General features: G+C 68.8%; 207 protein-coding genes and 2 pseudogenes (2 of these 209 only partly in view). 118 read left to right on the forward strand and 91 right to left on the reverse strand.

Features of this window, described 5'->3' with window-relative positions; translation table 11 throughout:
- The 7 genes from glnT to ACQP2E_RS15700 form a co-directional block, all read left to right on the forward strand.
- Positions 1–544: the final stretch of a type III glutamate--ammonia ligase gene (gene glnT / locus ACQP2E_RS15670; protein ID WP_433832256.1), read on the forward strand. Its footprint begins 773 nt before the window's first position; 544 of the gene's 1,317 nt are visible here — the last part of the coding sequence; its start codon lies off the left edge, out of view; its stop codon occupies positions 542–544.
- A 16-nt stretch (positions 545–560) separates the two neighbouring features.
- Complete coding sequence (locus ACQP2E_RS15675; protein WP_433832258.1) at positions 561–1,433, forward strand: hypothetical protein; 873 nt, start codon at positions 561–563, stop codon at positions 1,431–1,433.
- Entirely contained in the window at positions 1,421–2,098 is a 678-nt protein-coding gene (locus tag ACQP2E_RS15680; protein ID WP_433832260.1) for a hypothetical protein, read from the forward strand. Before ACQP2E_RS15675 ends, ACQP2E_RS15680 begins: the two co-directional genes overlap by 13 nt.
- Positions 2,098–3,408: an FMN-binding glutamate synthase family protein gene (locus ACQP2E_RS15685; RefSeq protein ID WP_433832262.1), complete on the forward strand. Its 1,311-nt coding sequence runs from the start codon at positions 2,098–2,100 to the stop codon at positions 3,406–3,408. Before ACQP2E_RS15680 ends, ACQP2E_RS15685 begins: the two co-directional genes overlap by 1 nt.
- On the forward strand, positions 3,405–4,520 hold the full coding sequence (locus ACQP2E_RS15690) for an FAD-dependent oxidoreductase (protein WP_433832264.1): 1,116 nt from the start codon (positions 3,405–3,407) through the stop codon (positions 4,518–4,520). Before ACQP2E_RS15685 ends, ACQP2E_RS15690 begins: the two co-directional genes overlap by 4 nt.
- A 9-nt stretch (positions 4,521–4,529) precedes the next feature.
- On the forward strand, positions 4,530–5,177 hold the full coding sequence (locus ACQP2E_RS15695) for a helix-turn-helix domain-containing protein (protein ID WP_433832266.1): 648 nt from the start codon (positions 4,530–4,532) through the stop codon (positions 5,175–5,177).
- A 116-nt stretch (positions 5,178–5,293) separates the two neighbouring features.
- A complete protein-coding gene (locus tag ACQP2E_RS15700) occupies positions 5,294–6,601 on the forward strand; it encodes an ammonium transporter (protein ID WP_433832268.1) in 1,308 nt (435 codons plus the stop codon).
- Between the two features lie 133 nt (positions 6,602–6,734).
- Here the strand turns inward: ACQP2E_RS15700 and ACQP2E_RS15705 are convergent, their stop codons facing one another.
- Positions 6,735–7,274, reverse strand: a complete 540-nt coding sequence (locus ACQP2E_RS15705; protein WP_433832270.1) for a GNAT family N-acetyltransferase — start codon at positions 7,272–7,274, stop codon at positions 6,735–6,737.
- Between the two features lie 180 nt (positions 7,275–7,454).
- Between ACQP2E_RS15705 and ACQP2E_RS15710 the strand changes: the two genes are divergently transcribed.
- Both ACQP2E_RS15710 and ACQP2E_RS15715 read left to right on the forward strand, forming a co-directional pair.
- Positions 7,455–7,982: an HAD family hydrolase gene (locus ACQP2E_RS15710; RefSeq protein ID WP_433832272.1), complete on the forward strand. Its 528-nt coding sequence runs from the start codon at positions 7,455–7,457 to the stop codon at positions 7,980–7,982.
- 53 nt (positions 7,983–8,035) lie between these two features.
- Positions 8,036–8,428 carry a winged helix-turn-helix transcriptional regulator gene (locus ACQP2E_RS15715; RefSeq protein ID WP_433832274.1) on the forward strand — a complete coding sequence of 131 codons (393 nt, stop codon included), beginning with the start codon at positions 8,036–8,038 and terminating at the stop codon, positions 8,426–8,428.
- Here the strand turns inward: ACQP2E_RS15715 and ACQP2E_RS15720 are convergent.
- Both ACQP2E_RS15720 and ACQP2E_RS15725 read right to left on the reverse strand, forming a co-directional pair.
- Positions 8,425–8,832 carry a RidA family protein gene (locus ACQP2E_RS15720; RefSeq protein WP_433832276.1) on the reverse strand — a complete coding sequence of 136 codons (408 nt, stop codon included), beginning with the start codon at positions 8,830–8,832 and terminating at the stop codon, positions 8,425–8,427. The two genes, ACQP2E_RS15715 and ACQP2E_RS15720, sit on opposite strands and share 4 nt — an antisense overlap.
- A gap of 95 nt (positions 8,833–8,927) precedes the next feature.
- Positions 8,928–9,392, reverse strand: coding sequence for a hypothetical protein (locus tag ACQP2E_RS15725; RefSeq protein WP_433832278.1), 465 nt, complete (start codon positions 9,390–9,392; stop codon positions 8,928–8,930).
- A 404-nt stretch (positions 9,393–9,796) separates the two neighbouring features.
- On the opposite strand from ACQP2E_RS15725, the gene ACQP2E_RS15730 reads away from it, so the two are divergent.
- Both ACQP2E_RS15730 and ACQP2E_RS15735 read left to right on the forward strand, forming a co-directional pair.
- On the forward strand, positions 9,797–10,009 hold the full coding sequence (locus tag ACQP2E_RS15730; RefSeq protein ID WP_433832280.1) for a hypothetical protein: 213 nt from the start codon (positions 9,797–9,799) through the stop codon (positions 10,007–10,009).
- A gap of 26 nt (positions 10,010–10,035) precedes the next feature.
- Complete coding sequence (locus ACQP2E_RS15735; protein ID WP_433832282.1) at positions 10,036–10,224, forward strand: hypothetical protein; 189 nt, start codon at positions 10,036–10,038, stop codon at positions 10,222–10,224.
- A gap of 14 nt (positions 10,225–10,238) precedes the next feature.
- Here the strand turns inward: ACQP2E_RS15735 and ACQP2E_RS15740 are convergent, their stop codons facing one another.
- Both ACQP2E_RS15740 and ACQP2E_RS15745 read right to left on the reverse strand, forming a co-directional pair.
- Complete coding sequence (locus tag ACQP2E_RS15740) at positions 10,239–10,487, reverse strand: hypothetical protein (protein ID WP_433832284.1); 249 nt, start codon at positions 10,485–10,487, stop codon at positions 10,239–10,241.
- The gene (locus ACQP2E_RS15745; RefSeq protein ID WP_433832286.1) at positions 10,484–10,633 is read right to left on the reverse strand and encodes a hypothetical protein; all 150 of its coding nucleotides are present in this window, start codon (positions 10,631–10,633) and stop codon (positions 10,484–10,486) included. The genes ACQP2E_RS15740 and ACQP2E_RS15745 overlap by 4 nt, the downstream gene beginning before the upstream one ends.
- Between ACQP2E_RS15745 and ACQP2E_RS15750 the strand changes: the two genes are divergently transcribed.
- The 3 genes from ACQP2E_RS15750 to ACQP2E_RS15760 all read left to right on the forward strand — a co-directional run bounded on the left by ACQP2E_RS15750 (position 10,601) and on the right by ACQP2E_RS15760 (position 19,127).
- Positions 10,601–11,020, forward strand: a complete 420-nt coding sequence (locus tag ACQP2E_RS15750) for an amidohydrolase family protein (RefSeq protein WP_433832288.1) — start codon at positions 10,601–10,603, stop codon at positions 11,018–11,020. The two genes, ACQP2E_RS15745 and ACQP2E_RS15750, sit on opposite strands and share 33 nt — an antisense overlap.
- A 229-nt stretch (positions 11,021–11,249) precedes the next feature.
- Positions 11,250–14,795: a glycoside hydrolase family 9 protein gene (locus tag ACQP2E_RS15755; RefSeq protein WP_433832292.1), complete on the forward strand. Its 3,546-nt coding sequence runs from the start codon at positions 11,250–11,252 to the stop codon at positions 14,793–14,795.
- Positions 14,796–14,906: 111 nt separating this feature from the next.
- Complete coding sequence (locus ACQP2E_RS15760; protein WP_433832294.1) at positions 14,907–19,127, forward strand: polymorphic toxin-type HINT domain-containing protein; 4,221 nt, start codon at positions 14,907–14,909, stop codon at positions 19,125–19,127.
- Positions 19,128–19,486: 359 nt separating this feature from the next.
- Here the strand turns inward: ACQP2E_RS15760 and ACQP2E_RS15765 are convergent, their stop codons facing one another.
- From ACQP2E_RS15765 to ACQP2E_RS15795, 7 genes are all read right to left on the reverse strand, one after another.
- Positions 19,487–21,778: a trypsin-like serine protease gene (locus tag ACQP2E_RS15765; RefSeq protein ID WP_433832296.1), complete on the reverse strand. Its 2,292-nt coding sequence runs from the start codon at positions 21,776–21,778 to the stop codon at positions 19,487–19,489.
- A gap of 56 nt (positions 21,779–21,834) precedes the next feature.
- Positions 21,835–22,170 carry a hypothetical protein gene (locus ACQP2E_RS15770; RefSeq protein ID WP_433832298.1) on the reverse strand — a complete coding sequence of 112 codons (336 nt, stop codon included), beginning with the start codon at positions 22,168–22,170 and terminating at the stop codon, positions 21,835–21,837.
- On the reverse strand, positions 22,152–22,460 hold the full coding sequence (locus tag ACQP2E_RS15775) for a hypothetical protein (RefSeq protein ID WP_433832300.1): 309 nt from the start codon (positions 22,458–22,460) through the stop codon (positions 22,152–22,154). The genes ACQP2E_RS15770 and ACQP2E_RS15775 overlap by 19 nt, the downstream gene beginning before the upstream one ends.
- Before the next feature lie 20 nt (positions 22,461–22,480).
- Complete coding sequence (locus ACQP2E_RS15780; RefSeq protein ID WP_433832302.1) at positions 22,481–23,197, reverse strand: hypothetical protein; 717 nt, start codon at positions 23,195–23,197, stop codon at positions 22,481–22,483.
- Complete coding sequence (locus ACQP2E_RS15785) at positions 23,194–26,268, reverse strand: CHAT domain-containing protein (RefSeq protein WP_433832304.1); 3,075 nt, start codon at positions 26,266–26,268, stop codon at positions 23,194–23,196. The genes ACQP2E_RS15780 and ACQP2E_RS15785 overlap by 4 nt, the downstream gene beginning before the upstream one ends.
- A 104-nt stretch (positions 26,269–26,372) precedes the next feature.
- Entirely contained in the window at positions 26,373–26,786 is a 414-nt protein-coding gene (locus ACQP2E_RS15790) for a hypothetical protein (protein WP_433832306.1), read from the reverse strand.
- A complete protein-coding gene (locus ACQP2E_RS15795) occupies positions 26,783–27,754 on the reverse strand; it encodes a hypothetical protein (protein WP_433832308.1) in 972 nt (323 codons plus the stop codon). The genes ACQP2E_RS15790 and ACQP2E_RS15795 overlap by 4 nt, the downstream gene beginning before the upstream one ends.
- Positions 27,755–28,446: 692 nt before the next feature.
- On the opposite strand from ACQP2E_RS15795, the gene ACQP2E_RS15800 reads away from it, so the two are divergent.
- Together ACQP2E_RS15800 and ACQP2E_RS15805 are read left to right on the forward strand one after the other, a co-directional pair.
- The gene (locus tag ACQP2E_RS15800) at positions 28,447–28,929 is read left to right on the forward strand and encodes a hypothetical protein (RefSeq protein ID WP_433832310.1); all 483 of its coding nucleotides are present in this window, start codon (positions 28,447–28,449) and stop codon (positions 28,927–28,929) included.
- A 109-nt stretch (positions 28,930–29,038) separates the two neighbouring features.
- On the forward strand, positions 29,039–29,170 hold the full coding sequence (locus tag ACQP2E_RS15805) for a hypothetical protein (RefSeq protein WP_433832311.1): 132 nt from the start codon (positions 29,039–29,041) through the stop codon (positions 29,168–29,170).
- A 229-nt stretch (positions 29,171–29,399) separates the two neighbouring features.
- Here the strand turns inward: ACQP2E_RS15805 and ACQP2E_RS15810 are convergent, their stop codons facing one another.
- On the reverse strand, positions 29,400–30,194 hold the full coding sequence (locus ACQP2E_RS15810) for a MerR family transcriptional regulator (protein WP_433832313.1): 795 nt from the start codon (positions 30,192–30,194) through the stop codon (positions 29,400–29,402).
- 78 nt (positions 30,195–30,272) lie between these two features.
- Between ACQP2E_RS15810 and ACQP2E_RS15815 the strand changes: the two genes are divergently transcribed.
- Genes ACQP2E_RS15815 through ACQP2E_RS15825 form a run of 3 tightly spaced genes read left to right on the forward strand, consistent with a single transcriptional unit; the run spans position 30,273 to position 31,846 of the window.
- Entirely contained in the window at positions 30,273–30,632 is a 360-nt protein-coding gene (locus tag ACQP2E_RS15815) for a nuclear transport factor 2 family protein (protein ID WP_433832315.1), read from the forward strand.
- Between the two features lie 39 nt (positions 30,633–30,671).
- The gene (locus ACQP2E_RS15820) at positions 30,672–31,460 is read left to right on the forward strand and encodes an SDR family oxidoreductase (protein ID WP_433832317.1); all 789 of its coding nucleotides are present in this window, start codon (positions 30,672–30,674) and stop codon (positions 31,458–31,460) included.
- Complete coding sequence (locus ACQP2E_RS15825) at positions 31,457–31,846, forward strand: hypothetical protein (RefSeq protein ID WP_433832319.1); 390 nt, start codon at positions 31,457–31,459, stop codon at positions 31,844–31,846. The genes ACQP2E_RS15820 and ACQP2E_RS15825 overlap by 4 nt, the downstream gene beginning before the upstream one ends.
- A gap of 5 nt (positions 31,847–31,851) precedes the next feature.
- On the opposite strand, the gene ACQP2E_RS15830 is transcribed toward ACQP2E_RS15825, so the two are convergent.
- Both ACQP2E_RS15830 and ACQP2E_RS15835 read right to left on the reverse strand, forming a co-directional pair.
- Positions 31,852–32,388 (reverse strand): hypothetical protein, encoded by a 537-nt coding sequence (locus ACQP2E_RS15830; protein WP_433832321.1) that lies wholly within the window; start codon positions 32,386–32,388, stop codon positions 31,852–31,854.
- Between the two features lie 106 nt (positions 32,389–32,494).
- Positions 32,495–32,632 (reverse strand): hypothetical protein, encoded by a 138-nt coding sequence (locus ACQP2E_RS15835; RefSeq protein ID WP_433832323.1) that lies wholly within the window; start codon positions 32,630–32,632, stop codon positions 32,495–32,497.
- Between the two features lie 197 nt (positions 32,633–32,829).
- Here ACQP2E_RS15835 and ACQP2E_RS15840 point away from each other — a divergent pair, with 197 nt between their 5' ends.
- A complete protein-coding gene (locus ACQP2E_RS15840; protein WP_433832325.1) occupies positions 32,830–32,961 on the forward strand; it encodes a hypothetical protein in 132 nt (43 codons plus the stop codon).
- 229 nt (positions 32,962–33,190) lie between these two features.
- On the opposite strand, the gene ACQP2E_RS15845 is transcribed toward ACQP2E_RS15840, so the two are convergent.
- The 3 genes from ACQP2E_RS15845 to ACQP2E_RS15855 all read right to left on the reverse strand — a co-directional run bounded on the left by ACQP2E_RS15845 (position 33,191) and on the right by ACQP2E_RS15855 (position 35,366).
- Positions 33,191–33,433, reverse strand: coding sequence for a hypothetical protein (locus tag ACQP2E_RS15845; protein ID WP_433832326.1), 243 nt, complete (start codon positions 33,431–33,433; stop codon positions 33,191–33,193).
- 232 nt (positions 33,434–33,665) lie between these two features.
- The gene (locus ACQP2E_RS15850; protein ID WP_433832328.1) at positions 33,666–34,109 is read right to left on the reverse strand and encodes a hypothetical protein; all 444 of its coding nucleotides are present in this window, start codon (positions 34,107–34,109) and stop codon (positions 33,666–33,668) included.
- An 87-nt stretch (positions 34,110–34,196) separates the two neighbouring features.
- A complete protein-coding gene (locus tag ACQP2E_RS15855) occupies positions 34,197–35,366 on the reverse strand; it encodes an ISL3 family transposase (RefSeq protein WP_433832330.1) in 1,170 nt (389 codons plus the stop codon).
- On the opposite strand from ACQP2E_RS15855, the gene ACQP2E_RS15860 reads away from it, so the two are divergent.
- Positions 35,365–35,838, forward strand: coding sequence for an AAA family ATPase (locus ACQP2E_RS15860; protein WP_433832332.1), 474 nt, complete (start codon positions 35,365–35,367; stop codon positions 35,836–35,838). The genes ACQP2E_RS15855 and ACQP2E_RS15860 overlap by 2 nt on opposite strands.
- A gap of 271 nt (positions 35,839–36,109) precedes the next feature.
- On the opposite strand, the gene ACQP2E_RS15865 is transcribed toward ACQP2E_RS15860, so the two are convergent.
- The 6 genes from ACQP2E_RS15865 to ACQP2E_RS15890 all read right to left on the reverse strand — a co-directional run bounded on the left by ACQP2E_RS15865 (position 36,110) and on the right by ACQP2E_RS15890 (position 44,513).
- Positions 36,110–37,069, reverse strand: coding sequence for a substrate-binding domain-containing protein (locus ACQP2E_RS15865; protein WP_433832334.1), 960 nt, complete (start codon positions 37,067–37,069; stop codon positions 36,110–36,112).
- Positions 37,045–38,565 carry an FAD-dependent oxidoreductase gene (locus ACQP2E_RS15870; RefSeq protein WP_433832336.1) on the reverse strand — a complete coding sequence of 507 codons (1,521 nt, stop codon included), beginning with the start codon at positions 38,563–38,565 and terminating at the stop codon, positions 37,045–37,047. Before ACQP2E_RS15870 ends, ACQP2E_RS15865 begins: the two co-directional genes overlap by 25 nt.
- 27 nt (positions 38,566–38,592) lie before the next feature.
- Entirely contained in the window at positions 38,593–39,759 is a 1,167-nt protein-coding gene (locus ACQP2E_RS15875; RefSeq protein ID WP_433832338.1) for an SGNH/GDSL hydrolase family protein, read from the reverse strand.
- A gap of 163 nt (positions 39,760–39,922) precedes the next feature.
- Positions 39,923–43,207 carry a BTAD domain-containing putative transcriptional regulator gene (locus ACQP2E_RS15880; RefSeq protein WP_433832340.1) on the reverse strand — a complete coding sequence of 1,095 codons (3,285 nt, stop codon included), beginning with the start codon at positions 43,205–43,207 and terminating at the stop codon, positions 39,923–39,925.
- A 152-nt stretch (positions 43,208–43,359) separates the two neighbouring features.
- Positions 43,360–44,010 carry a hypothetical protein gene (locus ACQP2E_RS15885; RefSeq protein ID WP_433832342.1) on the reverse strand — a complete coding sequence of 217 codons (651 nt, stop codon included), beginning with the start codon at positions 44,008–44,010 and terminating at the stop codon, positions 43,360–43,362.
- Positions 44,010–44,513 (reverse strand): sigma-70 family RNA polymerase sigma factor, encoded by a 504-nt coding sequence (locus ACQP2E_RS15890; RefSeq protein ID WP_433832344.1) that lies wholly within the window; start codon positions 44,511–44,513, stop codon positions 44,010–44,012. The genes ACQP2E_RS15885 and ACQP2E_RS15890 overlap by 1 nt, the downstream gene beginning before the upstream one ends.
- Positions 44,514–44,680: 167 nt before the next feature.
- On the opposite strand from ACQP2E_RS15890, the gene ACQP2E_RS15895 reads away from it, so the two are divergent.
- Positions 44,681–48,913: an FG-GAP-like repeat-containing protein gene (locus ACQP2E_RS15895; protein ID WP_433832346.1), complete on the forward strand. Its 4,233-nt coding sequence runs from the start codon at positions 44,681–44,683 to the stop codon at positions 48,911–48,913.
- Between the two features lie 39 nt (positions 48,914–48,952).
- Here ACQP2E_RS15895 and ACQP2E_RS15900 read toward each other — a convergent pair whose 3' ends face one another.
- Positions 48,953–49,111 (reverse strand): hypothetical protein, encoded by a 159-nt coding sequence (locus ACQP2E_RS15900; RefSeq protein ID WP_433832348.1) that lies wholly within the window; start codon positions 49,109–49,111, stop codon positions 48,953–48,955.
- A 177-nt stretch (positions 49,112–49,288) separates the two neighbouring features.
- Between ACQP2E_RS15900 and ACQP2E_RS15905 the strand changes: the two genes are divergently transcribed.
- The 4 genes from ACQP2E_RS15905 (at position 49,289) to ACQP2E_RS15920 (ending at position 52,677) form a co-directional block, all read left to right on the forward strand.
- Positions 49,289–49,456 carry a helix-turn-helix transcriptional regulator gene (locus ACQP2E_RS15905; protein WP_433833938.1) on the forward strand — a complete coding sequence of 56 codons (168 nt, stop codon included), beginning with the start codon at positions 49,289–49,291 and terminating at the stop codon, positions 49,454–49,456.
- Positions 49,429–49,683, forward strand: coding sequence for a hypothetical protein (locus ACQP2E_RS15910; protein ID WP_433832350.1), 255 nt, complete (start codon positions 49,429–49,431; stop codon positions 49,681–49,683). The genes ACQP2E_RS15905 and ACQP2E_RS15910 overlap by 28 nt, the downstream gene beginning before the upstream one ends.
- A 123-nt stretch (positions 49,684–49,806) precedes the next feature.
- A complete protein-coding gene (locus ACQP2E_RS15915; RefSeq protein WP_433832352.1) occupies positions 49,807–51,921 on the forward strand; it encodes a galactose-binding domain-containing protein in 2,115 nt (704 codons plus the stop codon).
- Positions 51,922–52,050: 129 nt separating this feature from the next.
- The gene (locus ACQP2E_RS15920) at positions 52,051–52,677 is read left to right on the forward strand and encodes a hypothetical protein (RefSeq protein WP_433832354.1); all 627 of its coding nucleotides are present in this window, start codon (positions 52,051–52,053) and stop codon (positions 52,675–52,677) included.
- Here the strand turns inward: ACQP2E_RS15920 and ACQP2E_RS15925 are convergent.
- The 3 genes from ACQP2E_RS15925 to ACQP2E_RS15935 form a co-directional block, all read right to left on the reverse strand.
- Positions 52,674–55,874, reverse strand: a complete 3,201-nt coding sequence (locus ACQP2E_RS15925) for a hypothetical protein (protein WP_433832356.1) — start codon at positions 55,872–55,874, stop codon at positions 52,674–52,676. The two genes, ACQP2E_RS15920 and ACQP2E_RS15925, sit on opposite strands and share 4 nt — an antisense overlap.
- A 26-nt stretch (positions 55,875–55,900) precedes the next feature.
- The gene (locus tag ACQP2E_RS15930; RefSeq protein ID WP_433832358.1) at positions 55,901–56,341 is read right to left on the reverse strand and encodes a hypothetical protein; all 441 of its coding nucleotides are present in this window, start codon (positions 56,339–56,341) and stop codon (positions 55,901–55,903) included.
- A gap of 200 nt (positions 56,342–56,541) precedes the next feature.
- Entirely contained in the window at positions 56,542–57,417 is an 876-nt protein-coding gene (locus ACQP2E_RS15935; protein WP_433832360.1) for a LysR family transcriptional regulator, read from the reverse strand.
- Between the two features lie 82 nt (positions 57,418–57,499).
- Between ACQP2E_RS15935 and ACQP2E_RS15940 the strand changes: the two genes are divergently transcribed.
- Positions 57,500–58,666, forward strand: coding sequence for an MFS transporter (locus ACQP2E_RS15940; protein ID WP_433832362.1), 1,167 nt, complete (start codon positions 57,500–57,502; stop codon positions 58,664–58,666).
- Positions 58,667–58,982: 316 nt separating this feature from the next.
- The gene (locus ACQP2E_RS15945) at positions 58,983–59,330 is read left to right on the forward strand and encodes an aldo/keto reductase (protein WP_433832364.1); all 348 of its coding nucleotides are present in this window, start codon (positions 58,983–58,985) and stop codon (positions 59,328–59,330) included.
- Positions 59,331–59,354: 24 nt separating this feature from the next.
- Here ACQP2E_RS15945 and ACQP2E_RS15950 read toward each other — a convergent pair whose 3' ends face one another.
- The 7 genes from ACQP2E_RS15950 to ACQP2E_RS15980 all read right to left on the reverse strand — a co-directional run bounded on the left by ACQP2E_RS15950 (position 59,355) and on the right by ACQP2E_RS15980 (position 68,407).
- A complete protein-coding gene (locus ACQP2E_RS15950; RefSeq protein WP_433832366.1) occupies positions 59,355–59,639 on the reverse strand; it encodes a pyridoxal-phosphate dependent enzyme in 285 nt (94 codons plus the stop codon).
- Between the two features lie 156 nt (positions 59,640–59,795).
- Complete coding sequence (locus ACQP2E_RS15955; RefSeq protein WP_433832368.1) at positions 59,796–60,275, reverse strand: hypothetical protein; 480 nt, start codon at positions 60,273–60,275, stop codon at positions 59,796–59,798.
- 100 nt (positions 60,276–60,375) lie between these two features.
- Positions 60,376–61,434 (reverse strand): helix-turn-helix domain-containing protein, encoded by a 1,059-nt coding sequence (locus tag ACQP2E_RS15960; RefSeq protein WP_433832370.1) that lies wholly within the window; start codon positions 61,432–61,434, stop codon positions 60,376–60,378.
- 11 nt (positions 61,435–61,445) lie between these two features.
- Complete coding sequence (locus ACQP2E_RS15965) at positions 61,446–62,399, reverse strand: alpha/beta hydrolase (protein ID WP_433832372.1); 954 nt, start codon at positions 62,397–62,399, stop codon at positions 61,446–61,448.
- A gap of 153 nt (positions 62,400–62,552) precedes the next feature.
- Positions 62,553–63,464 (reverse strand): FAD-dependent oxidoreductase, encoded by a 912-nt coding sequence (locus ACQP2E_RS15970; RefSeq protein WP_433832374.1) that lies wholly within the window; start codon positions 63,462–63,464, stop codon positions 62,553–62,555.
- Between the two features lie 308 nt (positions 63,465–63,772).
- Complete coding sequence (locus tag ACQP2E_RS15975; protein ID WP_433832376.1) at positions 63,773–67,306, reverse strand: LamG-like jellyroll fold domain-containing protein; 3,534 nt, start codon at positions 67,304–67,306, stop codon at positions 63,773–63,775.
- Between the two features lie 120 nt (positions 67,307–67,426).
- Positions 67,427–68,407: a LacI family DNA-binding transcriptional regulator gene (locus ACQP2E_RS15980; RefSeq protein ID WP_433832378.1), complete on the reverse strand. Its 981-nt coding sequence runs from the start codon at positions 68,405–68,407 to the stop codon at positions 67,427–67,429.
- Positions 68,408–68,593: 186 nt separating this feature from the next.
- Here ACQP2E_RS15980 and ACQP2E_RS15985 point away from each other — a divergent pair, with 186 nt between their 5' ends.
- Genes ACQP2E_RS15985 through ACQP2E_RS16005 form a run of 5 tightly spaced genes read left to right on the forward strand, consistent with a single transcriptional unit; the run spans position 68,594 to position 75,211 of the window.
- Complete coding sequence (locus ACQP2E_RS15985; protein ID WP_433832380.1) at positions 68,594–69,838, forward strand: sugar ABC transporter substrate-binding protein; 1,245 nt, start codon at positions 68,594–68,596, stop codon at positions 69,836–69,838.
- A gap of 8 nt (positions 69,839–69,846) precedes the next feature.
- On the forward strand, positions 69,847–70,779 hold the full coding sequence (locus ACQP2E_RS15990; RefSeq protein ID WP_433832382.1) for a carbohydrate ABC transporter permease: 933 nt from the start codon (positions 69,847–69,849) through the stop codon (positions 70,777–70,779).
- Positions 70,776–71,585, forward strand: coding sequence for a carbohydrate ABC transporter permease (locus ACQP2E_RS15995; protein ID WP_433832384.1), 810 nt, complete (start codon positions 70,776–70,778; stop codon positions 71,583–71,585). Before ACQP2E_RS15990 ends, ACQP2E_RS15995 begins: the two co-directional genes overlap by 4 nt.
- Before the next feature lie 8 nt (positions 71,586–71,593).
- Positions 71,594–73,492 carry a glycoside hydrolase family 127 protein gene (locus tag ACQP2E_RS16000; RefSeq protein WP_433832386.1) on the forward strand — a complete coding sequence of 633 codons (1,899 nt, stop codon included), beginning with the start codon at positions 71,594–71,596 and terminating at the stop codon, positions 73,490–73,492.
- A gap of 36 nt (positions 73,493–73,528) precedes the next feature.
- Positions 73,529–75,211, forward strand: a complete 1,683-nt coding sequence (locus ACQP2E_RS16005; protein WP_433832388.1) for a CBM35 domain-containing protein — start codon at positions 73,529–73,531, stop codon at positions 75,209–75,211.
- 49 nt (positions 75,212–75,260) lie between these two features.
- Here the strand turns inward: ACQP2E_RS16005 and ACQP2E_RS16010 are convergent, their stop codons facing one another.
- The gene (locus tag ACQP2E_RS16010) at positions 75,261–75,932 is read right to left on the reverse strand and encodes a M23 family metallopeptidase (RefSeq protein WP_433832390.1); all 672 of its coding nucleotides are present in this window, start codon (positions 75,930–75,932) and stop codon (positions 75,261–75,263) included.
- Between the two features lie 109 nt (positions 75,933–76,041).
- Between ACQP2E_RS16010 and ACQP2E_RS16015 the strand changes: the two genes are divergently transcribed.
- Positions 76,042–77,280, forward strand: a complete 1,239-nt coding sequence (locus ACQP2E_RS16015; protein ID WP_433832392.1) for an MFS transporter — start codon at positions 76,042–76,044, stop codon at positions 77,278–77,280.
- On the opposite strand, the gene ACQP2E_RS16020 is transcribed toward ACQP2E_RS16015, so the two are convergent.
- Positions 77,210–78,427: a cation:proton antiporter gene (locus ACQP2E_RS16020; RefSeq protein WP_433832394.1), complete on the reverse strand. Its 1,218-nt coding sequence runs from the start codon at positions 78,425–78,427 to the stop codon at positions 77,210–77,212. The two genes, ACQP2E_RS16015 and ACQP2E_RS16020, sit on opposite strands and share 71 nt — an antisense overlap.
- Positions 78,428–78,694: 267 nt before the next feature.
- On the opposite strand from ACQP2E_RS16020, the gene ACQP2E_RS16025 reads away from it, so the two are divergent.
- Positions 78,695–79,027, forward strand: coding sequence for a hypothetical protein (locus tag ACQP2E_RS16025; protein WP_433832397.1), 333 nt, complete (start codon positions 78,695–78,697; stop codon positions 79,025–79,027).
- 157 nt (positions 79,028–79,184) lie between these two features.
- On the opposite strand, the gene ACQP2E_RS16030 is transcribed toward ACQP2E_RS16025, so the two are convergent.
- From ACQP2E_RS16030 to ACQP2E_RS16040, 3 genes are read right to left on the reverse strand one after another with little or no spacing between them, the layout of a single operon-like run.
- A complete protein-coding gene (locus tag ACQP2E_RS16030) occupies positions 79,185–79,742 on the reverse strand; it encodes a PadR family transcriptional regulator (RefSeq protein ID WP_433832399.1) in 558 nt (185 codons plus the stop codon).
- Complete coding sequence (locus tag ACQP2E_RS16035; RefSeq protein ID WP_433832401.1) at positions 79,733–80,545, reverse strand: crotonase/enoyl-CoA hydratase family protein; 813 nt, start codon at positions 80,543–80,545, stop codon at positions 79,733–79,735. Before ACQP2E_RS16035 ends, ACQP2E_RS16030 begins: the two co-directional genes overlap by 10 nt.
- Before the next feature lie 28 nt (positions 80,546–80,573).
- A complete protein-coding gene (locus tag ACQP2E_RS16040; protein WP_433832403.1) occupies positions 80,574–82,571 on the reverse strand; it encodes an FAD-dependent oxidoreductase in 1,998 nt (665 codons plus the stop codon).
- Positions 82,572–82,672: 101 nt separating this feature from the next.
- Here ACQP2E_RS16040 and ACQP2E_RS16045 point away from each other — a divergent pair, with 101 nt between their 5' ends.
- Positions 82,673–84,703, forward strand: a complete 2,031-nt coding sequence (locus ACQP2E_RS16045) for an ATP-binding protein (protein ID WP_433832405.1) — start codon at positions 82,673–82,675, stop codon at positions 84,701–84,703.
- A gap of 4 nt (positions 84,704–84,707) precedes the next feature.
- On the opposite strand, the gene ACQP2E_RS16050 is transcribed toward ACQP2E_RS16045, so the two are convergent.
- Positions 84,708–84,914, reverse strand: a complete 207-nt coding sequence (locus ACQP2E_RS16050; protein WP_433832407.1) for a hypothetical protein — start codon at positions 84,912–84,914, stop codon at positions 84,708–84,710.
- 227 nt (positions 84,915–85,141) lie between these two features.
- On the opposite strand from ACQP2E_RS16050, the gene ACQP2E_RS16055 reads away from it, so the two are divergent.
- The 8 genes from ACQP2E_RS16055 (at position 85,142) to ACQP2E_RS16090 (ending at position 94,391) form a co-directional block, all read left to right on the forward strand.
- Entirely contained in the window at positions 85,142–85,597 is a 456-nt protein-coding gene (locus ACQP2E_RS16055; protein WP_433832409.1) for a MarR family winged helix-turn-helix transcriptional regulator, read from the forward strand.
- Positions 85,594–86,580, forward strand: a complete 987-nt coding sequence (locus ACQP2E_RS16060) for an FO synthase (RefSeq protein ID WP_433832411.1) — start codon at positions 85,594–85,596, stop codon at positions 86,578–86,580. Before ACQP2E_RS16055 ends, ACQP2E_RS16060 begins: the two co-directional genes overlap by 4 nt.
- Positions 86,577–87,980 (forward strand): flavin-containing monooxygenase, encoded by a 1,404-nt coding sequence (locus tag ACQP2E_RS16065; protein WP_433832413.1) that lies wholly within the window; start codon positions 86,577–86,579, stop codon positions 87,978–87,980. The genes ACQP2E_RS16060 and ACQP2E_RS16065 overlap by 4 nt, the downstream gene beginning before the upstream one ends.
- 43 nt (positions 87,981–88,023) lie before the next feature.
- Positions 88,024–88,764, forward strand: coding sequence for an NAD-dependent epimerase/dehydratase family protein (locus ACQP2E_RS16070; protein WP_433832415.1), 741 nt, complete (start codon positions 88,024–88,026; stop codon positions 88,762–88,764).
- Between the two features lie 1,430 nt (positions 88,765–90,194).
- Positions 90,195–91,130, forward strand: a complete 936-nt coding sequence (locus ACQP2E_RS16075; protein WP_433832417.1) for a TolB family protein — start codon at positions 90,195–90,197, stop codon at positions 91,128–91,130.
- Between the two features lie 3 nt (positions 91,131–91,133).
- A complete protein-coding gene (locus ACQP2E_RS16080) occupies positions 91,134–92,351 on the forward strand; it encodes an MFS transporter (RefSeq protein ID WP_433832419.1) in 1,218 nt (405 codons plus the stop codon).
- Positions 92,352–92,361: 10 nt separating this feature from the next.
- A complete protein-coding gene (locus ACQP2E_RS16085; RefSeq protein ID WP_433832421.1) occupies positions 92,362–92,604 on the forward strand; it encodes a hypothetical protein in 243 nt (80 codons plus the stop codon).
- Positions 92,605–92,672: 68 nt separating this feature from the next.
- The gene (locus tag ACQP2E_RS16090; RefSeq protein ID WP_433832423.1) at positions 92,673–94,391 is read left to right on the forward strand and encodes a DUF6493 family protein; all 1,719 of its coding nucleotides are present in this window, start codon (positions 92,673–92,675) and stop codon (positions 94,389–94,391) included.
- Positions 94,392–94,620: 229 nt separating this feature from the next.
- Here ACQP2E_RS16090 and ACQP2E_RS16095 read toward each other — a convergent pair whose 3' ends face one another.
- Positions 94,621–95,013 (reverse strand): PPOX class F420-dependent oxidoreductase, encoded by a 393-nt coding sequence (locus ACQP2E_RS16095; RefSeq protein ID WP_433832425.1) that lies wholly within the window; start codon positions 95,011–95,013, stop codon positions 94,621–94,623.
- Positions 95,014–95,110: 97 nt separating this feature from the next.
- Between ACQP2E_RS16095 and ACQP2E_RS16100 the strand changes: the two genes are divergently transcribed.
- Both ACQP2E_RS16100 and ACQP2E_RS16105 read left to right on the forward strand, forming a co-directional pair.
- Positions 95,111–96,388 (forward strand): hypothetical protein, encoded by a 1,278-nt coding sequence (locus ACQP2E_RS16100; RefSeq protein ID WP_433832427.1) that lies wholly within the window; start codon positions 95,111–95,113, stop codon positions 96,386–96,388.
- Positions 96,389–96,466: 78 nt separating this feature from the next.
- A complete protein-coding gene (locus ACQP2E_RS16105) occupies positions 96,467–97,192 on the forward strand; it encodes a BNR-4 repeat-containing protein (RefSeq protein WP_433833940.1) in 726 nt (241 codons plus the stop codon).
- Here ACQP2E_RS16105 and ACQP2E_RS16110 read toward each other — a convergent pair.
- The 3 genes from ACQP2E_RS16110 to ACQP2E_RS16120 form a co-directional block, all read right to left on the reverse strand.
- A complete protein-coding gene (locus ACQP2E_RS16110; RefSeq protein ID WP_433832429.1) occupies positions 97,182–97,361 on the reverse strand; it encodes a hypothetical protein in 180 nt (59 codons plus the stop codon). The genes ACQP2E_RS16105 and ACQP2E_RS16110 overlap by 11 nt on opposite strands.
- 90 nt (positions 97,362–97,451) lie before the next feature.
- Positions 97,452–97,745, reverse strand: coding sequence for a hypothetical protein (locus tag ACQP2E_RS16115; protein ID WP_433832431.1), 294 nt, complete (start codon positions 97,743–97,745; stop codon positions 97,452–97,454).
- Positions 97,742–99,256, reverse strand: coding sequence for a ricin-type beta-trefoil lectin domain protein (locus ACQP2E_RS16120; RefSeq protein ID WP_433832432.1), 1,515 nt, complete (start codon positions 99,254–99,256; stop codon positions 97,742–97,744). Before ACQP2E_RS16120 ends, ACQP2E_RS16115 begins: the two co-directional genes overlap by 4 nt.
- 152 nt (positions 99,257–99,408) lie before the next feature.
- Between ACQP2E_RS16120 and ACQP2E_RS16125 the strand changes: the two genes are divergently transcribed.
- Positions 99,409–100,818 carry a glycosyl hydrolase family 18 protein gene (locus ACQP2E_RS16125; protein ID WP_433832434.1) on the forward strand — a complete coding sequence of 470 codons (1,410 nt, stop codon included), beginning with the start codon at positions 99,409–99,411 and terminating at the stop codon, positions 100,816–100,818.
- 71 nt (positions 100,819–100,889) lie between these two features.
- Here ACQP2E_RS16125 and ACQP2E_RS16130 read toward each other — a convergent pair whose 3' ends face one another.
- Positions 100,890–101,501, reverse strand: a complete 612-nt coding sequence (locus tag ACQP2E_RS16130; protein ID WP_433832436.1) for a hypothetical protein — start codon at positions 101,499–101,501, stop codon at positions 100,890–100,892.
- 856 nt (positions 101,502–102,357) lie between these two features.
- On the opposite strand from ACQP2E_RS16130, the gene ACQP2E_RS16135 reads away from it, so the two are divergent.
- Positions 102,358–103,056, forward strand: coding sequence for a cutinase family protein (locus tag ACQP2E_RS16135; RefSeq protein WP_433832438.1), 699 nt, complete (start codon positions 102,358–102,360; stop codon positions 103,054–103,056).
- Positions 103,057–103,101: 45 nt separating this feature from the next.
- On the opposite strand, the gene ACQP2E_RS16140 is transcribed toward ACQP2E_RS16135, so the two are convergent.
- Positions 103,102–103,764 carry a GntR family transcriptional regulator gene (locus tag ACQP2E_RS16140; RefSeq protein ID WP_433832440.1) on the reverse strand — a complete coding sequence of 221 codons (663 nt, stop codon included), beginning with the start codon at positions 103,762–103,764 and terminating at the stop codon, positions 103,102–103,104.
- A 16-nt stretch (positions 103,765–103,780) separates the two neighbouring features.
- On the opposite strand from ACQP2E_RS16140, the gene ACQP2E_RS16145 reads away from it, so the two are divergent.
- On the forward strand, positions 103,781–106,582 hold the full coding sequence (locus ACQP2E_RS16145) for an FAD-binding and (Fe-S)-binding domain-containing protein (protein ID WP_433832442.1): 2,802 nt from the start codon (positions 103,781–103,783) through the stop codon (positions 106,580–106,582).
- On the opposite strand, the gene ACQP2E_RS16150 is transcribed toward ACQP2E_RS16145, so the two are convergent.
- Positions 106,568–107,533 (reverse strand): helix-turn-helix transcriptional regulator, encoded by a 966-nt coding sequence (locus ACQP2E_RS16150; protein WP_433832444.1) that lies wholly within the window; start codon positions 107,531–107,533, stop codon positions 106,568–106,570. The two genes, ACQP2E_RS16145 and ACQP2E_RS16150, sit on opposite strands and share 15 nt — an antisense overlap.
- A gap of 81 nt (positions 107,534–107,614) precedes the next feature.
- Here ACQP2E_RS16150 and ACQP2E_RS16155 point away from each other — a divergent pair, with 81 nt between their 5' ends.
- Positions 107,615–108,013 carry a VOC family protein gene (locus tag ACQP2E_RS16155; protein ID WP_433832446.1) on the forward strand — a complete coding sequence of 133 codons (399 nt, stop codon included), beginning with the start codon at positions 107,615–107,617 and terminating at the stop codon, positions 108,011–108,013.
- A 109-nt stretch (positions 108,014–108,122) separates the two neighbouring features.
- Positions 108,123–108,881: a RibD family protein gene (locus tag ACQP2E_RS16160; RefSeq protein ID WP_433832448.1), complete on the forward strand. Its 759-nt coding sequence runs from the start codon at positions 108,123–108,125 to the stop codon at positions 108,879–108,881.
- 27 nt (positions 108,882–108,908) lie between these two features.
- On the opposite strand, the gene ACQP2E_RS16165 is transcribed toward ACQP2E_RS16160, so the two are convergent.
- Positions 108,909–109,283: an alpha/beta fold hydrolase gene (locus ACQP2E_RS16165; protein ID WP_433832449.1), complete on the reverse strand. Its 375-nt coding sequence runs from the start codon at positions 109,281–109,283 to the stop codon at positions 108,909–108,911.
- On the opposite strand from ACQP2E_RS16165, the gene ACQP2E_RS16170 reads away from it, so the two are divergent.
- On the forward strand, positions 109,269–109,568 hold the full coding sequence (locus ACQP2E_RS16170) for a hypothetical protein (RefSeq protein ID WP_433832450.1): 300 nt from the start codon (positions 109,269–109,271) through the stop codon (positions 109,566–109,568). The two genes, ACQP2E_RS16165 and ACQP2E_RS16170, sit on opposite strands and share 15 nt — an antisense overlap.
- Before the next feature lie 1,285 nt (positions 109,569–110,853).
- Here ACQP2E_RS16170 and ACQP2E_RS16175 read toward each other — a convergent pair.
- The gene (locus tag ACQP2E_RS16175; protein ID WP_433832452.1) at positions 110,854–112,050 is read right to left on the reverse strand and encodes an MFS transporter; all 1,197 of its coding nucleotides are present in this window, start codon (positions 112,048–112,050) and stop codon (positions 110,854–110,856) included.
- A 96-nt stretch (positions 112,051–112,146) separates the two neighbouring features.
- The gene (locus ACQP2E_RS16180) at positions 112,147–113,349 is read right to left on the reverse strand and encodes a prolyl oligopeptidase family serine peptidase (protein WP_433832454.1); all 1,203 of its coding nucleotides are present in this window, start codon (positions 113,347–113,349) and stop codon (positions 112,147–112,149) included.
- A 101-nt stretch (positions 113,350–113,450) separates the two neighbouring features.
- Here ACQP2E_RS16180 and ACQP2E_RS16185 point away from each other — a divergent pair, with 101 nt between their 5' ends.
- Positions 113,451–116,144, forward strand: coding sequence for an alpha-amylase family glycosyl hydrolase (locus ACQP2E_RS16185; protein WP_433832456.1), 2,694 nt, complete (start codon positions 113,451–113,453; stop codon positions 116,142–116,144).
- A gap of 34 nt (positions 116,145–116,178) precedes the next feature.
- The gene (locus tag ACQP2E_RS16190) at positions 116,179–118,893 is read left to right on the forward strand and encodes an Hsp70 family protein (RefSeq protein ID WP_433832458.1); all 2,715 of its coding nucleotides are present in this window, start codon (positions 116,179–116,181) and stop codon (positions 118,891–118,893) included.
- On the opposite strand, the gene ACQP2E_RS16195 is transcribed toward ACQP2E_RS16190, so the two are convergent.
- Complete coding sequence (locus ACQP2E_RS16195) at positions 118,875–119,222, reverse strand: DMT family transporter (RefSeq protein ID WP_433832460.1); 348 nt, start codon at positions 119,220–119,222, stop codon at positions 118,875–118,877. The genes ACQP2E_RS16190 and ACQP2E_RS16195 overlap by 19 nt on opposite strands.
- Complete coding sequence (locus ACQP2E_RS16200; protein ID WP_433832462.1) at positions 119,222–119,536, reverse strand: DMT family transporter; 315 nt, start codon at positions 119,534–119,536, stop codon at positions 119,222–119,224. The genes ACQP2E_RS16195 and ACQP2E_RS16200 overlap by 1 nt, the downstream gene beginning before the upstream one ends.
- Positions 119,537–119,616: 80 nt before the next feature.
- Between ACQP2E_RS16200 and ACQP2E_RS16205 the strand changes: the two genes are divergently transcribed.
- From ACQP2E_RS16205 to ACQP2E_RS16225, 5 genes are all read left to right on the forward strand, one after another.
- Positions 119,617–120,177 (forward strand): TetR/AcrR family transcriptional regulator, encoded by a 561-nt coding sequence (locus ACQP2E_RS16205; RefSeq protein ID WP_433832464.1) that lies wholly within the window; start codon positions 119,617–119,619, stop codon positions 120,175–120,177.
- 1 nt (position 120,178) lies between these two features.
- Positions 120,179–120,568 (forward strand): hypothetical protein, encoded by a 390-nt coding sequence (locus tag ACQP2E_RS16210; protein WP_433832466.1) that lies wholly within the window; start codon positions 120,179–120,181, stop codon positions 120,566–120,568.
- A gap of 54 nt (positions 120,569–120,622) precedes the next feature.
- Positions 120,623–122,266 carry a Na+/H+ antiporter gene (locus ACQP2E_RS16215; protein WP_433832468.1) on the forward strand — a complete coding sequence of 548 codons (1,644 nt, stop codon included), beginning with the start codon at positions 120,623–120,625 and terminating at the stop codon, positions 122,264–122,266.
- A 129-nt stretch (positions 122,267–122,395) separates the two neighbouring features.
- On the forward strand, positions 122,396–123,400 hold the full coding sequence (locus ACQP2E_RS16220) for a fatty acid desaturase family protein (protein ID WP_433832470.1): 1,005 nt from the start codon (positions 122,396–122,398) through the stop codon (positions 123,398–123,400).
- A 118-nt stretch (positions 123,401–123,518) separates the two neighbouring features.
- A complete protein-coding gene (locus ACQP2E_RS16225) occupies positions 123,519–123,905 on the forward strand; it encodes a hypothetical protein (RefSeq protein ID WP_433832472.1) in 387 nt (128 codons plus the stop codon).
- On the opposite strand, the gene ACQP2E_RS16230 is transcribed toward ACQP2E_RS16225, so the two are convergent.
- Positions 123,883–124,641 (reverse strand): ANTAR domain-containing protein, encoded by a 759-nt coding sequence (locus ACQP2E_RS16230; protein WP_433832474.1) that lies wholly within the window; start codon positions 124,639–124,641, stop codon positions 123,883–123,885. The two genes, ACQP2E_RS16225 and ACQP2E_RS16230, sit on opposite strands and share 23 nt — an antisense overlap.
- The gene (locus tag ACQP2E_RS16235; protein WP_433832476.1) at positions 124,638–125,384 is read right to left on the reverse strand and encodes a GAF and ANTAR domain-containing protein; all 747 of its coding nucleotides are present in this window, start codon (positions 125,382–125,384) and stop codon (positions 124,638–124,640) included. The genes ACQP2E_RS16230 and ACQP2E_RS16235 overlap by 4 nt, the downstream gene beginning before the upstream one ends.
- 302 nt (positions 125,385–125,686) lie before the next feature.
- Here ACQP2E_RS16235 and ACQP2E_RS16240 point away from each other — a divergent pair, with 302 nt between their 5' ends.
- Positions 125,687–126,109 (forward strand): hypothetical protein, encoded by a 423-nt coding sequence (locus tag ACQP2E_RS16240; protein ID WP_433832478.1) that lies wholly within the window; start codon positions 125,687–125,689, stop codon positions 126,107–126,109.
- A gap of 144 nt (positions 126,110–126,253) precedes the next feature.
- Complete coding sequence (locus ACQP2E_RS16245; protein WP_433832480.1) at positions 126,254–128,557, forward strand: IPT/TIG domain-containing protein; 2,304 nt, start codon at positions 126,254–126,256, stop codon at positions 128,555–128,557.
- Here ACQP2E_RS16245 and ACQP2E_RS16250 read toward each other — a convergent pair.
- Positions 128,503–128,964, reverse strand: coding sequence for an SRPBCC family protein (locus ACQP2E_RS16250; RefSeq protein WP_433832481.1), 462 nt, complete (start codon positions 128,962–128,964; stop codon positions 128,503–128,505). The genes ACQP2E_RS16245 and ACQP2E_RS16250 overlap by 55 nt on opposite strands.
- Positions 128,965–129,018: 54 nt before the next feature.
- Here ACQP2E_RS16250 and ACQP2E_RS16255 point away from each other — a divergent pair, with 54 nt between their 5' ends.
- From ACQP2E_RS16255 to ACQP2E_RS16295, 9 genes are all read left to right on the forward strand, one after another.
- Positions 129,019–129,612, forward strand: a complete 594-nt coding sequence (locus ACQP2E_RS16255) for a sugar O-acetyltransferase (protein WP_433832483.1) — start codon at positions 129,019–129,021, stop codon at positions 129,610–129,612.
- A 121-nt stretch (positions 129,613–129,733) separates the two neighbouring features.
- Positions 129,734–130,732, forward strand: coding sequence for a S1 family peptidase (locus ACQP2E_RS16260; protein WP_433832485.1), 999 nt, complete (start codon positions 129,734–129,736; stop codon positions 130,730–130,732).
- Between the two features lie 67 nt (positions 130,733–130,799).
- Complete coding sequence (locus ACQP2E_RS16265) at positions 130,800–130,976, forward strand: hypothetical protein (protein ID WP_433832487.1); 177 nt, start codon at positions 130,800–130,802, stop codon at positions 130,974–130,976.
- A 207-nt stretch (positions 130,977–131,183) separates the two neighbouring features.
- The gene (hppD, locus tag ACQP2E_RS16270; protein ID WP_433832489.1) at positions 131,184–132,389 is read left to right on the forward strand and encodes a 4-hydroxyphenylpyruvate dioxygenase; all 1,206 of its coding nucleotides are present in this window, start codon (positions 131,184–131,186) and stop codon (positions 132,387–132,389) included.
- A 2-nt stretch (positions 132,390–132,391) separates the two neighbouring features.
- Positions 132,392–133,585: a homogentisate 1,2-dioxygenase gene (locus ACQP2E_RS16275; RefSeq protein ID WP_433832491.1), complete on the forward strand. Its 1,194-nt coding sequence runs from the start codon at positions 132,392–132,394 to the stop codon at positions 133,583–133,585.
- The gene (locus ACQP2E_RS16280; RefSeq protein ID WP_433832493.1) at positions 133,582–134,379 is read left to right on the forward strand and encodes a hypothetical protein; all 798 of its coding nucleotides are present in this window, start codon (positions 133,582–133,584) and stop codon (positions 134,377–134,379) included. The genes ACQP2E_RS16275 and ACQP2E_RS16280 overlap by 4 nt, the downstream gene beginning before the upstream one ends.
- Positions 134,366–135,544, forward strand: a complete 1,179-nt coding sequence (gene fahA / locus ACQP2E_RS16285) for a fumarylacetoacetase (protein WP_433832495.1) — start codon at positions 134,366–134,368, stop codon at positions 135,542–135,544. The genes ACQP2E_RS16280 and fahA overlap by 14 nt, the downstream gene beginning before the upstream one ends.
- A gap of 208 nt (positions 135,545–135,752) precedes the next feature.
- On the forward strand, positions 135,753–136,187 hold the full coding sequence (locus ACQP2E_RS16290) for a hypothetical protein (RefSeq protein ID WP_433832497.1): 435 nt from the start codon (positions 135,753–135,755) through the stop codon (positions 136,185–136,187).
- Positions 136,188–136,544: 357 nt separating this feature from the next.
- Entirely contained in the window at positions 136,545–136,769 is a 225-nt protein-coding gene (locus ACQP2E_RS16295) for a hypothetical protein (protein ID WP_433832499.1), read from the forward strand.
- A gap of 573 nt (positions 136,770–137,342) precedes the next feature.
- Here ACQP2E_RS16295 and ACQP2E_RS16300 read toward each other — a convergent pair.
- The 3 genes from ACQP2E_RS16300 to ACQP2E_RS16310 form a co-directional block, all read right to left on the reverse strand.
- Complete coding sequence (locus ACQP2E_RS16300) at positions 137,343–138,479, reverse strand: endonuclease (protein ID WP_433832501.1); 1,137 nt, start codon at positions 138,477–138,479, stop codon at positions 137,343–137,345.
- A gap of 172 nt (positions 138,480–138,651) precedes the next feature.
- Positions 138,652–139,314: a response regulator gene (locus ACQP2E_RS16305; RefSeq protein ID WP_433832503.1), complete on the reverse strand. Its 663-nt coding sequence runs from the start codon at positions 139,312–139,314 to the stop codon at positions 138,652–138,654.
- The gene (locus ACQP2E_RS16310; RefSeq protein WP_433832505.1) at positions 139,302–140,435 is read right to left on the reverse strand and encodes a sensor histidine kinase; all 1,134 of its coding nucleotides are present in this window, start codon (positions 140,433–140,435) and stop codon (positions 139,302–139,304) included. Before ACQP2E_RS16310 ends, ACQP2E_RS16305 begins: the two co-directional genes overlap by 13 nt.
- 109 nt (positions 140,436–140,544) lie before the next feature.
- Here ACQP2E_RS16310 and ACQP2E_RS16315 point away from each other — a divergent pair, with 109 nt between their 5' ends.
- Positions 140,545–140,937 (forward strand): DUF6069 family protein, encoded by a 393-nt coding sequence (locus ACQP2E_RS16315; protein WP_433832507.1) that lies wholly within the window; start codon positions 140,545–140,547, stop codon positions 140,935–140,937.
- A gap of 34 nt (positions 140,938–140,971) precedes the next feature.
- Positions 140,972–141,805 carry a patatin-like phospholipase family protein gene (locus ACQP2E_RS16320; RefSeq protein ID WP_433832509.1) on the forward strand — a complete coding sequence of 278 codons (834 nt, stop codon included), beginning with the start codon at positions 140,972–140,974 and terminating at the stop codon, positions 141,803–141,805.
- Here the strand turns inward: ACQP2E_RS16320 and ACQP2E_RS16325 are convergent, their stop codons facing one another.
- Entirely contained in the window at positions 141,806–142,690 is an 885-nt protein-coding gene (locus ACQP2E_RS16325) for an SDR family NAD(P)-dependent oxidoreductase (RefSeq protein ID WP_433832511.1), read from the reverse strand.
- Between the two features lie 174 nt (positions 142,691–142,864).
- Between ACQP2E_RS16325 and ACQP2E_RS16330 the strand changes: the two genes are divergently transcribed.
- On the forward strand, positions 142,865–144,370 hold the full coding sequence (locus tag ACQP2E_RS16330; RefSeq protein ID WP_433832513.1) for a DUF1996 domain-containing protein: 1,506 nt from the start codon (positions 142,865–142,867) through the stop codon (positions 144,368–144,370).
- Between the two features lie 64 nt (positions 144,371–144,434).
- Here ACQP2E_RS16330 and ACQP2E_RS16335 read toward each other — a convergent pair whose 3' ends face one another.
- A complete protein-coding gene (locus ACQP2E_RS16335) occupies positions 144,435–144,824 on the reverse strand; it encodes a nuclear transport factor 2 family protein (protein ID WP_433832515.1) in 390 nt (129 codons plus the stop codon).
- 124 nt (positions 144,825–144,948) lie between these two features.
- On the opposite strand from ACQP2E_RS16335, the gene ACQP2E_RS16340 reads away from it, so the two are divergent.
- From ACQP2E_RS16340 to ACQP2E_RS16410, 15 genes are all read left to right on the forward strand, one after another.
- Positions 144,949–146,700, forward strand: a complete 1,752-nt coding sequence (locus ACQP2E_RS16340; RefSeq protein ID WP_433832517.1) for a hypothetical protein — start codon at positions 144,949–144,951, stop codon at positions 146,698–146,700.
- A 199-nt stretch (positions 146,701–146,899) separates the two neighbouring features.
- The gene (locus tag ACQP2E_RS16345) at positions 146,900–149,875 is read left to right on the forward strand and encodes a glycosyl hydrolase 115 family protein (protein ID WP_433832519.1); all 2,976 of its coding nucleotides are present in this window, start codon (positions 146,900–146,902) and stop codon (positions 149,873–149,875) included.
- Position 149,876: 1 nt separating this feature from the next.
- Positions 149,877–151,097: an SGNH/GDSL hydrolase family protein gene (locus tag ACQP2E_RS16350; protein ID WP_433832521.1), complete on the forward strand. Its 1,221-nt coding sequence runs from the start codon at positions 149,877–149,879 to the stop codon at positions 151,095–151,097.
- Between the two features lie 278 nt (positions 151,098–151,375).
- Positions 151,376–152,548, forward strand: a complete 1,173-nt coding sequence (locus ACQP2E_RS16355; protein WP_433832523.1) for a helix-turn-helix domain-containing protein — start codon at positions 151,376–151,378, stop codon at positions 152,546–152,548.
- Positions 152,549–152,755: 207 nt separating this feature from the next.
- Positions 152,756–153,073 (forward strand): hypothetical protein, encoded by a 318-nt coding sequence (locus ACQP2E_RS16360; RefSeq protein ID WP_433832525.1) that lies wholly within the window; start codon positions 152,756–152,758, stop codon positions 153,071–153,073.
- A 1-nt stretch (position 153,074) separates the two neighbouring features.
- Positions 153,075–153,335: a hypothetical protein gene (locus tag ACQP2E_RS16365; RefSeq protein ID WP_433832527.1), complete on the forward strand. Its 261-nt coding sequence runs from the start codon at positions 153,075–153,077 to the stop codon at positions 153,333–153,335.
- 400 nt (positions 153,336–153,735) lie between these two features.
- Positions 153,736–154,482: an ATP-binding protein gene (locus tag ACQP2E_RS16370; protein ID WP_433832529.1), complete on the forward strand. Its 747-nt coding sequence runs from the start codon at positions 153,736–153,738 to the stop codon at positions 154,480–154,482.
- Between the two features lie 142 nt (positions 154,483–154,624).
- Positions 154,625–155,764: an inositol-3-phosphate synthase gene (locus ACQP2E_RS16375; protein WP_433832531.1), complete on the forward strand. Its 1,140-nt coding sequence runs from the start codon at positions 154,625–154,627 to the stop codon at positions 155,762–155,764.
- Positions 155,757–156,695 (forward strand): SCO3242 family prenyltransferase, encoded by a 939-nt coding sequence (locus tag ACQP2E_RS16380; protein WP_433832533.1) that lies wholly within the window; start codon positions 155,757–155,759, stop codon positions 156,693–156,695. Before ACQP2E_RS16375 ends, ACQP2E_RS16380 begins: the two co-directional genes overlap by 8 nt.
- Positions 156,692–157,519 carry a sugar phosphate isomerase/epimerase family protein gene (locus ACQP2E_RS16385; RefSeq protein ID WP_433832535.1) on the forward strand — a complete coding sequence of 276 codons (828 nt, stop codon included), beginning with the start codon at positions 156,692–156,694 and terminating at the stop codon, positions 157,517–157,519. Before ACQP2E_RS16380 ends, ACQP2E_RS16385 begins: the two co-directional genes overlap by 4 nt.
- Positions 157,516–158,079, forward strand: coding sequence for an EboA domain-containing protein (locus tag ACQP2E_RS16390; protein WP_433832537.1), 564 nt, complete (start codon positions 157,516–157,518; stop codon positions 158,077–158,079). The genes ACQP2E_RS16385 and ACQP2E_RS16390 overlap by 4 nt, the downstream gene beginning before the upstream one ends.
- Entirely contained in the window at positions 158,079–158,930 is an 852-nt protein-coding gene (locus ACQP2E_RS16395; RefSeq protein ID WP_433832539.1) for a TatD family hydrolase, read from the forward strand. The genes ACQP2E_RS16390 and ACQP2E_RS16395 overlap by 1 nt, the downstream gene beginning before the upstream one ends.
- 2 nt (positions 158,931–158,932) lie before the next feature.
- Positions 158,933–160,015: a metabolite traffic protein EboE gene (gene eboE, locus ACQP2E_RS16400; RefSeq protein ID WP_433832541.1), complete on the forward strand. Its 1,083-nt coding sequence runs from the start codon at positions 158,933–158,935 to the stop codon at positions 160,013–160,015.
- Positions 160,012–161,373 carry an alkaline phosphatase family protein gene (locus tag ACQP2E_RS16405; RefSeq protein WP_433832543.1) on the forward strand — a complete coding sequence of 454 codons (1,362 nt, stop codon included), beginning with the start codon at positions 160,012–160,014 and terminating at the stop codon, positions 161,371–161,373. The genes eboE and ACQP2E_RS16405 overlap by 4 nt, the downstream gene beginning before the upstream one ends.
- A 64-nt stretch (positions 161,374–161,437) precedes the next feature.
- Complete coding sequence (locus tag ACQP2E_RS16410; protein WP_433832545.1) at positions 161,438–162,595, forward strand: glycosyltransferase family 4 protein; 1,158 nt, start codon at positions 161,438–161,440, stop codon at positions 162,593–162,595.
- Positions 162,596–162,625: 30 nt separating this feature from the next.
- On the opposite strand, the gene ACQP2E_RS16415 is transcribed toward ACQP2E_RS16410, so the two are convergent.
- Positions 162,626–162,907: a hypothetical protein gene (locus ACQP2E_RS16415; protein ID WP_433832547.1), complete on the reverse strand. Its 282-nt coding sequence runs from the start codon at positions 162,905–162,907 to the stop codon at positions 162,626–162,628.
- A 33-nt stretch (positions 162,908–162,940) separates the two neighbouring features.
- Here ACQP2E_RS16415 and ACQP2E_RS16420 point away from each other — a divergent pair, with 33 nt between their 5' ends.
- A complete protein-coding gene (locus ACQP2E_RS16420) occupies positions 162,941–163,324 on the forward strand; it encodes a hypothetical protein (protein ID WP_433832549.1) in 384 nt (127 codons plus the stop codon).
- Here ACQP2E_RS16420 and ACQP2E_RS16425 read toward each other — a convergent pair.
- Complete coding sequence (locus tag ACQP2E_RS16425) at positions 163,275–164,117, reverse strand: alpha/beta hydrolase (protein WP_433832551.1); 843 nt, start codon at positions 164,115–164,117, stop codon at positions 163,275–163,277. The two genes, ACQP2E_RS16420 and ACQP2E_RS16425, sit on opposite strands and share 50 nt — an antisense overlap.
- A 99-nt stretch (positions 164,118–164,216) precedes the next feature.
- Between ACQP2E_RS16425 and ACQP2E_RS16430 the strand changes: the two genes are divergently transcribed.
- Positions 164,217–164,579 carry a winged helix-turn-helix transcriptional regulator gene (locus ACQP2E_RS16430; protein WP_433832553.1) on the forward strand — a complete coding sequence of 121 codons (363 nt, stop codon included), beginning with the start codon at positions 164,217–164,219 and terminating at the stop codon, positions 164,577–164,579.
- On the opposite strand, the gene ACQP2E_RS16435 is transcribed toward ACQP2E_RS16430, so the two are convergent.
- The gene (locus tag ACQP2E_RS16435; protein ID WP_433832555.1) at positions 164,512–165,561 is read right to left on the reverse strand and encodes an FAD-dependent oxidoreductase; all 1,050 of its coding nucleotides are present in this window, start codon (positions 165,559–165,561) and stop codon (positions 164,512–164,514) included. The genes ACQP2E_RS16430 and ACQP2E_RS16435 overlap by 68 nt on opposite strands.
- Positions 165,562–165,620: 59 nt before the next feature.
- Positions 165,621–166,571, reverse strand: coding sequence for an NAD-dependent epimerase/dehydratase family protein (locus tag ACQP2E_RS16440; RefSeq protein ID WP_433832557.1), 951 nt, complete (start codon positions 166,569–166,571; stop codon positions 165,621–165,623).
- A gap of 46 nt (positions 166,572–166,617) precedes the next feature.
- Between ACQP2E_RS16440 and ACQP2E_RS16445 the strand changes: the two genes are divergently transcribed.
- Positions 166,618–167,388 (forward strand): class I SAM-dependent methyltransferase, encoded by a 771-nt coding sequence (locus ACQP2E_RS16445; protein ID WP_433832559.1) that lies wholly within the window; start codon positions 166,618–166,620, stop codon positions 167,386–167,388.
- Positions 167,389–167,447: 59 nt separating this feature from the next.
- Here ACQP2E_RS16445 and ACQP2E_RS16450 read toward each other — a convergent pair whose 3' ends face one another.
- Together ACQP2E_RS16450 and ACQP2E_RS16455 are read right to left on the reverse strand one after the other, a co-directional pair.
- Positions 167,448–170,252: an AAA family ATPase gene (locus tag ACQP2E_RS16450; protein ID WP_433832561.1), complete on the reverse strand. Its 2,805-nt coding sequence runs from the start codon at positions 170,250–170,252 to the stop codon at positions 167,448–167,450.
- Positions 170,219–170,479, reverse strand: a complete 261-nt coding sequence (locus ACQP2E_RS16455) for a hypothetical protein (protein WP_433832563.1) — start codon at positions 170,477–170,479, stop codon at positions 170,219–170,221. The genes ACQP2E_RS16450 and ACQP2E_RS16455 overlap by 34 nt, the downstream gene beginning before the upstream one ends.
- Before the next feature lie 282 nt (positions 170,480–170,761).
- Between ACQP2E_RS16455 and ACQP2E_RS16460 the strand changes: the two genes are divergently transcribed.
- Positions 170,762–170,971, forward strand: a complete 210-nt coding sequence (locus tag ACQP2E_RS16460) for a hypothetical protein (protein WP_433832565.1) — start codon at positions 170,762–170,764, stop codon at positions 170,969–170,971.
- Positions 170,972–170,983: 12 nt separating this feature from the next.
- Complete coding sequence (locus ACQP2E_RS16465; RefSeq protein ID WP_433832567.1) at positions 170,984–171,193, forward strand: hypothetical protein; 210 nt, start codon at positions 170,984–170,986, stop codon at positions 171,191–171,193.
- Positions 171,194–171,273: 80 nt separating this feature from the next.
- On the opposite strand, the gene ACQP2E_RS16470 is transcribed toward ACQP2E_RS16465, so the two are convergent.
- Both ACQP2E_RS16470 and ACQP2E_RS16475 read right to left on the reverse strand, forming a co-directional pair.
- Positions 171,274–172,371, reverse strand: a complete 1,098-nt coding sequence (locus ACQP2E_RS16470) for a glycoside hydrolase family 19 protein (RefSeq protein ID WP_433832569.1) — start codon at positions 172,369–172,371, stop codon at positions 171,274–171,276.
- A gap of 233 nt (positions 172,372–172,604) precedes the next feature.
- The gene (locus ACQP2E_RS16475; RefSeq protein ID WP_433832571.1) at positions 172,605–172,883 is read right to left on the reverse strand and encodes a hypothetical protein; all 279 of its coding nucleotides are present in this window, start codon (positions 172,881–172,883) and stop codon (positions 172,605–172,607) included.
- A gap of 177 nt (positions 172,884–173,060) precedes the next feature.
- On the opposite strand from ACQP2E_RS16475, the gene ACQP2E_RS16480 reads away from it, so the two are divergent.
- From ACQP2E_RS16480 to ACQP2E_RS16490, 3 genes are all read left to right on the forward strand, one after another.
- Positions 173,061–173,549 (forward strand): hypothetical protein, encoded by a 489-nt coding sequence (locus ACQP2E_RS16480; protein WP_433832573.1) that lies wholly within the window; start codon positions 173,061–173,063, stop codon positions 173,547–173,549.
- Positions 173,550–173,591: 42 nt separating this feature from the next.
- Entirely contained in the window at positions 173,592–173,906 is a 315-nt protein-coding gene (locus ACQP2E_RS16485) for a hypothetical protein (protein ID WP_433832575.1), read from the forward strand.
- Between the two features lie 171 nt (positions 173,907–174,077).
- On the forward strand, positions 174,078–174,638 hold the full coding sequence (locus ACQP2E_RS16490) for a DUF3558 family protein (RefSeq protein WP_433832577.1): 561 nt from the start codon (positions 174,078–174,080) through the stop codon (positions 174,636–174,638).
- Here the strand turns inward: ACQP2E_RS16490 and ACQP2E_RS16495 are convergent.
- Positions 174,625–175,215 carry a hypothetical protein gene (locus ACQP2E_RS16495; RefSeq protein ID WP_433832579.1) on the reverse strand — a complete coding sequence of 197 codons (591 nt, stop codon included), beginning with the start codon at positions 175,213–175,215 and terminating at the stop codon, positions 174,625–174,627. The two genes, ACQP2E_RS16490 and ACQP2E_RS16495, sit on opposite strands and share 14 nt — an antisense overlap.
- A gap of 103 nt (positions 175,216–175,318) precedes the next feature.
- Here ACQP2E_RS16495 and ACQP2E_RS16500 point away from each other — a divergent pair, with 103 nt between their 5' ends.
- Together ACQP2E_RS16500 and ACQP2E_RS16505 are read left to right on the forward strand one after the other, a co-directional pair.
- Positions 175,319–176,809 (forward strand): IMP dehydrogenase, encoded by a 1,491-nt coding sequence (locus ACQP2E_RS16500; RefSeq protein WP_433832581.1) that lies wholly within the window; start codon positions 175,319–175,321, stop codon positions 176,807–176,809.
- Positions 176,809–178,338, forward strand: coding sequence for an acetyl-CoA acetyltransferase (locus ACQP2E_RS16505; RefSeq protein WP_433832583.1), 1,530 nt, complete (start codon positions 176,809–176,811; stop codon positions 178,336–178,338). Before ACQP2E_RS16500 ends, ACQP2E_RS16505 begins: the two co-directional genes overlap by 1 nt.
- A gap of 50 nt (positions 178,339–178,388) precedes the next feature.
- On the opposite strand, the gene ACQP2E_RS16510 is transcribed toward ACQP2E_RS16505, so the two are convergent.
- Positions 178,389–179,549: an alkaline phosphatase PhoX gene (locus ACQP2E_RS16510; protein ID WP_433832585.1), complete on the reverse strand. Its 1,161-nt coding sequence runs from the start codon at positions 179,547–179,549 to the stop codon at positions 178,389–178,391.
- 96 nt (positions 179,550–179,645) lie between these two features.
- Positions 179,646–180,956: an acetamidase/formamidase family protein gene (locus ACQP2E_RS16515; RefSeq protein ID WP_433832587.1), complete on the reverse strand. Its 1,311-nt coding sequence runs from the start codon at positions 180,954–180,956 to the stop codon at positions 179,646–179,648.
- Positions 180,957–181,027: 71 nt separating this feature from the next.
- Here ACQP2E_RS16515 and ACQP2E_RS16520 point away from each other — a divergent pair, with 71 nt between their 5' ends.
- Positions 181,028–181,843 carry an SAM-dependent methyltransferase gene (locus ACQP2E_RS16520; RefSeq protein WP_433832589.1) on the forward strand — a complete coding sequence of 272 codons (816 nt, stop codon included), beginning with the start codon at positions 181,028–181,030 and terminating at the stop codon, positions 181,841–181,843.
- 338 nt (positions 181,844–182,181) lie between these two features.
- Here ACQP2E_RS16520 and ACQP2E_RS16525 read toward each other — a convergent pair whose 3' ends face one another.
- Both ACQP2E_RS16525 and ACQP2E_RS16530 read right to left on the reverse strand, forming a co-directional pair.
- Positions 182,182–183,789 carry an RICIN domain-containing protein gene (locus ACQP2E_RS16525; protein WP_433832591.1) on the reverse strand — a complete coding sequence of 536 codons (1,608 nt, stop codon included), beginning with the start codon at positions 183,787–183,789 and terminating at the stop codon, positions 182,182–182,184.
- A gap of 96 nt (positions 183,790–183,885) precedes the next feature.
- A complete protein-coding gene (locus ACQP2E_RS16530) occupies positions 183,886–184,776 on the reverse strand; it encodes an aldo/keto reductase (protein WP_433832593.1) in 891 nt (296 codons plus the stop codon).
- A 272-nt stretch (positions 184,777–185,048) separates the two neighbouring features.
- Here ACQP2E_RS16530 and ACQP2E_RS16535 point away from each other — a divergent pair, with 272 nt between their 5' ends.
- The gene (locus ACQP2E_RS16535; RefSeq protein WP_433832595.1) at positions 185,049–185,624 is read left to right on the forward strand and encodes a DUF1062 domain-containing protein; all 576 of its coding nucleotides are present in this window, start codon (positions 185,049–185,051) and stop codon (positions 185,622–185,624) included.
- Between the two features lie 120 nt (positions 185,625–185,744).
- Here the strand turns inward: ACQP2E_RS16535 and ACQP2E_RS16540 are convergent, their stop codons facing one another.
- Entirely contained in the window at positions 185,745–186,638 is an 894-nt protein-coding gene (locus tag ACQP2E_RS16540) for a DUF6461 domain-containing protein (protein WP_433832597.1), read from the reverse strand.
- Positions 186,639–186,707: 69 nt separating this feature from the next.
- Here ACQP2E_RS16540 and ACQP2E_RS16545 point away from each other — a divergent pair, with 69 nt between their 5' ends.
- Entirely contained in the window at positions 186,708–187,229 is a 522-nt protein-coding gene (locus ACQP2E_RS16545; protein WP_433832599.1) for a GNAT family N-acetyltransferase, read from the forward strand.
- Here the strand turns inward: ACQP2E_RS16545 and ACQP2E_RS16550 are convergent.
- Positions 187,175–188,176 carry an NAD(P)H-dependent glycerol-3-phosphate dehydrogenase gene (locus ACQP2E_RS16550; RefSeq protein ID WP_433832601.1) on the reverse strand — a complete coding sequence of 334 codons (1,002 nt, stop codon included), beginning with the start codon at positions 188,174–188,176 and terminating at the stop codon, positions 187,175–187,177. The two genes, ACQP2E_RS16545 and ACQP2E_RS16550, sit on opposite strands and share 55 nt — an antisense overlap.
- 114 nt (positions 188,177–188,290) lie before the next feature.
- Positions 188,291–191,098, reverse strand: coding sequence for a glycosyl hydrolase (locus tag ACQP2E_RS16555; RefSeq protein WP_433832603.1), 2,808 nt, complete (start codon positions 191,096–191,098; stop codon positions 188,291–188,293).
- 146 nt (positions 191,099–191,244) lie between these two features.
- On the opposite strand from ACQP2E_RS16555, the gene ACQP2E_RS16560 reads away from it, so the two are divergent.
- Together ACQP2E_RS16560 and ACQP2E_RS16565 are read left to right on the forward strand one after the other, a co-directional pair.
- Entirely contained in the window at positions 191,245–192,177 is a 933-nt protein-coding gene (locus ACQP2E_RS16560) for a LysR substrate-binding domain-containing protein (protein WP_433832605.1), read from the forward strand.
- A 116-nt stretch (positions 192,178–192,293) separates the two neighbouring features.
- A pseudogene (locus ACQP2E_RS16565) lies at positions 192,294–192,800 on the forward strand (DUF6518 family protein); the annotation flags it as partial.
- Between the two features lie 230 nt (positions 192,801–193,030).
- Here ACQP2E_RS16565 and ACQP2E_RS16570 read toward each other — a convergent pair.
- Both ACQP2E_RS16570 and ACQP2E_RS16575 read right to left on the reverse strand, forming a co-directional pair.
- Positions 193,031–194,206 carry an FUSC family protein gene (locus tag ACQP2E_RS16570; RefSeq protein ID WP_433832607.1) on the reverse strand — a complete coding sequence of 392 codons (1,176 nt, stop codon included), beginning with the start codon at positions 194,204–194,206 and terminating at the stop codon, positions 193,031–193,033.
- A 244-nt stretch (positions 194,207–194,450) separates the two neighbouring features.
- Positions 194,451–195,023 (reverse strand): dihydrofolate reductase family protein, encoded by a 573-nt coding sequence (locus ACQP2E_RS16575; protein WP_433832609.1) that lies wholly within the window; start codon positions 195,021–195,023, stop codon positions 194,451–194,453.
- 57 nt (positions 195,024–195,080) lie between these two features.
- On the opposite strand from ACQP2E_RS16575, the gene ACQP2E_RS16580 reads away from it, so the two are divergent.
- A complete protein-coding gene (locus tag ACQP2E_RS16580; protein WP_433832611.1) occupies positions 195,081–195,542 on the forward strand; it encodes a DUF427 domain-containing protein in 462 nt (153 codons plus the stop codon).
- On the opposite strand, the gene ACQP2E_RS16585 is transcribed toward ACQP2E_RS16580, so the two are convergent.
- The 3 genes from ACQP2E_RS16585 to ACQP2E_RS16595 all read right to left on the reverse strand — a co-directional run bounded on the left by ACQP2E_RS16585 (position 195,543) and on the right by ACQP2E_RS16595 (position 201,708).
- Positions 195,543–196,511, reverse strand: coding sequence for an aldo/keto reductase (locus ACQP2E_RS16585; protein WP_433832613.1), 969 nt, complete (start codon positions 196,509–196,511; stop codon positions 195,543–195,545). It abuts the gene before it with no gap.
- Between the two features lie 440 nt (positions 196,512–196,951).
- Entirely contained in the window at positions 196,952–198,271 is a 1,320-nt protein-coding gene (locus ACQP2E_RS16590) for a hypothetical protein (protein WP_433832615.1), read from the reverse strand.
- A gap of 674 nt (positions 198,272–198,945) precedes the next feature.
- Positions 198,946–201,708: a S8 family serine peptidase gene (locus ACQP2E_RS16595; protein ID WP_433832617.1), complete on the reverse strand. Its 2,763-nt coding sequence runs from the start codon at positions 201,706–201,708 to the stop codon at positions 198,946–198,948.
- 152 nt (positions 201,709–201,860) lie between these two features.
- On the opposite strand from ACQP2E_RS16595, the gene ACQP2E_RS16600 reads away from it, so the two are divergent.
- From ACQP2E_RS16600 to ACQP2E_RS16615, 4 genes and pseudogenes are all read left to right on the forward strand, one after another.
- On the forward strand, positions 201,861–203,591 hold the full coding sequence (locus ACQP2E_RS16600) for a hypothetical protein (RefSeq protein ID WP_433832619.1): 1,731 nt from the start codon (positions 201,861–201,863) through the stop codon (positions 203,589–203,591).
- A gap of 17 nt (positions 203,592–203,608) precedes the next feature.
- Positions 203,609–204,157: a QsdR family transcriptional regulator gene (locus tag ACQP2E_RS16605; protein WP_433832621.1), complete on the forward strand. Its 549-nt coding sequence runs from the start codon at positions 203,609–203,611 to the stop codon at positions 204,155–204,157.
- Between the two features lie 65 nt (positions 204,158–204,222).
- Entirely contained in the window at positions 204,223–204,432 is a 210-nt protein-coding gene (locus tag ACQP2E_RS16610; protein WP_433832623.1) for a DUF3311 domain-containing protein, read from the forward strand.
- A 34-nt stretch (positions 204,433–204,466) separates the two neighbouring features.
- Positions 204,467–205,996: pseudogene (locus ACQP2E_RS16615) on the forward strand (sodium:solute symporter family protein); the annotation flags it as partial.
- Positions 205,997–206,409: 413 nt separating this feature from the next.
- Here the strand turns inward: ACQP2E_RS16615 and ACQP2E_RS16620 are convergent.
- Positions 206,410–207,000, reverse strand: coding sequence for a TetR/AcrR family transcriptional regulator (locus tag ACQP2E_RS16620; RefSeq protein WP_433832625.1), 591 nt, complete (start codon positions 206,998–207,000; stop codon positions 206,410–206,412).
- 58 nt (positions 207,001–207,058) lie between these two features.
- Here ACQP2E_RS16620 and ACQP2E_RS16625 point away from each other — a divergent pair, with 58 nt between their 5' ends.
- From ACQP2E_RS16625 to ACQP2E_RS16635, 3 genes are all read left to right on the forward strand, one after another.
- The gene (locus ACQP2E_RS16625; RefSeq protein ID WP_433832627.1) at positions 207,059–208,381 is read left to right on the forward strand and encodes an MFS transporter; all 1,323 of its coding nucleotides are present in this window, start codon (positions 207,059–207,061) and stop codon (positions 208,379–208,381) included.
- A gap of 246 nt (positions 208,382–208,627) precedes the next feature.
- Positions 208,628–209,950 (forward strand): lipase family protein, encoded by a 1,323-nt coding sequence (locus ACQP2E_RS16630; RefSeq protein WP_433832629.1) that lies wholly within the window; start codon positions 208,628–208,630, stop codon positions 209,948–209,950.
- A 301-nt stretch (positions 209,951–210,251) separates the two neighbouring features.
- Positions 210,252–213,599 (forward strand): CARDB domain-containing protein, encoded by a 3,348-nt coding sequence (locus ACQP2E_RS16635; RefSeq protein WP_433832631.1) that lies wholly within the window; start codon positions 210,252–210,254, stop codon positions 213,597–213,599.
- 653 nt (positions 213,600–214,252) lie between these two features.
- Here the strand turns inward: ACQP2E_RS16635 and ACQP2E_RS16640 are convergent.
- Positions 214,253–214,936 carry a TetR/AcrR family transcriptional regulator gene (locus tag ACQP2E_RS16640; RefSeq protein WP_433832633.1) on the reverse strand — a complete coding sequence of 228 codons (684 nt, stop codon included), beginning with the start codon at positions 214,934–214,936 and terminating at the stop codon, positions 214,253–214,255.
- Between the two features lie 93 nt (positions 214,937–215,029).
- On the opposite strand from ACQP2E_RS16640, the gene ACQP2E_RS16645 reads away from it, so the two are divergent.
- A complete protein-coding gene (locus ACQP2E_RS16645; protein WP_433832635.1) occupies positions 215,030–216,103 on the forward strand; it encodes an alkene reductase in 1,074 nt (357 codons plus the stop codon).
- Between the two features lie 2 nt (positions 216,104–216,105).
- Here ACQP2E_RS16645 and ACQP2E_RS16650 read toward each other — a convergent pair whose 3' ends face one another.
- Together ACQP2E_RS16650 and ACQP2E_RS16655 are read right to left on the reverse strand one after the other, a co-directional pair.
- Positions 216,106–216,666, reverse strand: a complete 561-nt coding sequence (locus ACQP2E_RS16650; RefSeq protein WP_433832637.1) for a TOPRIM nucleotidyl transferase/hydrolase domain-containing protein — start codon at positions 216,664–216,666, stop codon at positions 216,106–216,108.
- 41 nt (positions 216,667–216,707) lie between these two features.
- Positions 216,708–217,319 (reverse strand): TetR/AcrR family transcriptional regulator, encoded by a 612-nt coding sequence (locus ACQP2E_RS16655; protein WP_433832639.1) that lies wholly within the window; start codon positions 217,317–217,319, stop codon positions 216,708–216,710.
- Between the two features lie 93 nt (positions 217,320–217,412).
- On the opposite strand from ACQP2E_RS16655, the gene ACQP2E_RS16660 reads away from it, so the two are divergent.
- Positions 217,413–218,849 carry an MFS transporter gene (locus tag ACQP2E_RS16660; RefSeq protein WP_433832641.1) on the forward strand — a complete coding sequence of 479 codons (1,437 nt, stop codon included), beginning with the start codon at positions 217,413–217,415 and terminating at the stop codon, positions 218,847–218,849.
- Positions 218,850–218,926: 77 nt separating this feature from the next.
- Complete coding sequence (locus tag ACQP2E_RS16665; protein WP_433832643.1) at positions 218,927–219,373, forward strand: hypothetical protein; 447 nt, start codon at positions 218,927–218,929, stop codon at positions 219,371–219,373.
- A 432-nt stretch (positions 219,374–219,805) separates the two neighbouring features.
- Here ACQP2E_RS16665 and ACQP2E_RS16670 read toward each other — a convergent pair whose 3' ends face one another.
- Genes ACQP2E_RS16670 through ACQP2E_RS16685 form a run of 4 tightly spaced genes read right to left on the reverse strand, consistent with a single transcriptional unit; the run spans position 219,806 to position 223,811 of the window.
- On the reverse strand, positions 219,806–220,528 hold the full coding sequence (locus tag ACQP2E_RS16670; RefSeq protein ID WP_433832645.1) for a cation transporter: 723 nt from the start codon (positions 220,526–220,528) through the stop codon (positions 219,806–219,808).
- Positions 220,528–220,857: an ArsR/SmtB family transcription factor gene (locus tag ACQP2E_RS16675; RefSeq protein ID WP_433832647.1), complete on the reverse strand. Its 330-nt coding sequence runs from the start codon at positions 220,855–220,857 to the stop codon at positions 220,528–220,530. Before ACQP2E_RS16675 ends, ACQP2E_RS16670 begins: the two co-directional genes overlap by 1 nt.
- Before the next feature lie 51 nt (positions 220,858–220,908).
- On the reverse strand, positions 220,909–222,387 hold the full coding sequence (locus ACQP2E_RS16680; RefSeq protein WP_433832649.1) for a family 43 glycosylhydrolase: 1,479 nt from the start codon (positions 222,385–222,387) through the stop codon (positions 220,909–220,911).
- Positions 222,384–223,811, reverse strand: coding sequence for an MFS transporter (locus tag ACQP2E_RS16685; RefSeq protein ID WP_433832651.1), 1,428 nt, complete (start codon positions 223,809–223,811; stop codon positions 222,384–222,386). The genes ACQP2E_RS16680 and ACQP2E_RS16685 overlap by 4 nt, the downstream gene beginning before the upstream one ends.
- 171 nt (positions 223,812–223,982) lie before the next feature.
- Here ACQP2E_RS16685 and ACQP2E_RS16690 point away from each other — a divergent pair, with 171 nt between their 5' ends.
- Together ACQP2E_RS16690 and ACQP2E_RS16695 are read left to right on the forward strand one after the other, a co-directional pair.
- Positions 223,983–224,633, forward strand: coding sequence for a TetR/AcrR family transcriptional regulator (locus ACQP2E_RS16690; RefSeq protein WP_433832653.1), 651 nt, complete (start codon positions 223,983–223,985; stop codon positions 224,631–224,633).
- Between the two features lie 8 nt (positions 224,634–224,641).
- Positions 224,642–226,546, forward strand: a complete 1,905-nt coding sequence (locus tag ACQP2E_RS16695) for a hypothetical protein (RefSeq protein ID WP_433832655.1) — start codon at positions 224,642–224,644, stop codon at positions 226,544–226,546.
- 2 nt (positions 226,547–226,548) lie between these two features.
- Here the strand turns inward: ACQP2E_RS16695 and ACQP2E_RS16700 are convergent, their stop codons facing one another.
- Positions 226,549–226,728 carry a helix-turn-helix transcriptional regulator gene (locus tag ACQP2E_RS16700; protein WP_433832657.1) on the reverse strand — a complete coding sequence of 60 codons (180 nt, stop codon included), beginning with the start codon at positions 226,726–226,728 and terminating at the stop codon, positions 226,549–226,551.
- A 441-nt stretch (positions 226,729–227,169) separates the two neighbouring features.
- Between ACQP2E_RS16700 and ACQP2E_RS16705 the strand changes: the two genes are divergently transcribed.
- Together ACQP2E_RS16705 and ACQP2E_RS16710 are read left to right on the forward strand one after the other, a co-directional pair.
- On the forward strand, positions 227,170–228,828 hold the full coding sequence (locus ACQP2E_RS16705) for an FAD-dependent monooxygenase (protein WP_433832659.1): 1,659 nt from the start codon (positions 227,170–227,172) through the stop codon (positions 228,826–228,828).
- A protein-coding gene (locus ACQP2E_RS16710; RefSeq protein ID WP_433832662.1) for a CocE/NonD family hydrolase crosses the window boundary here: on the forward strand, positions 228,825–229,292 show its 5' end (the start). Its footprint extends 1,170 nt past the window's final position; only the first 468 of its 1,638 coding nucleotides appear in the window; it begins with the start codon at positions 228,825–228,827; its stop codon lies off the right edge, out of view. Before ACQP2E_RS16705 ends, ACQP2E_RS16710 begins: the two co-directional genes overlap by 4 nt.

Raw genomic sequence — 229,292 nt, forward strand, 5'->3', positions numbered from 1 at the left:
GAAAAGCGACGACAAAGGGCTCGGGCTTTCGCCCACTGCCTACTCCTTCGTGGCCGGGGTTCTCGAACACGCCTGCGCACTCCAGGCCCTGCTCGCCCCCACCGTCAACTCCTATAAGCGGACCGGAGCCGTCGCCACCACGTCCGGCGCCTCCTGGTCACCGCGGCACGCCACCTACGGCGGCAACGACCGGACCCACTACATCCGGGTACCCGACGACCAGCGTGTCGAACTGCGCGGCGGCGACGGCTCCGCGAACCCGTACCTGGCGATCGCCGGCGCTCTCGGCGCGGGTCTGGACGGCATCGCCCGCTCGCTCGACCCGGGACAGCCCGGCGCCGGCGAGGCCAAGGGCGACCCGCTGCCGCTGACCCTGCTCGACGCCATCCAGGCGTTCGAGGCCGACGACCTGCTCACCGGGGTGCTCGACGCGGCCGGCGGGGGAGTGGCCGCGTACTTCGCCGAGATCAAACGCAACGAGTTCTTCGCCTGGCACAGCGCCGTGTCGCCCTGGGAGATCAACCAGTACCTGCAAGCGTTCTGAAAGGGGGTTCCCACCCATGTGTGGAATCGTCGGTCTCCACCTGCGAGACCCCGATCTGTACCCGCGGCTCGGCGCGTTGCTGACCGGGATGCTCTGCGAGATGTCCGAGCGCGGCGCCGACTCGGCCGGTGTCGCGGTGTACGGCGACCCGGTGTGGTCACCGCCGGGCCACGCCACTGTCACCGTGCTCGACGCGAAGATCAGCGGCATCGCGGGTATCGACGGCGCCACCGTCATCGAACTCGGCACCACCACCGTGATCAACGCGCCGGTGGCCGTGGAAGCGCTGGTCAATGCAGTCCGCAGCGAATACCCCGAGGCGCTCATCGCTGGATTCGGCGCCGATTTGACCGTACTCAAGGGGGTTGGGCATCCGCGCGCGCTCGCCGAGAGTTTCCAACTCCCGCAGGCGCAAGGCTGGCAGGGTGTGGGACACACCCGGATGGCGACCGAGTCGGCGGTGACGTCGTCGGGGGCGCATCCGTACGCGGTCGGGCCGGACCAGTGCCTCGTGCACAACGGATCGTTCGCCAACCATGCCACGATCCGCCGGCACCTGATGGCGCGGGGCGTGGTGTTCGACAGCGACAACGACACCGAGGTCGGCGCCCGTTTCGTCGCCCAGCAGCTTGCCGGCGGCCGGGACGTGGAGTCCGCGCTGAAGAGTCTGTGCGCCGAGTTCGACGGCTTCTACACGCTGCTGGTGTCCAACCGGGACTCGTTCGCCGTGGTCCGCGACGCCATCGCCTGCAAGCCCGCGGTGATCGCCGAGACCGACGCGTGGGTGGCGATGGCCTCGGAGTATCGCGCCCTGGTCGGACTGCCCGGTATCAAGCAGGCCCGCATCTTCGAACCCGAGCCGGAACGGATCTATGCATGGACGCGCTGACCGCTTTTGATCTGGAGAAGGAAGCGCTGCGGGACGTCAACCGCGAGCTGCACGCCCGTGAAACGGGAATTATCCGAGTCGCGAACCCGAACGGCAAGCACAGCGTCGCAGCGGGCCTCCGGAGCCCGCTCTCAGTGATCATTGACGGACATTGCGGCTATTACGCGGCCGGGATGAACCAGCTCGCCGACGTGATCATCGAGGGCAACGCCGGTGTCGGCGTCGCCGAGAACATGATGAGCGGCTCGGTCCGGGTCAACGGCAACGCCTCCCAGTCGGCCGGCGCCACCGCACACGGCGGGCTGCTCGTGATCACCGGCGACGCTGCCGCCCGCTGCGGCATCTCGATGAAGGGCGTCGACATCGTGGTCGGCGGCAGCATCGGCCACATGAGCGCGTTCATGGCGCAGGCCGGCCGCCTGGTCGTTCGCGGTGACGCGGGGGAGGCCCTCGGCGACTCGATCTACGAGGCGCGGCTCTACGTCCGGGGCAAGGTCGCCTCGCTGGGCGCGGATTGCATCGCCAAGGAGATGTTGCCCCACCATCACGCCGAGCTGCGAGTGCTCCTGGACCAGGCCGGCTTTGTTTCCGACAAAACGGACGAATATCAAAGATACGGCTCCGCCCGGCAGCTCTACCACTTCAACGCGGGGAACGAGTACTGATGAGGGAATCCGCTACTTTCAACCGGAACGCGATCGCGGAGATCCAGCGGGCGGCGCGGACCGGCGTCTACGACATCCGCGGCTGGGGTGCGAAGCGGCCGCTGCCGCACTTCGACGACCTGCTGTTCCTTGGCGCCAGCATGTCCCGCTATCCGCTGGAGGGATATCGGGAGGCGTGCGGCACCGATGTGGTCCTCGGCGGCCGCAACGCCGCTTTCCCGATCCACATCGACATCCCGGTCACCATCGCCGGGATGAGCTTCGGCGCGCTCTCCGCGCAGGCCAAGGAGGCGCTCGGCCGGGGCGCCTCGGAGATGGGCACGTCAACCACGACCGGTGACGGCGGGATGACGCCGGAGGAGCGCGGCCAGTCCAAGCACCTCGTCTACCAGTACCTGCCGTCGCGCTACGGGATGAACCCGGACGACCTGCGCCGGGCTGACGCCATCGAGATCGTTCTCGGTCAGGGCGCGAAGCCGGGCGGTGGTGGCATGCTCCTCGGCCAGAAGATCAACTCGCGGGTCGCGCAGATGCGGACGCTGCCCGAAGGCATCGACCAGCGCAGCGCCTGCCGGCACCCGGACTGGACCGGCCCGGACGACCTCACCATCAAGATCCAGGAGCTCCGGGAGATCACCGACTGGGAGAAGCCGATCTACGTGAAGGTCGGCGCCTCCCGCACGTACTACGACGTGAAACTTGCCGTGCATGCCGGCGCCGACGTGGTCGTGGTCGACGGCATGCAGGGCGGGACCGCCGCCACCCAGGACGTCTTCATCGAGAACGTCGGCATCCCCACGCTCGCCGCGATCCCGCAGGCGGTCCAGGCGTTGCAGGAGCTCGGCGTACACCGCATTGCGGAGAACGGCGTCCAGCTGATCGTCTCCGGCGGCATCCGCACCGGCGCCGACGTGGCGAAAGCCCTGGCTCTCGGCGCCGACGCGGTTGCGATCGGCACCGCCGCGCTCATCGCGCTCGGTGACAACGACCCGCGCTGGTCCGCCGACTACGAGGCGCTCGGCTCGGCCGCCGGCTTCTACGACGACTTCCAGGACGGCCGCGACCCGGCCGGCATCACCACCCAGGACCCCTCGCTTGCGGCGCGTCTCGACCCGGTCGAAGGCGGTCGCCGTCTCGCCAACTACCTGCGCGTACTCACCATGGAGGCGCAGACCATCGCCCGGGCCTGTGGCAAGGCCCACGTCACCCACCTGGAGCCGGAGGATCTGGTCGCGCTCACCATCGAGGCCGCCGCGATGGCCCGGGTGCCGCTAGCCGGAACTTCGTGGATCCCAGGATCGGGTCTGTGACCAGGTCGTTCGTCGTCGTCGGCGCCGGGCTCACCGGCGCCGCCACCGCCTGGCGGCTGGCTCAGCGCGGCGAGCAGGTCACGCTCCTCGAGCGGGCTGCGCCCGCCAACCCGCAGGGCAGCTCGCACGGTTCGGCCCGCATCTTTCGGTACGCGTACCCGAGCGCTTTTTATACGGATCTTGTCGTCGCCGCCCGCTTGCAATGGCATGACCTCAACGAGGCCGCGGGCGTCGACCTGATCCGCCGCACCGGATCGCTGGACTTCGGATCGCTGCGAGACCCTGCTCGTCTTGCGGCGATCCTGGAGTCGGCGGGTGTCGACCATGAACTGCTTCCGGCGTCGGCGGCCGCTGACCGGTGGCCGGGGATCAACTTCGACACTCCGGTGCTGTGGCACCCGGATGCCGGGGTGATCGACGCGTCGGGAGCGGTGCATGCGATGACGTCGCTGGCCGTGGAGGCGGGCGCTGTCTTGCTGACGAACTGGCCGGTGGATCGGATTTTTCAGGATAAAGATGGTTTTGTTTTGTCCGGAGCGAACGGTGACTCGATCGCCGCCGGGCATGTCGTGCTCGCCGCCGGTGGATGGCTGCCGACGCTGCTCGACGAGCTGCCGGCGCTGCGGGCGCTGATGCCGCCGTTGCGGATCCGCAAGGAGCAGGCCTACCACTTCGCCTACCGCGATCAGGGTGTGGACTGGCCGGCCTTCATCCACAAGCGCGACGACATCATGACCTACAGCCTGCCGGGCGGGCGCGACGCCTCGTTCCGCGGGCAGAAACTCGCCGAATACAACGGTGGCTCGGGCATCGCGTCGTCCGCGGCCAACGACGGCGTGGTCGATCCGCGTAACCGGCAACGGGTGATCGATTACGTCGAGCGGTTCGTGCCCGGCCTGGAACCGGTGCCTTATGCGGAGACCACCTGCGTTTTCACCATGACGCCGACCGAGGACTTCGTCATCGACACCGTTGACGGGATCACTGTGGCGTCACCCTGCTCCGGGCACGGCGCCAAGTTCGCGCCGCTGCTCGGCTCGATCATCGCCGACGCCGCGACCGGCGCGGCCCGGCCCGATCCGCGCTTCCGCTTCCCGAATGTGTCTGTTTAGGGTTGTCGAGTGACACTTCTGCGCAACAACGCCGGGACCGCCCGGGAACGGGCCGCCGGTGAACCGGTCGACGGGGTCGAGCTTGAGGTGGCGATCGGGCGCAACGTCCGCGAGCTGCGCAACCAGTACGGCCTGACGGTCGCCGAGCTGGCCACCCGGATCGGCATCTCCAAGGCGATGCTCTCCAAAATCGAGAACGCGCAGACGTCGTGCAGCCTCAGCACCCTCGCGGCCCTCGCCGGCGGCCTGGACGTGCCGGTCACCAGCCTGTTCCGCGGCGCCGAGACCGAACGGCCGTCGTCGTTCGTGCCGGCCGGCGGCGGCACCGCCATCGTCCGCGACGGCTCGCAGGCCGGCCACGAGTACCAGCTGCTCGGTTCGCTGCGCGGCGAGCACCGGCGCCTCGAATGCCTGTACGTCACGCTGACCGTGAAGAGCCAGACGTACCCGCTGTTCCAGCATCCCGGCACCGAGTTCATCTACATGCTCGAAGGCGTGATGGATTACGCGCACGGCCGGTCGATCCACCGGCTCACCCCGGGCGACTCGCTGCAGATGGACGGCGAGGGTGCGCACGGCCCCGCTGACCTGGTCGAACTGCCGATCCGGTTCCTGTCGGTGATCGCGTTCCCGGACGCGGTAGCGCCGCATCGCTGAAACTTCGCAGCAACAACCTTCACGTTTACTCTCGGTGTCTTTTGTTTTATGACAGTAGACGGAAGGGTCGCCTCCTCTTGGACGCCGGAAGTACCGCCTTTATCCTCGCGGCCAGCATGGCCGTCGCTCTGATGATTCCTGGCCTCGCGCTTTTCTACGGCGGCATGGTCAGCTCCCGTTCCGTACTCAATATGATCATGATGGTCTTCGGAGCCGTTGCCGTCGTCGGCGTGCTCTGGACCTTCTTCGGATATTCGATGGTCTTCGGTGACTCGTACGGCGGCCTCGGCCTGCTCGGCAACATCACCGAATACGCCGGCCTCGGCAGTTTTGTCGCCGGTGACGAAGCGGCCACCCTGCCGCCCGCGCTCGTTGCGATCTTCCAGGCGCTGTTCGCCGTCATCACCACCGCGCTGATCGCCGGCGCCGTCTCCGACCGGGTCAAATTCGGCCCGTGGCTGCTCTTCGCCGGCCTCTGGGGCGCGCTGGTCTACTTCCCGGTCGCGCACTGGGTGTTCGCGTTCGACGCGGCCGACGGCAGCGTCATCGGCGGCTGGATCGCCAACAAGCTCGGCGCCGTCGACTTCGCCGGCGGAACCGCCGTACACATGAACGCCGGTGTCGCAGCGCTCGCCGTCGTCCTCGTGGTCGGCAAGCGCACCGGCTGGCCCAAGCAGGCCCGCCCGAACAGCCTGCCGTTCGTCGCGCTCGGCGCCGGCATGCTCTGGTTCGGATGGTTCGGCTTCAACGGCGGCTCCGCCCTCGCGGCCGGCAACAGCGCCTCGATCGTCATACTCACCACGTTCAACGCGACCTGCGCGGCGATCCTGGCGTGGCTGCTCGTCGAGCGTCTGCGCAACGGTCACGCCACCACTCTCGGCGGCATGTCCGGCGCCATCGCCGGCCTCGTCGCGATCACCCCCGCCTGCGGCGCGGTCAGCCCGCTCGGCGCCCTCGCGGTGGGTGCCATCGCCGGCGCCATCTGCCCGCTCGCGGTCTCCTTGAAATACAAGCTCGGGTACGACGACTCGCTCGACGTGGTCGGCGTCCACCTGGTCGGTGGCCTCGTCGGCACGCTGCTGATCGGCCTCTTCGGCGTCGAGGACGCCCCGAGTGGACAGGCCGGCCTGTTCTACGGCGGCGGATTCACGCTGCTCGGCAAGCAGGCAGTGGCGGCGGCGGCCGTGCTGGCGTACTCCTTCGTGGTGACGCTGCTGATCGCCTTCGTCATCCAGAAGACGATCGGTTTCCGGTTGTCGGCCGAGAAGGAAGCAGCCGGCATCGACATCGCTGAGCACGCCGAACTGGCGTACGACCTCGAGGGCAAGCCGCACGCCCCCGGAACCGCACCGACCCCGGCCGGGGTCATCGCGTCAGCCGAGAAGCTGACCGCCGAGGCGGTGCCGAGCACGACGGCGTCCTGAGCGTTCGCGCTCGGGGTTTCGTGTTCGGGGTTTCGTGTTCGGGGTTTCGTGTTCGGGGTTTCGTGTTCGGCTTTTTTGAGCAGGGCGCAGGCTTGGTCGAACCTCCTTGACCAGCCTGCGCCCACCTTGGTTTTCAGAGTTCGATCCAGTACCGGCGTTTGGGTCCGATGACCGTCTCCCGGACGTCCTCCAGCACCCCGCCGGCCTTCTCGATGATGTGCGCGGACGCGGTGTTCTCCGGCGAACAGGTCAGCAGCACTCGATCCATGTTCCTGGAGCGCGCCTGGTCGAGGGTCGCGGCCAGCGCCCACTTCGCGATCCCGCGCCCACGGTAGTCAGGCCGCACGCCGTATCCGATGTGCCCGCCCGCGTCGAGCAGCAGCGGATGGCCGATGTCATGCCGCAGCTCGGCGGATCCCAGAACCGCGCCGCCCTGCGTGATCCACGAGTAGGTGGATCGGACAACCTGCCCCGGCGGAAGAGCTTTCTCCGGGTCCGCGCACGCCCGCAACTTGGCAACCCAGGTGGCGAAGCCCTGCTCGCTGCCGGGGTCATCACCCTCCCGCAGCCCGGCCGCGTCCAGGTGAGACCCGGCGGGCCACGCCGAATAGTGCGCGAGCCAGGCATCCCGCAGGTCCACGTCCGGCCGTACCAGCGCCAGCGGATCTCCCATGCAGGCCTCCAGATGTCTGATCAGGACAGTGCGTCGTGCATCATCCCCGATCCTCACCGGCCGCGACAGACGCCGTGCATCCGCTCCCGGCCCGTCCTGTCCCGCAGGCCCGCCCACCGGATTGACCACCTCCGCACTGCATGACACCGGCCCCTCTGGCGCATCCACCGTGGCATCGGCATGGGCGGCGACATGTTCGTGCCCGAGGTCGGCAGCCCGGAGATCGAGGAGGCGCACGGCGACGAACTCCGCGAAGCCTGGGCACAGGAGTTCGACCGGCTCATCGAAGAGATTCAGCCCTTCGACGGCGCGCACGAGCTACTGGCGGAGGTCAAGGAGCGCGGGTTCCGCGTGGTCTTGGCGAGCTCCGGGAAGGCTCAGCATGTCGAGATGTTCCTCGATCTGATCGATGCCAAATCCCTCGCCGATGCCTGGACCACCTCCGATGACGTGGCCAGAAGCAAACCGGCACCCGACATCGTCGCCGCAGCCCTGGCCAAAGTCGACGGTGCCAGCGGCATCATGATCGGCGACTCCATCTACGACGCTCAAGCCGCGGGCAAGCTCAACATCCCGGTCATCGGGGTCCGCACTGGAGGATTCTCTGTCGGAGAGCTGCAGGAAGCCGGCGTCCTGCAGGTTTTCGACTCTCTGGTGGCCTGCCGCCACGCGCTGGACGGCACTCCTCTCGCCCGCGCCAGTCGCTGAGCGACACCGGGTTACTCTCTATCGGTTAGTCAGGAACCAAAGGAGAGAGTGAGATGGGAACACGGCAGGAGATCAGCGTTCTCCCTCCGGAGGCTGACCTCGCCCGGGCGGACTCGCTGGCGCGGGAGATCTTCTCGGACGTGGCAAACAAATGGGCTTTCCTGATCATCGAGTTCCTGGGGCAGCGCACCATGCGTTTCAGCGAGCTGCGCAACGAGGTCGGCGGCATCAGCCACAAGATGCTCACCCAGAATCTGCGGATGCTGGAGCGTAATGGGCTCGTGGAGCGCGAGGTCCACCCCACCATCCCGCCGCGCGTCGAATACACACTCACCGAGGCCGGCAATGCTTTGCGTACGGTGGTCGACGGCATGTGCGGCTGGACCCAGCGCTACCTGGGCCACATCGAGACGTCCCGCAGCCGTTTCCGCGACCCGGCCGGCTAGTCCAGAACGGCGACGGCTTCCACCTCCACCAGATGCTCCGGCACGTCCAGTGCCACGATGCCGAACAGTGATGCCGGTGCGGCCGGGGTGACGCCCAGCTTCGCCGCGGCGCGGGCGATCCCGTCCAGCAGCAGCGGCATCTGCTCGGGCTGCCAGTCGACGACGTGCACGGTCAGCTTCACCACGTCGGCGAAGGTCGCGCCGACGCCGGCCAGGGCGGCGCCGACATTGAGGTAGGCCTGCTCGACCTGGGCGGCGAGGTCACCCTCGCCAACTGTCGTGCCCGTCTCGTCCCAGGCGACCTGGCCCGCGACGTGGACCAGCCTTGATCCGGTCGCCACCGAGACCTGCCGGTAGATCGGGTTTTCCGGCAGCCCGGTCGGGTTCACCAGATTTACGGCCATGACGCGCACCTCGCACTCTCTTATGGTTACTGAGAAACCCTAAGAGATCTGTGCTGAGCAGCGGAAGAACGCACTTTTTAGTGACTCGGTCACTGTCAGGTAACCGCCACGGTGTCAGGCGGCCCGATCGCATCTAGTCGGACTGACGCCGCGCCGGGCCGGCCGACCCGCCACGGCCGGGTACCGGCCCGGACCGGGACGCGAGCGGCACCCGCGACGGCGACGCCGAGCACCACCGAGGCCAGGCCGGACGCGTAGAGCAGGTAACCCGGGGCCACCCCGGCGGCACCCACCACGATCGGCTCGTTCTGCGGCCCGCGCTGCACGGTGCCCGGCCGCAGCAGCACATCGAGGGCCCGGAACCGAAATTGGACCGCGAACACCGTCGTGGCCAGGACGAACGTGAGCCGCAGCGCAGGCGGCAACCGGCGTCCCTCAGCGAGGCAGAACGTGGCACCGGCGCCCACCACGACCAGTACCAGCACCGCGCCCCGGCTCTGCGCCGGCGGCAGCTCGGCGAGGTGCCGGGGCTCGCTGGACCAGGGCAGCAGCAGGGACACTAATGCCGTGCGCAGTGCTGGTCTATCCGCCGGCCCGATCTGCAGGACCGGCGGACGGTCCCCTACACCGGGGCAGCGGACACCACGATCGCCGGATCCCGATCCGGGCACACCCCGCTGCTGCTGTGGGCGGCACTGTTCGAACACGGCCTGGACCTGCACGCACACCGTGCCCGGCAAGCGCGTGACCTCGCCGCCTACACCGCCGACGCCCTGCACCGCATCGGCTGGCCCGCCGACCGGCTGCCACTGGCTTTCACCGTCACGCTCCGCCAGCCCCGGACGCTGCCACGGCCGTGGGTGTTCGGCGGCGACGAACACGTCGGCCGGATCATCTGCATGCCCGGCATCGACCAGGCCTGGATCGACGAGGTCGTCACCGACCTGCGATCGGCAGGGTCCTGATGGAACACCAGCCGGACAAAGCCACCTACTACTGCCTGAACTGCGACAAGGACTGGCCGTGCGACCCGGCCCGCGAATACCTGCTGACGTCGACACCAGACCCGGTGCAACTCGCGATGCGGCTGCGGATCGAACTGGAGGACGCCGCGTATGTGCTCGCCCACGAACCGCCGGTCGTTCTGTTCGACCGCTTCCTGAAATGGTCCCGATAGATTGCGCGAGGCGACAGGAGAACGCCATGTCCGACACCGATCAAGACCCGCTGCGGCAAGCCGCAGCACGGATCGCCGACTTCTGGTCACATCGCGGGTACGCCTTCGTCGAAGACGACCAGTTCGAAGGACTCGCGACAACGCTGAGCGCATTCCTGTGCGTCGCTCGGGTTCCGGTGAACGATACGGTCACCGCTGACCTGGCGACGAAGTGACGCGATCGGCGTCGTCAGAGATCGCCCGGTTCGAATGGCGCAGTCAGATCGCGGCCGTAGGTGTCGTGCGCCTGGTCCTCCACCTGTTGCCGCTGCTCGGGCGTCAGCTCGGACTGCCACCGCTGGTATCGAGTGATGCCATCGAGCAGCGGCCCGGAGTACGCGGAACTTCGGGCGACATCGTTGAGGTTGATCTGGCCGTCGAGGAGGTTGCCCACCATGGCTTGCAGCCGGATCGAGGCGGGCTCGACGGTGAAAGTCACTCGTAGACCAGCCCGACCGTGACCACCGTTCCGATCATGATGGCGATGCCGGCCAGGGTGAGCAGCCCGCAGCGCCGCCACAGGGCGGCGAGTCGCTGCGGGTCGGAGGTCCGGTGCAGACGGATCGCGTCGGCGGCGGCTGGCACGTACGCGCCACGACGTTCATCGGCGCGCACGCCGGCTGCGCGGCCGAGGACCTCGGCTGGGTCGACGCCATGCTGCGCCGGCACCCCTACTTCCACATCGACCTGGGCGGCCGGCTTGCCGAACTGGGTCGGCAGCCCCGCGCCACCCGCCGGCTGATCCTCGACCACCCGGACCGGGTGCTGTTCGGCCCGGACGCGTTCCCGGCCACGCGCGAGGCTTTCGAGGTCTACTGGCGGTTCCTGGAGACCGAGGACGAATGCTTCCGGTACGCCCCGGGCTCACCGGTGCCGCCGTACGGCCGCTGGGACATCTCCGCTATCGGCCTGCCCCCGCAGGTGCTGACCCAGGTGTACACCACCAACGCCGACCGGCTGCTCCACCAATGACAGCAGACGTACTCGGCAAGGAGGACAGCGGAGACGGCCAACGTCGACATCCGGGCAGGTGCCGGTGGCAGAGACGACTGGAGAGGCTTTGCAGGCCGGTCAGCGAGAGGACCTCCATCCGGTCATGGTCGCACCCCGCGGTGCGGCGGCGGAGGCGCGCTCGCGGGCGATCGTAAAGCTGCTTTCTTGATATCGTGCGATGGCCTACCCCATCGACAGATGGACATTTATGAGATCCTTACGAGCGCGCCCCGCCATCGCCCTCGTCACCGCCCTGCTGGTTGTCGCCGGTCCGGTCGCCGCCGCCGCGACACCGGCCGCCGCGGCCGTGACCTCGTACATTCGCCTCAACCAGGTCGGATACCCCGCCGACCAGCCGAAGATCGCCTACCTGCTGGGCACCTCCGCGCAGGCCGGCACCGCGTTCTCGGTGATCGCCGCGGACGGCAGCACCGCGGGCAGCGGCACCGTCGGCGCCAGCCGCGGCTCCTGGAACACCGCCTACACCGGCGTGCTGCCGATCGACTTCTCGGCCGTGACCACACCCGGCCGCTACACGATCCGGATCGCCGGCGTCACCGACTCGCCGCCGTTCGACATCAAGGCCAAGGCCGACCTGTACGCACCGGTCGCCGGCACCATGACCCAGTTCTTCCAGACCCAGCGCGACGGCGCGAACGTCATCGCGGGCGCGCTCGGCCGCCAGCCCTCCCACCTGGCCGACGCGTCCGCGACGGTCTACCAGGTACCCGCCTACGCCGGCACCGAGGACTGGGACGACACCATCGACGGCGGGCTCACCCCGATCAGCGGCGCCGCCAAGATCGACGTCGCCGGTGGCTGGTTCGACGCCGGTGACTACCTCAAGTTCACCCACACCACCGCGTACGCCGTCAGCGCACTTCTGCTCGCCCAGCGCTCCGGAAGCGCGGACAGCGCCCGCGCCGCCGAGATCGACCACGCGATGAGCTGGCTCGACAAGATGTGGGACGAGAACACCGGCGTGCTCTACGCCCAGGTCGGCATCGGCGGTGGCAACGAGGAGGGCGACTTCATCGGTGACCACTGGGCCTGGCGCCAGCCGCAGGCCGACGACGCGGTGACCGACCCGGCCGGCACCGGCAGCTACTACCTGCGCTACCGGCCGGTGCTGCGAGCCAACGCGCCCGGCGCCACGCTGAGCCCGAACCTGGCCGGCCGGGTCGCCGCGGCATTCGCCCTGTCCGCGCAGACGCACGCCACCAGCGACCCGGCCCGCGCGCAGGCCGAGCTGAACACCGCCGCGGCCATCTTCGCGAAGGCGCAGACCACCGGCGTCGGCGAGCTCGTCACCTCGTTCCCGCACGGCTACTACCCGGAATCGACCTGGCAGGACGACCTGGCGTTCGGCGCCACCGAACTGGCCCTGGCCGCGAAGGCGCTCGGTGACAGCCGCGCCGGCGCCTGGCTCACCCAGGGCGCCAGCTGGGCGAAGGCGTACCTGGACGCGGGGGAGCGGGACACCCTCAACCTGTACGACGTCAGCGGCCTGGCCCTGACCGATCTGGTGACCACGATCGCCGGCATCGGCGGCTCGGGTCTGGCCGTCACCGCCGACCAACTGCTCGCCGACCAGCGCACCCAGCTGGACGCCGCGGTCAGCCGGGCCGAGGCCGACCGGTTCCGGGCCGCCGCCGACTACACCAACTTCGACGCCACCTCGCACGCGCTCGGCCTGATCGCCCAGGCCGCCCGCTACGACGCGGTCGCCCCTGCCCCGCGCTACGCCGGGTTCGCGCAGTCGCAGGCGAGCTGGGTTCTCGGCGGCAACCCATGGGGGATCTCGCTGATCATCGGGGCGGGGACGACGTACCCGGGCTGCCCCCACCACCAGATCGCCAACCTGAACACCTCGGGCGCGATCCTGGCCGGCGCCGCCGTCAACGGCCCGAACGCCGAGGACGTCTTCGACGGCCTGGAGGCCGGCGACACCCGCCCGTGCCCGGCGAACGGCGCCGACCCGTACGCGGCGTTCACCGGCAACGGCGCCCGGTTCATGGACGACGCCGATGCGTGGATGAGCGTGGAGCCGGCCATCGACTTCACGTCGACCGGTCTGCTGGCGTTCGCGCTGCTGGGCGCCGGTTCCTCCGGACCCGGGCCGGACCCGGACCCGGAGCCGGTGGTCAAGCGCGACACCATCGGCGTGCACCGGCCGTCCAACAGCACCGCCTACCTGCGCACCAAGCTCGAGGCGGGCGCCTCCGACATCCCCGGATTCGTCGTCGGCGCCTCCGGTGACGTGCCGCTGGTCGGTGACTGGGACGGTGACGGCGTCGACGGCATCGGCTACTGGCGGCCGTCGACCCGGCAGTTCTGGCTGCGCAACGAGCTGTCGGCCGGCGAGCCCTATCGTTTTTACACGGCGGCCTGGGCCACCACCGCGGACATTCCGCTGGTCGGTGACTGGGACGGCGACGGCGACGACACGGTGGCCACCTGGCGGCCCGGCGATCAGACCGTCCGGATCCGCAACAGCCTGACCAGCGGCGCCGCCGAGATCGGGGTGAAGTTCGGGTCGTCGACCGACACCATCCTGGTCGGTGACTGGAACGGCGACGGCTACGACACCCTCGGCTACTACCGGCCGTCGACGCGGCTGTTCGCGCTGCGCGACCAGCTCCTCGGCACGGCCAGTCCGGAGATCACCGCGACGTACGGCAGCACCGGCGACAAGCCGCTGATCGGTGACTGGGACGGCGACGGCGACGACACCATCGGCGTGTTCCGGCCAACCGGCCATCAGTGGCATCTGCGCAACAGCAACATCAGCGGCAGCGCCGAGATCTCGTTCAACTACGGCCAGGACACCGACCGCCCGCTGGTCGGCGACTGGCTGGCCGACACCACCGGCACGCCGGCACAGGTGGCGGCGGCGAACGGCTTCTACGCCGACCCGAACTTCGCCGCGACGCAGTGGGTGAACGCCAACCCCGGCGACGCGCGCGCCGCGACGATCCGCACGGCGCTGGCCGGCAAGGCCGGGGCGGCGTGGTTCGGCAACTGGAGCGGCGACATCCGGGCGGCGGTCGACGCGTACGTCAGCGGGGCCGCCGCGGCCGGGCGGGTGCCGATCCTGGTCGCCTACAACGTGCCCGGCCGCGACTGCGGCGGCGAGTCCAGCGGCGGCGCCGGCAGCCCCGCCGCCTACCGGCAGTGGATCAGCGACTTCGCCGCCGGAGTGGCCGGGCGGACCGCGATCGTGATCGTCGAACCGGACGCGGTCGCGCTCATCGACTGCCTGACGGAGGCCGAGCGCGTCACCCGGTTCGGGCTGGTCGCGTACGCGGTGAACGCCTTCAGCGGCCGCACCTGGGCCTACGTCGACAGCGGCAACGCCAGCTGGGTGGACGCCGACACGATGGCCGCCCGGCTGGTCCAGGCCGGGATCGGCAGCGCCCGCGGCTTCGCCGTGAACGTGTCGAACTTCTTCACCACGGCCGAGTCGTCGGCGTACGCCGACGCCGTCAACGCCGGTTTGGCCGCGCGCGGGCAGACGGCCAAGCCCTACGTGGTCGACACCAGCCGCAACGCCGCCGGCGGGACGGCCGGCGACTGGTGCAACCCGGCTGGCGTGAAGCTGGGCGTGACGTCGCGGGTGAGCACGTCCGGCCCGGAGTTCCTGCTCTGGATCAAGGTGCCGGGCGACTCCGACGGCGACTGCGGCCGGCTGCGCGGACTACCGGCCGGCACGTTCAGCCCGGACCTGGCCACCTGGCTGATCAACGGGACCTGAGTTCGGCAGGCCCTCCTCATCGGGCGGAGGGCGCGGCGCGTGCCAAGCAACAGCGCGTCATCAATGGACAGCGGCTGCCGTTCATGTCGGGGGCCAGGGGAGGAGCGCGGCGTGGGACTGTCGTTCAGGAGTGGGCTCGCCGTCGTCACCGCGACCACTGTTCTCGGCACGCTCGCGGTGGAGCCACAGCCGGCCGCCGCTATGCCGGCCCGCGCGCCGGCCGCCGCCGCGACAGCCGGTGACCTGCGCGCGCGGGCGATGACGGCCTGGCGGTCCGGTGGCCCGGAGGTGCAAGCGGCGGCTGAGCGGGCGTTGCTCGGCACCGACGCCGACCTGGCGGTCTTCGTCGACACCGAGGGGGAGCCACGGCAGGCGACCGACGAGCGGCTGGCGATCACCCGGATGATCTCCGGTGGCGGGCCGAGCGTCCGGCAGGCCGGCCAGCAGGCGCTCGCCTCCACGGACCCGGACGCGATCGGCGAATTCCTCGAGGTCGGCTGGGAGCAGGCCGAGGCGGTCGACCAGCGGATCCGGGTCAGCCAGGTGATGGACGCCGGCGGCGCCCAGGTGAAGGCGGCCGGCCAGGCGGCGCTCACCAACGGCACGCCGCGAGCACTCGACACGTTCATCGAGTCCGGATGGCAGAAGCCGTACGAGGTGGATCAACGAGTCCGGATCGTCCAGATTCTGACCGGCGCCGGCGCGGAGGTCCGTCGGCTCGCCCAGCGGGCGCTGCAGACCGGCACGATCGACGCGTACGCGCAGTTCATCGAGGTCGAGTGGGCGGTCGGGGCGGCCCGCGACCAGGAGACCAAAGCGATCACCGACCTGGCCGGGGCGGCCACCGCGGCCGCTGAGGAGGCCGCCGCACAGACGGTCGTCGCTACCGAGCAGGCGCAGCGGGCCGCGGCGTCGGCCGAGGCGGCGAGGAAGGCGGCCGAACTCGCCAAGGCCGCCGTCCAGCGGGCCCAGAGCGACGCGATCGAGGCGGCGGCCGCCGCGCGGCAGGCCGCCGACGCCGCCGAGAACGCCGCGAAGGCCGCCCGCGAGGCGATCTCGGCGGCGAACGCGGCGACCCGCGCGGCCCAGGTCGCGGCGAGCGCCGCGGCGCGGGCTGCGTCTGCCGCCACGTTGACGCAGCGGGCGGCGTCGCGAGCCCAGCAGGCAGCCGCGAACGCGGCCACCGACGCCACCAAGGCAGGAACGGCCCGGGACGCCGCGGTGGCGGCCCGCAACGCCGCGCAGACCGCGAAGAAAGCAGCCGATGCCGCCGGCAAGGCCGGCGATGTGGCCCGGCAGGCGCAGTCCGCCGCACGTTCCGCCGGTTCGGCGGGCGCCCAGGCGGTCCTTGCGGTGCAGGCCGCCAACGAGGCGGTGGCGCTGGCCCAGCGCACCGGGGTGAACACGTCGCAGGCGGTCGCCGCCGCGAACCGGGCCCGGGCCAATGCCGAACGGGCGAACCGGGCCGCCGCCGCGTCGGCGACCTTTGCCGGGCAGGCCGCGGACGCCGCGCACCGCTCCCGGGACGCCGCGTTGAGCGCGGTCGTCGCGGCCACCGCCGCTGCTGCGGCGGCCGACGAGGCTGCCGCGCACGCCGGTGAAGCGGCACAGGCGGCCGCACGGTCCACGGCGGCGGCCAACGCCGCGACCACTGCGGCCAACCAGGCGGTGACCGCCGCCGAGCAGGCGCACCAGATCTACGACCAGGCCCGGGCCGCGGAGGCCGAACGCCTGGCGGTGGCGCTGGCCGAGGGCCGGGCGGCGGCTGCCGAGGCGGTGCAGGCCCTCGATCGGTACGAACAGAAGGCTGCCGCGGACTCCCAGGAGGCGACGAAACGCGGTGCCGAGGTCGACGCGCTGATCGCAACCGCGAACAACCCGGCCACCCCGCGTACCGAGGCAGTGCCGGCCGCCCGGAAAGTAGCGCTCGCCCTCACCCGCGCGCAGGGAACGTGGACCTCGAAGGCGGCGATGGACGCCTTCGCCGGCAGTGACGACGTGGTGCTCGCGTTCGTCCGCGACGGCATCGACCGCACGGCCGCGCAGGACGACCGGGTGATGGTCGCCAGCCTCGCCGCCGAGGGCAGCGAAGCGTTCGCGGCCGCCGCCGAGACGGCGCTGACCGGTACGGACGCACAGGTGGCGGTGTTCCTGCAGGAGCAGGACTACCCGCAGCGGGCACAGGAGGACCGGTTGGCAGTCACCCGGGTGCTCACCGCCGCCCAGGACGCCGGCGACACCGTACTGGCTCAGCGGGCGCAACAAGTGCTGGCGGCCGGCACGGCCACGGTCAGCCGGCGGTTCCTGACCGTGGAGCAGTTCGACCTGGCCGCGATCGGCGACCGGGTCCGCGCCACCCAGCTGTTGGAGGACGACGCCAGCGGCCCCGAGGTCCGCGCCGCGGCGCGGATCGCCCTGGAGAACACCCCGGCCGCGCTGCGCAACTTCCTCGATCAGGGACAGCACGACGCACGGCAGGCCGACCAGGAGGCGGCCGCGCACGAAGGGCAGATCCTGGCACTGCTCGCCCAGGCGGACACCGCCGCGACCACGGCCACCCAGCAGGCGCAAGAGGCGCAGGCGGTGGCGGCGACCGCCCGTGGCAGCGCCGCCGAGGCAGCCCGGTACGCATCCCAGGCGCAGGCCTCGGCCCAGACCGCGGCCGGCTACGCGGCACAGGCGATCGCGTCGGCGGACCGGGCCCAGCAGTCCGCGGACAGGGCGGCGGCCTCGGCGAAGACCGCGGCGCAGGCGGCCGCGACCGCGACCGCGGCGGCGAACCGGGCGGCCCGCTCGGCGGCCTGGGCCCAGGACTCCTACCGCCGCGCCGGGTACTGGGCGGAGCAGGCCTACGAGTCGGCGGTCGCCGCGCGCAAGTCCGCGATCGCGGCCGGCAAGTCCGCGCAGGAAGCGATCGACGCCTATAACACGGCATACGACGCGGCAGTGAGCCTGGCCGAGGACGAGCGCCGCGCCGAGAACGCCCGCCAAGCGCTGATCTGCCAGGCGGAGAACATCCCCGGTACCGAGGCGTACCAGAACTGCAAGTACCACGTGACCGACTCGGACAGTGCGAAATTCGGCAAGGCCATGGTCAACGCCGAGATGTGTCACCTGCTAGCGGCACCGGGAAGCATTTATCACAAGAACTGCCTTTACGACACGTTCAACCCGAATTTCGGGCTGAACCGGCAGATGGACTTCGCCCAGCTTTACAGCCAGATGATGCTCAGCTTCGCGATAGGCACCGCCGCCGTGCTCGCCGTCTTCCTCACCGCCGTCGCCTGCAGTGAGTTGTGCGGCACGGCGTTGGCCATCATGGGCGGCGCCGAGGCTCTGATGGGCGTCGGCGGCTTCGTCGACCTCTGGCTGACCTCACAGCTGGTCAACGTCGCGGCCGGGGTCACGGCCAGCACACGCGCACTGATCGAGATCAAAGCGCTGTCCGGACTGCGAATCCCGGCCATCTTCCAACGGGTCACCGTTCGCAACCAGGCGGACAAGGCGCTGCTCGGACGCTACACGCTCGGCCTACGACGCTGCCTGACCGGCAACAGTTTCACCTCGGACACGCCGGTACTGCTGGCCGAGGGCGGATCCCGGCCGATCGGGCAGGTCAGGGAGGGCGACCAGATCCTCGCCACCGATCCGCTGACCGGTATCTCCGGTCCGCAGACGGTGACCCGGACGATCTCCGGAACCGGCGAAAAGGATCTGGTCGAGATCACCGTGGACGGTGGCACGGTCATCGCGACCGCCAACCATCCCTTCTGGGTGGCCGGACCGGACCGGTGGGTGACTGCGGGCAAACTGCAGGACGGGCATTTGCTGCGGACAAGCGCGGGGACCTGGGTTCAGATCGCCGCGTCGGACCGGGACCGCACGACAGCGACAGTGCACAACCTCACGGTCGCCGGCACGCACACCTTCTATGTGCTCGCCGGCAACACCCCGGTCCTCGTACACAACACGGGCGGCTGCCCCATATCCGGATTCAAGACCGGGATCAGTGCGGATGAAGTGGACGACATAAACAGGAGCTTCGGTGGCGATTTCCTGGTGAACGGGTCCTTCGACAACACGCTCATCAACGTCGGCCGGTATAACAGCTTCTGGGACAAGTTGGCTGTCGTCATTCGCGATATCGCCGGAGGCCACATGTACGACAACGGCAACAAGCGAACCGCCCAGGCAGTAGCCGAGCAGCTCCTGCAGCGCAACAACATCGTGAGTGGTCCGACCTCGGCCGAACTTCGTGATGTCATCGACCGCGTGGGCAAGGGTCAGCTCAGTAGCGTGGAGGACATCTCTGCAGCACTTCGAGGATTCTAGGAGCCTGTGCATCCGTGATCGAGCAGATGATGCAGCGCCTGGCGGAGGCCGGTGCCACCGTCATCGTCAAGATTGACCACGAGCGTTACGCCGAACAGGGTCGGCCATGGACGCTCGTTATCTCAGGGCCTGTTCTCGGCGATGCTGGACCAGTGAGAGCGGAGGAGGGGACTCTCGCCGAATGCGTCCGCGTAGGGCTCTCTCGGCTGCATGCTCGCGACGAGCGTTGGCAGTGGGTGTCAGAGTTCATTCCAGAGTAGCCGATCCGGCCGCCTCGGCGAGGTATAGGCGCAGCAGGTGAATCCCTTCGCGTTGACTGCAAGCCCTCGATCGATCGGGGGCTTGCAGTCAACGCTCGCTCAGCTCGCGGGATAGCGCAGCTCGACCAGCGCCGACTCGGCGCCGCCCTCCTCGCCGATGCCGACGCCGCGGTACTGCCCGGCTGCGACGGTCACCGTTGAGGTCGCCGTCGCCGAGCGGGTGGTCGCCGCCAGTGCGCGGCCGGTGTCCGCCCGCACCAGGAAGGTCTTCGGCAGATCCAGGGTGAGCCATCCCGCCGTACCCCTGGCCTTGAAGCAGAATCGCGGGAAGCCGAGGTCGGCGTCGTGGGTCTCCACGACGATGAGATCGTCCGCCGGTGTTCCGGAGCCGCAGTCGGCGAGCAGGATGCGTCCGTCGCCGCGGCCGAGAGTGATGCGCCGGGTGGCCTGGATCACGGCGGCGTCCGGATAGCCGTAGTCCTCGACCAGGGTGCCGCCGTTGGTCTCCGACGGCTCCTCACCGCTGGGCGCGGGAATGGCCGCGACCGGCCCGGCCGGCGCCGCCGACGGAGCCGGACCGCCCGGGGCATACCAGCCCTGCAGGTCGGCGAGCAGATGAGCGGTGCCGGTGCTGACGTTGCGCAGCCGGATCATCCCGTCTGTGCCGACCGGCACGGTGGCCAACCCCGAGCGGGGGCCGGAACCGGGCGGGGCGTAGTTGGCGAACGACGGCGCCGGCTCGGCGCCGCCGACCGGCCAGGCGTGCAGATGCCCGCTCTGGGTGTTGGCGACCGACGTCAGGTTCAGCACGGCGGTCGCGCCGGCGGGCAGACCGGTGGAGACGTCGGCGGTTCCCTGCGCGGCCACCGCGGTTCCCGCACCGAGGGTACGGGTGTCGAGCAGTCGCCGGGCAGAAAGGGTTCGCAGGCCGGCCGTCCCCGCTCCCGGCACGTAGTAGCCGGTGACGGTCAGCACCAGGTGGATCGCGTACCCGCGGTTGGTGATCGTCACCCGGCCGTCGCTGCCCAGTTGGATCGCCACGCCGTGCGCGGTGTTTCCGGCCACGTAGTCCATCACGCTGCGGTTCGCGGCCACACCCGGCGGCGCTGCCGCCAGCCAGCCCGGACCGGCGGCGCCGACCGCGATCACGTCGGCGAACACCGCCGTCGCGCCGGCCGGCACGACCCCGCCGGTCAGCGTGAACGTGCGGCTGGCGTTGCCCGCGATCGTCCCGGTGCTGCCGCCGGTGCCGTTGCGGGTGTCCACCAGCCACGTCGGCGTCACCGGCACGAACCCGGCCCCGGAACCGCGCAGGTAGTAACCCTGCACGTCCGCGATCATGTGCCCGCCGCCGTTGCTGTACACCGACAGCCGCCCGCTCGGCGGCAGCGGCACCACCGCCGTGTTCGACACCGTCTGATCCGGTGCGGTGTTCAGCATCGACATCGCCGGATCCCGCGTGGCGCCCTCGGAGAACACGGTCAGGTAGGTGGCGGCCGTCGCGATCGCGGTCAGATCCAGCAGCACCGCGCTCACCCCGCTGGCCGGCACCCCGCCCACTCCGGCGACCTGGAACGTGGTGGTGCTGCGCGCGGCGGGCACGGCCGGCCCGCCACCGAGCCCGCTGCGGGTGTCGAGCACCTGCCCGCTGGTGGCGAGCCGGACGAACGCGCCACCGCGGATGGTCTCCCGCGCCCAGCCGGCCACGTCGTCGAGCCGGGTCTCGATCGCCGTGGTACGCGTCTCGGTCACCGGCGTCTCCAGACAGCCGCCCTGCCACGCCGCGGAGTGGATCGCCACCAGCGCGACAGTGCCACCGGTCACGCGCAGCGCCGGACCGCCGGTGTCACCCGCGCACAGCGCCGCCGGTGCGCCGGTCAGGCCCAGCCGGCCGGTCGCCACACTCTGCACCCGCAGGTCGGCGGAGTGCAACCGGTCGGGGACCCAGTCCGTGCCGGTCCGCCCGTAGCCCGCCACCCGCAGTGATTCGCCGACCACCGGGGCGGTCGTGGCGAACGGCACCGGCGCGATCCCGACGATCGGGGTGGCGAGCTTCGCCAGCAGGATGCCGCGGCTCGGATGCCGGACCGTCTCGGTCGCGGCCCGGACCTGCCCGGTGGTCGCCGCGGCCCGGTCGGTGCGCCCGACGGTGATCCGCAACGACCCGGCCGGCAGATCGGCGGGCACGCAGTCCGTCGAGGTCACCACCCACTCCGGGTCGACCAGCGCGCCGGAACACCCGCGGGTGCCGTCAGCGGCCCGGATTTCGGCGACGAACCCGTATCCGCTGGTCACCGCGGCACCGCCGGTCACCGCGGCAGCCGGCGCAGGCGGCGCGGCGGCTGCGACCAGGACCGCGGCGGCAACCGCGGTCACGAGGCGTCTCTTCATGCTCTCCCCGCATCCATGACATGTACCAAGTTAGATGTATGGATACGGTAGGCGATTCACTTGCCGTGCGGGTCGTGCTGGTTGATCGCCGCCACTACGGTGTCGTATTCGCCCCGCTTCTCTGCGTACCGAAGGAAAATGACTCTCTCGACCTGAATCTCGCGCGTGTCCGGACGGGTGGCGAGGAGATCGACCACCTCGGCGACGAACGCGTCGAGCGGCATCGGGATCGGGCTCTCCTTCTGCCCCGGCAGCAGGTCGGTGGCGACCGACGGCGGCACCACCTCGACGTTCGTGCCGGCCAGCTGCAGCCGGATCGACTCGCTCAGCATGTGGATCGCCGCCCTCGGGGCGCTGTAGCTGGGAGTGGCGGTCAGCGCCACGAACGCCACCCGGACACGGTCGGGATGGTGGCGTCCGGCTTGCTGCGCAGATGGTCGATGAATGCGGCGATCAGCCGGATCGACCCGAGCAGGTTGGTGGTGACGATCTGTTCGGCGGAGTCGAGGAAGCCCGCGGGCTGTTGCTGGTGATTGTTCATGTCGTCGAGTCTCGGCGCGGCGGCCGGCGGGTGGCAGAGCGCGGCTGTCGGGGGATCGCCGATCCCTGTGTCGTCGATCTCCAGCAGCCGAATGCGGGCGGCGAGCTGGGAGGTCAGTTCGTCCCAAGAAGGCGCGTTCATGCCGGCGGAAACCGCCATGATCAGGTGAACGAGTCGCCGGCCGGCGCCCGTTCGATGGCGGCCGGCCGCGCCGAGCCGCGGACCGTACGCAGCTGAGCCGGCAGTTCGGCGCGGTACCGCCGCTTGGGGAAGCCGCCGGGCAGCTGGAGCGTGGCAGCGACCACGATGTCGGCCCGGACCTCGACGCCGGCGGGCGCCTTGACGATGGCGTGCATCTGCAGGGCGCCGTCGAGGGCGCGTTGAGCGGTGGGCTGGTACCGCCACTCGAAGGCGCTCTCCCGCTGGCCGTAGGCCACGACGAAATTGACGTCCCGGGCCTCCTCCGTCTGCCGCTCCACCTTGGGTTCGATGATGACCGCCTTCACGGTGAGCCCGACGGTGCGTTTGACCGGCGCGGGCTCGGTGGAGCGCAGCGGGGACAGCGACCATGCGATGGGCTGGTCCCGGGCCGTGCCGTCGGTGCTGAGACGGACGCCGACACCCAGTTCGGTGAACGACTCGTTCTTGTCCGGGCGCAGATTCACCACGAGATCGAGCAGGTAATAAGTGCTGGTCCCCGCCTCCGTGCGGAGGTACTCGCCGAGGGGTGTGCCGTCGTCCACCGATGCCGGTGCGATGGCGGAGAACACCGGCTGCCCCATGGAAAGCCGCCGGGGCAGCGTGGATCCGCTGTCCGCGCCGAGCTCTATCCGCGGCACCAGGTCGACGTCGGTGAGGACGATCGCGGAATCGGTCATGGGTGTGCCTCCGTCGGGTCGAGGAAGTCTCCGGTGCCGATGAAGCAGAAGGCGCCCCAGTCCCGGTACTCGGAGAAGGCCGCACGCGTCGCGATCTGTGCCGCACGGAACGCGGTGAGCGTTCCCGCGCCGCGTGCCAGGTGCTGGTACAGGGTCATGTAGAAGGTCTCGCCGACCTCCGGGCGGATCGCCCACAACGCGCCGGCGACCGCGCGAGCCCCGGCGTGCAGCAGCGCCGCGGCCAGCCCGACGATCTCGTCGAACTGGTCGAAGCGCAGCAGGTTTCCCTCGCAGGCGTTGAGGGTGATGAGCCGGACGGCGGACAGGTCCAGTTCGATGACCTGATGGGCGTAGAGCCGGCCTTCCGTGCCGCCCGCGGCATCCAGATACGCGCAGTGGTACATCGGCGTGGCCCGGTACTGCTCGCCGTGCGCGGCGATGTGGACGAACTCGTGCCGGCCCATCTGCTGAAGCACCGCTGTGGGATTGGCCCGTCGTCCGACCAGGGCATGGGTACCGAAGGTCTCGGCGATGCGCAGTGCGGTGGTGGTCAGCGAAGGCACCACGGGAAGGCCGTACGCGGCGCCGCCGTCGGAGCTGCCGACCGCGAGCACGCCGCGAAACGCCGGTTCCGGCCGGGGCCGGATCAGGCACTGGAATGTCGGTAGCACGGTCACGAGCACGTGGTCGGCGACGATGCCGTCGCGGAACGGCATGAGCCAGTAGGGCATCAGGTGGAGCGCCTCGGTCGGCCAGATCATCACATGGTCGACACCGTGCTTGTCGACCGCGTTCTCGATCGACCGGAACAGCCCCGCGAACAAGACGGCGGCGAGGTCGTCGAGATTCTCCGCTGCCTCGGGGGAGACGTCCCGGACCAGCGGATCGGTCTGGATCAGTCGGATCAGATCCGTGACGGCGTAGCCGGCCACGCTGAGTTCGTAGAGGTCACCGTCGATGGAGAAGGTCGGCTGGAGCTGGGAGCTCACGGTGATGCTGGGGGGCTGCAACGCCGCATTGACGTCGACGTGGTCCCGTCCGGCCGCGACCATCAGCAGGGAAAGTCCGGATTTCTCGCCCTCGCCCTCCACCCACACGAAGCTCAGGCTGACTGCAAGCGAACGAGGATCCAGAGTCGGCTGGATGACGGTGTAATCCACTGCGGGTGATGCTCCGGCCGACTCCGGTGAGCTGAGCCGGACGCCGTGGATCTTCCTCAAGTTGTGCAGGATCTCGGGCAGATCGCGACCGGCCCTGGTCTCGAACCGGGTGACGTAGGAAGCCTGCCGGATTCCGACCTCGTCGAGAACGGAGTCGGCGAGCTCCGGGTCGCGGACCGGGCTGCCCCCGAGCCTCTCGATGATGCCTCTGATCGTCGCGGCGTCGTCCGTCGCGGGCACGGCGGTTCCGGCGAGGCGGGCGGTGAGCTGGCGTGACTTCCCGAGCTGCGCCAACGCGAACAGGGGGCCGAACGTTGCGACGGAGACGCTCTGTCGTTCGCTCTCCCGCTGCAGCCGCCGCAACGCCAGAGAAGCAGACCTGGCGATGATCCGCTTGGCAATCACCCGCAGGCCGGCCTGCCGGCTGTGCTCCACGAGGCGCTCGAGCAGGGGGATCAGCGGGGGGAGAACGACGTCCTCGTCCGAGGCGGCGGCCGCCCGCAGCAGGCCCGCTGCCGAGCCGAGACTGTGTCGTGCCCAGGCGGGGAAACCGGCGAGGAGAAGGTCGGTCGCCGCGAGGAGGTGGAAGACTGCGGACAACCAGTTCGTCGGCTGCTGATTTGCGTCGTTGACCTGCATCGCGGCGCGGACCGTCACGTACGAGCGAGCGTCGGCCTGCTGCCCGGCGTCCTCGACCAGGCGATGAACGATCGCCAGTGCTTCGCTCTCACCGAAGAGCCGGTGATGCAGCCAGTGGATGCCCGCTTGCGCGAGTGCCGCCCGTGACAGGCCGGGATGGCGTCCCTCGATTCGTGTAAGGACCGTGCGGAGATCCGCGGAGACCGGGTCGGTGAGTTCGGCGCACGTGGCGGGATCGTTCGGGTGGCAGTGCCCCGCGCGGAGCTGCAGGATCAGCCGGGAGCGTTCGCTGACAGCGGGCAGGCCGGCGAGTCTGCTGTAGGACTCGTGCCATTCGGGCCGGATGTCGTGCGAGATCCGCTCCGGAGCGAGCTGGACCCAGAAGGCGATCGTCTGGGACAGGCCGCACCGCCGTACGAGATCGTCGAAGCCGTAGAAGAGGGCGAGCTGAGCGATCGATTCGCGCCGCCGCGCACGGATCAGGACCAGATGTCTGAGCCGGAACTCGACCAACGGATCCTCGGTGGCCGGGACATCCGCGGCAGCGGCCAGCGCCGCGTCGGCGTTGATGACCGCCGTCTCGTCCGAGCCTTCCAGCCGGGTGATCCACAGGTATGCGCTGACCATCGCCTTCCGGGCAGGCCCGGCCAGCCGCTCCGCCTCCTCGAGCAGCTCGGTCGCCGTGGACAGCATGACGGCGCGATCGGGCACCATGTCGACCGTGCTGGCCGGCATCTCCTGGAACACCCAGAGCTGCTGGTCATGCCGGTCCGCGAGGCACATGTCGAGCCCGTTGGAGACGGCGGCGTACGCCGGGTCGGACGCGACGGGTTCGAGATGCAGCCGGCCCAGACGGAACGCGATCTCGGCGGCGACGGCTGGCCGGGCGGTGGCGTCGATGCGGTCGAGGCACGATCGGCCGACTCCGAGCGCGTCCCGGAAGATCGTCCCGTCGTGACGCAGGACCAGCACTTCCACCGCGGTACGGAGCACAACGATCGCCGACTCCACGACGAGGGGCTCGTCATCGGGGAAGTGCGCGACGGCGGCCTCGTGCAGCAGCCGGGCGAAGGTGTACTGGCCGTCAGGCGGGACGGCGATGTGGAAGGCCGTCTGATCATGCAGCAGCGCTGCCACCTGCGAGCGGGACGGTGGTCCAGGTCCTTCCCGTATCGCGGCGCAGGCCTGCTCCAGAGTGGTCGCGCCGTACATGCAGTAGTCGAAATACTGGTGCAGCTTGTTGAAGAAGGCGTGCGACAACTGGAGGACCAAACGCTCGCTCCTTCCACCTTCGGGCAACATGCCGGGAGCCTGCCGCCCGGAGAAGCCGCTCAGGCGCAGCGGGTGGGGACCGGCTCGTCGGTCTCCACCCTCCACTACTCCGGGGGAGTCTCCTCCGTCTGCTGCTGTTGCTGTCGTCCACGTCTCCAGGTGGTTCTTATCGATCGGCTTGCCACAAAGGAGGCGCCCATCAATCCTGCGCTGACGCTGGCTACGGAGAAGAGAGCGGCTGAGTTGGAACCGAGCACGACCACGGTGATCGCCAAGGCCGCGCTTCCAAAGCAGCTGACGAGGATATTCGCCATCTGGGTGTACCACAGGCGGGTATCCATCTTCTGCTCGTGAGCGGCTCGGGATTTCTCCAGTTCGCGCTCGTGTATCGCCCGGGAGCGAGCGAGATCGATTATCTCGGTGGATATCTCCGGGGCGGACTCGCGCCACTGCACCGCCTTCTCCCACGGAGTCAGGCTCTCCCATGGTGTGGAGCCGCCGGTGTTGCGTCTGGTCATTGGGCGCTCCCGATGGGCGTGTGCGGCCTTCGGCCGGTGGCGCTGCCTAGCGATTCGGGCGGTGGACCGAGCAGGTTGAATGCGTAATCGATGTCTCGTGTCGCAGAGTCGACGCCCTCGAGGATCGGATCGTAGTAGCCGCGCAACTGAACCATGGGGTCGTCGGCATCGCCCTGTTGATCATGGCGGTCGATGCGATTATCCAGGTCGTAGAACTCGTAGAGAGCGGCAGCGAGGATCACAGGCTCGTCGGTGGGCCTCTCCGTTCTGGCGAGCCGCGATGTCATGGGCAGGCCGGAGACGGAGATGTCGCGCCCGATTTCAGCTTGATCATGGGAAGGCGCACGGCCTGCCATCCGTTGCCGATGTGCCCTTCGGCGCGCGAACGCGTCGACCACGATGGACGCTGCGGCTGTCAGCAGCACGCCCATACCGCCGATGACAACCGCCACCCGCCTCGGCTTCGAGGTGCTCACATCCATCCTGTTGCCCAGGTCGACTGTTTGAGCGCTGATCATTTGCTCACCCGGCCGAAGAAACGGCTCCTGGAGGTCGGCCAGCTTGACGGTAAGCAGCTTGCTCGTCCGCTCCAGTGCGGAGTACGCCTCGGCCCTGCTCGACGCGGAGACCGAGATCTCCACGACGTCGGTCCTGCCTTGGCGAAGCTGGACTTGCAGCTCTCTCGCCGGGCCTTCTCGGGCAACGGCCTCTTTGAGGGCATCCTGGCCCCCGAAGATCACGAGAGCGCCAGTCAGCGACGTCACCGTCCACCGTCCGACCCGACCCGGTGTCGACTGAGGCTCAGCGTCGGCTGAAGTCGGCGGGACCAGCATCAGGTCACCCGTAACCCGATAGTCGGCCGGCACCAGAGTCGCGACCAGCCAGGCAGAAAGGGCCGTTATAAGAATGAGTGGAGCGGTGATGTACCAGCGCCTGAAGAGAAGCTTTATCAGGTCCCAAAGATCCACGTGGCCTCCAGATTGGCGGGTACAGTGTGGCCGGACTCACCAGAAGAAGCAACGTTTTCCTCCGTCGGATACTGCGAGATACGCGTGCTGCCCAAGCACGCGAATCCGATTCAGATAATGCTCTCCGGGTAGGGCGCCCGAGCGTGGTTCGCGCTGATCTTGTGGTCTGCGCTCAGCTCATGAGCCATACCGGGCGGTGTGGTGTTCGGCGCGTTGTCATCGAAGTGTTCGACGTTCGCCGGACGTCCGCAGAACCGTGTGCCTAGCGTTTGCCGCAGACCGTGAACCTCCCGAGCAAGTCCCCGGCCCCCGGGCCGGGTGGAAGGCGACCACGATCAATCCGGGAATCGGCACCTCCGTGGCGCCGCATCACAGCACGTCGAGCAGGGTATGGATGCGGGCCCGCGGCGCAGGACGCCATGGCCGCCCAGCGCCTCGTGCAAGATGCCCTCTTCGGTGGGGTAAAGGACCAGTGGCGCTCTGTCGCTGGGAGGCCCAGGACTCCGAGTGGCTCGTCGCCGGAGCGGGGTGGTGCTGCCGGGCCATCCGAGGCTACCGTCAATTCCGGCGCCGATTCTGATCGTTCGATGTCGATGGCGTCGGCTTGGAGTTCAGGATCCTCGCCGCTGCAATGAGGACGGAATCACTCTCGACCTGGACTACTTCACCATCCGCGAGAAGGGGAAGCACACATGCCGAAGAGGATCACGGCAACGTTCGCCCTACTGGCGATGGCGATTGGGCTCCTGCCGTCGATCGCACTGGCCGGCAGGGCGGCAGCCGCGCCCCCGTCCACCTATGACTGTCCCGAACAAGCCACAACGGCAAGCATCAACAGCAGCGGCGTCTATGTGCACTTCAAAGCGTGCATCCGACAGTCCAACGCTGCGGGTAAATACGACGGATGGGTGCACTTCGCCGCCACTCAGGGAGTGACGATCTGGTTCGAGGACCAGGTCATGTACAACGCCGTCATCGCCGGGTCGTACGGGGGAAAGTGGCGTAATTTGCGATCGGCCCTGCAGTATCCGTCGGACCCGGCCTCGGACGCCAGCTACCCCGGCCACAGCTGTGCTCGCAACCAATCTGTCCGATACGGCGTCCGGATCCGGCAGAGCACGAATCCAACCGTGTGGAGCCCGACATCGTGGTCGCCCTCGGTGCGCTGTCCCTGATATTCGAGGCGGTCAGGCCCCGGGTGGAAACCCCGCTCCGGGGCTGTCGCCCGCTTCAGCATCCCCATCGCACCGCCGAGCAGTACCAGCCATCGATGCCCTCGACCGTGTGATCACGACACCCACCTGGCTCGCTGAGGACTGGGACGCGACACCCGACGGCCCGGCATGGGGCCAAACCGTCTCTGAGCTGCGCAAAATCCTCGACCCGCCGCAACGCGAATCGCTCTTCGACCTCTAACTCCCCGCCCAGCAGACACAGTCCGCTGGCAAAAACCGCGCATCGGGCATCCTTCATTGGCACAGGACACAGCTCAGTGGCAAAGGGCAGATCGCGCGGAATGCTCGGAGCACGCTATCGGCACCGGTTGAACGTCACTTTTGGCACCGCTTGATCGTCGGCCGTTTTCGTGTCCGCGAGTTCGACACCACTGGCTCACCGCAGGGCCGGTCGCTTGGTCGACAAGTCCTCATGTCACGCGGAACACCGGCCACCCGATCTCCGTACGCCAGGCGCCCGGATCGCTCACATCTCGGGGCCCCACGCGGTAAACCTCCCGTACAGGCCCAGCCACCGACATCGCGTTCTCCACGACCCACGCACCGAGCTCGCCGTACGTGACGTCCACGCCCTCGTGCTCGCCGATGTGGGTGGTCACCGCCAGTTCCGCAGCGGGCAGGGTCGCGGCGTGCACCCGTCCGGTGCGCGGCGGGGTGGAGGTCGGCAGATAGACCAGCACTTGACCGCGGCCCTCCTCGAACAGGGCGTTGTCGTAGTTACCCCCGGGCGGTCCGGTCTTACCTGCGCCCACGGCGACTTCCAGCTCGGCCATCGCGCCGGCGAACCACGCCTCGACGTCGGCGTGGCCGATCACGGCCTCGATCGCCGCGACCTCGCGGGCGGGTTCGGCGCGCAGCTCGACCTCGATCGGCGCGGGGTCGGGCTGCAGGAGGCGGCGCAGCGAGGTGACTGCGGCCCGGGTGCGAGAGAGTTCGGCCTCCAAGCGCCGCAGGTGACCCGCGACCAGGGTCGACCGGACGCCGGGGTCTGGCGTCCGCAGGATTCGCTGCACGTCGCTCAAGGGGACGTCGAGCTCCCGGAGCCGGTTGATGACCTGCGCGGTCGGGATCTGCTCGACGGAGTAGTAGCGGTAGCCGGTCGACTCGTCCACGACGGCCGGCTCGAGCAGCTTTCCCTCGTGGTAGCGGCGCAGGGTCCGCACGCTCAGGTGGGTCAAACGCGAGAACTCCCCGATCGTCAGCACCCCTTCAGTGTGGACCCTCTCCCTGAGGGAGGGTCCAGCGCTTGACTCTCCGGCCGCGCGAGGCCGGACGGTGGCGACATGACAAACAGCGGCCTTCGTTCCGACGTCCTCCCGGCCACCGTCCGCGACTTTCTCGCAGCCAGCACCGTGCACGACGCCGACGCGGCCTCGTCGTTCCTCGTCGACGACATCGTGGTCGTCGACCAGAACGAGACCTTCCGGGGCCGTGATGAGGTGCACGCGTTCCTGCGCGACGCCGGCGCCGAGTTCGAGTACACCACCGAGCAGATCGGCGCCCGCCGCGTCGACGACGACCACTGGGTGGTGACCCTGCGTCTGGAGGGCACCTTCCCCGGCGGCGTCGCCGAGCTGGACTACCGCTTCACCCTGCGCGGCAACCGCGTGGCCGAGCTCGTCATCGGCAACCACGAGGCCTGAGCCGACCGCACACCACCATCCGTCAGAAGGAAGAGAAAAATGTCCAGCAAAGAACGTGACCGCCTCGACGGCCGCCACGCGCTCGTTACGGGCGGGTCGAAGGGTTCGGGCAAGGCCGTTGTCACCCGCCTGCGGGAGATGGGTGCCGACGTGTGGACCACGGCCCGGACGATGCCCGACGGGTACGACCGCCCCGACCGGTTCATCGAGGCGGACACGTCGACCGTCGAGGGCGCGCAGCTCGTGGCGGGCCGCATTGCCGAGGCTGTCGGCGCGCTCGACATTCTGGTGCACGTCGTCGGGGGCGCCTCGACGCCGTCCGGTGGGTTCGCGGTGATCACCGAAGAGCAGTGGCTGACCGAACTGAACCTGAACTTCCTGGGTGCGGTGCGGCTCGACCGGGCGCTGCTGCCGGCGATGGTCGGGGCCGGGTCGGGTGTGGTGCTGCACTTCACCTCGATCCAGCGGGAACTACCGCTGTACGACGCGTCGCTGGCGTACGCGGCAGCCAAGGCGGCGCTGCGCACGTACAGCAAGGGCCTCGCCAACGAGCTCGCACCGCGCGGTGTGCGGGTCAACGCGATCAGCCCCGGCGGTATCGAGACCGAGGCCTATGAGCGGTTCGTGGACCGGATCGCCGAGGGCAACGGTCTCACCCGTGAAGCCGCCAAGCAGACGATCTTCGACTCCCTCGGCGGGGTTCCTCTGGGCCGGTTCGCCCAGCCCGAGGAGATCGCCGACCTGGTCGGGTTCCTGGTGTCGGACCGCGCCTCGGCCATCGTGGGCGCCGAGTACGTCATCGACGGCGGCACGGTCCCGACCGTGTGAGTCAACGGCGGAGCTCGCTGCCGAACGCTCCCGCAGACGATACGACCCCGACGTTCGATTACAACGACCCGGCCAACAACGCCCCCGAGTCCGTCACCGCGCCGGAAGCTGGAACGGAACCACTGTACGAAGACGGTGAGCAGGAAACGCTCGCCTCGATGGTGGATCTCACTGCAGATGACGTGCCGGCATTTCGCATCGACACACCTTGGGCAGTCGACGCCAACGGCACCGAATTGCCCACCACCTACAGCGTCAACGGCACGACGCTGAGCCAGACGGTTGACACTCGGGGCGCCGCCTTCCCGGTGGTGGCTGATCCCGCTTTCATACCGGTCATCATCTGGCTCACTGTGGCCGCCGCCCGTACCTCTGTGCTGGCCTAGGGCTTCTACTTCGCCCGCCCGCCGCCGGCAGCCGACCTGCGCGCCCGCGTCGGCGTTACCTTCACCAGCTGAGGAACATCCCCGGTCCTGGGGTCGTACCAGTGGAGACCTCGGATCCTCCGGCTTTCCAGCAGGTGCAACTGCCATTCAAGCTGCCGACGTTGCGATAGGAGTCGCCGGTACACCACTGCCGTGCCGAGAACGTAAAACCCGAAGGCAATTCCGAAGATGAAGAATCCACCGAGCCACCAGCTATGGAGAACCGCCTCAGAAGGGGTACCGATCGATCCGAACCCGCCGACACGGTTACCCACCAGGCCTGCGCCGGCTATCAGGATGAACATCACGCCGGGGATCTCCGGTGGCAGACTATCGACCTTCTTCCCGCGGGTCCGCCGCACCTTCTGCCAGGCCACCACCACCGCCGAGAAGATCCAGACAGGAATCCCGATCGCTGCGGCGAGAGCCAACCCGAGCACCCGGGGATCGGCGGGAAAGACGCCGATCAGCGCACCGCCGAGGTAGATGATCGAGGCCGCCATCAGGTTCGCCAGAACATTTATGCCGACATCTGACGCGAAGTTACGCCTCGGTGCCGGCCGCGAAGGTTGGTCCACTCTTGGATATTGCCCCGATCATGCAAAGTGGTCAGCCGACAGCGGTGTCCCACGGGCACAGGATGCGATGGAATCGCCGCCGGAGCAGCAACCGCGCCATGCACTCGGAATCGATGCCCACCTCCGCGCGGGCCGTCTCGACGAGCTCCCAAAGCACGTCACAGTCCACGGTGGCACGGTAACAAGCGGAAGGTACGGCGATACGGGTCCGGAGGTTGACTTTGGTCGCGAGTTCGGATTCACGACCGAAACCAGACGGCTGAGAGTTGGTGGGGCATGCCGGTCGGCACCGACTCCTACCGCCTCGCCCGCACCCGCACCGCTGCCGCCTAGCACGCCGCCGACACGCATTGATCGGAGGAACCCGTGCCACACGATCAGGAGCAGCTACTCCTTGCGATCTGCGAGGACTTCCTCCACCGCACCGGCCCGGCCACCCGCGACGAGATCGACGCACTCCTGCGTCGACGCGGCATCACCGGCGGACCCGGCGTTTGATCGACATGCTCGCCCTCACACGTCTTCGCCTGCAGAACTCTGCCTGCCCGGACGGACCATGCTGCTGAGTCCCGTAAGCCCAACAACCTGGCAAAAGAATCTCTATGCCGGCGGCCGCCAACGCCTGGAAACCACCACAGGCGCTTCCGCAGCCGACCACACCTGCAATCGCAGCCGCTCCATCGTCTGCGGATCCTCAGCCGAGTCGATGCCAGCTCGATAGGCGCGATCAAGGTTGGACTGGGACACGCGCAATCGCAGCAACGCTGTCGTCGGACGGCGGGCCGTCCAGCAACTCGACACTGACCTCGACGTTGACATTAACCGTGGTGCGAACCCCGACCGCGTCCCGGCCGACAGCTAGATGATCATCCGTTGCTTGATCGGTCCACTCATCGCCGAGGTCCGTCTCCGATCCCTCGTCGAAAACGTGGATCTGGTGGTAGTCCGCGAACAAGGTCAACTCAGCCACGCTGTCATGATGCACGCGCCCGCCTCTGCGGTTCACCACGACGCACGGATCTACACGAGATCACCTGAGTGCGTCCCAGGTGGTGTCAATTCTCGGCTCTGGCGCATTCTCAGTGAATGATCTCTGCAACTGCGGCGAGCATCCAGGTTCGGTTGCCAAGTCCGCGATGGCCTGGCGGTTCACGCACCCGCGGGGCGGTTCAGTTCCGAGTTACATACTTCCGGCATAAGAGTCAGGTCTCTTCGATCTGCAATGCCTGGTTGACCTGCGAAAAGGTCAGAACGTGCTGCGAACTAGACCAGCCTGTGCCGATCCGGTTCAACGCCGTCACTGCCCAACGGCAAGCCGTCGGCAGCCCGTCCGCGAGCAGTTGGGCCGCCTGTCGCCGCTGCCCGGACGGTACGGCCCACACCCTCATGAAAAGGTGACTCGCCGGTGATCTGGCCCGGTTGAAGGCAATGTGGCCAGGAACGTCACTGAACCAGAAAAGGTCCAGAAGGCCGAGCTTATCTGTTGTGTGCCGCGGATCCGCGGTCCCGCCGACGAAGCTCAATGAGCCGACGACCGCTCCCGCCTCCCGCAGGCAGCGTTCGACGAAGTCACGCCCGACGGGGTAGGACAGTCCCGACCTCAGCCGCACCCGATCGTAGTCCTCCCACGGTAGGTCGTCGGTCACTCGACGAGGCTATCCGGATCCTGCCGAACAACGGTCGTTGAGCACCGTTTCGAGTGGCATTTCATAATCCAGGAGCGGCATCGCTGACTAGGCAAGCAAGATTCGCTTAAGGAGTAGATCGAAGGCTGCTCGGCCGTACATCTGCCGTTTGATCATCTTGATGCGGTTGACGTTGCCCTCGACCGGTCCGGAGCTGAAGGGCAGGCTCAGCCCGGCGGTGACGGCGGCGATGTCGGCGTTCAGACCGGTGGCGAAGCGGCTCATCCCGGGCAGAGCAGCCTGCTCGGCTGCGGTGATCCACGCAGCGAGGCGTTCGCCGTGTAAGTGGGTCATCATGTCGGCGAATGAGCGGACCAGTTCGACAGCGGATTCCAGTTCTGGGCAGCGGCCCAGGATCTTCCGGAGCTGTTCGGTGTCGCGGCCGACGAGGTTGTCCGGGTGTCGGCAGATCCATCCGGTGACCTGCCGCACTGACGGCGGACGAGGCAGGCTGGTCAGGTCGGGTCTGCTGCGGTACTGCTCGATGAACTTGCGGACGATCGCATAGCTGCCGCCGAAGCCCTGCTCGGTGATCTCTCGGTAGAGGGCACTGGCCTTGAGACACCCTTCGCCGATACGCCGCGCCAGATAGTGCTTGAAAGGGTCGACCAGGCTCGGCCGTGGCTTCTGTCCGACGACCAGTTCCTGCCAGGTGGCGGCGTGGGCGTACTTCGATACCGTCCGGTGCGACCAGCCGAGATGGCGGGCGATCTGCCGGACGCCGGCACCTTGCCTTAGCAGGTCGTGGACCAAGGCGTGATGGGCTCGGCGGCGTTCGGCCATCGTCCCGGTTGGCTCGGCGGCGGGCGCCTCAGCAGGCTCACCGAACTTCGGGTCGGCGGGCTCGGCAAGGCAACTCTTATGTCGGGCGACGCACTTCTCCACGGCTGTAGCCAGGTTCTGCCAGAGGTGAAATCGGTCCGCGACCTGCACCGCCTCCGGCGCCGCGGTCCGAGCTGCCTCCGCGTATGCCGAAGCCCGGTCTCGGCAGATCACCGCTGGCTTCGCATGCTCCTGCAGCCAGGCCGTCACCGGCTCGGCATCCCGTCCCACCAGCACATCCACAACTTTGCGCGTCTCGCAGTCGATCAGGACGGTGCCGTAGTTATGGCCACGCTTGACGGCGAAGTCGTCAACGCCGAGCACCGCGATGTCACCGATGGGCGGGTCGGGCAACGCACGAACCAGCCGAAGGAGTCGATCGCGACCGGTCGGCATGATCGAACAAGATCACGCGAGACGGGTCATCCTCCGTGAACACGGCGGTGGCGACGACGGAGTCGCGCCGGGTTTCATCGCCGCGATGGTCCGGGCCGCGCTCGACGGCGGCTACCACGTCATCGTCGAGGGCATCCTGCACACCGGCCAGTACGGCGCCCACCTGCGCGCCCTGCTCGCCGAGCACCCCGGCCCGACCGCCTGCTTCTACCTGGACGTCACGTTCGACGAGACAGTGCGCCGGCACCTGCGCCGCGAGGAATCCATTCCGGTCGGCCCGGAGACCATGCGTAGCTGGTACACCGCCCGGGACCTGCTCGGCGTGCCAGGAGAAGTGCTGATCCCCGAGGACATGAACTTCGAGGACGTCGTGACGACGATCCTGCACACCAGCGGCCTCGCCCAGGCGATGCCGTCGGCGCCGTGCCCCACCCGATGCGCACGCTGCGCGGAGAAAGCGGAAACCGCGTAGGGCAGCGCGGACACGGCGGACGCCTATCAAGGGCCGGGGTTCGGCAGCGTGGCGACCTTGGCGGCCAATTCGGACGGCATTGGCGGGGGACCGGAATGCAGGACCGGATAGATCAGAAGTACGGCGTGGGAAGTTGCCGGTCGGTGTCACGCAGACGAAGGGTCGGCAGCGCCGGTCGACCAGGCCGATGCCGGCCTGCCGGGCAGGCGTGTAGACGCGCACCGGATGACACCGTGCGGGCCAAAGATCTGCCGGTTCTCGATCCGGACGGTCACGGTGCCGCCTGTTCAGGGGCTGCGGTGGTGCGGCGGGTGACCAGGGTGGGCGACAGTTTGATCTGGGCGGTGCGGCGGCCGCGGTCGCCGATGCGGTCGACGAGCAGGCGGGCGGCGTTCGCGCCCATCTGCCGGCCGTCCTGGTCGACGCTGGTCAGGGAGATCGGCCCGAAGGCGGCGAGGGCGCTGTTGTCGTACCCGGCGACTGAGATGTCGCCGGGAATCGAGAGGCCGGCTTCGGCGATCGCTTCGCCGGCGCCGAGGGCGACGACGTCGGCGCCGGCGAAAATCGCGGTGGGCCGCACCGGGCGGGCGAGCAGCTGCTGGGCTCCCAGGTAGCCGCCGGCCTGGGTGTAACTGCGATACGGCGGTGGCCCAGGCCGACGAGGTGATCGACGACCAAGGCGGCGCCGGCGATGTCGTCGTCGGTGACGCTGTCGTAGGCGGGGGAGGAGCCGTGCCGGCCGACGACCACGGTCGGCACGCTGCGGGCCCTTTCGAAGGTGACACATGCCGTCCGGGCGCATGCCGTGCGCCTCGTCGCGGGAGGTTCGACCGTTCATGATCGTAGGACTCTGCTGGCCGGCTCGCTGGCCGTCGCCGCCACGTCTGTTGCCGCAGCCCCGCTCAGGCCGGTCCTCCGGGTGGCCGGGACGAGGCCGTGACGTCGCACGTTCTCGGCCGGCGAACCGCTGATGGTCGGCACCACCCGCGACGAGACGGTGTTCTTCAGCCTCGCCGGCCCGCCCGACGTCTTCCGCATCGACGACGCCGGGCTGCGCAGCTGTACTGGGAGAAGCGGGCATGAGGGACGCCGCCGGTTCCGGTATCACCGGAACCGGCGGCAGCATCCTCGGCGCGCTGGTGGACCTCGCTCGGGGCGGGCGAAGGGCGATTGTGCGCGAGGAGATCGAGGACCGGGCGGTCGTGTTCAGACTTTCGGACTGCCGAACCATCGGCGGGCTGATCGGTCGAACGACTCGAGGTCGGGGATGTCATCGCTTGCCCAGGCGACGACGCCATCGGGGCGGACGAGTACGGCGCGGTAACCCAGGTCGTTGCGGGCCGGCCCGGTCACGTACTGAATCCGGTCCGTCCAGCCTGTAGCCGCGTCGTGCAGGTGTTGGTCGGGGCTGAAGTCGAGCAGGATCCCTCGTCCGGTCCGCATGAGGTCACCTAGCAGGGTGCCGTCGTCGAGTCGGAAGTCCGGGGCGTTGCGTCCGGTCAAAGGGATTTCGTTGCCGAGGTCGTAACGGTTGGCTGTGCCCGAGGTCCGTTCCCACACATAGGTTGTCGCATCGGCGGTGGCGAGCAGATCGCTGATCAGCGCTTGCAGGGCCGGCGCGTACGAGTCCGGCCGCATGACTGCCACCTGGGCGCGGGACCAGTCGAGCACCCGGGCTCCGATCGGGTGCCGTTCCTGGGTGTAGGTGTCCAGCAGACCGTACGAGGCGGTTCCCTGGACGGTCGCGGCGAGTTTCCAGCCCAGGTTCAGGGCGTCACCGATCCCCAGGTTGAGGCCCTGGCCGCCGAGCGGAGAGTGGATGTGTGCGGCATCGCCGGCCAGGAGAACCCGGTTCTGCCGATAAGTGGTGGCTTGCATCGCCCTGTCGGTGAAGCTGGAGGCCAGATCGACCTCGTCGACCGTGACGTCGGCGCCGGACACACGACGCAGGACCGTCTGCAGATGTCCGGAGGTCAGCGGCCGGGATCGGTCGAACGTGCCGCTGTCGAAATCCATCATCCCCAGGTAGCCGCCGGCGGGCATCCGCAGGTACATGCCGTTCGGCGTCACATTGAAGCCGGGGCCCAGACTCTCCCGGCCGGTGACCGTGCCGGTGAACAGGTATCCGGTCAGCTGCGGTTCGGTGCCGGCGAAGTCGAATCCGGCCAGCTCGCGGATGGTGCTGCGGCCGCCGTCACAACCGGCCACCCATCGGCCCGTGTATTCCTGCTCACCAGCGCACACCACCACCTTGTCGTCGTGCTGGGTGAGACCGGTGACCTCGATGCCCCGCCGGATGTCCACGCCCAGTTCGACCGCCCGTTCGGCCAGCACCGACTGGACCGCGTCCAGGCTCGTCAACATGCCGTCCATCGCCGGGCTGGGCAGTCGCAGCGGAAGAGCGGCAAGATTCACCATCGCCGGATCGAGCATGATGCCGGCGAAGTGATTCACCGATCGGGGTGCCGGCGCCTGGTCCGCGTCGAGATCGGCGCCCACCTCGTCGCGGCCGCCCGACGCCGCCAGCAACCGCAAAAGCATCCCGCGGCGGTAGAACGCCTCGACCGAAGCGGTGTTCAGACCCCGCAATCCCAGCGGAAACTTCCGCCACGGCGACTGCGCCTCGGCCTCTCGTTCCAGCACCACGACCGAACACCCCGCCAGACCCAGCTCGCAGGCGAGAAACAACCCCACCGGCCCACCGCCCACGATCACCACGTCACGCATCAAAGACCTCCTTTCGTACGCGTTGACTCAGCGGAACAGCGACGGGTCGATGGAGCCGGCGAGGACCTGGTGGCCCGCGTCGTTGCCGTGCAGGTGGTCGCCGGCGTGCAGATCGTCCCGGATGCGGGAGGGACGGGCCGGGTCGCGCCAGGCGGCATCGAAGTCCAGGACCCCGTCGAAGGCACCACTCGTACGGATCCAGTTGTTGATCGTCTGACGTGCTGACTCGCTGCCCGCGGTGTGCATCTCGGAGCCTTCGTCGGGGGTGACGGTGGTGACGTAGATCTTCACGTCGCGGTCGTGGGCTCGGGCGATCAACTGCTGGTAACCGGCAAGGATGTCGTCGGTCGTCACCGGCTCTCCGGGGAACATCGCCAGGAACCCGGCCATGGCCTCGTCGTCGCGCGGCGCGTTGGAGATGCTGATGTCGTTGTGGCCCAGCGAAACGACGACGCAGCCGAGGCCTGGTGTCGCCAGCACGTCGCGGTCGAAGCGTGCCAGTCCGGAGGTGCCGAGGCCGTCGTTGAGCATCCGGTTGCCGCTGATGCCCTGATTGCAGACGTAGAAGCCCTGCTCAGCGAGCAGTTCCGGCCAGCTGCGGTTCGCGTCCGGGGTTGAGCCGAAGCCGTCAGCGAGGGAGTCGCCGAGCACGACGATGGAACTGGCCGCGGCGTCGGGTTGAACGTCGACGGCCGACAGCAGGGCACGTACCGGGAGCGGCTCGGCCTTTTCGGGCAGGGTGGTCTCGGCGACGGCGTTGCCCGCGATGATCCAGCCGGATTCCAGTGACGGGTCGTGGCAGGTGCAGCTCTCCACCAGTTCCGGCAGGTAGAGGCTGATCGACAGCTTGGCGAGGGCGGGCAGGGGCAGGTCGATCGGGTCACTGAGGATCGGCGCACCGGCCGGTACGGTGACGGCTGCCCGGCCGGCGAAGGTCAGTACCCGAGTGCTGCCCTGCTCGACGCCGCCGCCGGGAATCGCGAGGCCCACCTGAGCCGCGCCGACGTTCAGGGGCGTGGTCCCGTACTCGTTTGTCAGGCGGACGCGCACCCGGCGTCCGCCGCCGCTGATTCGCACCACCTGCCGCAGGGTCACGTCGATGAGCGGTGACACTTCTTGCAGGGAGCCGAGCCCGGCGTCCGGTGCCTGTGGCGCTGCGCCCCAGGTCCGAACCCATTCGTTGATCTCAGTCACGTTGTGCCTCCGAAGTGCGTACGTTGCTGTCGTGTGCGGAGTTGCCTGCCGGTCTGGGCTGTCCCCGGCGGCACGTCAAAGCTGACGGTTGCCGCTCACACGGCACTCACACGGTGCTGGCACGGTGCTGGTACGCAACGATCACTCGCTCACACGAGGGACTTCAGCTCGCTCCCGCGGCCTGCGGGCCGCCATCGGTGCCGGCTGGATTCGATGGCCGGACGGTCAGCCGCGCGGGATCGGCAGCGGTCACGGCCTGCTCCGGAGTCAGCTCCCAGCCATGGCCGTAGGCGCTGGCAAACGCTGCGCCACCCAGCGCGGTACGCCCGCGACTGACGAGTTCGCGAATCCACGGATCAGTCTCGTCATGAGCGCCACGCAGTCGCGACGCTGCGCCCAGGAGGACGGCCGATTCGCTCGATGCGGTTCCGCTCGATGCGGTTCCGCTCGACGCGGCGAGTTCGGCCGCGTGCACCGCTACCAGCGACAGGATCGGCAGGTCCCGGGTCTTGCGCGCGGTCGCGTACGCCCGCATCAATGCTCGCTGAGCGCCAATAAGGTCACCGGCCCTTGTGCTGAGGGCGGCTCGAAGGCTGCTGAGCAGCGTACGAACATGGTCGTTGGGGTTGGCAGTGCCGCTGCGTACGGCCTGCTCGGCGTCGTCGAGAAGGGCGGCGGCGCGGTCCGCGTTCCCCAGCCGCAGCCAGGATTCGGCCTCTCTGGCGTCCACGAGGATCCGCAGCTCGGTCGAGGCCGTGTGCCGGGCGCGCTGCCGGACGGCGTCGATCATGCCAACTGCCTGGCCGGTATCGCCGTTTCGCAAGAGCAGGTTCATCCAGCGCAGGTCACTGTCGATCTGGTCGCCGATGCTGAGCATGCCGAATTCGCCGGCCAGCGATCGGGCCTCGCGAACATCGGCCATCGCCCCGGCCAGATCGTCGTATTGCCGGAACTGCGCCCGGATCGGCAGCGTCGCGGCTTGACCCCATCGATCGCCCACGGAACGGAAACAGGCCAGAGCCGCTTCCACGTCGGCTCGCATGAGCGCGAATTCGCCGGCGTTCTCCGCGATCTGCGCCTGGAACAGCCGGGCAAGTCCGGTCAGCCACACGTCACCAGAGCCGGTCAGCTTCGCGAAGCCCTGCAACGCGGACCGATCATCTTGCAGAAAGGCGAGCAGAACCGGGCCGAAAATGGCGTAGGGACTCGGGAGCTGCGGATAACCGAGTAGCTGATCAGCGACTTCGCGCATGCGTGCCCGGTCCTCAGCGAGCTGTTCGGCGCTCATCGTGAGCGGGATGTCGGCGCGGTTGAGCAGGAGAACGGCTTGAGCGCAGGCGCGTTCGGCAGACGGCTCGCCGCCGGGCACCGCGAGTGCCTCACCCAGCCAATAGGCTGCTTCGGGATTGCGGCCGAACAGCTGCCAGAACCAGGTCAGGCTCAGCACGAGAGAGACGGCCCCGGAAGCATCGCCGGCGTCGCACAGCCAGCGCAGCGCCGCCAGCGTGTTGTCGTACTCGTTGCGGATGAGAGGAATCACGCCCAGTTGGCCCGGTCCCCGCAACTGTGAGTCGTGCTCGGTCATCAGCCGGGCGAGGTAGGCCACTGCCATCTCGCGAGCGCTCCCGAGCTGGTCAGTCTCGGCAAGGCGGCCGGCGCCGAACTCGCGGATCGTTTCCAGCATGCGATAGCGACCAGGGTGCGGCGCGAGATGCAACAGCGACCGGTCGACAAGGCCGGCGAGCAGGTCAGGGATGTCGTCGGCGGGAACCGCGGTGCCGGCGCAGACCGCGACGGCGGAGGCCAGCGTGACGCCGCCGGGCAGGACCGACACGCGTTCGACGACCGTACGTTCGTCATCGCTCAGCAGATCCCAGCTCCAGGCAATGACCGCACGGAGCGTGCGGTGCCGCGACAGTGAGGTGCGGTGTCCGGTGGAGAGCAATCGGAAACGGTCAGACAGCCCATCAGCCAGCTCCGGCAGCGACAACGTACGCAGCCGGGCCGCTGCCAGTTCGAGGGCCAGCGGCAGCCCATCCAATCCGCGGACCAGGCGCACCACCGCCGGCAGCACGGATGCGTCAGTGTCGAAGCCGGGGCGCACGGCGGCGGCTCGTTCCCGGAACAGACGCACCGACGCCGCGCGCAGGATCTGCTCGGTGTCGTCGTCCGCGTCCGGCAAGGCAAGCGGGCCCAGCGGCACCAGGGCCTCGCCGGTGAGGGCAAGTGGCTCGCGGCTGGTGGCCAGCACCCGCAATCCGGGGCAGCGCGACAGCACCGCCGCGCACAGGTGCGCGACAGCGTCGATCAAGTGCTCGCAATTGTCCATCAGCAACAGACACTCACGGCCGCCCAGCTGCTCGGCGAGCACGTCCAGCTCGTCACCTTCCATCCGCTTGCGCGGGTCGAAGAACGCGCCGCCACGCAGCCCGGTGGCTGCGAGTACCGCGGCACTGACCTTGGCCGGCTCGGCCACCGAGGCAAGATCGATGATCCAGACTCGGTCGTGAAACTCCTGCCGTAATTGCAGGGCAGCCTCGACGGCGAGGCGGGTCTTGCCGGCGCCGCCCGGCCCCAGCACCGTGACCAGCCGCCCGGAAGCGAGCAGCGCCTTGACACGGGCGAGGTCGTCGTCGCGTCCGATGAGGCTCGTCAACGGCGTAGGCAGATTGCCCGGTTTCGGGTTCGCCGGGATGGCCGGAGCGCGCAGGAGCTCCACATGCCGCGCCCTCAATGCAGCTCCCGGATCAACGCCGAGGTCCTCGGCCAAAGCCTCGCGGACCTGCTCGTACAGGCTCAGGGCTTCAGCCTGGTGGCCCTGTGCGGCGAGCGCGTCCATGAGCAGGGCAGCCGCACGCTCATGAACGGGCTGCTCGGCGAGCAAAGCGGTAAGGCGGACCCCGGCCACGTCGGCGTGACCCAGGGCTATCTCGGCGTCGGCCAGGTCGACGACAGCCTCGACCGAGATGCGGGCCAGGCGGGTCGCGGCGGCCGGCGCGACTGCGGCGACGGCTGCCGGCTCGGTGCCAGGACAGTCGCCCCACAGCGCGGTGGCTTCGCCGAGCAGCGCTGCTGCGGCGGCCGGGTCACCGGCTCGCAAGCGATCGTGGCCGGCTGCCGCCAGCTGTTCGAACCGCACCGCGTCGACATCGGCACCGTCGATGTCCAGGCGGTAACCGCCGACAACCTGCACAACACTGCCGGCCGAGCCGAGAACACGGCGCAGCCGCGAGACGAGCGACTGCAACGCGTGAGCCGGGCCGGCCGGCAGAGCGTCGGCCCAGATCGCGTCAACCAGCACGTCCTGTTCGACTGCGCGACCGCCGGCGAGCGCCAGCCGTACGACCAGCCCTCGTAGCCGAGCCCCCGGAACCGTCACGGAGGCATCACCGCGAGACATCTGGAAGGCGTCGAGCAACGTGACCCGAAGCATCGCACCCTCTTCCATCTCCCGATCTTCGCGCGAACGCCTCCGATGCCCGACATCAGGGCCCTTGCCTCGGCGCGTCAGGCCCGTCTGCCCTCACTGCACATTTCCTGGACTCACGCTGACCGTCCCCGTCCGGCAAGGGAGCCCGCCGGACGGGACGGATGGCCAGGTCAGCTGCCGGTGACGGTGATGCCCCGGACGAAGCCGACGATCTGGTCGGTGCTCAGGCCGGTCGAATCCGGCACCTGTACCGTGACCGAACCCTTGTCGGACGGGAAGATCAGCCAGCGCGCCGGCGGGGTCCCGGGGAATGCTGGGAACCTGCCGAGCTTCGCCTCCCGGCCGTTGATGTCAACCGTCTGCGCCGCCGGGTCCTGCGGGCCGCCTTGCCCGCCCGTGAAGTACACCGCGATCCGCTGGTCATAAAAGACCTGATCGGGCGCGGCCGACGGCCCGACACCGGTCTCCTTGCCGGGCGGCGCCACTACGAATTCGTACGGCGTCGACGAGACGATCGTCCACCCCTGCGGCACCACGGCCACCTCGAAGCCGACCGGCTGCCCACCGGTCCACGCGACGAGGTGCAGAGCGGACGCCGACGCCCCCGGACCGGCATCCTCCGGACCGGCGCTGCGGACCGAGAAGGCGCCGGCCGACAGGGCGGCGACCGCGACGACGGCCGCCGCGGTGAAACCAAGGCGCTGCTGACGGCGCCGGCGCACGGCCAGGTGGCCCCGGGTCACGTCGGCGGCGACGAGGGCGGGGTCGGCCGGGCCGTCCGCGCGGGGCAGGTCACGAAGCAGGTTCATCACGTCGGGCATCAATGGTCCCCTAGCTGTGCGGCCATGCCGGCCGGGAAAAGGTCGCGCAGGTGCTGTAACCCGCGCGCGCTCTGACTTTTGACGTTGCCCTCACTGCACCGCATCGCCGCGGCGGTCTCGGCCACGCTGAGGCCTTCGACGTACCGCAGCACCACGGCGGCTCGCATCCCCGCAGGCAGGGCCCGCAGCATGGTGATGACACGGTCGTCGTCGCGCATGTCCTCCAGCGCGGCAACGTCGGGCAACTCCGCGAACGTGCGTTCCCGGCGGCGGAACAGGCTGCGATGCTCGTCGACGGTGGCGTTCACGACACAGCGCCGGGCGTACGCATCGAGGGTTTCCGGCCGCAGCCGCGCCCAGCGCAGGTAGAGCTTCGTCAACGCTGCCTGCACCGCGTCCTCGGCCCGGCTGCGGTCGCCCGAGGTCAGCAGGGCAGCCATCCGCACCAGCCCGTCACGCCGCGCGGTCACCCATTCGGTGAACTCGCGATCCTGCGGTTTCAACTGCTCACCAACGTATTCTCGTCTCACTCGAGGGCTGGAACAGTAGCTATACGAGATCGACGGCCCAGGGGTTGCACGTTGGTGAGACAGTGCGGCTCGCCGAGGCGGTTCATGGATGTTCATGCGCAGGACACTGTGGACGAACGTTCGCCTTGTTGAATGTCGCTGTGCATAAGCTTCGGCTCGCGATCTCCGTCTGGGTCATCGCCGCTCTGGTGGCCGGCTTCACCGCTGTTCCGGCCCGTGCCGCCGCCGGTGACCTCGTGCTCACTCTCAACGCCTCGGACATGGGCCTGGACCCTGCGGTGCTTCGTCAGGTGGTGCCGCAGATCCAGGCGGAGATCCGGCAGGATGGTGGGCTCGGCGCGTCCATCAAGCAGGATCTGCGCGAGCAGGCCGCCGGCGGGGCCGGGTTCGACATCGCGGCCGTGCCGGATTTCGGCGGCTCGCTGACGCTGACCCCGGACGGTACCGGGATGACGATCACCGTGCCGGCCGCGGAGGTTCAGGCGACGTCGTGGTGGGTGCAGCTGGCCGCGCTGGTGATCGGTGGCCTGGCCGGGTACGGGCTGCGAGTGCTGTGCATCGGCGCACTGACCAACTCGGGGGTGGGCGCGGCCACCATTCCGTTGATCTGTACCCCGATGCAGGGCGCGGTGACCGGGTTCGTCAGCGGCGTGGTGGTGCACGCGTTCGCCGGGGATCTGCGGTCGTCCGGCGCCTGGGTCGACATCATCATTCGTACCGTAGTGGGATTTGCGTTTGGGTTTGCGTGGGAGAAATATGCGGCAGGGTTCGCGAAGAACTATCTGCCGGGTGGGCTGCGTGACATCGGCGACTGGATATTGATCAAGGTGCCGGCGCTGCAGTCGGTTTTCGGGGTGCCGTTCGCGGTGGCGGCGCAGGAGGCCGCTGAGCTGGCGATCGAGATGGAGGACCTGCTCGGCTGGGAGATGCGCAGCTGGGATGTCGAGGGTCAGCCGTTGCCGGACATGTTGCCGCTGCCGACCGCGGGGCGGATGTTCATCCGGGGCGCCGATCCGGGCGTGATCAGGGTGGGCAATACCTACCATGCGGTGCAGTCCGGCGGTGACGGTCTCTATCTGCGGTCCGCGCCGAGCGTGGCGGCGCTCAGCGATGCCCCACCGCGCAGGATCTGGACGAATCCCGGCCTGGCCGAGCTGTGGGCACCGCAGCTGGTCGCGATCGGCGGCCGTTACTACATCTACTTCTCGGCCGGGGCGGGCGCGGCCCATCGGATGTATGTGATCAGCTCGACGTCACCGGTGAGTGGGTACGGCAGCCATCAGAAGCTGAACCTGCCCGACGACCGCTGGGCGATCGACGGGACCGCGTCCACCTTCGACAACCAGCTGTGGTTCGTGTGGTCGGGCTGGGAAGGCACCACCGACATCGAACAGAACCTGTATCTGACCCGGATGAGCAACCCCACCACCGCTACGGGGCAGCGATTCCGGATCTCTCAGCCGCGGGAGTCGTGGGAGCGGGTCGTCGGCAACCCGTTCGTCAACGAGGCACCTGAGGTGATCGTGGACCCGAACGGCCAGTTGCACATCGTGTACTCGGCGAACGGCTCGTGGAGTGATCAGTACTGTCTGGGCGATCTGCGGCTTCGCAAGGGCGGCGACCCGGCGTACGTATGGGACTGGTACAAATCCAACGGCTGCGTATTCGGTTCGAACGCGGCCACCATGATGTCCGGGTTCCGGGCCACCCGCGACGTCGACGGTCCGGGTCATCACAGTTTCGCTCTGCTCGGCGGCGACGCCGGGAACGGCGGTGCGGCCGGTTCGACACAGCGATTCGTGTACCACGGCGTGCCCAAGGGCATGACCTACAAGTGGGACAACCGGGTTTGGTACGAGGGCGCGTTCACCTGGTGGAACGCGATACCGTACGCCCGGCAGAACGTGCCCGGTGACACCGTGTCCACCGGCTGGAGCTTCGGGATGATCGAGGACCCGGACGGGCAGGTGCCGGCGCCGCCGGCGGTCACACCATCACCGGGAAACCTGGACCTTCGGGTTCTTCCGCTGGGTGACTCCATCACGCACGGTGTCGGCGGCAGCCCGGGCGGCACCGGATATCGCGCCCGCCTGTGGGATCTGCTGTCGGCCAAACCCGGAACGCTGGACTTCGTCGGCTCGATGGATTCCGGGCAGCTGCCGGACACCGACCACGAAGGGCATCCCGGCTGGCGGATCCGCCAGGTCGACAGCCTGGTCGGTGACTGCACGATTCGCCGATACCGGCCGAACGTCGTCACGCTGCATCTGGGCACCAACGACATGGCGAACAACGACGACGTCAGTACGGCACCGGACCGGCTCCGTGCCCTGATCGAGAAGATGCTCCGGCTGGCTCCGGAGACCACCGTGCTGGTAGCCACCCTCGTGCCGTCGCTGACGCCGGCGACCAACGCCCGGATCCAGCAGTACAACACCCGGATCTCCACCATGGTCGACGACTTCCGGGCCGCTGACCGGCCGGTCCGGCTGGTCAGCATGAACGCGGTGACATCCGCTGACATGATCGACTCGCTGCACCCCAACAACGCCGGATACCGCAAGATGGCCGACGCATTTGGCCGCGCCGTCACCGGTGCGCTGGCCGAGGGACTCATCCGACCGCCGGTCGCCGCTGACTCCGGGCCGTGCGGAAGCGCGCCGGGCACACCACCGGCCGGGACTCCGCGGCCCGTCGGCTGGAACTGGGCCGGCCAGATCGCGGCGGGTGCCGGCCCCCGCGAACAGGTACGGTTCGCCGATCTCAACGGTGACGGCCGCGACGACTATCTGCTGGTGGGCGATCAGGGCCAGGTCCGGCTGTGGCTGAACCGGGGCAGCGGCGACGGCGTCGGCTGGCAGTCCCGGGGCGAGGTCGCCTCCGGATCTGCCCCGCGTGACCAGGTGCGGTTCGCTGATCTCAACGGTGACGGCCGGGACGACTATCTGGTGGTCGGCGACCAGGGACAAGTGCAGGCGTGGTTCAACACCGGCACCGGCGACGCCGTGGCCTGGACGGCTATGGGTGTGGTCGCGACCGGGGTGGGTGCGACCCGCGATCAGGTGCAGTTCGCTGACATCGACGTCGACGGCCGTGACGACTATCTGGTGGTCGGTGACCAGGGCCAGGTGCGGGCCTGGCTGAACGCGTACGGTGTCGGCGGCGCGGCCTGGAACAACCAGGGTGAGGTCGCCTCGGGGGTGGGTTCGACCCGGGACCGGGTACGGTTCGCCGACCTCAACGGTGACGGCCGCGACGATTACCTGACGGTCAGCGATCAGGCGCAGATCCGCGGCTGGTTGAACAACATCGGCGGTGGCGGACGGCCGTGGGCGTACCAGGGTGACGTGGCCGGCGGGGTCGGCGCCACCAGCGCCGAACTGGCGCTGGCCGACGTGAACGGCGACGGCCGCGACGACTACCTCGTGGTCGGCGCCACCGGCCAGGTGACGGCGTGGCTCAACGACCGATACGGCCGCCCGGACCCGTGGGACTGGCAGGGTCTGATCGCGACCAGCGGCGCCTCCCGCGAGCAGGTACGCCTGGCCGACCTCAACGGCGACGGCCGTGACGACTACCTGGCCGTCGGAGATCAGGGCCAGGTTCGGGCCTGGCTCAATGTCCGCGACGGCGACAGCGTCGGCTGGGACTGGCGTGGCGAGGTCGCCGCCGGAGCCGGCGCCCGCGACCAGGTGCGGTTCGCTGATCTCAACGGTGACGGCCGTGACGATTACCTGGTCGTCGGTGACCAGGGCGACATCCGGGCGTGGCTGAACACCGGCACCGCGGACGCGGTGTCCTGGGCTGCCCAGGGCGAGGTCGCCAGAGGCTCCGGCGCTCGCGCGCAGCTGCGGTTCGCTGACCTCAACGGTGACGGCCGTGACGACTACCTGGTCGTCGGCGACCTGGGCGAGGTCAAGGCCTGGCTGAACGTCGGCACCGGCAACACCGTGGCCTGGGCGGCGCAGGGCGAGATCGCCACGGGTGTCGGCGCGGCCGGTAACACTGTCACGTTCACCGACGTCGATGGCGACCGCCGTGACGATTACCTGGTCGTCGGCGAGTACGGGCAGATCCGCGCCTGGCTCAACAACAGGGGCGGACCCGGCCCGGCGTGGCTCTCACGCGGGGAGATCGCCTCCGGTGTGGGTTACCCCGCCGCCCGCGTCGAACTCGCTGAGATCAACGGCGACCGCCGCGCCGACTATCTCGTCATCGACGATCAAGGCGGGGTCCGTGCCTGGTTCAACAACGGGACCGCTGCCGGCCCCGCGCCCGGCAACCCACCGGCGATGCCGGGCGACCCGAACCCGCCGCTCCCGGACGGCACCGGCTCGGGCCTGCCGCTCTGCGTCGCGAACCGCTGCCCCTGACCCCGCCGCGTGCGGATCATTCACGACGATCTTGGCTGATCAGCGTGATGGCCGGCGCCCCTTGACGGCGCCGAGGACGAACGACGCGACAAGGGCGATCAGGCCGAGGATCAGCAGCCACTTGAGAGCCTTCAGGAACAGGCCGAGCAGGATGAGGATCACGGCGGCGACGACGAGCGTGGTGATGAGCGAGCGCATGATCCTCTTCTTCCCCGCGGCGATCGCCCGCAACCCGGAGTGCGGGATTCTCAGGTCCCGAGCGCGGCCACGCGTGGGGATGCGATTTCCAGTGGCACTCTGTCGGAGTACAAGAATCGTGAGACTACTTGTCGTAGGCATATAGTCGTGGGCATGGAACGGTACGCGGGTGTCCTGATGGGTGCTCATGAGATCCGCGTTCGGCTTGGTGGGATCTCCCGGCAGCGCGTCTACCAGCTGACCAGTCGTGCTGACTTTCCTGCGCCGGTTGCTGATCTTGTGCAGGGCAAGGTGTGGATGACGTCGGATGTGGAGGAATGGATTACGGCGCATCGGAGGGCGTAGCGGACACGGAACAGGTCGAGCAGTGCATCGGCGCGGTTCGTGGGCCGCGACCAGGAGAACGCCGCTCGAGGCAACACCGCTCGGGAGAACGCGATGTCGAGCTGCCGGAGGTGTACACCCTGCTGATCGCCATGTCGCGGGCTGCCGAAACGGACGAGGAGGTCAGGGGGCGGGCGCTGGCGATCGTGTTCGACGGGCTCGGGCCGCATGCGGATGTCTTTGAGTAGAGCCAGTTTCCGGCAGAAAGACAGAATATTTCAAAGGTTCGTTCAAGTATTGCGGTTCCGTGAACACAACTGTCACGATGACCGTCGATCCCTCATCTCGTCCCTGGATCGACTGGAGTCCCCATGGCAGTCACCCGCCGTACCCTGCTGTCCTCAGCCGCGCTCGGCCTGCCGGTTGCCGCGCTGGCCGGTGCAACATCGGTCGGAGCCACATCGGCCCGTGCCGCGTCGCCCGCCGGTGACGTGGTCGGCAAGGTCAGCGTCGGTTATCAGGGCTGGTTCGCCTGCCCCGGCGACGGCGCGCCGATCGGTGGCTGGTGGCACTGGAGCCGGGACCGCTTCCAGCCGCCGTCACCCGGCAACACCACCATCGTGTCCTGGCCTGACCTGCGTGATTTCACCCGTACCTACCCGACGGCGTACCCGAACCTGGGCAACGGCGGCCCCGCCGCGCTGTTCTCGTCCTACGACCAGCAGACCGTGGACACGCACTTCGACTGGATGCGGACCTACAGCATCGACACCGCCGCGCTGCAGCGATTCAACCCGTTCGGCGACGAGGGCCTGACCCGCGACGCGATGACCCAGAAGGTGCGGAGCGCGGCCGAGCGGACCGGCCGCAAGTTCTACATCATGTACGACGTCACCGGCTGGACGAACATGCAGTCCGAGCTGAAGACCGACTGGACGTCGAAGATGTCGGCGCACACCGCCTCCAGTGCGTACGCCCGGCAGAACGGCAAGCCGGTCGTCTGCATCTGGGGTTTCGGCTTCAACGACGACGGGCGCCCGTTCACCCCGGCCCAGTGCCTCGACGTGGTCACCTGGTTCAAGGCGCAGGGCTGCTACGTCATCGGAGGGGTGCCCACGTACTGGCGGGAGAGCAGGAACGACAGCCGGACCGGGTTCCTCGGCGTCTATCACGCCTTCGACATGCTGTCGCCGTGGATGGTCGGGCGCACCGGCGACCTGGCCGGACTCGACTGGTTCGCCGCCAGCGTCAACGCCGCCGACCAGGCCGACTGCAACGCCAACGGCATCGATTACCAGCCCTGTGTGCTGCCCGGCGATCTCTCCTCCGGGCATCGCCGGCACGGCGACTTCTACTGGCGCAGCATCTACAACATGGTCCGGCTCGGCGCGCAGGGCCTTTACGTGTCCATGTTCGACGAGTTCAACGAGGGAAACCAGATCGCCAAGACCGCCGAGACCGCAGCGTCTGTGCCGGCCGGCACCGGGATCCGCGCGCTCGACGAGGACGGCACCTTCTGCTCCGCCGACTACTACCTGCGCATCACCACCGACGCCGGGAAAATGCTCAAAGGCCAGATCGCACTGACTTCCGTACGCCCGACGCAGCCGACAACCGTGACCGGACCGCCTCCGCAACCCACCGGTGATCTTGCCGCCGGTAAGGCGGTCAGTGCGAGCAGTGTGAACGGGCCTTACGCGGCGGCGAACGCGGTCGATGCGAGCGCCGGCTCCTACTGGGAGTCCAGCGGTGCGCTCCCGCAGTGGTTGCAGGTCGATCTGGGTGCTGCCTACGCCGTGAAAAGCCTGGTCCTACGGCTGCCCGCCGGCTGGGAGAGGCGAACCCAGACGATCACCGTGCAGGGCAGCAGCGACGGCTCCGGCTTCAGCACCCTCGCCGGTTCCGCCGGCCACGTCTTCGACCCCGGCTCCGGCAACACGGTGACGATCACGCTCTCCGGCGCCACCGCCCGCTACGTGCGGCTCGCCGTCACGGCCAACACCGGCTGGCCGGCGGCTCAGCTCGCCCAACTCCAGGTGTACGGCGACGACGCGCCGACCACACCGCCACCGGTCACCGACCTGGCGCGCGGCCGGGCAGCCACCGCCAGCGGCCAGGCCCAGGTGTACGGGGCGGGCAACGTGACAGACGGGGACGCGGCTACCTACTGGGAGAGCGCGAACAACGCCTTCCCGCAGTGGGTCCAGGTGGACCTGGGTGCGGCCGTGGCTGTCGGCCGGGCGGTGCTGAAGCTTCCGCCGTCGTGGGGTGCGCGGACACAGACGCTCGCCATCTCGGGAAGTACGAACGGGTCCGCCTTCACCACCGTGTCCGGGGCGGCCGAGCGGACGTTCGCCCCCGGCTCCGGCAACATCGTGACGGTCAGCTTCGCGGCGTCCTCGGTCCGGTACCTGCGGGTCACCGCCACCGCGAACACGGCATGGCCGGCCGGGCAGCTGTCGGCGATCGAGGCGTACGCAAGCTGACCCGGGGAGGGACCGTCACGGCTTCCCGGCTCATCCGGCCATCTTTGATGCCTGAACGGCCGACCGCCACCAGGGGAAATACCGCCGACGACTTGGGCCTTGCCGCAGCACAGCGCCATGCTGTCGTGCATGACCGCAACGCCGGACAGCCGCATCGGATGGCTGATCCTTCCGGACCGCAGCAGGATCCTTCGGGTAGTGGCGGTTGTGCCGGCGATGGCCCTTCCCTCGGCTGGATTTCTGCTGGATCTGGTCTATGGCACCGGAGCAGACGACGGGCTCGGAGCTGCCGGGGTAGCCGCGTTGATCGTGCTGTTCGCTCTGCCGGTCGGCTGGTACCTCAGCTACACGTGCCTGTTCAACTGGCGATCGCGCATCGAGTACCGCGATGGTGTGCTGCGCGTCCGGAACTGGGTGTCCCGGAGCATCGTCGTCGCTGCGCCGATCAGCATGTCCGTGATCTCGATCGATGCGAGCACGTCCACGGGACAGATGCTCGTGCTGGGCAATCGGGACGCGGCAGCATTGGTCAACCCGCGGCAGTGGTCGGAGCCAACGCTGATGGCGGCCTGGCATTCGGCCGGGCTGCCGAGCACGGTGGTTGCTGCCTCGCACAGCGTGCAGGAGCTGCGCCGCAAGTTCCCGCGCCTGCGCATCCCGCTGCGGTTGCGGTACCCGAAGACATTCACCACCCTTTGGACGGTTGGCGCAATAGGCTACATCGGCCTGGTCATCAATGTGTTTGCGAGGATCTAGAGCCCGAGCTCCTGGCGCAGCTGCGACGCCTCAGCGGCATAGCCGTACAGCGCGAGAATGCTGTGGCAGGTGGCGAGCGTGTCCCGCAGCTTGCGAGCGGTCGCCGGCGTGCCGACCATGGCGGCGAGGCGGTGTACAGCGGTGGCTCGCCGGATGGTCTGTACGGCCTCGTCGTGCCGGCCGGTCTCGACGCACAGCCTGGCGACGATCACCAAGTTGTGAGCCAAGTCGTCGCGGTCGTACGCCGGGCGGGCTGAGGCGAGGTTCTCCTCGATCTGCAAGGCTTCGAGCGCCGGGGGCAGAGCCTGCTCAGGCCGGCCCAAGTCGGCCGATTGCACGGCAAGGTTGCGCAGCGACTGAGCCAGGGCGGAAGAGCGTGGTGCCGAATTGCCGCGAGCGAGGCGACGACGGATGTCGACGACCTCACGCATGGTGATCAAGGCCTGCTCGAGGATGCCGGCGCTTGCCTGCCGGATGCTCAGGTTGGTCAGCGATTTCGACAGCTGCTCGAGGTGGGCGTCCAGTTCGCGCCGGGTGAGCTGCCGGCTGATGGCTGCCGCTTCCTCGGCACACCGCAGCGCTTCATCGATACGGCTCAGATCGGCATACAGGTGGGAAAGGGTGCCCAGCGCTCGCGTCAGTGCGGGCAGCGCGGTGCCTGGGTTGTCGGGCGCCGCTGCCCGGATAAGCGATACGGCCTGTAACACCGAGGTGATCGCCTCCTCGGTGGCACCGAGGTCCCCCAACTGGGAACCGAGGTTGCTGAGCGCGGCCGCCAGGTCGAGTCGATACACCTCGGGCTGCGCCTCGACGAGGCGCAGAAGGTAGCCCGTAGCCTCCCGAGTGCAGGCGACCGCCGTGGCGGCATCCCCGGCAGAGCTGTGCAGAGTTCCGACATTCGACAGCATCTTGGCCAGGCCGGGCACATGCCGTACGGGATTGCGTTCTGCCAGTGCTCGCTGGATCGCCGTTGCCTCCTGCCGGCACGCCATCGCTTCCGTCCGGTCGAGGCTGGAGGAGAGCAGGTTTGCCAGAGTATCGAGCGCGGCCGCGAGGATGGGCAGGTACAAGTCGGGGTTGGCGCTGGCGAGCTCGCGCAGGATGCCGGTCGCTTCCCTGGAGTGCGGCGTCGCCTGTTCGGGCAGGCCCGCGCCGAACTCGCTCACCGCCAGCCCGTGCAGGCTCATGGCCAGGTCAGGCAGGTACCTGGCGGGCTGGCCCGCTGAGAGCCGGCGCAAAATCTGTACTGCTTCGGTGGCGCAGGCAGGAGCCTGAGCGTGATGTCCCCGTGCCCACAGTAGATTGCCGTGGTTCAGCAGGGACTGCGCCAGCTGCTGTAAATACTCGTCTGCGCCATCGCTGGTCATGCGCCGCCAGAGTGTTACCGCCTCGTGGGACCAAGCAGCTGCTTGCGCCAGCCGTTGCTGCTCGAGAAGGCATACGCCGATGATTTGCATCGCATACGCCATCGGTTCGCGCAGCTCCGGATCGTCGGGAGCCGCCCGCGCCACAGCGACAGCCTCCTCACCGGCGGCCACAGCGTCAGCCGGCCGGCCCGCCTTCTGCAGGGCACTTGCAAACTCAACGAGCGTGGACACGAGAGCCACCGCAGGGTCGTCGTGGACCCGCTCGCGACGAATGGCGACCGCACGGCCGAGGTGTTCAACGGCCTCGTCCGCACGTCCCACCTGCGACAGCCGCCAGGCATGGACCGATAGCGTGATGGCCAGCAGATCAGCGTCGACCCCCGACAGCGAGGCGACTCGATGCGGTAGCAGCGCGGCGCCGATCGCGGCAGCACCCACATCCAAATCCACGTGACGTTGCAGAGGCAGCTGCGCGTCGATGAGTTCGAGCACCTCCAGGTCAGCGTCCGCAAACGCGGCGAGGCGGGTCAGGACGGCACTGCCGGCCTGCGTCGCCAACTGCGGTGTGCCGCGCAGGATAGGAAAGAGATGCTGCATGCGTACGTGTGGCCAGCGCTCGGCGGCGGCCACGAGGAACGTGACTCCTCGCGAGCCGATCAGCGTCGCAGCGATCTGCGGCGCCCACGACTGGGCGGGATAGTCGGCAGTGTGCCCAGGCAGGGTCAGGGCCAGAAAATCCTCGGCCAGCCGGTCCGGGTAGAGCGGCTCGAGCGCCATGCGGGCGTCAGCCGGGGGATAACAGTACGAATGATCGGCGATCACCTGCTCCACATCGCCGGTTGAGGACAGGACAACGGCCGCCCGCGCCCGCGGCACGGTCCCCGTCAGCGCGGCGATGAAGACGGCCCGGTTCATGATCGCGGCAGGAGTCCGGTGGCGGTGTTCACCCGAGCTGAACAGCCGCGCCCACTGCAAATGCTCGCGATCCAGTAGATAGATCGTCAAACCTTCAACGTCGGTGGGCGGCGGGCACCCGATGCCGCCAGTGGTGACATACGTGTCAAGCGCGACCAGGGCCGCCATGTGCACGGCCAGCGTCAGCCCCATCTCCGGGGCCGGCAGCGACGCGGGGAGCGGGATGCGGCCGGGGTCGCTGGCGCCGTAGCAGGACGCGAAGCTGTCCCGCGCGGCGCGGAACATTTCGGCCCGTCCGTCGTCGCTGGGCAGAGCCGTGAGGTGCTGGCTGCTGGTGGTCGCCTGCAGGTCGGCGAGCGCGGCGCGTACTGGCGGCCAGATGTCCGCGCTGCGGGCCAGCATCAACACCCGCGCGGGTACGGAAATGCGGTGTAGCAGTGCGTTGCTCAGCAGCCACGTCAAATGCGGCAACGGCCATTGATCGGCATAGTCGACCAGCAGAAGCACCCCGGCGGTACCGTCCAGTCGCAGGTCCTCGCCGCCCGGCGGTGGCAGCACCGTGCCCGCGCCATGCCGTGCAACGACGCACTTCCATCCTGCGGCGGTCGACTCGGCGGCGAGATGGTCGGCGATGCGGGTCTTGCCCTGACCACCTGCTCCGTACAGCCAGCGGACCGCCAGGCGCTCCGGGGTGTCCCGCCAGCGGCGCAGGTCGTCGATCTCGCTGCGGCGGCCGGTGAACGTGACGACCTGGAGCCGTGCGTGGAGCATGCGGCTGGGTAGTTCCCGAAGCCAATGTGGGTCGGGCGTCGGGGCGGGCCGCCAGTTCTGCAAGAGGTAGATCGGACTGCCGTCGCCGAAGACGTGAATGTCGGCGCCGATGACACCGTAGGCGAAACCCGCTGTCGCGGTCACCTGCTGGACCGGTGACGCGCCCTCGTTCACTGTTGCGGGGCCCCGGTGGGCGGATGGGTGATGATGGAGCCGAACATGACCCCTTGCGCTGTCGCGTTCGGTGCGGAGGCGGTGATGTGCTGCACCCATTGCTGCTGCGCGGCCGGGAGTGTTTTCTGAATCTCATCCGTCACGGCCTGTACCTGACCGGCGGCGGTGGGGTCCTCCTCCAGGAGGTCACTGAGCCGGGTCTGCCACTGTTCCTGCAGGCGTCGTCGCACCTCGGGGCGCTCGTCTGGCCGCGCCTGCTCGACCTGCGCTGCGGTCTGATCCAGTCTGCGCTCGGTCAGTCGCCGTCGAGACGCGTCGCGCTGGTTCAGGATGCGCTCGAACCCGGCTCGCGCTTGCTGCCAGGCGTCGGTCGCGGCGGCGGCCACCAGGGCGGCGCTGCCCGACGCCGCCAGACTGACCAGCCATTCAGCTTCCACGTCGCCCTCCACGTCGGTCGGAGCGATCGCTGCCCGTGATGGGACGAACCGGTCACGCACGATAGGTTCCCGCGTTGCCCAGGACAGCCAACTGTTGCGGTGGTGCAGCTGCACCACCGCAATCTTGCGGGAGATCCTTGGCGGGCGACGCACACCGCGTGCGTAACCCTTCGGGCTTCCACCGCGTTGCACCCGGACGTTCAGGGGTAAGGGGCGGCCTCGGTCAGGAAGGAGTGGAAGCGGGCGGCGGCCGGGGTCAGCGGGCGGTCGGTGCGCCAGGTCAGGCCTACGACGCGTTCGGCGGTGGGTGAGGTCAGGGTGATTTTGATGGTTCCGGTGGCGCCGGCGAAGCGTTCCGGGACCAGTGCCACGCCCAAGCCCGCGCCGACCAGGCCCTCGACCGTTGCCAGGTCGCCGATCTCGAAGGCTATCCGCGGGGTCACGCCTGCCGTGGTGAGCAGGTCGTCGACCAGGGCTCGGAATCCGAAACCTGGCGGGATCGTCACGAAGTCCTCGCCGGCCACCTCGGACAGGCGGCACGCGCGGCGGGTGGACAAGCGGTGGCCGGGCGGGACGATCAGGGCGAGGGTCTGTGTCTGCAGCGGCAGCCAGCCGTACGGGCCGGGCGGGCGCGGTGAGATCAGCGCCAGTTCGGACACGCCGGCGTCCAGGTCGGCCAGAATTTCGTGGCCGGGCTCTTGGCGCAGCTCGACGCGCAGGCGCGGGGCGTGCTCGCGGACGTCGTGCAGGATGCGTGGGACCAGCGACGTGGCCATCGAGTCCAGGAACGCCAGCCGGACCGTGCCGGAGTCCGGGTCGAGCAGGCCGGCCAGGTCCATCACCAGGCGGTCGTACCTGTCGACCAGGTCCTGCGCCGCGGTGAGGGCGAGGTCGCCGAGCGGGTTGGGGTGGACACCTTTCGCATCGCGTTCGAACAGGCGGGCGCCGAGTTCGGACTCGAGGCGGGCCAGGAGCCGGGACAGGGTGGGCTGGGTGGTGCCGAGCGCGGCCGCCGCCTCGGTGACGTGGCGGTGCTCACCCAGGGCGATCAGGCCGCGGAGGTCGTCGATCTGCACGACGCTCATCATACGTCCAGCGCATGTCTGCCATGATTCCTATGCATTGGACGTATCCCCTTGAGGAGCGAACAGTGGCCTGGTGAGCACCTACCGCCGGATCTCGATCGCCCTGTTCGCTGCCGGTGTGGCCACGTTCGCCCTGCTCTACAGCACCCAGGCGCTGCTGCCGGAGCTGTCCGCCGCGTTTGAGGTCACCCCGGCGCAGAGTGCGTGGTCGCTGTCGCTCGCCACGATCGGGCTCGGGGTGGCGCTGCTGATCACCGGGCCGCTGTCGGAGAAGGCCGGCCGGACCCCGCTGATCCACCTGTCGCTGATCCTTTCCGGACTGATCGGGCTGGCGTGTGCCGTGGCGCCGGGCTGGCACGCGCTGCTCGGTCTGCGCCTGGCCCAGGGTGTGGCGCTCGCCGGCCTGCCCGCCGTGGCGACCGCGTACCTGCGGGAGGAGTTGCCTGCCTCGTTCCAGGCGCGGGCCGCCGGGCTGTACATCGGCGGGACCGCGCTCGGCGGCATGGTGGGCCGGCTGGCCAGCGGAACCGTCGCGTCGGCGTTCGGCTGGCGGTGGGCTCTCGCCACCATCGCGGTGATCGGGCTGATCTGCGCCGGGCTGGTGCTCGCGTTGCTGCCCGCGTCCCGCAACTTCGTGCCCCGCCGCCAAGCAGCGATGACCTGGCGGGCGCTCACCGATCCGGCGCTGCTCAGTCTGTACGCCATCGGTGCCTGCTCGATGGGCGCGTTCGTGGCCGTCTACAACGCGCTCGGGTTCCGGCTGACCAGTGCGCCGTTCGGGCTGAGCGCTGCAGCCGCCGGCGCGGTGTTCCTGGTCTATCCAGTCGGCACGCTCAGTTCCACGGTCGCCGGGCGGCTGGCCGATCGGTACGGCCGGCGGGCCGTCATGCCGTTCGGCTGCCTGCTCACCGCGGCCGGACTGCTGCTCACGCTGCCCGACAACCTGCCGGTCATGATCGTCGGCTTGGCGCTGCTGACCGGCGGATTCTTCTGCGTGCACGGCCTCGCCAGTGGGTGGGTACCGGTCCGGGCGCACGCCGGTGACGTGCCCGCCGGGCAGGCCGCTTCGCTGTACCTGTTCGCCTACTACGCCGGCTCGTCGATCTTCGGCAGCCTGTCGGGCGCGGCCTGGTCGGCCGGGGGATGGGTCGCGGTGGTCGCCCTGGCCGCGGTCTTCGTCACGGTCAGCGGCGTGCTGGCGGGAGCGCTGCGCCGCGTACCCATCCTGGCCGCGCGGTGAGGGTTGTCTCTCAACCTGTTTCCGCAGCTGGCGCCGGTCATTGTCGTGTCTTAGTCAAGCCGCCGTGTGAAGCGGGATGTGACCCGAGACGGGTCAGGGTGATGCCGTCTCATCCATCATGGCATCGCGCTGATTCCGATAGGGTGCCGGAGAACTGATCCGGTGGCCGCTGCGAGAGCAAGGTAGGCGGCCACGCCCTTGGCGGCCGCTTCTCTGTCATCGTTCTCTCGCCTCGGTCGCACGGGATCAGTCTGCCGTGTGCGCTGGCTGCTGCTGTGACCCGCGTCCGCGAGCACAGCCGCAGTAAAGGGAATTCATGCCACCCGGCATGGCCCACGGCAATGCGCGACAGGCACTGAGAGAGGCGCGCCGTGAGCGAGGCGCGCGGTCAGGGAGGCGCGTCGAGCGCGAGGCCGCCCAATACCTGACCGCAGCCGGTCTGGCGGTGGTGAAAACGCTGGAGGAGATCGCGCACGCGCACGACACCGAGGTGCCGACGGTGGCGCTGTCCTGGCTGCGGGGACGGCCGGACGTGGCAGCGCCGATCGCGAGCGCGCGGACCGTCGAGCAGCTGCCGGCCCTGGTGGCCTCGGCGACGTTCGAATCGACCGCCGAGGAGCGCGCCGCGCTCGACGACGTCACGGGTCCCGGCGCAGCCGCCTGAGCGGTGGGCGATCTCTGCCAGGACTCACCGGGCGACCCAACGGTGGTAGGCGTCCAGGTCGACGTTGCCGCCACAGATGATCGTGACGACGTGGCGGTCGGCGAAGCGGTCCGGGTCTTCCAAGATGGCGGCGATGCCGAGAGCGGCCGACGGTTCGACGACCAAGCCGGCGTGCTCCAACAGCATCCGCATCCCTGTGACGATCGATGCCTCACGCACGAGGACCGCATGGTCGGCTACCTGGAGAAGGTCGTCCAGGACAGCAGCAATGGGAAACCGGCCTGCCACGCCGTCGGCGATGGTATCCATCGAGTCGGTGGGGACTACCCTGCGCGCGCCAGGACAGCGCCAAGGCAGGTGCGCCGAGTGGTTGCACGCAGACCACGTCAACGCCTGGCGTCATGGCTTTCAACCGCTGCGGGCGAGCGCCGTTACCAGAGCCGGGACGTCGAGCAGAACGGTAATCTACTCGTTGCTGCCGGTCGCTAACGACTCGTTCTTGAGAGTTTTTATTGCTTGGGAATTCTCTGCAAGCCAATGGTTGCGTTCGAAAAGGAGGCCGCTGTACGGCACTGGGAGCACGATCTTCACTCCGGACAATATCATTATTATTACTCTGGTTCGTCCGAAGCGGCGCTGCGTCTGTACGTGTGAAATTTGTGTCCATGGCGTAAAGGTTGTCGACAAGCCACTGCGCGTGGTGATGAGGATGCCATCGCGGTCGGCGATGATGCGCATTCGTGCGAGGCCTGTGTAGCCAGCGGCTGCCGGTGCGGCAAAGGCGAGGAGGCCGATCGCAATTCTGTACGCAGTTGACCGATCGCTTGCAGCGAAGCATTGCGTTAATAATCCCAACGTCACCATGGCCGTGAAGCCGGCGGCACCAGCATGTTGGATGCGCTGGCCGAGAGTCGCTTGGAAAGTCACCGGCGCTGCGTGGGTCATCGCGAGGTCTCCTCTTGCCGGCCGTCGGCCTCTGGTGTTTGAAAACCGGGCGCTGTTGTTGATCGAATAGCCACTCGTTAGCTCGAAACGGACACCGGCCTCACGGGTTACGGCGTAGGCGTCTGAGGGTGAGGGCCAGCTGGGTGCGGAGCAGGCCGTGCGGGTCGCGGATGCTCCAGCCCAGCAGTTTTTCGGCGTGCGTGACCCGGTCCTGCAGCGTCGAGTGGTGCAGGCGTAGCCGGGCCGCCGCGGCTCGCAGGCTGATCGTGGTGGCGACGGCGTGCAAGGTCGGCAGCAGCCAGGGCGCGGTTGCCGCTGCGTGATCCAAGGTGATCACGTCCGGCACCGCGCCAGGGTCCGGGATGGCGGCCAGCGCTGCCAGGGCGCCCAGGTCGTCGTAGCGGATGGCCACCTCGCCCGGGTCGTCCTCGGTGCCGGCGGCGGTGAACCGCAACGCGATCCGGGCGGCCCGGTACGAGGCCGGCAACTCCAGGACGGGAACGGCAGGGCCGATGCCGGCGCGGGCCGGTGTGGCAGTGGGCCCGGCGGCTGGTGCCGATCGCCCCGCCGAGGCGGTGTTAGCGATGCCGTCCGGAGGTTGAGGGCCGGGCGAGTGGACGGTGTCAGTAAGCGGCTTTATGCGTACATCTCCGGTGTGCAGGACCATCGCGAAAGCTGGCGCGTCAGGTGGGAGGCCGAGGTGGCGCGCGGCGCGATGGCGCGCGTCGGGAGGGGCGGCGGCGTCGACGAGGAGCTCGATCAGCGCGATCTCGTCGGCGGCGGGAGCGCGGCCGCGGGTGCGATCGAGGATGGTGCGGGCGGCGGTGGCGGCACGTTCCAGGACCATCGGGTCGACCGGGCCGGGAGGGCCGTCGCGTTCCAGGCGGAGGGTCGCGGAGCCGGCTGCCGCCAGCGGCCAACGATTGTGGATTTGCTGATCAGAATCGGTCGCTGAGCTGCCGTCGGCGAGGACGCGGATGTGCACGCGGCGGGTGGGGTCGTCGAGGCGGGCCGGGCAGCCGGCGAGCACGGCCGCGCCGCGGACGATGCTCTGCAGACCGGCGCCGGCCTCGACGAGGCCGTCGAAGTATGCGATGACCTGGACAGCGGCGCTGGCGTCCGCGTCGAGGGCGGCGAGGCGGACGGCCAGGTCCTTCATGGTGCTAAAGGCTAGGCGCTGAGCAGGCGGTTCAGCCAGCGGACCCGTGCCTGCCGGGCGTCCTGGGAGATCGCCGCGCTCGGCACCATGGTATCGAAGCCGTGGAAACCGCCCGGCCAGACGTGCAGTTCTGCCTGGCCACCGGCCTGCCAGATGCGGCTCGCGTAGGCGACGTCCTCGTCGCGGAACGTCTCCGCGCTGCCGACGTCGATGAACGCGGGCGGCAGATTCGACATATCGGCGGCCCGGGCCGGCGCGGCGTAGGCGGAGACGTCCGGGCCGCCGGCGGCGTCGCCGAGCAGCGCGCCCCAGCCGGTCTGGTTGGCGGTGCGGTCCCAGATGCCGAGACCAGCCATCTGCAGAGCGGACGGGGTGTTGTTGCGGTCGTCGAGCATCGGGCAGATCAGCAGCTGGCCGAGCAGCGACGGGCCGCCCAGGTCCCGGGCCATCAGCGCGAGCGCCGCCGCGAGGCCGCCGCCGGCGCTGCCGCCCGCGACGATCAGCCGGTCCGGGTCGATGCCGAGCTCGGCGGCGTTCTTGGCGGTCCAGACCAGGCCGGCATAACAGTCGTCGACCGGGCCGGGGTGCGGGGTCTCCGGGGCGAGCCGGTACTCGACGGAGACCACGGCGAGGCCGAACGGTTCGGCCAGTTCGAGCATGTCGGGTACACCGGTGCGGTTGTCGCCGAGGATCATTCCGCCACCGTGGATGTGGTAGATGCAGCCGGTATGCCCTGTCGAACCGGTAGGCCTGCAGATCAGGAGGGAAATGCCGAGGTCGTCGAGGGTGCGTTCCTCGATCTCGAAAGCGCCGCCGCGCCGCAGTTGGTCGTCGCTGATCGGGGCGAGAGGGGTGGCCTGCCGGATCAGCGGGATCATCTCGGGGGTGAGGGCCGGCGGAAGCTGTTCGCTGATCACGGCTAGGGCGGCGGCGAGTTCCGGGTCGAACGGCGGGGCGGTGGTCATGAGCGGTGCTCCTTGGATGTGATCGGTGTCACCACAGGATGGCCCGCCGGTGGGGGTCGTTCGAGCGCCATCCGGCGGAATCTACCCGCCAGTTGGCGGGCTCCCGGTGGAAGCGCGGATGCCACGGTGTCACGGAAGACCGCGTCGGTGACGTCAGTTGATCTGGGCGATGAGTTCGGCGATCCGGGCCGCGTCGCCCCAGGAGAGGGTGAAGCCCGCGCCGCCGTGGCCGTAACAGGCGAACACCGGGCGGGCGTAGCCAGGCACCCTTTCGACCCGGACGCTGGAGCGCGCCGGCCGCAATCCGACCCCACGCGACAGCACCGGCTGGCCTCTCAGCTCCGGGACCAGGGCGTGCACCCGGCGCAGGATCGCCGCCTCGATCGCGGGGTCCGGGATCTCGTCCCAGGAGCCCACCTCGCCGGTGCCGCCGCAGACCACATCAGCGGCGCGCGGCACCACGTAGGTGAGGCCGTCCGGGTTGTCCTCGTCGGTGAACCAGTCGGTGAGGCCGGGGTTGGCGAGCCGCACCACCTGGCCACGGATCGGGAACGTGTCGTTGTCGCCGAGCAGCGCGGCCGATCCCAGACCGGCAGCGACGACAACAGCGTCGGAATCTTCAGGCAGCGAAGTCACCGAAACAGCGTCTATGCGTACGCCCATCGCCAGGACCGTCGCCCGCAACCAGGACAGGTACACGTCGGTCTGGATCAGCGGGACCGTGCAGCGCACCCCCGCCGCGGTCCGGGAGAACGACGGGATCGACCGGGTCCACGACGTGTCCGCGTCCGCCCGGCGCACCATCACCGTGCCGGGCCGCATCGCGACGCCGGTCGCCGGATCCGATGCCAGCTGCTCGAACCGCCGGTAGGCCACTGCCGCGGCGTCGAGGACCGCGGCGGAGCGGTTCACGTCGTGCGGGAACCAGATCGCGGCGGCGACCGCTGACACGCTGGCTGTCGCCGGGCGATCGGCGAGAACCCGGACGCGATGACCGGCGGCGGCCAGCTCATGGGCGACACTGAGTCCGATCACGCCGGCGCCGACCACCGTTACGCTGCTCACGCCGAAGACCTTACGTGCGTCCCTGTCCGCTCGCCGGCCGAGCCTCCCGGCGACTGGCAGCGAGCGGCGACTGGCAGCGAGCGGCGACTGGCAGCGAGCCGTAGCCCAGAGAGGTCATCGCGGCTGATGACCTATCCAGGCTACGGCTCGCCCCGGCGACCACGGCGCGGTTCGAACCCAAGGCCGACACGGGCGCACGGCTCGTTGCGTGTGTGTCGATTCAGGGTGCGGATCAGACCCGAAGTCAACACGCTGGTTGGCTGACGGGGCGTGGGGGCCGGTTGTCGGCCGGCTCCCAGGCCCGGGGATCAGTGGACGGCGACGCTATAAGGCGCGACCGTCACCGTGTCGATGAGAGGGGCGTACTGGGAGCGGAGCAGCACGTCCGGCCAGTCATCGGACGCGTAGGTCACGCCGTCGAAGTTGGGGAGCTCGGACGAGCTGAACGTCAACTTGTTCTGGCCGCGTTTCAGGACCAGCGGGACTGTCAGTTCCCAGAAGTTGTTGTCGTGGAAGCTGTGCGGGAACAGCACCCGCTTGGCCGTTCCGCCGTTGACAGTGATGTCGGCGTGCCGGGCCAGGGGATCCGGGTTGTAGTGGGTCGCCACCGCCTGTTCCGGGTTGGAGTATCGGATCCGCAGGGCGTAGGTGCCGGCCTTCGCCGCCGGGACGGTGAACGTCAGCGTGCTGGCGTCGCTGATCCCGGTCACCGCCGAACCTCCGCTGGCCAGGGACTTCGCGACCGCCACCGCGCTTCCGGTGACGACAGCGGACTCCGCCTCGTAGGTGACGGCCGGTACGGCAGAATCAGGGCGGACGGACAGGCGGTCGACGACCGTACCCTTGCTCAGGCCTTTGATTTTGATCTTGTTGACGCCTCCGGAAAGCGAGACGGCGACCTTGCGGGATTTGCCCACGTCGATGCCGTTCACGGAGATCGATGCCGAGCCCCTGGTGACGGCCAGGTCCAAGATCGACGCGGCGTCGCTGGGGGAGTAGACCCAGAACGTCGCCGTGCCGCCGCGGCCGAGTTCGACGCCGCCGGAGGCCGTGCGGGCGTGGTCGAGGGACGCCAGCTCGGCCTCGTAGACGTCGCTGGTCGCCGCCTGGTTGGGCAGCGACAGGGTGATCCGGTCGACGATCGCGTCGCCCTTGGTGGAGCGCAGGCCGTCGAGGCTGCGCGCGGCCAGCGAGATGGTGTGCTTGCCGGCGGAGAGCCGCACCGTCGTGTCAGCGTGGTCCCAGACCACCCATTTGTAGCCGAGCGGCAGGAATATCTCCTGCTCAGCGGCACCGTCGACACGCAGGAAAACGTTTGTCGGGCCCTGTTCCTTCACCAGGTCGAACGTGTTGAGCGAGTTCGCGAACACGCTCAGGTCGTAGGTTCCGTCCTTCGGCACGTCGACGGTGAAGTCGAGCACGCCGTCACTGCCGGTGCGCAGGCCGCCGACGTTGAAGCCGCCCGACGTGTAGAACTTCGAGACGTCCGAGGGCGAGCCTTCCGGACCGTTTCTGCTGTAACCGCCGCCGGTGTAGCTCGCGTCCTCCGCCTCGAAAGATCCAGACCAGGCGGTGGGCACTGCCGTTGTCCGGTCACTCTTCGTCGCCGGTCCCAGGACGATTTCGTACGCCGAAGCTTCCGCCAGCTTGTCGAACGGCACCGCCACCTCGCCACCGACGACAGTCAGGTTCTGTTCGGCGATCAGTCGCGGCTGGGCGGAGTCGCCGACCTGGCCGGTCCACGGGATCTCCCGGATCCAGGCGTGCACGGTCTTGCCGAATCCGCGAGGGATGCCGGTGAAGCGGATGTATCCGGCCCCGCCCGAGCCACCGAAGATCGCGCGGGCCTGCTTCTTGTCCTTGTCGAGCGTGGCGACGCCCTGCAGCGTGTAGTTCTGGCCCGGGTACGGCGGCGTGACCTTCACCGTGTCGCCGGTCATCTGCCCGTACGCGTTGTACAGCCACCACTGCCCGTTGCCCCGGTTCGCCTGGACGGCCGAGTCGGACAGGTTGCCGTCGATGTTCCAGTACGCGATGTCCGCGTCGACCTTGGACTCTTCGATCGCGGAGATCCACTGGATCATCTGGCCCGGGACGCTGGTGTGGTAGTTGAACGCGTACTCGTTGATGTTGATCGGAAGGTGTTTGCCGGGCAGCACCTCGGCTTCCCACTCGCGGTACTTCGCGACGCTGTCCCGGACCGCCTCGGGGTGGCTCAGCTCGTGCCAGGTGATCACCTCGGGGACCGTGCCCGCGTCGCGAGCGTGTTCCAGGAAGACCTTGACCTGGTCGAACAGGATGCTGGTGTTGGGACCGGCGATCCGGGCGTCCGGCAACTTGGCCTTGATCAGTGCGTGGACGTCGTCCCACGCCTGGAAGTAGTCGGCAGGGTTGGCCAGCCAGCTGACCCCGTTGTAACTCCACTCGCCGGTGCCGAACATGTTGCCCTCGGGCTCGTTGAACGGCACGAAGACGATGTTGTCCTGATATTCCGGTTCCAACAGGGTCACTTGATCAACTTGCTTGGCGATCTTCTGCTTGAAGAGCGCCAGCTTCTCCTGCGGCGTGCTCCCGGGCCATTGGTACGGGAAACCGCGATGGATGTCGGTCATGTAGATGTAGACATCGCCGCCGGTGCTGTCCGCGAGGGGCTTGACCACTTCGAGGGCATCAGCGCCCGGGTGCTGCGGTCCGTCCTGCGCCTTCGTCGAGACGGTGCGCAGGTTCATCCCCTCGATCAGGTTGTTCGTGGGGACGCCGTCGCCGTACAGGCCGTAGAGGGTTCCGGCGGCGCCACCGTCGAACGCTCCGGTGGTGGTGCCCAGGTCGATGGTGAGTTCGCCTTCGCGGATCACCGTGACAGTGGCGGTGACAGGGGTGCCGGCAGCTGTGCCGCTGACGGTGAATGTGCCGCGCTGGGCATAAGCGGCGGGGTCGACGGGCTGCCAGGTGATGGCGACATTCCGGTCGTAGCCGTCGGTGAAGGTGCCTGGCACTCCGGTGGGCAGAGCCGGGGGAGTGCCGATGGTCGTCCGGACTTCAAGTGATTTATCCGAAATATCGGTCACGGTCGGCGGGGCGCCACCGAAGTCTTCGGCCACCTGAGCGGCCGTCAATGCCGTCCCGTAAACCCGGAAGTCGTCAATCGCCCCGTCGAACAGCGGGTCGGCGTAGAACGACTTCCCGATGAACCCGGCGCTCGTGGTGCTCGCGTCGATGAGCTGCCCGGGCGTGATGGTGGTGGCGGTGCTGTTGACCGCCGCGCCGTCCAGATAGGTGGTGATCCGGCCGCCGCCGAGGGTGACGGTCAGGGTCTTCCAGGCGTTCGCGGGCAGCGCCGCCGACCCGGTGACCTGCGATTCGGCGCCACCGGAGCTGACTGTCACGGCGGTGCGCAGCTTGCCGTCGCCGTTGTACGGCGTGCTGAACAGGTAACGGCTGTTGTCAGTGCCGAGCGCGTAGATCCATTGCCACGGCGCGGTGGTCCCGTCCCACTTCACCCGGGTGGAGACGGTGAGCTCGGTACGGCCGTCGAGCACCGCCTTGGGGATCTGGACGTAAGCCCCGTTCGAGGCCGGTGCGCCGCCGGGAAGCTGGACGGCGTGGCCGCCGGGGCTCGCGCCGTCGACGAGTGCCGCGGTGGCGCCGTTGACAAGGGTGCCGTTCAGGCCGTTGCCGGAGGAGTCGGTGACGACACCGGTGGTGAGGTCGTCAGCGTCGAACTCGTAGGCCACGACCGGGGAGGGGAGATCGGCAGCGGAGGCGTGGGCGGGGGCGCTGCCGATAAGGGTGGCGGCCAGGAGGCCGGCGCTCGCGGCGGACAGCAGGCGGGGCGGTCTCATGCATCACTCCAAGCGAGGTGTGAGCGTTAACAACGAGGTTTCCGGTAGGTTACGAACAACCTCGATGCCCGTCAATGACTCGCTAGGAAATCGTTTGCCTCCACTGTGGCCGAACGGTGGTCACGAGAGTCGGACCGCCGTCGACGCCCGGGGCACCAGGCGGCAGGGCCGGGTCTGCCGGCCGTGCACCGGATTACCGTTGATCTTCGTCAGCAGGAGTTCGGCGGCGGACCGCCCGATTCCCTCCAGATCCATGTCGATGCTGGTCAGCGCCGGCCGGCAGCCGTCGACCATGACGTCCCAGTTGTCGAAGCCGACCACCGCCACGTCCGCCGGGACCGAGCGACCGGCGGCCTGCATGCCCTCGACCAGGCCCCGGGCGATCTGGTCGCTGCCGCAGAAGACCGCGTCCACCTCGGCGCCCGTGGAGAGCAGGATGCCGGCGGCCTGGCGGCCCCACGCCTCGCTCCACTCGCCGTACAGGGTGGGCGCCGCAGGCTGCAGACCCTCCGCGGCCAGGGTCTCGGCGGTGGCGGTGGCACGCACTGTCGCCGAGTGGTGGTGGTCCGGCCCGGTGACGTGGGCGATCCGGCGCCGGCCCACTTCGAGCAGGTGCCGCACGGCGCGGCGGGCGCCGTCGATCTCGTCGGGCACGACCGAGCAGTCCCGCGGGTCGGCGGAACTGATGAACGCGTAGACGACCGGGACCGGCAGGCTGACACCGATCGGCGCGCGGGCCTGGGTGCGGCGACCGGTCACTATGATCCCGTCCACCTTGCGGCTGAGCAGGGTGCGCAGATAGTACTGCTCGCGGATCGGGTCGTCCCGGGCATCGCACAGGAAGACCGACATCTGGCCTGCTCCGAGTGCGTCCTCGGCACCGATGAGCAGCGGGATGCTGAACCGGCCGATGCTGTCGGTGGTGATCATGCCGACCGTGTAGGTGCGGCCGGTCTGCAGGCTCCGGGCGGCCGCGTTGGCGACGAATCCGAGCTGCTCAGCGGCCTGCTGCACGCGCTGACGGGTCTCTGGTCGCAGCGCTCCCCGTCCGTTGAGCGCCTTGGACGCCGTGCCGGTGGAGACCCCCGCGAGCGCTGCCACCTGGCTGATCGTGACCGCGCGTTCTGTCGTGCTCAGTTTTCCTCCCCAGTTTCCTGCGCGGACCACGGAGTTTCCTGGATGACCCGCGTAATGCGACCGTAACCCGCCCTTGACATGTGAGCAAGACGCTACCTAGCTTCTAGGCAATCGATTTCCTAACTCACAAAAGCCCTTAGGTGACTCGATATGCCGATCTCCCGAAAAGCCACCGCCTCCCTCCTCATTACCACCTGCCTGCTGGCCGGCTGCTCGTCGGCGAACGACGACGCCGGTGACAGCGGCGCCGCGCCGACCGGCGACTACACCATCTGGGACCCGTACCCGCAGTTCGACGACAGCTCGGACTGGGTGAAGCTGCTGGCCCAGTGCGGCACCGACGCCGGTGTGACGGTCAAGCGCACCGGTTATGACACCACTGATCTGACGAACAAGGCGCTGCTCGCCGCCCAGCAGGGCAACTCGCCGGACGTGCTGATCGTCGACAACCCGGTGGTGTCCACCCTGGCCGACGCCGGGGTGCTGACCACCACCGACGAGTTCAAGGCCGACACCGCGGCCGTCTCGCCGAACCTGCTCGCCGCCGGGCAGATCGGCGGCAAGACGTACGGCATCCCGATCGGCGCCAACACCCTCGCGCTGTATTACAACAATGATGTCCTGGACAAGGCCGGTGTTGACCCGGCGGCCATCAAGGACTGGACGGGTCTCACGGCCGCTCTCCAGAAGGTCAAACAGAGTGGCAAGAAGGGCATCACCTTCTCGGCGATCGGCACCGAGGAGGGCAGCTTCCAGTTCCTGCCGTGGTTCTGGGGAAGCGGTGCGAACCTGACCCAGCTCGACTCGCCGCAGGGCGTGGCGGCGCTGACGCTGTGGACCGACTGGCTGAAGAAGGGCCTCGCGCCGAACTCGGTCCTCAACAACACCCAGACCACCAGCTGGCAGGAGTTCGCCACCGGTGATTTCGCGTTCAGCGAGAACGGGACCTGGCAGCTGGCGAACGCGAAGAAGACCGGCTTCGAGTACGGCATCATCCCGATTCCGTCGCAGGCCGGCGGTGTTGCGCCGGCGCCGACCGGTGGTGAGTTCGTGACCGCCCCGATCCAGGACGACACCGCCCGGTACGCCGTGACCGAGAAACTGGTGAACTGCCTGACCAACGCCGACAACGCGTTCACCACGGACACCACGCTGTCGTACATCGCCGCCACCGAGGCCGTGCAGCAGAAACAGGTCACCGAGAACCCCGAGCTGACGGTGTGGGTCGACGCGGTGAAAGCCGCGAAGGGCCGGACCAGTGACGACCTCGGGACGAAGTACCCGAAGATCTCGCAGCCGCTGTGGACCGGATTCCAGGCGGCGCTGTCGGGTTCGGCATCACCGCAGGATGCGCTGACCACAGCGCAGACGACCGCGGCCGCCGCCACCAAGTGAGCGACCTGATGACCCGGGTCCCCGCCGACGCGGGGGCCCGGCTCCCAGAAAAGGTGAAGCCCAGGAAACAGCGCAACGTGGCCGGCTGGGCTTTCCTCGCCCCGGTCGTGATCTACCTGATCGCGTTTTATGCGTACCCGCTCTATCGCAACCTGGATCTGAGCCTGCGGGACTACACGGTGCGCAGCTTCGTCCGGGGTGACGCGCCGTTCAGCGGACTGGACAACTACCGCGAGGTGTTCGCCGACGCCACGTTCTGGCCGGCGTTGCTGCACACGCTGGCGTTCACGTTCGCCTCGATCGCCGTCCAGTTCGCTGTCGGTCTCGCACTGGCGGTGTTCTTCGCCCAGAACTTCCGGTTGTCGGCGACGTTGCGGGCGCTGTTCCTCGTACCGTGGCTGTTGCCGTTGATCGTGAGCGCCTCGACTTGGTCCTGGATGTTGAACAGCGACTCCGGGATCGTCAACTTCCTCATCACAAGCGTCGGAGGAGATCCGGTCAACTGGCTGACGAGCCCCGACTGGGCGCTGACCAGTGTGATCATCGCGAACATCTGGATCGGCATCCCGTTCAACCTGGTCGTGCTCTACAGCGGCCTGCAGGCCATCCCGGCCGAGGTCTACGAAGCCGCCGCCCTCGACGGCGCGACGAGCTGGCAGCGCTTCTGGCGGATCACGTTCCCGCTGCTGCGACCCGTCTCGGCGATCACTCTGCTGCTCGGGCTCGTCTATACGCTCAAGGTCTTCGACATCATCTGGATCATGACGAAGGGCGGGCCGGCGGACGCCTCGATGACGTTCGCGACCTGGTCCTACCGCCTGTCCTTCGGCAATCTGCTGCCTGAGTTCGGCCCCGGCGCCGCTGTCGGCAACCTGCTCATCATCATGGCGCTGATCTTCGGCCTGCTCTACATCCGGATCCAGAGGAGGCAGGCGCAGTGATCAGGCCACTCAAGACACTGACCGGGCTGATTCTCACCGCGATCATGCTGTTCCCGGTCTACTGGATGATCAACGTGTCCTTCACCAAGGACACCGACATGCGCGCCGACCCGCCACACCTGTTCCCCTGGAACGGGACCCTGGAGGGTTACCGCGCGGTCGTCGACCAGCAGATGCCGTACCTCGGTACGAGTTTGATCGTGGGTCTGGGCACCGTGGCGCTGACCCTGCTCATCGCGGCGCCGGCCGGTTTCGCGCTGGCGAAACTGCGGCCCAAGGGCGGCGGCACGCTCAGTTTCGTACTGCTGATCGCCCAGATGATCCCCGGAATCATCATGGCGATGGGCTTCTACGCCATCTACCTGCGCCTCGGCGTGCTGAACACGATCCCCGGGCTGATCCTCGCCGACTCCACCATCGCGGTCCCGTTCGGCGTGCTTATCTTCACGGCGTTCATGTCCGGTATCCCGGACGAGCTGATCAACGCGGCGCTCATCGATGGCGCGTCGAAGTGGCGCATGTTCCTCTCGGTGATCCTGCCGGTCAGCCGGAACGCGATCGTCACGGTGAGCCTGTTCGCATTCCTGTGGGCCTGGTCGGACTTCGTCTTCGCCACGACGCTCGACGGCGGCGGTGACCACCAGCCGATCACACTCGGCATCTATCACTACATCGGCAACAACAACCAGCAGTGGAACGCGATCATGGCGACCGCCGTGGTGGCGTCCATCCCCGCGACGCTGCTGCTCATCCTGGCCCAGCGTTACGTGGCAGCCGGCGTGACCGCCGGCGCCGTCAAGGACTGAGGAACAACGTGACCGAAAATCTGGGCCCCGTCGTGCCCACCGCGGACGCCATCGGAAAGCTGCACCCCGCCGCAGCGGTGCGGCTCGACCCGGACGGCCTGCTCGGCGGCTGGCAGCAGCGCAACATCGACGCCACCCTGCCGCACTGCGTCACCCAGCTCGACGAGTACGGAAACCTGGACAACCTGCGCCGCGTCACCGGTGACGCGGACGGCGAGTTCCGCGGTTTCTGGTTCGCCGACACCGACGTGCACAAGACCCTGGAAGCGGCGTTCTGGTCGGGCACCGCGAGCGCGTTCGCCGACGAGACAGCGGCGCTGCTGGAGAAGGCACAGGACGCCGACGGCTACCTGGACTCCTACTACCAGGATCCGGTGAACCGCGCGAAACAGTGGGGTGAGCTGCACTTCAGCCACGAGATGTACACCGCCGGCCATCTCATCCAGGCCGCCGTCGCCGCGGCGCGTTCCGCGCCGGACACCCCCGCGGCCCAGCAGGTCGTCGCGGTCGCGCGCCGTTTCGCCGATCTCCTGGTGCTTCGGTACGCCTCATCGCAGGAGGTGGACGGCCATCCCGAGGTGGAGACGGCCCTCGCCGAGCTGTACCGGGTCACCGGTCACCGGCCGTACCTCGACCTGGCCGCCCGCTTCGTCGAGAACCGTGGCCACGGGGTGCTGGGGGAGGGCCGCTTCGGACCGGCGTACTACCAGGACCACGAGCCGCTGCGCAGCGCCGCCGAGGTCACCGGGCACGTGGTACGCCAGGTCTACCTGCTGGCCGGCGCCGTCGACGTGGCCGTCGAGACCGGCGACCAGGAGCTGCTCGACGCGACCATCCGGCTGTGGGACTCGGCCCTGGCATCACGCACCTACATCACCGGTGGGCAGGGTTCCCGGCATCGCGACGAGGCGTACGGCGACGCGTACGAGCTGCCGCCGGACCGTGCGTACGCGGAGACCTGCGCCGCGATCGGCAACTTCCAGCTGGCGTGGCGGCTGCTGCTGGCCACCGGCGACGTGAAGTACGCCGACGAGATGGAACGTGTCCTGCACAACGGGATCGCGGGCAGCACCGCGGCCGGTGGGACCGCGTTCTTCTACTCCAACCCGCTGCAGCTGCGAACCGGGCACGACGGCTCGCACGAGGACGCGCCGTCCCAGCGGCTCACCTGGTACTCCTGCGCCTGCTGCCCGCCGAACCTGGCCCGGCTGATGGCGTCGCTGCATGCGTATGTCGCCACCGGTGGCCCGTCCGGGCTGCAACTTCACCTGTACGGATCCGGGACGGTCGAGCATGGGGAACATGCCGTCCAGGTCGAGACCCGCTATCCCTGGGACGAGCAGGTCACTGTCACCGTGGCGTCCACCTCGGCCGAGCCGTGGACGCTCGCCCTGCGGGTGCCGGCCTGGTGTGACGGCGCGCGGCTGCGGGTCAACGGCACGCCGGCCCGTGTCGAGCCGCGTGACGGCTATCTGCGTCTCGAACGGATCTGGCACCTCGGCGACGAGGTTCAGCTGATCCTGCCGATGCCGTCCCGGCTGGTCGCCGCGCATCCCCGGGTCGACGCCAGCAGGGGCGCTGCCGCCCTGGTCCGCGGGCCGCTCGTGTACTGCCTGGAGCAGGCCGACATGCCGGCCGGAACGGTGCTCGAAGACGTCGAGTTGTCCGCTTCCTCGCCGCTCGCTGTCGCTTTCCACACGACCGGGGTCGCTCCGGTCACGCTGCGCGTACCCGCACGCCTGCGGTCCTCGCACGAGCCACAACCGCTCTACCGTGACCTGCCCGCCGCGCCGCACGGGCCGTCAGGCCCAGCGGCGACCGTCACCGCCATTCCCTACTTCCTGTGGGCCAACCGGGCCTCGGGCGCCATGCGGATCTGGATCCCGCTGGCCGCACAGGAGACGTAAACCGTCCCCAACACTCACCCCCACCGAGGTGAAACCGTGCGCAAAATCGCCGTGTTGCTGCTGGTCACAGCCGGGCTGGTCGTCCCCAGCCCGGCGCAGGCCGCCGGCAACACCCTCACCGTCAACGTCGACACCGTGGTACGCCCCGTCACCCACGTCGCCGCAGGCGGCCTCTACGCCGTCGACACCGGAAACAAGCCGCCGCTCGACCAGCTCTACCCGCTGCGGCTCAACCATCTCACCCAGCCGCCGCCCGGCGTCCAGCAGCTCGGCAACGGCGCCACAACACCGTGCTGCGACGGCCTGCTGGTGGCCGGCAAGGTGACGAGCGCCGGCGCGCAGCAGTTCCTGCGGCTGCCGGACATCTACCCGAACTTCCCCTACCGCTGGGTCAGCTGGGCGGACTGGGAGGCGAAGGTCCGCACCATGGTCCAGGCCCGGACCGCCGCTACCGGCACCACAAACATCGATGGGTACGAGTTGTGGAACGAGCCGGACTGGACGTGGAACACCGCGTCGGCCGGTTCGTTCCTGGACGGCTGGACCCGCACCCATCGACTGATCCGCACGCTCGACACGGTGACGCCGATCGTCGGGCCGTCGCATGCGATCTACAACCATCAGTGGATGGTCGACTTCCTCACCAACGCCCGGAATACGAATGCGCTGCCGGACGTGATCGTCTGGCACGAGCTGGACAACGACAGCTACCTCAACGTCCAGGCGCACGTGACCGACTACCGCGCGATCGAGCAGTCCCTCGGCATCTCACCCCGACCGATTTCGATCAATGAGTACGCGTCGCCGTCGCAGGTCGACATCCCCAGCGTCGCCGTGCATTACATGGCTGTCTTCGAACGGCACGGGATCCGGTCGGCAGAACGCGCCTACTGGTACGAGGCCGGAACCCTGAACGGGCTGCTCCACAACAACGCGCCGACCTCGTCGTACTGGACCTACAAGTGGTACGGCGACATGGCCGGCAACATCGTGCAGACAGTTCCCGGGTCGTGGCTGGAGGGTGTCGCCGCGTATGACAGCACCCGCCGGTTCGTGAACGTGGTGTTCGGCGGGGACAGCGGCAGCAACACCGTCCGGGTCAACGGGCTCGGGGCGCTCGGGTCGCAGGTCCGGGCCACGGTGGTCCGCAGTGGCACCACCGGGCGCACCACGAACCAGAGTGCGCCGATCGCGGTGTCGTCGGCTCTCTACACCCCGTCCGGCGGGAGCATCAGCGTGCCGGTGACCGGGATGAACGCCTGGGACTCGTATCAGCTGCTGATTACCCCGGCGACCGGGGCAGCCACGTGGCAGCAGCGGTATGAGGCCGAGAACGCGACAGTGGTCAACGCGAACCGCTTCAGCGCCACCTCCGCGTCCAGTGGCGGCTATGTCGGACAGATCGACGGCACCGCCACCTCGCGGAACCAGTCGTTCGTGGACTTCCTGGTCAGCGTGCCGGCCGCCCGGGCGTACACGATGACCATCGGGTACGCGAACGGCACCGGAGCCACGGCCACCCAGGGTCTCGCGTACAACGGCAGCGCCTGGCAGACGGTTTCCTACCCGCCCACCGCCGGCTGGGGTGTCTTCGGCTCGACGGTGAACGCGTCCGTCACCCTGCGGGCCGGCTGGAACGTGATCCGCCTGGCCAAGGGCTCGCCGAACTTCGCGGGCGGCGCCGGTTACGCCGAACTGGACTACATCAACCTCACCTGAGAAAGCGTGATGGCGCCGGGCTCACCGCCCGGCGCCATCATCGAGAAACTCAGGCCTTGCAGCCGTTCTTCTTCTTGTACGCCTTGACGGCCGCGACCGGGCTCTTCTTGCCGCCCTTGTGCCACGACGTGAGGTACTTCGCGGGCCAGACGACGCCGCGGCGGACCTTCCAGTCGCCGGCCTTCTTGCACGGCGGCGAGATGCCGTAGTGCACGTGGCAGACCCCGCTGGCGTTGCCGGTCTTGCCGACCTTGCCGAGGCTCTGGCCGGTCTTGACCCGGACGCCCTTCTTGATGCCGGCGGTCACCTTGCTCAGGTGCGAGCCGTAGTAGCGGACGCCGTCGTCACCCTGGATGGAGACGAACTTGCCGCCGTTGTAAGGGCCGTCCTTCATGCCCTTCTTGTACTTGTCGACCCGGCTCACCTCGAGCACCACACCGCTGGTGGTGGCCACGAACGGCTTGCCACAGGCGGCGAAGATGTCGGTGGCCGGGTAACCCGAGTGGGTCTTGTGGAACGAGACGTTCTTGGCCTTGACCGGGAAGGCGTACGTGACCTTCTTGGCGGCCGCGACCAGCGTGATCGGCGCGGCTTTCACCGGCGCTGCCTGCTGGACCGCTTGCGGGGGCAGGTTGGCCGCTACCGGTTCACTGGGCACACCACACCCGGTGAGAGCAACGGCCACGGCCGCCACCCCGGAGAGGCATTTCAGGTATCGCATTCGCAGCACCTTATGGGTGATGCGGCGTTTTGCGCTGTCCGGTACTGGCCGTTCCCCTGACCCTGCCCGGGTGATAGCGGACCAACCGGGCATTCTTCAGGCTTTTGTCATGGAAAGCACTGTTGCCGACCGGCAAACGTCGCGCGGCGACATGCTCAAACTGGCCAGCGGTTTCGCCGTCTCGCAGATGGGCGACGCCGCGTACGCCGTGGGGCTGACCGCGATCGTTTACGCCCGGTCGCAGTCGGCCACTCTGGCCGGAGCGGTCACGGCGGCCCGGGTGCTGCCCGCCGTGGTGGCCGGGCCTCTCGCGGGCCTGCTCGCCGACCGTACCCATCGGTTGGGTCTCATGGTTGTGGCCGACCTCGTGCGTGTCGCGCTGATGGTGGCCTCGGCCGCCGCGGTGATCGCGGGGTGGCCGGCCTGGACCCTGCTGATCTTCGCGGCCGGCGCGCAGGCCGCCGCCGTGGTGAGCGGACCCTGCCTGGCCGCGTCGCTGCCCTCGCTCGTCGGCGTCGCCGGCCTGGCCAGGGCGAACGCGGCCCGCGCGGTGCTCACCGAGATCAGCTTCATCGTGGGGCCGCTGGTGGTCGCGGTGCTGCTGTCGTTCGACGCGCACGCGGCACTCTTCGTGCTGGTCGGCGCGATGTTCGCGGTCTCGGCGAGCCTGCTGCTCACGATCGGCGACCGGACCGCCTTCCGCAGGACGGGGTGGGTGGCACCCACGGGTGTCTCGTCGTTCCGCATCGTGCTTGCCGCGTTCCGCAAACGGCCGGCGCTGCTGACGATGGCCATCGCCGACGTGGCCGGCAGCTTCGTGTACGGCCTGCTCACCGTCCTGCTGGTGATGGTCGCGGCCGGCGATCGGTACGGGCTCGCGTTCGTCGCGCTGGGCGTCGGCGGGATCGTCGGTGCGATCTGTGCGCCGCGGTTCGGTGAGTCGCCGCGGGCCGTCGCGGTGGTGCTCGCCGTTCTGGCGGCGCTGCTCGATCTGTGCGGGCTCGGGCTGGGCTTTCTCGGTCTGTCGGTGGTGCTGTGCCTGACCGGGGCGGCGATCAGCCTGATCGAGGTGCGCACTGACATCGCGGTGCAGCGTGACGCGCCGGCCCCGATCATCGGGACGGTGGCGGGGTGGGTGCTGCACGCCGATTACGTGGCGATGGCGGCCGGGGCCGCGATGGCCGCGCCGCTCACCGGCCTGGTCGGGCCACGGGCGGCGTTCCCGATCACGGCCGTCCTGGTGGCGGGGTGCGCGTGCGTGTTGATCTTTCGCTCTTTCAGTGGTGCCGCATCCGGCCGATCACGACCGCGCCGGGGCCGTGCAGCAGGACGCTGGCGATCACCGTGAGCGTCATCGTGGTCAGGGCCGTGTGGGCCAGTTCGCCGGCCGGCAGGTCGTTGAAGGCGAGCAGTCCGAAAACGATCGATGTGGTCCCGCGCGGGCCGATCACACCGGTGGCGAGGCGCTGCCGCCACGGCATGCTCGATCGGAGCAGGGCGAGCAGCATCGGCAGGATCCGGACGACGGTCAGGACGGCGAGACAGTAGATGACGACCGGCCACCGGATGCCCTCGCGCAGCACATAGACGGCAGCATTGCCCAGGTAGAACCACATGGCGATGGTCGACAGCACCGACACGTCCTCGAGGAGCTGCAGTTCCGGCGTCCGGACCGGCTGCTTGATCCGGTGCCGCGGCACCACCTGCCGCAGGAACCGGAACGCGATCCCGCAGACGAACGCCGCCACGAACCCGTTGCCGCCGGCCGCCGTGGTGGCCGTGTAGGTGAGCAGCGGCGCCACCACCACGATCACCCGGCGCGACTGCGGGGTGGTCCACTCCAGGCGCTCGGTGTGGTTCATCAGCCAGGCGATCGCCAGGCCGGACGCGAGCCCGGCCACGAGGGCCTTGACCGCGCTCGGCAGCGCGGTGGACAGTGCCTCGCCGGCCGTGTCGGCGGGCGAGGACGTGCCGGCCAGGATCAGCGCGAACGCGAAGATCGGCGAGATGATGCCGTCGTTGTAGCCGCTCTCCACATTGAGAAGACCGCGTACCCGGGCCGGCACCAGATGGTCGCGGATCAGCGACTCGGCCGGCGCCAGGTCGATCGGCACGAGCACGCAGGCGATCACCAGCAGCGCCGGCCAGCCCAGACCGTTGGGCAGCATCAGCCCGCCGAGCGCCATCGCGGCGGCAAGACTCAGCGGCATCGCGACGAGCAGGGCCCGCCCGGCGAGTCCCGGCTCGTCCCCGAACAGCCGGCCGCCGCGTACCTCGGTGGCGTCCACGAACAGCAGCACCGCGAGAATCACCTCGGCGACGTGCTGGGCGACGGTGGAGCTGAGCGTGTTCTCGATGAGGTTCGTGGTGAAGCCGGTCGCGAGGCCGGCCACCACCATGACTAGGGGCGCGCGGACCTGCCAGTGCTCCAGACGCCGGGCGACCAGAGCCCAGGTGCCGGCCACCGCCGTGATCACCACCAGACAGAGGACCACAGCTTTCCACGGTAATTCACCTGGTTGACCCCAAACGCCGCATTGCCGGTACTGCCACCACGCTGCGATGAGGAACCGTCAGCTCGACGGGAGAGTCCAAGTCAGTGCCCGTGCCTTGAGAGGAGCCCTTCGTTGACATCCTTCCCATCGTTGACTCATCGGCGACGGCCGGATCCGGCCCGCACACGGACCCGGCAACTTCGGTACCCCCTGGCGGTGCTCCTACTGGCCGTGCCGGCGGTAACCGGGTGCGGCAGCGCGCAGGCAGTGACCTCCGAGGTGGATGCGCACGCATCGCGGGAGCCGGCAACCAGCAGCCCCGCGGACCTGCTGTCCTGCACCGGTGACGAGGTCGTCGCGATGACCGTGATCGACTATGCCCCCGACGCCCGTGAGACGCGCTCGCCCGAGGCGCAGGCGACCGCCTGGGCGGCAGCTCAGGCCGGTTCAGTCACCGGCAGCCCGACAGTCGCCCGCCAGACCGGCGATCGGATCGACGTCACCTTCGCCGACTCGACGAACCGCGTCACCACTGCGCTCACCTTTCACAACGGGGGCGAAACCGGCTGGCTCCTGGAGAAGACACAAGCCTGCCAATGACGTTGCTCGACCTTGAACGTCTGCGGGATGTGGCAACTCCCGGCTCAGTCGCGATCTTGGCGAAGCCGGCCCACGGAGCGACCCAGGCTCGCCAAGATCTCGCAAACCAGCAAGCTCACCGATCAGCGTGCGGGGCCACACGCACACGGCCTGGCGTTCAGCTGGGGAAACGGCGGGTCAGGATGGTGAGGGCGAGCTCGCCCCAGCTGATGTTCTCGCGTTCGAAGCTGATGCCTCGCTGCAGCGTCAGATAAGGGCCGATCCGGTTGCCGGTCGCGACGAACTCCTCCTGGGTGCGGGTGCCGAGGATCTCCGCGAGCGAGCGTTCGTACGCCTCCAGGCGGCGGCGGCTCTGCTTGATCTGTGTCTCGATCGACGAGCGGACGCTGGGCACATCGGCGTACGCAAGTGCCTCGACCTGGACCAGCAGCTCATCGCGGACCGTGGTGGGTTTGGGTTCCTGGCGGGTGAAGTCGTGCAGGGCCGCGCGGCCCGCGTCGGTCACCGAGAAGATGCGTTTGTCCGGGCGTTTGTCCTGCTTGACGACCCGGGCCGTGAGCAGGCCCTCGGACTCCATCTTCTCCAGCTCGCGGTAGAGCTGCTGCGGTGTGGCCGTCCAGAAGTTCGCGACCGAGACCCGGAACTTCTTCGCCAGGTCGTAGCCCGAGGACTCCCGGTCGATCAGTGCCGCCAGCAGGGCGTTCCTCAGTGCCACGGACGCATCTTACGGGCCCGGGGGCGGAACTCCGGTTCGCTCTTCTTCACCACGGCGCGGCGCAGGATGCCGGTGTTCGGCAGGGCGAGCAGGCGGATCTGCTCCCGGCGTTCCCGGCCGAACGTGCGGCGGGCGCTGCTGGTCAGGGCGCCGTCGATCAGGCGTTTCGCGGCGGCCAGGGCGTCCGGTGAGCGGGTCAGCAGGCTTTCGGCGAACGCGGTCGCCGCCTTCACCGGGTCGTCGGACAGCTCGGTGACCAGGCCGAGGCGCTGGGCCTCGGTGCCGTCGATGCGCTCGGCGGTCATGGTGAGCTTCTTCGCCACGTCGACGCCGACCACCTCGGTGAGGCTGCGGATGCCGGTCATGTCCGGGATGATGCCCCACTTGGCTTCCAGGACCGACCACTTCGAGTCCGGGGTGGCGTACCGGAAGTCGGCGGCCAGGGCTATCTGGATACCGCCGCCGTAACAGTGGCCGTGGATCGCGGCGATGACCGGAACTTCGATGCGCCGCCACGCCCAGCAGGCCTCCTGGAACGTGTTGGTGCCGAGGAACGGGTTGGGCAGGAACGCGCGCACGATGCGGGCGGGTTTGCGCATCGTGGCGACGATGTCGAGGCCGGAGCTGAACGAGTCGCCCTCACCGGCGATCACCACGGCCCGCAGGGTGCGGTCGCGGCGCAGGCGGCGGGCCACGGCGATCAGCTCGTGGAGGGTGTCGAGGGTGAGGGCGTTCAGCTTGTCGGGCCGGTTGAGCCGGACCTGAGCGATCCCGTTCTCGACCTCAACAGTCACGTATTTCATGATTTTCCCTTTAAATCGCTTAAACCGCTTAAATCGCTTGAATTCGCGCGGCCAATTCGGTCGCCTGCCTGATCGCCCGCTTCGCGTCCAGCTCCGCCGCCACGTCAGCACCACCGATGACGTGCACCGTCACGCCGCGCTCCTGCAGCGGCGCCACGAGATCGCGTACCGAAGTCTGTCCTGCGCAAAGCACAATGGTGTCCACCGCAAGCACCCCGGTTCCCAGATGCAGGCCCTCGTCGTCGATGCGCTCGTAACTGACGCCCCGCAGCATCGTCACCCCGGCGTCGGCCAGGGTCGCCCGGTGCACCCAGCCGGTCGTCTTCCCGAGGCCCTTGCCGAGCGCCGTCTCCTTACGCTGCAACAGGTGGATCTGGCGACGGGCCGGCGTCTTGACCTTGGTGGTGATCCCGCCGGGCGCGGTCTCCGGGTCGGTGACACCCCAGCGCCGCATCCAGTCGCCGAGCGGCTCGTCCTGCTCGTGCAGCAGATATTCGCCGACGTCGAAACCAATGCCACCGGCACCGATGATCGCCACCCGCTCACCGGCCGGCGCTCCGTCGATGAGCTGCTGGTAGGTCAGCACACTAGGGTGATCAACGCCCGGGATGTCCGGGATGCGCGGCCGGACGCCGGTCGCGAGAACCACCTCGTCGAACCCCGCGAGTTCGTTCACACCACCCCGGACCCCGAGATGAAGCTTCACCCCGCGGATGTCGATCATGTGGCGGTAGTAGTCGAGCGTGCGCGCGAACTCCTCCTTGCCGGGAATCCGCGCGGCCAGCCGGAACTGCCCGCCGATCGCGTCGCCCGCCTCGAAGAGCTCCACCTGGTGCCCGCGTCCGGCAAGCTCGATCGCTGCCGCCAGCCCGGCGGGTCCGGCGCCGGCCACTGCCACCCTCCTGACGGTACGCGTAACCGACAGCACCAGTTCCGTCTCGTACCCGGCTCGTGGGTTGAGCAGGCATGACGCGCGCCGATTCTGGAACGTGTGATCGAGGCAGGCCTGATTGCACGCGATGCAGGTGATGATCTCGCGTTCCCGGCCCTGCTGCGTCTTGGCGACCCAGTCGGCGTCGGCGAGCAGCGGGCGGGCCATCGAGATGAGGTCGGCCTCACCGGCGGCCAGGATCTGCTCGGCGGCTTCCGGCCGGTTGATCCGGTTGGAGGCGACGATCGGCGTGGTGACGTGCTCGCGCAGCTTGGCGGTGACCCAGGTGAAAGCACCGGGCGGCACGGACGTGACGATCGTCGGGACGCGGGCCTCGTGCCAGCCGATGCCGGTGTTGAAGATCGTGACGCCGGCCTGCTGCAGCTCCCGGGCGAGCTCGACCGTCTCCTCCCAGGACTGGGCGTTGTCGACCAGGTCGAGCAGGCTGATCCGGTACTGCACGATGAAGTCGTCGCCGGCCAGGTCCCGGGTACGCCGGACGATCTCGGCGGGGAACCGCATCCGCTTGGTGGCTGAGCCGCCCCAGGCGTCGGTGCGGTCGTTAGTGCGGGCGGCGAGGAACTGGTTGATCAGGTACCCCTCCGAGCCCATGATCTCGACGCCGTCGTATCCGGCTCGTTTCGCCAGGGCGGCGGCGCGGGCGAAGCTGCTCGCGGTGCGGTCGACCTGGCGGGTCGACATGGCACGCGGGGAGAACGGTGTGATCGGCGACTTCTTCGCCGACGCGCCGAGCGTGAACGGGTGATAACCGTACCGGCCCGCGTGCAGGACCTGGAGCAGGATCTTGCCGTCGTGCTCGTGGACCGCGCCGGTGACGATCCGGTGTGCGTCCGCGTGCCGCTTGCTGGTCATCTGGCTGCCCATCGGCGCCAGCCAGCCGCGCCAGGTCGGCGCGTAACCGCCGGTGACCATCAGGCCAACCCCGCCCCGAGCCCGTTCGGCGAAGTAGGCGGCGAGTTTGGGCAGGTCACGGGCTCGATCTTCGAGCTTGGTGTGCATCGAGCCCATGACCACACGGTTGCGCAGCACGGTGTGCCCGAGGTCCAGCGGACTCAGCAGCGTCGGATACTCCACGCGAGGCAGAATACAAAAAGTTGCATAGTAAAAAAAGTGACTAGATCTGACGTGACGCATCCGGCTCAGCAAACACCCGAATCGGCCGAACGGGAATGGACGTGACCGTTCGACGCTGGTACGTGCGAAGTTTCTGCTTCGCCGCCGCGTACGCGATGGCGCTCTTCATCGGGCGTCACGGCGCGCTCGACGCGAGCGGCGTCGGGCTGATCTGGCCCGCCTCAGGTGTGACAGCCGCCTGGTTCTGCGCCCAGCGAGGCGGACCCACCCGCAGGCTCGACATGGTGCTGCTGCCCTGCACCCTCGCTGTCCTCGGTGCGGTGAGCGGACTCGAAACGCGGCTCATTCCGTGTTACGCATTGGCCGCGCTGGTACAGCCGCTCGTCTTCGCCGCTCTGATCGGCAGGTGGGCGCCGCATCTGTGGGGGGCCGGTGGCACCGCGCCGCTGGGTTCTCCCCGCGATCTGCGCAGCCTGCTCGGTGCTGCGTTGTGCGCGTCGGCGGTCAGCGCGGCGACCGCATCCGGCAGCGTCTGGCTGGTCAGCGGTCATTTCCCGGCGTCCGAAGGCGCGCTGTTCTTCGCCCGCAACAGCACCAGCATGCTGCTGATCGGCGCCGCCGCGATCCTGGTGGGATCGGCGATCGCACGATCCCGGGTCCGGGAGGACTGGGCCGCCCTGCGGCAGGCCCGGCCGTGGCGGCTTGTCGAGGGCGCCGCGATCCTGATCGGCAGCACCGTGGCGTGCCTGTTCGTCTTCACCTACGACGAGCAGCTTCCACTCTCGTTCGCCCTGCTCGGCGGTACGGTGCTGGTCGGCACCCGGCTGCCGACACCGTTCGTGCTGCTGCACAGCCCGGTGGTCACCGCGATCGCGGTGCGATCCACGATCGACGGTTCCGGCCCGTTCGTGGTGCTCGACGAGGCGGTCGAGCAGTCGGTGGTGGTGCAGTTCTTCGGCATGGCGGTCGCGGTTGTCGGCCTGACCCTGGCGCTGGGCCGCGACGAACGCGACGCCCTGCTCGCTGCGCTGGACCGGGAGAAGGCGGACCTCGCCGACCAGCGGGAACAAGCGGCACACCAGGCCGGCCTGCTGCTGACGATCATCGACTCGATGGGCGACGGCCTCGCCGTCATCGACGCCGACGGCGAGACGATCCTGCGGAACCCGGCGGCCACCCGGCTGCTCGGCGAGACGTACCAGCTCTTTCACCTCGACGGCAGCCGGTACGCCGACAAGGACTGGGTGTTCCGCAAGGCGCTGCAGGGTGAGGAGGTGCGGGGCATCGATCTGGCGGTCCGCAACCCGGGCGTGACGCAGCCCCGGATCGTGCGGGTCAACGCGACCCCGCTGCCCGGCACGGACGGGCGAGCCAGCGCGGTGGTGCTCTTCGCCGACGTCACAGCGGAACGACGGCACCGCGACGAGCTGACCAACTTCGCCGGGGTGGTGGCGCACGACCTGCTCAACCCGCTGTCCAGCGTCGACGGCTGGGCGTCGGCCGCTCTGGAGTCGCTCGAGGTGGTGCCGGCGCATCCGGGTATCGACGACACCCGCGACGACCTGGGCCGGCTGACCAGGGCCAGCGCCCGGATGCGCGGGCTCATCGACGGGCTGCTCGCGTACACCACGGCACGGGAGGCGAGCGTCGAACCGGAACGGGTGGAACTCGCCGAGATCGTCGGGGACATCGTGAGTGCGCGTACCGACGCCGCGGCTGCGGCCGGCAAGCCGCAGCCGCGGTTCACCGTCGGCGCGCTGCCTCCGGTCGAGGCGGATCCCGTCCTGGTACGCCAGCTCGTCGACAACCTGATCGGCAACGCCGTGAAGTACACCGCGCCCGGCGTGACGCCCGCGCTGACCATCACCGCCGAACCGGCGGGGGAGCAGGTCACGATCCGGATCGCCGACAACGGCATCGGCATTCCCGAAGGGCAGCACGAGGCGATCTTCGACAACTTCCACCGCGCTCATGCCGGAGGCGCGTATCTGGGAACCGGCCTCGGGCTGGCGATCTGTCAGCGGATCGTGGAACGGCACGGCGGGACGATCAGCGCGGCCGACAATCCGGGTGGCGGGTCGTGTTTCACCTTCACCCTGCCGATCGCGGCAGCGCATCAGATGGCGGCGTGAAATGTCAGGAGACGGACCTCAGAATGCGGTCCCGTTTGACGTTTCGGCGGGGCGGTATATACGTGATGATGAGTTGTTCGCCGGCGGATCCCAGCCGTACTTCGAATGATGTCCAGAATCCGGCGGCAAGCCCCTGCTCGCCGATGATCTGGGCTCGACCTGGGTCGTAGGTGCCGAGCAGCGCCGTGGTCGAGGTGAATTCCTCGCGCATGTAACAGTGTCCTTCCCGGGGATCGCCCGTGAACAAATGGGAGCGCCCGGTGCGGGATTTGTGGTCCGCCGGCCGCCCGGCGCACATTACCAGTATGTAACGCTCCAGCGATGTGCATGGATTCACAAGCTGTTGATAACCATTTTGACGCAGTTCACGGGTGTGAAGCCGGTGACCACCACGGCGCGAACAAGGTTTGCCCCGAACCTACCTAGTACGCTCGACCGGTGACGATCATCGGGGAGTTCGGCCGCCAGGTGGGACCGCTGCGCCGCGCGCTGTTGCGTGCGACCCGCGCCGCGGACGGACTGCCCGACCTGCCCGAGGCGCACATCGAGGTGCTGCGGGTGCTCACCGGACAGGACGGTCTGAGCACCGTCGAGGTCGCTGAACGGCTCCGCCTCGCCCGCCCCACGGTCAGCAACCTGCTCGGCGCCATGGAACGCGGGGGCCTCGTCGAGCTGATCCGCGACGGCGCGGACCGCCGGCGGGTGACGATCAAGATCTCGGCGTACGCCGCTGACCTGCTGATCCGTTACGACGCGGCCTGCGAGCACGCCCTGGCCGAGGCCGTCGCCCGCCTCGGGGCGGACGATCGCGCCGCTCTGGAACGCATCGTTCCGGTCCTCCCGCAGCTGACCGAGCTGCTCTGCGATCCCTGTGAACCCGGGAGTGCCCGATGACGACGACCCTGACCGACGCCGAAGCGGTGGAACTGCTCGGCGCCGACGGCCAGGACCTGGAGGACCTGTGCGCCCGCGCCGACGCGGTGCGCCGTGATCTGGTGGGTGACCAGGTCACCTTCGTGGTTAACCGCAACCTGGACACGGAACGCGTGGGCACCTCTCTGCCGCTGGTGCACGACCTCGTCGTCGAGGCCGCGAGCCTGGGCGCGACCGAGGTGTGCGTGCAGAACCCGCTGCCCGCCGGCGCGCCCGACGACGGTTACCTCGACCTGGTGCGGACCATCGCCTCGGCCGCTCCGGGGATCCACCTGCACGCGTTCCGGCCCGCCGAGGTCGCCGACGGTGCCGCCCGGCTGGGCATCAGCCCGCGCTCGTTCCTGGAGCGGGCCCGGGACGCCGGATTGGGTTCGGTACCCGGCACGGCTGCGAAGATTCTTGACGACGATGTGCGTACCCGGCTGGCCGGCGGCCCCGACATGCCTGTCGCCCGCTGGGTCGAGCTGATCACCACAGCGCACGAGGCCGGGCTCACGTCCACCTCGACGATGCTTTACGGGCACATCGAAACCCCCGCCCAGCAGGTTGCCCACCTGCGGCTTCTCGCCGAGATCGCGGAGAGGACCGGTGGGTTCACCGAGTTCATCGCGATGCCGTTCACGCCCGCGCCAGGCGCGGCGCTCCCGGTCAATTCACGCCCTTCGGTACGCGAAACCCGCGCGCTGACGGCCGTATCGAGACTGGTGCTGGCCGGCCGGATCAACCACATCCAGGCGCCGTGGCCCAAAATCGGCACCGCCGGCGCGATCCAGTTGCTGCGCGGCGGCGCGGACGACCTCGGCGGGCTGCTGATCGACGGGGTGCTCGACCCGTCGGCCGGCCAGGAGCAGGGCATCTCGCTCACCCGGGACGACGTCACGGCGATCGCCGCCGAGCTGGGCCGCCCGGCACGGCAGCGGACCACCCGGTACGACCTGTTATGACGGATGTCGACGTCGTCGTGGTCGGCGCCGGGCTGGCCGGGATCGGCGCGGCCATCGAGCTGGCCGGTCGCGACGAGACGTTCGTCGTGCTCGAACGTGCCGCCGACGTGGGCGGGACGTGGCGGGACAACACCTATCCCGGGGTGGCGTGCGACGTACCCTCGCATCTTTATGCCTTTGCCCACTCGCCGAATCCGGCCTGGTCGCGGACGTTCGCGCCCGGGCACGAGATTCAGGCGTACCTTCGCCGGCTGGCCGCGCGGCCGGGAGTGGCGCCGCATCTGCGGTTCGGCCATGAGGTGACCGCGGCGGTCTACTCCGCGGGCCGGTGGCACGTCACGACGACGAAGGGCTCGTTCCGCTGCCGGGTCCTGGTCCTGGCAGCCGGGCGGCTCACCGAACCCAAGATTCCCGATATTTCCGGAATTACGATTCCGGCGTTCCACACCGCCCGCTGGGACCACAGTGCCGACCTCGACGGTGCTCGCGTCGGTGTCGTCGGCACCGGCGCGTCGGCGATCCAGGTCATCCCGTCGCTCGTCGACCGGGTGAAGCACCTGACGGTCTTCGCGCGCAGCAACCCGTACGTCATCCCCCGCAACGACCACGCACACGCCGCCGCCGACGCGGCGGAGATCCTCCGGGTACGCGAAGAGGCCTTCACCGGTCTCGAACAGGGCATCGCCGCCCGCCGCCGGGAGCCCGCCGCGCTGGCCGAGCTGCGTTCCCGGGCGCTCGGGCATCTCGCCGCCCAGGTGCCCGACCCGGTGCTGCGCGCCCGGCTCACCCCCGATTACGAGGTCGGCTGCAAGCGGATCCTGCTGTCGGACACGTTCTACCCGGCCATGGCTCGTGACGAGGTCACCCTGGCCGGGGCGCTGGACCGCTTCGACGGCCGGACCGCGATCGCTCTTGACGGGCATCGCGCGGAGCTCGACGTGCTGGTGTACGCCACGGGTTTCCACTCGACGCGGCAGCCTTATGCGTCCCGGATCACCGGCCGCGGCGGCCTGCTGCTGTCCCAGGCCTGGGAGCAGGGCATGGTGTCGCACGCGTCGACGGTGGTGCACGGCTTCCCGAACATGTTCGTGCTGGACGGGCCGAACGCCGCCCTCGGGCACAACTCCGCTGTTCACGTCATCGAGAGCCAGCTGTCCTATCTGGTCGGGGCGCTGGATCATCTGGCCCGGGTGGCGGGTCCGCTGGAGGTGACGGCGCGGGCGCAGGAGGCGTACACCCGCGACATCGACACGATGGCTTCGCGGACGGTGTGGCTGCGCGGTGGGTGCACCAGCTGGTACGTGGATCCGCGCAGCGGCCGGCTGACCCTGCTGTGGCCCAGCACCGCGACCGAGTTCCGCAACCGCAACGGCCACTTCGACCCGGTCCCGTTCGGCTGACGCGTCGGGTCCGGCCCTGAGGGCTGCCCGTTACGATCACCCGGTGTCCACACCAACGTTGCTGGTCACCGGCGCGGCCGGGGGCGTCGCCCGGTACTTGCTGCCGGACCTGCGAGCCGGTTACGCCCTCCGCCTGACCGACCGGTCGTCCGGCGTTGCCGGGAATCTGGGCGACGCGGGGTTCGCGCGTACCGTCTGTGCCGGTGTGGAAACGATCCTCCATCTCGCCGCCGACGCGGATCCCAACCAGCCGTGGCACCGCCTGCGCGAACCCAACGCCGACGCGGTGGTCAACGTCCTGGACGCAGCGGTCGCCGCAGGCGCGAAGCGGGTCGTGCTGGCCAGCTCACTGCACGCGGTGGGCGGCCACGCCGACGCGGGCAGGATTGACATCGGTGAGGACGCGATCCCGTACCCCTGCTGCGCCTACGGCGCGACGAAGGCTTTCGCCGAGAACATGGGCCGTCTGTACGCCGACCGCCACGGCCTGACCGTCATCTGCCTGCGCCTCGGCGGCGTCCGCGACCAGCCGATGGCCCGCAGCTGGCTCCCCAGCTGGCTGAGCGCCCCCGACCTGATCCGCCTGGTCACGGCGGCGTTGACGGCAGACGTGCGGTACGGCGTTTACCACGGCATCTCCGCGAACACGACCCCCACGTGGCGCACCGACCGAGCCAGGGCAGAGCTGGGCTACGCACCCCAGGACGACTCCGAGCGGTACGCCGCAGACCTGCCGGACGACCTGACCGGAGCACCAGCAACCGGCCTCCTCCACCTGACCTGACCAGCTACCCGCCGGCGCCGCGGGTCTCGTTCAGAGGTGAGCCGTAGTTCAGGCAGGCACCAGCACTACGACCTATCGACGCGGCTTGCCCAGCGTTGTCAGTTTCGCCGTGGGTGTGCGCGGTGCTTCACGGTTTCGGCGTGGGTGTGCGCGGTGCTTCACAGTTTCGGCGTGGGTGTGCGCGGCGCTTCACGGTTTCGGCGTGGTGTACGCGGCGCTTCGCCGATCTTGTGGACTTCGGCGAACCGTTTGCGCGTAGTTCCTCAAGATCGGCCGGGCCTGTTGGATCTTGTGGAGTTGTGCGGGCGCGTCTGCGGGGAAGTCCACAAGATCCAAGCGGGGCGGGCGAAGCTGGGCGGAGCGACGCTGGGCGGGCGGCGCTGTGCTGGGCGGGGCGGCGCTGTGGTGGGCGGGGCAGCGCTGTGGTGGGCGTGGTGTACGCGGTGCTTCGCCGATCTTGTGGACTTCGGCGAACCGTTTGCGCGTAGTTCCTCAAGATCGGCCGGGCCTGTTGGATCTTGTGGAGTTGTGCGGGCGCGTCTGCGGGGAAGTCCACAAGATCCAAGCGGGGCGGGCGAAGCTGGGCGGGGCGGCGCTGTGCTGTGCTGGGCGGCGCTGTGCTGGGCGTGGTGTACGCGGTGCTTCGCCGATCTTGTGGACTTCGGCGAACCGTTTGCGCGTAGTTCCTCAAGATCGGCCGGGCCTGTTGGATCTTGTGGAGTTGTGCGGGCACGTCTGCGGGGAAGTCCACAAGATCCAAGCGGGGCGGGCGAAGCTGGGCGGGGCGACGCTGTGCTGGGCGGGGCGGCGCTGTGCTGTGCTGGGCGGCGCTGTGCTGGGCGTGGTGTACGCGGTGCTTCGCCGATCTTGTGGACTTCGGCGAACCGTTTGCGCGTAGTTCCTCAAGATCGGCCGGGCCTGTTGGATCTTGTGGAGTTGTGCGGGCACGTCTGCGGGGAAGTCCACAAGATCCAAGCGGGGGCGGGGCGGGGCGGGGCGGGGCTGAGCGGGGCGGGGCGGGGCGGCGCTGAGCGGGGCAGGGCGGGGCGGGGCGGGGCGGGTAGCGCTGGGCGGCGCGGAGCGGGGCGAAGCGGAGCGGGGCGGCGCTGGTGCAGCAGCGCTGGGCGGGGCGGCGTGGGGCGGGGCGGCGTGGCGTGGGGTGTTGAGGCCCCGCGAGGTTCCGCACGTCGGCGGGTCGGTGGGTGTCACGGTGACGGTTGGTGGCAGCGCGTCGGCGCGGCCCATTCTGGGTCGGGATCGCGCGTGTCAGCATCGAGCGAACCGGATTTCTCGGCACTTCTTCTAGCAGGCCGGCTGGATGGTGCGAGTGGCGGGTAAGAGAAACTGTGGAGCGAGCAAGATTCGTTCTTGGCCGGCTGGACGGTTCAGCTGGCGAACAGCGATAGCCGACACAAAACGGGGGAGCAGTCTTGGCATTCGCACGAACCCTCGCCGCCGGCCAGCAGTGCCGGATCCGGGTCTACGAGATCGCCACCGGCGCCGACATCGTCGTGCACACCAGCGACACGATTCTCTATGAAGCGCCGAACTGGACCGCCGGCAACCAACTCGTCCTCAACGGCAACGGCCTGCTCTGGAGTCTGCCCGCCGACGGCTCCGGCAATCCGGAGCTGATCGCGCTTGAGGGCGTACCCGAGCTGAACAATGACCACGTCCTCGCGCCGGACGGAAAGCCGGCCGGAAAGCCGGCCGGAGAGCCGGCCGGAAAGCAGGACGGAAAGCCGAGCGGGCAGACGGTTTTTCTGTCCGCGAACGACGGGCACATCTATCAGGCGTCGCTGCGCGGCGGGCCCGGCCGACGGATCACGCACGAGTCCGGCCGCATGCACTTCCTGCACGGTGTCAGCCCGGACGGCACGACGCTCGCCTACGTCAGCATCGAGAACGAGCAGTGGACCAGCGGCACCCTGCGCACGATCGGCGTCGACGGCGCCGAGGACACCGCGCTGACCAGCGGTGACGGCCCCGACGACGGCCCGGAATACGATCCCGCCGGCGACTGGATCTACTTCAACACCGAGCGCTTCTCCAGCGAGCCCGGCCACGCGCAGATCGCCCGCATCCGCCCGGACGGAACCGGCCTGGAACAACTCACCGACGACGACCACGTCAACTGGTTCCCGCATCTGTCCCCGGACGGCGGGCACGCCGTCTACCTGAGCTTTCCGCCCGGAACCACAGGCCACCCCGCCGACCTTCCGGTCCGGCTGCGGCTCATCAGCAACGACGACTGGCGAAATCCGGCGACGATCGCCGAGCTCGATGGCGGCCAGGGGACGATCAACGTCAACAGCTGGTCCCCGGACGGCACCCGGTTCGCGTACGTCGACTACCCCACCCGATAAACAGTGCCGGTCCTGACGCGTTACCTCCTTGCCGCGATCGGCGCGCGCCTCGCCGACGAGGGCGCCCGGGTGTCGATCGTCCTGCTCGCCATCGAACAGACCGGTCGCGCCAGCATTGGCGGCCTGCTGGTCGCGGCGCTGATGGTTCCGCACGTTGCCGCCGCACCTCTGGCCGGCGCCGCCGCCGACCGGGCCCGTCGTCGCAAGCCGCTCTACCTGTCCGCCTTCGCGATCTATGCGGTGTCCCTGACCGGCGCGGCCCTGCTTGTCGGCCCGGCGACCTGGGTCGCCGCGATCCTGCTCCTCACCGGCGGTTGCCTCGCGCCACTGCTCTTCGGCGGCCTGAGCAGCCTGCTCCGCGAGCTGGTCCCCGGCGACGTCGGTCGCGCCTTCGGCTACGACGCGACCACCTACTCGGTCGCCGGGATCGCCGGTCCCGCCCTCGCCGCGCTGGTCGCCGGCTTTGCCGGCCCCGCCTGGTCGCTGGTCACCCTGGGCGCGTTTGCCCTGCTGGGCGCGCTGGCCTTTCTCACCCTCCCGCTGCGCGTTCGCCCTTCTGGGGTACGCCCGGAGCACCCCAGCAGGCCGTTCAGCGCTGTCTCCGTGATGATCCGCAAGCCCCGCCTCGGTGCGGTGACCGCCACGACCGGCATCAGCCAGTTCGGCTTCGGAGCGCTGCCCCTGGCCGCCGCGGCAATCGCCACGGCCCGCCACGACCCGCCGCTCACCGGTCTGATCATGGCGGTCACGGCTACCGGGAGTCTGGTCGGTTCGCTGCTCACGACCCGGATCCCGGTGGTGCACCGGCATCCGGAGCGCACGCTGCTGATCTGCACCGCGGCGATGTCCGTGGCGTTCCTGCCGCCCGTGTTCCTGCCCGCCGCGTGGCCGGTGCTCGCGGTGGCCGGGCTGCTGATGGGCCCGGTCACCGTGTCGCTGTTCTCGGTACGTGATCGCGAGTCCCCGCCGGAGACCCGTACCCAGGTCTTCACCCTCGGCGCGGGCATCAAGGTGACATCGGCGGCCGCCGGCGCCGTGGTCGGCGGCCTGTTGTCCGGCGCGGGAGCCGCCCCGCTGCTCGCGGTGATCGCCGGTGGACAGTTGCTGGCCGCTCTGACCGGCGCGTTCATCCTCCGCCGGGCACGCCGGGCCGGAGAGGACCATGAGGACGAGGTCGTGATCGATTCCCGGCCGGGCGAAAATGTCGTACCCAAGTTCTAGGTTTGCGGGCATGAGTTCGACCTGGACGGACCTGGACGATCTGGCGGGGCGCCCGGCCTATGGGCAGATCACCACGCGGCTGCTCGCGATGAGCGGGGCTGATCGGCTGGCGTTCGCCGTCGAGCTGGATGCCGAGATTCCGGGTGCTCTCGCGCGATACCGGTGGGAGGCCGGGAGCCGTTACCCCGCCCCGGGTTATACCCTTGCCGTGATCGCCTGTGCGCCTGGCTGCCAGACCTCGGGGGCGCGCTGACCGGCAGTTACTGGTCGGGCAGCGAGTGGACCTCGCAGCCCTGGTTCCCCGGTGTCGTCGCGCAGCTGGTGGCCGAGGGCCGCCTCGACCGCTCGCAGATTCTTGCCGCCACGCTCGACCGGCTGGTCCGTGGCGACCGCCCGGCCTGGTTGCGGCCGTTCGCGATGCTGCACGACATGCTGGCCCCGGCGGTCGGCGAGCTGGTGCCGGCCGCGGCAGATTACGCACGGCTGCTGGCCGAGGCGCCGCCGGCGCTCGCCGGGCTCGGCCAGCGGTGCTTGCGGATCGTCGACGACGCCGGACTTCTTAATGTCGAGACGGTGCTGGAGACGAGTGGGGCGGTCTTTTCGCGTACCGAAAAGGGCCTGGTCAAGGCCCAGCTCTCCTGGTTTGAGAAAGTCGCGCGCCGTGAGCCGGACCGGGTCGGCGAGATCGTGGAGACGGCTGCGGTGGCGTTCGGGCACCCGGCGTTCGACGTGCAGGAGCGGGCGCTCACCCTGATCGGCCGGCAGCTCAAGCGAGTTGACGCGGCCACCGTGGCGAGGCTGGCGGATGCGGCCGTGGCGCTCGGCGGTGACCTGACCGCCTGCGCCGCCGAGATGTTCGGGGTGGTCCCATCATCGGTTACTGCCACGACCAGCACACCGATGCCGCTCGCGACTGTCGCGCTGATGCCGCCGCCGATCAGCGACGCCTCTGAGCTTGCCGCCGAGATCGTGGCGCTGCTGCATGACGAGACCGCTGTCGGGTGGGAGCGGGTGCTCGCCGCGCTGGTGGCGCTGCCTGCCGCCGGGGTGGCGGTGGACGGTGTGTTGCGGCCGCTGCTGGCGCGGCACCCGTCTGAGCTGACCGATCCCGGCTGGCATGGCCAGATGGTGCGGACCGGGTTGCTCGGCGATGCGATCCGGGCTGTCGTCAAGTTTGCCACCAGCGAAGACGTGCCGGCTCCGGGTGTTCTGCGAGACGCCTGGCTGATCGGCCCCGGCGAGCGGAAATCGCTGCGCGGCGGGCCGGGCACCGTGCTGGGCCTGCGCATCCGGGAGCTGGCCGACCGTTTCGCCGCGTGGCCGGTGGCCGAGTTGATGGCGACGCCCACCGAGGTGAACGGGAGCCTGGACCCCGCCGTCCTTCTCGACCGGCTCGTCCGGGCCGAGGCGGCGGGCCGGGAGCCGTGGCCGGTCGACGTCGAGCAGGCGCTGCTGCGGGTGCCGCGTGACGTCGACGCCGAGGTGGTGACCCGGGCGGCGGAGCTGACGTCGGCGGCTGGGCAGCAGTTCGCCGACTGGCTCAAGGGCGGCGGGCTGCCCGACCCGGTGAGCACCCGATTCGAGCAGACCGGCAAGGACGGGCGTTATGCGTACGGTGGCCGGCCGCCGGTCACCCGCCGCGTCGTCGCCCGGCTGGACCAGGCCGGGGCTGGGCTGGACCAGGCCCGGGCTGGGCTGGACCAGGCCGGGGCTGGGCTTGGCCGGGCCGGCGCCGAGGGCACCCTGCTGGAAGCGGGCCTGGTCAACCTGGACCGGAGCAACGTGCCGGTCTACTACCCGCACGACTTCTCGGCGCCCGCCGACATCACCGCCGTGGTGCTGCCGCAGCACCGGGAGGTGACAGCGGCCTGGGTGCTGCCCGCGCTCGCCTCCCTGGCGCGGCCGTGGCGCTCTGGGAGCTGCTCGTCACGGCGCTGCCGCTGCTGCTGCCGCACACCCCGCGCGGTCTGCCCGACCTGCTGCAGCTCGCCACCCGGGTCGCGGGCGACCTCACCGTCCGCGACGAGATCCCCGAGCTGACCGCGGCAGCGGCGAAACCGGGCAGTTCCCGGCTGGCGACAGAGGCCCGCCGCCTGCGAACCGTCCTGGCCGGACCGGCCTGAGGCCGCGCCGCAGGACGAGACGGCCGGCTGACCGACGGCCGGCTGACCGACGGCCGGCTGACCGACGGCCGGCTGACCGACGGCCGGCTGACCGACGGCCGGCTGACCGACAGACGGCCGACAGGCGGCCGGCTGACCGGGCGGGGTCAGGCGTCGGGGTGCAGGGTGATGACGATGCCGATGCCGGCCGGGCGCTTGATGTGCAGCAGCCGGGTGAGGGTGCCGCCGATGCGGGCGGAGACGTACCGGCGCTCCAGCAGGCGGCGTGCCGCCTCGGTCTCCGTCGGCGGTCGCAGCGTGGCAGTGCCGCGGACCGGACGGGCGTCCGGGGCGATCTTGCCGCGGATGTCGCAGCGGACGATCTCGACCTGCGCGTTCTTGCGGAGGCGCTTGACCTTCCAGGCGTCGGCGGCTGACACGGTGGTGATGGTGTCACCGTCGGCCACGTGCCAGACCGGGGTGGCCACCGGGGTGCCGTCCTTGCGGTACGTGGTCAGGCTGATCTGCTTGCTGGCGGCGATATCCGCGGGCACGGTCATGCCGATGATCCTATTGCCGGGCCGCTGAGATCCGGCTGTGACGGCACCCGTCGGGCGGTGGATTGTGCCCGCATCCCGACCTTGATAGACATTGGCAATGACAAATGTTGTGACGCGGGCCACCACGGCGGCGCTGGCGGGGACGCTCGTCGCCGCCAGCGCGGTAATGCCGGCTTCGGCAGCTTCGGCCGTGCGGGGTGTGCTGCTGCCGATCCCGGCGGCCGGGCCGGGGGAGTCGCTCGCCGTCACGGCAGCCGACGTGTCGCCGCTGGGGGTGGTGGCCGGCACCGCACGCGTCACCACTACCGGGCCGGACGGGAACACGTCCATGGTCGAGACTCCGTACCGATGGGCCGGTCTGCCACGCGTCGGCTGGCAGCGTCAGCGGCTCGCACTGCCGGCCGGGGCGACCTCGGGCTCGGTCAGCAGCATCACCGACCTCGGCGAGGTCGCGGGTGACGTGACCGTCGACGGCGCCACCCGCGCGACCCGGTGGTCGATCACCGGCACGACCGCGACGCTGATCGGTGAGCCGCGCAGCCGGGCCGGCGCGGTCGATCCGCGCGGCGCCACATGGGGAGTGTCGACGGCCGGACCGGAGCTGATCTCCGGCAAGGCCGAGCTGGTCACCCGCGCGGGCGCGCGCACGCTGCTGAGCGGGACGCCGGAGCTCGACGCCGGGTACCGCCGGTACGTCATCTCGATCAACGCGACCGGCACCGCCCTGGTGTCCGTCTTCAGTGGCGCCGGCCAGGGCACGACCGCCCGCCCGGTGCTGTGGAAGGACGGCGCGACGACTTCGATCCCGGTGTTCGGTACGGCGTACCTCGGCCCCGCCTGCGTCTCCCGCGTCCAGGCCGACGGCAGCGTGGTGGCCAGCGGGTTCAGCGTGACCGCCGGGTTGCCGAAATACGTGCTGCTCCGGCATGTCGGCGGGGTGCCCGGCAGCAACGTCGTCCTGACCGAGGCGACTCAGGGACAGCCGGTCGGCGGCCTGGTGTGCCCGTCCGGGCAGACGGTCAACAACCTCGCCGCCGACGGCGGGGTGGCCGGTGTCCTGACCAACGCTTCCGGAGGTCGAAACGCCGCGTACTGGAACGCAGCGAACGAGGTGACCGTCGTGCCGCTGGCCGCGGGCGAGCTCAGCGCGCAGGGTGTGGCCGTCGCCAACGGGCGGCGGATGGTGATCCTGGCCGACGGTGACGACGGCACCAACCGGTTGTCGCTGTGGCGTGACGGGGTGCGTACCGAACTGCCGGCGCCGCGCGGCTGGACCATCCGGTCGGTGGTGGAGCTGACCGAGTCCGGTGTGCTGATCGCCAACGTGCAGGACGCCGCGGGAACCATCCGGCCGGCCGCCTGGTCGCTGTCGTGAGGCGGCCCTTCGTCGCGATCATGTCGATCCTCGCGCTCCTGGTACCGGGCCGGCGCGTGGTCATTCATCGGCGAGTTCATCGACGGCACCACGGCCGGCAACAACGCGTACCTGTTCGGCATCGAGTACGACAACACCGACCCGGCGGTGCCGTTGCTGCACGCCACGTGGACGGTGCGGGAGACATCGGACGCCAGCACCAACCACGATCTTTTTTACGCGTACAGCAAAGACAAGGGACGCACCTGGCGCAACAGCGCCGGAAGCGTGGTGGCGACCAGCGGGACCAATCCGCTGCGCTCGGACGCGGCGGGTCTGAAGGTGCAGGGCATCGCCCAGAACCGTGGGCTGATCAACCAGGAGTCACAGGTGGTCGACGCGGCCGGCATCGTGCACGTGCTCGCGTCGCATCTGCCGGCGAGCGCGGCCAGCAACACCGACTTCACGGCGGCGCGGGAATCGGCGGTGCTGGTGCATTACTGGCGGGACAAGGCCAGCAAGGTGTGGCACCAGACCTACACCCCGTTTCTGGAACGGTCCGCGCGCGGCGACATCGCCGTCGACACCAAGGACAATCTGTACGTGGTCAGCGGCGACTCCAGCACACGCAAGCTGCACATCCAGACCGCGTCGAAGGCGTCCGGGTGGAGTGACTGGACGCTGCGCTGGACGTCGTCGGCGATCTACTTCTCCGATCCGCTGATCGACCACCAGCGGCTGAAGTCGTCGAACGTGCTGAGTTTCTTCGCACCGAGGTACGGCGGCAGCCAGATCGACGTGCAGGACTGGACGGTCAGCGGCTGAGTTCCACACGCAGGCCGGCGGCGTCGGGCAGGACTATCGCGCGGGCCTCCCGGTTGCCGTGCCAGCCCGACCGCAGCAGGAACCAGCGATCGTTGCGGTACACCAGCAGCCGGAGCCCGGTGCACTGGTAGCGGTATGCGGCGCCCTCGCCGAGATCGGCCCGGACCACGCCCGGTCCGGCGAGGACAGGTCGTCGGCGCTCAGCACGACCGCGTTCGCCAGCACGCCCAGGTTGCTGCTCAGACCGGCGGCCAGCCGGTCACCGGTCTGCTGCGCGTAGACCGAGAACGCCCAGAACAGGCCGATTGCCCCACCAGGCGAACGTCCCGGTGTGCCAGTACCGGTTCTCCCAGGCGTACGCGGTCGCCAGGGCGTCCGGTGAGGAGGCCTGCCGCACGGCGATGCCGCCGCCCAGCGGCTGCACGCCGATGTAGGTGCTGACGACCCGCAGCACGCTCGGATCCGCCGCCCGCAGGCTGGTCCGGGCCGCGCTGGCTGGCATGGCCGGTATCAGCGCGAGCAGGATCGCCAGGACGGCCACGCGCCGGATCATCGGCGCCACTTCTGGTTCAGGGTTCCGGCGCAGTCCCACAGCTGGATGCGCGCGCCGTCGTTGCCGTTCCAGTCCTTGATGTCGAGGCACTTGTTGGCCTGCGGGTTGACCAGGTCGCCGGCCGCACTGAGCACCCACTGCTGTGCCGGGTTGCCGCTGCACCCGGCGATCTGGATCTCCACACCGCTGGCGGTCGAGCCCCACGGCACGTCCAGGCACTTGTTGTTGCCGGTGCGCAGCGCGCCGCCGACGGCCTCCCATTTCTGCGCACCGGAGTTGTTGCAGTTCCACATCTGCACCAGCACACCGTCGGCGAAGTTGCTGTTCGGCACGTCCAGACACTTGTTGTTCCAGTTGCTGATCAGCGCGCCGCCGCCCCCGCCGGACGTGGTCAGCGACAGGCCGTAGACCCCGAGGATCTCGTTGACCGGCTGGAACCACATGGTGCCGCCGCTGGTGCAGTCGCCGGTGCCGCCGGATGTGACACCCTGCGCCTGGTTGCCGGAGATCCACGAGCCGCCGGAGTCGCCGGGCTGCGCGCAGGCGTTGCTGCGGCTCAGGCCGGAGACGGCGCCCTGCGCGTAGTTGATCGTCTCGTTCTTGCCGAGCAGCGTGCCGCAGCGCCAGCCGGTGGTGCGTCCGGAGCGGCAGATCGAGCTGCCGATGGCCGCCTCCTGCGAGCCGGCGACGATCACGTTGCCACCGGAGTAGTTGTTCACCCAGGGTTGTGACACCCAGTTGCCGTTCGTGCGTACCCATGCGTAGTCGTTGCCGGGAAAGGATGAGCCGGCGAACGTACCCTGTGCCTGGTTGTTGAAGCCCAGGGTCGGGCTGCCGGTGCCGCCGCAGTGACCGGCCGTGACGAAGCCGCCGGCGACGGCGAAGCCGACCGAGCAGAGTGTGTTGCCGTTGATGACGTATTGGTCGCCGCCGCGCGTGTCATACATCGGCGTGGGCTGCTGTGTCTCAGTGCGCACGGTCACCGCTCCGGCGCCGCTCTCCGCCGCGAAACGCCTGGCCGCGGCCTCGGCTCCGGGTGCGGCGGTGATCACCACCCGGTTGGCCGCCGCGTCCACATACCAGCTGCGCACGGCGTCCGGCGCTTGCGCGCCGCGTCGGTCCAGCTTGGCGCGGTCCGCGTCCAGGTCTTTTTCGGTACGCGTGACAAGCTTCGCGTCGGCACCCTCAGCCCTGACCTTCGCGGCGTCGGCCGCACTGGTCACCGCCACGGTGAGGCGGGTCGCGCCGTCCGGAATCCAAGCGCCGCCGAACCGCGCGCCGAGCTGCTTGCGCAGGCGGTTCTCGATGACCGGGGCGGCAGCCTCGGTGGTGAGCCGGTCGGCGATCTCCTGGTCGTCGAGGCCGAGGTCGCGGCTCATCGCTTCGAGCATGCCGGCGTTTATGCGGGGGTTTGCGGGGCCTTTCTCCGAGGCGGCGGCGTGACCGGGGATCGGGGTGAGCGCGACGGCGGTCAGCGCTGCCGTGAGCACGATGAGGGATCGACGAAGCATGGCTCGTCCTTTCACGCGTGCACGTCCGATCTGCGACGCGCGGCGGGGGAGGTCGGGAAAGAGAGCGCTCTCAGATCGATTCTTGTCACTTGATTGCCGGGCTGTCAATGAACCCTATTTACAAGTTCAGTTAACAGTCCTAATAATTAGCCATGCGTCGATCCCCGATCCTCGCCGCGGCGGCTGCACTCGTCGTGGCATGCTCAACCATCTATGTCGCCACCACGGCGAACGCCGCTGTGGCCTGCGCCGCGGCCTGGTCCGCCGGCTCCGTTTACGTCAAGGACAACGTCGTCTCCAAGGGCGGCAGCAACTACACGGCCAAGTGGTGGACCCAGGGCGAGGACCCGGTCCTCAAGAGCGGCCAGTGGGACGTCTGGATCAACAACGGCGCTTGCGGCGGTGTGGTGACACCTAGTCCGTCGGCTCCCAGCTCGAGCGCGTCGCCGTCACCCTCTGTTTCGCCCTCTGTTTCGCCCTCTGTTTCGCCGAGCGTGAGTCCGTCGACGAGCACTACCCCGATCCCGGTCGGCGGCCTGCCGAAACACGCACTCATCGGCTATCTGCATTCCAGCTTCGCCAACGGCTCCGGGTACGTCCGGATGGCCGACGTCCCCACCGAGTGGGACATCATCAACCTGGCGTTCGGTGAGCCGACCACGGCCACCTCGGGCGACATCCGGTTCAGTCTCTGCCCGGCCACCGAGTGCCCCGGCGTCGAGTCCGAGGCCGACTTCATCGCGGGCATCAAGGCCAAGCGCACGGCCGGCAAGAAGGTGCTGCTCTCCATCGGCGGCGCCAACGGCCAGGTGCAGCTCACCACGACAGCGGCGCGCGACAAGTTCGTCAGCTCGGTCAGCGCGATCATCGACAAGTACGGCCTGGACGGCGTCGACATCGACTTCGAGGGTCACTCGCTGTCGCTGAACACCGGCGACACCGACTTCAAGAACCCGACCACGCCGGTCATCGTCAACCTGATCAGCGCGGTCAAATCACTCAAGGCCCGGTACGGCACCGGCTTCGTGCTGACGATGGCGCCCGAGACGTTCTTCGTGCAGCTCGGTTACCAGTACTACGGTTCCGGACCGTGGGGCGGACAGGACCCGCGCGCCGGCTCGTACCTCCCGGTGATCCACGCCCTGCGCAACGACATCACCGTGCTGCACGTCCAGGACTACAACTCGGGCTCCATCATGGGCCTGGACAACCAGTACCACTCGATGGGCGGCGCGGACTTCCACATCGCCATGACCGACATGCTCCTCGCCGGATTCCCGGTCGCCGGCAACACCGCCAACGTGTTCCCCGCCCTGCGCGAGGACCAGATCGCCTTCGGCGCGCCCAGCTCGACAAGCGCCGGCAACGGGTACGTCGCCCCGGCCGCCGTCCAACAGGCCGTCACCTGCCTGGTGAAGGGCACGAATTGCGGCGGATACACGGTCCGCAGCGGCACCAACCCGAACTTCCGCGGCCTGATGACCTGGTCGATCAACTGGGACAGGTTCTACGGCTGGGAGTTCAAGAACTCCCACAAACCCTTCCTGACCGCCCTGGGCTGACCCCACCCACCCGGTGGGCAGGTCCCGCCCACCGGGTGCCCGCCCACCGGCACTCGCTACCCGGTATCCGGTTAGGGGCGTCCATCTCGCCACCACCACGCCCGAACCACCACGTCATGCCCCAGGCTGTCGTCTATGCTTCGGTGCAGCAGCGACGCCCAGTTCCGCGTCCGCGAGACGCCGAACTGCAACCGAACCCCTACCGGTCCAGGCGATAGGGGTTCGATGACTGCGGATCGGCAAGCCCGGTTGATGGTCTCCGCCCATGATGCCAACGTCGCCGACATAGACATCCGGGTACTGAGTTGCGCAGGTCCGATCGTTTTCGAGGCGGGTGCGGCGAGAGCTACCGCGACAGAGGAACCTTGCTGGTGAGACTTGCCGCCGAACGCGGCACCGATGCGGCTCGCGCCGAAATACCCGGCCAGCGGCAGCAAATAATTGTCGAGGTCGTGCCCACCGCGTTGTAGGGAGGTGGTTTTGGGAAGGCCAACCACCAGATCGATGGCGCCCGCCCCTCCGCCCGTCCATTCTTCGGCAAGGAGTTCCTTGCCGGCTTCATCGAGGTAGGTGTGCAATTTGAGCTGATCGGAGTGGTTGTTGGCGTTCCAGCCCCTCGGCCGTGGCTCATGGTCGAGCTCGATTTGTCGGCTTGCGGCGGGTCTTTCGAAAAGTTGGGTCACCAACGCAATTGTCGTCGTGTCCCTGATCGCATGATTGGGTCGAGTGAGTGGGATCTGTAGAAATTCGGCTACCGGCGGCTTGTGCTGAGTTCCGGTTTAGTCAAGATCGCACGCAGCTCGTCGGCAGCGGTGACCGGGTCGCACCGAGTGCATATGTGGGCTTCGGTCTCGGTCCTGGCGTGGATGAAATCGCACCGTGTCGCTGTGTGCGCCTTCATCCACGCGAAGCGGGCGCTGTGTGATACCTCATCCACACCGAGCGCGTCATGCGAGTCATCGCTCTGCCCCGGGAGACGGGTGTTTCGGGCAGCCGAGCTCAGCGGAGATCAGGTCGACGACCTTCCAATAGCGGTCGCCGTCCTCGCTGATTTCCGGCTTCTTGTCGTACATCTGGTCCCAGCCGTTGGCGAGGCCCGCGATCTCGGCCGCCGGGGACGCCCACTCGTCGCCGATGAGGTGACGGTGGTCGTCCGATGGGAGAGCTGGGAACTTTCCGTTTCGTCGAAGGGCTTCGGCTCGAAGGCTGGCGCGGGATTCCCGTCAACGCCAGCTTCTGGCGCAGCTGACGGGTTGGTCCGGGGTGGACAACGCCATGCAGGCGGCGATGGCATCGGCGGTGGAGTGCCGTCCGGTTCAGCGGGCAGCACGGCGTCGCGGCCGGCAACGCGATGAGCGGGGAGCACCTTCTTGATCATCGACGCACACCTTGCGGCCGCCCGGATAACGTGAGGATTGCTCACGCTGGGTGATCTGCTATTGGTACCTCTTGTGCAAAAATCTTCGGCTGGTGGGCAACCATTCGCCGGTCCTCTCCGTATCCCCAGGCACAGTCCTATTGGCGGATAGGGAGAGATCGATGGTTACTCGACGTAAGCGATCCAGTAAGAGCCGGCGCCTCATCCTGGCCGGTGCCTGTGCGGCAGTGGTCGCCGCCGGCGCGGTGATCACACCGCAGGCGTTCGCCGGAACGGGATTCTTCGGTGCCACGACCGCCGCGGGTGCCTGCTCCGACGTGGAGCTGGTGTTCGCGCGGGGTACCGGAGAGCCGCAAGGGCTCGGCATCGTGGGACGCCCGCTGGCCCGCGCGCTCGCGGCCGAGCTGCCGGATCTGGAGGTCGGATCGTTCGCGGTGCTCTACGCGGCGGCCGGCAACCAGCGAAGTGCCGGACCGGGCGCCACGAACATGAGCCAGCACATCACTTCGGTGGCGGCGGCGTGCCCGGAGACCCGGTTCGTGATCGGCGGATATTCGCAGGGCGCCAGCGTCACCGACATCGCGATCGGGATTCGGGGCGCGGGTACGGCCGGCGAGGCGATCCCGGCGGCGCTGGCCTCCCGGGTCGCCGCGGTCGTCGTGTTCGGCAATCCGCTCGGCCTGCAGCGACGCACGATCGCCGGTGCCAGCACGGAGTTCGGCCCGAAGGCGAAGGAGTTCTGCAACAACGGCGACCCGGTCTGTGGGGGTGGGAACCGGCTCGCGGCCCACCTGGCGTACCCGAGGAACGGCACTGTCGAGCAGGGCGCTGAGTTCGCGGCCGCCAAGATCGGCAGCTGACGGTTGTGATGCGCGGGCCGGCGAGCACGCCGGCCCGCGTTCCACCTATCTCTGCAAGTTCGCCACCAGCAAGCTCCGCGTCGCCTCCAGGTGGGCGCGCATCGCGATCTCCGCTGCCTGCCCGTCCCGGGCGAGCACGGCCCTGACCACCGGCTCGTGCTCGGCATGGATCTCGCTCAACGTCCGGCCACTGGCCGTTGTCGGCGGCCCCAGCAGAGCCGTCGTCCCTCGCAGCCTCTCGATGATCGCGGCAGTCCGCGGTCTGCCCGCCGCGTGCAGCAACAGATCATGCAGAGCCCGGTCGGCCGGCCAGAACGACGCCTCGTCGCCGGCAATCGCCGCCGTCGCCATCGCCGCCAGCGTGGACCGGATCGCGGCATGCTGCTCCGCGCTGCCCTGCGAGGCGGCAAGGCCGGCAGCGGGCGGCTCCAGCGCCAGCCGGATGCCGATGATCTCCTCGATGTCGTGGGCCTGAGGTGGCAGCACCTGGAAACCCCGGTTGCGCCGGATCTCGACAAGGCCGGCCTCGGCCAGGCGCAGGAGACCCTCGCGGGCGGGACTGCGGGACACTCCGAGCAGCTCGGCGAGCTGATAGACCGAGTACGTCACCCCGGGCACCAGCTCGCCCGCCGCGACCCCGTCGAGCACGGCGACAGCGACGGCATCAGCGAGGGAAGGGGCATCCGTCGGCAGCACGAGCTTCGGCATGGGTAACATGTTACTGATGAGCGAGCAGTCGAACGGCGTGGTGCAGGCGCTGGAGAAGGCCGGCCTTGAGGTGCGGTCCGACCCAGGCACCCGGGGGATGTACGCCTCGGACGCCTCCCTCTACCGGATTCCGCCGCTCGCCGTGGTCCGCCCGCGCACCGTCGACGAGGTGTCCGCCGCGCTGGCCGTGGCCCGCGAGACCGGTGTGCCGCTCACTTCCCGGGGCGCCGGCACGTCGGTGGCCGGCAACGCGGTCGGCCGGGGCATCGTGCTCGACTTCTCCCGCCACATGAACAAGGTGCTCGACATCGACCCCGCCGCCAAGCTGGCCGTCGTCGAGCCGGGCACCGTGCACGCCGTCCTGCAGAAGGCGGTCACCCCGCACGGCATCCGGTTCGGGCCCGACCCGTCGACGCATCCGCGCTGCACGATCGGCGGGATGATCGGCAACAACGCGTGCGGGTCGCGGTCGCTGGCGTACGGCAGAACCTCGGACAACGTCGCCGGACTGGAGTTGCTGACGGCGGCGGGGGAGAAGCTGACCACTGGTTACGACGCGGCCGGTGACCCGTACACCAGCGGTGTTGATCTTTTGATCGAAAAGGTCCACACCGTCATGGGCGGTCACCTCGCGACGGCACGGACCGAATTTGATCGGTTCGGGCGGCAGGTCTCGGGCTATTCTGCGCACCACCTGCTGCCGGAGCGGTTCGACCTCACGCAGGCGCTCGTCGGGTCCGAGGGCACTCTCGCGGTGATCACCCAGGCGACCGTGAAGCTCGTCATCGACGCGCCGGTCCGCGTCGTCGTGGTGCTCGGGTTCCGTGACATCGTCGCCGCCGGCGAGGCCTCCCCGGCCGTTGTCGCGCACGGACCGACCTCCTGTGAGGGCCTTGACTCGCGGCTGCTCGACGTTCTTCGCGCACGTCGCGGGCCTGATGCCGTCCCGCCGCTGCCGCGGGGCGCCGCGTGGCTCTTCGTCGAACTGGCCGGTGACGAGCTCGGTGAGGTGCTGTCCCGGGCGCAGAAGCTGGCGGCCGCCGGGATCGCCGACGACGCCCTGGTCGTGCAAGATCCGGCTACCCAGGCGCGGTTGTGGCGGATCCGCGAGGACGGCGCGGGCCTCGCCGGGCGTGCGCCGTCGGACAAGCCGGCCTGGCCAGGCTGGGAGGACGCCGCTGTTCCGCCGGAGAAACTCGGTGCCTACCTCGCCCGTTTCGACCAGCTCGTGACCGAATATGACATGACCTCCGCGCCATTCGGGCATTTCGGCGACGGCTGCATGCACGTGCGTCTCGACTTCCCGATCGACCAGCCCGGCGGCACCAAGGTGCTGCGCGAGTTCCTCACCGACGCGGCCAAGCTGGTCGGCGAGTTCGGCGGCTCGCTCTCCGGCGAGCACGGCGACGGGCGGGCACGCTCCGAGCTGCTGCCGCACATGTACTCGGCGGACGCCATCACCCTCTTCGGCCGGATCAAGCATGTCTTCGACCCGGACAACCTGCTCAACCCGGGCGTGCTCGTCGACCCGGACCCGGTTGACGCCGACATCCGCGCCGCCGGGCATTTCCCGATCAAACAACTCGCGATGGCCTACCCGCACGACGGCGGCGACCTCGGCCAGGCGGTGCACCGCTGCACCGGCGTCGGCAAGTGCCGCGCCGACAACTCCGCAGCCGGCGGCGTCATGTGCCCGTCGTTCCTGGCAACAGCTGAGGAAAAGGACTCCACCCGCGGCCGCGCCCGCGTCCTGCAGGAGGTCGTCCGCGGCGAACTGCCCTGGTCGCACCCGTCGGTCCACGACTCGATGGACCTCTGCCTGGCCTGCAAGGGCTGCGCCTCGGACTGCCCGACCGGCATCGACATGGCCACCTACAAATCCGAGGTGCTGCACCAGACGTACCAGGGCAAACTGCGCCCGCGCTCGCACTACTCGCTCGGCAAACTCCCGATGTGGGCACGCCTCGCCGGCTGGGTGCCACGCCTGGCGAACCTCGGCACCCGGCTGCCCGGCCTCCGCGGCCTCGCCCTCTGGATCGCCGGCGTCGACAAACGCCGCTCGGTCCCGGCCTTCGCCCGCCGCCCCTTCCGCCGCACATTCACCCCGGCCGCGACCTCCGGCCGCACGCCGGTCGTCCTCTTCGCCGACTCCTTCTCCGACGCTTTCTCACCCGAGGTGGCCGAGGCGACGGTACGCGTACTGCGCGCCGCCGGGTACGAACCACAACTGCCGTCCGGGCAGGTCTGCTGCGGCCTGACCTGGATCACCACGGGCCAGCTGGACTCGGCCAAGAAGATCCTTTCGCGTACGGTCGGCGCCCTTGCCCCGGATGCCCGCGCCGGGATTCCGATCGTCGGCATCGAGCCGTCGTGCACCGCCGTGCTCCGCTCCGACGTGCACGAGCTGCTGCCCGGCAACGAGGACGCCGCCGTGGTCGCCAGGTCGGTGCACACCCTCGCCGAGCTGCTCGCGTCGACGCCGGGCTGGACTCCGCCGGACCTGTCGGACGTCTCGGTGATCGCGCAGCCGCACTGCCACCACCACGCGGTTCTCGGCTGGAAGTCCGATGCCGACCTGCTCGCGTCCACCGGCGCCACGGTGAAACGGCTGGCCGGCTGCTGCGGCCTGGCCGGCAACTTCGGCGTGGAGATCGGCCACTACGAGGTGTCGGTGGCGGTCGCCGAGCAGAACCTGCTGCCCGCGCTGGACGCCGCCCCGGACGCGGTCGTGCTGGCCGACGGCTTCTCCTGCCGCACCCAGGTGGCCGACCTGCGAGACCGCCCCGCCGTCCACCTGGCCCAGCTACTCGACCGCTGACCAGGCGGCTATCCGGATGGCCCACTCGCGGACGGTGTCGCGGAGTTCGGGGGGCTGCCGGATGGTGAACGGCAGGCCCAGGCCGGCCAGGACGGCGGGGATCCAGTCCAGGCGTTCGGCCCGCAGCCTCACCACCACCCACTCGGGATCGTCGTCCGGTTCGACGGTGGCCAGGCCTCGGGGCAGCCTTATCTGCTCGGCCGTGCCGTGCACCGCGACGATGACCTCGTGCTGCCACGGCGTCCCGGCCAGGCTGGACAGGACCGCGCCGGCGGGCTCGAAGTCGTCGGGCACCGTGAAGCCGCCGTGCATGATCTCGGCGTACCCGATCCGGTCGAGGCGGAACGTGCGCATCTCGCCCGAGGCGGAGTCGGGGCCGGTCACGTACCAGCGGCCGGAGTGCGCGACGATCCCGTACGGATGCAACGTGCGGCGGCTGCGTTTGCCGGAACGATCGCTGTAGTCGATCAGCGCGGGCCGGCGCTGCCGGGTCGCCTCTGCCAGCAGGAGCATGACCGAGGCCTCCGCCGTGGGCGCCTCCCGCGTGCCGGAGGTGAAATTGGCTGTGGCGAACAGCGCGTCGAGGCGCGCGGCGAGAGTTTTCGGCAGGACCCGGCGAACCTTGGCGGCGGCGCTGTCGGTGGCCTCGTCCGACATCGCCATCAGGCCGGCCCGCCGGGCTGCCACGAGGCCCAGCAGGACTGCGAGGGCCTCCTCGTCGGTGAGCATCAGCGGCGGCATCCGGAATCCGGGCGCCAGCCGGTACCCGCCGTACCGGCCGCGTACCGACTCGACGGGGATGTCCAGGTCGAGCAGGTGATCGGCGTACCGGCGCACGGTCCGTTCGTCGACGCCGAGGCGCTCGGCGAGGGCGGGAGCGGTGTGGGTACCGCCGTTCTGAAGGATCTCCAGGAGGGCGAGCACGCGCGCGGCCGGTCGGGTCACGATCACATTCTTCTCCATACCGGGCGGGATCCGCCCGGTATCGCTCCTACCGTTTCGCCTGTTGGCATCACAGCAAGGAGAAACACCATGAACCTGACATCGGTACGCCTGATCACCGACCGCGTCGACCGTCTCACCGACTTTTACGAGCGGGTCACGGGCGTCAGCGCCCACCGGCACACGGCTGACTTCGCCGAGATCGTGCTGCCCGGGGCGACGCTTGCGATCGGCAGCACCGGCACGGTGAAACTGTTCGGCGAGGGCTCGGCGTCACCGGCGGCGAACCGGTCGGCCATCATCGAGTTCCGGGTCGACGACGTGGACGCCGAGTTCACCCGTCTCGGCAAACTGACCGCCGAGATCGTGCAGGAGCCGACCACGATGCCCTGGGGCAACCGGTCCCTGTTGCTCCGCGACCCGGACGGCACCCTGGTGAACCTCTTCACCCCGGTCAGCGCCGAGGCAAGGGCACGCCAGCAACGCTGACATCATCGTCGCCCATGGATGCGTCCGGGCGACTGAAGTCGTTCAGCTGCTCGCGGTCGGACCACAAGGCACGCCACGAATGTCGTACCCAATGGTTAGGGTCCGATCTGTGGTTCTGGATGGTGGGCGTCCTCGGGTGGTTGTTGCGGTGACGGCGGCCGCTGATGGGCGGGTGGCGCTCGGGCGGCCGGGCCGGCTGCTCGACGCCGAGGTGAGAGCACGCTGGCAAGCGGCCTGGCCGGCGGATGTCGAGGGGCTCCTGGCCCGGCGGGATTCCTTTGTCCGGGAGCGGCACGCACCGACGGTGGTTCTCGAAGGCAGCGGCACGTTTGTGGACGACAGCGCGGGACCGCTGGATCTGCCCGACGCGGCGAGCGGCGATCTCCGCGGTGACTTCCTGCCGGTCAGCAGCGCGAAGTGGTTCGCCGTCGTGGACGGGCGCGGGCGGGTGGCGTGGACCCACAAGCAGGACGGGGAGACCCGGCTGCTGGTGCTGGTCAGCGATGCCACGCCCCTGGCGTACCTCGGCTATCTGCGCCGGGAGGGCATCCCCTATCTGATCGCCGGGGAGACGCGGGTTGATCTCACGTCCGCGCTGGTGAAGATGCGGGCGCTGCTCGGCGCCGATTGTGTGCTGTCGCAGGCCGGCGGCGGGCTGAACGGCGCCCTGCTGCGGGCCGGGCTGGTCGACGAGTTGCACATCGTCACGATTCCCGCGCTGGTCGGCGGGCTGGGCACGCCGTCGATCATGGACGGGCCGCCGCTCGGCCCGGACCACCTACCGGTGCGGCTGCGGACCGTCGATGTCGTGGTGGGAGAGTGCGGCACGATCTGGAGTCACTACGACGTCGCCACGGCCGTGCCCTGAGGCAGGGCCGTCGCCGTCGATGGGTTCTCAGGACTTGGCGGCCCGGAGGATCAGGTTGGTGACGGCGTCCGGGTGGGCGACCATCGCGGCGTGCGAACTGTGGATCTCGACGGTGCGGCCCTTCGCTGCGCGGGCGGCCATCGCCTTCTCGGCGACCGGCGGGATGGTCTGATCGTCGAGGGAGACCAGGTAGTACGACGTGATGGTCTTCCACGCCGGGACACCGGTCTTGCCGGTGAACGCTGCCGACGACAGCGGGCGCTGCTGGGTGGACATCAGCCTGGTCTTGCTGAGCGGGGCGTCCGCGGCGAACAGCTTCGGGAACCAGGCCGGGTCGACAGTGGTGTCCACGGCGCCCACGCTGTTCGGGTACGCACGCTGGATCAGGTGCGACACCAGCACCGAGTTGTCCCCACCGGCGAGGGCGCCGGCCTGCGCGATCGTCTCACCCTGGTCCCGGTGTTCGCGGTGGCCGTGAAGTTCGCGGTGGCCGTGGTGTTCGCGGTGGCCGTGGTGTTCGCGGTGGCCTGGGTGCTTGCGGAGGCGCCTACCGGAAGCAGGGCGAGCACTGACGCGGCGACGACACCGGCGAGTGCCAGCGGCTTCCATGAGTTGCGCATGTGGAACCTCTGGTTGTTCGGCCGGCAGCGGATGTCGTGCTGCCCGATACCGAGACTGCTGCCGTGAGAGGGCCCTGCCATCCGTCGGCTTGCTGCTCGACCCGCCACTGGTGCCGCACGTCACGGCGGGGGCGGAATTATCGGTGGGGGCGGGTGGTTGTGCCAGGAGCCGGTGTGGCCAGTGTCCCAGGGCCTCACCCATTGCCTTCGCGGAATACCAGTCCGGCTGGAGCCGCGTTGCGCCACCCGCCTTCAGGCGACCCGCACACCGGCCTTGCGTGACAGCCCGGCGCCCGACAGGCGCCGGGCTGTTTTTCTGTACGGCACCTTCAACCTCTCCGGCCCTGTGCAACTGATGGGCGTGGGCACACGGTGGGCCGGTGTGCACGTTGATGGCGGCACACGCATGCTCGATCCCTGTGCAACTGATGGACGTGAGCACACGGTGGGCCGGCGTCTACGTTGGTGGGGGCACACGCATGCTCGATTCAGCGTGGATGGGGACGCACGGTTGCGGTCCGTGCGACTTCAGCACGGTCAGGGCGTAGTCCAGGGCACACGGTGGCGTTATGTGCGACCCTGACCACCCCGCGGCTGGTCCAACTGGCCGTCAGTGCTGTCTCGCGGCCGGTGTGACAGCGCCGACAGCCAACCGGACTGCAGGAGTTGGCGCTCAGCGCTGCCCTACGACACCCTTCCCGCGCTGAACACCAGCTGGGTTGGCCGCGCCCGCTGGGTTGGCCGCGCCCGCTGGGTTGGCCGCGCCCGCTGGGTTGGCCGCGCCCGCTGGGTTGGCCGCGCCCGCTGGGTTGGCCGCGCCCGCTGGGTTGGCCGCGCCCGCTGGGTTGGCCGCGCCCGCTGGGTTGGCCGCGCCCGCTGGGTTGGCCGCGCCCGCTGGGTTGGCCGCGCCCGCTGGGTTGGCCGCGCCCGCTGGGTTGGCCGCGCCCGCTGGGTTGGCCGCGCCCGCTGGGTTGGCCGCGCCCGCTGGGTTGGCCGCGCCCGCTGGGTTGGCCGCGCCCGCTGGGTTGGCCGCGCCCGCCGGGTTGGCCGCGCCCGCCGGGTTGGCCGCGCCCGCCGGGTTGGCCGCGCCCGCTGGGTCGGCAGCGCCAGCCGGGCCAGCCGGGCCAGCCGGGCCAGCCGGGCCAGCCGGGCCAGCCGGGCCAGCCGGGCCAGCGGGATCGGCCGGGCCGGGCCCCACGCGGCGGCTGCGGGATCTTGGATGGCTGGCTCTCACCGTTTGGCTCGACGGGCGTGAGGCAGCAGTGGGAGCCAGCTGGACTGGATCTTGGGAGCGGGGGCGGATCATCCAGCGGATCATCCGGCGCGGATGACCCGCCCGGGCGAACAGGGCGTTATGTCAAGGCTCGGGTGGCTGGAGTTGTGGACAGGAGCAGGGCTGACACCGCCGTGAAGGCAGCGGCCGCGACGAAAACCAGGCCTGGGGTCGCGTACGAAAGGGACCAGGCGAAAACCGCACCCGCCGTGACCGGGACGACCGTCTCGGCGATGGCGCCGATGCCGGTCAGCGCACCCTGGACCGCGCCCTGTTCGTCCGGCCCGACGACACCGGAGAGCCAGGACTGCGAGGCCACCCCGGCGATCGACCCGACGATCCCGACCGCCTGCAGGATGTAGAGGGAAACCGGCGCCGAAGCCACCGCCGTGCCCGCGAACGCCGCCGCGCTGATCAGGGTGCCGATCACCGCGGCGCGTTTGTCGCCGAGAGCCCGGACGATCGGGCCCACCGCCCGAGCCTGGAAGACCGCGCCGGCCAGGGCGGTGGCCGCCATCACCACACCGACCATCGTGGTGCTGAACAGGAATTGGTAGGCGAGGAAGAACGTCCACACCGACTGGTGGGTCATTCTCGCGATGTCGGCGGCCATTCTTGCGTACGCAAGACGCCCCAGAACGGGCCGGCGCAGGACGACGGCGATCGCGCCGATGGGGTTTGACGCGCGCAGGGAGAGTGAGGTGACGCGGTCGCCGGTGCGGGATTCGGGCAGGACGAACCAGCCGTAGGCGACGCCCGCGAACGACAGCGCGGCGGCGGCGAGGAACGGCAGGCGCACGTCGACGCCGCCGAGCAGGCCGCCGAGGATCGGTCCGGCGACGAACCCGAGTCCGTACGCGGCGCCGATCCGGCCGTAGGCCCGAGCCCTCTCGGAGACCGGGGTGACGTCGGCGACGTACGCGTTGACCACGGTGTTCGTGCCGGCGCAGGCACCCGCGAGGGCGTGGAAGATCAGTAGCGTCCACGGGCTCGGGCCGGCGGCGTGAGCGAGCCAGTCGACGCCGAGCAGGGTCAGCGACGCGAGGAGTACCGGCCGCCGTCCGTAACGGTCGGAGAGCCGCCCGAGCAGGGGAGACACCGCGAACTGGAGTACGCCGTAGGTGGATCCGAGCACACCCGACCAGTACACGGCCGTGGCGGGATCGTCGGTCACCGTGGTCATCAGCGCCGGAATGATCGGCACGATGATGCCCAGGCCGAGCATGTCGAGGAAAACGGTGACGAGCAGGAAGTTGAGGGCGGGTGCCCGGTGCATGGAAGCTCCTCGGTGCGGGAAGGGACGAGCCCCTCCCGAACCGGACGCACGCGCGCAGGCACGGAGGATCAGATTATCGGTGCCGTCAAATTGTTTTTACCGGCGACGGTGGCGAGCCATCCACTGCCAGTAACCGCGGTCGTTGCGAGCCACGTAGATCCATGACCAGTGGCCGGGGAAGCGGTGCCCGTTCCAGGTCACGTCGTCGTACAGCGTCACGCGAGCCCTGGGGATCAGCGAAGCCGCGTGGATGGTGTTCGGTGCGGGCGGCACTGTGGTGTCGTCCAGGGATGTGACCAGCCATGACGGCGTGCGGATGGCGGCCAGTTCGGCATCGGTGATCAGGTTCGTGACGATCCCGCAGATCGGCGTCGACGACGCGAACAGTGACGGGTACTCCACCGTCATCTTCATGCTCATGTAGCCGCCGTTGCTGCAGCCCACCACGTGGATCCGGTTGGTGTCGACCGGGTGCTCGCGGGCCACCTCCCGGATGATCTCGCGAATCAGCGGCGCGAAGCGATCGCCGTCCTCCATCCAGTAGGAGAACGACTGCGGCACGACCACATGGGCACCGCCGAAGATCCGCTGCGCTTCCCGGGTGGCGAAGCCGAGCGCCCCGCGGTTGGCCCGCAGCGGCGTCTCGTTGTCGTAGTAGCCGTCCGGGAGTGAGGCGCCTTCGCCGCCGCCGTGCAGCCAGACCACCAGAGGGCGACGACTCGTGTCGAAAGCCGGGAAGAACCGATATTTCATCCCCGAAGCCGACTCGTGGTGGCTGAACGCGTCCACCTCACGATTGACCAACCGGCCCTGGGCGAACTGGGAGATCGTCACCGGCCGCCCTCGCACCGAAACCGGCGCGTTCTGCGTGATGGTGTAGACCAGGTCGAGCCGGACGTTGCGCCCCCTGCTCGCGATGTATCCGAGCGTGCCGCCGCCAACCTGCCCCTCGGCATGCTCCAGCGAGAGCACGATGTTTCCGCGCCGGTCGACCCGGGCGGTGGTCACCGTACGGTCGAGATCGTATTCGCTGAAGATCTGATCGCCCGGGGCGAGAGGCAGTGGGCTTGTCGCCTTCGCGTGGACAGTGAACGTGCTGGTGGTGACGCTGGACGGGGAGATCGTCCCGAGCCGGGACGTGTCCAGGGTGAGCGACGTGACCTGCTCGCCGCCGTCGAGGGTCTCGGCGTCGAGGGTGAAACGGACGCTGGTGGAACCTGCTGCGGCGATGCCGGGAACGGTCAGGCCGGCGGCGACCCCGGCTCCGGCGGCGAGAGCGGTACGGCGACTGAGCGGCACGAGAACAACCCCTTTGCAGTGAGGTTTGTCGATGCCTGGAACGTAACCCCCCGGCAACACGGCCGCAATCGCTTACGATCGCGGCCGGGGGGTATACGCATATGTCGATCCGTCGCGCAGCTGCCGTGATCCTGTCCACCGTCCTGGCCGGCACGATGGCCGCCACGCCTGCCGAAGCCGGCCGGGGTGAGGCGGGCCTGCACTCGCTGAGGGGCCCGGTCACCGACGAGAACTTCTACTTCGTGATGGCCGACCGGTTCGCCAACGGTGACGCCGGCAACGATCGGGGTGGCCTGCCCGACGACCCGCTCGTCTCCGGGTTCGACCCGGCGCGCAAGGGCTTCTACAACGGCGGTGACCTGACCGGGCTGCTCCAGCGCATCGACTACATCCGGGAGCTGGGCACCACCTCGATCTGGCTGACGCCGAGCTTCACGAACAAGGCGGTGCAGCTGGAGGACGGCCCGTCAGCCGGGTACCACGGTTACTGGATCACCGACTTCACCCGGATCGACCCGCATCTGGGTACGAACGAGGAGCTGCGGGCGCTCGTCGAGACCGCGCACCGGAAGGGGATGAAGGTCTACTTCGACATCATCACCAACCACACGGCCGACGTGATCGGTTACCAGGAGGGCGCACGGATGCCCTATGTCAGCAAGGACGCCGAACCGTATCGGACGGCGGACGGAAAGCCGTTCGACGACCGGGACTATCCTGCCGTATTCCCGACGCTGAATTTTCCCTACACCCCGGTTCTCGACGAGACCGAGAAAAACCTCAAAACTCCCGCCTGGCTCAACGACGTGAACCTTTACCACAATCGTGGCGACACCACGTTCACCGGTGAGAACTCCTATTACGGTGACTTCTTCGGCCTCGACGACCTGTTCACCGAGAACCCGCGCGTCGTTCGTGGAATGATCGACATCTACAAGACCTGGATCGCCGACTTCGGCATCGACGGCTTCCGGATCGACACGATGAAACACGTCGACGACGCGTTCTGGCAGAAATTCGGTCCGGAGGTTCTTGCGTACGCCCGAGCGCAGGGCAAACGCGAGTTCTTCATGTTCGGCGAGGTCTTCGACACGAGCCGCAGTTTCACCTCGCAGTACACCACCCGGAACCGGATGCAGGCCGTCCTCGACTTCCCGTTCCAGGACGCGGCGCGTGATTTCGCCTCCCGTGGCGCACCCGCCGCCGAACTGGGGGAGTTCTTCGCCGGTGACGACTGGTACACCGACGCCGACTCCAATGTCTACGAACTGCCCACGTTCCTCGGCAACCACGACATGGGCCGGATCGGCAGCTTCGTGGTGACCGACAACCCGGGTGCCGGCGACGCGGAGTGGCTGGCCCGGGACCGCCTCGCCCACGAGCTGATGTACTTCTCGCGCGGCAACCCGGTCGTCTATTACGGCGACGAGCAGGGATTCACCGGACCGGGTGGTGATCAGGACGCCCGGCAGACGATGTTCGCGAGCCGGGTGCCGGACTATCTCGACGACGATCTGCTCGGCACCGCCGGCACCCATGCGCAGGACAACTACGTCCCTGGACATCCGCTCTATCAGGCGATCAGCGGCTTGGCGGCGCTCACCCGCAAGCATCCGGCGCTGCGCGACGGCGCCCACCAGAACAGATATGCCGAGGGCAGCGTCTACGCGTTCTCCCGGATCGATCGGCGGCAGCTGCAGGAATACGTGGTCGCGCTGAACAACGGCGAGACGGCAGCCACCGCCACCATCCCCACCTATGCGCGCGCCGGGAAGGCCGAGCGCGTTTATGGCAGCGGGAAAGCGAAGGCGAACGGGAAAACCATCACGGTGACCATTCCACCGCTCTCCGCCGTCGTCTATAAAACGGGCAAGGTCCCGTTTTCGAGGAAAGCTCCCGCGATCTCCCTCAGCGAGCCCAGCGCCGTGACTCCGAGCCGGGTAAACGTCAAAGCCAGCGTCGCTGGAGAATCATTCTACGAAGTAACATTCTACGAGAAAACAGGAAATAACACCTGGGTCCCGATCGGCACTGACGACACCGCGCCCTACCAGGTGTTCCACGATGTGAGCGCACTGAGAACCGGCACACCCGTGCACTACAAAGCGGTTGTGCTCGACAACGGCGGCCACACCGCCACCAGCGCTTTGAGATCCACCCGCGTCCCCGCACCGAAACTGACCATCGAGGCGCCCGCCGAGAACAGCAACGTCCGCGACCGCGTCGAAATCCGCGCCACCGCCGACCCGGAACGCGGCACGCACGTCGTCAGCTTCGACCGCAGCGTCGCCGGTGGACCGTGGACACCGATCGGCACCGACAGCTCCTCACCGGCGTACACCGCGTTCGACAACCTCGCCGCGCTGAACCTGTCGGCCGGAACCACTGTCCGATATCGGGCACGGCTGAACACCGAGGAAGCGATCCGGACCGTCCGATATGCCGGGCCGCCCCTGACAACGGCGACATTGCACTACCAGCGACCCGCAGACGATTACGACGGCTGGGGTCTGCACCTGTGGGGTGAATCAGTCGACCCGGCGCTGCTCGCGACGATCGGCTGGGACCGGCCGATGCCACCGACCCGGATCGTCAACGGCTGGGCCGAATACGACATCGCCCTGGCAGACGACACGAAGCCGGTCAATTTCATCATGCATCTGCCGAACGGTGACACCGTACCGGCAAGCCGCGAACCGGGCGGTGACCGATCATTCCTACCCATCGACAACGCTGACGTTTGGATAAAGCAGGGCGATCCCACCGTCTACCCGAGTCCGCCGCCCGGAGGATGAGGACGGTAGCCGTCAACCCCTAAGGTCTTAAGACGTGACAGCGGACTACGGCCTGGGCATCGATCTCGGCACCACCCACACGGCGGCGGCCGTGCTGACCGGTGGGCGGGTCGAGTCTGCCCGGCTGGGCGCCCGCCGCATGGAGATCCCGTCCGCGATCTTCGTGAAGGAGGACGGCGAGCTGCTGGTCGGCGAGGCCGCCGAGCGGCGCGGTCAGGACGAGCCGGGCCGCCTGGCCCGCGAGTTCAAACGCCGCCTCGGCGACTCGGTGCCGATCCTCGCCGGCGGCATGCCGTTCTCCGCCCACGCGCTCACCGGCAAGCTGCTGCGATACGTCCTCGACACCGTCACCCGCCAGCAGGGTGGCGCGCCCGCGTCCGTCGAGCTCACCTACCCGGCGCACTGGGGTCCGTACAAACGCGAGCAACTCGACCAGGCGATCCGGCTCGCCGACGCGGGCCCGGTGCATCTGCTCAGCGAGCCGGAAGCGGTCGCGCGCTGGCGAGGCCTCGCGCCCGGTGAGACCGCCGCCGTCTACGACCTCGGCGGCAGCAGCTTCGACGTGGCCGTGATCCGCCGCGAGGGTGATTCCTTCACGCTGCTCGGCACTCCCGAAGGTGTTGATCAACTCGGTGGCGGCGACTTCGACGCGGCCGTTTATGCCTATGTTCTCGGCGCGCTCGACGGCGTCGACCTCACCGATCCGGAAACGGCGCCGGCCCTTGCCCGGCTGCGCCGCGACTGCATCGAGGCAAAGGAATCCCTGTCGTTCGACACGGAGGTGACAGTTCCGGTCGCGTTGCCCGGCCGGCACACCCGCGTGCACATCACCCGGTCGGATTTCGAAGGCCTGATCACCCTCGCCGTCCGGGACACCGTCGACGCCACCCAGCGCGCGTTGCGCTCAGCGGGCGTCAAACCCGAACAGCTCAGCGGCATCCTTCTGGCCGGCGGCTCGTCCCGGATTCCGCTGGTAGCGCGCGTGCTGACGGAAGAATTCGGCCGCCCGGTCGTCATCGACGCCCACCCCGAGCTGAGCGTCGCCCTCGGCGCCGCCTCCGTCGCCGTCCCCGCCTCGATCGCCCTCTCCTTCGGAACCGGCGCCACCACCGTCGCTGGTCACTCTCGGTCAGAGAATACGGAATCAACGGCCGCACCCGATCCTCGATCATTTCCTCGCGCCACCGCGAGCAATGGCATCGCAGCCACCGTGGAAGCGGCTTCAGAGATCTCCCGCGCCGAGTCGATGGTGGCCGTCTCCAACGGCGGCCCACCCACCGAAACCGCCGCCACCGAACCAGCCCCGGCCCCGGTGTCCGTTCCTGCCCAGGCGAAGCCGGTTTCTCCGCCGCCGGTTTCCCAGCCGCCGGTTTCTCCGCCGCCCGCCAACCGCTGGGACCCCCGGGAATTCCCGCCCCGACCGGCGCACAAGCAGGACTTCACCGACCTGCGCGAGCCCGTCGACCCGTGGGCCGCCGCCGAAGCCGAGGCCCACGCGGCAGCCATCGAAGCCGCCCACGCCGCGTCACTACCGGTCTCACCGGCACCGATTTCCCCGGCCGCCGCAGTCTCATCGCCGACAACCCCGGTGCCGATGACGCACGCCCCGGTCTCCACCGTGCCACTGCCACCCGCGGCTCTGGAGCAGACCAGGACGGCCGGCACGACCGTACCCATGTCTGGCTCCTCTGGTCCTGATCTTGATGTAGAGCCGAGCACCCAGTTCATCCCCGCGACCTATGGCGCGGGATCACCGCCCGCGCCTCCCGCGCGGCGCAAGCGGACACTCCTGGTCTCCGGCGCCGCGGCGCTCGTCCTGGTGGCCGCCGCGATCGGCGTCGTCCTGTCCAACCTGAACACGAAGGACGACGACGCCGCCCAGGGCACCAACCCGGGGGCCTCCGCCGCCGCGGACCCGGGCGCGATCCCGGCGGCGAACCTGCTGGTCCGGGTGGACACCGGCGGCGACATGGGTTCGGACACCTGGACGACCCGGATCCAGTACCTCAACGCGGCCGACGGCAGCCGCCGTGACCTGCCCGGCAGCGTGCCCGGCGACACCCTGCCGCGCTGGTCCAACGACCGTCAGCAGATCGCTCTGACGAACCGGGCCGGCGGCACGGCCACGATCTACGTGATGAACCGTGAGGGCGGCGACCGGCGCCCCCTGGTCGAGGACGTCACCGGCGGCCGGGTGGTCTGGTCGGCGGACGACACCGAGGTGGCGTACGTCAAGAAGGTCGGCAAGGTCAGCCAGATCTTCACGAGTCCGGTCGCCGGCGGCGAGCCCCGGCAACTGACCACGTCGGACGCCGCGAAGGACGACCCGATCTACTCCGGTGACGGTTCGTCGATCATTTACTGGTCCGAGCAGGACGGCGTCCGCTCGCTCTTCGAGCTGAACCTCGCCGACCCGCAGGAACCCGGCGCCCGGCTCACCGGCGCGGACCTCGGCGACGCCCTCGACCCGGCGGTCTCCCCGGACGGGGCACACATCCTGTTCACCAAGAAGGTCGAGGGCGAGAACTACGACATCTGGGCAATCGCCGCGGACGGCTCGAACGCCCAAGCCGTCACCGACGACGAGGCTCGCGAGATGGACCCGACCTGGTCGCCGGACGGAGCGTGGATCGCGTACACCCGCGGCGACCTCAATCACCCGCAGATAGTGGTCGAGCGGATGGACGGCTCGGACGAGCAGATTCTCACGAAGGGCAGCGCCCGCGAGGGTCATCCCTGCTGGTTCTGAACTGGTTCTCCCGGTGTTTTGACCAGCTTCAGGCCGATCACCGCGCCGACGATGCCGCAGAGGAAGACGACTTTGAGCGCGCTGACCGTCTCGTGGCCGGTCAGCATGGCGTAGGTGACTGTCAGCGCGGCGCCGAGCCCGGTCCAGATCGCGTACGCCGTGCTGATCGGGATGTGCCGGGTTGCCCACCCGAGGGTGGCCATGCTGAGCACGATGCCGACGCCGAAGATCGCCGTTGGCAGCGGCCGGCCGAGGCCGTCGCTCTGGCCGAGGGCGGTCGCCCAGACGGCTTCGAGCACAGCACTGACGAGCAGCACGATCCAGGGCATCAGCTGACCACTTTCAGTCCGACGACACATCCGATCAGCACGGTCAGCAGCGCTGCCCGGGTGAGGGTGAGTCGTTCCGCCTTGCGCAGCACGGCGAGCACGGCGGTCAGCACGGCGCCGATCCCGACCCAGACGGCGTAGGCGGTCCCGGTCGGCAGGGTCCGCATCGCGTACGCGAGACCGACCATGCTGAGCACGATCGACACCGCGAAGAGCGCTGTCGGCCGGACCTTACGCAGCCCGCCGGAGGCGCCGAGCGCTGTCGCCCAGACCGCCTCCAGCAGTCCGGACACGATGAGCACGGTCCAGGCCATCAGAGCCCCCGTTTCTTTTTCGTACGACTGTGCGACTAAAGGTATAGCACGTTTCCGTACGACTGTGCGACTATTTCGGCATGCCCCGGATCCTGGACGCCGCCGCCCGTGACCGAGCCGTCATCGACGCCGCCTGGCAGGTGATCGCCCGTGCGGGCATCACCGCGCTGACCGTGCGCCGGGTGGCCGCGCAGGCCGGGCTGGCGCCGAGCTCGCTGCGGTACACGTTCCCCAGTCAGGCCGTGGTCCGGGAGAAGGCGATCATCGCGGTCTCGCAGAACATCGCCGGCCGTGTCGCCGCCCTGCCGCAGGACATCGACGGCCGGTCCTGGGCCCGCGCGGCCCTGCTCGAACTTCTGCCGCTGGACCAGCAGCGCCGGCTGGAGATGGAGGTGTTCCTCGCGCTCGGCACGGCCGCGCTGACCGATGAGACGCTCCAGCCGCTCTGGCAGGCCACCGACGCGGTCGTCCGTGACGTGTGCGCCCGGGCGATCCAAGCCGCCGGGGGAGAGGCCGGTCCTCACCTGGATCGGCTGCATGCTCTGGTCGACGGGCTGGCCTTCCACCTGCTGGTCCGCCCTGACCAGCAGGACGGCTGGGCGCAAGCAGTGATCGATCGGGAAATGGACGGCTTGCTCTGAGGTGCCAGACTCGGTCCAGACCGCCTCGCGGCACTCGAGCGCCGGCACCGTCTTCGACGAGGACACCAGCCGGACCTTCGGCATCGTCGTCGGCGTCGAGTTCGCCGCGGCCGCCGCCGGAGCCGTGGTCCTGGCCGTGCTGCGCCGCCGCGAGCTGACCTCCGCATGGATCGGTTTCGTGGTCGGTGTCCACCTGTTCCCGGTCGCCGCGATCATCGGGTACCCGTTCATCTACCTCGTTGGTGTACTGGTGACGATCGTCTCGCTGGTGGGCGTACCCATCGCCCGGGCCCGAAATGTTGCGCCGAGCGCGATCGTCGGCGCCGGTTCCGGAACGTTTCTGCTGGTCGGGGCGATCTTCTCGGCGGTGGCGGCGGCGATCGCCGGCTGACCGGCACGTCCGCCATCCGCAAGCCCTCCCGGCGCCGATCCGGGAGGATGAGGCATGAGCGTCGAGCACTTGCTGGCTTTCGTCCTGGCCGCCGTAGCGGTCGTCGGCCTGGTGCGGTGGGTGGCCAACCACACCGGACTGCCGGCCGCCGCGATGCTGCCCGTCATCGGCGTCGGGTACGCGTTGCTCCCGGGACCCAACATCTCGCTCGACCCCGACGTCGTCCTGACGTTCGTGCTGCCGCCCCTGCTCTACAGCGCGGCACTGGACTCCTCACTGCTGGATATCCGCCGCAATCTCCGTACCGTAGTGAGTCTTTCGGTGGTCCTGGTTCTTCTCACCGCGGTGCTGATCGGCCTGGGCTTCGCGTGGTTCGTCACCGGCGCGACCCTGGCGGCCGGCATCGCGGTCGGCGCGGCGGTGGCACCACCCGATCCGGTGGCCGCTCTCGCGGTCGGTCGCAAGGCCGGACTGCCACCCCGGCTGGTCACGCTGATCCAGGGTGAAGGGCTGCTCAACGACGCCACCGCGCTGACCATCCTGAGCGTGGCGGTGGCGGCAGCGGTCGGCGGCGACTTCTCGGCGACTTCCGCACTCGGCCAGTTCGTGATCGCCGCGGTGGGTGGCGTCGCGGTGGGCATGCTCGTCGCCTACGTGGTCCGCATCCTGTCCCGGCCGATCAGCGGCGACCCGCTGCTCGCCAACGCGGTCTCGCTCAGCACCCCGTTCTGCGCTTATCTGCTCGGTGAGCGGATCCACGTCTCCGGCGTGCTCGCGGTCGTGGTGGCCGGGCTGATCGTCGGGCACCACCGGCCGAGGGCGGCATCCGGCGCGGGACGCCTGCAGACCAGCGCGGTCTGGCGGCTTGTCGACTTCCTGCTCGAAGGCCTGGTGTTCCTGCTGATCGGCCAGCAGTTGCCGGCCGTGGTGCGCGGCCTGGCGAAGTACGACACCAGCACCATCGTCATCGCCGTCTCGATCACGGTCGGCGTGGTCCTGCTGCTGCGCCCGCTGTGGCTGGTGCTGACCCAGTCGCTGCCGCGGTCGCTGCACACCTGGCTCGGCAACGACCGGTCGGACAAGGGTGAGGAACCGCTGACCGGCCGGGAAGTGATCGCGATGAGCTGGACCGGCACCCGCGGCGTGATCAGCCTCGCCGCGATCTTCACGATTCCGCTGGTCACCGAGAGCGGCGAGCCGTTCCCGGATCGCGACCTGCTGCTGTTCTGCACCTTCGTGGTCGTGCTCGTCACGCTCGTCGGCCAGGGCCTGACCTTCGGCCCACTCGTCCGGGCGCTCAAGCTGCGCGCCGACGACAACGACCAAGCAAGGGTACGCAACGAAGCCCGCTCCGCCTCGGTCGAAGCGGCCCTGGCTGCCCTGGACGATCTGGAGGCCGAGGAGCACGACGACATCCACACCAAGGTCATCGACACGATGCGCAAACAGCTGCGTACCCGGCTGAGCCGGTACCGGGGCCGGCTGGCGCTGCTGCGTGAGAGCGACGCCGACGTCACCCCGGTGTCACCGACGTACGAGGCCGCCCTGCACGTACGCCGGGTGGCGATCGACGCCCAGCGCACCGAACTGCTGCGGTGGCGCGACTCCGGCCGGCTCCCGGACGAGGGCCTGCGCGTCCTGGAGCACGAACTCGACCTCGAGGAACGGCTGCTGCCCGACCGCCCGGTCCGGCGGTGACGGCGTTTGTCGATCGCGGGGACGGGGTACTCCGGACGCGATAAAGTGGCTGTCCGGACTCCGCAGCCTCGTTCAGTGCCGCTCACGGCCGATTCGTCGTGGCCGGGGCATGTCGCGAGGGAGTCGCCGATGCAGTCAACACGTCCGGCCGGGAGCGACTTCGCCGCTCTGAACAGGCAGATCTCCGAGGCCGGCCTGCTGGAACGGCGGCCGGTCTACTACGCCGTACGCGGTGCCGTGGTGGCCGCGATGTTCGTGGCCGCCTGGACCGCGCACGTCCTGATCGGCTCGTCCTGGTGGCAGCTCGCCGTTGCCGGGTTCGTCGGCATCGCGTTCTCCCAGGTCGCGTTGCTGGCCCACGACATCGCCCACCGGCAGGTCTTCCGTTCGAGAGGCACCAGCGCAGTGGTCGGGCGAATGGTCGCGAACGTCGGCGTCGGGATGAGTTACGGCTGGTGGACGGAGAAGCACACCCGTCACCACACCAACCCCAACCACGACGAACTCGACCCCGACGTGCAACCGGAGGTACTGATCTGGGCCACCGAATCGGCGCTCGGCCGGCGCGGGCTGGCCGCCTTCGTCAGCCGCCACCAGGCGGGGCTGTTCTTCCCGCTGCTGACGCTGCTCAGCATCGACCTGCGGATCTCCAGCATCAAGGCCCTGCGGCGGCCCGGGATGAAACGCCGTGGGCTGGAAGCCGGTCTGATGGCGGTGCATCTGGTCGCGTACGTGACCGTGCTGCTCGTGGTGCTGTCGCCGTGGCAGGCGCTGGCGTTCTTCGCCGTGCACCACGCGGTGTTCGGGGTTTATCTCGGCATGACGTTCGCGCCCAATCACAAGGGCATGCCGCATCCCACCGGGGACGAGGACTATCTGCGCAAGCAGGTGCTGACCTCGCGAAACGTCAGCGGGGGATGGATCGTCGACGCGGCGCTCGGCGGTCTGAACTATCAGATCGAGCATCACCTGTTCCCGGCGATGCCGACGCCGAATCTGCGCAAGGCGAAGCCGATCGTGAAGGCGTACTGCCGTGCGGCCGGTGTCTCCTACGAAGAGACGAGCCTGATCGAGTCGTACCGGCAGGCGCTGCGTTACCTGCACGAGGTAGGAGCGCCGCTGCGCGCCTCGTAGTACACCTCCCAATGGGGGAAATCGGTCGCTTGGCGCGGCGCGGACACCGTAGCGTTATCGCTCGAAGAGCGTCGCTCCAGACTCCGGCGGCGATAATGTCGCCGCGCCAGGAGTCACGATGAGTAAGGTCGCCCGTGCATTCGCGCCGTCCGTCCAGGACGGCGTTCTGATCGAGTGGATTTCGCAAGGCAGCAAGCCCGCGTTCGCCGCGCTGTTCGACCGCACGCAGGCCGACGTCCGTGCCGTGCTGTCGGTGCTTCCGCCGGGAAGCGGGCAGCGGGACGAGGTTCTCGCGGCCACGTACCTCGAAGTGTGGTGGCTGGCGGGATGTCACAGCGAGCCGGACGTCGACGTCGTCGCGTGGCTTTTCGGCATCGCCCAGCGCCGGATGGCGGAACTGCGCTGCCGTGTCGACGGTGTCGTCGCCAATCCGCGGCCCAGTTACGCGCAGCTGGAGCTCGCCGCGCTGCTCGGTCGCCCGGTCAGCTCCTTGGCGGGGCTTTAGGCCCGTTCGGCGGTGTCAGGCCGGGCAGGCTCGGCAGGTCGGTGACGATCAGGTTCGCCACGTCGGTGAGCCGCCTGTTGTTGTTCCGGGAGTACGTGCGGATCCGCAGGAACGCCTCGTCGGTGGTGACACCGTGAAGCTGGGAGATCGCGCCCTTGGCCTGCTCGATGATGATCCGGCTGTTCAACGCACCCTGCAGCTGCTCGGTCAGCATCTCATTGCGGCGGATCGTGCGTTCCTGCATCAGGCCGATGGTGGCCACGTCGGCGAGCGCCTGCAGGATCGGGACGTCCGAGGGCTCGAAATCTCCACCGGTGCTGGTGCCGAAGATGTTCAGCGCGCCGATCACGTGGGACCGCAGCCGCAGCGGAAACGCGTGTACCGACCGGAAACCCGCCGCCGCCGCCCGGGGCGCGAAGCGCGGCCAGCGGGCCACCGCGGCGGCCAGATCGACGTTGATGACCGACTGGCCCGTCCGGAACGCCTCCAGACATGGGCCCTGTTCGTTCTGGAGCTGGAACAGCTCCACCAGGCGGACGTTCTCGTCGGAGCCGGCCACGAACTCCAGCCGGCCGTGTTCGTCGGCCAGCATCAGCCCGGCAGCGGCCGCTCCGACCAGGCTGCGGGACCGGTCGGTGAGCATGTGCAGGAACTCGAGGAGGTCGAAGTCGTCAACAAGGGTATCGGCGGCCTCCACGAAGATCGTGGCGAGCCGCTCAGCCGAGACGGTGCTCATGCCGTACCTTTCGGAAGCTCTGGATCTTCATTCTTGGGCCCGTCCAATCGCAGCGTTCGGTTGACGACATCGCGTGCGACGTCTTCGAGACGGCGGTTCTCGGCGTAGGCGTAAGCCCGCATCCGCAGGAGCGCCTCAGCGATCGAGACGCCCAACTGCATCATCACCATGCCCTGCGCCTGGAACAGCTCGGCACGATGGCCGACATCCAGGAGCCCGGTGCTGTTGCTCGTCAGATTTTTCTCCTGAGTGTCCAGCAGCACCTCGACGGTGACGTCCGCGAACGTGAAAGCCATCCGCAACTCCGTGTCCGTCAACGGTCCCACCCGATCACGGAAAATGTCCATGACACCGAGCCGTGCGGCACCCACTTGGAGCGGAAAAGCGAAAACGGCGCGGACGCCGTTGTCGTGGGCGGCCGGAGCGTACACCGGCCATCGATAGTTCGCGGCGTCGGCCAGGTTCGCGGCGAGAACAGGCCGGCGAGCGGCGAAGGCATCGATGCAAGGTCCCTCTCCTAGGACGAACTGCAATTCCTCGGTACGCCCGATCGCCTCGTCCGAGGCGGCGGACACCCCGAGCGTCCCGTCGGCGGTCATCACACAGACGCCTGTCCCGAAAGCCGACAGATTCTCGGTGACCGCACGGCAGACCCGCTGCAACAGATCGAGGTGCTGCGGCTGCCGGTCGATCAGGCGCCGAACCGTGGCCCGATAATCATCCTCGCCGTTTGCCGAGGTCATGACGCCGCGAACGGTGGGCGTGCACGGGAGATGGCACTCTTCAGCGCCGGCATTACCGTCCCCTTCCCGGCACACACGCCAGGGGAACTGGGGCCGGATGAGCCTGCTTTACGCCCCCACCATACGCTGGACAACGCCCCAGCGACCGTAACCCCGCCGGGCGAACTTGGTCCACATCGGATCAGCGCGGTCCCGTGCGGGCGATGTGGTGGTGCGGGTCGTGCTGTAGCAGCTCGGTCGCGGGCAGGGGGATACGGTACGACCTGGGTGGGTGGTTCGCCGGTCAGCGTATGCTCCACGGCGTGAGTGACCTGTTGAAGACCCATATCCAGAACGTTCTGGAAGCCAACCACGCCGACGCGGGCAAGATCCGGCAGCGGATCACCGAGCTGGAGGGTGAGGGCCGGCGGATCGTCACCGGCGGGCAGCTCGACGACGAGGCCTGGGACATCATCGACTGGCGGACCAACGAGATCCTCGCCGCCGGCAACGACGGGCTTGACGGGTACGAGGCCGCCGGCAAGGACCTCGACCCGGACGACAACTGGGTCCACTTCGACCGCATCCTGCAGGACCTGGGCGTGACCTACATCGAGACGCCGGGCCTGCCGGAGAGCCTCGCCAACCTGGTCGAGGACTGGGCCCTCGCCGCCGACGCCGACGAGGTCGCGCAGGTCATCGGCTGGGCAGAGGACAAGATCGAGGAGTACCAGGCCGAGGCGTAAGACCGCTTCGCGCGTACCGAACGGGGTGGGGCCTTGGCGGAAGGGTGACCCTGGTGGAGCGTTCCCGGTAACGGCAGGGGTGGCCTCGGCTACGGTCGAATTGCCCTGATTTCACCCCTATGCTGTTGTCTGCGGGAGCGGGTCATGCTGACCTTGTCGCGTTTTGTCACCGCCGTGTTCGTGCTGGTCGCGATGGTTTTGATGCCTCCCGGACCGGCGGTGGCGCAGCTCGCCGTTCCCAGCATCGACTCGTTCTCGCCGGTGGTCGTGGCCGGCGGCGGGACCGTCACGGTGCAGGTCGGCAACCTCGACGCGGAACCGGCGGCGGTCAGCGTCACGATCAACGGCGCGGCCGCGACGGTCGCGTCGCGGACCGCGAGCAGCCTGACGGTGACCGTGCCGAGCGGCGTGGGCGGCGGCAAGATCGCGGTGACCACGCCGTCCGGGACCGCGACCAGCAGCACGGACCTGTTCGTGCTGCCGGGGCGCGTCACCGCGGCGGAGGTGGGCGGCACCGGCCGGATCACCCCCGGGACGAAAACCACGCTCAGCGTCGCCGCCGGCAAGACCTTGGTACGCCTGTTCGACGACCTGCTGGCCGAACGCTTCGCCGTGCTGATCGAGGCGAATTCGCCCAGCTCGTGCACGTCGACGTTCGATCTGCGGGTCTACGACACCCGGCTCGGGCAGACCGGCGCCGTCTCGTGTTTCGGCAGCAACGGGCAGCTCGACACGATGCCGCCGATCAGCGTGCCCGGCGCCCGGACGCTGATCGTCAAGAACACCTCCTCGTCGGCGGCGACGCTCGACGTGACGATCTACAAGGTGCCCGCCGACGCCGACCTGGGCACGCTGCCGCTCGACGGCACCGCCAAGACCGTGACGATCAGCAATCCGGGACAGAACGGATACCTGTTGTTCACCGGCACCGCGAACCAGCGGATCTCGGTACAGACGTCGAACGCCTCGGCCGGGTTCGGCTGCTGCTACGTGACCTGGGGAATCTACTCGGCGAGCGGGACACGGATCGGTTCCTCGAAGGCCGGCAACGACTTCCTCGACGCGGTGACGCTGCCGTCGGCGGGCACCTACCAGCTGCGCATCGACCCGGCCGAACTGCGGACCGGATCGATCACCGCGCAGGCCTGGGCGTTCACCACCGACGCCGACCTCGGCGGTCTCACCCTGGACGGCACGGCCAAGACGGTGACGCTCAGTGACGCCGGTCGCAACGGGTACCTGACGTTCGCCGGCACCGCGGGTCAGAAGGTCGTGGTGCAGACCTCCGGCCTGTCGGCCTCGCTGTCCTGCTGCTTCCTGACGTGGGGGTTGCACGCTGCGGACGGCACGCTCGTCGGCGCGCTGAAGAGCGGGAACGACTTCCTCGACACCGTCACCCTGCCTGCGGCAGGTACCTATCAGTTGCGCTTGGACCCGGCAGGGGTACGCACTGGATCGATCACCGTCCAGGCCTGGAGCGTGGCCGCGGACGCCGACCTCGGCACCCTGACGCTGGACGGGACCGCGAAGACGGTGGCGTTCAGCAACCCCGGACGCAACGGATACCTGTCGTTCGCCGGTACCGCGAACCAGACAGTGACCGTGCAGGCCAGCGCGGCATCGGCCGGGTTCGGGTGCTGTTACCTGACGTGGGGGATCTACAACCCGGACGGCACCCGGCTCGGGTCGGTCAAAACCGGGAACGACGTGATCCAGGCGGTTCTGCCGGCCACTGGCACCTATCAGCTCCGGATCGATCCGGCTGAGGCCCGTACCGGGACCATCGCGCTCGCCGCCTGGATCATCACGGCCGACACGGACTTCGGGACGCTGCTGCTCGACGGCACCGCCAAATCGGTCACGCTGAGCACGCCGGGCCACGGCGGGTACGTGTCGTTCACCGGGACCGCCAACCAGAAGGTCGCCGTGCAGGTGTCGAACGCGTCGACCGATCTGCTGTTCTATCTGAGCTGGGGCGTCTACACGCCGGCGGGAGTCAGGGTCGGCACCGGCAAGGTCGGCAACGACTTCCTCGATGCGGTGACGCTGCCGTCGGCCGGGACCTATCAGGTACGCCTCGCGCCGGCCGAGGGCCGCGCCGGATCGGCCACGCTGAACGCCTGGACCGGGCCGGCCGACGTCAACCTGGGCACGCTGACGCTCGACGCCGTCGCCAAGACGGTTTCGATCAGCACGCCAACGGCGAACGGGTACCTGTCGTTCACCGGCACCGCCAACCAGACGGTGACCGTCAACGCCAGCAATGCGACAGGTGGGCTGCCGTGCTGCTACGTGACGTGGACGATCAAGCGGCCGGACGGGACCGTGCTGGCGACGAAGGCCGGCCAGGACGCGGTCACGGTGACACTGCCGTCAGCGGGAATCCACCAGATCTACATCGACCCGGCGGAGGGCCGGACCGGGTCGCTCACCTTCACGGCGTCCTGAGCGTTCGTGGTGCTCTCCAGGACGTCTTTGATCTCGGCTAGGCCGCGCTCGACGCGTGGCTGGATCAGGGCGGCCATAGCGTGCGGGAGGACGTCGGTGGTCCAGACGAGGCGGCTGTGGTCGCCCTCTTCGAACACCTGGAACGCCGCGTGGTGATAGGTCAGCGGCATCCGCTGGCCCTCGACCACCGTGTACGCCATCCGGCGGATGTCGTGGTCGATCGCCAGGATGAGCTCGCGGACCTGGTGGCCGTCCGGCATGGTCAGGATGCGGTTGTCGCCCTCGATCACGGCGGCGATGACCCGGCCGGGCAGCAGGCGCTGGTGGACCGCGCCCACGTCGGCGACGGCCTCCCAGGCTCGGTCGGCAGGGATGTCGACGGTGGTTTCTACGCAGATCGTGGCCACGCGGCATGGTAACGCTCCCTGTCGCTCACCTTGCCTCCTTATAGGGTCGGGTCCATGGATTCCTCGGAAGAAGACGTGCTCGACCGGATCCGGCAGGGGTTGCTCCACACCGAGTCCGAGGCGGCTTTCCAGAACCCGCGGCGGCGAGCTGATCTGGTCTTCGAGTACAACAACACCCGTCCCGGCGACGAGGAACAGCGCCGGTCGCTGCTGGAACGCATCCTGGGGTCGGTCGGCGCGCGTACCGTGCTGCTGTCGCCCTTCCACGCCGGCTTCGGGAGCAACGTCCACATCGGGGATGACTTCTTCGGCAACGTCAATCTGACGTTCGTGGACGACGTGGAGATCCGCATCGGCGACGGCGTGATGATCGCCCCGGGCGTCACGCTGACCACGACCGGTCATCCGATCCACCCGGACCTGCGCGTCGACTTCCGGCGCTTCTCCGAGCCGATCGTGATCGAGGACAAGGTCTGGATCGGCAGCAACGTGGTCGTGCTCCCGGGTGTCCGCATCGGCTACGGCTCGGTGATCGGCGCCGGGAGTGTGGTGAGCCGCGACATCCCGCCGATGTCGGTCGCTGTCGGCGTCCCGTGCCGCGTGGTCCGCCCGATCACCGAAGAGGACCTCAAGAACCGCATGCCGTGAACCAGGGCGCGGGCCGGGTGTGACGTACTGGTTTCTGGGTTTTGTGAACGTGTTTCGGTCGGGATCCGTCATTGAAGTAGGGGTTGACGTGACGAACTAGCGTTCCGGGACGGTGACGAAGATGTGGAAGCTGCTGACGACTCTCCTCGCGATGCCGCTGGGAGCGCTCGTTGCGGCCTCACCCGCCCACGCCATCGCCAACGGTGAGAGCGTGCCCGACGGGCGGTACCCGTTCGCGGTGAAGCTGATCGACAACGGGATTCCGACGGAGGACGGCGGCAGCCGGGACAGTTCCTGTTCGGGCGGGCTGGTCGCGCCGCACTGGGTGCTCACGGCCGGGCACTGTTTCAAGGACGCGGACGGTCGCCGGGTGTCACGGCCGGTTGCCGAGGAGTCGCTCGCGGCGGTCGGGCGTACCGATCTGACCGGTGAGGACGGCCATCTCGTCGAAGTGGTCGAGGTCCGGCAGCACGGCAAGGCCGACGTCGCTCTGGCCCGGCTGGATCGGGCGATCACCGACATCACCCCGCTGCGGCTCAATCGCCAGCGTCCGGCCGCCGGCCAGGAGGCCCGCTTGGTGGGGTACGGCTTCACGAAGGCGACAGCCACGAGGACGCCCGATCGTCTGCGTACCGGGGAGTTCGAGGTGAGCAGCGTGGGTACGACCGAGATGGGTCTGTCCGGGGCGTCGCCGAAATCGAACACCAGCCCGTGTGAGCGTGACTCCGGCGGACCGTACTTCACCGAGGCGGACGACGGCACCGCCGTGATCGTCGGGGTGGTCAGTCGTGGGCCGGCGTGCCCGCACACCGGTGCGGACATCGCGACCCGGGTGGACGCGGTGGCGCCGTGGATCCTGTCGATCATCAAGGCGGACCTGGCGGCGGCAAGCCCGTCACCGTCGCCGAACAAGAAGACTGTCAAGAAATCGCCGGCGAGCAGGCCGCGGTCCAGCGCGGTTGCCGGACCCGCGGCCCAGCAACCCGGTGTTCCGGCCGCGCTGACGCTGCCGCCGGTCGCGCTGCTGTCGGTCCCGGTCGCCGTGGTCGCCGTGATCGGACTGGCGATGGCGAGGCGCAGCAAGCGCCGATACCGTGGCCGCCGCCGATCACACTGGTGATCGGCGGCCACGAGGGCGTCCGCGACCGGTAACGGCGACGCGGTGAAGGTTTGCGACCCGGATCACGATGCGCGGAGAAATCCTGAGGTCCGGCCCGCGCCTGCCGATCAACGCCGTCATGCCGAAGTTCGAACGTCTGACGTTTCCGCCGGCGCAGCCGGACGCCCGCCTCGCCCGCATCATCGCGCCATCGGGCCGGATCACCCGCCGGGCTCCGCTGCCTGCGTTGAGGGAACTCGTGTGACCACCGTGACGCGTGGTGGTCTCCGCCGCCGGCCACTCGCGGATGGATGCAGGCTGCCTGCCTGTCGTACCTAGCAATCTGACCAGTACTCGCCGGTACTTCCCGGCGTATCTGTGCAATCTGCCGGTCAGGGAATGTACTTGTTGCGCAGACCACAGCGGCGTGTCCAGCATGTGAGACATCACCGGTGTCCCCGAAGGGAGCACGATGTCCGTCAACGACACGCTGACCAACGAAGAGCGGCTCGCCGAACTCGACCTCGACACCCTCAAGCAACTGGTCGGGCTGGTGGAGTACGACTCCGGCGGTGACCCGTTCCCGGTCACCGGCTGGGATGCGATCGTCTGGGCGGTCGGCAACGCCACGCAGAGCGCGCACTTCTTCCAGTCCGCGTTCGGCATGGAGCTGATCGCGTACTCAGGTCCGGAGACCGGCAATCGCGACCACATGTCGTACGTGCTCAAGAGCGGCGCCATCCGGTTCGTCGTGCAGGGCGGGGTGCACCCGGACAGCCCGCTGATCGCCCATCACACCCTGCACGGCGACGGCATCACCGACATCGCCCTGGCGGTGCCGGACGTGGACAAGTGCGTGGCGCACGCCCGGGCACAGGGCGCGAAGATCCTCGACGAGCCGCACGACGTCACCGACGAGCACGGGACCGTGCGGATCGCGGCGATCGCGACGTACGGCGACACCCGGCACACCCTGGTCAACCGGGACCGGTACACCGGGCCGTACCTGCCCGGATACGTCGCCCGCAGCTCGACGCACGGCAAGCGTCCCGGCGCGCCGAAGCGGATCTTCCAGGCTCTCGATCACATCGTCGGCAACGTCGAGCTCGGTGCCATGGACGAGTGGGTCGACTTCTACAACCGGGTCATGGGCTTCACCAACATGGCCGAGTTCATCGGCGACGACATCGCCACCGATTACTCGGCGCTGATGTCGAAGGTCGTCGCGTCCGGCAACCACCGGGTGAAGTTCCCGCTCAACGAGCCGGCGCTCGGCAAGAAGAAGTCGCAGATCGACGAGTACCTGGAGTTCTACCGTGGTCCCGGCGCGCAGCACCTGGCGCTCGCCACGAACGACATCCTGCGGGCCGTCGACGCGCTGGTCGAGGAGGGCGTCGAGTTCCTGGCCACCCCGGATTCCTATTACCAGGACCCGGAGCTGCGGGCCCGGATCGGCGAGGTACGCGTACCGATCGACGAGCTGCAGAAACGCGGCATCCTGGTCGACCGGGACGAGGACGGGTACCTGCTGCAGATCTTCACGAAGCCGATCGGCGACCGGCCAACGGTGTTCTTCGAGCTGATCGAACGGCACGGCTCGCTCGGGTTCGGCAAGGGCAACTTCAAGGCGCTGTTCGAGGCGATCGAGCGTGAGCAGGCCAAACGCGGGAACTTCTGATCATGGCCTTCTATCAGCGGGCCGGCAGCATTCCGCCCAAACGGCACACCCAGCACCGTGACCCGGACGGCAAGCTCTACTACGAGGAGCTGATGGGGGAGGAGGGCTTCTCCTCGGACTCCTCCCTGCTCTACCACCGGCACGTGCCGTCGGCGGTGGTCGGCGCCCGCGTCTGGCAGCTGCCCGACCAGTCGGCTGAGGCGAACGCGCCGCTGCTGCCCCGCCACCTCAAACTGCACCAGCTCTTCGAGGGTGAGGAGTGGAAGTCCTGCGACGCGGTCCGCGACCGGCGGCTCGTGCTCGGCAACGCCGACGTGCGGATCAGTTACGTGGTGGCCGGGACGGCGTCGCCGCTGTACCGCAACGCCACCGGCGACGAGTGCGTCTATGTGGAGTCGGGGACCGGCGTCGTGGAGACCGTGTTCGGGGATCTGGACGCGGGTCCCGGCGATTACCTGATCATTCCACGGGCCACGACACATCGCTGGGTGCCGAGTGGGCACGAGCCGTTGCGGCTCTATGCGATCGAGGCGAACGGGCACATCGCCCCGCCGAAACGGTACCTGTCACGGTACGGGCAGTTTCTGGAGCACGCGCCGTACTGCGAGCGGGACCTGCGCCTGCCCAGCGCTCCTTCGGTACGCGACGGCGAGCTTGCCGAGGTCTACATCAAGCACCGCGGCGACGGGCCGGGCGGGCTGGCCGGCAGCGTCCACGTCACCCCGAATCACCCGTTCGATGTGGTCGGCTGGGACGGCTGCCTTTATCCGTACGCCTTCAACATCGCCGACTTCGAGCCGATCACCGGCCGCATCCACCAGCCGCCGCCGGTGCACCAGGTCTTCGAGGGCACCAACTTCGTGATCTGCAACTTCGTGCCGCGCAAGGTCGATTACCACCCGCTCGCCGTGCCGGTGCCGTACTACCACTCCAACGTCGACAGCGACGAGGTGATGTTCTACGCCGGCGGCGACTACGAGGCCCGCAAGGGCTCCGGGATCAACGTCGGATCGATCACCCTGCACCCCGGCGGCTTCCCGCACGGCCCGCAGCCGGCCGCCATCGAGGCCAGCCTCGGCGCCGAGCGGTTCGACGAGACGGCGGTCATGGTCGACACGTTCCGGCCGCTCGGGCTCGGTGAGGCCGGCCGGATCAGCGACGACGGCGCCTATGCGTGGACCTGGGCGCGGTCGTGAACCCGCTGTTTCTCGTGCTCTTCGATGATGCGGCGATCTTCCCGCCGGGAAACGTGCCGATGTCAGAAGCGGTCATGGCGTATCGGGCTCGTCTGGATTCGCCGCTCGCGCCGATGCTCGGTCCGTTCGTCTGCTCGCTGGCGCGCCTGGACGAACTGGTCGCTGTCGTTGCGGGTGGGCCGGTGCTCCGGACGTCGCTGGTGCTGCCGGAAGCGGGGGCCGACGTGTCCGCCGTCCAGGCGGCGTCGACGGGGATCGATGTCGTTTCGACGGAAGGGCCGGCATTGCCCGGTGGGGGCGGGACGCGTAGGGCGTACCAGGAAGTGCCCTTGGGGGAGATCAGCGCGACGCGCGTCGCGGCCTTGCGCGACGCGCGGTCGCGCTTGAAGATCAGGACCGGTGGGGTACGCGCGGAAGCGTTCCCGACCGAAAAGGATCTGGCCGGGGCATTGTGGTCGGCCGTCCGGGGTGGTGTGGCGTTCAAGCTCACCGCCGGGCTGCACGACCCGATCCGGCATCGTGACCCGATGACCGGATTTGAACATCACGGGTTCCTGAACGTGATCGTGGCGACCGCGCATGCCGTGCAGGGCGGTGACGTCGGGGAGATCGCGGCGGCGCTCGCTGATCAGGACGGTCATCGGGTGGCGGCGGCGATAGCCACGATCGATTCCGGTCTGGCGCGGCAGGTGCGGTCGCGGTTCGTCAGTTTCGGAACGTGCAGTGTCGACGAGCCGGTGTACGGCCTGCTTGACCTTGGATTACTCCCGGAGGATCTACGTGAGCTGGCTTGATGTCCCGGTCGACCATCCGTTCGGTGTGGCGACCCTGCCTTACGGGGTTTTCAGCACGGCCGCTGATCCGCATCCGCGCGTCGGTGTCGCTATCGGTCATTCGATCATCGACCTGCCGGCGGCCGTGCGTCGTCTCGCTCCGGGGCTGATGTCCGCTGTCGCCGGGCCGTCGCTGGATGCCTTGCTCGCCGCCGGACCGTCCATCTGGGCCGAGTTGCGTGCGCAGCTGACCATGTGGGTGACCGAAGAGGTCTATCGCGACCTGCTCGGCGGCCACCTCGTCGCGGCGGGCGACGCGGTGCTGCACCTGCCGTTCACGGTCGCCGACTACGTGGACTTCTACGCCTCCGAGCAGCACGCCACCAACCTCGGGCGGATCTTGCGGCCGGGGCAGGAACCGCTTACGGCGAACTGGAAGCACCTGCCGATCGGCTATCACGGCCGGGCCGGCACGGTGGTGGTGTCCGGAACTGACATCGTCCGCCCGAGCGGTCAGCGTCCTGTTTTCGGGTTGTCCCAACGACTCGACATCGAGGCCGAGCTGGGTTTTGTCGTCGGCGTGCCGTCGGTGCTCGGTCAGCCGGTGCCGCTGACCTCTTTTGATCAGCACGTCTTCGGTGTCTGCCTGGTCAACGACTGGTCGGCGCGCGACATTCAGGCGTTCGAGTACGTCCCGCTGGGCCCGTTTCTCGGCAAGAGCTTCGCCACGTCGATCTCACCGTGGATCGTGCCGCTGGCCGCTTTGGACCATGCCCGGGTGGCGCCGCCGGAGCGGACCGTGCCGTTGCAGCCCTACCTGGACGACGAGAAGACGCCGTCGTGGGGCCTGGACGTGCACCTGGAGGTCCGGCTGAACGGCCACCTGATCTCGACGCCGTCGTTCGACACGATGTACTGGACCGGCGCCCAGATGATGGCCCACCTCACGGTGAACGGCGCGTCCCTGCGGACCGGCGACCTGTACGCCTCCGGCACGATCAGCGGCGGCTCACCGGGCTCCCTCATCGAACTGTCCTGGAACGGTCAGGAGCCTCTGGTGCTGCCGGACGGGTCGACCCGCGCCTTCCTGGAGGACGGCGACGAGGTGGTGATCCGCGCGACGGCCCCGGGCGAAGGCGGCACGACGATCGGGCTGGGCGAGGTGCGCGGCCGCGTCGTCGGGTAGCCACGTCATTGAGTGGGACGCAACGCCTCGCCTCGTCTAGTTTCGTTTCGCCTAGTTTCGTTTCGTTTCGTCTCGTCTCGTCTCGTCTCGCTTAGAGGGGGCAGCCGAGCACGCGGTTCCCGGGGCCGGACCAACGGAACGCATCGATTAGCAATGCTCGGACGACGCGGCGCCGGCGCAGGCGGAGACCGCGTGGCAGTCTCTCGCGGTGGACTGCCCGGCGCTGACGGCGCCCGACTTCGCTGGTCTCGCACAGCTCGGCGCGCCGGAGAAGATCGACAAGGCCGAGGTGCTCTCGATCTTCTGCGTCTACGGGACGCCCGGCGAGGGGACGGCCGTGCTCACCCAGGTGCAGATCGACCGGGTGGCGGGAGCGGTGGACAGCGCGTCCGACCGGGTGCGGGCCTCGCGCGCCGACGCCGAGGGCAAGGGGACTCCGGTGGTCGCACTGGAGGGCTTCGAGAGCGAGGCCGTCGCCGCCGCCGACGGAACCGGCTCATCCGAGGCGTCGACGTCCTCCGGCAACGGATACGTCTCGATCATCGTCCAGCTGGAGCAGCCGGTTGTCACCGAGGCGGAGCTGACCGCGCAGAGCGCTGCCCTGTCCCAGACCCTCCACGACCACCTGTCCAACCTGCGTTGACGCGCCGGCCTTATCGGAGCCCGATGGCCTATCCGGGCTACGGCGCACCCCCGAGGGCCCACGGTGTGCTCCCGTCCAGCCTTGCCGAGGGCCCACGGTGTGTTCCCGTTTCGCGTTGCTGTGGGCCCACGGTGTGCTCCCGTCTCGCCTTGCTGCGTGCCCACGGTGTGCTTCTGTCTCGCGGAGGCCGCCGTCCACCGTGTGCTTCCGTCCAGTCTTGCCGCGGGCCCACCGTGTGCTCACGTCCCGCCGTGGCCGGCGCCCACTGTGTGCTCTCGCTTCGCCTACAGGCTCTGCGATCGGGGCCCAGCCGGCAACCGCCAGCCGCACGTCTTCGCGCGGCCTCCGCTTCGGATCTTGTGGACTTTCCCGAACCGTTTGCGGGGATTCCACAAGATCGGGCAACCCGCCGTCGATCTTGGTGACTTGAGCGGCGCCGTGTTCGGGAAACTCGACAAGATCGAGGAAAGTCGGACACTATCGACCTGGAAGGGCCGGCGTGCGGCGGGCGGCACGATGCTGCGCGCCTACCCGTCTGGCGATCTTGCCTTGGTCCGGGCCGATCGTGTGCTTTCGGCCTGACCTCGATCCGGGCACACCTAGGGGCCGGGCGGCGTTGATGAGGTCACACCGAGTACCTGTGTGAGCTCCTATCTCGGCCCTGGCGTAGGTGAAGTCGCACAATGTCGTTACGTGTGACTTCATCCACGCGAAGCGTCCGTTGTGTGCGCCCTCGTCACCGCCCGCCGTGTAGGACCTGACGGACCTGACGGACCTGTCGAACCGCCGGATCTGACGGACGCAAGATTGCCTGTCTGGGGGTGATCGGCGCACGCATTACGCCTACCTACAGCGGCGATGGACGCACCCATTTACCCCTATCTGCAGGGGGCGGCGGACGCACACAAAACGCTTACAGACTGGGCGTAGATGCACGCGGTAGACGCACGCGAAAAGCGGCGGTGAACGCACGCAAACCGCTCGTGCGTGCGCTCACCGCCGCTCCGACGGCCACGAGCGCCCGAACGCCCGAACGCCCGAATGCCCGAATGCCCGAATGCCCGAATGCCCGAACGCCCGAACGCCCGAACGCCCGAACGCCCGAACGCCCGAACGCCCGAACGCCCGAACGTTATTCGCCCGCCGCCCAACCCGTCAGCCGAAGATTGAGGACACCCACTCCGGGTGGTCGATGAACGGGTTTCGGTTGTGCTGGTAGCTGCTGTAAATCACCTGGTTACGGCTCTTCTCCGCAGTACTCGGCGGATCCTCCGCATTCCACTGCACCAGCGTCGACAACTTCCCCATATAGGGGTTCGACCCGTTGTTCACCGCGTTGTTGACTTCGAGGTCCGGCCACGCGTCGTCACCTTGATAACGCACCGCCATGTAGAACAGCATCCGCGCGACATCACCCTTCACCGCGTCCCGGGGCTCCCAGGAATCCGAGTCCGTGTAGTTCCCGGACGCCCCCGAAACAGCGGTTCCGCCGTCGTCGAAGTCCTTGTTGCCGCGTACCGCGTTGATGGTGACGTCCTCGGGCCGCAGGTGGTGCAGGTCCGTGCCCGGGCCGTTGGCCGTTCCGAAGTCGCCGTGCGACTGCGCCCACACGTGCTCGCGGTTCCAGTTTCCGCTGTTGCCGCCGTTGAGCGTCTTCGACCGGCTGGTTCCGGAATAGAGCAGAATGACGTTCGCCGAGTTCGCCGGGTCCTGATCGGTGACTTTCAGCGCGTTCCACACCCCGTCGTAGGACAGCGTTGTCACATTGCTGGAGATGATGGTGTGCAGCGCGTTCTTGAGACTGGTTCCGGACTTCCCGAGCGCGTTGGCGTAATACGCGTCAGTCGACGAGGAGGACGTCGGGGAGGCGGTGGCGGTTGCCGTTGCCGTCGCCGTGGTCGTGGGGGATGTGGTGGCGGTCGCCCCGACCGTCATCGCGGTCGGCGACTTCAGCCCGGCGTGCGAGAAATAGGCCGTCAGCGTGCCGGTCACGGTGACCGCCTTGCCGATCAGCGACGGATTGGTCAGCAGCCCGAACGACGCGCGGTACGCGCTGGTGACCTGCACGTACAGCATCTTTGTCGTGCTCGTCTCGGTCTTGCTGTCGGCGATGGCGATCGCGGTGTCGCCGGTGAAGGCGCTGAACCGCACGGTGCTGGTGGCGGTGGGCTCGCCGACGACGTATCCGACGACGGTGCCGGTTCCGCTCTGGCCGGCGATCGCCTGGGCGACGGTCAGCGCGGCAGCCGCCGACGCCGGGGCGGTCATCAACGAGAAGAGCAGGACTAACACGCCTGAGAGGGCGGGGATGGACAGCGCTATGACGCGCCGTTGGCGTGCTCGACCGGGCATGGGGGACTCCGTTCGCCGGGCTGTCTATACAGGAATCAGTGTGAGCGAATGCCTCACCGCCCGGTCCATATCACTTCAGTCATCATGAGTACGGGTGAGCGGAAGCTGACGCTCAGGCGAAACCTGCGTCATGGGCGAGCAGCGCGATCTGGGTACGGTTGTCCAGCCCCAGCTTCATCAGGATGCGCGACACGTGGGTCTTCACGGTGGCCACCGTCATGTCCAGCGACTTTGCGATCTCCGCGTTGTTGCTGCCCTGGCCGATCGCGACGACGACGTCCCGTTCGCGCGGGGTCAGGCCGGCCAGTGTCGCCTTGGCGTGGGCGTACGCGCCGGCCTGCACTGCTGCCCGGTCCATCAGGCGGCGGGTGATCCGGGGCGACAGGATGGGTTCGCCCGCGGCGACCTGGCGGACCGCTTCGGCTATCCGGGCCGGTGGGGTGTCCTTGAGCAGGAAACCGCTGGCCCCGGCGCGCAGCGCGTGCAGGATGTTGTCGTCGCTGTCGAAGGTGGTCAGCACGATGACCTCGGGCGGCCGCTGCCGGGCCCGCAGCCGGCGGGTGGCGGTGATGCCGTCGATGCGGGGCATCCGCAGATCCATCAGCACCACGTCCGGCGCGTGCTTGTCGGCGGCGGCCTGTGCCTGGTCGCCGTCGGAGGCCTCGCCGACCACCGCGATGCCGGGTGCGCCGTCGAGCATCATGGTGAGACCGGCGCGTACCAGGGCGTCGTCGTCGACGATGAGCACGCGTACCGGTGGGGTCACGCCGGCCATGGTATCGACGCCTGCAATCGGAATTCGCCGCCTACCTCCTGGTGGTCGAGCTGCCCGCCGGCCAGGCCGACCCGCTCGGTGAGCCCGACCAGACCGGCGCCTCCGGACCAGCCCGGCGGTTCCGTACCCAAGGGGTTGCTCACCAAGATCTCCAGACCGCGCCCGGGACCGCCGCGAAGGACCACCGTGACTCGCTCCCCGGCGGCATGCTTGCGCGCGTTCGTCAGTCCCTCTTGGATTACCCGGTACGCGGTACGCGCGACCGCCGGCGGCGCCTCGCCGGGCTGGTCGACCTCCTGACGCAGCAGCACCTCGGCGCCCGCGTCCCGGGACTCCTCGACCAGGCGCGGCAGGTCGGCCAGCACCGGCTGCGGCCGGCCACCGTCGGCGTCACCGAGATCGTCGTCGCGCAGGATCGTGATCACCTCGCGCAGTTCTTCAAGAGCCTGGTGTACGCCGTCCCGGACCACGCCGGCCGCCCGGGACAGCTGCTCGGGGGAGGAGTCCGGCCGGTACTGGATCGCGCCCGCGAACGTGGCGAGCAGCGACAACCGGTGGGCGAGCACGTCGTGCATCTCGTGGGCGATCTTGCGGCGTTCCAGCATGCGCGCCTCGGCGACCCGCCGCCCCTGCTCGGCCTCGGCCCGACTGGCCCGCTCGCGCAACGACCGGATCAGCGCCGCCCGTGCCTGAGCCCAGGCACCCCAGCCGAGCAGTGCACCGTACCCAATGCTGATCAGAACGAGCCACCACCCGTACGAGATCCCGCTGTTGATCCTCCAGAGACCCTGGACCGCATGCGCGGCAACTCCGGTGACCGCCACCAAGATCGCGGTTTTCGGGGGCCGGCGCAGCGACACCTGGAGCGCGCCGATCGTGGCCGGCGGCGTGGCCGCCGGCGAGATGGCCGCGAGCAGGGTGAGCACGGCGGTGGCCTGGACCGGGCGGCACAGCAGCCAGGGTGTGATCAGCCAGCTCAGCACGCCGGCGGTGAGATCGAGCGCGAGCAGCGGGCCGGGTACGCGCTCCGCCCAGGTACCGAGGATCGTCACGGCGATCAGCACACCGGACGCGCCGAGATTGACGGCGACGGCGGCGATTTCGTGGCGGGACCTGATCACCGGCCGAGGCTAACCGGCGGGCGGGAGGCGGCGACACCATCCAAAGTTGTACGCGGGGCTGCCGCCGGCCCGATGTGTGCCGGTGGGGTGCGCATCGATGCTCATCGGCATGACGAATGAGACGTTGTTGGGTAACCGGACCGCCGGCCGAATGATCACCGTTGCTGCCGGCGCTGCCGGATCCCTGCTTCTGTGGGCGGTCAACGGGACGATCACCATCCACCAGGGCGAGTCGGATCAGCGGGTCGGGCCGGTCGCCGTGGTTGCCACAGCGCTGGTCGCGGGGCTGGCGGCCTGGGGGTTGCTGGCCCTGCTGGAGAAGAAGCCGGGGCGCCCGGCCCGGACTTTCCGGATCATCGCATCGATCGTGCTGCTGATCTCGCTGGCCGGGCCGATCGGCAGCGGCGCGGACCTGCACAGTGTGCTGGCGCTGGTCGGCATGCACCTGACGGTGGGCCTGGCGCTGGTCATCGGGCTGCCCGGCCGGCAATACTGCCGATAACCATCGGTGGTGAACCTCGATTACTGTCCGGTAGGTGACGACAGCTCTGGTACTCGGCGGCGGTGGCGTGACCGGCGTCGCCTGGCATCTCGGCCTGCTCTGCGGCCTCCAGCGTTCCGGTGTCTCCCTCGGTGACGCCGACATCATCATCGGCACGTCCGCGGGTTCGATAGTGGGCACCCTGCTGGCCGCGGGCGTTGACCTCGAAGCCGCCGTGGCTGAACAGGAGAAAGAGGTGCAGGAGCGGCCGAGCAGCGGCGGCGGTGGAAGCATGGGCCGGGTGCTCGCCGCTTTCGCGGTGCTGGCGGACCCGGCCATCCCGCCGCAGGAGGCCCGAGCCCAGGTCGGCGCGATGGCCCTGGCCGCGCCGAACCAGGACGAGACGACCTACGTCGCCCGGATGAAACCGTTGCTGCCGATCAGCGACTGGCCCGACCGGGACCTGCGGATCACGGTCGTGGACGCCACCGACGGCCGTGACGTGGTCCTCGACCGGACGTCCGGCGCACCCCTGCTCCAGGCGGTGTCGGCGAGTTGCGCGGTGCCGGCCCTGATGCCGCCGGTCACGATCGGCGACCGGCGCTACATCGACGGGGGAGTGCGCCTCGGCGCCGGAGCCGACCTTGCCGCCGGTGCTGATCACCTGGTGGTGATCGCCCCGATGGCATCGTTCGGCAAGGACCGCATCCTGGCCGAGATGGCCTCGACCGGCGCCGGCAAGACGCTGCTGATCGAGCCGGACGAGGCGGCGATGGAGGCGTACGGCGCCAACTTCATGGACCCGACGAAGCGATCGGCTGCCGTCCGGGCCGGCCTGCGCCAGGGCGAGTCCTCGGCCGGAACTGTCCGAGCCGTCTGGCCCATCTGATCACGAGTGGCTGGCCGGCAGTGACTTTCCGGCCGGCAGTGGCTTTCCGGCTGGCAGTGGCTCTCCGGCCGGCAGTGGCTCGAAGACGTTTCCGTGGTGCGGTGCCACTTTTTCCCGGGACAGGCCGGCGAGCCGCATGAGCGGCCCGACCATCACGTCGTAGACCCCGGGCAGCGCCACGAACCCGAACTGGATCACCTTGTTGGCCAGCCCGACGCTCACTGTTCCTCGTGGGTGCCGGGCGCACCGGACGATCGCCGCCGCCACCTTCTCGGGGGAGTCCACCGGAGGCGGCGGCTGTCCGAAACGACCGGCGAAGTTGGCGGCCGTCCGGTAGATCGGCGTGTTCACCGAACCGGGGGAGACCAGGCAGACGTGGATGCGGGAGGCGTCGCGGGTTTCCAGCCGCAGTGCGCGTACCAGAGCTCGCACGCCCCACTTGCTGGTGACATAGGAGCTTGTGTACGGCGTGACGACCGTCCCCAGCAGCGAACCGCCGAAGACCAGCACCCCATGTCCCTGGGCGCGGAACCGGGCGAGCGCCACCCGGGCCACGTTTGCCGAGCCGGTCAGATCCGTCTCGATGACCCGGTTGAACACCTCGGCCGGAACATCCTCGAACCGTCCGTACGCCATCACCGCCGCGGTGTGCACCCAGACGTCGATCTGCCCGAACGCGGACGCCACCGCATCGAGCGTCGACGGCTGGGTCACGTCGGCGGGCACCACCCGGACTTCGGCGCCGAGTTCGCGGCACGAGGCCGCGACCCGGTCGAGGGCCGCCGGAGAACGGGCGGCCAGGACGAGCCGGGCGCCTTCCCTGGCGTACGCGAGCGCGGTGGCACGGCCGACCCCGCTGGATGCTCCTGTGATAACGACATGCACAAGTGTCGTCTACCCCGCCTTCCCGGCCTTAAGCCAAAATTAAAGAAAAACTGTTATCGAGCGATGATTTCGCGGCCACCTGCGAGGCCATTCTGAAGTCTTTCGCAGGCAGTTGAATACCACCTCTGACCTGTGCATACTCCTGTCCGAACACGCCAAAACAAAAGGACCGGAATGCGCACTGACCCTCAGCACGTCGCACCCGCCAACCCGAAAAATCGTCGCCGTGCCACCCGAGCCGTACTCGCCGTCACCGTCACCGGGACAGTGGCCGCCAGCGGCATCTACATAGCCACCGCGAACGCCGGCGAGACCGGGACCGCGATTCCCGGCGCCCTTCAGGCCGAGGCGTTCTCCGCCCAGTCCGGCGCGCAGACCGAGAGCACCGGCGACACCGGCGGCGGCACGAACGTCGGCTGGCTGGCGGGCGGCGACTGGCTGCGTTACGACGGCGTGCAGGTCGGCGCCACGGTCGCCGCCCGGATCGCGTCGGACAACACGGCCGGCGGCACGATCGAGCTGCGTACCGGCACGCCGACCGGGGCGCTGCTGGCCACCATCCCGGTCGCGAAGACCGGCGGCTGGCAGAAATGGGTGACGGTCACCGCCACCGCGAAGCCGGCCTCCGGCAAGCAGAACGTGGTCGCGGTGATGAAGAGCAACGCCACCTCCGACTTCGTCAACATCAACTGGTTCAAACTGTTGCCGGATAACACGAAAAATCCGACAAAAGATCCGAGCGTGACGCCGACAAAAGCTCCAACAAAAGCCCCGACAACAGCGCCGACTGCAGCCCCGACGAAAACGGCGACAATACCCGCCGGCGGCTGGGTGGACGTCGACCAGGCGCTCTGGAAAGAGCAACTCGCCGACTTCGAAAAACTGAAGCCGGCTCCGATCAAGAACAACCCGGTGAAAGTACCCGAGTTCCACGTGAACTGCACGATCGCCAAAGAATCCCCGGACGACGCGATCGTCTTCCCGAACCTGCCCGGCGCCTCGCACATGCACACCTTCTTCGGCCCGGACGTCATCGGCGCGAGCACCACCACCAAGGACCTGCTGGCCGCGAAATCCACCAGCTGCCAGACCAAGGGCGACAACTCCGCGTACTGGATGCCGCAGCTGACCCAGAACGGCAAACCGGTCCCGCTGAACGGCTTCCGGATCTACTACGGATCGCGTCTCAAGGACCCGAGCACGACGAAAATCCTCCCGCCCGGCCTCGTGATGATCGCCGGTGACGCGAAACGCCAGGAGCCCACGCCGAAGAACTCGGGCATCAACCAGTTCTGGTGCGCCGGCGCCGCCGAAACCGGCCGCAGCGCCGACGGCAACTGGCCGAAATGCGCCCCGGGCGGACGCCTGATCATCTCGATCACGTTCCCGGACTGCTGGGACGGCAAGCACGTCGATTCGCCGGACCACAAATCGCACGTCGGCCCGACCGGCCCGGACGGCACCTGCGCCAGCGGCAAATTCCCGGTCGCCATTCCGTCGATCTCGGAGTTGTTCACCTATGAGTCGCAGGGCGGCGAAGGCTTCAAACTCGCTTCCGGCCTGCCCTCATCGGCCCACATGGACATGATGAACGGCTGGGACCCGGCGGTTCTCGGCCCGCTGGTCCGCACCTGCCTGAACCAGGGCGTCAAATGCGGAACCACCCCGACCTTCGACTGACCCACGCTTCACCGAGCCGGTCCCGCTCCGCGGCGGGACCGGCTTTTCACTGCCGGGGTACGGGCTAAGAAACTGCTTCCCGCTTGATCTGGTCGAACTGGGCATTCATGGCATCGGCCAGGGCATGGGCCGCCGACAACGGCCGGACCATCACCATGATGTCGTCGATCAGGCCGGCCTCGTTGACGTGCACGAAGTCGCATCCGGTGACGTCTTTGCCGCCGACGGTGGCCTGGAAGACCAGCGCGTGATCAGCGGCCCCGTCCGCGCCGATCTCGCGTACATATCGGAAGTTCTCGAAAACGCGCATCGCGCCGCGCAGGATGGCCGCGGTGATCGGCTTGCCCGGGTACGGCTGGAAGGCCACCGGGCTGGTGAACACCACGTCGTCGGCGAGCAGAGCCTCGATCGCGGTGGAGTCACGAGCCTCGACCGCTTGACGGAAGGCGTGCATCCGGGCCCCCTTGATAGTAAATTTGTTGACTATCCGATAGCCGGAGAATATGCACCCGTGGCGTCGATGTCCAGGGCTCCGGATAACCTCCACCCGTCACTGATCGCCGAAGGGACGAACGGGCTTGGGGACTGCGGACGACCTGCGGCTGCTGCGTGCTTACGAGCCGGTGGCCAGGTTCACCGAGGGCGAGTACTTCTACCCGGTCTCGGTCGAGAGGTATGTGAGCAAGTCCAGCCTGTGGCGCAACGAGCCCGGCACGAGCCCGGTCTGCACCGTCGAGACGGGCCGGCTGAGCCTGGACAACCTGGCCGAGGCCGGCGGCGGTGAGCAGGGCCTGGGCTTGTCACTGTCGGGCATCGAGAATGACGAGAAGCTCACCCACATCCCGTTGCGGGACCGCCCGCCGCACCTGGCCCGGGCCAGCCGGCTCGCCTCGGTCGGCCTGACCGCGCGCCTGGTCGACACGCTCAACCGGTTCTCGCTGCTGTTTCGTGGCAGCGTTCCCGGTGGCAGCGCCGCGCACTCGTTCCTGCTGCAGCGCGACCACCTGGAACCGTCACGGCCGATCTATTACGGACGGGTGCTGCGCGACGACCCGTGGATCGTCCTGCAGTACTGGTACTTCTACAGCTTCAACAACTGGCGTTCGGCGTTCGGCGGCGTCAACGAGCACGAGGCCGACTGGGAACAGGTCACCGTATATCTGGACGCCAGCGCCGAGCCCGATCAGGACGGCCTGCCGAAGCCGTCCTGGGTGGTCTTCTCCGCGCACGAGGAGACCGGCGACGACCTGCGGCGGCGCTGGGACGACCCGGACCTCACCGTGGTCGACGGCCGGCACCCGGTGGTCTTTGTCGGCGCCGGATCACACTCCGGCGCGTACCTGCCCGGCGACTACCTGATCACGGTACGACCACCGCGGCTGCGTGGCCTCGTTGACGCCCTGCGCTGGTCGGCCCGGCTCCTCGCGCCCTGGTCGGCCGAGGACCAGCGGACCGTCGGCATCCCGTACGTCGACTACGCCCGCGGCGACGGCCGGGCGATCGGTCCCGGTCAGGCCGAGGCCTGGCACCCCGTGGTGATCGGCGACGACACCCCGTGGGTACGCGATTTCCGAGGCCTGTGGGGGCGGGACACCCGCGATCGCCTCGGGGGCGAGCGTGGTCCGGCCGGCCCCCGGTACTCCCGCGACGGCACCGTCCGCCAGTCGTGGGCAGATCCGGTCGGCTGGGCGGGGCTTGCGAAAGTCGTACCCAATCGCGCCGCCGAACGGGAGTACGCCGGGATCCGTACCCAGAAGGACCGGGACCGGCTCGCCGAGCTGGACCAGGAGATCAGCTCCATGCGGCACGAGCTGGCTGTCGCGGCGGCCGGCCTGCCCGCCGCGGCACCGGAGGTACGCGCCCTGGTCGGCCAGGAGCAGAAGCTGCTCCACCTGCGGATGGAACGAACCCGCCTGGCCGACGACCTGCATCGCACGATCACCGCCGCGACCGTCCCCGACGACCCGCACGCCCACCTGCTGCATCGTCGGCTGCCGATGGAACCGGCCGCCGGCTTCCTCGGCCGCGCCCGCTCGTGGTGGGCCGTGCTGAGCACCCCGCTGATCCTGTGGGCGATCGGCGCGGTTGCCTCGCCGCTGAACATTTCCGGTCAGGAGACCGCCCTCGGGCTGCTGCTGGCGCTGCTGATCTTCGAGGGCCTGGTCCGGAAGAAGTTTCTGGCCGTGCTGGTCCGCCTGCTGATCGCCTGCGTGGCGGTGGTGGGCCTGGTGGTGCTCTACCACGACGGCCGTTACGTGGTGACGTTCGGCTTCTTCGCCGGCGCCCTGCTGGTGCTGCTCGTCAACATCCGCGAGGCCTGGCGACGGTGACCGGGGAAGGCATCTGGCCCACGAGCGACATGATCTGTATTCGCTCGTAAGTTTCGGAGCCGCCCAGGCAACGATCGGCTGCTGACGGGTGAGCATGCCCGTGCGGAGCGGCGGAGACGACAGCTTGACGCCATAGATCGACGGCTATATGTTGCGGACGTCAGCGCGAAACATTTCCGAAACTTTCGGAGGCGTACACATGCGAACCCGTCCCCTCGCTGTCCTCGCCGCCGTCGCGCTCGCCGCAACCACCGTCCCCGCGGTTGCGGCGCCGCAGGCAGCCGCCGTCCCCCGAACCGCCAGCTACATCGCCACCGAACCCGGACCGGGCCGTTTCCCGCTCGTCGCGAACGGCGCGGCCGCACCGATCGTGGTCGATCCCGCCGACCACGCCGGCGTCACCCGGGTGGCCGCCGACTTGCAGGCCGACCTGGCTTCGGCCACCGGAATCACGCCGCTAGTGGGCAGCGTTGTCAAAAACCAAGATCAAATCATCATCGGTACGCTCGGACGAAGCGCTCTCGTTGATCGCCTGGTGAAAGCCGGCAAACTCGACGTCCGAGGTATCGCCGGCAAATGGGAGACCTCGCTCCAGCAGGTCGTCGAGAACCCGCTGCCCGGCGTCCGGCGCGCCTTCGTGATCGCCGGCAGCGACCAGCGAGGCACCATTTTCGGTGTCTACGACGTGTCGCGGCGCATCGGCGTCTCGCCGTGGCATTTCTGGGACGACGTTCCGGTCCCGCATGCCGATGCCCTTTACGCCCTTCCGGGCCGGCACACCCAGGGCACGCCGAAGGTGAAGTACCGCGGGTTCTTCATCAACGATGAGAATCCGGCGACCGGGACCTGGGCGCCGAATTACTTCGGACCGGGGAAAGCGCCGGGCTATTCCGGTGGGCTGAACGCCGATTATTACGCGAAGGTCTTCGAGACCATGCTGCGGCTCAAGGCCAATTATCTCTGGCCGGCCGTGTGGGGCAGGGCGTTCGCCGAGGACGACCCGGTCAACCACGAGACCGCGAGTCGTTACGGCGTGGTCATGGGCACCTCGCACGAGGCGCCGATGATGCGCGGCATCGAGGAGTGGAACCGGCACGCGAAAGCGGCGGTCCGCGACGCGAACGGCACGATCGTCACCCCGGGCAGCGACCCGTACGGCGGCACCGGCGAATGGAGTTTCCGCCGCAACCGGGACGCGATCGTCGCCTATTGGCGCGACGGTGCCCGCCGGATGAAGGAGGAGGGCTTCGAAGGCGTCATCACCCTCGGAATGCGCGGCAACGGCGACGTCAGCCTGCCCGACGGCGACGGCATCGACCTGATGAGCTCGATCATCGACACCCAGCGCGCCATTCTCGCCGAATTCGGGCTGACCTCGGCGCCGCAGGTGCAGACCCTCTACAAAGAGGTGCAGCGTTATTGGGTGTCCGGCTATCAGCCGCCGTCCGACGTCACCGTCGTCTTCTGCGACGACAACTGGGGCAACATGCGGAAACTCCCGCACGCCGGTCTGCCGCAGCGCAGCGGGGGGTACGGGCTCTACTACCACTTCGATTACGTCGGCGAGGGCCGCAACTACAAGTGGGCCGACACCACGAACCTGGTCAATGCCTGGGAGCAGCTGCACCTGTCGTACTCGAAAGGCGTCGACCGGCTCTGGGTCGTCAACGTCGGCGACCTGAAGAACGAGGAGTTGCCCACCCAGTTCTTCCTGGACTACGCGTGGAACCCGGACGCGATGCCGCTGTCCCGGATCGGCGAGTGGGAAAGGCAGTACGCCGCGGAGAACTTCGGCCCGCAACTCGCGCCGGGGATCGCCGAGGTGCTTTCCGAGTACGGCCGGCTGCAGTCGCGCCGCAAGCCCGAACTGCTGAACCGCCGGATCACCGGGGACGCGGCGAACGTGGTCTACAACGACCAGGAGAACCCGTACGAGCCCGCTGAGATGGACCGGGTTGTCGCCGAATGGCAGGCGCTCGCCTTGGCGGCCGATCGGATCAGGCGGCGCGTTCCGGCCGCGGCACAGGACGCGTATTTCCAGCTCGTCGACTACCAGGTGCAGGCCACCGCCAATCTGTACGAACTACGCCGTGCCCAATTCGCCAACCTTCGCTACGCGGCGCAGGGCCGGGCCGCCACGAATGCTCTGGCCGCCGAGGCCGAGGCCCGGTTCGCCGAGGACCAGGCGCTCAGCGACCGCTACAACAGCGGCATCGCCGGCGGGAAATGGGCGGGCTGGCAGACCCAGCCGAAGATCGGGTACGGAAACGCCGAGCGGTACAACAACGCGTCCTGGCAGCAGCCGCAGACCGACAACCATGTGGCGCTGCCCGACGAGATCTATCCGCACCTGAAGCGCATCGAGGTGCCGCCGGCAGCCGCGATGGGTGTCGACGCGGCGCTGCCGGAGCTCAGCCCGTGGCAGGTCGGGCGGGAGCGGTACTTCGAGATCTACAACAAGGGGACGACCGCTTTTGATTACCGGATCAGCACCGGAGCTCGGTGGCTGACGGTCACCCCGGCGTCCGGCCGGGTGGACGAGCAGGTCCGGGTGGCGGTGACCGTCGACTGGCGGCGTGCTCCGGGAGGGCTCACGACCGTACCCATCATGATCGAAGGGCCGGGAGGCACGCAGAGCGTGCGCGTCGCGGTGCGTAACCCCGCGCTCAGGCCGCAGGGTTTCGCCGAGGCGGGCGGGCACGTGACGGTCGACGCGGATCACTACGACCGTAGTTCGGGAAACTGGCGACTGCTTCCGAACATCGGCAAGGTCGGCAACGGGATGGCCGCGGTCACCGGCGGCAGCCGTCTCGAATACCGGCTCACGCTGACCACCACCGGGCCCGTGAAGATCTCCGCACATCTGTCGCCGCGCAACAACGTGCTGCCCACAAGCGGTCTGCGGTACGCGGTGTCGCTCGACGGTCAGGCGCCACAGACCATCGACGTGATCGCCGCGACCGGCGCCGACGACACCACGATGAACCGGCAGTGGGCCCGCAACACATCCGACAACGTCAATGTCACTACTACTACGCACGTAGTCCAGCGTCCGGGATTGCACACCCTGACCTTCGAGGCCGTCGATCCGACCGTGATCCTGCAACGGCTCGTCGTCGACACGGGCGGCGTCGAGTACAGCTACCTCGGGCCCGTCGAGAGCCGGAGGTTCTGACATGCGCCGCCGCACCCTGCTCACGTCGACCGGCGCCGCCGCCTCGACCGTCCTGGTCAGCCGGGGAATGCCCGGCCCGCTGCCCCGCTGGTCGCACACCTGGACCGCGATGCCGCAGCTCACCGAACCGCACAACATGCCGCCCGCGCCGTTTGCCGCATTGAACGACACGACGCTGCGGCAAACCGTCCGGATCACCGCGGGCGGCCGCAAGCTGCGGGTCCGCTTCTCCAACGCGTTCGGCGGCGCTGACATGCCGATCACCGCGGCGGCAGTGGCGCTGCCGGTCGACGGCCGGGCCGGGGTGTCCGCGATCCGGCCCGGCAGCACCCGGCCGCTGACGTTCGGCGGCCGGCCGTCGATGGTGATACCGGTCGGGGCGCAGATGGTCTCCGATCCGGTCGACCTGCCGCTGCTCGCCGGGGCGAATCTGACCATCTCGCTGTATTCGTCGCCCGGGATCGCGAGCACCGCGCTGACCTCGCATCCCGGTTCCCGAACCACGTCGTGGCTGGTCAACGGCGACCAGCACGGCGCTGCTGATGTGACCGGCGCGGTTCCTGCCGATCACTGGTACCTGATCAGCGGCGTCGAGGTCCTCGCCGCCGTCTCCGGTTTGGTTCTGCTCGGCGACTCGCTCACCGACGGACGCGGGTCGACGACCAACGGCAACGATCGATGGCCGGACCAGTTGTTCGCCCGGCTCCGCGATCCGGACCTGGCGGTCCTGAACCAGGCCGCCGGCGGCAACCGCGTCCTCCGCGACGGCCTGGGCCCGAACGCGCTGGCTCGCCTGGACCGCGACGTGCTCGCTCTCTCCGGCGCCCGTACCCTGCTGCTCTTCGAAGGCGTCAACGACATCGGCGTCGCCCCGGCGACCGATTCCGATCAGCAGCAGGTGGTGGCCGACCTGATCGGGGCGTACCGGCAGATCGTGCTGCGTGCCCAAGCCTGTGACCTGCGAGTACTGGGAGCTACGTTGACTCCGTTCGGCGGCAACATCTACGACGACGTGGGCGGCCTGCGGGAACGCTCCCGCCAGGCGGTCAACGCGGCCATCCGAGCCGGCCTGTTCGACGGGGTGGTGGACTTCGACGCGGCCGTCCGCGATCCGGCCACGCCCCGCCAGCTGGCCGCGCCCTACGACGTAGGCGACCACCTGCATCTCAACCCCGCGGGCTACGGAGCCTTGGCCGCGGCGGTGCCGCGCCGGCTGCTCTAGACCAATCCGACGGTACGGGGCCGGTGCGCGCCCACCGCCCCGGCACCGCCGATCACAGTTGTTCCTTCCGTGCGTGAGCACGGCTGTCCCGGGGTGCATGATCGTTTGAGGCGGAGGTTGGTGGGGCTTGGGGAGCACGCTGCGTGCACTCGACCGGGACGACGAGGCCGGCGAGGCCGCGCACCTCCGTCGATCGTTGCCCTGACGTACCGTCGATGATGGCGGCCGGTGTCTTGCGGCCCGGCCGCCATCCCCTGACCGCAAGCAGGGACGTGGCGATGACCCAGGCATTCGCCGGCGAACTCCGTCGGCTCCGTGAACGATCCGGGCTGTCCTACCGGCAGCTCAGCGCGCTCTCCACCGTCAGCAGCAGCCAGATCAGCGACCTCGAAAAAAGCCGGCGCCGACCGACCCGGGAGATCGCCGCAGCACTCGACACCGCCCTCAACGCCCACGGCCGGCTCACCGCGGCAATCCGCACCCCGGCACCCGAGGATGTCGAAGGCGAGCTGGAGGCGGTCGAGTTTGAGCAGCGCGCCCTCGCGTCCGACGTCACCGACACCGTGCTCGCCCGCGTCGAGCGTGCCGCCGACAAGATGGCGATGGCGTACGCGACCACCCCACCCGCCGAGCTGATCCCGAAAGTTCGCCGATACCTGCGCATGGTCGACCAGCTCCTCGACGGACGCAAAACTCTGCGGCAGCACCGGCGGATACTGGTGACCGGCGGCTGGCTGTCGCTGCTGCGAGCGACCCTGCACATCGACCTTCAGCAGCGGGCCGCAGCCGACGCCCACCTGGAGACCGCGACTGCGCTCGCCGACCAGGCCGGGCATCCGGAGATCGCCGCCTGGTGCCTGGAGACGCAGGCCTGGGATGCGCTGACCAGCGGCGACTACCGGCGGGCGGTGGACCTGTCCCGGCACGCGCAAGAGCTGGCGCCACCGGGTGGGTCGGCGATCGTGCAGGCGACCGCTCAGGAAGGTCGGGCGTGGGCGCGTCTCGGTGACCAGGTGGCGACCCGGGACGCGCTGCGCCGGGTGGAGTCGATGGCCGAGCGTCGCCCAGTGCCGGAGCATCCGGAGCACCACTACCAGTACGACCCCGGCAAGATGCACAGCTATACCGCGACCACCCTGGCATGGGCGGGTGATCCGGCCGCCGAGCGGGTGGCCAGGGAGGTCATCGCCGAGCTGGAGGCCGAGGGCGCGCGGCCGCGCCGGATCGCGTCGGCCCGCCTCGACCTCGGCATGGCGTTGCTGGCAGGCGACAAGCCGCGGCCGGATGAGGCCGCCGGTGAGGCGCGGGTCGCGATCCGGTCCGGCCGCGTCGTGCCGTCGAATTGGTGGCGCGTCGACGAGCTGGTGGCCGGCGTCGAGGGATCCGGGCTGCCGGACGCTGGTGATTTGCGCGAAGAGGTGACCGCCGCAAGGCCTGCGGACAAGGACTGACTGTCCGCAAGGCTGCGGACGCTGGCGTGCTGTCTGCGGACAGTGATGCCCTCCACATTGCGCCACCGCCAGGTGACGATCAGGTCAGCGGCGGCGGGTGCCCGCTTTTCACAACACGGCCCGTCGTCGCGTCCCGTTCCGGCGGCGAGCAGGTCGATGGAATACCCCCGCTCGCAGCCGGTCTCATAGCTCGGGTGCGGAGGCGGCATGGCGAACCACACGATCACGGCGGCGGACACGCTGGCCCGGCACCTACGGCGGCTGAAGGCCGAGCGGCTCGGCTGGCCGGCCGGGGTGCTTGAGACGTGCGAGCAGACCGAGCCGCTACATCCGGGCTGGCGGATCACCTGGGACGTGAAACACGAGCTGTTCGACGCGGTCCACACTGTCCGGCATCTGTCGTACCGCTGGGTGCGTTCACAGTCGATCGAGGACCTGGTCGAGAAGATGGTTCAGGCCGACCTGCGGGCGTTCGAGTACCGGACCGAGTGTGAGCTGCTCGCGCCGCACGGCTGGAGGGGCTGAGGTGCCAGGACTGATCGAGGTCAAGTCCGGCAATCAGCTGATCGGCTACGTCCAGGAAGGCGTCATCGACGGCACCACCCGGTGGCGCAGCTGGCGACCCGAGGACCTGCACCGCGAGAACAGCGTGCACCAATCGCCGGCGCCGATCGGTGTGCACCAGGACCAGGAGCAGGCCGAGGGTTACCTGCGTCAGCTGAAGGACCACGCCGACCGCGTGACGGGCGTGACGAGCCGGTCGCGGCTCACGCGCAACGCGTTCTGAGCTGCTCTCCGCCCTCGGGTCGCTTCATCGACTCGGGGGCAGCTCTGCGATCCAGGCGAGGACCTCGTCCGCGTACCAGACGGCCCCGCCGCCCGCGAGGGTCGCCCAGCGTACCGTTGATGACGCGGCCCGCACCCTTCGGCCGGATCCTCGCCTGGGCGACCTCAATCCACGAGATGGTCCATTTTATACATCTGGCTGGGCCTTCTCAGTTTCATCGGCGATCCCACCTCGAAAGACAGTGACCGTCATCGTTACATCGGAGCGCTCCCATTTCAAGAATGTTACGAAGTGTCCCGCACTGACGGGGGTGGCGGGTCAGGCGTTGGGATTAACCGGATCGAGCGGTAGTCGTGGGAACAGAATTGCCCGGCGGTCTCGTCAGGTGTCAACTTTGCTGGTGCGCTCAGACATCATCACGGAACGTGACCTGGACGCCGGGCTCGCTACCGTCAGGTTTTCCGGGACGCTGAGCTCGGAGACGGCTGGGCTGCTGAACGCGGCCGTCGGCCGGGCCGCCGCGGAGTGCCCGGCGGCCGTGGTCGTGGACCTGTCGGAGCTGCACCCTGTGGCCGGGCCCGCGGTCAGCGTTCTTCCGGCGCTGACCCGGCACGCCAGCCGGACCTGGGGCGTGCCGGTGCTGCTCTGCGGAGCGGCCGCCGAGATCGTCCGGGAACTCGGCTCGCAGCGTGGCTCGGTCGCGCTCTACGACCGCCGTGACGACGCGGTGCTGGCGGTTCGTGCCGGTGTCCCGCGCTGGGCGTGCGAGCACCTGTCGCCGGTGCCGGAAAGCGTCGCGGTGGCGCGCCGAGTCGTCGGGGATTCGTGCGAGGCCTGGGGGCTGGGACAGCTGCGCGACCGGGCCTGCCTGGTCGTGTCGGAGCTGGCCACCAACGCGATCCAACACGCCGGCGCCGGGTTCGGGGTGATGGTCTCCGGTACGCCGGTGTTCCTGCGCATCGGCGTACGCGATGAGAGCCCGGCGCCGCCCCGGATCACCAACCTGCCCGGGACGTCGGGCGCGATCGTGCCGGCGGGCAGCGGCCGGGGCCTGCGCATCGTCGCCGGGCTGGCGTCGCACTGGGGCTGCACCGCGCTGAGCACCGGCAAGATCGTGTGGGCGCTGCTGCGGATCTCGCCCGCCTGAGCCGTCGCTCCGAGCCTTCGCGCGTCTGAACCCCCGCCTGCCCGAGCCGAGATCCGGAACCGGCGGGATCGCGTCGTGCCCTGGACTGCCGGAGCGGCCCGTGAAAGATTGACTGAAACCGATTCTTTGCGGGGAGGTCGGGATGGTGGTCGGAGTATGGCTGATCGGCGCCCGTGGCTCGGTGGCGGTGACCAGCGTCGTCGGAGCTCTTGCGGTGCGAGCCGGGCTTGCCGAGCCGGTCGGGATGGTCACCGAGGCGTTGCCGCTTCGGGATGCGGCGCTGCCGTCGCTGTCCGATCTGGTGTTCGGCGGGCATGACATCACCGCTGTTCCGCTGGGGAAGAAAGCCGAGTCGCTCGCCGCGGCAGGTGTGCTGCCGGCGGGGATCGTCGCGTCGCTCGGCGCCGAAATCGTTGCCCAGGAACGCGAGGTCCAGCCGCTGCCGGTGGGGGAGACCCAGTGGGCGACGGCCGGATTGATCGCCGCGGACATCGTTCGGTTCCGGGAGCGGCACGGCCTCGAAAGGGTCGTGGTGATCAACGTGTCGTCGACCGAACCGGCCGTTTCTGATCACCCGTCGCACGCTTCGACGGCATTGCTCGACCAGGCACTCCAGAGTGACGAGCAGGTGTTACCGGCCAGTGCGCTCGCCGCGTACGCCGCCTTCCGGGCCGGTTGCGCTTTCGTTGACTTCACCCCGTCGACGGGGGCACGGCTGCCGGCGCTGGAGGATTTTGCCGCCCGCGAAGGGCTGCCCTATGCGGGCCGGGACGGGAAGACCGGTGAGACGCTGGTGAAGTCCGTGCTGGCGCCGATGTTCGCGATGCGCAACCTGCGGGTGCGGTCCTGGTCGGGCACGAACCTGCTCGGTGGCGGTGACGGCGCGAACCTGGCCGACCCGGCCGCGAATGCCGCGAAGGCCGGCAGCAAGCAGCGCGTTCTCAAGGAGACGCTCGGATATCAGCCGCAGGGACACAGCCTCATCGAGTACGTCGACGACATCGGCGACTTCAAGACGGCATGGGATCTGATCACGTTCACCGGGTTCCTCGGTGCCGGCATGCGGATGGAATTCAGCTGGCACGGGTGTGATTCGGCGCTGGCCGCTCCGCTCGTACTGGATCTGGCCCGTCTTGTCGCTGCGGCACATGCGTCGGGGCGCAGCGGGCCGCTGACCGAGCTCGCGTTCTTCTTCAAGGATCCGCTCGGCGAGGTTCCGCACGGGCTGGCCGACCAGTGGGCGCTGCTGAGCGGGTTCGCCCGGGAGCTGCCCGATGCCTGAGCCAGCGTGGCCTCGGTGGCGGGATCTGGCTGAGCTGATTCGGGCTCCGGCGGCGCTCTCGGTACCCGGGGACGCTGTTGCCGGAGCTGCGGCGGCCGGCCGGCTCGGGCCGCGTACCGGTGGGCTGGCCGCTGCCTCGGTGTGTCTCTACTGGGCCGGGATGGCCGCCAACGACTGGGCTGACCGGGAGCTTGACGCCGTGGAACGCCCTGAGCGGCCCATCCCGTCGGGGCGGGTCAGTCCGGCGCAGGCTCTCGCGGTGGCGGCCGGGCTGACCGTGGCCGGGGTCGGCATCGCCGCTCTCGTCGGTGGGCGGCGTGCCGCGGCCGTGGCGGTACCGCTCGCCGGCTCGGTCTGGGTTTATGACCTGTGGGCCAAGAACACCGCCGCCGGCCCGCCGATGATGGCTGTCTGTCGTGGACTCGATGTGCTGCTCGGGGCGAGCGGCGGACGGATCCGGTCAGCGGTTCCTGCGGCACTGACGATGGCCGCGCACACCGGCGTCGTGACCATGCTGTCGCAGCGCGAGGTCACCGGTGGCGGCAAAGGGCTCCCACTGTCCACATTGGCCGCAACAGTGGCTCTGGCCGGCACGGCGGCCAGAGGACCGGAAAGATCGGCCGGCACGGCGGCCAGAGGACCGGAAAGATCGGCCGGCACTGCGGCCAGAGGACCGGAAAGATCGGCCGGCGCCGCAGCGAGTCTCGCGCTCGCTGCCTGGTACGCCGTGTGGTTCGGATCAGCTCAGATCAAGGCCGCGGCGGAGCCGTCCGCGCAGCGGATCCGGGCAGCGGTGGGCGCGGGGATCACCGGGATGCCGCCGCTGCAGGGCGCGCTGACCGCGCGGGCCGGGGCGCCGATCACCGCGATCGCGCTCGCCGCCGCCGCGCCGCTCGCGAAACGCCTCGCGAAGGTGGTGTCGCCGACATGAGCCGGGCGAGGTTCGGATATGGGACCAACGGGTTCGGCAACCATCGATTGCCCGAGGCGCTGCGGGTCATTGCCGATCTTGGGTACGAAGGTGTCGCGCTGACGCTGGACACGAACCATCTCGATCCGTTCGCCCCGGATCTCGCCCGTCGCACCGCCGACGTCGCCGCCGATCTGGAGCGGCTCGGGCTGGCTGTAGTGATCGAGACCGGAGCGCGTTATCTGCTCGACCCGTGGCACAAGCATTCGCCGACATTCATGCACGACGATCCGGAACTGCGGCTGGACTACCTGCGCCGGGCCGTGGACATCGGCGCTGAACTGGGTGCGGAAGCCGTTTCGTTCTGGGCCGGGACCGCTCCGTCCGGCATCAACGACGAATGGGACCGACTGGTCCGGGGCTGCGCCGCCATCGTCGAGCACGCCACCGCACGGGGTGTGACGCTGGGCTTCGAGCCAGAGCCGGGCATGCTCGTCGAGGACCTGGCCGGGTGGCGGCGGCTGCATGCTGATCTTGGTGAGCCGGTTGCGTTCGGGCTGACCCTGGATATCGGGCACTGTCGCTGCCTGGAGCCGCTGCCCGTACCGGAATCGGTGATCGAGGCCGGGCCGTACCTGGTCAACGTGCAGATCGACGACATGCGGCGTGGGGTGCACGAGCACCTGGAGTTCGGCGAGGGGGAGATCGACTTCCCGCCGGTGCTGGCGGCGCTGGCGGCGACCGGCTATCGCGGGCTGGTCGCCGTGGAATTGCCCCGGCATTCGCACGCGGGCCCGGCGGTGGCGGCCCGATCCCTTGAATTCTTGAGGAAGGCGGCCGGATGACCCCCAGCGAATTGCGCGACGCTCTTGGCGCCAACAGCTGGCTCGACGAGGCGATCGGCCGTATTCGTAAGGATCCGGCTGCGATCGGCGGGCTTTTCCCGGCGGCCGGCCGGCGCTGCGGGCGTGGATCGGTCGCGCCGGGATGGACGGCGGACGAGGCCGCGCGGGCATTGATGCTGGTCGAGGCGCCCGTGGAGGCGGAGACCCTTTATCGGTACGGCGACGCGGACGAGAAACGGGCCGTGCTCAGGGCAATGCCATTGCTGGCGGGGCACGACGACATGGTTTCGGTGCTGAACGACGCCTTGCGTACGAATGACACCCGGCTCGTGGCCGCCGCGCTCGGACCGTGCGCGACCGTCCTCGATGCTGCCGCATGGCGGCAGGGGGTCCTCAAATGTGTCTTCATGGGCATTCCGCTGACCGCCGTGCACGGGTTGCGCGAGCGGGCGGATGCCGAACTCGCTGACATGTTGCGGGCGTTCGCCCGTGAAAGAGAAGCGGCCGGGCGGGAGGTGCCGGCCGACGCCCGAGAATTGCTGGACCAGTTGGGGGCCTGATGCGCATCTTCGACCCGCACATCCACATGACGTCCCGTACGACCGACGATTACGAACGGATGGCCGCGGCCGGAGTCCGCGCCATTGTCGAGCCGGCGTTCTGGCTCGGCCAGCCACGCACCGGACCGGCGTCCTTCACCGACTATTTCGATGCGCTGATCGGCTGGGAACCGTTCCGCGCGAGCCAATTCGGCATCCGGCATCACGCGACGATCGCGCTCAATCCGAAAGAGGCGAACGATCCGCGCTGCCGGCCGGTGCTCGACCTGCTGCCGCGCTATCTGGCGAAGGACGGCGTGGTAGCGGTCGGCGAGATCGGGTACGACTCGATGACCGCCGCCGAGGACGAGGTGTTCGCCGCGCAGCTCGCCCTGGCCATCGAGCACGAGCTGCCCGCGCTGGTGCACACCCCGCACCGGGACAAGGCGCGCGGTACCGAACGCAGCATCGCTGTGGTCACCGAGTCCGGAATTGATCCCTCGCGAGTGGTGCTCGACCACCTCAACGAGCTCACCGTCGCGGCCGCGCTCGACGCCGGCCTGTGGGCCGGGTTCTCGATCTACCCGGACACCAAGATGTCGCCGTCCCGGATGGTCACCATCCTTCATGAGTACGGACTGGAGCGCGTCCTGATCAACTCGGCCGCCGACTGGGGGCGCTCCGACCCGCTGCTCACCGTCCGCACCGCCGAGGAAATGCTCGCAGGCGGATTCACCAAGGACGATGTTGACAAGGTGCTGTGGCGTAATCCGGTCGCGTTCTTCAACCAATCCGGGCGGCTCGACCTGGCCGGCCGGAATGCTTCGGAAGCGACGTTCGCCGGCAACTCGATCCTGCGCGGAGGAAGCTGACGATGCATCTCAGCTACTGCACGAACGTGCACCCGGCCGAGGACCTCGACGGCATCATCGGGCAGCTCGACACGTACGCGGTGCGGATCCGCGCCCACCTCGACGCCGACGTCCTCGGGCTCGGGCTGTGGCTGGCGGCGCCGGTCGCCTCCGCGCTCGCCGAATCGGTGGAGTTGCGCCGGAGGCTGCGGCGGGAACTCCATGTCCGCGGGCTCGAAGTGGTGACGCTGAATGGTTTTCCGTACGCCGCTTTTCAGGCGCCGGTCGTGAAGAACGCCGTTTATCACCCCGACTGGACCACGCCGGACCGGCTGCAGTACACATTGGATCTCGCCCGGATTCTCGGGGATCTGTTGCCGGACAACGCGGCGCGTGGCTCGATCTCCACCCTGCCGCTGGCCTGGCGCACACCGTGGGACGCCACCTACGCGGGCACCGCCGCCCGGCGGCTCGACGGCCTCGCCAAAGGGCTCGCCGAGATCTCCGACGTGGCGGGGCGGCCGATCAGAGTCGGACTCGAGCCCGAGCCGGGCTGTGTCGTGGAAACCACCGCCCAGGCCGTCGAACAGGTTTCCCGGCTGGACAACGAGTGGATCGGCGTCTGCCTCGACCTGGCCCACCTGGCCTGTGCCTGGGAGGACCCGGCCGATGCGGTCGGCCGGCTGCGGTCGGCCGGGATCCCGATCGTGAAGGTGCAGATCTCGGCGGCGCTCGAAGCGAGCTCGTTTTCGGACGTGCTCCACGACTATGTCGAGCCCCGATTCCTGCACCAGACCCGCAGCGCCGCCGGCCTCTCCGCTGATGATCTCGACGAGGCCATCGAACTGAACTTTCCCGGCCCGTGGCGGATCCACTACCACGTACCTCTGCATGCCGCCCCGGCCGCGCCGCTCACCTCGACAGTGGCTGTCACCCGCGCCGCAGTCCGGGAGCTGTTGCCCGAATGTGATCACTTCGACGTGGAGACGTACACCTGGGGTGTGCTGCCGCCGGCGCAGCGGCCGCGCGACGACGCCGAGCTGGCCGCAGGCATCGCCGCCGAGCTCGCGTTCGCCCGCGATCTGATTGAGGAGGCCGGTGCATGACTCGTCTCGTCGTGCTCGACATCGTCGGGCTCACCCCGCGCCTGCTCGCGCACATGCCGCGCCTGCGCGCGGTCGCCGACCGCGGATTTCAAGCACCCTTGGGTACGGTCCTGCCGGCTGTCACCTGTTCGGTGCAATCGACGTTCCTCACTGGGGAAACGCCGGCCGGACACGGCATCGTCGGCAACGGATGGTATTTCCGTGAACTCGGCGAAGTGTTTCTCTGGCGGCAGCACAACGGCCTGGTCGGCGGCGAGAAGATCTGGGACGCGCTGCGCAAACGGCGGCCCGGCAGCACGGTCGCGAACGTCTGCTGGTGGTACGCCATGGGCGCCGATGTGGACTGGACGATCACGCCCCGGCCGATCTATCACGCCGATGGGCGTAAGGATCCGGACTGCTACACGTTCCCGCCGTCGCTGCATGACGCTTTCGACACGTTCCCGCTGTTCACCTATTGGGGGCCGGGTGCCGGGCTGGCGTCGTCGAAATGGATTTGCGAAGCCGCCACCAAAGTCATGGCCGTGCACGATCCTGATCTCACCCTGGTCTATGTGCCGCACCTCGATTACGACCTGCAGAGATTCGGCCCGTCGGCACCGCAGGCGGTGGCGGCGGCCGTGGAGCTGGACGCGATCCTGGGCCCGTTGCTGGATGCGGCCTTCGCTCGGGACGCGACCGTCGTGGTGCTGTCCGAGTACGGCATCACCGACGTGAGCCGGCCCGTCGACATCAACCGGGTGCTGCGCTCGGAAGGCTTGCTGACCGTCTACACCCAGGCCGGGATGGAGTACCTCGACCCGTGGACGTCGCGGGCTTTCGCGGTGGCCGACCACCAGATCGCGCACGTCTACGTCCGGTCGCCCCGCGACGTCGCCGAGGTCGCCAAGATCTGTGCGGCGGTGCCCGGTGTCGACCAGGTCCTGGACGCGGCGGGCCAGGCTCCTTACGGCATCGACCACCCCCGGTCCGGTGAGCTGGTGCTGATCAGTGAGCCGGACGCGTGGTTCACGTACTACTACTGGCTTGATGACGCGGCGGCCCCGGATTTCGCCCGGAACGTCGAGATCCACCGCAAGCCGGGATACGACCCGGCCGAACTGTTCTTCGACCCGGCCGCTCCGGCGGCGGCCAAGCGGCGGGCGGGGATGGCGCTGGCCCGCAAGAAGCTCGGCATGCGGTACTCGATGAACGTGGTCGGGCTGGACGCGGGCGCCCGGTCGGTGCGGGGGTCGCACGGCCGGCTGCCGTCGTCCCCGGACGATGCGCCGGTGCTGTTGTGCTCGTCGCCGGACGCGGCCCGGTCCTCGATAGCCGCGACCGAGGTGAAGGACTTCCTGCTGGACCTCGCCACATAGGACACTCGGAGATCGGGTTGCGCACGGGGCGGTAAGTATTGACTGTGGGCCATAGGTTGGCGGGGTGAACATTCGGTATCTGTTGCACAACGCGTATGGGGTCGGCGGGACGATCCGGACGGTCTTCAATCAGGCCAACGCGTTGTGTGAGCGGCATGATGTGGAGATCGCCAGCGTCTATCGGGGTGGGGAGTCGCCGGCATTGCCGCTTGACCCTCGGGTGCGGCTGGTCTGTCTCAATGAGCTGCGGGAAGACGGCACCAAGTTCAAGGCCGACGGCCGGCGGCGGGTGTGGCGTAAGGCGCGGATGTTCGCCACCCGGCTGCCGCACGGGCGGGATTTCCGGTACAAGCGCTGGGATCCGGTCGTCGACCTCAAGGTCGTTCGATACATGCGGGCGCAGCCCCGTGGGTCGGTGCTGATCACCACGAGGCCCGCTCTCAACCTGTTGTCCGCCTGGGCCGGGCCGCGAGGGGCGATCCGGATCGGACAGGACCATCTGAACTTCGGTAGCTACAAGCCGGGTCTGCAGAGGGAGATCGTGCGGGCCTATCCGCGGCTCGACGCCGTGACCGTGCTGACTCACGCGGACCTGGCGTCCTATCAGGAGGCGCTCGGGGACCGGGTTCGGATCGAGCGTGTTCCGAACGGTATTCCGCCTCGTTCAGGCGTACCCACGGATGAGCGTGCCCCCATCGTTGCCGCCGCCGGGCGGCTGATCCGGCAGAAGGGTTTTGATCTTCTGATTGAGGCCTTTGTCGATGTTCATGCGGCACATCCGGGGTGGGAGCTGCACATATTCGGTGCGGGTAAGTGGCAGGCGAAGCTGGCCGGCATGATCGAGGAGCGAGGGCTCGGTGATGTGGTGCGGCTGCGGGGGATCAGCCGGAACCTGGACGGCGAGCTGGCGAAAGCGTCGATCTTCGTGTTGAGCTCGCGCAAGGAAGGGCTGCCGATGGTGCTGCTCGAGGCGATGAGCATTGGTCTGCCGGTGGTGTCGTTCGACTGCCCGACCGGTCCGGCGGACGTGGTGGACGACGGCGTGAACGGGCTGCTGGTGCCGGCCGAGGACGTCGCTGGTCTGGCCGATGGGCTGTCGCGGCTGATCGAGAACGGTCACGAGCGGGAGACGATGGGCAAGGCCGGGCGGATCACAGCTGCTCAGTACGAGTCGCCGGTCATCGCCGAACAGTGGGAGAGGTTGTTCGGCGACCTGCACTAACAAAAAGCTATTTATCGCGACATGTCCAGCTCACCGAACCGTCGACCGCGTCCCGGGCAGCCCGCCCGGTCCCGTTGTCGCCAGCTTCGTGAACGTCCATTCGCCGCTGCCGTCGTCGTTGATGACCGCCTTGCTGCTCGTGCTGTCCGGCCAGGTGGGGTAGATGACGTTGTCGACGGCGATGCTCGGGCTCGAACCGGGCGCGACGAGGCGATCCTTCGCGAAGGCGCCCGGGCCGGTGTAGTCGTCGATCCACATCTTGATGGTGACCTTCTTACCGGCGACGTCGCCGTCGAGCAGGCCGGGGCTCATGAACAGGGCCGTGCCGGGGACGGGTTCCGGGCGTTGAACGATCAGCGTGGGGTGGCGGCCGCGCTGTCGAATCTGTCAGCGACTGATCGGCGGCGCGGCCGGTATGAACCGCCCCGGTCAGCGATGCGGGAAGCGCTGGAGATCTACACCGAGTTGGGGATCATCGAGGGTCAGCTGGACGCGATCGAGGGGCTCGCGCAGCTCGACGTGCTGGACGGGGATCCGGCCGGTGGTCTGGGGCTGCTCGTGCTCGCCGACCGGGAACAGGCGGAGTCGGCGGCGCGAGCGGCGCTGGACAGACCCGCGGTGGCCGAGGTCTATCGCGTTTTTGGGAAGAGGACTCTGACCGAGACCGTGGAACAGCTGCTCAGAGGTGCTGGTGAAGGAAACGGGCGGCCGCGTCGGCCGCCTGGGTGACGTACGGCTCCGCGTCGTAAAGGTCGATGTGCTGGCCGGCGTCGAGCCACAGCAGTTCCTTCGGGCCGGACGCCTGGTCGTGCGCGGCCTGGGCCAGCTCCGGTGCGCAGTAGTCGTCGGTGCGTCCGTGAACGATCAGCAGCGGGGTGTCGCCGAGCACCGGAGCGGCGCCGAGCGCGTCGAGGGTCATCAGCGAGTGCAGCGAGCCGTAGGTGACCCGGTTCTCCCAGTTCGCCGCCGTGCCGCGGTTGGTGCCGTAGTAGGCGTACGGCTCGTCGCCGCCCATGGCGGCCTCGCCACCGTTCGGCGCGACCGCCGGCAGCTCCTCGTCGTACCGGTCGATGAACGAGGTGATCGCCTGGCGGTACCCGGCCGGGTTGCCGGCGCTGAACCGGACCGGGCTGTTGTAGGCGCCGGCGATGCCGACAACCGCGCGCAGGCGGGGGTCGGTCGCTGCGGCTTTCAAGGCGTAACCGCCGCCGAGGCAGACGCCGACGACACCGATCCGATCGGTGTGCTGCGCCAGCAGGCCGACAGCGGACCGCAGGTCGGACAGTTTGCCCTGACTGTCCTCGTGGGCACGGCGGCCGCCGCTCTCGCCGAAGCCACGGTGGTCGAAGGCGAGGGTGGTGATGCCGCGTGCGGCGAGCCGTTCCGCGTAGACCGCGACGACCTGCTCCTTCACGCCGGTGAACGGTCCGGTGAGGACGACGGCGGGGTTCGAGGAACCGGCGGCCGTGAGGTTCCCGGCCAGGGTGACGCCGTCGGCGGTGAATGTGACACGCTCGGGCATTCGAGGGCTCCTTTCGACGTCTATCGTTGGACGAGACGTTAGGACGCAGCACCGCGCATTGGTAGAAGGCACTTTCTGGTGCCCTTCGGAGGTTGGTTCATGGCGCTTGTCATTCCGGACGTGCTTGAGGAGAGTTGCGCCACCCGGCAGGCTTTGGAACGGCTCGCGTCGAAATGGCGGGTGCTGCTCGTCTACGCGCTGCTCGCCGGTCCCGCACGCCATGCTGACCTGCGCAGACGGGTGGCCGGCATCTCGCAGAAAGTGCTCACCGAGACGTTGCGCGACATGGAGGCCGACGGACTTGTGGAACGGCGGGTGCTCAAGGAGCGGCCGCCGCAGCACGTCGAATACGCGCTGACGGCACTCGGCAAGACGTTGCAGGAGCCGCTCGCCGCTATCTGCGCGTGGGCTCTGGAATCAGGCGTCGCAGAGCAGTCACAGCCTCACGACCAGCGCGGTTAGCGCCGATGGTGGACTGCGACGGGCCGTACCCGATGAGGTGGATCCGCGGCTCGGCCGCGACCTGGGTTCCGCGCATCGGGATGCCACCGAGCGGCCCTCGCAGTTTCAGCGGCTCCAGATGGGCGAGCGCGGCGCGGAAGCCGGTGGCCCAGAGGATCGTGTCGACCTCGGTGAGGGTGCCGTCCGCTTCGCGGACGCCTGCCGGTTCGATCGCGGTGAACATGGGCTTTCTTTCCAGGGCGCCGCGTTCTCGCGCGGCGCGGGCGTAACTGGTCCAACCCAGACCTGTGTACGAGACAACGCTGCTGCTCGGCCGCCCCGCCTCGACGTCGGCGATCACCTTCGCGATGGTGGCGCGGCCCTCCTGCTCGGGCCGGAACTCGTCGATGAAGACCGGTTCGCGCCGGGTGTACCAGAACGTGGTGGCACTTCGGGAGATCTCCTCCAGCTGCTGGATCGCGGAGATGCCGCCGCCGACGATCGCGACGCGCTGCCCGGCGAAATCGCCGGCGTCGATGTATTCGTGGGTGTGCAACTGACGGCCGCGGAACGTCTCCGCTCCGGGGTACGCCGGGAGCAGCGGGTTCGTCCAGGTGCCGGTCGCGTTGATCACGGCGTTGGTGAGCCAGGTGCCGCGGTCGGTGGTGACGAGAAGGTCGGCGCCGGCGCGCTCGACGGTTCGCACCTGCACCGGGCGCAGGATCGGCAGGTCGAAGGCGCGCTCGTACGCGGCGAAGTACCGGGGGATCGCGGTGCTGCTGGACTCGGCCGGGTCGACGGCGGGTTTCGGAAGGCCGGGCAGGTCGAAGATCCCGTTGACGGTCTCCATGGTCAGCGAGGCCCAGCGGTGTTGCCACGCGCCGCCGGGGCTCGCGTCGGCGTCGAGCACGACGAAGTCGAAGCCGCGGCGCTGAAGGTGGTAGGCGGCCGAAAGCCCGGCCTGACCGCCACCGATGACGGTCACCGTGGTGCGCTGTTCCATGGTAATCTCCTCGCCGCCTTGTTTCGTCAAACAAGTAGCGCCGAGTGATCATTCCTGGATCAGGCCGGGATCAGCTTCTGGCCGCGGAGCCAGCGTTCGGTGCGGGACATGCCCTCGGACAGGTCGACCTTGGGCTCGTAACCCAGCATCCGCTGTGCCTTCTCGATCGAGTAGGTGCCGGACCGGGCGAAGTACCTCATCGAGATGGCGTTGAACTCGGTGGGGCCGGTCAACCCGAATGCTCGTCCGGCCGCTGCCGCCACTGCCACCGCTGCCGGTGTCGGCAGACAGAGGGGGCCGCGTTTGCCCAGCATGCGGTAGTAATGGGCGAAGAACTCCCGGCAGGTCACGCCCTCGCCGCCGGTCAGGGTGAAGATGTGGCCGGCCGCGCCGCCTTCCGACGTGAGCAGCACTCCGGAGACCAGGTCGTCGATGTGGACCGGGCTGAAGATTCCGTTGCCCCTCGCCGGCAGCAGGAACTGGTTCTTTCTGATCAGTTCCAGGGGCATCAGCGTCCACGGCCGTGAACCCGGGCCGTAGACGTCACCCGGCCGGACGATCGTCACGTCGATCTCGCCGGCGGCGTGGGCCTGCAGCGCCACCTGCTCGGAGGCGATCTTCGTGTCCACGTACGGGTTGCCGTCCGGGCGTACCGGGTGGGACTCGGTGACGCCGTCGGGGAATCCGAGGTCGGAGAAGGCCCGGATCGACGAGAAGTGGACGAAGCGGGTCGCGCCGCTGCGGACCGCCGCGTCCAGCGCGTTGCGGGTGCCGCCTACGTTGACTTTCCACTGGCCGGCCAGGCCCACCCCGTTGGAGACCACCGCCGCGGTGTGGATGAACAGGTCGGCGGTGGCCTGCTGCCAGGCACCCTCCGAGCTGACGTCGCCGGCGACGACACCGGGTGAGGCACGCAGGTCGACGCCGGAGACGGTGTGGCCTTCGGCGCGCAGCCTGGCGGCCAGGGCCCGCCCGATGAAACCGCTGGCGCCGGTGATGAAGACGCGCATCCCGCGAGTCTGTCACGCACGTCAATGCGTGTTTAGGCTCTCGGTCATGAGCTTCGAGGTCAGGGCGGACGCTTACGGCCGTTTCATGGGCAGATACTCCGAACCTCTCGCTGTGGAGTTCGCGGACATGGTTCGGCCTTTGCCGGGGCAGCGGGCGCTCGACGTCGGCTGTGGGACCGGGGCGCTCACGTCAGTTCTGGCCGATCGGCTCGGTGCGGAGTTCGTGTCGGCTGTCGATCCGTCGTCGTCGTTTGTCGCTGCCAGCCGGTCTCGGTTGCCGGGGGTCGACGTGCGGCCGGCGTCGGCGGAGCGGCTGCCGTTCGCCGACGAGTCGTTCGACCTGACGCTGGCTTCGCTTGTCGTGCATTTCATGACCGATCCGGTTGCCGGGATTCGGGAAATGGCGCGGGTTACGCGTACCCAAGGGGTGGTTGGCGCCTGCGTCTGGGATTACGCAGCCGGCGGCGGGCCGCTCACCGAGTTCTGGCAGGCGGTCCGGTCGATGGATCCGGCGGTCAGCGGGGAATCGGAGCTGGCCGGAGCGCGGGAAGGGCACCTCGCGGAACTGTTCGCCGAAGCCGGATTGCGGGACGTGGAGTCGGCGGTGATGAGCGTGACGGCTCGGTTCGAGGGTTTCGAGGATTGGTGGGAACCGTTCACGTTCGGGGTCGGGCCCGCCGGCGACTATGTGCGAGGGCTTGATGAGCGCGGGCGTGCGGAGTTGCGTTCCCGGTGCGCTTCGCTGCTGCCGGAGGATGGGCCCGTGCAGCTCAGCGCGGCGGCGTGGGTGGCGATCGGCCGGCCGGCTTCAGAGTGAAAGTTATGCGATGGGTCAATTCGTCATCGTCGAACCCGGCACCGAGGCCCGCGTTCCGCTCACCCTCGCGCCTGGTCACCGTCACCGATGAAAGACCCCACTTCGGTACGCGAGGACACGCCCAGTTTCCGCAGGATGTTCGACACGTGCACGGCTGCCGTCTTCGGCGAGATGTGCAGACGCCGAGCCAGTTCCGCGTTGGTCAGCCCCGCACCGATGAGCACCGCCACCTCCCGCTCGCGGGGTGTCAGCGCGGCCGGACCGGTGACCGCGGTGTCCACACCGACCGGGGCGAGACCGAGCTGGGCGCGGACGTGAGCGAGCTGTGCCACCCGCCAGCCACTCCACCCGGCCAGCAGTGAAGCGGCCGCCTCCACCTGCGCGGTCGCCTCCGCACGGCGGTCGCTCGCGAGCAGGCAGCGGGCGGCGCCGACGCGTACCGTGCCGCGCAACGCCGGACCGAGGATGTGCGCCTCGACGATGGACAGATAACCGGCCAGGGCCTCGGCGTGCCGGCCGTGCGCCTCCGCGACCTGGGCGTCGACAAGCGTCCGGAACGCGTCCCACACGTTGACGTCGAGCAGGTCGGCGGCCATCCGGTCGAGACGGCCGGCGGGCAGGCCGATCTCCAGCGCCGCCGAGATCAGGTCGTGGGCCTGCTCACCGCTGCGCCACGGCTGCTCGTCCAGCTCGGCGAACATCTGGTCCAGCGTCGACTCGGCACGGGCCAGGTCGCCGCAGCGGCAGGCCAGGTGGAACGCCAGGCCGGGAATGGTGTTCGGCGGGTTGTCCGGCAGTGCCGCCAGGTCGGTGATGATCGGCTCGACCCGGTCCAGCTCACCGGCCTCCAGGTAGAGCCCGGCCAGGAAGACACCGTGATAGTCGGCCCAGCGGCCTCGGCGCCGGTAGCTGAGATCCTGCTCGCGGCCCTCCTCCAGCGCCGTGATCGCGGCACGCAGATCGCCGGCCCGCAACGCCAGCCGGGCGCCGCCCTGGAAATACGTCGCCACGGCGAGGGACTCGAAACCGGCCCGCTCGGCGGCGGCCCGCATCCGTTCCAGGGTCTCGGCGTGCTCGGCCGGCGAGGTCGGCGGCACACCGTGCACCAGCGCGTTGAGAGCGCGGGCCGCGAGAACCCACTCGCCCGCCTTCTCCGCCTCGTCGACCAGCCCGGACAGGATGGTACGGCCGTCGGCGGCGGTCTGCGGGCGTTCGGCGAGCGTCGAACCCTTCTCGACAAGCGCGGCGAGGCGTACCGCCGGCAGGTCGAACTCGTCGGCGAGCGCGAGAGCGCGGTCGGACCAGAGCAGCGCGGTGTCGATGTCGTCGCGCAGGTACGCCGACTGGGCGATCGCAGTCATCGCCCGCGCCTGGTCGGCGCCGGGCGGCAGCTGCGCGATCAGCGTCTCGATGTCGTGGGTGAGGCCGCGCATGATGGCGGTCTCCCGGGTCTCCCACGCGAGCCGGACCAGCAGATAGAGCGACTCGGCCCGGTCGGTGCTGCTGCTCGCCAGGTCACGCCACTGCCGCGCGTGCCGCAGGGCGTCGTCGAGCAGCCCGGCCAGCCACGCGGCCTTGGCCGCCGACGCCAGCAGTTCGGTGTCGTCGGGCACCTCGTCGAGGCCCATCTCGGCCAGCTGCAGGGCCTGATAGGCGGACCCGATCGACAGATACAGCGCGGCGCCGCGACGGGCGGCGGCGACCAGGTCGTCGTACCGTCCGGCGCCTCGGGCGTGGTGCGCCACCATCGCCGGGTCGGCGCTCTCCCGCAGCAGCACGTCCAGCGCCGCCTCGTGCAGCCGCCGGCGCTGACGGCCCAGCATCTGGTCGGCGATCGCCTCCCGGACCAGGGCGTGCCGGAACGCGAACTCGTCCTCACCGGACTCGACGAGCACACCACGGGTCACCAGGTCGCGCAGCACCGCGATGAGCGCGTCCTCACCGGTGCCGGTCACGTCGGCGAGCAGGTCGAACGGGATGCGGTGACCCAGCACTGTCGCGGCCTCGACGATCCGGTGGCTGACCGGGTCCAGATCCTCGACCTGGCGGCGCAGGACATCGGCGAGGCTCCAGGGCAGGGGCTGTTCCACGAGGGCTTCGGCGTCGTACCCAGGGAGTGCGCGCAACAATTCCTCCAAGAAGAAGGGATTGCCGCCGGTGCGGTGATGCAGCGCCGCAGCGGCGCGCAGCGGCGCGGGCGAGCCGGTCGCGGCAGCCAGCATGGCCGCGGTCTGCGAAGGTGTCAGACGATCCAGCCGTACGTGGGTGACGGCATGCCGGCGCTCCATCTGGGCCAGCAGGCCGGCGACGGGCTGGCGGCGGGTCACCTCGTCCGGGCGGTAGGTGCCGATGAGCAGGCGTGGCCCGCGCCCTTCGGCGATCCGCTCGAACAGCGCGGCGCTCTCCGAGTCGGCCCAGTGCAGGTCCTCGAAGACGACGACGGCGGGGGAGTCGCCGATCATCGCGTTCAGAATGGCGAGGCCGGTGTGCAGGCGCTCGACCGGGCTGCGTCGCGGGTCGGCGAGCGCTTGAAGCTGGTCCTCCTGTGTTGCCGCTGGTGTTGCCGCTGGTGTCGCCGCTGGTGTTGCCTCTGGCGTTGCCGATCTCCGGTTGCCGTCGATGGCGTCGAGCAGCACCTCGTAGGGGCGGGACAGCGAACCGGGCTCGGCGTGCCCGACCAGCACCACGGTGCCGGCCGGCAGGCCCGCCAGCAGCTCCTGGACCAGGCGAGTCTTGCCGATGCCCGGCTCGCCCGCGATGATCGCGACGGCCGGCTCATGCGCGGCAGCGAGCTGCGCCAATCGACGCAGCTCGCTCTCCCGCCCGATCATCACCGGGCTGGCACCACCGCGGAGGGTTCGCACGACGCCAGGGTACCGGTGGGCTGTCCGCGGACCGGCTTCTCGGTCCGGCGAGGCCGCGCCCTCAGCGCACGGGCCAGAAGCCGGCCCCGGTCGGCCTCCGCGATCAGCTCCCGCTGACGATCGTGTACGAGTTCGAGCAGCATGTCCGGGTGCATCATCATGACGTTCTCTCCTGTGTCCGGTGTTCCGTTGATGTATCCATCGTCGGACTTCCGGAGAGTCGTCACATCGGCAGCGTCTACCTATCTTCGCAGCTCAGAGGTGCCTAGGAGGGGTATCTAGGCGGCCTAGGCATACCTAGTTACCGTTGCGATCGGGGTCCGGCTGGCAATCGTCAGCCGCACGTCCTCGCGCGCCCCGCCTTGCCCCCCGCTTCCGATCTTGTGGACTTCCCCGAACCGTTTGCGGGAACTCCACAAGATCGGGAAAGCAGGGCCGGTCGATTGCGGGTGCGGTGAGCGCCTCCGGGCAACGCCCTAGGGTGGCTGACCGATGTGATCGTCTTTTGGGTGCCTACCGAGGCTGATAAGCAGGCGCTCGTGCAGGACGAGGGTTCGCCGTTCTTCACCACCGCGCATTTCAACGGGCATCTGTCGGTGCTGGTGCGGGCCAGCCGGATCGGTGAGTTCTCGCGGGCGGAGCCGGCCGAGGTCATTCAGGACGCGTGGCTGTCCCGGGCGTCGGCTCGGCGGGCGGCGATCTGGCTGGCCGGCCATTGATACGGTCCGCGGATGGCGGCAAACTCTGGGCGGTTGTTCGCGGTCGCGGCTGTTCTCTTCGGGTTGAGCGGCTTTCTGCTCTACACGCTGGTGCTCGGTGAGCCTTATCTGGAGCCGGACAGCAATGCCGTCGTGGAGCAGGCGGTGGCTATCGGGCTTCCTGCGCTTGCGGGGGTGCTCGTGGCGGCGCTGGCATTTCGGCGGGCCCGCCGGCAGTCCTGATCGGCCGGCGGACGTCGTCTCTTGACCCCATTGCTGGGTACGTGCTGTTTGCGCGTACCCCGGCAATGGGGTTTTGAATTTCAGCAGGAAAGGTTGGAGCCTGGGGTCACGCCGAGGATGGCGGTGAAGCGGTTGTAGGCGTTGATGCGGCTCTGGACCTGGGCGGGATTGCCGCCGTTGCATTCGAGGGAGCCGTTGATGCTGCGGATGGTCTCGCCGAAGCCGCGGCTGTTGACCATGGCGTCGTGCGGGGTCATCGTGCCGGGGCCGCGCTGGGTCATCCAGTACCAGACGGCGGTCTGATAGGCGACCGACGACTCGTTCTTGACCCGGTCCGGGTTGTTCAGCAGGTCGATGCCGAGGGCGTCGCCGGCTGCCTTGTAGTTGAAGTTCCAGCTCAGCTGGATCGGGCCGCGACCGTGGTACGCGCTCTGGCCGGCCGGGCAGCCATAGGGCTGGTTACGGTCGCAGTAGAGCGGCCAGTTCGCCTGGTTGATCTCCTCGACGTAGACCAGGCCGCCGGACTCGTGGTTGATGTTGGCGAGGAAGGCCGCCGCTTCCTGCTTCTTCACCGTGTCGCTGCCGGTGGTGGTGAACGACGGGAACTTCTTGATCGCGTCGATCAGGCCGGAGTACGAGTAGAACGCGATCCGGCTCGGGAACATCTGGTTGAACTGGGCCTCACTGACCGGGAATCCGCCACTGTTGCCGGGCGGCGGAGTCGTGGTGCCGCCGCCGGTGCAGGTGTACGGCGACCAGTACCAGGTGCTGATGACCGGGTCGTAACCCGGGTTGGCGTTTGTCGCCACGTAGTACAGCCCGTTGGTGTACCGCACGATCGAGCCGGCCGCGTAGTACTGACCCGCTACCCAGTTCGGGTGGTTGCAGGTGCCGGTGTTCGGCGGCGGGTTCGTGGTGCCGCCACCGCAGGCGCCGTTGTCGGCCCAGACTCCGGAGCCGCCGGTGCTGGGGGCCTCGCCCTGGGTCCACCACTTGGCGGTCCAGTTGCGGCCGTTGTAGGAAGCGCGCATGTTCCCGGTGTACACCGCTGAGCTGTTGTACGCGGCCACGCAGGCTTCGGCGGCGCTGGAAGCCGTCATGGGCAGGATCGCCGCGGCGGCGCCGGCCAGGGCGACACTGACCGCGGCCACGATCGACAGAAGCCGTCTTCTGGGCATAGTTCACCTTCCGTACGTCGAGGGACGTACTGGTGCGAGGGGGATCAGGGGTACATCGACTCAACTAGATGCCGGAGGGGGAGTCAAGGCATCTGTTAAGAAACTTCAGGATTGTGGATCCCGGCCCGGGAAACGGCGATGGCGCCGCAGGTGCGGCGCCATCGGTCGTACCGTGTCGTGTTCGTTGAGCTTGCTCGGGGGATGTTCGCGTGCTGCCGCGGCTTGCGCCTCGGTCAGAACGGGGCGGGGCCGCTGCCGGAGAGCGAGACCAGTAACTGCGTCGCGAGCAGTTTCCGCACGCCGGTTACTGCCACGGCGCCGATCTGGTCGTAGGGCAACTCCAGGGTCAGCCCGTCACTGGCGTTGCGGATGTTGTCGCTCGTCTGGTCCGGGCGGAAGGTGCCACCCCAGCCCTCGATGCCACCGCGCTGATTGGTGCTGAGCGAGGCCATGCCGGACACGTGGGTGCCGTCGACGAGAGTGAGCCTCGCCGGACCGGAATAGGTCGTCATAGTGGTTAACCGTATCTGGCCGGTCCGGGGGTGCGACCCACTCGTGAGTGAAATGGGGCGAGGCGGAGTGTGCTTGGGCGCAAATGTCGCTGCGTGGCATGATCAGATGGCGGAGAGTAGGGGACAGGGCTCCGTTGGCGGTGGTGCTCGCGCTCTTGCCCGGTAGGTTGGCGAACCGTGACGACGCCGGAGCATCCCAGTAGTTCGCTGACGCAGAGCCGGGCCGAGACGGAGATCGTCGAGGCGTTGGCCCGGCAGTGGGATATCGACCTGAGACCGCGCCCGGGCAAGGTGCCCGTCGGCGATGGGATAGCGGTCGAAGTCGACGCGGCCAACTCGGATTTCAGTGTGGTGGTCGAGGCCTATGCCCGGCAGGGGCGGCTTCGAGGGGCGCAGCCGAAGAAGATCGCCCAGGACATCCTGAAGCTGGCGTTGTTCAAGCGGGTTCCCGGACGTGAGGGAACACGTGCGGTGATCGCATTCGCCAGCTCGGAAGCGCGGAAATCGGTGACCGGCTGGCTGGAACATGCGGCTGACACTTTCGGGGTTGAACTCGTCGTGGTGGAGATATCCGAACAGACGAGAGCGGAAATCCGCGCTGCCCAGGATCGCCAGGTCATGGTGAACGTTGATGTCGTGGCCGATGACGTGGCGCTTACCGATTAACAGCCGCGACGCGGGTGGCGGAGCCGTTTACGGTCGTTGGTGATGACTTCTGAGGGACTGCCGCTCGTCGCCGACTCGTGGCCGCGTCTCGCGGCGGAGCTGACCGTCGCGCTCCGCACGGCCGGTGAGCACCGCCTGGCTGATCAGATCGCCGGGCTGCGTGTTTTTCAGGAGTGCGGGTGCGGCGATGATTTCTGTCAGAGCTTCGACACCCAGCCGCCGCCGGACGGTGCCTACGGACCGGGCCACCGCAACGTCACGGTGAACTCAGACCAACCGGTCATGATCGTTCTGGATGTGGTTGACGAGGTGATCGTGTTTGTCGAGGTCATCGACGGCCGTGATTTGATTCGGTGATGGAGACGACGTACCTGGCAGCGGAGCGTATCCGCCTCGCCGAGGCGCAGCGCGCCGTCCTGGACCGGGTGCGGTGAGTTTTGGGGTTTCTTTGGCGCTGTCGCATCCTTTTCGGCAGAGGCCCTAAAAACCCTTAAGGCCCCTTTTGTGTACGCCTGAAGGAGAGCCCTCATGAAGCGCCGCCTCGTCGCCCTCGCCGTTCTCGCCACCACCTCGCTGAGCAGCGGTTGTGGCCTGCTGGAGTCCGCAAGCGCCGGAGCCGCCCCGGCCACGGAGGCCACGGCTAAGGCCCACCCGGCGGCGAGCGCGCCGGCGCCGGACAAGAGCGAGGACACCGGAGCCACCAGGACGAGCGTCAAGGACGAAGGCGACATCCCCGACCCCTGCACGCTCCTCTCCGAGGCCGAGGTGACCGGTTTGACCGGCCGGATCGTCAGCCAGATCGACGAGGACGGTGTCGAGTCCGGTGAGTCGGCCCGGTTCTGCCAGTGGCAGCAGGAGGGCGGGCAGCTCGCGGTCTTCCTGAGCCGCACGACCCCCGCCGACTTCCAGGTGACCGTCGCCGACGCGCAGTGGGTCGACGGGGTGGGCGAGGACGCGTACGCGCACTCCGGCCACCTGTTCGTCCTCCACGGCACCGTGCAGGTCGACGTCTACTCCCGCGGCGCCTCCGACGAGCAGAACCTCGCCGACGCCAAGCAGGTGGCGAAGCTCCTGATCAGCCGGATCTGACCGTCGAGGTGATGCGGACCAGGGACGGGGAGCGGGGTGTCGAGCCGAACCCGAAGCGGACCGGCGGGTCGACGTCGCTGAGGTGGCCGAGGCCGGCGCCGTCCAGGACACCTGACGCCGTGGTGATCGGGTGCAGGTCCTGGGCGGCGTACCACTCGCGGCGGCCGTTGCCGGCGGTGCCGTAGGTGCGGACGCCCTTCAGCAGGCGGGCGGGCGTGTCGATCAGGCGTACCCAAGCGGGTTGCCGGGCGAGAGGAGGCGGGACCGCGCGCAGGAGCGCGCCCAGTGCGCTGCGGCGGCCGATGGTGAAACGCAGGGTCAGCGGGCCGGCGGTGACCGACCATTGCGGGCCGTGCCGCTCGACGGCGACCGGGACGACGCGCACGTCGTCGAAGGAGTACGTCTCGGCGATGAACCGGCCCAGCTCCTCGGTCGGCGCCAGCAGCTCACGGCGGCCGCCAGGGTGTTCGATCATGACGTCGCTGACCGGGCCGAAGGGGGAGCGCGGCCAGTGTCCCATGACCAGGCGGGTGCCGCTCGACGTCCCGACCCCGGCGATCCATCCGTCAAAACGCACCGGAGGGTCTTACCCGCTGTGTCCGTCGTCCATGCCGCTGTCGCTGATACCGTCGTCCGATCATGCCGCCGAAAACGGACATTACACACAAGGGAGTGCAGCAGTGCGGATCCTTCCCGAGATCTCCCGCACCTTCGGTGAGTACCTTCTGGTTCCCAACCTCACCGACGAGGACTGCACGCCGGGCAACGTCGATCTGTCCACACCCCTCGTGCGGCATCCGGTCGGGGAGGAGCCGCCGATCCGGATCGCCACCCCGCTGGTCAGCGCGATCATGGGTGCCGTCTCGTCGCCGCAGCTGGCGATAGCTCTCGCGCAGGTCGGCGGCCTCTCGTTCATCCACCAGAACCAGCCGATCGCCGAGCAGGCCGGCATGGTCTCGGAGGTCAAGAAGCACAAGGCCGGCTTCCGGCACAACGACGTCAACATCAAGCCGTCCGCGACCCTCGGCGAGGCGGACGAACTGCTGCGCTCCACCGGCCGGCAGGTCGTCGTGGTCACCGACGACGGGACGCCGTCCGGGCTGTTCCTCGGGATGATCACCGCGCAGGACTTCAACTTCCACCGGCACCAGATCGGTGACGCCGTCGAGACCCGGATGCGCCGGGGTGCCGCCCTGGTCACCGGCACGCCGGGGATGTCGCTGACCACGGCGAACGAGTTGCTCTGGGATTCCCGCCAGGACGTGCTGCCGCTCGTCGGCGACGACGGCCGGGTCACCGCGCTGGTCCAGCGCCGCGACTACGAGCTGCACAAACAGTTCAGCAACGAGAGCGTCGACGCGTCCAAGCAGTTCCGGGTCGGCGCCGGGGTGAACACCCACGACTACCGGGAGCGGATCCCGGCGCTTGTCGACGCCGGCGCGGACGTGCTGTGCCTGGACTCCTCCGACGGTTACTCGGTCTGGCAGAAGCACGTCATCGAGTTCGTCCGTAAGGAGTACGGCGACGACGTCCGGATCGGCGCCGGCAACGTCGTCGACGCCCGCGGGTTCGACTATCTCGCCGAGGCCGGCGCCGACTTCGTGAAGGTCGGCATCGGTGGCGGTTCGATCTGCATCACCCGCGACCAGAAAGGCATCGGCCGCGGCCAGGCCTCCGCGCTCGCCGAGATCGTCACGGCGCGCGACTCCTACGCCGCGGAGACCGGCATGTACGTACCGCTCTGCTCGGACGGCGGCGTGCTGCACGACTCGCACATGGCGATCGCGTTCGCGTTCGGCGCCGACTTCCTGATGCTCGGCCGGTACTTCGCCCGGTTCACCGAGAGCCCCGCGCCGCTGGTCAAGATGCGGGGCCAGGCACTGAAGGAGTACTGGGGCGAGGGCAGCGCGCGGGCCCGCAACGTCGCCCGGTACGGCCAGGGCAGCGAGCTCGCGTTCGAGGAGGGCGTCGACGGATACGTCCCGTTCGCCGGCAGCCTCTACGACAACGTCAAGGTCACCCTGGCGAAGCTGCGCTCCACGATGGTCAGCTGCGGCTCGACGACGCTGCGCCGGTTCCACGACACCGCGACGCTGGTTCAGGTGTCCCAGCAGACATTCGTGCAGAACTCCGAGGACGTCGAACGCAACGAGCGGCCTACTGTCGTCTGATGCACCTCGACCCGCGAACTCCGATTCTGGTGGGTGTCGGCCAGACCTCCGAATTGCCCGGCAGCCCGGACTATCGCCGCCGCTCACCCGTGGAGCTGGCGGCCGATGCCGCGCGAGCCGCGCTCGCTGACACCGGCGCCGATCTCGCGGCGGTGATCGCTGCCGTCGACACGGTGGCCACGACCCGCCAGTTCGAGAACTCGATGCCCGGCGCGCGGGCTCCGCTCGGCCGTTCCGACAATTTCCCGCGCTCGGTCGCGTTGCGCCTCGGCGCGCATCCCGCGCGGGCGGTCCTGGAGGTCACCGGCGGTCAGAGCCCGCAGCACCTGGTCAACGAATTCGCCGCGGCTATCGCCGCCGGCAACCACGAGGTGGTCCTGCTGAGCGGTTCGGAGGCCATCTCCACCATTGCGGGGTACGCCCAAAGCCCCGACCGGCCCGACTTCAGTGAACACGTCGGCGGCTCTCTGGAGGACCGTGGTTTCGGACTGGACGGCCTGCTCGACCAGCACACCGCGGCACACGGCCTGACCGACACCACCAGCCAGTACGCGCTGTTCGACAACGCCCGCCGGGCCAGGCTGAAGCTGTCCCGGTCGGAGTACGCGACGGCGATCGGCGAGATGTTCGCCCCGTTCACCCGGGTGGCCGCCGTCAATCCGCACGCGGCAGCGCCGGTCGAACGCAGCGCCGCCGAACTGGTCACGCCGACCGAGGTGAACCGGCCGATCGCCGACCCGTACACCCGCTACGTGGTAGCGCGGGACAAGGTGAATCAGGGTGCGGCGCTCGTACTCATGTCAGTGGCCTCGGCGACCCGTCTTGGCGTGCCCGCCGACCGGTGGGTCTACCTTGCCGGCCACGCCGACCTGCGGGAACGCGACCTGATGGACCGGGCCGACCTGTCCGCGTCGCCGGCGTCGGTGATGGCGGCGCGGCACGCCCTGGAGGTGGCCGGGATCGGGTTCGACTCGCTGGACTTCGTTGATCTGTACAGCTGCTATCCGATTCCGGTGTTCACCATCGCCGACGCGTTCGGGCTGACGGCCGACGATCGGCGCGGGCTGACCGTGACCGGTGGGCTGCCGTTCTTCGGTGGCGCCGGCAACAACTACTCGATGCACGCCATCGCCTCGGTGGTCGCGCTGGTGCGGGCACAGCCCGGGAGCTGCGGGTTCGTCGGGGCCAATGGCGGCGTGATGAGCAAATACTCGGCCGGCGTCTACACGAGCGCGCCGACGCCGTGGCGTGCCGACAACAGCGCCGCACTGCAGGCCGAGATCGACGGCTGGGCGGCCCCGGAGCAGGCTGTTGCCGCGGACGGGTGCGCGGTGATCGAGACGTACACCGTCAAGCATGGCCGGGACGGCTCGCGGACCGGCGTGGTGATCGGGCGCCTGGAAGCCGACGACCGGCGGTTCATCGCATTGGCCGACGACGCGGATCTGCTCGGCGGCGCTGAGCCGATCGGGACCCGGGTGTTCGTGCGTTCGGCGGATGGGATCAACGTCGTTTCGGCGTACTCCTGAAAAGAGCGCATGCGGGGGTCCTGGAGGGACCCCCGCATGGTCTTTATCGGTCAGGTGCGGAACGGGCCGGTGATGCAGTACGTGATGCCGCCCGACGATGCGCCGGACGTGCCGCGCTGCGACGAGAAGTAGAGGCGGTTGCCGGCCGCGGTGAACGCCGGGCCGGTCAGCTCCGATGAGCTCTGGCCGCTGACCCGCAGAAACACCGAGATCTTGTCGTCCGGGGTGATCAGGTTGATCTCCATGTTGCCGCCGTCCTCGGCGACGTAGAGGTCGCCGAACGAGGATCCGGTGACGTTGTCGACGCCGGTCAGCGGCGCGGTGCCGGGGCTGACCAGGCTGTCGTCGTAAGCAAGCTCAAAAGTGCTGGTCAGAAGGTTGACCTGCCAGACGCGGTTGTCGCCCTTCGTGGTGAACCAGACGGTGTCGTTCGCGTAGTGGCAGCCCTCGCCGCCGTTGAACGACTTCGATCCGGAGACCTGGCTGCGGGTCTGCGTGGGCGATCCGTCCGGGTCCGGCACGTTCTGCCAGGTGAACGAGCCGGACGTGCCGGTCCCGGCCACGAACACCTGCAGCGTGCCGGCGGAGAGGTTGCCCCAGGTCGTCGGCACGAACCGGTAGAACCGGCCGTTGGTCTCATCTTCGGTCAGGTAGATGACCTTGCGGACCGGGTCGGCGGCCGCCGCCTCGTGCTTGAAACGGCCCATCGCCGGGCGAACCACCGCGGTGCCGCCGAGCGGATAGGTCTCCCACACACGTCCGAGAGTGATCTCCTCGCAGGAGAGCCAGGTGTTCCACGGCGTCTTGCCGCCCGCGCAGTTCTGGTTCGTCCCGGAGAGGATCCGCGACGCGCCGGTGATGTTGCCGCTCGCGTCGAACAGGATCCGCGAGGCGCCGCCGCCCGCGGATGACGAGACCTCCGAGTTGGACACGTAGATCCAGCCGGTGCCGTTCGGGATCACCGCACCGCCGTCCGGGGCGTCGTGCCAGGTGTACGACGTGCCCGGGACGACCTGCCGGGAACGGGCGATGACCTTGCTGGTGAAGCCCGCGGGCAGCTGGATGCCGTTCGCGTCGGCCGCCTGGAGGGCGCCGTAGGGGCCGGTGGCGTTCTGCGCGGGCGCGGCGTAGGCGGCCGACCAGGCAGTGAAAGGCAAGGCCAGGCCGCCTGCGCCGGCCATCGTGGCGCGCAGCAGTTGTCGCCGATCCATTTGTTCTCCTGGATGCTCTTGGGGTGGGCCTCCAGGAAGCGGGTCGATGTTGTCCGGCGGGTGCCGGATGCCCGGCCAATAGGCGAACTTCGATCGTCAGAAATGGTCCTTCGGGATCACCGCGTGTACGCCGACCGTGCGGTCGACGACCTGGGAGACCTCGAAGTTCGCCGCCGCCGACAGGTAGGCGTAGGCGACCGCCCGGTCCATGCCGAGATCGTGTTCGAGGAAGTCGAGGGCGTTCACCACGGCCCGCCGCATGGCGATGTCGAGGTCGTTGCCCTGGCCGTTCTGCGAGCCGTCCGGGTCGGACAATCCGATCGGCACCCACGCGTCCGGCGTCTCCGCGAACGGATAGCCGAACGCCACCGACGGTGCTCCCGCCCGGCCTTTCTTGATCACCGTGAGCCGGTAGGTGGCGCGCAGCGAACCCTCCATCGCGGTCAGCGCCACCTCGCCGTTGCCCATCGCCATGTGCGGGTCACCGACGTAGAAGAGCGCGCCCTCGGCGAAGACCGGCAGGTAGAACGTGGCACCGCGACCCAGCAGATTGATGTCGATGTTGCCGCCGCCCAGGGTCGGCGGGATCGAGTTGAGTGCCGGATCGGTCAGGTTGCCGGACCGGGCGAAGGCGACGCCCATCGTGCCCATGAAGGGGTTGAGGGGGAAGGCGACGGTTTTCCGTCCGCGGGGCAGGACCCCGGAGCCACCGCGGATCGGCGTGAACACCGAGACATTGCCGTAGCGGCGGGGATCGCCGGTGGCCCGGCCGTCGGTGGCGACCGGCGGCATGATCTCCGCCTCGGTGATGCCGGCCGGCACCGCGCCACCTGCCAGCCGGGGCAGCGCGCCCTTGCCGTGCCGGCTGGAGATGACCCCGTACGGCACCCGGGGAAGCGCCGACAACACCTCGATCTTGAGCACGTCACCCGGCTCGGCGCTGTCCACATGGATCGGCCCGGTGATCACGTGCGGGCCGTCGACGTCGAAGTTCCGCGTCGTCCGGTCGTAGTCCCGGGCGATCGCCACCGCGTCGGTGAGTACCTCCTGCTTGCCGACTCCGTACTTGGCGAACCAGCCGATCGGGTCGCGGCCCTGATCCTCGAGGATGCCCTCGTGCGAAACCGTGTCGACGGTGACCGTCTCCCCGGAACGCATCCGCAGAACCGGGGTGCTGGTGGTCGACGGCACGTACCCCCAGCGGACCTCGTCGGGGTACGACCGCAGGTAGTGCTTGCCGTGAATGGGGCCTTTACCGGGCTGGAGGATGCTGCTCTTTGTCCCAATGCTCTCTGCCCCGCCGCTCTTTGTCCCGCCGCTCGCCGCCGCCGGTTTTGCGGTGGCGCCGACACCGAGGGCCACGATCGCCTGGAGAAACGTCCGTCTGACTCTGTCAATCCGGTCCATCCGCCAGTCCTACGGCGGCACCATGTCCCGGGCGTGTCCAAGCAGTAAAGAAGATCGTCTATTGTGCAGGCGTGGATCCCACGAACGCAGCCCCCCAAGGCATCGATCCGAACCAGCCGCACCCCGCGCGCCGGTACAACTACTGGCTGGGCGGCAAGGACAACTTCGCCGCCGACCGTGCGTCCGGCGACGAACTCCAGCGACTGTTCCCGAAGGTCCGCCTCGGCGCCCTCGCGAACCGGGCCCTGCTCCAGCGGGCCACCCGATTCCTCACCGCCGAGGCGGGGATCCGGCAGTTCCTCGACATCGGCACCGGCCTGCCGACCGCGGACAACACGCACGAGGTCGCGCAGCGGCACGCCCCGGACAGCCGGGTGGTGTACGTCGACAACGATCCGCTCGTGATGGTGCACGCTCGGGCGCTGCTCAACAGCAGCCCTGAGGGGCGGACGGCGTACATCGAGGCCGACCTGAACAACCCTGAGTCGATCCTCGCGAACCCGACGCTGAGCGAGACGCTGGATCTGAAGCAGCCGGTCGGCCTGATGCTGATCGCAGTTCTGCACTTCATTCACGGTCACGGTGCCGCTCAGCCGATCGTCCGCACGTTGCTCGACGCTCTGCCGGCGGGCAGCTATCTGGTGGCCACGCACGCCACGTCGGACTTCGGTACGCCGGAGCAGCAGGCGCTCTACCAGCAGCTGATCGCCCAGGGGAAGTCGGATGTGTGGACTCGCCCGCAGGACGAGTTCGCCGCGCTGTTCGACGGCTTGGAACTGATCGAACCGGGCGTGGTCCCGGCCAGCGAATGGCGCCCGGACGCTGGAGCCGAGATCCCGGAGCGCTCCGACATCAACGTCTGGACAGCAGTGGGCCGCAAACCCTGAGGATCAACGTCATGTCGCAGCGGGGCGGTGGGTACAGACCGTCGCCCCCCCGCAGGTCGCGCTCCGCTCCGAGGTCTCGATTCTGACCCACCTGTCACCGGCGACGTCCGCGGCGACATTCACATCTCCGGCGCCCAGAGCCCAGCCGCTCTACGGCATCGGCCGGCTGCCGGTTCGTGACTGAACGAGCACGTCCCTCTCGATAGCCGGCCATGCCGCGGAGTGAGCGTTTCTGAACCGTTGACCCGCACCGGCTCTGCCTGTGCGCGACGTTCACCTTGACGAGGTCGCACGTAACCGCTCGGTGCGACCTCGTCGACGCCATAGCCACGAAAAAATCAACACCAGGTCAAAGCTGCGTTCGTACGCGTGACGTTGCTGATCGTGTTGTTGCTGCCCGTACACGGGTTCCAGGTGATGTTGGTGTTGGCGACCGTCAGGTTCCGGAAGCTGATCCCGGACGACGGGGCGAACTCGGTCCGCGCCGCGATCCGGATCTCACCGCCGCCGCTGACCGTGCCGGACACCCCGGCGATCACGCCGTTGTAGCAGTTCTCCACGAGGATCGCGTTGTTGCCGGTGTTGGCGATGTCGACCCGGTCGACGGTGAAGCCGCCGCTCTCCGAGACACAGAAGATTCCTCGGCCGCCGGCGCGTGCTTTGACCGTACCGACTTTGATGTTGTTGGGGTAAGCGTCGCCGACGCGCCCGTTACGGTTGGCCATCCGGAATGCGGCGTAGCCGGTTCCGGCGCCGGCGTTGTCGGCGTCGACGGTCCCGACCGTGGCGTTGATCGTCTGGTTCAGCAGCAGGCCGGACTCGCCGACACTGCGCGCCGTGACGGTTCCGATGGTGATCCCGTCGACGCCGTAGGTCTCCACGGCGTGCGACGAGGCACCCTGCACGTAGACGTTGTCGATCCGCACGTTGCGCGTCCACTCGGCGGTGTTGCCGCGGTTGTCGATGCGGACGCCGAGGCCGGCGCTGAGCCGCATGTCGAGCTGGCCGAGCCACACGTTGGAGACGTTGCGCAGGAAGATGCCGTAGATCGGCGAGCCGGTCAGGTTCAGGTACGGCACCTCGATGTTGCTGACGCCACGGGCGTAGATCGGGGCGTAGTCGCCGCTGCCCGTACCCGTGATGTTGATCGTGCCGCAGACGGAGAGTGACGTATAGCTCGCGAGTGAGATGCGGCTGCCCGCGGTCATCGAGCCGTTGCCGCGGACCACGACGCGCTGGATCGAGGTACGGCCGGCGGTGAGGCTGCCGATGCCGGCCTGGACGGCGGCGCGGAAATCGGTGCCGGTGTAGACGGCGGTGCCGGAGGCGTTGCGGGCGGTCCAGGTGCTGCCGCTGACGGTCACCTCGGATTGGAACGTACCGGTGCCGCACGCCGCCGCGGCGCTCACCTGAGCGAGGGCCCACTGCTGGTTGGCGCCGTCGGCGTCGGCGAACTGGGAGATGATCCCGCCGTCGGCGGTGGACCATTCCCACAGGTCGAGGGCTTTTCCGGTGTGCCGGTTGATGAATCGTACGTCGCCGTTGGCCGAGTCCTTCAGGGTGAACTGCTGGCGCGTCGTGCCGTTGTCGCTGTTCTGGATCAGCGGGGTGCCGTCGGTGGCGTTCGGCAACTCGAGGAAGAGCCCGCTGTGCCTGCTCTTGATCTTGTACCAGCCGCTGCCGGCGTCGACGAACTGCCACTGCTGCCAATTGCCGTCGTTGCGGCTGAACTGGGTGATGCCGGCGCCGGCCGCGGTGGACAGGTTGTAGACGTCCATGGCTTTACCGCTGTGCCGGTTGACGAAGACGTACCAGGCGGCGGTGTTCACGCTCGCGGCACTGGCCTGTTGCAGGCCGGCGGCGGCACCGGCACCGCCGAGCAGGAGGACGACGGCGCTGATCAGGACGGCTCGCCATCCGCGGGGACGGATCGGGGATCTGGACATGGGGGATCCTTCGGTCTTGTGAGCGCTAACAACGGGACGCGACCCCTCGGGGATGGGAGCGCGCCCATCGGCACAATATAGACGCAGATGGATTCGCTATGTCCACGGCAGCGACGAGCGCGTCCGCCAGTACCGCTCACTCGGCTCGGCCAGGCCGGACAGCCGCTCCAGATCACTGCCGGTCAGCTCCAGAGTGGCGGCCTGCAGGTTGGAGGCGAGCTGCTCGCTGGTGACAGCGCCGGAGAGCACGATCGTCGCCCACGGCTGGTGCAGCGCCGCGGCCAGGGCGACCACGTCCTCGGCGAGTCGTCCGTTGGCCAGGGCTTCCTTGACGATCACCGCACGCCCGGAGGCATGCGCCTCAGCCAGGGCATCCCCGGCCCCGGTCTCGAGAAGGTTCCAGGTCGCCTGCACGCTGCGAAACAGCGGCACCCCGTCGACCTCGATCGCGCAGGCGGCCCGGATCGTGTCGGCCTGCGCGGGCCCGCTGGTGGACAGACCCACCACAGCACCCTGCCCAGCGAGCCGGCGATGCAGATCCGTATCGGTCAGGGCCGGGCTGTCCGGCGTCACCGAATGAACCTGATAGAGCCCGAGCCGGTCCCCGAGCAAAGCTCGGGTCTCCCCGAGCTGCCGAGCGAACGTGGCCACACTGTGGTCCTTCACCTCGTGAACCGCCGCCGTGACCTGCCAGCCGGCCGTATAGGTGTAACCCCATTTGCTCCCGGCGATCGCCTCGTCATGCCCCGGCAGCCACCCGGCCAGAAATTCCTCGGCCCGGCCGTAGGAACGCGCCACGTCGAAATACCGGACCCCGGCCGCATAGGCCTCGTCCAGAAGGGTGTGCGCCCGCTCCCGCAGAACCTCGGCCGTGCGGTCCGGCGGCAGATCCCGCTCCCGCCCGAGATTGATATAGCCGGGCCGTCCCACAGCGGCCAGCCCCAGCCCGATCCGAGCCACCCCGTCGATCCCGTCAAACAGTTCCACAACAGTCGACAATGCCAGCCCGAACCCGATAACCGGTGGAGCGGCCCTGCACCACGCTGTTAGCGTCGCCGGATCACTGACGAAAGACGGGCCGTTGTACACCTGCTGAGACATCCGCCGCGCCGCGAAAGCGGCAGGGTCGCTGCTCGCTGAGAGCAGCGACAACCCGCATGGGTCAAGCGAGTGCCGCCACTCGCTCCCGAGCCATGCGCGGACTCGTCCGCGGAGCGCGGTCTCCGCACGAAAATGTCGCAGCAGAACGGCACAATTCAATGTCAAAACCCGAGACGGTACGCCGTATCGCGAGAACCTGGCAGGTCCGCCCGAAAGCCCTGCCGCTGATCCGCCGCCGATGCCTGAACTGCAGCTCGGCGCGTTATCGAGCGAACGGAAAGTTCCGGGTCAACGCGAACCACAAACTCCTCGACGTCTGGCTGCTGGCCCTCTGCACCGGATGCGGAAAGACCATCAAACTGACCGTCCTGGAACGAGCCAACGTCCGCACCATCGACCCCAAGTCGCTGACCAGGTTCCACGACAACGACATCACCCTGGCGGCGAAACTGCTGGCAGACCCACGCTTGCTGCGCCGTAACGGGGTTTCCCTCGACTGGTCCGGCGCGTGGACCCTGCACATGACGAACATGGAGATGCCGGCGGATGACAAGATCGAGATAGCGGTCGGCTTCGCCCAGCGCATCCCGATCAGGCTGACAGTCCTGCTGTCAGCCGGCCTGGAGACATCCCGATCCGAGGTGTACCGACTGATCGCCGACGGCAAACTGTCGCTGAGCCGCCCGTTGCCCGCCAAACCATCCATCGGCTTCACCTTCACCATCCACTGTTGACCGGCTGATCCCGACCGGCGGCGACGGCACCGCGTCCCGCCGGTCGGCTCGGTTGCGTCATGTGCCCTTCTCGCGACGAGCCAGGCCTTGGCGTGAGGGCGCCGAGATCCGTCGCGAGCGTCAGTGGCCGGAAGCGCTGAGCTGCGGGAAGGCGTGCCGCACTCCGGCGTGCAGCCGGCGGACGCGACCGGCATCCACGGTGGCGGCAGCGACCAGCGCGTCGCAGGCGGCGGCGAGCGGGTGGGCGGCCACCGGATTCAGCATCATCTCCCGCAGACCGGCCACTTCGGCCGTGTCGAAGGCCCGCACGCGTGCCCACCGTGCGACCTCCCGGCATGCCGGATCGCCGGCACGGACCAGCGCGAGCAGCAGAGGCAGGTCGGTGTGGGCCAGGTATGCGCCACTGGGCCCGGCGGCACGGGTCCCCTCGCCGGGCACGTCGACGTCGGCCCAGACGTCCTCGTCCGTGTCGTCTTGCGCGTCCTCGGTGATCAGCAGTTCCTCCGGGAGCCGGATCCCGGTCACATGCTCGGCCAGGGCGAACGCCCGCAGCACCGCGTCGCCGTCGTAGACCCAGTCCGGGCTGTCGGCCCCGGCCGCGCTGAAATTGAATTCCAGCTGCCGCATCAGGCCGACCAGCGCGTCGGGATCACTGCCCGAGCGCCAGTTGACCGCGTACGGATCGCACACCAGCCGGCTGTCTCCGTCGCGCAGCCAGTGCAGTTCGGCGTCGCTGTGCTCGCTGTCGTAGACCACGACCACGTCGGTGCCGGCCGACAGCGGTTTGTTGATCCTCGCCCGGATCCCCAGTCCGCCGCCTTTCTCCAGCATCAGCGTTCCGCCCGGAACCTCGGTCACGGCGGTATCCCCGAGCTTGACGCGCCCGAGCCGTCGCGTCACCTCACTTGCCGTGAGCCCCTTGATGAAGGACAGGCAGAAGCCCAGCGCAAACTCGTTGCCATCGTGCTGAAACCACCGAAAATCATCCGCCGTCGACACACCGAGATCATGCACGACCGCCCAGACGGAAAGGTCGGTGGCCTCGGGTGATCATGGTGGCGTATCACTGGAGAGAATATGGCCATGACTTTGGTGATCCGTCGTTATGAGGCCGCTGACGCCGGGGCCACCTGGAAGGTCTTTCGTGCGGCTGTTCACGGCACGGCCGGGCGTGATTACGCCCGGGAGCAGATCGAAGCGTGGGCGCCGCCCACTGTTGATGAAGCCCGATGGGCTGGGCGGCGGGCGGCGGCGCACACCTACGTCGCCTGCTGGGACGACGCGGTGGTGGGCTTCAGCGACTTCACCGACGACGGCCTGCTGGACATGCTCTTTGTCGATCCTCGCGCCGGTGGGCGCGGGGTGGCCCGCGCTCTGGTGACCCGCGTCCTGCGGGAGGCGGCCGCTGCCGGGCACCGGCGGCTGCATGTGCACGCCAGCATCACCGCGAAGCCCGCTTTCGAGCGTTTCGGGTTCGCCGTCGATGGCACCCGGCTGGCTGAGGTAGGCGGGCAGCAGCTACGAAATTTCGACATGAGCATCGCGGTGCGTCAGCCCGGTTCGGATTCGTGGCCGGCGGGGTGGGTGCGCAGCAGGCCGTCGTAGGCGCGCTCCGCGGTGATGTCACCGGTAATCACTCGGTGGATCGTGCGGGTGATCGGCATCGGCAGATCGTGGCGGTCGGCCAGCTGGACCGCTGCGTGGACCGTCTTGACGCCCTCGGCCACCTGGCCCATCTCGGCGAGGATGTCGTCAAGGGTTCGGCCTCGGCCCAGTTGTTCGCCGACGTGGCGGTTGCGGCTGTGCGGGCTGATGCAGGTCGCCACCAGGTCGCCCATGCCGGCCAAGCCTGCCAGGGTGGCCGGCTCGCCGCCCAGCGTCACCGCCAGGGTGGTCAGCTCGGCCAGGCCCCGGGAGATGACGCCGGCCCGGGTGTTGTCGCCGACGCCCAGGCCCTGGGCGATGCCCGTCGCGATGGCTACGACGTTCTTCAGGGCGCCGCCGACCTCGCAGCCGATCACGTCGTGGTTCGTGTAGACGCGCAGCAGGCCGCGCCGGAACACGCGCTGGATCTCGGTGGCGACGGTCAGGTCCTCGGTGGCGATCACGGTGGCGGCTGCCATCCCGGCCATGATCTCCTTGGCCAGGTTCGGCCCGGTGAGCGCCGCGGCGGGGTGTCCCGGCAGCACCTCTTTGATCACCTCGGTCATCCGCAGCAGCGAGTCACGCTCCAGGCCCTTGCTGAGGCTCACCACCGGGATCCACGGGTGCAGGTCCGGCCGGACCAGCTCCAGGGTGGATCGGAAAGCCCCGGTGGGCACGCCGACCACCAGCAGCTCCGCGTGGGCGGCAGCCTCGGCGAGGTCGGAGGTGGCGCGCAGCCGGGCCGGCAGCGGGAATCCCGCGAGGTAACGCTCGTTGCTGTGCTTGGCGTTGATCTCGTCCGCGGTCTCCGGGTTGCGTGCCCAGATCAGCGACTCGTGATCTCTACGGGTGAGAACGGACGCGACCGTGGTACCCCACGAACCAGCGCCCAGCACGGTGATCCGCATGATTCCCCTATCCGTCGGCGCCGCAGATGCGAGTTGAGGATACGGCCGCGAAACGATTGGTTACCGTCCCGACACAGCGGCGGTCCTGTCGAGAGGGACCGCCGCCGCCGGGTGTCAGTGGTAGGGGGTCAGGGTCACCGTGCCCAGCAGGCCGTTCTTCGTCGGGGTCCGGCCGGCGAACTCGGCCGGCCTGGTGATGCGCAGGCGATTGAGCAACACGCTCGCCACCGTGACGGTCACCGTGTTGGCGCCCGGCCGCAGCGCGCCGCCCAGGTCGATCACGGTGTCCAGCTGATCGGCCGGCTCGACCTGGCGGCCGTTGACGAAGACCTGATAGGAGCCGCCGACCGCGCCCACGTTCAGCAGCGCTTTGCCGCCCCGCGAGATCACCGTCGTGGTGTAACTGCCGATGCCGACGGCATCTTCGATGCCGGGAATCTCGCTCCAGGAGCGCAGCGCCACGTCAGAGATCTCGTGGGTACGGTGGACAGTCGTCGATGACGAGTCCGTGCTCGTTCCGGGGAGCCATTCGTCGAGCGTGAGATCCCACGATCCCAGAGTGACCGGGGCGCCGGTGGTCAGTTTCGGCGCGGTGATCCGCTTGCCGGTCCACGTCGGGCCGGCCAGGGCGATGATGGTGGCCGCGCCGGCGGGCAGCGAGACGGTCAGCGTGGTGCGGTTGCCGCTGCGGGTCGCGCCGCCGACGGCCTCGATCTTGCCGGTCCAGGCGTCGAGACGGTACGGGACGGCGCCGGTCCGGCCGGCCAGGGACACCGACGTGGACACGGCCGCGGTGCCGCTGTTGACGAGAACGTAGTAGCTGGTGTCGCCGTCGGTGCGCAGGGTCGAGGTCACCGACGTGTCGGCGATCTGGGCGTCGGGTCGCACGGCCAGCTTGGTGAGCACGTCGGCGTTGTCGGTGGCGGTGCGGACGTTCGCCGATTTCCGGAGCTTGGCGAAGACCGAGCGCAGGGCACTGTCATCCGACGCTGCTGCTGCGGCCGTTTGGGCGTACCCAATGGTGTGTTGTGGGCCGGCGCCGATGATGATCAGCTGGAGTCCGTCCTGGGTTTTGCGGGCGAGAGCCCGCGCGGTCTCCAGCGACATGGGTGAGCTGTCGACGATGAGTGCGCGGTAGGGGGTCTTCCCGCTCAGCGAGCCGGGCGTGACGTAGCCGTAGGTATATCCGGCGGTGGCCAGGAAGCTGCCGTCGTGAGTCGGAGTGTCGCCGCCGAAGGTCTGATTCAGAACGGCAACGTCGTAGCGGGCCTGGCCGGTCTGCAGGGTCTGTTGCATGCGGGCGTAGTAGTCCGCGAGTTCCGGTTCCATGGTCCAGGTGGCCTGGCGGGGGCCGAACGCCTCGCCGATGTTGCTGCCGAAACCGTGGAAACCGGGCCAGTACGCGGCGTTGTCGGTGATGGCGCCGTCGGCGCTGGGCGGCATCGTCGGGTACGGCAGACCGTGGAAGATCATCTGGTTGATGCCGCGCGAGTACTCCCGGTTGGCGAGCGCGGCGATCTGCGCGGGCGTGAGTCCGTAGAGGTTGCCGAAACCGCCGGGGAGCATCTCGCTGCTCACGACGGTCTTGCCGGCGACGACCGCGCTGGTGGAGGCGGTCCGCATCCGGGCCTCGGAGCAGCCGAGCGACTCGCACTCGGTGATGTCGAGACGTTTGGCGGCGTCGCCGAGGTCGATCGGCTCACCGTACGGCTGGGCGCGGAACGTCAGTCCCAGCCGGTTGGCCCAGGCCTTGATCGGTTCGAGGTGGTTGTTCAGGTAGAGCTCGTTGATGGTGGCTTCGATGTCGTGCTGGATGCGCCCGGCGTTCGCGGCCTGGCCGCCGGCGTAGGTGTACACCGGGGTCGGCGAGGCGAACGGGCTGGCCGGCGCGGTCTTCGCGAGGACCGGGAGGTACGTCGCAAGGCTGAAGCCGTTCGTCTCACGGAACGTACGCAGGAAGTCGCTGGACCACAGCTGAGCGCCGCTGAGTTCGAGCGAGTCCTCGAAGATCGAGCCGCCGTTGGCCTTGAGCAGCCGGCGGGTGTCGGCGTCGAGCAGCCGGTCGAAGTACGCGATGAATGCCTTCGTGCCGGCCGTGTCGAGGTGGTTGACGACGCGCGACTCCGGGTCGGACAGCGGGGAGACGGTGCTGCCGAACGGGGCGTCGTTGCGCTGTGCGGTGCCGCGCTTCCAGTACCCGGTGACGATCCAGGTGCCGTCGCCCGGCGCGGTCCAGTTCACCTGGCCGTCGCGGACCCGGCCGCTGATGTCGGTGACCGTGGTGAGGTCGACCTGCGGCTGGTTCTCGGCACAGGCGGCGACGCAGCGGGTGGCGGTCGCCGTGACGTACGTGGGCTTCGAGGTCTTGATCGTGGTGGTGACCACGCCGTTGGCGGAGGTGCGGTCCTGATAGGTGCGGGCGGCCGGCGCCGGGACCGCCGCCGTGAAGGTCGTCCTGGCTGCCACGACCGCGCTGCCGGTGACCAGCTCCTGGCTGGCCGCGTCGGTGGAGACGTCCAGGCCGGGCACCGCGGCCGGCCAGCGGCTGCCGAGCGTCAGGTCGATCTGGACGCCGAGCTTCTGGCCCTCGGCGAGGACGGCGCGGACCGCGGCACGCCAGTTCGCGTCGCCGTACTGGTGCTTGTCGGGGTCGACGACGTAGTTGGTGCCGTCCATGACCATGGCGATCTCGACGCCTTTGTAGCCGGCGGCGGCGACCTGGTGCAGCTGGTTGACGGCGGTGGTCGCGTCCACCGAGGACGGCCACCACCAGCGGAACATCGCGCTGTAGTCGGAGCGGGCGGTGGTGAAGTCGGTGACGAAGCGGGACGGGTGGTGGGTGCCGGCCTGCGCGGCCGCCGCGATCGAGAGGGTGACGGTCAGCGCGCAGGTGACCGCAAGGGTTCGTCGTGGTAGATGCATCCTGTTCTCCTGGTTGTTGTGAAACGTTTCACTGCGACGTCGGAGAAGGCCTTATGGATTCGGAGCGCTGCTGTTAACGTGACGGAAATCATCCGTTGATCGGACGGTAGGCCTTCTCGCCCGGCCCGGGCAAGGACGGAGCATCCATGAACTCGATTGATGCCGCCATCACTGCCGTCGATGCCAGGGTTGACGAGATCGCCGTGCTCGACCTCAACATGCTGACCGCGCTGCGTGCCCTGTTGCAGGAGCGTGGGGTCACCCGGGCCGGTGCCCGTCTCGGGCTCGGGCAGCCCGCCACCAGCGCGGCGCTGCGCCGGCTGCGGCGGCACTTCGACGATCCGCTGCTGGTGCGTACGGGTACCTCATATGATTTGTCACCCCTGGCGTCCGCGCTGCTCGGCGCGGTCGAGGAGGCCCTGGCTGCCGCCGAATCGGTGTTTCTCGGCGCGCACGGGTTCCGGCCGGCCGCGTCGCGTCGCACGTTCACCGTGATGGCGTCGGACGCAGGGATCGCGGTGCTCGGTGCGCCGTTGCTGTCCCGGTTCGGCGCCTTTGTGAACCTGCGGCTGGAGTTCGTGCCGCTGGTTGTCGATGACGTCGCTGACGTCGATGCCACGTTGCGGGCGGTCGACGCGGTGGTCATGCCGCGTGGGATCTTCGCCGGTCATCCCGCCGCGGATCTGTGGTCCGACGAGTTCGTGCTGGTGGTCGGGGATCGGTCTGCTCTGACGGCTGACGAGGTGACTCCGGAACGGCTGTCGGTCATGGAGTGGATCAGCTCCTTTCACGGTCCGTCGGTGCTGGCCACCCTGGAGGCGTGGGGGATCCGGCCGCGGGTGCAGGTGGTGGTGCCGAGTTATCTGGCGATCCCGCTGCTGCTGGCCGGGTCGGACCGGCATGTGGCGTTGCTGCAGCGGCGGGTCGCCGAGCGGTTGTTGCCACTCGGCGGGGTGCGGATCCTGCCGGCCCCGGACGGGGCTCGGGGAATTCGGATGGCGTTGTGGTGGCACGCTTCTCGCGAGCGGGATCCGGCGCATCTGTGGCTCCGGAAAATGGTCGTGAATTCGTTGATTTAGCCCCTTGAGTGAGTCGTTTCAACGCGGACTATGCCTTTTGGCTGATCTTTGGGCCCGGGTCTGGGCCGGGAAACCGATATGGACGGCATAGCAGCTGCCTACGATCAACGGCCATGATGATCGAGCGGCGGGTTGCCGTGGTGGCGCCGGTGGCCGGGTTCCTGCTGGGGTTTCTGGACTTCGTCTGGATCAAGTTTCTGCCGTCCCCGGTGGCTGATCTGGGTAATTCCCTGGCGACGTGGGCGGTTGCGGCGTTCCTGCTGACCTGGTTCGGCCGGTGGCGGCTGCCGGTCGCGATTCTCGGCGCGATTGTCTGCCTGGTGGTGGCGGTGCCGAGTTACTACCTGGCGGCCTCGCTGATCCAGAACGATGATTGGGGCAATCTCTTCAACATCACCGCGGTGATGTGGATGGGGTTCGGGGTCGTCGCCGGGCTGGTATTCGGTGCAGGGGGAGTGCTCGCCCGGTCGGCGGGTCCGCTGCGGCTGCCGGCGCTCGCGCTGCCCGGTTCGGTGCTGTTCGCCGAGGGTGCGGTCAACCTGCTTCGTGGTGGCGATCCGAATTATGAGGTGGGTGACCCGCTTGCCTACGCCGGTTTGGTGATCGTTCTCGGTCTGGTGGTGACAGTGCTGCTGGCCCGCTCGTGGCGGGACCGCCTGCTGACGCTGGCGTGGGCGGCGGCGACATCGCGACCGGCTGGCTGGGCTGGATGGACGGCGCTGTCACGTCGGGGCGGTACTGCGCGACGAAGGTGCGGCGGCTGCTCGGCGGGAGCTGACTTCGCTGTGCTTTACGCGTACCCAAAAAAGGGCCGGCGGCGGGTCACCGTGGGTGACCCGCCGCTGGGTTCGGGTCAGCGCTTGCCTGTGGTGGTGAGGGCTTTTTCCCAGGCCAGGCGGACGGCCGGGAGGATTTCGGAGACCGCGGGGATGCCGGGGGACGGTTCGCGGAGGCCGACCGAGAGGGCGGGGGCGGAACGTTCCAGGGAGCCGGCCATCCGGTCGATGTCGGTGATGATCGAGCCGGTCAGGACCAGGACGCCGGTGTCGTCGACCTCGGTGCGGACCTTGCGCAAGGTCTGCTTGCGGGCCTCGCGCAGCTCGTCGAGGACGCCGTGGAGTTCGCCGGTGTCCTGCAGGGCGTGTGCGGTGAACGCTTCCGAGGCTGCCGTCAGAACCTCGCCGATCGGCTCCGGGACGTGCGGGGCCTGCGGAGTCGCGGCGGCGTCGAACATCGAGCGGGCCACCGAGTTGACCTGCTGGACGCCGTGTTCGAGGGTACGCAGGGTCTGGTGAATCGGGGTGACGCGGGTGGTCGGCGTGGTCGGTGACCAGCGGGCCTGGCGGGCCAGTTCATCGACGGCCGTGACCGCGTCGTCGAGGTCCTCGCCCAGATCGCGAGAGCGTTCCAGCCAGTGCGCGGCCTCGTCACGGGTGTAACCGCCCTGGACGCCGGCGCCGAGGCGGCCGAGCAGGTCGGCGATCTCCGAGGAAAGGTGGGTGAGCTTGTGCCGGGCGCGTTCCCGGGGGGTCATCCCGCCGACCAGCGGCGAGAGGATCACGCCGACGACGATGCCGAGGGCTGTCGCCGCTACGCGCTGCCAGACGAAGTCCTCGGTGACGGCACTGCCACCGACGATGATGCCGAGCGAGGTCAGCGGCACGGTCGCGGAGGCGTCGCCGAGGCGCAGCAGCCGGCCGGCGGCCAGGCCGAATCCGGCGATGATCGCGATCGACCACGGGCTGAGGCCGAACGCGTGCCACACGCCGACCGTCACCGCGATACCGGCGAGGGTGCCGACCAGGCGCTGGACCCCTTCGCGCACCGAGGCGAACGAGCTCATCTGCACCGACAGCGTCGCCGAGATGGCGGCGAAGATCGCGCCGGGCAGATGCAACGTTTCAGCGGCCGACCAGGCGATGGCGGCGGAGGCCGAGGTGACCAGGACGGAGCGGGCGAATGTCGGGTCGATCCGGTCCCGGACTTTTCCGGCGGCTGCGGTGACTCGCTCGGGTAGATGGGGCCGCAAACGTGCGACTGCCTTTTCGGCGGCAGGTCTGACCTTACGGCGCAGAAGTCCTGCCACGACGGCACAGAGCGTGAGGCTCAGTACGACGAAGGTTGTCGGGTTGGCGGAGGCGAGCGAGTGGAACAAGGAACCGGCTTTCTGTGTGTTACGGCTGTTCTCTGCTCCAAAGCTATCGCCGAGTCTGTGGTCTTAAGCCGCAATTAGGACGATTGTGACGGGAGTCGCGCCCAAGAGAGTGATCGCTTCAGCTGACCTCGTAGATCAGTTTCAGGACGCCGTTCGGGTACGCGGCGGAGTCCTTGAGCTTGAGCACCCGCTTGTCGTTGTCGGCCTCGCTGAACAGGCGCTTGCCCGCGCCGAGCAGCACCGGGAAGACGAGCAGGTGGTATCGGTCGATCAAGCCGTCGTCGGACAGCCGGCGGGCCAGTTCGGCGCTGCCGTGGATGAAGACGGCGCCGCCGCCGGTCTTCTTCAGCGCGGCGATGTCGTCGGAGGAACGCAGGATCGTCGTCGGGCCCCATCCGTCGACCAGGGCATCTTCGGTGAGGGTTTCCGATACGACGTACTTCGGCAGGTCCTTGTAGGCGGCGTGGTCCTCGGAGTCGCGCCAGATCGGGGCGAACGCCTCGTAGCTGCGGCGGCCGAACAGCAGCGCGGTGGTCTCGGCGAGTTCTTCGCCCTTGAGCGCGAACGCCTCCGGCAGAAACTCGACGTCGTTGATGACCCAGCCGCCGCTGCGGTGACCCTCGACGGTCCCGCCGGGAGAATCGACGACGCCGTCGAGGGACATGAAACCGGTGTAGATGAGTTCACGCATGACTTCGATGCTAGGTGCAGCGTCTTGTACAGAAACGACAGCGGTCATGCTGAAGTAATGGAATCGGTCTGGGACTACCCGCGTCCACCGCGCCTGGAGCGCGCCACCGCCCGGGTGACGATCGTGCACGCCGGGCAGGTGATCGTCGACAGCGACCGCTGCTGGCGGGTGCTGGAGACCTCGCACCCGCCCGTCTACTACGCACCCCGCGAGGACATCGCCGACGGTGTGCTGGAGCCGGGCGAGGGGCGGTCGTACTGCGAGTTCAAGGGCGTCGCCGATTACTGGGACCTCGCTGCCGGTGACGTCCCAGTCCTGCGGGCAGGCTGGTCCTACGCACACCCCACACCTGGGTACGCGGACATCGCCGGCGCCGTCGCCTTCTATCCGAGCCGGGTGGACGAGTGCCGGGTGGGCGGCGAACTCGTCCGGGCGCAGGAGGGTGACTTCTACGGCGGCTGGATCACGGCGGACATCAGCGGCCCGTTCAAGGGCGGTCCCGGGACGACGGGGTGGTGATCACTTCTTTGGGTACGGGTCGGCCCAGGAGGAGTGGTCCACCGCGTTGAGCCTGTGCAGCTGGTCGTCGGTCAGTTTCAGGTCTACGCCGTCGAGGGCGGTGTCCAACTGGCTGACCTTGCTGCCGCCCAGCATCGGGCGGATGCCCCGGCTCAGCAGCCACGCCAGGACCACCTGGCTCCGGCTCGCCTGGGACTCGGTGGCGACCTCATCGAGAACCTTCAGACGGGCGGTGTTGCCCGGGTGGTCGTAAACCTCGTCGATCGGCTTCGCCGGGTTGTCGTAGGCGCCGGACATCAGCGGGGTGTACGCCCACAGGTCCATCTGGTGCTCGGCGGCATAGTCGGCCTGCTCGTCGCTCAGCACCCCGAAGCGGTGCACCACGCCAGGCGACAGGGTGCCGGGGCGCGGGCGCAGGTACGTGGCGTTGAGCTGCAGCGCGTCGAACGGCTTCGCTCCGATCTTCGTGGCGTGGGCGCGACCGCGCTCAACCAGCCAGGCCGGGAAGTTGGAGACACCGAACCGGTCGGCGTCGAGCCCGGCGAGAGTGTCGACGACGTCCTCGATGGGCACCGACCGGTCCTCCTGGTGGAGCCAGAGCAGGTCGACCCGGTCGAGGCCGAGCCGTTCCTGGCTGCGGGCGAACGCCGCTTTGATCGCGGCCGGCGACAGTCCCTCGCGGCGGTCCGGCCAGGAGCCGGGTCCCAGCGGTTCGGCGCCGAGCTTCGTGGCGATCTGCACCTGGTCGCGGACGCCGGGGCGGGCGGCCAGCCAGCGTCCCAGAATCTGCTCGCTGTCGCCGCCGTGGCCGGTGCCGCTCGCCCAGAACGAGTAGCAGTTGGCCGTGTCGATCCAGGTGCCACCACGCTCGACGAACCGATCGAGGAGGGCGAACGAGGTGTGTTCGTCGATGGTGGTGCCGAACATCATCGCGCCGAGGACCAGTGGGGAGTGGGTTGCTTCGACCATGGTGTCGACTGTGGCACCTGGAGCGCACTCCAGGTCAACATAAGCTGAGCGAACGAGGCATGTGAGGATCTCATTTGGCCTATGGGGTAAATTCCCCGTCTGCGGAGGGAAAGTTACGCTGCGGGTAATCCTGTGGAGGTCAGGACTTGTCCGGCTGACATGGAACGCGCACTATCGGCGGGGCTTCAAAATCTTCTGGGCGCACTACACGAGCCTGGTCACGGCCAGGCCCGCTTAGGCAGGTAGGTGATAGCTGTCGTCGGCTTTCCCCTGCGCCGACATCAGCACGACGATCGCCCGGCGTAGCTTGACCTGGTCCTTCGCGGCGCGCCTGATCCACTGCAGTCGCTGACCGTCGGCATTGGCAGAGCCCGCACCAACACCGCCGGGCGGCGACGCACCTGGCGTCACTTCCCGTAAACAGCGGGTGAACAACCTTCTTACTTGGAAAGCTCTGCAGCGAGTGCATGGATAGCGGTATTGGCCAGTTTTGCTTTGTGCTCATCGATGGAAGCACCAAGCCTGATCTGACGTCCGGGATGCACGAGGTTTCGCCAGCCGCGCATTGCCTGATCCACGATGGACAGAACCCCTTCATCCAGGCCCAAATTCTCGCTTCTTGCCTGTTTTACATAATCGGATAGCCCTTGCTTCAAAAGCGATTCTTGATCCAGAACAGTCCGATTCATTAAAGCTTCTAGTAGGAGTGCTTCTGCTATCGCACCTGCCATTACAACAGCCGACTTAAATGATCGATCATGTAGTGCCCTGTCCGCCTCTCGAAGGTCGGACAGAATAGACATTCTGAACTTTGTATTCGTCACGAATCCAAGCTCGCGGGCTGCGGGTGAAGCCCCAGATATTTCAAAGTTGTTTGCATACGCTCGGTCCAGCCACCAGGATCCGCTGAGGGACGTAAAAAACTCCTCTTTTTCTTTCAGTTCGCGATCAATCCATTGATTATCGGCTTCAATGAGATCAACCAATTCGCGTAGGCGGAATTCGGTGATTAGATGTTCCCAAAAGTATCTGTTTCCAACACTGGCGGAGAAAATCGCTGGGTACCTTCGCACCCAGGAGCGAATTCGCCAGAATACGTAATCGCTGAATTCCTCGACGCCTGCCCGCTCGCTAGGGTATTGTCGAAGAAATGCTCGCATTACGAGCGCGACTTCGACAAGCCCTGTCGATCGGGCGAACCGATCTGACCTTGACCTGCTCCGAATGTTGTGGTTCGCGAATAGCAGGAGTCCCTGCTTATCCACCAGTAGCAGCTCGTCTGTTCGTTTCTTATTGAACTCACTATTTGACTTTGACACATGATCAATAATGTCAGCAGACATCGTCGCGAATGACACATTCCCGATCAGTACTCCGACTACTTCCCGCTTCCTGTCCGCGTCCCATCGGGAGAGGTCTGGAACATCGCCACCGCCAGAAATTCTGAAGCACGGATAGGCTTGACTCCGGCTTACCGGGCTCAGTTGACGGTGGTCTTCTGAATTGATGAGCGCAAGTGAAGTGCGAACGAGTAAATCTAGTATCGGATCGGCGATGATACTTCTCGCGCCGAGCAGGTCGGTCAGATCTTCAATCCTGCGATCGGCGTCAAAGGCCAGGGTAACAACTGCTATGGAGGGTGGGTAAATGTGGAAGGTCATGTTTACCCGACCCGGACCTACCGACTTGAGATCAAACGGGAAGGGTAGCTTCGCGGAGCGCGGCTCAAAAGAAGCAGTCGCCAGCGCTTTCTGCAACACCTGGTAGAAGGTGGATGTGGGTCGTAGGCTCAGCGGCACATATGAATAGTGGAGTGGAATTCCAAACTGAGAAAAAACGCCTGGGCTTGGGGAAGCGTGGAAAGCTTTGCTAATGTCGTCCGCTGACATGACCGTTCGGTCAAGCGTGGCTACCACTTTCCACGTAACCCTAGTAGACATGAGCCCTTCCCCGCATTCTGAGGGGGCGGAGGCATCGAACCCCACACGCAAATGCACGTCCGCTCCCCTGCGGCACCCCCGTGAGGACCTTACCACTTGGTTGTTGCGCGATCAGGGCCGCTTGTTCGATGCCCGCGAGCAGAGGGCTCACGGCGATCCCGGCGGCCCACCCGCAGTTTTGGTTGCTAGAACCTCGATTGACGGGATTCAGAAGGCGCTCATTTGCGCGGTTATCATTCTTTCCAAGTAGTAGATTTGCCTCGCTGTGCGTACCAGCTGCCCGCCGGCTGTACCTGGCGGTTGCTGGCTGCACCAGGGGGCTGCTGGCTGCACCAGGGGGTCGCCGTGCTGTACAGCCGGCAGCCGTACGTGACAGCCAGCCGCTCCGGCTGGTGCTCAGCGCTGCCAAACCGCCCGCGAGACAACACTGTCGAGCGCAGGACGGGCGATGGAACCGGGGCCGGGCGCGCTCAGGCGCGCCCGGCCCCGCTCTGTCAGGCCGGTTCGAAGCCGGTCAGGTGCAACGAGAAGGCTCTGATCGAGCCGGTGTCGGCATTGGCCCGGTCAGTCACCTGGAAGGTCCAGGTGCCGTCGGCCGATGACGACCGCAGCGCGCCCAGCGGCGAGTTCGGCTTCCACGAACCTGTGTACGGCGCGTTTGCCGACAACGCCCCGCTGAACGGGTTGACGGCGTTGTCGTCGAAGAGCACCTGGCACAGGTTGTTGCCGCCGCCTCCGCTGCGGGCGAACAACGTGGCCGTGCCGCCGCTGGGTGCGGTCAGCGTGCCCACCAGGTCGCCGACGAAGGTGTGGTCGAGGCCCACCGTCGGGGAGGCCGCCGTCGTGGTGCACTCGGTGCCGTCGATCGAGAACGTGAGCGACGAGGCGTACCCGACGCCGGTGACCGACACGGACGCCGAGGCGCCGGTCGGGTCGTTGTCCGGGATCGCCACCGGGGCGCCGCTGTACGCGAAGTCGAGCACCGTCGCCGACGGCTGCCCGGTCGATACAATCGGGTTGCTGGTGGTCGGGGACAGCACGCCGGCGAACGTGGTTCTGATCCGCAGGGTCACCGGGCGGCCCAGCGGATAATCGACGGCCAGTTTCAGGGTGTAATCCCTGGTCTTGGACGCGCCCGCGGCGATGTTGCCGTAGGAGCGGCTGCGCGGCGTCACCGTGGCCTTCGGATCGTCGCTGTCGACGACGACGTTCACGCCGGTCGCCGTACCGTCTCCGATGTTTTCCGCGGGAAGGGTGACCGTCGCTGTCTCGCCGGGTTCGAGGTACGCGTCGCCGTCGCCGGCGGTCGGTGTGACCGTCGGCGTGCCGGCCCGGACGAGCGGTTGCGGGGTGGCGCCGGTGTTGCGCAGCAGCAGGTCGGCGCGGATGACGCCGTACCCGGTGCGGTTGTCGTAACCGGTGGGCGCGAGGTCGAGGGCGGTGCCGGTCAGAGCGGTCCTGATCTCGGCGTTGGTCAGGCCCGGGTTGCCGGACAGGGCCAGGGCGGCGATGGCGGCGGCGTGCGGTGCGGCCGCCGAGGTGCCGAAGAACGGCGCGAAGTCGGCGATCGACGTGGTCACACCGTCGGCCGCGGTGATCTGCGGCTTGGCACGGACGGTGCCGCCGGTCGAGGAGAAGTCGCCCGGGGTGATCGGGGTGCCGTCGGCGTTGTAGAAGATCCGGCGTGGTCCGTCGGAGGTGAACCGCTCCGGCTGGGACTGACGGGTGTGCAGGTTCGGGTACGGCCCGGCGGGGTTCGGCGGGTCGCCTGCCTCCAGGTCGAACGGCAGCGGCTCGGCCGCCGGTGTCGCCGCGACCGCGAAGGCCTGCTCGGCGGCGCTGTGCCCGCGCAGCACACCGGGCGTCGAGAAGCCGGTGAACCGGCCGCGGAACACGCTGAGCTGCAGGTATCGGTCGGCGCCGGCGAACTTCACGACGGCGAGCTTCTGGCCGGTGCCGGATCCGGTGGCGAGGATTTCGAACGGGTCGTCGTCGCCGTCCTGCACGTCCTGGGAGAACCCGGTGACGTTGCCGGCCCGGTCGAGCACGTACAGGTCGTAGTCGTTTGCCGAACCTTCGAGCGGGTCGGCCCACCACAGGGTCGTCACGCGTCCGGCGCTGTTCGGGGTGAGCCCGTTGAACTCCTGCACGCTCGTACCCGGGTCGAAGTCGTGGGCGTCGCCGGCGATCTTGCCGATGCCCCGGCCGGAGTCGACGAAGTCGCCCTCCCAGTTGCCGGAGATGCCGTCGAGGGTGTTGCCCTCGTTGCCGGCCGAGCTGAAGTAGTAGGCGCCGTCGGCGGTGACGTCGTTGACCGCCTGCGCCGGAAGCCCGTCCTGGAACGGACTCTCGTGGTAGTACACGACGTCGTCGACGATGATGTCGCAACCGGCGGTGAATCGCAGCGCCCGGATGTTGTCCGCGAAGCTGATCTCACTGGTGAAGGCGGTCGCAAAACCCAACTGCGCATTGGGTACGAGGTCGTGAATGATCTCGAGCATCGCGGTGCCCTCGTCGCCGGAGCCTTCCTGACCGGTGAGCACGTCGACGTCGGCGGGCAGGTCGCCGGTGGACTGGGCCTGGGCGAGGGAGTCGACGCCGTCGGAGAGGGCGCAGACCTTCACGCCGGTTCCGGTGACCTTGTAACGGGTCCGTGCCGTGTCGGCGGCGTGGGTCCGGTCGCCCTCGGAGATGACCGAGCCCTGATTGACGGCGGCCGCTCTCGGTGCGGCCGCTTTCTGCAGGGCGGTCTCGATCCGGGCCACCTTGGCGCCCTTGGGCTCGGCGGCCGGTGTGCTCTTCGGGTCCTGCTGGCGGCCGCTGATCAGGCCGTGTTCGAGGTTGACGCCGGTGACGTCCGTCCACCCGGCGATCGTCGTGAGCGAGGTGAGCGGTGCCTCGACCAGGACGGTTCCGGTCTCGGGGGACGGATAACGGATCCCGGCGCCGACGCTGCGGAGCCTGTCGATCAGATCGTCGCCCACCTTCTCGGCGTGGACTTCGATCTCGGTGGTGCCGGCTTTGGTGACCTCGACGCCGGTGCTGACCTTGGGGAGAGCCGCCTTGCCGGCCCGTTTGCGTAGCTCGATCGCGAGTCGGCTGTCGAGTTTGCGCTCAGCCGAGGTCATCGACTTCTTGAGCTGCTGGAGTGCGGCGATCTGGGCGTACGCGGTGGTTGCCGGATCTGCCGGTGCCTGGGCGTTCACACCGGGCGTGGCCAGGCCGACGATGGTCACACCGGCCGTGAAGATCACCATTGAGCGCTTGAGTACATTCAATGCCGAGCCCCCATACTCACATCCATCAATTTGATGTTCATGGATGCTAGTCGGGTGTGGACCGGCGGTCGACATCCCAGAAAATGTCGTAGGCCGGTGCCATGATGTCCGCGAACGGGGGAGGTTCGGTCGTGGACGGCTTCGTGAGGCTCTTCGTGGACTACTGCCAATACGTCGTGCACGCCTCCGGCGACATGTCCGGCGTGGGGATCTACAAGATCGGCGACGGCCTGGTGCATCCGGGCGGGCCGAACGTGCTCACCGGGTTCTGCGGCACGCACACCGGCTGGATCGAGGCACGGGCCGAGGTGCTCGACGGCGCGCCCGAGGTTGTCGAGCGAGACGAGCCGCACGAGCCAGGCGGGCCGCACGAGCCAGGCGGGCCGCACGAGCCAGCCGAGCGCGGCGAGCCAGCCGAGCGCGGCGAGTGGGACGTGGTCAGTGAGGCGACGCTGTGGTGTCCCAGTGGACGGTTCTCGGTGCGCGGGCTGATGGGTGGCTCGGCGCCTGAGCTGAGCGCCATCGCGGTCCCGCGCGGCTTGATCCGGGTGCGGGTGCAGGCCAGGGATCGGTTGCACGAGACGGTCCGGACCGACGGGGATCCACCCGAGCAGCATGAGGTTCTGGTGTGGCCGGTCGGCGAGGACACCGGGTGGCGCACGCTGATCGACGACCGGGAGCGGCTCTGGGAGCAGAGACCGGGGGAGGCGGCCGCGGCGTTGATGGTCGGCCTGCTGACTCCGGCGCCGGCCGGACCGTTCCCCCGGCGGGTCGATCCGTTCCCGGAGGATGACGACGCCGGGCTGCCACGTGTGGATGTGGTGCGGGAGCGCGTGGTGCCGCCGGGCGTGGGGCAGCGACTGGCGGCGGATCCGGTCGGCGCGCTGACTGCCGGCGCACTGACCGCCGGCACCGGCGTGCTGACTGCCGGCACCGGCGTGCTTCCGGCGGGCACCGGCGTGCTTCCGGCGGGCGATCTGCGGATCCTGCTGCGCCAGGGCGCGGCCGGCGAACATCAGAACGCGGTCGGCGAACCCTTGACCTGGCAGTGGGTGCTTGCTGACCAGCCGATCTTTCCGGTGCCGCTGACTGCCCTGCCGGACGACGAGGCGAGCACTGTCCGGCTGCGGATCAGCGCCGATGGCAGTCGTTTGTGCGTACGAAATGAAGGTGTTCTGGGTCGTCATGCGGTGACCCTCGGTCTGGTCTGGGACCATCTGCTCGACTGCCTGGAGGCCGGTTCTGATCCGGCGCCGTGGGAGGCGACGCTGCTGGCCGCGGCGGCGCAGGCGCGGGAGCGCGCCGAGCACCTGCGCCGGCAAGCCGATGATCGGGAGGCCCGGTCGTGGGGCGGTGCCAGACCCACGGAGCGGCTGCGGGAACTGGACCGGCAGACGCACGCGCGCCCGCTCGCCGTCCTCGATCGCACGCTGCTCGACCGTCTGGCCGCGCTGCCTGCCGCCCGTCAGCGCAAGGTGGCGATCTGGGCGGCCCGGCGTGCCGTCGAAAACGCCGGCCTCGATCGGGCCGGCTGGGTGGCAGACGTCCTTGCCCTGATCGAAAGCGGTCAGCCGGTGCCCCAGTGGCTGACCGAGGACTACGGGCAGCCCGCGTTCCAGCGGCTCTTCCGGGATCCGGACGTCCCGCGCACGCTGATCACGTTGCCGAACGGGCAGCCCGATTTTCTGCAGATGTCCGTCGCGTTCCCGGCTTTGACCGGATTGGATCATCACGATCCGCTGGCCGCCGCGATCGAGGCGGTCTACGGGGCTGCCATCAGCCACGGTCACGAGCACGCGCGATTCCTCCGTGAAGCCCATGTGGAGGTCGGCGAAACAGGGGACATCGATGAGCGCGGGTGACCGGTACGGTGCTGGGGGTGACCGGCCAACGGGTGGTGAGCGACGACGAGGTGACCCGCGCGGGATGCCACTTCTTCCTGCGGCACGGCACCATCACGATGGAGGACCTGGCTGCCGCGATGTGCGTCAGCCGCGCCACGCTGTACCGGGTGACGCACGGCCGCGACCGGCTCCTCGGCGACGTGCTGTGGCGCCTCGCCGAGCGGATGCTCGCCGAGGCCGTGCGCCGCCGCACCTGCGACGGTGTGGACGGTGCCCTTGAGGTCACCCAGCGGTTCACCGGGTGGCTGCGCGCCGACGAGTCGTTCCGCCGGTTCCTCGCGACCGAGCCGGACGTCGCGGCGCGGATCCTGCTGACCTACGCCGGCGGGGTGACCGGCCGTGTCGTCACGGCCCAGCAGGAGATCTTCAAGGAGGTCGGACTGGACAATGCGAGCGCCGATCTCGCGTACCTGTATGTGCGCATCATTGAATCGGCGCTCTACTCGGAGCTGGTCGGCGGGCACCGTGCCGATCTCGGCGTGGCCGAACGCGCAGCGCGGACGCTGCTGCTGACGGGTTGTTGAGACAGCCGTCGCAGCTTTGTTGTTAATCATGGTGTAACGCATCGAGGGCTGCATATGGTGCGGCGATGCCCACACCCGCCCCGCGGTCGCGGCACTGGCAATGGCTGCTGGTACTGCCGACCGTCGCGCCGCTGCTCACGCCGTTCGCGAACCGGCTCGAACCGACGCTGATCGGCGTCCCGTTCTTCTTCTGGTACCAGATCGCGTGCGCGGTGTTCGCCATCGTGATCATCACGGTGGTCTACCTGGCGACCCGCGAGGCCGACAGTGAGTGACCGCCATGTCGAGGTCGGCGTCTTCCTCGTCCTGATGGCCGTGGTGGTGGTGCTCGGGTTCGGAGCGGCACGCTGGCGCGCCTCGGAAGATCCACAGACGCTGGAGGAGTGGGGTGTCGGCGGACGCTCGTTCGGCAACTGGGTGACCTGGTTCCTGATCGGCGGGAGCATGTACAGCGCGTACACGTTCATCGCCGTGCCCGCGCTCACCTACGGCGTCGGCGCGATCGGTTACTTCGCCGTGCCGTTCGCGATCGTCACGACACCGCTGACGTTCCTGTTCACCACGCGCGCCTGGTCGGTGGCCCGCCGGCACGGATTCGTCACCCACAGCGAGTTCGCGAGCGCGAGGTTCGGCTCACCCGGCCTGGGTGCCGCGGTCGCGGTCACCGGGATCCTCGCCACCATGCCGTACGTGGCCGTGCAGCTCCTGGCCCTGCAGGCGGTGCTGCGAACGGTCGGCTTCGGCGGTGAATGGCCGATGCTGGCAGCGGTGGCGGTGGTCTCGATCTGCACGTTCCGCTCCGGCCTGCGCGCGCCCGCCCTGCTCTCGGTCGTCAAAGACATCCTGATGGCGTGGATGCTGCTCACCGCGGTGCTCATGGTCGCGATGTACGGCGGCTGGGATCGCACCTTCCGCGTCGCCGGCGAGCACTTCGCCGCGACTCCGTCGCCGGCCGACGGCCTGCTCCTGCCGGACGTCGGCCACCTCGGCTTTCTCACCCTGGTCATCGGCTCAGCCCTGGCGGTCTTCGCATATCCCCATGCGCTGGTCGGCATGCTCGCGGCCAAGGACCGGGCGACGGTACGCCGAAACGCCGCGGCGCTCCCCGTCTACTGCATAGCCCTGGCGTTGATGGCGTTGCTCGGCTTCTTCGCGTTGTCACGAGGGGTGACGCCGGTCGACGGTGACCTGAACACCGTCATTCCGCGGCTGATCCACGAATACTTCCCCAGCTGGTCGGCGGGGATCGCGTACGCGGGGCTGAGCGTGGCCGCACTGATCCCGGCGGCGGTCATGTCGATCGCGGCGGCGAACGCGTTCACCCGCAGCCTGTTCCGGCCCTATCTGCGGCCGGATGCCACGCCGGCCACCGAGGCCCGGGTGAGCCGGTGGGTGTCGCTGATCGTCAAGTTCGGTGCGGCGGCGCTGATTCTGGCGGTGGATCCGGCGTACTCGGTGGAGTTGCAGCTGATCGGCGGCGTGATCATCCTGCAGACGATCCCGGCGGCCTTCATCGGATTGCTGACCGGATGGTTCCACCGGGCCGCGTTGATCGCGGGCTTGGTCGCCGGGCTGGGTGTCGGGGTCGGCATGCTCTACGACATCCCCAAGGCCGACGGGAGCGGGCACTTCGGTGGGTCGAGCTGGTCGGTGAGCTTCCTCGGTTTCGGGACGGGTACGACGGTTTACGTCGGGGTGGTCGCGCTGGCGGTCAACCTGATCGTCACTGTGGGGCTGACGCTGGCCCTGCGGGCGTCGGGGGTGGCCGGGGGTATCGACGCCACTCACCCGGACGACTATCTCGCCGATGCCGGGGACTCGAAGCTGAAGCGTCTCGACGGTCTGATCGACGGCTTGCCGCGGAAGCCGCTCACGGTCGACGGGCGAGGGGCCCACACGGCCGGGGCAGCGCGGACCCGCGAACAGGAGCCGGCGCGGCAGACCCGCGAGCCGGAGCCGGCGCCGGTTTCCGGTGTCCCGGCTCCGTTGCCGCGCGACGCGGACGCTTTCCCGCGCGAGTCGGGTGCATTCCCGCGGGAGGCGAGCTCTTTCTCGCGGGATTCGAGCTGGCTGCCTCCGGACTCGGGGTGGCCGCCGCGGGGCAGCTCAGGCCGGCCGCCGGGCGACGAACCGGATGACATCCGAGCCACGCCGGCGCGGTGACAACGAGCGCAAGCCGGTTCCGGCCGGCTTGTGCTCATTGTCGTGTTCTGGGCGTTCGCGCGACCGTGAGAACAAGCCGCGTGCCCGGGTCAGCGGGGTGTGCGGTACGGGGCCAGGACTCGGTTGATGCGGTCGGCCAGCCAGGGGCCGAGCTCGCCGGTGCCGTCAATGGCCCAGGTGAGCTGGGCTCCGGAGTAGACCGCGTACAACGTGTCGGCCACATCGGCCGCGTCGTCGACTTTCAGCTCGCCGGCGACCGCTGACTCCTCGATCAGGTCCACCAGCTGGGCGCGCAGTGCCCGGCTCTGGGCCACCGAGTGGGTGTGCAGCACCTCGTCGGTGAGGTCCAGCTGGAGGAACGCCAGGTTGTTGGCCATGCCGGCGCGGGTGGTGATCGGCGCCGTGAAAGCGATCAGGCCGTCGCGCAGGGCATCCAGTGGGCCGGCGCCACCTGCTCGGGCCTGTTCGAAAGCGGCACCGACGGAACCTGCCTCGCGGGTGGCGAAGGCGACGAGCAGGCCGTGCTTCGAGCCGTACCGCTGGGTCAGCGCCGGCGGGGTCAGCCCGGCGCGGCTGGCGACGGCGGCCAGGGTCAGGCCGGCCGGTCCCACGTCGGTGACGGTGTCGGCCACCGCCTGGAAGACCTCGTCGTCGCTGACCATGCGTGGGCGTCCCGTCATAACGGGCATCCTAGTTCCCCCTTTACTTTACGAACGTACATAAAGTAACTTCGGCAGCGTGACCCTTCTGCTGCTCTGCGCCGCACAGGCCATGCTGATCATCGACGTGGTGGTGGTGAACGTGGCCATCCCCGCGATCCGCGCCGACCTCGGCATCCCCGGCGAGCGGATCGTGCTCGTCGCTGTCGCCTACACGCTCACGTTCGGCAGTTTGCTGATCGTTTTCGGACGGGCCGGCGATCTCCTGGGACGACGGCGTCTCTTTCTGTACGGGTTGACGCTGTTCACCCTCGCCTCGCTCGCCACCGGTCTGGCGCAGAGCGAGTGGCAGCTGCTCGCCGCCCGGGCCGCGCAGGGTGCCGGCGCGGCCATGGTCGCGCCGACCGCGTTGGCACTGCTCACCACGGCGTTCGCCGAGGGCTCCGGGCGCAACCGGGCGCTCGGGTACTGGGGTGCCGTCGGGTCGGCCGGCGCGATCGGCGGCCAGCTGCTCGGCGGGCTGATCACCAGCACCCTCGGCTGGCGCTGGATCTTCCTGATCAACGTGCCGATCGGCCTGCTCGTGCTCGCCGCCGGACGGCGTCATCTGACCGAGAGCCGAGCGACCGGCACAGCGCCGCTGGATCTGCGTGGCGCCGCTCTGCTGGCCGGCGGTCTGGCCGCTGCGATTCTGGCACTCACCGTGAGCCTTCTGCTCGCCGTCATCGCCGTGGTGCTCCTGGTCGCCTTCGCCGTGGGGGAGCGGCGGCACCCCGATCCGATCCTGGATGCCGGCCTGTTGCGCATCGCGACGGTGTGGCGGGCCAACCTTCTCCTCGCGATCAACGCCGGTGCCCTCGGCGCCACACTGTTCTTCACCACGATGTACCTCCAGGAGATCCTGGATCACCCGGCGGTCATGGTCGGGCTCGGTTTCGCCCCGGTCACCCTTGTCGTCCTGATCGTCTCGCCGCGTGCCGGTGCGCTGGTCACCCGCTATGGCCCCCGGACCCTGCTGACCTGGGGTTTCCTGCTGCTGGCCGCCGGCATGTTCCTGCTGGCGCGGCTGCCCGCCGACGGCAGTTACCTCCGTGACGCCCTCGCTCCGCTGCTGCTGATCGCGCTCGGGAGTGGTCTGTCCTACGCACCCCTGTTCGTGGCCGGAACCACCGGCGTGCCCGACGACCGCCAGGGCGTGGCGTCCGGTCTGCTCAACTCGGCGCAGGAACTCGGTGCCGCCGCCGGCCTGGCCGTTCTCGGAGCACTGGCGGCGGCAGCACCGGAGACAACGGCAGCCGGATATCGGATCGGGTTGCTCGCGGCCGGCGCTGCGATGCTCACCTGTCTGCCGCTGATCCGCGGAATCCCTGCTGGATCGACAAGTGCACGTGAGGCGCACTGAACGTGCACTGACGACTGGTCTGCTCCTCTCCTCACGAAACTCGGCGAGGGGAGCCGGACATGGCCACGCCACCTACGCCCCGGTGGGCTCGGCACCTGGTCTTCGTGCCCATCCCGCACCGGGTGGCCGCAGCGCGGGAGTGAGAAAACAACCCTCTGGTTTGTCTCGGTACGTGAAGTTACCTTCCGGTAACCGCACGGTTTCCCATCGATTTCGATGACTGAGAACCGAGTCAGTGGAGGGCACATGTCCCGTCGTTTCCGCACGTCCGTAGCGATTCTCGCCGCCACCGTCGCCGCCACGACGGTGGCGGCGGTCCCGGCGCAGGCCGCTGTCTCCCGGGGGATCACGATCCCCGCGTTCTACGACCCGCCGGCGGACCTGCCCGCGGCCGACGGCACGCTGATCCGTACCGAACCGCTCAAGCTCGCCCTCTCGCTGCCCGGTATCACCGGCACCCTGCCGGGTACCGCCACCCGGATCATGTACAAATCGACCGACACGGGCGGCGGCGCGGTCGCCGTCACCGGCGCCTACATCGAGCCGGCCGCCGCCTGGCGTGGCTCCGGGCCGCGGCCGCTCGTGGTGCTCGCGCCCGGCACCATGGGCCAGGGTGACCAGTGCTCCACCTCGCTGGCTCTGCAGAAGGGCCTGATCCTCGGCATCGGTCAGGAACGCTCCACAGTGTCGATCGGGTACGAGATCCTGGCGATCTACCGGCTGCTCGCCAAGGGCATCGCGGTGGTCTCCACCGATTACCCAGGACTCGGTACGACCGACCGGTTGCACACGTACGTCAACCGCATCGACTCCGGGCATGCCGTGCTCGACGCCGCCCGCGCCGCCAAGAAGCTGCCCAGCACGTCGGTGACAGCGGCCTCGGTGGTCGGCCTCTACGGTTACAGCCAGGGTGGCGGCGCTGTCGCGTCGGCCGCCGAACTTCAGCCGTCGTACGCGCCCGACGTCAAGCTCACGGCGACGTACGCCGGTGCGCCGCCGGCCAACCTGGCCGACGTCACCGCCTCGATCGACGGCACCGAGCTAGTCGGCGCGCTGGGCTGGTCGATCAACGGGTTCATGCAGTCATTGCCGTCGCTGCGGCCGCTGATCGAGGGGTACCTCAACGACGCGGGCCGGACCGCTCTCGCCGACCTGTCCACCATGTGTGTTGGTGACGCGCTCTTCGGCTATGCGAACAAGCGCACTACCGGATGGACCAAGAACGGTCAGTCGCTGGCGTCGATCATCGCGGCCGAACCCGTCCTGAAGGCCGCGATCGGCGCGCAACTGATCGGGACCAGCAAACCGGCAGGCGTGGTCCGGGTGGCCACCGGAGTGAGCGACAACCTGGTCGCCCACGGTCAGGCGCGGACGCTGGCCGCCGACTGGTGCCGCCGGGGCGCGAAGGTCGTCTACGACCCGATCCTGCTGGCCGACTCGGGCAGCCCGCTGCTGAACCATTTCGGTCCGCTGCTAACCGACCAGGGCACCGCCGTCGACTGGCTCGCCCTGCGGCTCGCGGGTGTCCCGGCGATCTCCAACTGCGCGCTGCTGCCGGTGCTGTTGTAGGGGCGCGTCTGTTGTAGGGGCGCGTCTGTTGCAGGGGCGCGTCTGTTGCAGGGGCGCGGCACCGCCCCTCGTCCGAGCGGGTCGTCACGGCACATGCCGTGGCGGCCCGCTCTGCTGTGTGCGTACCCAAGAAGGGGTTCGCAAAGTATCGATCGCAGTCGTTGACGAACTGGTGACGCATCTGAAACATTGAATGCCCCTTGCTGAAAGAATTTGGCAAGGAGCCGGAAATTCGTTTCAAGAGGCTCGCAATATCTCAGCACCGTCTTCCCCCGCTCCCGCCCCGCACAGGACGGAACCCATGAGACGCAGCAGATTCCTCGCCGCGGTTGTCGCGGCCGGCATGATCGTCCTCGGCATGTCGCCGCCGGCAGCGCAGGCCGCCGGACCCAACCTGGCCGCCGGCAAAGCCGCCTCCGCCAGCGGATCCCTCGGCGCCCAGCCCGCCTCCGCTGTCACCGACGGAAATCAGAACAGTTACTGGGAGAGCCCGAACGGGTCGTTCCCGCAGTGGGTCCAGGTCGACCTCGGCGCCACCGCCACCGTCGACCAGGTGATTCTCAAGCTGCCGCCGGCGTCTGCGTGGGCCACCCGCACGCAGACGCTGAGCGTGCAGGGCAGCACGAACGGCTCCAGCTTCAGCACGCTGTCCGCCTCGGCCGGCCGGGTCTTCGACCCGGCGTCCGGCAACACCGTCACCATCGGCTTCGCCTCGGCGAGCGTCCGGTACGTGCGGGTCAACGTCACCGCCAACACCGGCTGGCCGGCCGGCCAGCTCGCCGAGTTCGAGGTGTACGGGCCGAGTGGCCCCGTCGATCCCGATCCTGACCCGCCGACCGGCTCCAATCTCGCGCTGAGCAAGCCGATCGAGGCGTCGTCGTCCACGTTCAACTTCGTGGCGGCCAACGCCAACGACAGCAGTGTGAGCAGTTACTGGGAGTCCACCGGCTTCCCGTCCACGCTCACCGTGAAGCTGGGTGCCGACGCCGCCCTTACCGGCGTCGTCGTCAAGCTGAACCCGGACGCTGCCTGGGGTGCGCGTACCCAGAACATCCAGGTCCTCGGCCGGGCCGGAACCGCCACCGGTTTCACCGAGCTGAAGGCCCGCGCCGACTACGGCTTCAACCCGTCGGCGAACCAGAACAGCGTCACGATCCCGGTCAGCGGCACCGCGTCGGACGTCCGGCTGCAGTTCTTCAGCAACACCGGCGCGCCCGGTGGGCAGGTCGCCGACTTCCAGGTGATCGGCGCCTGGGCGCCGAACCCGGACCTGGTCGTCACCTCGGCCACCTGGACGCCGGCCGCGCCGAGCGAGACCAGCGCGATCACGCTGTCCGCGGTGGTCCGCAACTCCGGCACGGCCTCGGCCGCCGCCACGAAACTGGACTTCCGGCTCGGCGGAACCGTCGCCGGCACCGCCGACGTCCCGGCCCTCGCCGCGGGCGCCACCGCGACGGTGACGGCGAACGCCGGCACCAAGGCGCAGGGCAGTTACACCGTGGCGGCCGTTGTCGACCCGGCGAACACCGTCGCCGAGACGAACAACGACAACAACACGTTCACCGCGTCGTCGCAGCTGGTTGTCAGCCAGGCGCCCGGACCCGACCTGCAGGTCACCGCGATCAGCAACAACCCGGCGAACCCGGCGGCCGGCGCCGCGGTGAGCTTCACCGTCGCTGTCACCAACCGGGGGATCAGCGCGGCCGGGGCCAGCACCACCCGGCTGGTTGTCGGCAGCACCACGCTCACCGGGGCCACCCCGGCGATCGCGGCCGGCGCCACCACGACCGTCACCATCGGCGGCACCTGGACGGCCACCAGCGGCGGAGCCACCGCCACCGCGACGGCCGACTCGGCGGGTGTCGTCACGGAGACGAACGAGGGCAACAACGTCCTGACCAAGCCGATCGTCGTCGGGCGCGGCGCCGCTGTTCCCTACACGTCATATGAGGCTGAGGCCGCCCGTTACCAGGGCACCCTCGTGCAGACCGACCAGCTGCGCACGTTCGGCCACACCAACTTCGGTACGGAGTCGTCCGGCCGCCAGTCGGTGCGGCTCACCAGCACCGGGCAGTTCGTCGAGTTCACCTCCACGAACCAGGCGAACTCCATCGTGGTGCGTAACTCGGTGCCCGACTCGGCGAGCGGCGGCGGCCAGGACGCCACCATCAGCCTTTACGTGAACGACGTCTTCAACCGCAAGCTGACCCTGTCGTCGCGCAACAGCTGGCTGTACGGCACCACCGACGACACCGAGTCGCTGTCCAACACGCCCGGACCGGACGCCCGCCGGCTGTTCGACGAGTCGCACGCGCTGCTGGCCTCGTCGTACCCGGCCGGCACCCGCTTCAAGTTGCAGCGTGATGCCGGTGACTCGGCGTCGTTCTACATCATCGACCTGGTCGACCTGGAACAGGTGGCGGCCGCCGCCTCGCAGCCGGCCGGTTGCACCTCGATCACCACGTACGGCGCGGTGCCGAACGACGGCGCCGACGACACCGCCGCCATCCAGCGGGCAGTCGCCGACGACGAGAACGGCGTGATCAGCTGCGTCTGGATCCCGGCCGGCCAGTGGCGGCAGGAGCAGAAGATCCTTTCGGTCGACCCCACCCGGGGCCAGTGGAACCAGAAGGGCCTGCGCAACGTCGTGATCCGCGGCGCCGGTATGTGGCACTCGGTGCTGTACTCCGACACCCAGCCGCAGAACGCGACGGGTGGCATCAACCACCCGCACGAGGGCAACGTCGGTTTCGACATCGACGACAACACCCAGATCTCGGACATCGCGATCTTCGGCAACACGCAGAACCGGGCGAACCGGGGCCACGGCCTCAACGGCCGGTTCGGCAAGAACACGAAGATCAGCAACGTGTGGATCGAGCACGTCAACGTCGGTGCCTGGGTCGGCCGGGACTACTCGGACACCCCGGCTTACTGGAACCCGGGTGACGGGCTTGAGTTCACCGGCATGCGGATCCGCAATACGTTCGCCGACGGGATCAACTTCTCCAACGGCACGCGTAACTCGCGGGTGTTCAACTCGTCATTCCGTACCAACGGCGACGACGCGCTGGCGAGCTGGGCGAACCCGTACGTGAAGGATCAGTCGGTGGACATCAACCACGACAACCATTTCCTGAACAACACCATTCAGCTGCCGTGGCGGGCCAACGGCATCGCCATCTACGGCGGGTCCAACAACTCCGCGCAGAACAACCTGATCTACGACACGATGAACTACCCCGGCATCATGCTGGCGACCGACCACAGCCCGCTGGCGTTCGGCGGCACCACGCTGCTCGCCAACAACGGGCTGTACCGCACCGGCGGGGCGTTCTGGAACGAGGACCAGGAGTTCGGGGCGATCACCCTGTTCCCCTCGACGAAGGACATCACCGGCGTCACGATCCGCGACACCGACATCGTGGACTCGACGTTCGACGGCATCCAGTTCAAGAACGGTGGCGGCAACATGCCGAACGTCGCCATCACCAACGTGAAGATCGACAAGTCGAACAACGGCGCCGGGATCCTGGCGATGAGCGGCGCCCGCGGCAACGCGGTCCTGTCCAACGTCACGATCACCAACTCGGCCGACGGCAACATCGTCACCCAGCCGGGATCACAGTTCGTGATCAGCGGAAGCTGACGAGGTATTGACCAGGCGGTGCTCCCGGCTCGTCCGAGCCGGGAGCACCGCTAGCTTTCCCCCGGCCGGTCGATGTTGTCCCATGGCCGCTCTGCGGGTTGGCCCCGACCCCGGCTGCACAACACGGCCGCCGTGTTGTGCAGCCGGCAGCCGTGTTGTGCAGCTGGCAGCCGTGCTGTGCAGCTGTTAGCCGTGCTGTGCAGCTGGTAGCCGTGTGCGACAGCCGGCTGATCAAGACGACCTCGTCAGCAGCGGGTCGCGGGTCAGGCAGGTGTGTCGATTTCGGGTTCGATACGCGCCCTAATTCAACACGCAGCAGCGGGCCGCTTGCGGTGTGTCGACTTCGGCCCTGGCCTGGCCCCGAGATATCGAACCGGCCGAAGAGCGACCAGCCTGCAGGGTGAGCCGATCGCCAGGCGAGCCGTAGCTCAGATAGGTCATTGGACTCTCATGAGGTGCCTGAACTACGGCTGGGGAACAAGAGCCGTAGACCAGACACGTCATCGCAGCCTTACGACACGTCTGAGCTACGGCTCGCCCTGCGCGTGTGTGTGGAATTCGGGTGCGGATCGAACCTGAAATCGACACACCTGGCGGGGCGGGCCGATCAGGGGGACCGGGCACCGGCGGCCAGGGCTGGGTGGGGCGGAGGGTCAGGCGTGCAGGACGTTCATGGCGCGGTCGAGCAGCACCCCTCGGGAGACAGCTCCGTCGCACGACTCCCAGACCTGCATCGCGGCGTTCAAGCAGGCCAGCGCGGACGCGACCAGGGCGCGCGGCGCCGGATCCAGGTCGGCGGCCAAACCGCCGGACAAACCGCCGGACAGATCGCCGGACGAACCGCCGGACAAACCGCCGGACAGATCGCCGGACAGATCGCCGGATGAACCGCCTGACAGGCGGGTGGCGACCAGGGGGACCAGCAGCTCTTCCCAGCAGCGCTGCTTCTCCCGGTGCCGGGCCTTCATCGTCGGGCTTCCCTCGATCATCCGCAGGAAGGCGAGTGACCGCTCCGGCGTCTCAGCGTTCATCGCGATGATCGGGTCGAAGGTGTGCCGCAACGACACCCACGGGTGCTCGGCGGCCGGGCGGGCGGCGAAGGTCGAGGCGAGCATCGGGCCGAGGTCTTCGAGCCAGGCCAGGACCACGTCCTCCTTGGTCCCGAAGTAGCGGAAGAACGTGGTGCGCGACAACCCGGCCTCGGCGGCGATCTGCTCGACGGTGGTGTTGTCGCAGCCCTGCTCGGCGAAGAGCCTCGTCGCGATGGCGCTGACCTCGTCACGCATCGCCTGCCGGGTGCGCTCGCGCAGTGACGGCTTCGCCGCTGTGTCCTTCACGACAGGATCTTATCCCGTATCGAAGTGGGACTGAGTACCACTTTGATCTACCGTTCCTCTGGTCGGAGAAAAACGTCTGCGAAGAGGATCCGCATGTCGAAGCTGTTCACGCCGCTGAACCTGGGCGCGGTCAACCTGCGCAACCGCATGGTGATGGCCCCGCTCACCCGGCTCCGCGCCGGCGCGCACGGCGTCCCCGGTGACCTGCTGGTCGAGCACTACCGGCAGCGAGCCTCGATGGGCCTGATCGTCACCGAGGGCACGTGGCCGGTCCGCGAGGGCCGCACCTGGATCGGACAGCCCGGCATCGAGACCGCCGAGCAGGTCGCCGGCTGGCGGCGGGTCGCCGACGCGGTGCACGCCGAGGGCGGCGCCATCGTCATGCAGATCATGCACGGCGGCCGGATCTCGCACTCGGAGATCACCGGCACCGGACGCATCGTCGCGCCGAGCGCCATCGCGGCGCCCGGCGAGGTCCGGCTCCCGGATGACAGCAAGGCCGACCACCCGGTCCCGCACGCGCTGACCGCCGACGAGATCCCCGGCATCATTGCTGGATTCGTCGCGGCGGCGCGCAACGCCATCGAGGCCGGCCTGGACGGCGTCGAGATCCACAGCGCCAACGGGTACCTCGTGCACCAGTTCCTCTCGCCGGTGTCGAACACCCGCACCGACGAGTACGGCGGCTCACCGGCCAACCGGGCCCGCCTCGCCATCGAGATCCTGACCGCGGTCGCCGGTGCGATCGGCGCCGACCGGACCGGCCTGCGGATCTCGCCGGAGCACAACATCCAGGGTGCGCTGGAGACCGACCCGGCTGACGTCGCCGCGACCTACACCGCGCTGGCCGAGGGCCTCGCGCCGCTGGGCCTGGCGTTCGTCGACATCCTGCACGCCGACCCGGCCGGTGAGCTGGTGCAGAAGGTCCGGCATGCGGCTGCCGCCCCGACGATCGTCAACACCGGCTTCGGTACGCCCACCACCAGGGAATCCGCGCTGGCCCTGCTCGACGACGGCCTCGCCGAGGCGGTGGCGATCGGCCGCGCCGCCCTGGCCAACCCCGACCTGGTCGCCCGCTGGGCCGGCGAGGCAGCGGAGAATGCTCCCGACCCGAGCACGTTCTACGCGCCCGGCGCCCGTGGATACACCGATTACCCGGCTCTCTGATCTCAGACGGTTTCGAGGATCGCGGCGAGTGGCCGGGGCAGGACGCCTCGGCCGCTCGCCGTTTCGGTGAGCAGTCGTGCGTACCGAAGATTGCGGCGTGAGCTGCTCCGGATGAACCGGTACATCTGGGCGTGAAGGTCCTGGCCGCGCCAGGCCGGCTGTTTCTGGAACGCGCGGAACGACCGCAGATCCCGTTCCGTCTCGAAGAGTGCCGTGACGCCGCCGGGTCCGGCCGCCCGGATCAGCTCGTCCTCCAGATCGTCGGCGCAGACCTGAAAGCCGGTCAGCGCGTCGCGGAACAGCTCCTGTTCCCGTAGGTCGCACAGGCCGACGTGGGTCATCCCGGCGGGCAGCATCCGCACGAAGCGGCCGATCGCGTGCGCCCCGCCGATCGGCACGATCACGACCCGCTCAGCCGCAAGATCCCGGCGGTGAAAGGCGGCGGCTGTTTCGAGGGCGATCTGGTCGGTGATGCCCTCGACGAGAATGACCGCTGACGCCGACGCGACCCGGGACATGGCATCGGCCGTCGCCTGCAGCGAGGCGGCGTTGGCGGCGGGCATGCCCGCATCATCGGCCATCGACGCCGGTCGGCGAAAGCGAGTTACCCGCCGTAGACCAGGCGCTGGATCGCCTCGGCGATGTCCTCGACGGCCGCTTCCAGTTCGGCGTCGGTCGCGTTCGCCAGCTGGGTGTACCGCGCGTCCCGGATCGCGGAGATCATCTCGGCCAGCCTGGGCGCCGCGATGCTGGTCGTGGCCGTGCCGTCCCGCTGGTCGCGGCTGATCTTGTCGGAGGCGCGCTCGTCCTGGCGGGTCTTCACCCGGGTCATGAAGTCGCGCAACTCGGACGAGGTGGCCACCGCGGTCGGCGCGCACTTCATCACGCCGGCGTGCTCCCGCCACAGATACGCCGACGACCGCAACTGCTCGCGCAACAACTCGGGGGAGGGGCCGTCGCTGTCGAACCAGACGTGCGACGCGCCGAGCGTCTCCCAATACCGCGACATCAACGCGGTCAGAACAGCGCCTTTGGTACGGAAATAGAAGTAGAACCCGGTCCGCGACAACCCGGCCGCCCGCGCGAGATCGTCGATGCTGACCGACTCGTATGGCTGCTGGCTGAAGAGCCGCCGGGCCGCGTCGAGGATCGCGGCCTCGCGCAGGTCACCTTTCGACGGGCCGGATCGACGCCGAGCGGACGTTGCCTGAGTCATGCCTGAACCCTACCGATGCTCGGTGACTGTGATTCTTGACGCCCGACCAGAAAAGTTGACAGACTGTCGAAAACGAGGTCTAGCATAGCTGACGTGAACCCGCCCCCACGCCCGGCGCTGCTGCTCATAGCCGCCGCGGCCAGCAGTTTCCTGCTGTCGCTGATCCAGTCCATCCCGGTGCCTGTGCTGCCGCTGATCTCGCAGCAACTCGGCGCCGACGCCACCACCGTCGGATGGGTGACCACCGCGACCCTGCTCGCCGCCTCCGCCTGCACCCCGCTGCTGGGCCGTCTCGGGCACGTCTTCGGGATCAAGCCCGTGTTCATCGCGACGCTGATCGTCACGCTGATCGGCAGCGTGCTCGCGGCGACCGTGCACGACATCGGCTGGCTGATCGTGGCCCGGGTCCTGCAGGGCACCAGCATGGGACTCTTCCCGCTCGGCATCAGCCTGCTGCGCCACGAGATGCCCGCGGACAAACTGACGAACGGCATGGCCGTGGTGGCGTCCACGCTCGGCGTCGGCGGCGGCATCGCCCTGGTGGCCGCGGGCCTGCTCACCCAGGACGGCGCGGATTACCGCCGGGCCTTCTGGCTGTGCGTGCTGGTCACCGCGATCGCCCTGGCCCTGGCATGCACCCTGCCCCGGCGGGCCGGCGCCGGCGGACGGGTCGACCTGGTCGGCGCGGCGGTCCTCTCGACCGGACTGGTCAGCCTGCTGTTGCCGATCTCGCAGGGCCACACCTGGGGCTGGAGCTCGCCGCGCGTACTGAGCCTGTTCGCTGCCGCCGTGGTCGTCCTGGTCGGCTTCTATTTCTTGCAGCGCCGCACGGCCGCGCCGCTGGTCTCGGTGGAGATGCTGCGCCACCGGCCGATCCTGGTCACCAACCTGGCGGCCATGGCCGTCGGCTTCGCGATGTTCGCCGGCCAGCTGGCCACCAGCTACTTCGTGCAGATCCCGCGCGAGGCCACCGGATTCGGTTTCACCGCCTCGGTGCTGGAGACCAGCATCGTCTATCTTCTGCCCGGCGCCGTCGTCAGCATCGTGATCGGCCCGCTCGCCGGACGCCTCGTCGGCCGGATCGGCCCGCGATTCGTGCTCGCCATCGCCTGCGGGATGTCGGCGATCGCCTCGGCCTCGCTGGCATTCCTGCACAGCGGCAAGGCCGAGGTCATCGTCGCGTTCGTGGTCGTGAGCTGCGGGATCGCCATGGCGTACGCCGCGATGCCGGCCCTGCTGATCAGCCACGTGGAGCCGCACGAGACGGGCATCGCCAACTCGGTGAACTCGATCATGCGGACCGTCGGCGGCACCATCGGCAGCGCACTGGTGATCACGATCCTCGCGGCGCGTACCCAGCAGATCGGCACGGTCGCGCTGCCGACCGAGAACGCCTTCCGGCTCAGCTACGGGCTCGGCGCGATCGTGTACGCGGCCGGCGGTGCGCTGGTTCTGTTGTTCATCACGGGCGCTCGGTCCCGCGTACCCAAGGCGCCTGTGGAATTTGAGGTTGCTTCTCGTCCTTTGTAAACAGTTCGCTCGGCCTCTTCAGGCCGGCCCGCAAGATCACTAGGTTCGGAGTCATCGATCCGGTGAACGGGGTGGGCATGAGACGTCAATTGGCGGCGGTTGTGGCGGGTCTGGTGGCGGTTGCCGGAGGCGTGGTCGCGCTGCCGGGACCCGCGATGGCCGGCCTGGACGAGTTCAACCAGGCGGTCGCGTCGAGCGCACCGACCGGCACCTACAAGTGCACCGTCGCCATCGCCGGAGCGACCGCCTGTTTCAAGCCCTACGGCGACATCTGGTACGTCAAGGACACCGCCGCCGACAGTGCATCGGCGCAGGTGGCGTGGTATATGAGTATCGGTTCGGCCTCGGAGCACTACACGCGAGCGGGCACCTGCCGGAACTCGCTCGGCAACGGTACGTGGGGTGCCTGCAACCTGGAGTACGCCGAGACGGAGTGGCTGGACTTCGCGGCAGTGGTCTGGGATGTCGACGGCGGCGGGTACGTCCGCGAGTCGCCGATGGTCTACGGCGTCAAGGCGGGATAACCGGCACGCGTCACCTAGCCGGCGGCGGCCATCGGCCATCGGCCATCGGCCATCGGTCATCGGCTATCGGTCATCGGCTATCGGTCATCGGCTCACTGGTCGCCGGCTGGCCGGAGCAGGCACTGGCTTGTACGGGCCTCAGGATCGGTGCTGTCAAACAGCCCGTGACGCGGCGCCGACAGCCAGCTGGACCAGCCGCGGGGTGGGTCAGGGCGCACACAACGCCGGTGTGTGCCCGGGCCTACGCCCTGGCCGAGTTGAAGTCGCACCGACCGCAACCGTGCGACCCCACCCACGCTGAACGGAGCATGCGTGCGCTCCCACCGACGTGGACACAGGCCCACGGTGAGCCCTGTGGCAGATCAGCCGGGTCCTGCGTCGCATCTGCGGGCGCACATGGCGAAACGTTGAGTGGTCGCCATGTGAGTGGTGCTACTTGACTGGGCCGCAGCAGGCGTTTGTGCAGGTCACGGTGGTTGGCGGTGGCGAGAGCGGAGTGAGGCTGGTAGTGGCCGACTTCGCCGGCGGGGGCGGGGTGCAGCAGGTCTCGCCTCGCCAGGTGTCTCGGCCCTCCTTGAGGGCCACCGCCGCTATCGCCAGGGCGGCCATGGGGTCGGCCCAGGTCCAGCCGAACAGAGAATTCATGGTCAGGCCGATCAGCAGGATCCCGGACAGGTACGTGCACAGCAGGGTCTGTTTCGAGTCGGCGACAGCGGTTCGGGAGTTCAGTTCGCGGCCGGCTCTGCGCTGGGCGTACGAGAGGCCTGGCATCACGGCCAGGGAAAGTGCCGCCAGGCTCAAGCCGATCGTTGAATGCGAAGCCTCCGCGCCGCCGGTCAGGGACCGGAACGACGAGACTGTCACCCATGCTGCCAGGGCGAAGAACGAGATCGCGATGACGCGCAGGGCCGTTTTTTCGCGGGCGTGCGAGTCGCGGCCGGCGAACTGCCAGGCGACCGCTGCGGCCGAGGACACCTCGATGATCGAGTCGAGTCCGAATCCGATCAGGGCGGTGGAGCCGGCGGCGGTACCGGCGCTGAGCGCCACGACGGCTTCGACGACGTTGTAGCCGATCGTGACGCCCACCAGCAGGCGAATCCGGCGGGTGAGCACGGCTCGGCGGTCCACACCGAGGGGGATCAGGGGCGGGCTCATCAGCAGCAGTCTTTCGCCTCGCTGTCCGGGCAGGCCGCCGGGTCGACTGCCAGGACCAGGCCGAGCAGGTCGTCCAGAGCGTGCCGCAGGCGGACGTCGGCCAGTTCGTACCGGGTGCGCCGGCCCTCCGGCGAGGCCACCACCAGGCCGCAGCCGCGCAGGCAGGCCAGGTGGTTGGACAGGTTCTGCCGGGTCACCCCGAGCAGGTCGGCCAGCTCGGCCGGATAGCCCGGCCCGTCGCGGAGGGCGAGCAGCAGCCGGGCCCGGGTCGCGTCGGACAGGGCGTGGCCGAAGCGGGCGAGAACCTGCCCGTGGGTGACCGTCTCCATGCCGCCGACAGTACAGCTATGCCTGTATTCAGGAAAGGCTGTACCGCGTGACTAGGAGTCCTCGCCGTGGTATCCGAAGTGGCTGACGGTGACGGTGCCCTCGGAAGCGAAGACGCCGGTGACGCGGCCGGTGAACGAGGCGGCGGTTTCGGCGGACCAGTACCGCCCGTCGAGGTCGGCGAGGCAGACGCCGGCGGCAATCAGGCGGATCCGGTCGGCGCCGTCGCCGGCCGGGCCGTTTCCCGGTGCGGGCAGGCTGGTCTCGATGCGCAGTTCGACCTCGCCGGCCGCGATTTCGGTGCTCCAGCTCTGTTCCAGGTCCGCGACCCTGGCGGTGGCGGTCACCGTGGTGCCGTGCGCTTCCAGGGACAGGTGGAAGTGCTCGTCGTACCGCAAGGCAAGGCCGCCGGAGCCCTGGCTCGCGTCGATGGTCGCGGTGAAGGTGCTGGTCAGGTGGCGTTGGCGGCGGCCGATGAAGGCGGGCCGGAACGCGCGCATGCCGCCGGTCACGCCGTGCAGGGTGAGCCGTCCGGGTGTCGCGGTCAGCGAGCCGGCCTCCTCCGGCGCGCGGCCGATCGCGAGCCATCCAGGGTCGTCGAGCGAGGTGAGGTCGAAGCTCTCCCGGACAGCGCCGGTGCGGGGGTGTGCCCGCACCGGCCGGGCCCGCGGCCAGCCGTCGTGCCAGGTGACCGTGGTGGTGAAGGTTTCCCGGCCGAGCGGGGAGAACGCCTTGGTCCGGCCCAGGGTACGCACGCCGAGCAGGACCAGCACGTCGTCGCCGCCGTCCGGGCCGGCCACCAGGTCGGCATGCCCGACGCACTGGATCCGGCTGTCGTATCCGGCGGCCGTGAGGATCGGGTTGGCCGGCGCGCCCTCGAACGGGCCGGAGATCGACGGGCCCCGGGCGATGCTGACGGCGTGGCCGCGTTCGGTGCCGCCCTCGGCGATCAGCAGGTACCAGTGCTCGCCGCGCCGGAAGACGTGCGGCGCCTCGGGGAACTGCCGGCCGGTGCCGGACCAGAGCGGGCGCGGCTCCTCCACGGCGGTGCCGGCGGCCAGGTCGACGCGGACCTGCTGGATGCCGTGATGCATGCCGGCGTCCGGCCCGGCCGTGACGAATCCTGAGTAGGTGACATAGGCGTTGCCCTCGTCGTCCCAGGCCAGATCGGGGTCGATGCCCTCGATACCGGCGATCGGGGTGCCGTCGTCCCACGGACCAGCGGGGTCCGAGGCGGTGAACACGACGCAGCCGCGCGGGCCACCGGTGACGATCACGATGAGGTGGAACAGGCCGTCGTGGTGGCGCAGAGTGGGCGCCCAGACGCCCATGCCGGACGCCGCCTGCTCGATGCCGAGTTGCTCGGGCCGGGTCGCGACGTTGCCGATCTGCTCCCAGGTGACCAGGTCGTGGCTCCGGAAGATCGGCAGGCCGGGCAGATATTCGAAGGTCGAGGTGACGATGTAGTACACGCCGTCGACCAGGACGACGCTCGGGTCCGGGTGGAAACCGGGAAGGATTGGATTGATCATTTCGCATTCCGTACGCGGAGGATGCCGACCGCGGCGATCGCGGTCAGGACGAGCGCTACCGCCCAGACGGCGCGGTATCCGCCGGTGAGGGCGACGACCTGGCCGGCCAGGACCGGGCCGAGGGCCTGACCCAGGTTGGAGCCGAGCCCGGCGATGCCCAGGTCGCGGCCGGCCGCGTCGCGGTCCGGCAGCACGTCGATGAACAGGGCCTGGTCGACCGGAAGGTAGATGCCGAACGCGATGCCGGCCAGGATGCTCTGCGCGAACAGCGCGGGCAGCGACGGCCAGAGCAGCGGTACCAGCATCGAGAACGCCATCAGCGCGGAAGCGGCGATGACCAGGGGTTTGCGGCGGCCGATCCGGTCGGAGATCCGGCCGGCCAGTAGCAGCGCGACAATGGTTCCGGGCAGCGAGGCGGCGGTCAGCAGCGGGGCGATCCGGGTGGCGTCGGTGAGGCTCAGCGCCGGGGAGATGTAGCTCTGGAGCATGAACAGGGCGAAGGTGGTCGACGCTGCGTATCCGAAGGTGAGCAGGATGCGCGACAGCCAGACCCAGCGGAAGTCGTGGTGGCGCAACGGGATCAGGAAGCCGCGGAAGAACGTGCCCCAATGATGCGGCGCAACCGCCAGGTCGGTGGACGGGCGGTCGCGCAGCAGCAGGACGAACCCGGCGACGCCGATCAAAACCAGGATTGCGTACGCGTAGATGACGTTTAGGCCGACCAGGGGCAGCAGGATGCCCGCTCCGACGCCGCCGACGATGCCACCGGCGAAGTTGCCGAGGCCGCCGATGCCGGAGGTGGTGCCGACCTTGTCCTCGGGGACGCGGTCCGGGACGGTGGTCTGCAGCGTTCCGTTGACCATGTTGAGGGTCGTCTGCGCGCAGGTCCAGAGCAGGGCGAGGACCGCGATGGTCGGCGCGTACCGGACGCTGATCAGGAATCCGGATCCGACGACGGCGCCGAACACGATCCAGGGCGCGCGCCGGCCGAACCGGCTGCGGGTGCGGTCGGAGAGCACGCCGACGACCGGCTGCACGACCATCGTGGCGATCACGGCGAGCGCGGTGACCAGGGAAAGCGCTTGGGCGCGGGCGGCGTCGAAACCGGCGAGCAGGTCGAGCAGGCGCTGTTGCTCGGCGGTGGCGGTCGCGGTGCCGGCCTCGACGGCGGCCTTCAAGTCGTTGAGCGCGGCCAGGTCGACGCCCGCGTCGGCGCCGGTGAACCAGTTCGCGAACTCGATCATCTGCACCTGGTTGGGCAGCAGGACGCCGAGCATGCCGCCCCAGACGGCGGTGATCGCGGCGAACGCGAGGGTGTACCAGAGCAGGTACCGGCGGAACGGCTTGCCACCGCGGTAGGTCATCGAGGTGCCGGGCGTGGCCGGTTCGGTCATATCGGCGGAAACCGCTTGATCGCTGATCACAGAGATCCCCTTCACGAAGAACGGTGGGGAAGAGTGGAGGCTGCGAGCTGCCTCACGTGAAAGCTGAGTAAAGAGGCGGTTTGGCTTCTGTGTCAAGGATGTTTCCTGGGCACTTGCCGAATCTGATCAGCGATTGCTAGCTTCCACTCAACATTCGCGTCGGAGGTTGGCATGAGCACCGCACCGTCCCGCAAACGTGGCCCCTACCAGCGCTCCCTGGAGCGCCGCGAGCAGATCGTCCTGGCGGTCGTCGACCTGGTCGACGAGCTGGGCCACGACGGCGTCACCACCGCGCAGGTCGCCGCCCGGTCCGGGTCCAGCGAACCGACAGTGCTCTACCACTATCCGACCAAGGACCACCTGCTCGTGGCCGCTCTGGAGCGGATGGACGACCTCGAGGCGGAGATCCTGGTCGACAACGGCGACGACGCGATGCTCGACTACGAGCCGCTGCGGGCCAACGCCGACGCGACCGTCGCACTCAGCGACAACCGGCTGCGCCTGTTCGTCGTGCTCAAGGGTCAGGCGGCAACACCCGGGCACCCGGCGGGGGCGTACTTCGTCCGGCGTACCGAACGGTCCATGGAGATCTTCGCCCGGCTCATCGCCGGCCGGCAGAAAGCCGGTCTGGCCCATCCCGGCCTCGACCCGCGCGACACCGCCCGCCAGGTCATCGCGTTGTGGGAAGGCCTCACCTTCATGCGCCTCACCGACCCGGCATTCGACGTCGGACAGTCGCTGATCGACGGCATCCGCCGCCTGACCGGCGAGAACTGGATGCGCGCCCTGGCCGCCCTGAACGACCCGACAAACGGAATCTAGGAACCACGATGACTTTTGAACACCCGTACGTCGATGTCGACGAGCAGCGCGAGACGCCGCATCCGCATCGGTACGTGCACGGCGGCTTCACCGGCACCGAGACGCGTTTCTCGATCTACTTCCCGCCCGCGCCGGATTACCAGGGCCGGTTCTTCCAGCACATCACCCCGGTGCCGGAGAGCGAGCACCTCGCGCAGGCCGCGACCGGGCAGGAAGACAAGATCGGGTTCGCGTTCAGCGCCGGCGGATACTTCCTGGAGACCAACGGCGGCGGGCAGTCCGGCGGACCGGGCTCCGGCGCCGACCCGACCATCGCCGGATACCGCGCCAACGCGGCCGCCGCTTCCTATTCGCGAGTGGTCGCGGCCCGCGTTTATGGAGATCATCGACCATTTGGGTACGCGTACGGCGGCAGCGGTGGCGCGTACCGGACCATCGGCGGTGCGGAGAACACCAGCGGGGTGTGGGACGGGTTCGTTCCCTACGTGCCGGGCAGCCCGATCGCCGCGCCGAACGTGTTCGCCGTGCGGATGCATGCTCAGCGGATCCTGCGCGACAAGTTCGATCTCATCGTGGATTCCTACGACGCGGGTGGCGACGGTGACCCGTACCCTCGTCTGTCGGTGGAGGAGCGCGAGGCGCTCGCCGAGGTCTCCCGGATGGGGTTTCCGGTCCGGTCGTGGTTCGGGCATCGGACGATGGGGTCGCACGCGTTTTCGACCATCTATCCCGGTGTGGTGGCGGTCGACCCCGGTTATTTCACCGATTTCTGGACCGTGCCGGGTTATCTCGGCGCCGATCCGGAGTCGTCGGTGCATCGCGATCGGGTACGCCTGAGCAGCGAGGTCGTGGCCGTTCTGACGCGGGCCGACCGGGCGGATCTCGGGCCGTTCGCCGAGGATGCCGGCGGGCTGTCCGGTGGTGTCGACGAGGCGTTCAAGGGGGCGAACTCGGGGCAGGACGTGGTGGTGGCGGTGCGCTTGGCGCGTACCCCTGACGTGGCGACGCAGGGCGCCGAGCTGATCCTCGCGGATGGCGCGCGGGTGCGCCTGAAAGGCGTGCACGACGACCTCGCGGTGATCGACATGCCGGACCTTTCCGATGTCAAGGTCGCGCCCGGCGACACCGTCGAGATCGACAACAGCAACTTCCTGGCGGCGCAGACCTATCACCGTCATCAGGTGCCGGACGCCGAGTTCACCGTCTGGGACCAGTTCCGCGACGAGCAGGGTGCGCCGCTGCTGCCGCAGCGGCCGATGCAGCTCGGCCCGATGTTCGCGGCCGGCGCGGCGGGCAGTGTGCAGAGCGGCCGGATCACCGGGAAGATGATCATCGTGGCGAGTCTGCTCGATCGGGAGGCCTTCCCGTGGCAGGCGGACTGGTACCGGGCCAAGGTCGCCGCGCACGCGCCGGACGATGTCCGGTTGTGGTTCGTCGACAACGCGTTGCACGGTGACGACGAGCGGCAGGAACACCCCGCGCACACGGTCAGTTATCTGGGTGTGCTGCACGAGGCGCTGCGTTCGGTTGCCGCATGGGTCGAAGAGGGTGTCATGCCTGTTCCGGACACGTCTTATGTGATCACTGACGGGCAGGTTACGGTCCCGGCGACGGCTGCGGAGCGTGGCGGTGTCCAACCAGTGGTCACTCTCAGCGTTGCCGGCGGTGTGGTCCAGGCCGTCGCCGAGGCGCCGCCGGGTGCGGCGCCGATCGTACGCGTGCAGTGGGATCTCGACGGCGATGGATCGTTCGAAGTGGACGAGATCGTGGAGCCGGCCGGCCGGGTGGTGCTGGAGCGTCCGCATGGTGGCGGCGCTTTCGTCGCCGTGCGAGTGAGCGCCCAGCGCGACGGCGACCCGCACACGCCGTTCGCGCGGATCGACAACGTCGCTCGTGCTCGGGTGGCCGGCTGAATTCAGGGGTTGTTGAGGTAGGGGCGTTTGACTCTGATCCACGCCTCGACGTCGCGGGTCCGCCAGATCTTGCCCTGTTCGAGGTCGGCGACCGGTTTCGGGAAGTCGTCGCGCGAAGTGAGTTTGTAGACGCGCTGGCGCGAGATGCCACCGAGCCGGACGCGGATCTCGTGGGCCCCCATCAACTGAAGCCTCGCCATGCGCATTTCGGGGTGCTGCGGCGCTGCGGCAGATCGGGTTGGTGCGGGGCAGCGGCATCAGATCGGCTTCGGGCTGGGTTCCGCCGTTCAATCGACCGCGAATTCACGAGTTTCCGGGTTGGCCGGGCCTGCGTGTTGATTTCGGTGGGGCCTCGACGACGCTTCTTGGGGTCCGAGGGGGCTCGGCGATGTTCTCTTGGACTCCACACCCGTTGCGGGTGTGGCTACATCCACAACGGGTGTGACACTCAAACCGACTATCCCGCCGGAGGAGACGGCCGGCCCGAACCGCCCCTGACCCGCGCGGGGTTGGTGCGGCGACGCCGAGGGCGAGGCGCCGCTTGGTTATGAGATCACTCTTGACGCGCAACATGTTTGTCACAAAACTGTGCCGGAGTTCGCGGCGGCAGAGGGAGTGGCGAGTTGGCGATCGTTATCGTGGGCGCCGGCATCGGTGGGCTCACCGCCGCGCTCAGCCTGCACCAGGCCGGGTTCCGCGACGTCACCGTCTACGAACGGGCCGCCTCGCTGCGACCCCTCGGCGTCGGTCTCAATCTGCTCCCGCACGCCGTCCGGGAGCTGACCGAGCTGGGCCTGGGCGACCGGGTGGCCAAGCTCGGCGCGGCGCCCGGCACGCTCGCCTACTACAACCGGCACGGCCAGCTGATCTGGAGCGAGCCGCGCGGCCTCGATGCCGGATATCGCTGGCCGCAGCTGTCGGTGCACCGCGGCCGGTTCCAGATGGAGCTGCTCGCCGCGGTGCGCGAGAGACTGGGTCCGGACGCGGTGCGCACCGGTCATCGCCTGATCGGCGTCGAAGGTGCGGCGCGCTTCGAGACCGCGGCCGGGCGGGTGGACGTCGCCGCCGATCTGATCATCGGGGCGGACGGCATCCACTCGGCGGTGCGCCGCCAGCGACATCCCGATGAGGGCGAACCACGCTGGAACGGGCTGACCCTGTGGCGGGGCACGGTACGCGCGCCCGGCTTCCTGGACGGCCGCACGATGATCATGTCGGGAGACGCGGAGCAGAAGTTCGTCGCGTACCCCATAGGTCCGAATTTGATCAATATCATCGCTGAGCGTCGCGGGAGAGGGTTCGCCGGGACCGGCGCGGACTGGAACCGTGCGGTCGACCCGGAGCCGGTCATCGCGCTCTTCGAGGACTGGCGTTTCCCGTGGCTCGACGTGCCTGGACTGCTGAAAGCCGCCGACGAGATCCTCGAGTACCCGATGGTGGACCGCGATCCGATCAGCACCTGGACGCACGGGAACACCACGCTGCTCGGCGACGCGGCACATCCGATGTATCCGAACGGCTCCAACGGGGCGTCGCAAGCGATCATCGACGCGCGTACCCTCGCCTTTCATCTCGCCACCGCGTCCACGGTGACGCGGGCGCTCGACGACTACGAGGCGGATCGGCGGCCGGCGACCACCGCGCTCGTGCTGAGCAACCGGCGGCAGGGTCCCGAGCAGGTGATGGTGCTCGCCCACGAGCGGGCGCCCGGCGGGTTCGGGCACATCCACGACGTGATCGCGCCGGACGAGCTGACCGAAATCGCCACCGGTTACAAGAAGGCGGCCGGCTTCCACCCGTCGGCGCTCAACGAGCGGCCCTCGCTGTCGCCGCCGGTGCTGGACGCGGCCCGGCTGGCCTCGGTGATCTCGCCGCTGCGCCGGACCCTGCTCACCGCGGCCCGCACCGCCGAACACCTGCCGGAGATCCCGGACGCGCAGATCGAAATCCTGCGGGTGCTGCCCAGCGGCGTGGTGGCTGGTCCGGGTGAGCTTGCCGACCGGCTCGGCCTGAGCCGCCCGACGGTCAGCAATCTGCTCACCACGATGGAGGCGAACGGGCTCGTCGAGCGCCGTCCCCGCCCCGGGAACCGCCGCCACGTCGAGGTCCTCGCCACCGCGAGAGCCCTCGACCTGTTCGCCCGCTTCGACCTCGCCAGCGGAAATCTCGTCGCCGACGCCGTGGCCACTCTGTCCGCGAATGATCGGTCAGCCCTCGCCGCCGCGGTGCCCGCGCTGGAACATCTGCGCGACGCGCTCACGCTCTTTAAGGACACCCCATGAGTACGCTCGGACAGCGATTCTCGCGCTGGATGCAATCGCGGACCCTCAAAGGCCTCACGCCCGGCCCGTACGACATCACGATCCGCAAGGATCTGCGGGTGCCGATGGACGACGGCGTCGAGCTGCTCGCCGACCTGATCACCCCGATCGGCGAGACCGATCCCCGGCTGCCGACGATCGTGATGCGTGGACCGTACGGCCGGCGCGGCCTGGTGGCCGGTGAGGCCCGCGCTCTCGCCCGGGAGGGTTTCCCGGTGCTGTTCCAGAGCTGCCGGGGCACCTGGGGTTCCGGCGGAGTCTTCACCCCGCAGGTCGACGAGCAGCGCGACGGCCTCGCCACCCACCGCTGGGTACGCGAGCAGCAGTGGTTCACCGGGACGGTCGCCACGTTCGGGGCCAGCTACATGGGTTACACCCAGTGGGCGGTGGCCGCCGATCCCGAGCTGGCGCCGGACGCGTTGTGC

It is taken from the genome of Actinoplanes sp. CA-015351 (assembly GCF_050955685.1).
GTDB lineage: Bacteria > Actinomycetota > Actinomycetes > Mycobacteriales > Micromonosporaceae > Actinoplanes.

What these genes read in the sequence shown, in the direction of transcription:
- ACQP2E_RS15675 (WP_433832258.1), top strand. Translation starts at nt 561, where the DNA reads ATGTGTGGAATCGTCGGTCTCCACCTGCGAGACCCCGATCTGTACCCG.
- ACQP2E_RS15680 (WP_433832260.1), top strand. Translation starts at nt 1,421, where the DNA reads ATGGACGCGCTGACCGCTTTTGATCTGGAGAAGGAAGCGCTGCGGGAC.
- ACQP2E_RS15685 (WP_433832262.1), top strand. Translation starts at nt 2,098, where the DNA reads ATGAGGGAATCCGCTACTTTCAACCGGAACGCGATCGCGGAGATCCAG.
- ACQP2E_RS15700 (WP_433832268.1), top strand. Translation starts at nt 5,294, where the DNA reads ATGGCCGTCGCTCTGATGATTCCTGGCCTCGCGCTTTTCTACGGCGGC.
- ACQP2E_RS15705 (WP_433832270.1), bottom strand. Translation starts at nt 7,274, where the DNA reads ATGGGAGATCCGCTGGCGCTGGTACGGCCGGACGTGGACCTGCGGGAT.
- ACQP2E_RS15710 (WP_433832272.1), top strand. Translation starts at nt 7,455, where the DNA reads ATGGGCGGCGACATGTTCGTGCCCGAGGTCGGCAGCCCGGAGATCGAG.
- ACQP2E_RS15715 (WP_433832274.1), top strand. Translation starts at nt 8,036, where the DNA reads ATGGGAACACGGCAGGAGATCAGCGTTCTCCCTCCGGAGGCTGACCTC.
- ACQP2E_RS15720 (WP_433832276.1), bottom strand. Translation starts at nt 8,832, where the DNA reads ATGGCCGTAAATCTGGTGAACCCGACCGGGCTGCCGGAAAACCCGATC.
- ACQP2E_RS15730 (WP_433832280.1), top strand. Translation starts at nt 9,797, where the DNA reads ATGGAACACCAGCCGGACAAAGCCACCTACTACTGCCTGAACTGCGAC.
- ACQP2E_RS15735 (WP_433832282.1), top strand. Translation starts at nt 10,036, where the DNA reads ATGTCCGACACCGATCAAGACCCGCTGCGGCAAGCCGCAGCACGGATC.
- ACQP2E_RS15755 (WP_433832292.1), top strand. Translation starts at nt 11,250, where the DNA reads ATGAGATCCTTACGAGCGCGCCCCGCCATCGCCCTCGTCACCGCCCTG.
- ACQP2E_RS15765 (WP_433832296.1), bottom strand. Translation starts at nt 21,778, where the DNA reads ATGAAGAGACGCCTCGTGACCGCGGTTGCCGCCGCGGTCCTGGTCGCA.
- ACQP2E_RS15775 (WP_433832300.1), bottom strand. Translation starts at nt 22,460, where the DNA reads ATGAACGCGCCTTCTTGGGACGAACTGACCTCCCAGCTCGCCGCCCGC.
- ACQP2E_RS15780 (WP_433832302.1), bottom strand. Translation starts at nt 23,197, where the DNA reads ATGACCGATTCCGCGATCGTCCTCACCGACGTCGACCTGGTGCCGCGG.
- ACQP2E_RS15790 (WP_433832306.1), bottom strand. Translation starts at nt 26,786, where the DNA reads ATGACCAGACGCAACACCGGCGGCTCCACACCATGGGAGAGCCTGACT.
- ACQP2E_RS15800 (WP_433832310.1), top strand. Translation starts at nt 28,447, where the DNA reads ATGCCGAAGAGGATCACGGCAACGTTCGCCCTACTGGCGATGGCGATT.
- ACQP2E_RS15815 (WP_433832315.1), top strand. Translation starts at nt 30,273, where the DNA reads ATGACAAACAGCGGCCTTCGTTCCGACGTCCTCCCGGCCACCGTCCGC.
- ACQP2E_RS15820 (WP_433832317.1), top strand. Translation starts at nt 30,672, where the DNA reads ATGTCCAGCAAAGAACGTGACCGCCTCGACGGCCGCCACGCGCTCGTT.
- ACQP2E_RS15830 (WP_433832321.1), bottom strand. Translation starts at nt 32,388, where the DNA reads ATGGCGGCCTCGATCATCTACCTCGGCGGTGCGCTGATCGGCGTCTTT.
- ACQP2E_RS15860 (WP_433832332.1), top strand. Translation starts at nt 35,365, where the DNA reads ATGATCGAACAAGATCACGCGAGACGGGTCATCCTCCGTGAACACGGC.
- ACQP2E_RS15855 (WP_433832330.1), bottom strand. Translation starts at nt 35,366, where the DNA reads ATGCCGACCGGTCGCGATCGACTCCTTCGGCTGGTTCGTGCGTTGCCC.
- ACQP2E_RS15865 (WP_433832334.1), bottom strand. Translation starts at nt 37,069, where the DNA reads ATGGTTCGGCAGTCCGAAAGTCTGAACACGACCGCCCGGTCCTCGATC.
- ACQP2E_RS15870 (WP_433832336.1), bottom strand. Translation starts at nt 38,565, where the DNA reads ATGCGTGACGTGGTGATCGTGGGCGGTGGGCCGGTGGGGTTGTTTCTC.
- ACQP2E_RS15880 (WP_433832340.1), bottom strand. Translation starts at nt 43,207, where the DNA reads ATGGAAGAGGGTGCGATGCTTCGGGTCACGTTGCTCGACGCCTTCCAG.
- ACQP2E_RS15885 (WP_433832342.1), bottom strand. Translation starts at nt 44,010, where the DNA reads ATGCCCGACGTGATGAACCTGCTTCGTGACCTGCCCCGCGCGGACGGC.
- ACQP2E_RS15900 (WP_433832348.1), bottom strand. Translation starts at nt 49,111, where the DNA reads ATGCGCTCGCTCATCACCACGCTCGTCGTCGCCGCCGTGATCCTCATC.
- ACQP2E_RS15905 (WP_433833938.1), top strand. Translation starts at nt 49,289, where the DNA reads ATGGGTGCTCATGAGATCCGCGTTCGGCTTGGTGGGATCTCCCGGCAG.
- ACQP2E_RS15910 (WP_433832350.1), top strand. Translation starts at nt 49,429, where the DNA reads ATGGATTACGGCGCATCGGAGGGCGTAGCGGACACGGAACAGGTCGAG.
- ACQP2E_RS15915 (WP_433832352.1), top strand. Translation starts at nt 49,807, where the DNA reads ATGGCAGTCACCCGCCGTACCCTGCTGTCCTCAGCCGCGCTCGGCCTG.
- ACQP2E_RS15920 (WP_433832354.1), top strand. Translation starts at nt 52,051, where the DNA reads ATGACCGCAACGCCGGACAGCCGCATCGGATGGCTGATCCTTCCGGAC.
- ACQP2E_RS15945 (WP_433832364.1), top strand. Translation starts at nt 58,983, where the DNA reads ATGCCACCCGGCATGGCCCACGGCAATGCGCGACAGGCACTGAGAGAG.
- ACQP2E_RS15950 (WP_433832366.1), bottom strand. Translation starts at nt 59,639, where the DNA reads ATGGATACCATCGCCGACGGCGTGGCAGGCCGGTTTCCCATTGCTGCT.
- ACQP2E_RS15955 (WP_433832368.1), bottom strand. Translation starts at nt 60,275, where the DNA reads ATGACCCACGCAGCGCCGGTGACTTTCCAAGCGACTCTCGGCCAGCGC.
- ACQP2E_RS15960 (WP_433832370.1), bottom strand. Translation starts at nt 61,434, where the DNA reads ATGAAGGACCTGGCCGTCCGCCTCGCCGCCCTCGACGCGGACGCCAGC.
- ACQP2E_RS15965 (WP_433832372.1), bottom strand. Translation starts at nt 62,399, where the DNA reads ATGACCACCGCCCCGCCGTTCGACCCGGAACTCGCCGCCGCCCTAGCC.
- ACQP2E_RS15975 (WP_433832376.1), bottom strand. Translation starts at nt 67,306, where the DNA reads ATGAGACCGCCCCGCCTGCTGTCCGCCGCGAGCGCCGGCCTCCTGGCC.
- ACQP2E_RS15985 (WP_433832380.1), top strand. Translation starts at nt 68,594, where the DNA reads ATGCCGATCTCCCGAAAAGCCACCGCCTCCCTCCTCATTACCACCTGC.
- ACQP2E_RS15990 (WP_433832382.1), top strand. Translation starts at nt 69,847, where the DNA reads ATGACCCGGGTCCCCGCCGACGCGGGGGCCCGGCTCCCAGAAAAGGTG.
- ACQP2E_RS16010 (WP_433832390.1), bottom strand. Translation starts at nt 75,932, where the DNA reads ATGCGATACCTGAAATGCCTCTCCGGGGTGGCGGCCGTGGCCGTTGCT.
- ACQP2E_RS16015 (WP_433832392.1), top strand. Translation starts at nt 76,042, where the DNA reads ATGGAAAGCACTGTTGCCGACCGGCAAACGTCGCGCGGCGACATGCTC.
- ACQP2E_RS16035 (WP_433832401.1), bottom strand. Translation starts at nt 80,545, where the DNA reads ATGAAATACGTGACTGTTGAGGTCGAGAACGGGATCGCTCAGGTCCGG.
- ACQP2E_RS16050 (WP_433832407.1), bottom strand. Translation starts at nt 84,914, where the DNA reads ATGCGCGAGGAATTCACCTCGACCACGGCGCTGCTCGGCACCTACGAC.
- ACQP2E_RS16060 (WP_433832411.1), top strand. Translation starts at nt 85,594, where the DNA reads ATGACGACGACCCTGACCGACGCCGAAGCGGTGGAACTGCTCGGCGCC.
- ACQP2E_RS16065 (WP_433832413.1), top strand. Translation starts at nt 86,577, where the DNA reads ATGACGGATGTCGACGTCGTCGTGGTCGGCGCCGGGCTGGCCGGGATC.
- ACQP2E_RS16085 (WP_433832421.1), top strand. Translation starts at nt 92,362, where the DNA reads ATGAGTTCGACCTGGACGGACCTGGACGATCTGGCGGGGCGCCCGGCC.
- ACQP2E_RS16095 (WP_433832425.1), bottom strand. Translation starts at nt 95,013, where the DNA reads ATGACCGTGCCCGCGGATATCGCCGCCAGCAAGCAGATCAGCCTGACC.
- ACQP2E_RS16100 (WP_433832427.1), top strand. Translation starts at nt 95,111, where the DNA reads ATGACAAATGTTGTGACGCGGGCCACCACGGCGGCGCTGGCGGGGACG.
- ACQP2E_RS16115 (WP_433832431.1), bottom strand. Translation starts at nt 97,745, where the DNA reads ATGATCCGGCGCGTGGCCGTCCTGGCGATCCTGCTCGCGCTGATACCG.
- ACQP2E_RS16120 (WP_433832432.1), bottom strand. Translation starts at nt 99,256, where the DNA reads ATGCTTCGTCGATCCCTCATCGTGCTCACGGCAGCGCTGACCGCCGTC.
- ACQP2E_RS16125 (WP_433832434.1), top strand. Translation starts at nt 99,409, where the DNA reads ATGCGTCGATCCCCGATCCTCGCCGCGGCGGCTGCACTCGTCGTGGCA.
- ACQP2E_RS16135 (WP_433832438.1), top strand. Translation starts at nt 102,358, where the DNA reads ATGGTTACTCGACGTAAGCGATCCAGTAAGAGCCGGCGCCTCATCCTG.
- ACQP2E_RS16140 (WP_433832440.1), bottom strand. Translation starts at nt 103,764, where the DNA reads ATGCCGAAGCTCGTGCTGCCGACGGATGCCCCTTCCCTCGCTGATGCC.
- ACQP2E_RS16145 (WP_433832442.1), top strand. Translation starts at nt 103,781, where the DNA reads ATGAGCGAGCAGTCGAACGGCGTGGTGCAGGCGCTGGAGAAGGCCGGC.
- ACQP2E_RS16155 (WP_433832446.1), top strand. Translation starts at nt 107,615, where the DNA reads ATGAACCTGACATCGGTACGCCTGATCACCGACCGCGTCGACCGTCTC.
- ACQP2E_RS16175 (WP_433832452.1), bottom strand. Translation starts at nt 112,050, where the DNA reads ATGCACCGGGCACCCGCCCTCAACTTCCTGCTCGTCACCGTTTTCCTC.
- ACQP2E_RS16185 (WP_433832456.1), top strand. Translation starts at nt 113,451, where the DNA reads ATGTCGATCCGTCGCGCAGCTGCCGTGATCCTGTCCACCGTCCTGGCC.
- ACQP2E_RS16195 (WP_433832460.1), bottom strand. Translation starts at nt 119,222, where the DNA reads ATGCCCTGGATCGTGCTGCTCGTCAGTGCTGTGCTCGAAGCCGTCTGG.
- ACQP2E_RS16200 (WP_433832462.1), bottom strand. Translation starts at nt 119,536, where the DNA reads ATGGCCTGGACCGTGCTCATCGTGTCCGGACTGCTGGAGGCGGTCTGG.
- ACQP2E_RS16205 (WP_433832464.1), top strand. Translation starts at nt 119,617, where the DNA reads ATGCCCCGGATCCTGGACGCCGCCGCCCGTGACCGAGCCGTCATCGAC.
- ACQP2E_RS16215 (WP_433832468.1), top strand. Translation starts at nt 120,623, where the DNA reads ATGAGCGTCGAGCACTTGCTGGCTTTCGTCCTGGCCGCCGTAGCGGTC.
- ACQP2E_RS16220 (WP_433832470.1), top strand. Translation starts at nt 122,396, where the DNA reads ATGCAGTCAACACGTCCGGCCGGGAGCGACTTCGCCGCTCTGAACAGG.
- ACQP2E_RS16225 (WP_433832472.1), top strand. Translation starts at nt 123,519, where the DNA reads ATGAGTAAGGTCGCCCGTGCATTCGCGCCGTCCGTCCAGGACGGCGTT.
- ACQP2E_RS16230 (WP_433832474.1), bottom strand. Translation starts at nt 124,641, where the DNA reads ATGAGCACCGTCTCGGCTGAGCGGCTCGCCACGATCTTCGTGGAGGCC.
- ACQP2E_RS16235 (WP_433832476.1), bottom strand. Translation starts at nt 125,384, where the DNA reads ATGACCTCGGCAAACGGCGAGGATGATTATCGGGCCACGGTTCGGCGC.
- ACQP2E_RS16245 (WP_433832480.1), top strand. Translation starts at nt 126,254, where the DNA reads ATGCTGACCTTGTCGCGTTTTGTCACCGCCGTGTTCGTGCTGGTCGCG.
- ACQP2E_RS16255 (WP_433832483.1), top strand. Translation starts at nt 129,019, where the DNA reads ATGGATTCCTCGGAAGAAGACGTGCTCGACCGGATCCGGCAGGGGTTG.
- ACQP2E_RS16260 (WP_433832485.1), top strand. Translation starts at nt 129,734, where the DNA reads ATGTGGAAGCTGCTGACGACTCTCCTCGCGATGCCGCTGGGAGCGCTC.
- ACQP2E_RS16265 (WP_433832487.1), top strand. Translation starts at nt 130,800, where the DNA reads ATGCGCGGAGAAATCCTGAGGTCCGGCCCGCGCCTGCCGATCAACGCC.
- hppD (WP_433832489.1), top strand. Translation starts at nt 131,184, where the DNA reads ATGTCCGTCAACGACACGCTGACCAACGAAGAGCGGCTCGCCGAACTC.
- ACQP2E_RS16275 (WP_433832491.1), top strand. Translation starts at nt 132,392, where the DNA reads ATGGCCTTCTATCAGCGGGCCGGCAGCATTCCGCCCAAACGGCACACC.
- ACQP2E_RS16305 (WP_433832503.1), bottom strand. Translation starts at nt 139,314, where the DNA reads ATGGCCGGCGTGACCCCACCGGTACGCGTGCTCATCGTCGACGACGAC.
- ACQP2E_RS16315 (WP_433832507.1), top strand. Translation starts at nt 140,545, where the DNA reads ATGACGAATGAGACGTTGTTGGGTAACCGGACCGCCGGCCGAATGATC.
- ACQP2E_RS16330 (WP_433832513.1), top strand. Translation starts at nt 142,865, where the DNA reads ATGCGCACTGACCCTCAGCACGTCGCACCCGCCAACCCGAAAAATCGT.
- ACQP2E_RS16335 (WP_433832515.1), bottom strand. Translation starts at nt 144,824, where the DNA reads ATGCACGCCTTCCGTCAAGCGGTCGAGGCTCGTGACTCCACCGCGATC.
- ACQP2E_RS16345 (WP_433832519.1), top strand. Translation starts at nt 146,900, where the DNA reads ATGCGAACCCGTCCCCTCGCTGTCCTCGCCGCCGTCGCGCTCGCCGCA.
- ACQP2E_RS16350 (WP_433832521.1), top strand. Translation starts at nt 149,877, where the DNA reads ATGCGCCGCCGCACCCTGCTCACGTCGACCGGCGCCGCCGCCTCGACC.
- ACQP2E_RS16355 (WP_433832523.1), top strand. Translation starts at nt 151,376, where the DNA reads ATGACCCAGGCATTCGCCGGCGAACTCCGTCGGCTCCGTGAACGATCC.
- ACQP2E_RS16360 (WP_433832525.1), top strand. Translation starts at nt 152,756, where the DNA reads ATGGCGAACCACACGATCACGGCGGCGGACACGCTGGCCCGGCACCTA.
- ACQP2E_RS16375 (WP_433832531.1), top strand. Translation starts at nt 154,625, where the DNA reads ATGGTGGTCGGAGTATGGCTGATCGGCGCCCGTGGCTCGGTGGCGGTG.
- ACQP2E_RS16380 (WP_433832533.1), top strand. Translation starts at nt 155,757, where the DNA reads ATGCCTGAGCCAGCGTGGCCTCGGTGGCGGGATCTGGCTGAGCTGATT.
- ACQP2E_RS16385 (WP_433832535.1), top strand. Translation starts at nt 156,692, where the DNA reads ATGAGCCGGGCGAGGTTCGGATATGGGACCAACGGGTTCGGCAACCAT.
- ACQP2E_RS16390 (WP_433832537.1), top strand. Translation starts at nt 157,516, where the DNA reads ATGACCCCCAGCGAATTGCGCGACGCTCTTGGCGCCAACAGCTGGCTC.
- ACQP2E_RS16395 (WP_433832539.1), top strand. Translation starts at nt 158,079, where the DNA reads ATGCGCATCTTCGACCCGCACATCCACATGACGTCCCGTACGACCGAC.
- eboE (WP_433832541.1), top strand. Translation starts at nt 158,933, where the DNA reads ATGCATCTCAGCTACTGCACGAACGTGCACCCGGCCGAGGACCTCGAC.
- ACQP2E_RS16405 (WP_433832543.1), top strand. Translation starts at nt 160,012, where the DNA reads ATGACTCGTCTCGTCGTGCTCGACATCGTCGGGCTCACCCCGCGCCTG.
- ACQP2E_RS16415 (WP_433832547.1), bottom strand. Translation starts at nt 162,907, where the DNA reads ATGAGCCCCGGCCTGCTCGACGGCGACGTCGCCGGTAAGAAGGTCACC.
- ACQP2E_RS16425 (WP_433832551.1), bottom strand. Translation starts at nt 164,117, where the DNA reads ATGCCCGAGCGTGTCACATTCACCGCCGACGGCGTCACCCTGGCCGGG.
- ACQP2E_RS16430 (WP_433832553.1), top strand. Translation starts at nt 164,217, where the DNA reads ATGGCGCTTGTCATTCCGGACGTGCTTGAGGAGAGTTGCGCCACCCGG.
- ACQP2E_RS16435 (WP_433832555.1), bottom strand. Translation starts at nt 165,561, where the DNA reads ATGGAACAGCGCACCACGGTGACCGTCATCGGTGGCGGTCAGGCCGGG.
- ACQP2E_RS16440 (WP_433832557.1), bottom strand. Translation starts at nt 166,571, where the DNA reads ATGCGCGTCTTCATCACCGGCGCCAGCGGTTTCATCGGGCGGGCCCTG.
- ACQP2E_RS16445 (WP_433832559.1), top strand. Translation starts at nt 166,618, where the DNA reads ATGAGCTTCGAGGTCAGGGCGGACGCTTACGGCCGTTTCATGGGCAGA.
- ACQP2E_RS16465 (WP_433832567.1), top strand. Translation starts at nt 170,984, where the DNA reads ATGGCGGCAAACTCTGGGCGGTTGTTCGCGGTCGCGGCTGTTCTCTTC.
- ACQP2E_RS16470 (WP_433832569.1), bottom strand. Translation starts at nt 172,371, where the DNA reads ATGCCCAGAAGACGGCTTCTGTCGATCGTGGCCGCGGTCAGTGTCGCC.
- ACQP2E_RS16475 (WP_433832571.1), bottom strand. Translation starts at nt 172,883, where the DNA reads ATGACGACCTATTCCGGTCCGGCGAGGCTCACTCTCGTCGACGGCACC.
- ACQP2E_RS16485 (WP_433832575.1), top strand. Translation starts at nt 173,592, where the DNA reads ATGACTTCTGAGGGACTGCCGCTCGTCGCCGACTCGTGGCCGCGTCTC.
- ACQP2E_RS16490 (WP_433832577.1), top strand. Translation starts at nt 174,078, where the DNA reads ATGAAGCGCCGCCTCGTCGCCCTCGCCGTTCTCGCCACCACCTCGCTG.
- ACQP2E_RS16505 (WP_433832583.1), top strand. Translation starts at nt 176,809, where the DNA reads ATGCACCTCGACCCGCGAACTCCGATTCTGGTGGGTGTCGGCCAGACC.
- ACQP2E_RS16510 (WP_433832585.1), bottom strand. Translation starts at nt 179,549, where the DNA reads ATGGATCGGCGACAACTGCTGCGCGCCACGATGGCCGGCGCAGGCGGC.
- ACQP2E_RS16515 (WP_433832587.1), bottom strand. Translation starts at nt 180,956, where the DNA reads ATGGACCGGATTGACAGAGTCAGACGGACGTTTCTCCAGGCGATCGTG.
- ACQP2E_RS16525 (WP_433832591.1), bottom strand. Translation starts at nt 183,789, where the DNA reads ATGTCCAGATCCCCGATCCGTCCCCGCGGATGGCGAGCCGTCCTGATC.
- ACQP2E_RS16535 (WP_433832595.1), top strand. Translation starts at nt 185,049, where the DNA reads ATGTCAAAACCCGAGACGGTACGCCGTATCGCGAGAACCTGGCAGGTC.
- ACQP2E_RS16545 (WP_433832599.1), top strand. Translation starts at nt 186,708, where the DNA reads ATGACTTTGGTGATCCGTCGTTATGAGGCCGCTGACGCCGGGGCCACC.
- ACQP2E_RS16550 (WP_433832601.1), bottom strand. Translation starts at nt 188,176, where the DNA reads ATGCGGATCACCGTGCTGGGCGCTGGTTCGTGGGGTACCACGGTCGCG.
- ACQP2E_RS16555 (WP_433832603.1), bottom strand. Translation starts at nt 191,098, where the DNA reads ATGCATCTACCACGACGAACCCTTGCGGTCACCTGCGCGCTGACCGTC.
- ACQP2E_RS16560 (WP_433832605.1), top strand. Translation starts at nt 191,245, where the DNA reads ATGAACTCGATTGATGCCGCCATCACTGCCGTCGATGCCAGGGTTGAC.
- ACQP2E_RS16575 (WP_433832609.1), bottom strand. Translation starts at nt 195,023, where the DNA reads ATGCGTGAACTCATCTACACCGGTTTCATGTCCCTCGACGGCGTCGTC.
- ACQP2E_RS16580 (WP_433832611.1), top strand. Translation starts at nt 195,081, where the DNA reads ATGGAATCGGTCTGGGACTACCCGCGTCCACCGCGCCTGGAGCGCGCC.
- ACQP2E_RS16585 (WP_433832613.1), bottom strand. Translation starts at nt 196,511, where the DNA reads ATGGTCGAAGCAACCCACTCCCCACTGGTCCTCGGCGCGATGATGTTC.
- ACQP2E_RS16595 (WP_433832617.1), bottom strand. Translation starts at nt 201,708, where the DNA reads ATGGTGATCTTCACGGCCGGTGTGACCATCGTCGGCCTGGCCACGCCC.
- ACQP2E_RS16610 (WP_433832623.1), top strand. Translation starts at nt 204,223, where the DNA reads ATGCCCACACCCGCCCCGCGGTCGCGGCACTGGCAATGGCTGCTGGTA.
- ACQP2E_RS16620 (WP_433832625.1), bottom strand. Translation starts at nt 207,000, where the DNA reads ATGACGGGACGCCCACGCATGGTCAGCGACGACGAGGTCTTCCAGGCG.
- ACQP2E_RS16630 (WP_433832629.1), top strand. Translation starts at nt 208,628, where the DNA reads ATGTCCCGTCGTTTCCGCACGTCCGTAGCGATTCTCGCCGCCACCGTC.
- ACQP2E_RS16635 (WP_433832631.1), top strand. Translation starts at nt 210,252, where the DNA reads ATGAGACGCAGCAGATTCCTCGCCGCGGTTGTCGCGGCCGGCATGATC.
- ACQP2E_RS16645 (WP_433832635.1), top strand. Translation starts at nt 215,030, where the DNA reads ATGTCGAAGCTGTTCACGCCGCTGAACCTGGGCGCGGTCAACCTGCGC.
- ACQP2E_RS16650 (WP_433832637.1), bottom strand. Translation starts at nt 216,666, where the DNA reads ATGCCCGCCGCCAACGCCGCCTCGCTGCAGGCGACGGCCGATGCCATG.
- ACQP2E_RS16655 (WP_433832639.1), bottom strand. Translation starts at nt 217,319, where the DNA reads ATGACTCAGGCAACGTCCGCTCGGCGTCGATCCGGCCCGTCGAAAGGT.
- ACQP2E_RS16665 (WP_433832643.1), top strand. Translation starts at nt 218,927, where the DNA reads ATGAGACGTCAATTGGCGGCGGTTGTGGCGGGTCTGGTGGCGGTTGCC.
- ACQP2E_RS16670 (WP_433832645.1), bottom strand. Translation starts at nt 220,528, where the DNA reads ATGAGCCCGCCCCTGATCCCCCTCGGTGTGGACCGCCGAGCCGTGCTC.
- ACQP2E_RS16675 (WP_433832647.1), bottom strand. Translation starts at nt 220,857, where the DNA reads ATGGAGACGGTCACCCACGGGCAGGTTCTCGCCCGCTTCGGCCACGCC.
- ACQP2E_RS16680 (WP_433832649.1), bottom strand. Translation starts at nt 222,387, where the DNA reads ATGATCAATCCAATCCTTCCCGGTTTCCACCCGGACCCGAGCGTCGTC.
- ACQP2E_RS16690 (WP_433832653.1), top strand. Translation starts at nt 223,983, where the DNA reads ATGAGCACCGCACCGTCCCGCAAACGTGGCCCCTACCAGCGCTCCCTG.
- ACQP2E_RS16695 (WP_433832655.1), top strand. Translation starts at nt 224,642, where the DNA reads ATGACTTTTGAACACCCGTACGTCGATGTCGACGAGCAGCGCGAGACG.
- ACQP2E_RS16700 (WP_433832657.1), bottom strand. Translation starts at nt 226,728, where the DNA reads ATGGGGGCCCACGAGATCCGCGTCCGGCTCGGTGGCATCTCGCGCCAG.